At 58.4% G+C, this 230,686-nt stretch carries 180 protein-coding genes, 1 tRNA gene and 7 pseudogenes (2 of these 188 cut by a window edge); 72 read left to right on the top strand and 116 right to left on the bottom strand.

Annotated elements, in window-relative coordinates:
- The 3 genes from ABC336_RS16380 to ABC336_RS16370 form a co-directional block, all read right to left on the bottom strand.
- Positions 1 to 401 carry the 5' end (the start) of a sugar phosphate isomerase/epimerase family protein gene (locus ABC336_RS16380; protein WP_413239645.1) on the bottom strand. 496 nt of this gene lie to the left of the window's left edge, so 401 of the gene's 897 nt are visible here — the first part of the coding sequence; the start codon lies at positions 399 to 401; the stop codon falls past the left edge of the window.
- Positions 402 to 480: 79 nt separating this feature from the next.
- Complete coding sequence (locus ABC336_RS16375) at positions 481 to 1,338, bottom strand: sugar phosphate isomerase/epimerase family protein (protein WP_413239644.1); 858 nt, start codon at positions 1,336 to 1,338, stop codon at positions 481 to 483.
- On the bottom strand, positions 1,335 to 2,390 hold the full coding sequence (locus ABC336_RS16370) for a Gfo/Idh/MocA family protein (RefSeq protein ID WP_413239643.1): 1,056 nt from the start codon (positions 2,388 to 2,390) through the stop codon (positions 1,335 to 1,337). The genes ABC336_RS16375 and ABC336_RS16370 overlap by 4 nt, the downstream gene beginning before the upstream one ends.
- Positions 2,391 to 2,512: 122 nt before the next feature.
- Here ABC336_RS16370 and ABC336_RS16365 point away from each other — a divergent pair, with 122 nt between their 5' ends.
- Together ABC336_RS16365 and ABC336_RS16360 are read left to right on the top strand one after the other, a co-directional pair.
- Positions 2,513 to 3,421, top strand: coding sequence for an AraC family transcriptional regulator (locus ABC336_RS16365; RefSeq protein WP_413239642.1), 909 nt, complete (start codon positions 2,513 to 2,515; stop codon positions 3,419 to 3,421).
- Positions 3,399 to 4,061 carry a response regulator gene (locus ABC336_RS16360; protein ID WP_413239641.1) on the top strand — a complete coding sequence of 221 codons (663 nt, stop codon included), beginning with the start codon at positions 3,399 to 3,401 and terminating at the stop codon, positions 4,059 to 4,061. The genes ABC336_RS16365 and ABC336_RS16360 overlap by 23 nt, the downstream gene beginning before the upstream one ends.
- A 75-nt stretch (positions 4,062 to 4,136) precedes the next feature.
- On the opposite strand, the gene ABC336_RS31940 is transcribed toward ABC336_RS16360, so the two are convergent.
- From ABC336_RS31940 to ABC336_RS16345, 3 genes are all read right to left on the bottom strand, one after another.
- Positions 4,137 to 7,334 carry an RHS repeat domain-containing protein gene (locus ABC336_RS31940; protein WP_487247463.1) on the bottom strand — a complete coding sequence of 1,066 codons (3,198 nt, stop codon included), beginning with the start codon at positions 7,332 to 7,334 and terminating at the stop codon, positions 4,137 to 4,139.
- Between the two features lie 118 nt (positions 7,335 to 7,452).
- Positions 7,453 to 11,562, bottom strand: coding sequence for an S-layer homology domain-containing protein (locus ABC336_RS16350; protein WP_413239640.1), 4,110 nt, complete (start codon positions 11,560 to 11,562; stop codon positions 7,453 to 7,455).
- Between the two features lie 133 nt (positions 11,563 to 11,695).
- Positions 11,696 to 12,016, bottom strand: coding sequence for an MGMT family protein (locus ABC336_RS16345; protein WP_413239639.1), 321 nt, complete (start codon positions 12,014 to 12,016; stop codon positions 11,696 to 11,698).
- A 205-nt stretch (positions 12,017 to 12,221) separates the two neighbouring features.
- Here ABC336_RS16345 and ABC336_RS16340 point away from each other — a divergent pair, with 205 nt between their 5' ends.
- The 4 genes from ABC336_RS16340 to ABC336_RS16325 all read left to right on the top strand — a co-directional run bounded on the left by ABC336_RS16340 (position 12,222) and on the right by ABC336_RS16325 (position 16,283).
- Entirely contained in the window at positions 12,222 to 13,835 is a 1,614-nt protein-coding gene (locus ABC336_RS16340; protein ID WP_413239638.1) for a Na/Pi cotransporter family protein, read from the top strand.
- Positions 13,836 to 13,935: 100 nt separating this feature from the next.
- Positions 13,936 to 14,499, top strand: coding sequence for a GNAT family N-acetyltransferase (locus tag ABC336_RS16335; protein WP_413239637.1), 564 nt, complete (start codon positions 13,936 to 13,938; stop codon positions 14,497 to 14,499).
- Between the two features lie 102 nt (positions 14,500 to 14,601).
- Entirely contained in the window at positions 14,602 to 15,183 is a 582-nt protein-coding gene (locus tag ABC336_RS16330) for a TetR/AcrR family transcriptional regulator (RefSeq protein WP_413239636.1), read from the top strand.
- Positions 15,184 to 15,242: 59 nt separating this feature from the next.
- Complete coding sequence (locus ABC336_RS16325) at positions 15,243 to 16,283, top strand: NADH:flavin oxidoreductase (RefSeq protein WP_413239635.1); 1,041 nt, start codon at positions 15,243 to 15,245, stop codon at positions 16,281 to 16,283.
- A gap of 226 nt (positions 16,284 to 16,509) precedes the next feature.
- Here the strand turns inward: ABC336_RS16325 and ABC336_RS16320 are convergent, their stop codons facing one another.
- The 9 genes from ABC336_RS16320 to ABC336_RS16280 form a co-directional block, all read right to left on the bottom strand.
- Complete coding sequence (locus ABC336_RS16320) at positions 16,510 to 17,658, bottom strand: ABC transporter permease (RefSeq protein WP_413239634.1); 1,149 nt, start codon at positions 17,656 to 17,658, stop codon at positions 16,510 to 16,512.
- Between the two features lie 12 nt (positions 17,659 to 17,670).
- The gene (locus ABC336_RS16315) at positions 17,671 to 18,594 is read right to left on the bottom strand and encodes an ABC transporter ATP-binding protein (RefSeq protein WP_413239633.1); all 924 of its coding nucleotides are present in this window, start codon (positions 18,592 to 18,594) and stop codon (positions 17,671 to 17,673) included.
- A 13-nt stretch (positions 18,595 to 18,607) separates the two neighbouring features.
- Positions 18,608 to 19,012 (bottom strand): DUF3021 domain-containing protein, encoded by a 405-nt coding sequence (locus tag ABC336_RS16310; RefSeq protein WP_413239632.1) that lies wholly within the window; start codon positions 19,010 to 19,012, stop codon positions 18,608 to 18,610.
- A complete protein-coding gene (locus ABC336_RS16305; protein WP_413239631.1) occupies positions 19,005 to 19,469 on the bottom strand; it encodes a LytTR family DNA-binding domain-containing protein in 465 nt (154 codons plus the stop codon). The genes ABC336_RS16310 and ABC336_RS16305 overlap by 8 nt, the downstream gene beginning before the upstream one ends.
- Positions 19,470 to 19,633: 164 nt before the next feature.
- Positions 19,634 to 20,503 (bottom strand): ATP-binding cassette domain-containing protein, encoded by an 870-nt coding sequence (locus ABC336_RS16300; RefSeq protein WP_413239630.1) that lies wholly within the window; start codon positions 20,501 to 20,503, stop codon positions 19,634 to 19,636.
- On the bottom strand, positions 20,500 to 20,919 hold the full coding sequence (locus ABC336_RS16295) for a GntR family transcriptional regulator (protein ID WP_413239629.1): 420 nt from the start codon (positions 20,917 to 20,919) through the stop codon (positions 20,500 to 20,502). Before ABC336_RS16295 ends, ABC336_RS16300 begins: the two co-directional genes overlap by 4 nt.
- A 1-nt stretch (position 20,920) precedes the next feature.
- Positions 20,921 to 21,661 (bottom strand): hypothetical protein, encoded by a 741-nt coding sequence (locus tag ABC336_RS16290; protein WP_413239628.1) that lies wholly within the window; start codon positions 21,659 to 21,661, stop codon positions 20,921 to 20,923.
- A gap of 88 nt (positions 21,662 to 21,749) precedes the next feature.
- Positions 21,750 to 22,223: a small multi-drug export protein gene (locus ABC336_RS16285; protein ID WP_413239627.1), complete on the bottom strand. Its 474-nt coding sequence runs from the start codon at positions 22,221 to 22,223 to the stop codon at positions 21,750 to 21,752.
- Between the two features lie 146 nt (positions 22,224 to 22,369).
- Complete coding sequence (locus ABC336_RS16280) at positions 22,370 to 24,418, bottom strand: catalase (protein WP_413239626.1); 2,049 nt, start codon at positions 24,416 to 24,418, stop codon at positions 22,370 to 22,372.
- A 218-nt stretch (positions 24,419 to 24,636) separates the two neighbouring features.
- On the opposite strand from ABC336_RS16280, the gene ABC336_RS16275 reads away from it, so the two are divergent.
- Positions 24,637 to 25,635, top strand: coding sequence for an ATP-binding cassette domain-containing protein (locus ABC336_RS16275; RefSeq protein ID WP_413239625.1), 999 nt, complete (start codon positions 24,637 to 24,639; stop codon positions 25,633 to 25,635).
- On the top strand, positions 25,616 to 26,443 hold the full coding sequence (locus tag ABC336_RS16270) for an ABC transporter permease (RefSeq protein WP_413239624.1): 828 nt from the start codon (positions 25,616 to 25,618) through the stop codon (positions 26,441 to 26,443). Before ABC336_RS16275 ends, ABC336_RS16270 begins: the two co-directional genes overlap by 20 nt.
- A 108-nt stretch (positions 26,444 to 26,551) precedes the next feature.
- Here ABC336_RS16270 and ABC336_RS16265 read toward each other — a convergent pair whose 3' ends face one another.
- Positions 26,552 to 27,847, bottom strand: coding sequence for a tetratricopeptide repeat protein (locus ABC336_RS16265; RefSeq protein ID WP_413242663.1), 1,296 nt, complete (start codon positions 27,845 to 27,847; stop codon positions 26,552 to 26,554).
- A gap of 21 nt (positions 27,848 to 27,868) precedes the next feature.
- Positions 27,869 to 27,937: pseudogene (locus ABC336_RS16260) on the bottom strand (SEC-C metal-binding domain-containing protein); the annotation flags it as partial.
- Positions 27,938 to 28,091: 154 nt separating this feature from the next.
- On the opposite strand from ABC336_RS16260, the gene ABC336_RS16255 reads away from it, so the two are divergent.
- On the top strand, positions 28,092 to 28,982 hold the full coding sequence (locus ABC336_RS16255; protein ID WP_413239623.1) for an aldo/keto reductase: 891 nt from the start codon (positions 28,092 to 28,094) through the stop codon (positions 28,980 to 28,982).
- A gap of 33 nt (positions 28,983 to 29,015) precedes the next feature.
- On the opposite strand, the gene ABC336_RS16250 is transcribed toward ABC336_RS16255, so the two are convergent.
- From ABC336_RS16250 to ABC336_RS16230, 5 genes are all read right to left on the bottom strand, one after another.
- On the bottom strand, positions 29,016 to 29,792 hold the full coding sequence (locus ABC336_RS16250; protein ID WP_413239622.1) for a response regulator transcription factor: 777 nt from the start codon (positions 29,790 to 29,792) through the stop codon (positions 29,016 to 29,018).
- Positions 29,767 to 31,566 carry a sensor histidine kinase gene (locus ABC336_RS16245; RefSeq protein WP_413239621.1) on the bottom strand — a complete coding sequence of 600 codons (1,800 nt, stop codon included), beginning with the start codon at positions 31,564 to 31,566 and terminating at the stop codon, positions 29,767 to 29,769. The genes ABC336_RS16250 and ABC336_RS16245 overlap by 26 nt, the downstream gene beginning before the upstream one ends.
- 207 nt (positions 31,567 to 31,773) lie before the next feature.
- A complete protein-coding gene (locus ABC336_RS16240; protein WP_413239620.1) occupies positions 31,774 to 33,357 on the bottom strand; it encodes an extracellular solute-binding protein in 1,584 nt (527 codons plus the stop codon).
- A gap of 112 nt (positions 33,358 to 33,469) precedes the next feature.
- Positions 33,470 to 34,348, bottom strand: a complete 879-nt coding sequence (locus ABC336_RS16235) for a carbohydrate ABC transporter permease (protein WP_413239619.1) — start codon at positions 34,346 to 34,348, stop codon at positions 33,470 to 33,472.
- Positions 34,349 to 34,374: 26 nt separating this feature from the next.
- Positions 34,375 to 35,361, bottom strand: a complete 987-nt coding sequence (locus ABC336_RS16230; protein ID WP_413239618.1) for an ABC transporter permease — start codon at positions 35,359 to 35,361, stop codon at positions 34,375 to 34,377.
- Between the two features lie 462 nt (positions 35,362 to 35,823).
- Here ABC336_RS16230 and ABC336_RS16225 point away from each other — a divergent pair, with 462 nt between their 5' ends.
- Positions 35,824 to 36,369, top strand: coding sequence for a DoxX family membrane protein (locus ABC336_RS16225; protein WP_413239617.1), 546 nt, complete (start codon positions 35,824 to 35,826; stop codon positions 36,367 to 36,369).
- A 656-nt stretch (positions 36,370 to 37,025) separates the two neighbouring features.
- Positions 37,026 to 37,793 carry an AAA family ATPase gene (locus ABC336_RS16220; protein ID WP_413239616.1) on the top strand — a complete coding sequence of 256 codons (768 nt, stop codon included), beginning with the start codon at positions 37,026 to 37,028 and terminating at the stop codon, positions 37,791 to 37,793.
- Positions 37,794 to 37,875: 82 nt separating this feature from the next.
- Here the strand turns inward: ABC336_RS16220 and ABC336_RS16215 are convergent, their stop codons facing one another.
- From ABC336_RS16215 to ABC336_RS16130, 18 genes are all read right to left on the bottom strand, one after another.
- Entirely contained in the window at positions 37,876 to 38,748 is an 873-nt protein-coding gene (locus tag ABC336_RS16215) for a VOC family protein (RefSeq protein ID WP_413239615.1), read from the bottom strand.
- A 28-nt stretch (positions 38,749 to 38,776) separates the two neighbouring features.
- Positions 38,777 to 39,613, bottom strand: a complete 837-nt coding sequence (locus tag ABC336_RS16210) for a BtpA/SgcQ family protein (RefSeq protein WP_413239614.1) — start codon at positions 39,611 to 39,613, stop codon at positions 38,777 to 38,779.
- A 17-nt stretch (positions 39,614 to 39,630) separates the two neighbouring features.
- Positions 39,631 to 40,404, bottom strand: a complete 774-nt coding sequence (locus tag ABC336_RS16205; RefSeq protein WP_413239613.1) for an HAD family hydrolase — start codon at positions 40,402 to 40,404, stop codon at positions 39,631 to 39,633.
- Between the two features lie 118 nt (positions 40,405 to 40,522).
- On the bottom strand, positions 40,523 to 42,136 hold the full coding sequence (locus ABC336_RS16200; protein WP_413239612.1) for a gamma-glutamyltransferase family protein: 1,614 nt from the start codon (positions 42,134 to 42,136) through the stop codon (positions 40,523 to 40,525).
- Between the two features lie 45 nt (positions 42,137 to 42,181).
- Positions 42,182 to 42,964, bottom strand: coding sequence for an SDR family NAD(P)-dependent oxidoreductase (locus tag ABC336_RS16195; RefSeq protein WP_413239611.1), 783 nt, complete (start codon positions 42,962 to 42,964; stop codon positions 42,182 to 42,184).
- On the bottom strand, positions 42,961 to 44,508 hold the full coding sequence (locus tag ABC336_RS16190) for an FGGY-family carbohydrate kinase (protein WP_413239610.1): 1,548 nt from the start codon (positions 44,506 to 44,508) through the stop codon (positions 42,961 to 42,963). Before ABC336_RS16190 ends, ABC336_RS16195 begins: the two co-directional genes overlap by 4 nt.
- A gap of 57 nt (positions 44,509 to 44,565) precedes the next feature.
- Positions 44,566 to 45,876 carry a Rieske 2Fe-2S domain-containing protein gene (locus ABC336_RS16185; protein ID WP_413239609.1) on the bottom strand — a complete coding sequence of 437 codons (1,311 nt, stop codon included), beginning with the start codon at positions 45,874 to 45,876 and terminating at the stop codon, positions 44,566 to 44,568.
- 43 nt (positions 45,877 to 45,919) lie between these two features.
- Positions 45,920 to 46,867: an acetamidase/formamidase family protein gene (locus ABC336_RS16180; protein ID WP_413239608.1), complete on the bottom strand. Its 948-nt coding sequence runs from the start codon at positions 46,865 to 46,867 to the stop codon at positions 45,920 to 45,922.
- A gap of 75 nt (positions 46,868 to 46,942) precedes the next feature.
- On the bottom strand, positions 46,943 to 47,989 hold the full coding sequence (locus ABC336_RS16175; RefSeq protein WP_413239607.1) for an ABC transporter substrate-binding protein: 1,047 nt from the start codon (positions 47,987 to 47,989) through the stop codon (positions 46,943 to 46,945).
- A 42-nt stretch (positions 47,990 to 48,031) separates the two neighbouring features.
- Positions 48,032 to 48,805, bottom strand: a complete 774-nt coding sequence (locus ABC336_RS16170; RefSeq protein WP_413239606.1) for an ABC transporter permease — start codon at positions 48,803 to 48,805, stop codon at positions 48,032 to 48,034.
- A gap of 5 nt (positions 48,806 to 48,810) precedes the next feature.
- On the bottom strand, positions 48,811 to 49,578 hold the full coding sequence (locus ABC336_RS16165) for an ABC transporter permease (RefSeq protein WP_413239605.1): 768 nt from the start codon (positions 49,576 to 49,578) through the stop codon (positions 48,811 to 48,813).
- Positions 49,575 to 50,402 (bottom strand): ABC transporter ATP-binding protein, encoded by an 828-nt coding sequence (locus tag ABC336_RS16160; RefSeq protein WP_413239604.1) that lies wholly within the window; start codon positions 50,400 to 50,402, stop codon positions 49,575 to 49,577. Before ABC336_RS16160 ends, ABC336_RS16165 begins: the two co-directional genes overlap by 4 nt.
- Positions 50,403 to 50,426: 24 nt before the next feature.
- Complete coding sequence (locus tag ABC336_RS16155) at positions 50,427 to 50,783, bottom strand: Rieske (2Fe-2S) protein (protein WP_020617225.1); 357 nt, start codon at positions 50,781 to 50,783, stop codon at positions 50,427 to 50,429.
- Positions 50,784 to 50,892: 109 nt separating this feature from the next.
- The gene (locus ABC336_RS16150; protein WP_413239603.1) at positions 50,893 to 51,972 is read right to left on the bottom strand and encodes an amidohydrolase family protein; all 1,080 of its coding nucleotides are present in this window, start codon (positions 51,970 to 51,972) and stop codon (positions 50,893 to 50,895) included.
- A gap of 271 nt (positions 51,973 to 52,243) precedes the next feature.
- Positions 52,244 to 52,987, bottom strand: a complete 744-nt coding sequence (locus ABC336_RS16145; RefSeq protein WP_413239602.1) for a DeoR/GlpR family DNA-binding transcription regulator — start codon at positions 52,985 to 52,987, stop codon at positions 52,244 to 52,246.
- Between the two features lie 128 nt (positions 52,988 to 53,115).
- Positions 53,116 to 54,210, bottom strand: coding sequence for a dual-specificity RNA methyltransferase RlmN (gene rlmN / locus ABC336_RS16140; RefSeq protein ID WP_413239601.1), 1,095 nt, complete (start codon positions 54,208 to 54,210; stop codon positions 53,116 to 53,118).
- Positions 54,211 to 54,456: 246 nt separating this feature from the next.
- Complete coding sequence (locus ABC336_RS16135) at positions 54,457 to 55,707, bottom strand: PrsW family glutamic-type intramembrane protease (protein WP_413239600.1); 1,251 nt, start codon at positions 55,705 to 55,707, stop codon at positions 54,457 to 54,459.
- 729 nt (positions 55,708 to 56,436) lie between these two features.
- Positions 56,437 to 57,222, bottom strand: coding sequence for an SDR family oxidoreductase (locus tag ABC336_RS16130; protein WP_413239599.1), 786 nt, complete (start codon positions 57,220 to 57,222; stop codon positions 56,437 to 56,439).
- Between the two features lie 337 nt (positions 57,223 to 57,559).
- Between ABC336_RS16130 and ABC336_RS16125 the strand changes: the two genes are divergently transcribed.
- The 8 genes from ABC336_RS16125 (at position 57,560) to ABC336_RS16090 (ending at position 69,133) form a co-directional block, all read left to right on the top strand.
- Positions 57,560 to 58,456 (top strand): putative RNA methyltransferase, encoded by an 897-nt coding sequence (locus tag ABC336_RS16125; protein ID WP_413239598.1) that lies wholly within the window; start codon positions 57,560 to 57,562, stop codon positions 58,454 to 58,456.
- Between the two features lie 217 nt (positions 58,457 to 58,673).
- On the top strand, positions 58,674 to 59,645 hold the full coding sequence (locus tag ABC336_RS16120) for an aldo/keto reductase (RefSeq protein WP_413239597.1): 972 nt from the start codon (positions 58,674 to 58,676) through the stop codon (positions 59,643 to 59,645).
- 332 nt (positions 59,646 to 59,977) lie between these two features.
- On the top strand, positions 59,978 to 62,194 hold the full coding sequence (locus tag ABC336_RS16115) for a helix-turn-helix domain-containing protein (RefSeq protein ID WP_413239596.1): 2,217 nt from the start codon (positions 59,978 to 59,980) through the stop codon (positions 62,192 to 62,194).
- Positions 62,195 to 62,456: 262 nt separating this feature from the next.
- Positions 62,457 to 64,079: an extracellular solute-binding protein gene (locus tag ABC336_RS16110; RefSeq protein WP_413239595.1), complete on the top strand. Its 1,623-nt coding sequence runs from the start codon at positions 62,457 to 62,459 to the stop codon at positions 64,077 to 64,079.
- An 82-nt stretch (positions 64,080 to 64,161) separates the two neighbouring features.
- The gene (locus ABC336_RS16105; protein ID WP_413239594.1) at positions 64,162 to 65,064 is read left to right on the top strand and encodes an ABC transporter permease; all 903 of its coding nucleotides are present in this window, start codon (positions 64,162 to 64,164) and stop codon (positions 65,062 to 65,064) included.
- A 28-nt stretch (positions 65,065 to 65,092) separates the two neighbouring features.
- The gene (locus ABC336_RS16100) at positions 65,093 to 65,965 is read left to right on the top strand and encodes a carbohydrate ABC transporter permease (RefSeq protein WP_413239593.1); all 873 of its coding nucleotides are present in this window, start codon (positions 65,093 to 65,095) and stop codon (positions 65,963 to 65,965) included.
- Between the two features lie 20 nt (positions 65,966 to 65,985).
- Complete coding sequence (locus ABC336_RS16095) at positions 65,986 to 67,185, top strand: MFS transporter (RefSeq protein WP_413239592.1); 1,200 nt, start codon at positions 65,986 to 65,988, stop codon at positions 67,183 to 67,185.
- Positions 67,175 to 69,133: a hypothetical protein gene (locus ABC336_RS16090; protein WP_413239591.1), complete on the top strand. Its 1,959-nt coding sequence runs from the start codon at positions 67,175 to 67,177 to the stop codon at positions 69,131 to 69,133. The genes ABC336_RS16095 and ABC336_RS16090 overlap by 11 nt, the downstream gene beginning before the upstream one ends.
- A 43-nt stretch (positions 69,134 to 69,176) precedes the next feature.
- Here the strand turns inward: ABC336_RS16090 and ABC336_RS16085 are convergent, their stop codons facing one another.
- From ABC336_RS16085 to ABC336_RS16065, 5 genes are all read right to left on the bottom strand, one after another.
- Entirely contained in the window at positions 69,177 to 70,430 is a 1,254-nt protein-coding gene (locus ABC336_RS16085) for a hypothetical protein (protein ID WP_413239590.1), read from the bottom strand.
- Positions 70,394 to 71,089, bottom strand: coding sequence for an FtsX-like permease family protein (locus ABC336_RS16080; protein WP_413239589.1), 696 nt, complete (start codon positions 71,087 to 71,089; stop codon positions 70,394 to 70,396). Before ABC336_RS16080 ends, ABC336_RS16085 begins: the two co-directional genes overlap by 37 nt.
- Positions 71,064 to 71,834, bottom strand: a complete 771-nt coding sequence (locus tag ABC336_RS16075) for an ABC transporter ATP-binding protein (RefSeq protein WP_413239588.1) — start codon at positions 71,832 to 71,834, stop codon at positions 71,064 to 71,066. Before ABC336_RS16075 ends, ABC336_RS16080 begins: the two co-directional genes overlap by 26 nt.
- 235 nt (positions 71,835 to 72,069) lie before the next feature.
- Positions 72,070 to 73,077 carry a sensor histidine kinase gene (locus ABC336_RS16070; protein ID WP_413239587.1) on the bottom strand — a complete coding sequence of 336 codons (1,008 nt, stop codon included), beginning with the start codon at positions 73,075 to 73,077 and terminating at the stop codon, positions 72,070 to 72,072.
- Positions 73,074 to 73,778 carry a response regulator transcription factor gene (locus ABC336_RS16065; protein WP_413239586.1) on the bottom strand — a complete coding sequence of 235 codons (705 nt, stop codon included), beginning with the start codon at positions 73,776 to 73,778 and terminating at the stop codon, positions 73,074 to 73,076. The genes ABC336_RS16070 and ABC336_RS16065 overlap by 4 nt, the downstream gene beginning before the upstream one ends.
- Positions 73,779 to 74,146: 368 nt before the next feature.
- On the opposite strand from ABC336_RS16065, the gene ABC336_RS16060 reads away from it, so the two are divergent.
- Positions 74,147 to 74,590, top strand: coding sequence for a GNAT family N-acetyltransferase (locus ABC336_RS16060; protein WP_413239585.1), 444 nt, complete (start codon positions 74,147 to 74,149; stop codon positions 74,588 to 74,590).
- Positions 74,591 to 74,742: 152 nt separating this feature from the next.
- Here the strand turns inward: ABC336_RS16060 and ABC336_RS16055 are convergent, their stop codons facing one another.
- Positions 74,743 to 75,936, bottom strand: a complete 1,194-nt coding sequence (locus ABC336_RS16055; RefSeq protein ID WP_413239584.1) for an MFS transporter — start codon at positions 75,934 to 75,936, stop codon at positions 74,743 to 74,745.
- A 221-nt stretch (positions 75,937 to 76,157) separates the two neighbouring features.
- Here ABC336_RS16055 and ABC336_RS16050 point away from each other — a divergent pair, with 221 nt between their 5' ends.
- Positions 76,158 to 77,330, top strand: coding sequence for a glycosyltransferase family 4 protein (locus tag ABC336_RS16050; protein WP_413239583.1), 1,173 nt, complete (start codon positions 76,158 to 76,160; stop codon positions 77,328 to 77,330).
- Positions 77,331 to 77,337: 7 nt separating this feature from the next.
- On the opposite strand, the gene ABC336_RS16045 is transcribed toward ABC336_RS16050, so the two are convergent.
- Positions 77,338 to 78,354, bottom strand: a complete 1,017-nt coding sequence (locus ABC336_RS16045; protein ID WP_413239582.1) for an SDR family oxidoreductase — start codon at positions 78,352 to 78,354, stop codon at positions 77,338 to 77,340.
- Between the two features lie 75 nt (positions 78,355 to 78,429).
- Positions 78,430 to 78,915: a GyrI-like domain-containing protein gene (locus tag ABC336_RS16040; protein WP_413239581.1), complete on the bottom strand. Its 486-nt coding sequence runs from the start codon at positions 78,913 to 78,915 to the stop codon at positions 78,430 to 78,432.
- Between the two features lie 97 nt (positions 78,916 to 79,012).
- Between ABC336_RS16040 and ABC336_RS16035 the strand changes: the two are divergent.
- The 6 genes and pseudogenes from ABC336_RS16035 to ABC336_RS16010 all read left to right on the top strand — a co-directional run.
- Positions 79,013 to 79,177 (top strand): annotated as a pseudogene (locus ABC336_RS16035) (DUF4385 family protein); the annotation flags it as partial.
- Positions 79,178 to 79,359: 182 nt separating this feature from the next.
- A complete protein-coding gene (locus ABC336_RS16030) occupies positions 79,360 to 80,166 on the top strand; it encodes a class I SAM-dependent methyltransferase (protein ID WP_413239580.1) in 807 nt (268 codons plus the stop codon).
- A 96-nt stretch (positions 80,167 to 80,262) separates the two neighbouring features.
- Entirely contained in the window at positions 80,263 to 81,432 is a 1,170-nt protein-coding gene (locus ABC336_RS16025) for an ROK family transcriptional regulator (protein ID WP_413239579.1), read from the top strand.
- Between the two features lie 26 nt (positions 81,433 to 81,458).
- The gene (locus tag ABC336_RS16020; protein ID WP_413239578.1) at positions 81,459 to 82,469 is read left to right on the top strand and encodes an ROK family protein; all 1,011 of its coding nucleotides are present in this window, start codon (positions 81,459 to 81,461) and stop codon (positions 82,467 to 82,469) included.
- Between the two features lie 46 nt (positions 82,470 to 82,515).
- Entirely contained in the window at positions 82,516 to 84,567 is a 2,052-nt protein-coding gene (locus ABC336_RS16015) for a glucosidase family protein (protein WP_413239577.1), read from the top strand.
- Positions 84,568 to 84,945: 378 nt separating this feature from the next.
- Positions 84,946 to 85,863 (top strand): aldo/keto reductase, encoded by a 918-nt coding sequence (locus tag ABC336_RS16010; protein ID WP_413239576.1) that lies wholly within the window; start codon positions 84,946 to 84,948, stop codon positions 85,861 to 85,863.
- Positions 85,864 to 86,051: 188 nt separating this feature from the next.
- Here the strand turns inward: ABC336_RS16010 and ABC336_RS16005 are convergent, their stop codons facing one another.
- The 6 genes from ABC336_RS16005 to ABC336_RS15980 form a co-directional block, all read right to left on the bottom strand.
- Complete coding sequence (locus ABC336_RS16005; RefSeq protein WP_413239575.1) at positions 86,052 to 86,297, bottom strand: hypothetical protein; 246 nt, start codon at positions 86,295 to 86,297, stop codon at positions 86,052 to 86,054.
- A gap of 23 nt (positions 86,298 to 86,320) precedes the next feature.
- Positions 86,321 to 86,563 (bottom strand): hypothetical protein, encoded by a 243-nt coding sequence (locus ABC336_RS16000; protein ID WP_413239574.1) that lies wholly within the window; start codon positions 86,561 to 86,563, stop codon positions 86,321 to 86,323.
- 208 nt (positions 86,564 to 86,771) lie between these two features.
- Entirely contained in the window at positions 86,772 to 87,761 is a 990-nt protein-coding gene (locus tag ABC336_RS15995) for an EAL domain-containing protein (protein WP_413239573.1), read from the bottom strand.
- 28 nt (positions 87,762 to 87,789) lie between these two features.
- A complete protein-coding gene (locus tag ABC336_RS15990; protein WP_413242536.1) occupies positions 87,790 to 89,268 on the bottom strand; it encodes a protein adenylyltransferase SelO in 1,479 nt (492 codons plus the stop codon).
- A 331-nt stretch (positions 89,269 to 89,599) separates the two neighbouring features.
- The gene (locus ABC336_RS15985; RefSeq protein ID WP_413239572.1) at positions 89,600 to 90,298 is read right to left on the bottom strand and encodes an SDR family oxidoreductase; all 699 of its coding nucleotides are present in this window, start codon (positions 90,296 to 90,298) and stop codon (positions 89,600 to 89,602) included.
- Between the two features lie 55 nt (positions 90,299 to 90,353).
- The gene (locus ABC336_RS15980) at positions 90,354 to 90,812 is read right to left on the bottom strand and encodes a VOC family protein (protein ID WP_413239571.1); all 459 of its coding nucleotides are present in this window, start codon (positions 90,810 to 90,812) and stop codon (positions 90,354 to 90,356) included.
- Between the two features lie 160 nt (positions 90,813 to 90,972).
- Between ABC336_RS15980 and ABC336_RS15975 the strand changes: the two genes are divergently transcribed.
- On the top strand, positions 90,973 to 91,422 hold the full coding sequence (locus tag ABC336_RS15975; protein WP_413242535.1) for a carboxymuconolactone decarboxylase family protein: 450 nt from the start codon (positions 90,973 to 90,975) through the stop codon (positions 91,420 to 91,422).
- Between the two features lie 219 nt (positions 91,423 to 91,641).
- Complete coding sequence (locus tag ABC336_RS15970) at positions 91,642 to 92,544, top strand: sigma-70 family RNA polymerase sigma factor (protein ID WP_413239570.1); 903 nt, start codon at positions 91,642 to 91,644, stop codon at positions 92,542 to 92,544.
- Positions 92,545 to 92,550: 6 nt separating this feature from the next.
- Here the strand turns inward: ABC336_RS15970 and ABC336_RS15965 are convergent, their stop codons facing one another.
- The 4 genes from ABC336_RS15965 to ABC336_RS15950 form a co-directional block, all read right to left on the bottom strand.
- Positions 92,551 to 93,198, bottom strand: coding sequence for a nitroreductase family protein (locus ABC336_RS15965; RefSeq protein ID WP_413239569.1), 648 nt, complete (start codon positions 93,196 to 93,198; stop codon positions 92,551 to 92,553).
- A 91-nt stretch (positions 93,199 to 93,289) separates the two neighbouring features.
- Positions 93,290 to 93,766: an Rrf2 family transcriptional regulator gene (locus tag ABC336_RS15960; protein ID WP_413239568.1), complete on the bottom strand. Its 477-nt coding sequence runs from the start codon at positions 93,764 to 93,766 to the stop codon at positions 93,290 to 93,292.
- Positions 93,767 to 93,901: 135 nt separating this feature from the next.
- Entirely contained in the window at positions 93,902 to 94,942 is a 1,041-nt protein-coding gene (gluQRS, locus tag ABC336_RS15955) for a tRNA glutamyl-Q(34) synthetase GluQRS (protein WP_413239567.1), read from the bottom strand.
- 100 nt (positions 94,943 to 95,042) lie between these two features.
- Positions 95,043 to 95,119, bottom strand: a tRNA-Asp gene (locus ABC336_RS15950).
- Between the two features lie 180 nt (positions 95,120 to 95,299).
- Here ABC336_RS15950 and ABC336_RS15945 point away from each other — a divergent pair.
- The 4 genes from ABC336_RS15945 (at position 95,300) to ABC336_RS15930 (ending at position 102,062) form a co-directional block, all read left to right on the top strand.
- Entirely contained in the window at positions 95,300 to 96,535 is a 1,236-nt protein-coding gene (locus ABC336_RS15945) for an NAD(P)/FAD-dependent oxidoreductase (RefSeq protein WP_413239566.1), read from the top strand.
- A 147-nt stretch (positions 96,536 to 96,682) separates the two neighbouring features.
- On the top strand, positions 96,683 to 96,931 hold the full coding sequence (locus ABC336_RS15940; RefSeq protein ID WP_413239565.1) for a hypothetical protein: 249 nt from the start codon (positions 96,683 to 96,685) through the stop codon (positions 96,929 to 96,931).
- Positions 96,932 to 97,100: 169 nt separating this feature from the next.
- Entirely contained in the window at positions 97,101 to 101,006 is a 3,906-nt protein-coding gene (locus tag ABC336_RS15935; RefSeq protein WP_413239564.1) for an S-layer homology domain-containing protein, read from the top strand.
- Between the two features lie 81 nt (positions 101,007 to 101,087).
- Positions 101,088 to 102,062, top strand: a complete 975-nt coding sequence (locus ABC336_RS15930; protein ID WP_413239563.1) for a response regulator — start codon at positions 101,088 to 101,090, stop codon at positions 102,060 to 102,062.
- Between the two features lie 19 nt (positions 102,063 to 102,081).
- Here the strand turns inward: ABC336_RS15930 and ABC336_RS15925 are convergent, their stop codons facing one another.
- From ABC336_RS15925 to ABC336_RS15915, 3 genes are all read right to left on the bottom strand, one after another.
- Positions 102,082 to 103,224, bottom strand: coding sequence for a response regulator (locus ABC336_RS15925; protein ID WP_413239562.1), 1,143 nt, complete (start codon positions 103,222 to 103,224; stop codon positions 102,082 to 102,084).
- Between the two features lie 178 nt (positions 103,225 to 103,402).
- Entirely contained in the window at positions 103,403 to 104,551 is a 1,149-nt protein-coding gene (gene dgoD / locus ABC336_RS15920; RefSeq protein ID WP_413239561.1) for a galactonate dehydratase, read from the bottom strand.
- Between the two features lie 205 nt (positions 104,552 to 104,756).
- Positions 104,757 to 105,443: a FadR/GntR family transcriptional regulator gene (locus ABC336_RS15915; protein ID WP_413239560.1), complete on the bottom strand. Its 687-nt coding sequence runs from the start codon at positions 105,441 to 105,443 to the stop codon at positions 104,757 to 104,759.
- A gap of 132 nt (positions 105,444 to 105,575) precedes the next feature.
- On the opposite strand from ABC336_RS15915, the gene ABC336_RS15910 reads away from it, so the two are divergent.
- Together ABC336_RS15910 and ABC336_RS15905 are read left to right on the top strand one after the other, a co-directional pair.
- Positions 105,576 to 107,372, top strand: a complete 1,797-nt coding sequence (locus tag ABC336_RS15910) for an HSP90 family protein (RefSeq protein WP_413239559.1) — start codon at positions 105,576 to 105,578, stop codon at positions 107,370 to 107,372.
- Positions 107,356 to 108,411, top strand: a complete 1,056-nt coding sequence (locus ABC336_RS15905) for a hypothetical protein (protein WP_413239558.1) — start codon at positions 107,356 to 107,358, stop codon at positions 108,409 to 108,411. Before ABC336_RS15910 ends, ABC336_RS15905 begins: the two co-directional genes overlap by 17 nt.
- On the opposite strand, the gene proS is transcribed toward ABC336_RS15905, so the two are convergent.
- A complete protein-coding gene (proS, locus tag ABC336_RS15900) occupies positions 108,389 to 109,687 on the bottom strand; it encodes a proline--tRNA ligase (RefSeq protein ID WP_413239557.1) in 1,299 nt (432 codons plus the stop codon). The genes ABC336_RS15905 and proS overlap by 23 nt on opposite strands.
- Positions 109,688 to 110,131: 444 nt before the next feature.
- Between proS and ABC336_RS15895 the strand changes: the two genes are divergently transcribed.
- From ABC336_RS15895 to ABC336_RS15885, 3 genes are all read left to right on the top strand, one after another.
- On the top strand, positions 110,132 to 111,421 hold the full coding sequence (locus tag ABC336_RS15895) for a methyl-accepting chemotaxis protein (RefSeq protein WP_413239556.1): 1,290 nt from the start codon (positions 110,132 to 110,134) through the stop codon (positions 111,419 to 111,421).
- 148 nt (positions 111,422 to 111,569) lie between these two features.
- A complete protein-coding gene (locus ABC336_RS15890) occupies positions 111,570 to 113,852 on the top strand; it encodes an RICIN domain-containing protein (protein ID WP_413239555.1) in 2,283 nt (760 codons plus the stop codon).
- Between the two features lie 77 nt (positions 113,853 to 113,929).
- Entirely contained in the window at positions 113,930 to 114,154 is a 225-nt protein-coding gene (locus tag ABC336_RS15885) for a hypothetical protein (protein WP_413239554.1), read from the top strand.
- Positions 114,155 to 114,236: 82 nt separating this feature from the next.
- Here ABC336_RS15885 and ABC336_RS15880 read toward each other — a convergent pair whose 3' ends face one another.
- The 6 genes from ABC336_RS15880 to mqo form a co-directional block, all read right to left on the bottom strand.
- Positions 114,237 to 115,835 (bottom strand): extracellular solute-binding protein, encoded by a 1,599-nt coding sequence (locus tag ABC336_RS15880; protein ID WP_413239553.1) that lies wholly within the window; start codon positions 115,833 to 115,835, stop codon positions 114,237 to 114,239.
- Between the two features lie 97 nt (positions 115,836 to 115,932).
- Entirely contained in the window at positions 115,933 to 116,823 is an 891-nt protein-coding gene (locus ABC336_RS15875) for a carbohydrate ABC transporter permease (RefSeq protein ID WP_413239552.1), read from the bottom strand.
- A 15-nt stretch (positions 116,824 to 116,838) separates the two neighbouring features.
- Positions 116,839 to 117,681, bottom strand: a complete 843-nt coding sequence (locus ABC336_RS15870; protein ID WP_413242534.1) for an ABC transporter permease — start codon at positions 117,679 to 117,681, stop codon at positions 116,839 to 116,841.
- A gap of 313 nt (positions 117,682 to 117,994) precedes the next feature.
- Positions 117,995 to 120,220 (bottom strand): helix-turn-helix domain-containing protein, encoded by a 2,226-nt coding sequence (locus ABC336_RS15865; protein WP_413239551.1) that lies wholly within the window; start codon positions 120,218 to 120,220, stop codon positions 117,995 to 117,997.
- 393 nt (positions 120,221 to 120,613) lie between these two features.
- Positions 120,614 to 123,763 carry a glycosyl hydrolase 53 family protein gene (locus ABC336_RS15860; protein ID WP_413239550.1) on the bottom strand — a complete coding sequence of 1,050 codons (3,150 nt, stop codon included), beginning with the start codon at positions 123,761 to 123,763 and terminating at the stop codon, positions 120,614 to 120,616.
- Between the two features lie 805 nt (positions 123,764 to 124,568).
- A complete protein-coding gene (gene mqo, locus ABC336_RS15855; protein WP_413239549.1) occupies positions 124,569 to 126,077 on the bottom strand; it encodes a malate dehydrogenase (quinone) in 1,509 nt (502 codons plus the stop codon).
- A 212-nt stretch (positions 126,078 to 126,289) separates the two neighbouring features.
- Between mqo and ABC336_RS15850 the strand changes: the two genes are divergently transcribed.
- The 3 genes from ABC336_RS15850 (at position 126,290) to ABC336_RS15840 (ending at position 130,174) form a co-directional block, all read left to right on the top strand.
- Entirely contained in the window at positions 126,290 to 126,772 is a 483-nt protein-coding gene (locus ABC336_RS15850) for a nucleoside deaminase (RefSeq protein ID WP_413239548.1), read from the top strand.
- A 309-nt stretch (positions 126,773 to 127,081) separates the two neighbouring features.
- On the top strand, positions 127,082 to 127,264 hold the full coding sequence (locus ABC336_RS15845; protein WP_413239547.1) for a carbon storage regulator: 183 nt from the start codon (positions 127,082 to 127,084) through the stop codon (positions 127,262 to 127,264).
- Positions 127,265 to 127,456: 192 nt separating this feature from the next.
- Complete coding sequence (locus ABC336_RS15840) at positions 127,457 to 130,174, top strand: flagellin N-terminal helical domain-containing protein (protein WP_413239546.1); 2,718 nt, start codon at positions 127,457 to 127,459, stop codon at positions 130,172 to 130,174.
- A 66-nt stretch (positions 130,175 to 130,240) separates the two neighbouring features.
- Here ABC336_RS15840 and ABC336_RS15835 read toward each other — a convergent pair whose 3' ends face one another.
- The 7 genes from ABC336_RS15835 to ABC336_RS15805 all read right to left on the bottom strand — a co-directional run bounded on the left by ABC336_RS15835 (position 130,241) and on the right by ABC336_RS15805 (position 141,842).
- A complete protein-coding gene (locus ABC336_RS15835; protein ID WP_413239545.1) occupies positions 130,241 to 131,497 on the bottom strand; it encodes an S-layer homology domain-containing protein in 1,257 nt (418 codons plus the stop codon).
- Positions 131,431 to 134,628 carry a fibronectin type III domain-containing protein gene (locus tag ABC336_RS15830; protein WP_413239544.1) on the bottom strand — a complete coding sequence of 1,066 codons (3,198 nt, stop codon included), beginning with the start codon at positions 134,626 to 134,628 and terminating at the stop codon, positions 131,431 to 131,433. The genes ABC336_RS15835 and ABC336_RS15830 overlap by 67 nt, the downstream gene beginning before the upstream one ends.
- A 328-nt stretch (positions 134,629 to 134,956) precedes the next feature.
- A complete protein-coding gene (locus ABC336_RS15825) occupies positions 134,957 to 135,961 on the bottom strand; it encodes a Gfo/Idh/MocA family protein (protein ID WP_413239543.1) in 1,005 nt (334 codons plus the stop codon).
- A gap of 42 nt (positions 135,962 to 136,003) precedes the next feature.
- Complete coding sequence (locus ABC336_RS15820; RefSeq protein ID WP_413239542.1) at positions 136,004 to 136,843, bottom strand: carbohydrate ABC transporter permease; 840 nt, start codon at positions 136,841 to 136,843, stop codon at positions 136,004 to 136,006.
- On the bottom strand, positions 136,843 to 137,826 hold the full coding sequence (locus ABC336_RS15815; RefSeq protein WP_413239541.1) for a carbohydrate ABC transporter permease: 984 nt from the start codon (positions 137,824 to 137,826) through the stop codon (positions 136,843 to 136,845). The genes ABC336_RS15820 and ABC336_RS15815 overlap by 1 nt, the downstream gene beginning before the upstream one ends.
- 77 nt (positions 137,827 to 137,903) lie before the next feature.
- The gene (locus tag ABC336_RS15810) at positions 137,904 to 139,250 is read right to left on the bottom strand and encodes an ABC transporter substrate-binding protein (RefSeq protein ID WP_413239540.1); all 1,347 of its coding nucleotides are present in this window, start codon (positions 139,248 to 139,250) and stop codon (positions 137,904 to 137,906) included.
- A 330-nt stretch (positions 139,251 to 139,580) separates the two neighbouring features.
- On the bottom strand, positions 139,581 to 141,842 hold the full coding sequence (locus ABC336_RS15805) for a helix-turn-helix domain-containing protein (protein WP_413239539.1): 2,262 nt from the start codon (positions 141,840 to 141,842) through the stop codon (positions 139,581 to 139,583).
- A gap of 175 nt (positions 141,843 to 142,017) precedes the next feature.
- On the opposite strand from ABC336_RS15805, the gene ABC336_RS15800 reads away from it, so the two are divergent.
- Positions 142,018 to 142,866, top strand: a complete 849-nt coding sequence (locus ABC336_RS15800) for a metallophosphoesterase family protein (protein WP_413239538.1) — start codon at positions 142,018 to 142,020, stop codon at positions 142,864 to 142,866.
- Positions 142,867 to 143,284: 418 nt separating this feature from the next.
- Here ABC336_RS15800 and ABC336_RS15795 read toward each other — a convergent pair whose 3' ends face one another.
- From ABC336_RS15795 to ABC336_RS15750, 10 genes are all read right to left on the bottom strand, one after another.
- Positions 143,285 to 143,584, bottom strand: coding sequence for a hypothetical protein (locus ABC336_RS15795; protein WP_413239537.1), 300 nt, complete (start codon positions 143,582 to 143,584; stop codon positions 143,285 to 143,287).
- Positions 143,585 to 143,647: 63 nt separating this feature from the next.
- Positions 143,648 to 144,505 (bottom strand): AraC family transcriptional regulator, encoded by an 858-nt coding sequence (locus ABC336_RS15790; protein ID WP_413239536.1) that lies wholly within the window; start codon positions 144,503 to 144,505, stop codon positions 143,648 to 143,650.
- A gap of 187 nt (positions 144,506 to 144,692) precedes the next feature.
- A complete protein-coding gene (locus tag ABC336_RS15785) occupies positions 144,693 to 145,466 on the bottom strand; it encodes an ABC transporter permease (protein ID WP_413239535.1) in 774 nt (257 codons plus the stop codon).
- Positions 145,459 to 146,400: an ATP-binding cassette domain-containing protein gene (locus ABC336_RS15780; protein WP_413239534.1), complete on the bottom strand. Its 942-nt coding sequence runs from the start codon at positions 146,398 to 146,400 to the stop codon at positions 145,459 to 145,461. The genes ABC336_RS15785 and ABC336_RS15780 overlap by 8 nt, the downstream gene beginning before the upstream one ends.
- Before the next feature lie 140 nt (positions 146,401 to 146,540).
- On the bottom strand, positions 146,541 to 147,140 hold the full coding sequence (locus tag ABC336_RS15775; RefSeq protein ID WP_413239533.1) for a TetR/AcrR family transcriptional regulator: 600 nt from the start codon (positions 147,138 to 147,140) through the stop codon (positions 146,541 to 146,543).
- A 120-nt stretch (positions 147,141 to 147,260) separates the two neighbouring features.
- The gene (locus ABC336_RS15770; protein WP_413239532.1) at positions 147,261 to 148,790 is read right to left on the bottom strand and encodes an ABC transporter substrate-binding protein; all 1,530 of its coding nucleotides are present in this window, start codon (positions 148,788 to 148,790) and stop codon (positions 147,261 to 147,263) included.
- 74 nt (positions 148,791 to 148,864) lie between these two features.
- Positions 148,865 to 149,761, bottom strand: a complete 897-nt coding sequence (locus ABC336_RS15765) for a carbohydrate ABC transporter permease (RefSeq protein ID WP_413239531.1) — start codon at positions 149,759 to 149,761, stop codon at positions 148,865 to 148,867.
- An 11-nt stretch (positions 149,762 to 149,772) separates the two neighbouring features.
- A complete protein-coding gene (locus tag ABC336_RS15760) occupies positions 149,773 to 150,693 on the bottom strand; it encodes an ABC transporter permease (RefSeq protein WP_413239530.1) in 921 nt (306 codons plus the stop codon).
- A 90-nt stretch (positions 150,694 to 150,783) separates the two neighbouring features.
- On the bottom strand, positions 150,784 to 156,108 hold the full coding sequence (locus ABC336_RS15755) for an Ig-like domain-containing protein (RefSeq protein WP_413239529.1): 5,325 nt from the start codon (positions 156,106 to 156,108) through the stop codon (positions 150,784 to 150,786).
- 137 nt (positions 156,109 to 156,245) lie between these two features.
- Positions 156,246 to 158,627: a helix-turn-helix transcriptional regulator gene (locus ABC336_RS15750; RefSeq protein ID WP_413239528.1), complete on the bottom strand. Its 2,382-nt coding sequence runs from the start codon at positions 158,625 to 158,627 to the stop codon at positions 156,246 to 156,248.
- Between the two features lie 202 nt (positions 158,628 to 158,829).
- Here ABC336_RS15750 and ABC336_RS15745 point away from each other — a divergent pair, with 202 nt between their 5' ends.
- Complete coding sequence (locus tag ABC336_RS15745; protein WP_413239527.1) at positions 158,830 to 159,339, top strand: DUF421 domain-containing protein; 510 nt, start codon at positions 158,830 to 158,832, stop codon at positions 159,337 to 159,339.
- A gap of 322 nt (positions 159,340 to 159,661) precedes the next feature.
- On the opposite strand, the gene ABC336_RS15740 is transcribed toward ABC336_RS15745, so the two are convergent.
- On the bottom strand, positions 159,662 to 160,186 hold the full coding sequence (locus ABC336_RS15740; protein ID WP_413239526.1) for a hypothetical protein: 525 nt from the start codon (positions 160,184 to 160,186) through the stop codon (positions 159,662 to 159,664).
- Positions 160,187 to 160,385: 199 nt separating this feature from the next.
- Here ABC336_RS15740 and ABC336_RS15735 point away from each other — a divergent pair, with 199 nt between their 5' ends.
- Positions 160,386 to 161,072 (top strand): peptidylprolyl isomerase, encoded by a 687-nt coding sequence (locus ABC336_RS15735; RefSeq protein ID WP_413239525.1) that lies wholly within the window; start codon positions 160,386 to 160,388, stop codon positions 161,070 to 161,072.
- Positions 161,073 to 161,119: 47 nt separating this feature from the next.
- On the opposite strand, the pseudogene ABC336_RS15730 reads toward ABC336_RS15735, so the two are convergent.
- Positions 161,120 to 161,371 (bottom strand): annotated as a pseudogene (locus ABC336_RS15730) (hypothetical protein); the annotation flags it as partial.
- Positions 161,372 to 161,649: 278 nt separating this feature from the next.
- Positions 161,650 to 163,107: a sulfatase gene (locus ABC336_RS15725; protein ID WP_413239524.1), complete on the bottom strand. Its 1,458-nt coding sequence runs from the start codon at positions 163,105 to 163,107 to the stop codon at positions 161,650 to 161,652.
- A 329-nt stretch (positions 163,108 to 163,436) separates the two neighbouring features.
- On the opposite strand from ABC336_RS15725, the gene ABC336_RS15720 reads away from it, so the two are divergent.
- Positions 163,437 to 163,694 carry an Atu4866 domain-containing protein gene (locus ABC336_RS15720; protein ID WP_413242533.1) on the top strand — a complete coding sequence of 86 codons (258 nt, stop codon included), beginning with the start codon at positions 163,437 to 163,439 and terminating at the stop codon, positions 163,692 to 163,694.
- Positions 163,695 to 163,789: 95 nt separating this feature from the next.
- On the opposite strand, the gene ABC336_RS15715 is transcribed toward ABC336_RS15720, so the two are convergent.
- The 5 genes and pseudogenes from ABC336_RS15715 to ABC336_RS15695 all read right to left on the bottom strand — a co-directional run bounded on the left by ABC336_RS15715 (position 163,790) and on the right by ABC336_RS15695 (position 168,684).
- Complete coding sequence (locus ABC336_RS15715) at positions 163,790 to 164,380, bottom strand: hypothetical protein (protein WP_413239523.1); 591 nt, start codon at positions 164,378 to 164,380, stop codon at positions 163,790 to 163,792.
- Between the two features lie 353 nt (positions 164,381 to 164,733).
- On the bottom strand, positions 164,734 to 165,534 hold the full coding sequence (locus tag ABC336_RS15710; protein WP_413239522.1) for an ABC transporter ATP-binding protein: 801 nt from the start codon (positions 165,532 to 165,534) through the stop codon (positions 164,734 to 164,736).
- Positions 165,534 to 166,565, bottom strand: a complete 1,032-nt coding sequence (locus ABC336_RS15705) for a FecCD family ABC transporter permease (protein ID WP_413239521.1) — start codon at positions 166,563 to 166,565, stop codon at positions 165,534 to 165,536. Before ABC336_RS15705 ends, ABC336_RS15710 begins: the two co-directional genes overlap by 1 nt.
- Positions 166,562 to 167,587 (bottom strand): FecCD family ABC transporter permease, encoded by a 1,026-nt coding sequence (locus ABC336_RS15700; RefSeq protein ID WP_413242532.1) that lies wholly within the window; start codon positions 167,585 to 167,587, stop codon positions 166,562 to 166,564. Before ABC336_RS15700 ends, ABC336_RS15705 begins: the two co-directional genes overlap by 4 nt.
- Positions 167,580 to 168,684: pseudogene (locus ABC336_RS15695) on the bottom strand (iron-siderophore ABC transporter substrate-binding protein). Before ABC336_RS15695 ends, ABC336_RS15700 begins: the two are co-directional and overlap by 8 nt.
- Positions 168,685 to 168,970: 286 nt before the next feature.
- Here ABC336_RS15695 and ABC336_RS15690 point away from each other — a divergent pair.
- The 3 genes and pseudogenes from ABC336_RS15690 (at position 168,971) to ABC336_RS15680 (ending at position 172,953) form a co-directional block, all read left to right on the top strand.
- Entirely contained in the window at positions 168,971 to 170,653 is a 1,683-nt protein-coding gene (locus tag ABC336_RS15690; RefSeq protein WP_413239520.1) for a spore germination protein, read from the top strand.
- A gap of 15 nt (positions 170,654 to 170,668) precedes the next feature.
- Positions 170,669 to 171,770: pseudogene (locus ABC336_RS15685) on the top strand (GerAB/ArcD/ProY family transporter).
- Positions 171,763 to 172,953, top strand: coding sequence for a Ger(x)C family spore germination protein (locus tag ABC336_RS15680; RefSeq protein WP_413239519.1), 1,191 nt, complete (start codon positions 171,763 to 171,765; stop codon positions 172,951 to 172,953). The pseudogene ABC336_RS15685 and the gene ABC336_RS15680 overlap by 8 nt, the downstream one beginning before the upstream one ends.
- A gap of 98 nt (positions 172,954 to 173,051) precedes the next feature.
- Here ABC336_RS15680 and ABC336_RS15675 read toward each other — a convergent pair whose 3' ends face one another.
- Positions 173,052 to 174,701, bottom strand: coding sequence for a catalase (locus ABC336_RS15675; RefSeq protein WP_413239518.1), 1,650 nt, complete (start codon positions 174,699 to 174,701; stop codon positions 173,052 to 173,054).
- Between the two features lie 233 nt (positions 174,702 to 174,934).
- Complete coding sequence (locus ABC336_RS15670; RefSeq protein WP_413239517.1) at positions 174,935 to 175,681, bottom strand: glycoside hydrolase family 16 protein; 747 nt, start codon at positions 175,679 to 175,681, stop codon at positions 174,935 to 174,937.
- Positions 175,682 to 175,827: 146 nt separating this feature from the next.
- Here ABC336_RS15670 and ABC336_RS15665 point away from each other — a divergent pair, with 146 nt between their 5' ends.
- The 7 genes from ABC336_RS15665 to ABC336_RS15635 all read left to right on the top strand — a co-directional run bounded on the left by ABC336_RS15665 (position 175,828) and on the right by ABC336_RS15635 (position 187,071).
- Entirely contained in the window at positions 175,828 to 176,748 is a 921-nt protein-coding gene (locus ABC336_RS15665; RefSeq protein ID WP_413239516.1) for an ABC transporter permease, read from the top strand.
- Positions 176,749 to 176,797: 49 nt separating this feature from the next.
- Positions 176,798 to 177,676: a carbohydrate ABC transporter permease gene (locus ABC336_RS15660; RefSeq protein WP_413239515.1), complete on the top strand. Its 879-nt coding sequence runs from the start codon at positions 176,798 to 176,800 to the stop codon at positions 177,674 to 177,676.
- 342 nt (positions 177,677 to 178,018) lie between these two features.
- A complete protein-coding gene (locus tag ABC336_RS15655) occupies positions 178,019 to 179,686 on the top strand; it encodes an extracellular solute-binding protein (protein WP_413239514.1) in 1,668 nt (555 codons plus the stop codon).
- A gap of 144 nt (positions 179,687 to 179,830) precedes the next feature.
- Positions 179,831 to 181,666 carry a sensor histidine kinase gene (locus tag ABC336_RS15650; protein WP_413239513.1) on the top strand — a complete coding sequence of 612 codons (1,836 nt, stop codon included), beginning with the start codon at positions 179,831 to 179,833 and terminating at the stop codon, positions 181,664 to 181,666.
- Positions 181,667 to 181,668: 2 nt separating this feature from the next.
- Positions 181,669 to 183,240, top strand: coding sequence for a response regulator transcription factor (locus tag ABC336_RS15645; RefSeq protein WP_413239512.1), 1,572 nt, complete (start codon positions 181,669 to 181,671; stop codon positions 183,238 to 183,240).
- Positions 183,241 to 183,267: 27 nt separating this feature from the next.
- Positions 183,268 to 184,185, top strand: a complete 918-nt coding sequence (locus ABC336_RS15640) for a hypothetical protein (RefSeq protein ID WP_413239511.1) — start codon at positions 183,268 to 183,270, stop codon at positions 184,183 to 184,185.
- A gap of 258 nt (positions 184,186 to 184,443) precedes the next feature.
- The gene (locus ABC336_RS15635) at positions 184,444 to 187,071 is read left to right on the top strand and encodes a family 16 glycosylhydrolase (RefSeq protein ID WP_413239510.1); all 2,628 of its coding nucleotides are present in this window, start codon (positions 184,444 to 184,446) and stop codon (positions 187,069 to 187,071) included.
- Between the two features lie 162 nt (positions 187,072 to 187,233).
- Here the strand turns inward: ABC336_RS15635 and ABC336_RS15630 are convergent, their stop codons facing one another.
- The 3 genes from ABC336_RS15630 to ABC336_RS15620 form a co-directional block, all read right to left on the bottom strand.
- Positions 187,234 to 188,721: an alpha-N-arabinofuranosidase gene (locus tag ABC336_RS15630; protein WP_413239509.1), complete on the bottom strand. Its 1,488-nt coding sequence runs from the start codon at positions 188,719 to 188,721 to the stop codon at positions 187,234 to 187,236.
- 134 nt (positions 188,722 to 188,855) lie between these two features.
- On the bottom strand, positions 188,856 to 190,280 hold the full coding sequence (gene araA, locus ABC336_RS15625; protein WP_413239508.1) for an L-arabinose isomerase: 1,425 nt from the start codon (positions 190,278 to 190,280) through the stop codon (positions 188,856 to 188,858).
- Positions 190,281 to 190,307: 27 nt separating this feature from the next.
- Complete coding sequence (locus ABC336_RS15620) at positions 190,308 to 191,924, bottom strand: xylulokinase (RefSeq protein WP_413239507.1); 1,617 nt, start codon at positions 191,922 to 191,924, stop codon at positions 190,308 to 190,310.
- Positions 191,925 to 192,333: 409 nt separating this feature from the next.
- On the opposite strand from ABC336_RS15620, the gene ABC336_RS15615 reads away from it, so the two are divergent.
- The 7 genes and pseudogenes from ABC336_RS15615 (at position 192,334) to ABC336_RS15585 (ending at position 198,327) form a co-directional block, all read left to right on the top strand.
- The gene (locus tag ABC336_RS15615; protein WP_413239506.1) at positions 192,334 to 193,425 is read left to right on the top strand and encodes a GntR family transcriptional regulator; all 1,092 of its coding nucleotides are present in this window, start codon (positions 192,334 to 192,336) and stop codon (positions 193,423 to 193,425) included.
- Between the two features lie 69 nt (positions 193,426 to 193,494).
- Complete coding sequence (locus ABC336_RS15610; RefSeq protein ID WP_413239505.1) at positions 193,495 to 194,670, top strand: polysaccharide lyase; 1,176 nt, start codon at positions 193,495 to 193,497, stop codon at positions 194,668 to 194,670.
- A 30-nt stretch (positions 194,671 to 194,700) separates the two neighbouring features.
- A complete protein-coding gene (locus ABC336_RS15605) occupies positions 194,701 to 194,928 on the top strand; it encodes an S-layer homology domain-containing protein (protein ID WP_413242531.1) in 228 nt (75 codons plus the stop codon).
- Between the two features lie 21 nt (positions 194,929 to 194,949).
- Positions 194,950 to 195,747 carry a hypothetical protein gene (locus ABC336_RS15600; RefSeq protein WP_413239504.1) on the top strand — a complete coding sequence of 266 codons (798 nt, stop codon included), beginning with the start codon at positions 194,950 to 194,952 and terminating at the stop codon, positions 195,745 to 195,747.
- A 589-nt stretch (positions 195,748 to 196,336) separates the two neighbouring features.
- Positions 196,337 to 196,566 (top strand): annotated as a pseudogene (locus ABC336_RS15595) (tyrosine-type recombinase/integrase); the annotation flags it as partial.
- Between the two features lie 60 nt (positions 196,567 to 196,626).
- Positions 196,627 to 196,875: a hypothetical protein gene (locus ABC336_RS15590; RefSeq protein ID WP_413239503.1), complete on the top strand. Its 249-nt coding sequence runs from the start codon at positions 196,627 to 196,629 to the stop codon at positions 196,873 to 196,875.
- 543 nt (positions 196,876 to 197,418) lie between these two features.
- Positions 197,419 to 198,327, top strand: coding sequence for a hypothetical protein (locus tag ABC336_RS15585; RefSeq protein WP_413239502.1), 909 nt, complete (start codon positions 197,419 to 197,421; stop codon positions 198,325 to 198,327).
- Here ABC336_RS15585 and ABC336_RS15580 read toward each other — a convergent pair.
- Positions 198,300 to 199,391, bottom strand: coding sequence for a Gfo/Idh/MocA family protein (locus tag ABC336_RS15580; protein WP_413239501.1), 1,092 nt, complete (start codon positions 199,389 to 199,391; stop codon positions 198,300 to 198,302). The two genes, ABC336_RS15585 and ABC336_RS15580, sit on opposite strands and share 28 nt — an antisense overlap.
- Positions 199,392 to 199,464: 73 nt before the next feature.
- Positions 199,465 to 200,865 carry an aminotransferase-like domain-containing protein gene (locus tag ABC336_RS15575; RefSeq protein WP_413239500.1) on the bottom strand — a complete coding sequence of 467 codons (1,401 nt, stop codon included), beginning with the start codon at positions 200,863 to 200,865 and terminating at the stop codon, positions 199,465 to 199,467.
- 190 nt (positions 200,866 to 201,055) lie between these two features.
- On the opposite strand from ABC336_RS15575, the gene ABC336_RS15570 reads away from it, so the two are divergent.
- Together ABC336_RS15570 and ABC336_RS15565 are read left to right on the top strand one after the other, a co-directional pair.
- A complete protein-coding gene (locus ABC336_RS15570) occupies positions 201,056 to 202,012 on the top strand; it encodes a DMT family transporter (protein WP_413239499.1) in 957 nt (318 codons plus the stop codon).
- A gap of 25 nt (positions 202,013 to 202,037) precedes the next feature.
- On the top strand, positions 202,038 to 202,679 hold the full coding sequence (locus ABC336_RS15565; RefSeq protein WP_413239498.1) for a nitroreductase family protein: 642 nt from the start codon (positions 202,038 to 202,040) through the stop codon (positions 202,677 to 202,679).
- 165 nt (positions 202,680 to 202,844) lie between these two features.
- On the opposite strand, the gene trpB is transcribed toward ABC336_RS15565, so the two are convergent.
- Entirely contained in the window at positions 202,845 to 204,005 is a 1,161-nt protein-coding gene (trpB, locus tag ABC336_RS15560; protein WP_413239497.1) for a tryptophan synthase subunit beta, read from the bottom strand.
- Between the two features lie 190 nt (positions 204,006 to 204,195).
- Between trpB and ABC336_RS15555 the strand changes: the two genes are divergently transcribed.
- The gene (locus ABC336_RS15555) at positions 204,196 to 204,702 is read left to right on the top strand and encodes an SRPBCC domain-containing protein (RefSeq protein WP_413239496.1); all 507 of its coding nucleotides are present in this window, start codon (positions 204,196 to 204,198) and stop codon (positions 204,700 to 204,702) included.
- Between the two features lie 91 nt (positions 204,703 to 204,793).
- On the opposite strand, the gene ABC336_RS15550 is transcribed toward ABC336_RS15555, so the two are convergent.
- The 3 genes and pseudogenes from ABC336_RS15550 to ABC336_RS15540 form a co-directional block, all read right to left on the bottom strand.
- A complete protein-coding gene (locus tag ABC336_RS15550) occupies positions 204,794 to 204,958 on the bottom strand; it encodes a hypothetical protein (RefSeq protein ID WP_413239495.1) in 165 nt (54 codons plus the stop codon).
- A gap of 257 nt (positions 204,959 to 205,215) precedes the next feature.
- Complete coding sequence (locus ABC336_RS15545) at positions 205,216 to 205,899, bottom strand: TetR/AcrR family transcriptional regulator (RefSeq protein ID WP_413239494.1); 684 nt, start codon at positions 205,897 to 205,899, stop codon at positions 205,216 to 205,218.
- Between the two features lie 20 nt (positions 205,900 to 205,919).
- Positions 205,920 to 207,093, bottom strand: a pseudogene (locus ABC336_RS15540) (FAD-dependent oxidoreductase).
- 364 nt (positions 207,094 to 207,457) lie between these two features.
- Here ABC336_RS15540 and ABC336_RS15535 point away from each other — a divergent pair.
- Positions 207,458 to 207,970: a MarR family winged helix-turn-helix transcriptional regulator gene (locus ABC336_RS15535; protein ID WP_413239493.1), complete on the top strand. Its 513-nt coding sequence runs from the start codon at positions 207,458 to 207,460 to the stop codon at positions 207,968 to 207,970.
- A gap of 1 nt (position 207,971) precedes the next feature.
- Positions 207,972 to 209,378, top strand: coding sequence for an MFS transporter (locus tag ABC336_RS15530; protein ID WP_413239492.1), 1,407 nt, complete (start codon positions 207,972 to 207,974; stop codon positions 209,376 to 209,378).
- Between the two features lie 196 nt (positions 209,379 to 209,574).
- Here ABC336_RS15530 and ABC336_RS15525 read toward each other — a convergent pair whose 3' ends face one another.
- Positions 209,575 to 210,672 (bottom strand): winged helix DNA-binding domain-containing protein, encoded by a 1,098-nt coding sequence (locus ABC336_RS15525; RefSeq protein WP_413239491.1) that lies wholly within the window; start codon positions 210,670 to 210,672, stop codon positions 209,575 to 209,577.
- Entirely contained in the window at positions 210,669 to 211,862 is a 1,194-nt protein-coding gene (locus ABC336_RS15520) for an epoxide hydrolase family protein (RefSeq protein ID WP_413239490.1), read from the bottom strand. Before ABC336_RS15520 ends, ABC336_RS15525 begins: the two co-directional genes overlap by 4 nt.
- 151 nt (positions 211,863 to 212,013) lie before the next feature.
- On the opposite strand from ABC336_RS15520, the gene ABC336_RS15515 reads away from it, so the two are divergent.
- A complete protein-coding gene (locus tag ABC336_RS15515; RefSeq protein ID WP_413239489.1) occupies positions 212,014 to 212,964 on the top strand; it encodes a helix-turn-helix transcriptional regulator in 951 nt (316 codons plus the stop codon).
- Between the two features lie 78 nt (positions 212,965 to 213,042).
- Here the strand turns inward: ABC336_RS15515 and ABC336_RS15510 are convergent, their stop codons facing one another.
- Both ABC336_RS15510 and ABC336_RS15505 read right to left on the bottom strand, forming a co-directional pair.
- A complete protein-coding gene (locus ABC336_RS15510; RefSeq protein WP_413239488.1) occupies positions 213,043 to 214,275 on the bottom strand; it encodes a hemolysin family protein in 1,233 nt (410 codons plus the stop codon).
- Between the two features lie 158 nt (positions 214,276 to 214,433).
- On the bottom strand, positions 214,434 to 215,027 hold the full coding sequence (locus ABC336_RS15505; protein WP_413239487.1) for a TetR/AcrR family transcriptional regulator: 594 nt from the start codon (positions 215,025 to 215,027) through the stop codon (positions 214,434 to 214,436).
- A gap of 124 nt (positions 215,028 to 215,151) precedes the next feature.
- On the opposite strand from ABC336_RS15505, the gene ABC336_RS15500 reads away from it, so the two are divergent.
- Both ABC336_RS15500 and ABC336_RS15495 read left to right on the top strand, forming a co-directional pair.
- A complete protein-coding gene (locus ABC336_RS15500) occupies positions 215,152 to 215,598 on the top strand; it encodes a nuclear transport factor 2 family protein (protein WP_413239486.1) in 447 nt (148 codons plus the stop codon).
- Positions 215,595 to 216,455 carry an NmrA family NAD(P)-binding protein gene (locus ABC336_RS15495; RefSeq protein ID WP_413239485.1) on the top strand — a complete coding sequence of 287 codons (861 nt, stop codon included), beginning with the start codon at positions 215,595 to 215,597 and terminating at the stop codon, positions 216,453 to 216,455. Before ABC336_RS15500 ends, ABC336_RS15495 begins: the two co-directional genes overlap by 4 nt.
- A 54-nt stretch (positions 216,456 to 216,509) precedes the next feature.
- Here ABC336_RS15495 and ABC336_RS15490 read toward each other — a convergent pair whose 3' ends face one another.
- Together ABC336_RS15490 and ABC336_RS15485 are read right to left on the bottom strand one after the other, a co-directional pair.
- A complete protein-coding gene (locus tag ABC336_RS15490; protein WP_413239484.1) occupies positions 216,510 to 216,857 on the bottom strand; it encodes a DUF4260 domain-containing protein in 348 nt (115 codons plus the stop codon).
- On the bottom strand, positions 216,854 to 217,483 hold the full coding sequence (locus ABC336_RS15485; RefSeq protein ID WP_413239483.1) for a TetR/AcrR family transcriptional regulator: 630 nt from the start codon (positions 217,481 to 217,483) through the stop codon (positions 216,854 to 216,856). Before ABC336_RS15485 ends, ABC336_RS15490 begins: the two co-directional genes overlap by 4 nt.
- A gap of 164 nt (positions 217,484 to 217,647) precedes the next feature.
- Between ABC336_RS15485 and ABC336_RS15480 the strand changes: the two genes are divergently transcribed.
- Positions 217,648 to 218,424, top strand: a complete 777-nt coding sequence (locus ABC336_RS15480) for an SDR family oxidoreductase (protein ID WP_413239482.1) — start codon at positions 217,648 to 217,650, stop codon at positions 218,422 to 218,424.
- A gap of 350 nt (positions 218,425 to 218,774) precedes the next feature.
- Here ABC336_RS15480 and ABC336_RS15475 read toward each other — a convergent pair whose 3' ends face one another.
- From ABC336_RS15475 to ABC336_RS15455, 5 genes are read right to left on the bottom strand one after another with little or no spacing between them, the layout of a single operon-like run.
- On the bottom strand, positions 218,775 to 220,190 hold the full coding sequence (locus ABC336_RS15475; protein WP_413239481.1) for a sialidase family protein: 1,416 nt from the start codon (positions 220,188 to 220,190) through the stop codon (positions 218,775 to 218,777).
- On the bottom strand, positions 220,187 to 221,113 hold the full coding sequence (locus ABC336_RS15470) for a carbohydrate ABC transporter permease (protein WP_413239480.1): 927 nt from the start codon (positions 221,111 to 221,113) through the stop codon (positions 220,187 to 220,189). The genes ABC336_RS15475 and ABC336_RS15470 overlap by 4 nt, the downstream gene beginning before the upstream one ends.
- A gap of 15 nt (positions 221,114 to 221,128) precedes the next feature.
- Positions 221,129 to 222,082 carry an ABC transporter permease gene (locus ABC336_RS15465; protein ID WP_413239479.1) on the bottom strand — a complete coding sequence of 318 codons (954 nt, stop codon included), beginning with the start codon at positions 222,080 to 222,082 and terminating at the stop codon, positions 221,129 to 221,131.
- 21 nt (positions 222,083 to 222,103) lie between these two features.
- A complete protein-coding gene (locus ABC336_RS15460) occupies positions 222,104 to 223,747 on the bottom strand; it encodes a type 2 periplasmic-binding domain-containing protein (RefSeq protein WP_413239478.1) in 1,644 nt (547 codons plus the stop codon).
- 34 nt (positions 223,748 to 223,781) lie between these two features.
- Positions 223,782 to 224,708 carry a dihydrodipicolinate synthase family protein gene (locus ABC336_RS15455; RefSeq protein WP_413239477.1) on the bottom strand — a complete coding sequence of 309 codons (927 nt, stop codon included), beginning with the start codon at positions 224,706 to 224,708 and terminating at the stop codon, positions 223,782 to 223,784.
- A 277-nt stretch (positions 224,709 to 224,985) separates the two neighbouring features.
- Here ABC336_RS15455 and ABC336_RS15450 point away from each other — a divergent pair, with 277 nt between their 5' ends.
- A complete protein-coding gene (locus ABC336_RS15450) occupies positions 224,986 to 225,723 on the top strand; it encodes an IclR family transcriptional regulator (protein WP_413239476.1) in 738 nt (245 codons plus the stop codon).
- A gap of 230 nt (positions 225,724 to 225,953) precedes the next feature.
- Here the strand turns inward: ABC336_RS15450 and ABC336_RS15445 are convergent, their stop codons facing one another.
- Positions 225,954 to 230,686, bottom strand: the 3' portion of a protein-coding gene (locus tag ABC336_RS15445) for an Ig-like domain repeat protein (RefSeq protein ID WP_413239475.1). 2,611 nt of this gene lie beyond the right edge of the window; the window shows 4,733 of its 7,344 coding nt (coding positions 2,612-7,344); its start codon lies off the right edge, out of view; its stop codon occupies positions 225,954 to 225,956.

The raw sequence follows: 230,686 nt of genomic DNA, 5'->3' as shown, positions 1-230,686 counted from the left end.
AATTCGTCGCAAGCCTTGTGCATCGCTTCGTAGATCGCGCCATTCTCATCCTCAGGTACGATGCCGATGTGGGTCGTCACGACGTTGGTGCCGAGCTCCACAGCCAGATCGAGGATCCGCTTGGACTTCTCGACCTTCGCCGCATTGGCCGCGGCATCCTGGAAGCCGTGACCGCCGAGGTCACCGACCAGTGCCGAGATCTCGAGACCGAGCGAGCCGATGAAGTCCTTCCATTCCTTGCGCGCCGCTGTGTTCAGGTTGGCCGGGTCCATCTCTCCTTTGACCGCATAGATCTGGACGCCGTCCGCGCCGACCTCCTTGGACTTGATCAGGCCTTCCTTGACGCCAAGACGGAAACTATCGACGATAACACCAATCTTATGCTTATAGATTGCACTCATAGCGCATGCTCCTTCCGGGTAGTAGTGTGCGGTTGTCCATCCGCATGTCTATCGATCCTTGCCGCAAGCTGCGATGACTTTAGACGCTCTCCCAGATCGCCCGCGCATTGTCCAGGGCAATCTTCGTCGCGCGCTTGCACTCCTCCATGCCTTCGAACTCGATAGAGAGGTAGCCGTCATAGCCTGACTCCTTGACGATCCGCAGCACTTCGCGCATCGGGATATCCCCGTCGCCGACGATGGCGCCGCGCAGATAATTGCCGTGGCTGGTCTTGAACCAGCCTTCGCCCTTGTTATCCGCTGCCGGACGCAGGTAGAAGTCCTTGAGATGAACCATCGAGGCCAGCCCGATGTTCTTGGCCACGGCTGCGACTGGATTCTCGTCGGCACACATGAAGTTGCCGATGTCCAGCGTCGTCTTATAGTTCGGTCGGTTCACAGTATTGACCAGCGCCTGTACGCGGTCGCTGGCTTGTACGTAATAGCCGTGGTTCTCCACACTTGTCGTGATGCCTTTGGTTGCGGCGTAGTCCGCCACCTCAGCGCAGGCATTGGCGATCGTCGGCAGCTCCTCCAGGAAATGCGCGATCGAGATGTCCTGCGATGAAGCGACATCATGGCGCATCAGGGAGACACCCAGCGCGGCCGCGGCATCGACCTCACCCTTCAGGCGCTCGATCTCCTCCGTTACCTCCGCTGCTGACTTCCCGCTGAAGTTGCCGCCGACCGCGTAGTTGGAGATCTCCAGACCGCGCGCCGCTGCGCGCTCCCGGATCTGCTGCACGAGCTCAGGGTTATCTGCCAGTGTGTAGCCGAGCGGGACGATCTCCACATGCTCGCCGCCGATGTCCGCGATATAATCGATGACGTCCAGGACGCTCATCTCGCCGGTCTTGGTCGCGCCGAACAGGCTGTAGGTGCTGATACCCAGTTTCACAGCTGCACCTCCTTGCCGGTCTCCGCCGATTCGTAGATGGCGCGCAGGATGCGCATCAGCTCGACACCGTCCTCGACGGGGCTGATCGGCTCAGTGCCATTAGCGAGGCAAGTGACGAAATGGTCGATCTCCGCCTGGAAGGCCGCCTCGAATTGGAAGCCGCTATGGTCGGTCTGCGGCTGGATATTCAGGATCGTATCGTACTTCTCCGTAATGATCGATACCGCTGGTTCGATCTCGATGCCCGCTTTCTCGCCATACAATCGGATGGTTTGCTCGTTTTTGCCATGCAGCGTGAAGCTGACGTCGACCATCAGGGACGCGCCGTTCTCAAAACGGATGAGGGCGTTGGCCATGTCCTCGACGGTATTATGATCCGCATTCCAGTCGGCCGCTTTGTAGAACGACAGGTTTTTGACATTGGCGCGGTTGCCCAGCTTGTGATACGTGTTGCCGCTGACTGACTTGACGGCCGGACGTCCCATCAGGTACCAGCACAGATCGATCGCATGGACGCCGATATCGATCAGCGGTCCGCCGCCGGAGCGCTCCACATCGGAGAACCAGCCGCCGGGATTGCCCAGACGACGGATCAGCGATGCCTTGGCATAATAAAGCTCGCCGAATTCCCCGTTGTCCTGGAAGGTACGCAGCATTTGGACATTCGGGTCGTAGCGGCGCACGAAGCCGACTTGCAGCAGCTTGCCCGACGCGCGTACTTGCTTCTGCACCTCAAGCGCATCCTCTACGGAGCGGCAGAGCGGTTTTTCGACGAGCACATGCTTGCCTGCCTGGACGGCCGCGATGCTGATCTCCGCATGCGTGTCATTCCAGGTGCAGATGCTGACAGCGTCAATCTCCGGATCGGCCAGGAGCTGATGATAGTCGGTATAGACATGGGAAGCCCCATATTTCTCCGCTTTCTGGCGGGCGCGCTCCTCATTGAGATCGCAGATGGCGTAGATTACCGTCTCCGGATTGTTCTTATAAGCACCCATATGCATATCCGAGATGGACCCTGCACCGATGACTCCAATTTTGAATCGACTCATGACCAATAATCTCCTCCTGCTCGCATTAGACTATGCCTTTATCATATAATTAGGAGGTGAACGTCTCCATGACGTAGACTGCTGTACATTTGCACAATTGTGCTGTTCGAGGAGGCTATACGATGAAGAAGCCACTGGCTCTGCAGGAGCCGATGGACATGCCCGATCCCGACTTCCCCATCAAGGTCAATCTGTGCAAGGCCCATGGCTACGGCAGAGTGATGTTCCCCACGCACTGGCACAAACATCTGGAGATCCTGTTCATCCAAAGCGGCACGCTCGCGGTGGAGTGCAATTCGGACCGCCTGACGGCAAGCGAGGGCGAGCTGGTTATCCTTAACAGCCATGATCTCCATAACGGCTTCAGCCTATCCGAAGAATTGTCTTATTATGTGATGATTCTTGATCCTTCGCTGCTGCACAGCGCGTCCCTGGACGCCGTGGAGACCAAGTTTATCACGCCGATTACGCGCAACCATATCGTGTTTCATAATAAACTGCCTGCGGACGAGGAAATCAACAGCTGCATCTACTCGATTATCCAGGAGCTGCGGGAGCGGGAGCTCGGCTACGAGCTGTCCGTCAAATCCCATCTGTTCCGCATGATGACGCTGCTCTTGCGCAGGCATGTGTCTGCCCGTCTGCCTCGCAGCGATTACAAGCAGCGCCGCCATCACCTCGAACGGTTCCAGCCGGTGCTGGACTATATCGAAGCTCACTATGACCAGGAGCTGACTGTCGGTCAGCTTGCGGAGCATGCGGGACTGAGCCGGTTTCACTTCAGCCGGGTATTCAAGGAGCTCACCGACCGCACCGTCACGGAGTATATCAACGAGATCCGGCTCCGCCAGGCCGAGTATCTGCTGCACAACACCGGCATGACCGTCTCCGAGATCGCGCTGGACGTCGGCTTCCGCGACATCTACTACTTCAGCCGCACCTTCAAGAAGATCAAGCAGACCTCGCCGTCCGAAGCAAGAAAACGACTATTGAAGGGAGACACCGTCCATGATCCGGGTTGTGCTCGCTGAAGACCAGCCTCTGATGCAGATGGGGCTTAAGACGATTATCGACCTGGAAGCCGATATGGAAGTGGTCGGGACGGCCTGGAACGGAGAGGAAGCCCTGCAGCTCTGCCTGGAGCTGCAGCCGGATCTGATCCTGCTGGACATCCAGATGCCCGTCATGAACGGGATTGATTGCGCACGGCAGCTCAAACAAGCCCTTCCCGATAGCGTCGTGTTGATGCTGACTACTTACGCAGATGACGATATGATCATCGAGAGTCTGCTGAGTGGAGCAGTGGGCTATATGCTGAAGGATATGGCAGGGGACAAGCTGCTCGCCGCGATCCGCGATGCGGCACGCGGCGAGTACATGCTTCCTTCTGTGATCGCAGCCAAACTGGCACAGCGGCTGCACCGCATGGCCCAGTGGGCACCCCCATCCGAAACGATCTCGCGACTCAAGTCGTCAGGCATTGCGTTTACCGACCGGGAGCGCGAGATCATCCGGCTCATGCTGCAAGGCCGGACCAACCGGCAGATAGCTGAGATGCTGTATATGCAGGTAGGTACGGTCAAAAACTATGTTAGCAACATCTATGCAAAAATCGGCAGCAGCGACCGTTCGCAGGCGGTCCGTATTTTGCGGGAGTTGACTTCGCCCTGACGCTGCCCCTTTGCGAGCAGATCCGGCGTTCGCCAGATGGCAATTCAGCCGACGAGTCCATGCTTTTCATCCGCTTTACCAGCGATGCGACACGCAGGCTTTCGTCTTCAGCGCCAGCTCGGCCTTGGCGTTGGCTTTCATCAGGTCCGTTACCGACTTGCCCAGCTTATCCGCCCCCCCTTTGACGCCAATCTTTTTACTGTCGGCTATGTCGTAACCGATCGGCCCCAAGCCGATCTTGGCGATGGGATCCGCATCCAGGCAGCCGCCGCGGAAGCGATCCTTCAGCTTGACTCCCAGCGTAAGGGACGCCGGACCGAACGCGGCCTTGGCCGTCGCTTCGAGGGACAGACCGTCCTTGGACAGATCCTCAATCGGGTTCACTTCCAGCCCCCCTCCAATACCGAAGCCGATCTCTCCGCATGCCGATACGCCATCGTCGGTCATGCATACCTTGCCGCCGCCGCCGATCCCTTCGTAAGCGGTGAAGCCGACGCAGAACAGCCCGCACGGATCGCGGTATTCGACGGGATTGTTGTTCACATAAGCGTACAGGTTCGCCTGACCGCTCTCGAACAGGATGGGGTCCCTGGCGGTCCACCGGCCGGCTGCCGGATCGTAGTCTCTGGCGCCGAATCGGACGAGGCCCGTCTCCCGGTCCTCCAGACCGCCGGCGAAGCCGATCGGCAGCTCCAGTCCGGGGTTGGAATCGGAGAGCAGCACCCCGTAGCTGTCGTAGGCCAGCTCCTTGACCACTGTGCCGGAGGCGTCCAGCACCTGCTGTGGCGTGCCTACGCCGTCCGTAATTACATAATACCGGTTGCCGCCGCGTTCGAATCCGATCAGCAGTCCTTCCTCATTGTAGTAATACTGGGTTGCCGCGCCGTCGGCGGCGATGCTGGCCGTAACCGTCTGCAGCGCTCCCGGATGACCGTAGTAATACCGGATCGTCCCTTGTCCGCCTTCACGGGCCGTGCGTCGTCCGAGCGCATCATAGGTGTAGCTGTATGAGGTCTCGCCGATCGTCGCCTCGAGCAGCTCGCCCCTGGACCCGTAATGGAACTCGTCTGCGCCTCGATTCGTCAGGTAGCCGTCTGCGTCAAATACATACCCGACCTCCCCGACCCGGCTCAGCCGATCGTAGGCTTCATAAGCCAGCTCCGTTCTCCCTGCGCCGGTCATCTCGCGGGAGAGGCGGTTTTTGTTGCTGTCGTAGGTGTAGCTCTCCCGCCGCGTCTCCCCGTCGCGGCCGGTATGCGCAGCCTCGAGCAGTTGGCCGTCCTGGTCGTAGACATACGTATCGACCGTTATGCCTTGCGGCGTCGACACCGTCCGTTTCGTCAGCACGCCCTTCAGATCATGCTCGTGCGCGGCCCTGTACACCACTTGTTCTGCTACTGTGTAGATCAGCTCCCGGACACGCCCTTGCTCTGTGTAGCTCACCTCGGTCTTCAGCGTGCCGTCCTGAATCGTATCGATCCGTCCCTCCGGTCCTGTGCGCGTATAGCGGAAGGGGCCTGACTGGATGAGCGCGTTGTCCCTGTCCCAGCGGTAAGGCGTATCGAACCGGTACGTCCGGGGCGCACCTCCATCGGCTGCCGTCAGCACGGAAGCGATGCCCGTCAGGCGGGACAACGCATCGTACGTATAGCTGAACTGACCTTCCGCCTTCCCTGCCCATCGCATCTCCTTGACATCAGATCCGTCGTAGCTGTACTCGATGCGCTGCAGCGCATCGCCCCCGCTGTCCATCGTCTGGATCGAACCGACACGGTCCGTAGCGTCGGTATAGGTAAAGCTGCGCATCAGATCCTCGTCATGGAGGCCGGTAAGCCGTTTATCTCCCGACTCTTCACGGACATAGGTCACCGACCGGCCGCTGGCCAGCGTGGAGCGGTTCAGCATGCCGCCGCTGCCGTGCTCGAGGGTGGTCCATGGCGCCTCTCCGCTGGCCCCGAAACCAGTGAACTGCCCCAGGATCCCGTATTGCTGGCTGTAGCTCGTGCCGTCCGGCATGGTCAATCCCGTGAAATTGCCGCTGCCGTCATAGGTTTTGCCGTATTGCCTGCCGCCCGGCGTCTGGGTCGACACGAGCCGGTCGGCGGCATCGTAGCTGTACTGCTTCGACGCACCCGAGGCGTCGGTGACGGAAGCGACCCGGCCCCGGTCGTCATACGTATACGCGATGAATTGGCTGCCTTTGGTCTGCCTGGTCAGCCGGCCGCGTTCGTCATACTGCATCTCCAGCGGCGGCATGCCGGATCCCGGGCGTTCCTCCCGCACGACCCGATCCTTGTCATCCAGATAAGTATGGACGACATCGCCTTCGGCGGATGTTTCGGTAAACCGCTTCTCAGCCGCCTCGTAGACGACTGTCGATGGCGCCTGATTGATCCGGTTCGTATACGTGATCTTCGCCAAAGCGCCTCCGGCATCCAGCTCGATCGCTCTGGCCTCGTTATACACCGTCGTCCGGCCCTCCGGCGATTGCACCCGCAGCTCCCGCAGCACGGGCACCTCCATTCCCCAGCGGGGATCGGGCCAGAACTGCTTCGTGATGACCGTACCCTCGGGCAGCTCGATCCGCTCGCTGTCCCTGGTCTTGGTCGCCGTCGTCCGCGCGCCGCCCGGGTCGGTCGTGATTCGCTGGCTTCCGGTTGCAGTGACACGTGTAACGTAGGACGTTGTACGGCCTTCCGTATCCGTGTAATCGACCTTCAGGCCGTCCGCAAGCTGAGTCCGGGCGAGCCGCTTCACGCCGCCTGCCGGATTCGTCGCTTCGACGAGCAGACCCGAATCGTCGTATACGTATTCGCTGGTCTGTCCTTCGGGCTCGGTCAGCCGAGTCAACAAACCGCCCGCAGCATAGCTCATCGTATAAGCCTCGCCCAACTCGTTGGCCGCGGCGGTCAGCTGGCCGTCCGCATCGACGGTCAGCGTCGTCCGCTGGCCGCCCGGCGCGACGATGGCCTGCGGGATGCCCTCGGCGCTGCGCTCGATGCGGAGCAGATTGCCGTCGCTGTCCTCGATGCCCGTCAGACGTCCTGCCTCGTCATAGCGCATATGAAGATAGGCATTGCCGGTCAAGGCATGGACGGTCGCTGCGTGCAGACCCGACTCCGGATCCAGCTCGATCTGCCGCAGGCCGTCATCGACGGTAAACCGCGGCGGCTGCTCACCGTCCGAAATCTGAAAATACTGGTTGTTGCTGATCGTACTCTTGGTCGCACTGTAGATACGATCTCCATCGGAAGTAATCCCCCACAACCCCATGCTCGTGTACGCGCCGCCGCTCAATGGCTCCGGCAGCTCCAGCTTCTCGATCATGCCGTCCGCAAGCACGCGGTAGGTATGATTGTCATTTTGATTCCACCGCTGAAAGTAGAGCCGATCATGCCGGTCCAGATGAAAATGCAGGGCACGGAATGACGCGCCTGCGGCCGGGACGCCATCCGCGATCGCGTGTGTCGGAGCGCTCATGCTGCCCGCCACGACGGACAATGAGCCGTCCTGGCTGACCTTGCGTATCCGCGTATGGAGCTGCCCCGATGTTATCGTACTGTCCAGGATGTAGAGTTCGCCAGTCCGGCTGACGACTATGTGCTCGACGCCTCCGATGCCGTCCTTGTCGGCCTGACCTTCCGTGCCACCGACTACCTGCGGGTTGTTCATGACATGGATCCGGCCATCCGGCGTCAATTTGTACAGCGTATGTTGAGCGAACAAATTGGGGTGATTGGTACGGACTCTCGGATAGGACAGGAAATAAAGCGATCCATCCGGGCTCGGAGCCATCTGCGACACGTCCGCGAGATTTTGCTCCAGCGCCATGGCTCCATCCGTCAATGGCTCCGTCCTTGAACCGGCTAGCGTCGTACCTGCGATGCGCATGAACTGGCGATCGGCAGGTCGCTTGCGCATGATCATTAGACGGCCCGTCAAATAAGTACAGATTGCCGTCTCCATCCGCTGCAGGCGCGGTAATGGACGATCCGTTGTCGTATTCGGCGACCTTGGTCAACGTGCCGTCGGACAACCGCTTGACAAACATGCGGTAGGTGTTGCGGGCACCGATATAATATCGGCCCCGGTCCGCACCTTCTCCCATATCGAAATATTCGATGCGGAAATTCGGATCGATGATGACGCTGTCCGGATTGACCGGATTGCCTCGCAGACTGATCTCCTTGTACTCCGCTGATTTTTTCCCTTGTTTGGTGCCGTCGCCCATGTAAGCCGACTCGGCCAGCTGGTCGAAAACGGTATGCGGGTCCAGGCTCCAGCCGGCGATGCCGCTCTCCCTGTACGGATTGGCAGGAGACTCCAGCATGCCGCGCCATATCCGGGTCGAGGTAACTGTGTTGTTACTCCGGCCGATCGTCGTCCCGCTGCCTAAACGCCCGAAGCTTTGGACGAATTCGTCGCTGCTCTCGTAGTACTCCAGCCTGTATTCATAGGCTACGGTTACAGTGTACGGCTGACTTCCGGTTATCATGCGGCCGTATGCGTCTTTACCATCCCAGTCGAAGTTGTAGGTTGTAGCGGGAACAGGCGGAAACGACACCTCCGTCTCCTTGCCCGCGATCGCTACCTTGACGCTCATCCCGATCAGCGAGGCTGGAATATCCCCTTCACTGACAGGGATCTCCAGTCGGGAACGTTCCTTGTAGCCCGGCGTCCGGTTGCTGCGGTAATTGAGCGTATACGGCGTACCAACAAGGGGGATACGCTGCCCCAGACTCTGATCCTGACAGCCGATGATGGAGCCCGGCTGCTCGCAAGGATCTGTCTCTTCCAGCGGCTTCCTCGGATTGGGACGCTTGTCGGGCGGCTGCCGCATATCCCGCGGGGGTCCAAAGGGCCAGTTGTGATCCCACGGTGTAAAATGCGGGATCGGCACGCGCCACAGACTGACGCCGGTCTCATACAGCTCTGCAAGCGCCCGCCGCTCTTCCTCGTCCATGCCGATGGATGCCAGTGCTGCCGCGCTGTCGGCGGCGCCGTCTCCGTCGATATCGATCAGAGCCGTGCCGTCCTCCAGTCCAACTATGCTCAAGACGACCCCGTTATCGGCGGGGACCCACTGGCCCAGTTGACGATCATAATAGCCATTGGGTACGATCCCGCCTACAGGAAAGTCCAGATAATTGTCTACATAGTGATACACAGGCTGATTAAAGGTCACTTCGACCGCTCCGGCCTCGATCGCCTCGTCCGCAGACAGCTCAACGGCGTACGTGTAACCTACTAAGGCCGGCAGCTCGCCCGGCATCGCCGACGGTCCGCGGTCGCCAACCGTATACTCCGTCGAACGGAAGTTCATACCGGGCAGCGGTACCTCCGTCCCGTCTGCGAGCTTCATCACCGCAGACGTGCCCTTCGGAAAGACAACCGTGGATTGCCGGGTTCCCCGCTCATCCGTGACCGGACTGCCCTGCGCAACCTGAAGCTCTTCCGTCTCCTGCAATTCAATCGCCGTCACCTTGCTGTCATAGGGTGTAAGCACCACTTCCGGCACGACGATATAGTCCAGCGGCTGCGTATTAACCTGTCGATAAATGGGCATGTAACCCTGCTTCTCATAACTTACCTTCATCAAAGCACCGCCGTTGACGACCATATCGAACCTGCCGTCGGAGCGAGTCTGCGTCTGTCCCCAACGCTGTTCGTTCACCACCGATACCGTCACGCCCGCGATCGGCTCGCCCCCGGGATCCGTCACCCTGCCCCGCAGCACCGCTGCGCTGTCCTCTGCGATGGCGCCACTCGCGACGCCGGTCTGGATCGGGTCATCCCCTTGGTAGAGAAAGTCTACCGTTGCATGAAAGGGCGGCTTGCCGCTCGCAGGCATCTGAGTGGCCACACGGGAAGGGTCGTCCGGCGGCACATGGCCGGCAGGATCCGCCTCCGGCACCGCACGGACCCGATTGGAGCGGGACGACTCATTGCCGCTCGCATCCACGGCTGTCAGCTCAAATACATACGCCGTGCCGTTAGAGAGGCCCTGAGCCGTATAAGCAGACGACAAGCCGATCCGGTCGTCCTCATGCCAGCTGGCTCCGTCATCTTCAGACCGGTACAGCCGATAGCCGGCCAAGTCGCTCTCGCTGCCCGGCGTCCAACTCAGCCTCACGGCCCCGTCCAGCGCCTGAGCAGTCAAGCCCGCCGGCGCTGCTGGCGGAGTGACATCCTGGCTCGACCCGCCGCCTGTCATGCCGCCTCCAGCCACAGCCGGCCGCTGGCCGTTAACCAGCAGCGTCCCTATCTGGAGCCGTTGCCCGGCCTTAGGCGCCTGGAACGTCTCTTGCACTTGCGCCTGGCTGCAGCCGCAAGCCTCGGCATCTCCGCCATCGAGCAGCGCCACGGCAGCCAGGCTGCGTTCCCCCTGCAGCGCCTGCTCCGGCTTGCCGGTGCGCGCCACTTGCTCCCTTATCTCCGCATCGTGTATCAGGCTCAACTGATAGACCTGCTCCGGCTCCACATACGCTGTGAAGGTCCCGTCCAGCTCGGCAACAGCATAAAAGACAGGCTCTGCCATGAAGGCGGCTATCATGCCCGGTGCGGCGCGGCCGTCGGCTTGCTTCACCGCGCCTGCCAATATCGCGGCCGGCTTGGAAGCCAGCTCTACTATTGGGCTTTCCTTGGTAAGCGACGCTTTGCGATAGGCAATCTCACCGGCACCCGTGACATAGACATCGTACGTCCCCCAAGGAATCGCCGGCTCGAACCTCCCGGCGCCATCCGTTACGCCGCGCAGCAGGTAGCCCCGCTTGCCAGGCGCATGGAGCGCTACCTCAGCCTTCGCCAGCAGCGCGCCGTCGGCCCCGCGGACGATAATCGCCGGGCGGGGCTCCGGCGAAGTCGGCTGAAGCCGCTGCCAAGCACGATAGACGATAACCGCGGCTTCGGCTCTCGTCAACCGCCCGGTTCCCCGGAACGTCCCGTCCTCATAGCCCGTCAGCACACCGGCGGCAGCCAGCGCGGTCACTGCGGCGACGGCCCACGAGGGGATCGCTCCGCTGTCCCGGAAGGCGGCTCTCCGGTCTGGTTCCGGCTGCAGCAGGCGCTCCAGCATCACAGCCGCTTCCTGTCTGTTCACTGCCGCCAGCGGCCGGAACAATCCGTCAGGCCCGCCTGCAATCAGTCCCAGCCGTGAGGCCTTGGCGATCTCGGCAGCAAACCATTGACCGGACACATCCAGGAACGCAGCGGCTTCTTGCGCCGGCTGCCGCCCAGCGGCCTCGGCCAGTCGGCTCAGAAGCGCAGCCAGCTCGGCGCGGGTCAGCGTCTGATGCGGCCGGAATGTCCCGTCCTCGTAGCCCTTGAATATGTCTGCTTGCGCCAGCTCAGCTGCAGCCTCCTGCGCCCACTGAGGCACCTCGTCCTGCCACGTCGCGCCCCCTGCGGCAGCCAGCACCGCTCCTCCAGACGGGAATACCGTATGGAACAGCAGCATGAAGGCTATGAACGCGACTACTTGTTTTTTGTACCAACGACGCACAACTCGTCATCCTCTCCGCTTGTCATATGTTTCCATTGCTATTACTAGCATAGCGAAACATAGTCATGGAGATCGTCATCACTTTGGGATGACTCGGTCATGCGACTCAAGGCCCAGGGACAGCAGCAGCCGCTTATAGCGAATCTGGCTGTGCGGGCTGGTGCCGATAGATGCTGAGTTCGACCCGCCCGCCATGGACCTCGACTCCCTCAGCTTCCAGCGCCAGCTCCTGGCTCATCCGTCCATCGGGATCGGAGAGGGCGATCTCACCGAGCCGGTTGACGACCCGGTGCCACGGCAGACGCTGGGCCTCGCTCATGCTGTGCAGGATCCGCACGACCTGCCTGGCCGCTCTGGGCTGGCCCGCGGCGCCGGCAATCTGCCCGTAGGTCATCACTTTTCCGGGAGGGATGGAGCGGATGATTTCGACTACCTTCATTGTAAAGGGCTGCATCTGATCAGTCTCCTCGTTCAACATTCGTTTCTCTGGGAACACTATATCATGTCATGGACGGCTCAAAATCGGCCTTCGTCAAAAAATGAGGATTTTTTCATCTTTCGACGACATCTTTTATGAAAAAGAATATTAACCTTTCGTAAACTCATCTATAATAGGAAGGTATGAAAAAACATTCTTTTCGCAAACAGGAGGAGAGCAAGTGGATTGGCAGGATGTAGCTTTTAAATTTATCGGTGGATTGGGAATCTTCTTGTTCGGGATCAAATACATGTCGGACGGGCTCCAGAAATCCGCTGGCGACAAAATGCGGGGGCTCTTGGCGAAGTATACGTCCAACCCTTTCTTGGGTGTGCTGTTCGGGATCGTCGTCACCATCCTCATCCAGACATCGACGGGGACAACCGTGATGGCGATCGGTCTCATCAACGCCGGTCTGATGACGCTTAGGCAATCGATTGGCGTGCTGATGGGGGCCAACATCGGCACGACGATGACGGCCTTTATCGTGGGCATCAAGATCGAGTCCTACGCGCTGCCCATCATCGGGGCGGGGGCCTTTTTGCTCTTCTTCATCCGCAATCAAAAGGTCAATTATCTGGGTCAAGTCGTCATGGGCTTCGGCATGCTGTTCCTTGGATTGTCTACGATGGGCAGCGGGCTCAAGCCGCTATCCAAGCTTCCGGAGTTCTCCGGATTCATCGTCGATATGTCGCAATACCCTATCCTGGGCATGATTGCCGGCACCCTGTTTACTATTATTGTTCAGAGTTCCAGTGCAGCGATCGGGATCCTGCAAACATTGGCCGACGAAGGTATGATCAGCTTCCGCCATTCCCTACCCGTCCTGTTCGGGGACAATCTCGGTACGACGATAACGGCCGTGCTCGCCTCCATCGGTGCGACGGTAGCTGCCAGACGCGCTGCATTGGTTCATGTGGTTTTCAACGTATTTGGCGTGATCATCTTCATGTTTGCTCTTCCTCTCGTGTACAATTTTGTGATGTGGATTGCCGAAGATGTCAATGTGCGGATGCAGATTGCATACGCCCACGGGCTCTTCAATAGCGTGAACACGCTGATCTTCTTGCCGCTGGTGCCTTTCCTTGCATGGATTGTGACGAAGCTGGTGCCCAATAATAAGTCGGAGCTGGAGTTCGCGCCCAAGTTCCTGGATAACCGCCTGCTCGCTACGCCGTCTATGGCCATGGGACAAGCACAGCATGAGATCCTGCGGATGGGCAAGTTCGCGCAGGAAGCACTTCAGGATGCAGCCGAGTATTTCTTCCGCAAGGATATTAAAATGGCGGGTAAAGCGCTGCAGAAGGAGCAGCTGGTCAATGAGCTGGAGCGCAAAATCACCGATTATATGGTGCAGATCCATCAGAAAGGCTTGCCGGAGACCGAGTCCGAGCGGGCAACCGGCCTCATGCACACGGTAAACGATATCGAGAGGATCAGCGATCATGCCGAGAATATCGTCGAGCTGACCCAGTTCTGCACCGAGAACAAAGTCGACATCTCCGAAGATGCGGAGCAGGAGCTCCGGCAGATGCTGGAGCTGGCAGATCAGACAGTCGGCAAGGCGATCTATGCGCTGGAGCATGACGACAAGCAGGTAGCCGATGAAGTGTTGGCCTGCGAAGCGGAGCTGGACCGGATGGAACGGGACTTCCGGGCCGCTCACATCCAGCGCTTGAATCAAAATCTGTGTTCCGGCAATTCCGGCGCCATCTTCCTGGATATCATCAGCAATCTGGAGCGGGTCGGCGACCATAGCAAAAACATTGCCGAGCATGTCCTCAAAATGGACTAATCGCAGGCGAAATGCAGCTATGTCGGTACCGGATGTGTATAATTGCACAAAATCGGGTAAAGATGGATACGTCCTTAATTACATGTGAGGAGGTTCCATCATGAAAAAAACCATTCAGCAATTGCAGGATAATATAAATGATATCAAGCAAACGACCGATGCGATCAAAGGCGATATCCAGAACACCATCGAGCAAGCCAAGGAATCAGCGGAATATGTCAAAGAAACGCTGGGCGAGCTCAAGGATACGAAACAACATCTAAGCAGCTCGCTGCAGGAAGCAAAAACAAATATGAATGAGATGAGGCACGAGACCAAAGAAAATCTGAACGAGCTCCGCCAGTCCTTCGAGACCGACGGGCCGGCAGATGCCGACGCGCGGGCCGAGCGGTTCGAGATGACGAAGGAAGGCAACGGCTTCGTCATCCACGGCCGGGACGGCCTGGTAGGCGAGATCACGTACACGCCGGTAGACGAGCATACCTGGGCAGCCGATCACACCTACGTGATGCCGCAATATCGCGGCCGCGATATCGCCCAGCGCCTGCTCCAGCGCGTGGTGACTGCCGCGCGCATGGAGAACAAGAAGATTATCCCGGCCTGCTCCTATGTCCAGGTCCAGTTCCAGCGCAATGCGGAGTACGCTGACGTCTGGAAAAAATAGCTTGCTGCATGTCTGCGCATCGACCTGAGCATCCTTTTCAGAGAGGATGCTCTCTCTTCATTATATCTTGACTGCTCAGTCAAGAAATGATATTGTTGCTCCATGGGCAGACAAAGAGAATTCGATGTGAAGCAGACGCTTCACCAATGTATGGATGTATTCTGGGAAAAGGGCTATCAGGCGACTTGCTTTGACGACCTTACAGAGACGACCGGCGTCAAGAAACAGAGCCTATACGGCGCTTTCGACAACAAAAGAGCCTTGTTCCTCAAGGCGCTCGCCTTGTACCGCGACCAGAGCTGCTCGCGGCTGGAAGAGCTGGCCCTGCAGCAGGATGCTGATCCGCTGCACCAGCTGGGAGCCGTCCGCGATCTTGTCTTGGGCAGCGGCGACGACTCGTGCAAGGGCTGTCTCATGATCAATACGGCACTTGAGTTCGGCAACAAGGATGCCGAGGTGCTGCATGAAGTCGAGATTATGTTCGCGGAGACCGAGCGCAGCCTGGAGACGATCATCCGGCGCGGACAGGAGCACCAGCGGATAACTCGTCATCACACGGCACAGGCCTTGGCCGCTCACCTGACCAACGTCCTGCGGGGCGCCCAGGTCATGAAGAAGACAGGCGCGCCGCAGCACCAGATCAGTGCGATACTGACTACGGCCTTTGCACTGCTCGCGCCCTAATTTTTTTTGCTTTATTTTTGACTACATAGTCAAGAAAAATTACAATTCTGGAGGTTTATATGTCTATTACAGCATCCGTTCAACCGTTGTTTACGCCTTTCACTGCAGGTCCGCTTCACCTGCCCAACCGCATCGTCATGGCGCCGATGACCCGGGCCTTCTCCCCCGAAGGCATCCCCGGTTCAAATGTAGCAGACTACTACCGGCGCCGGGCAGAGAACGGTGTAGGCTTGATCGTCACGGAAGGAACGGTCATCGACCATCCCGAAGCCTCCAACCAACCGGGAGTGCCCCACTTCTATGGCGAGGCTGCCTTGGCCGGCTGGGCCCGAGTGGTCGACGGGGTGCATGCCGCGGGCGGCAAGATCGTCCCGCAGATCTGGCATATGGGCACGCATGGCGACGTCAACCACTTCACGGAGGAGGAGATCGCCGGGATTATCCGCAAGTTTGCCGAGTCGGCTGCTGCCGCCAAGCGGCTGGGCTTTGACGGCATCGAGCTGCACGGCGCGCACGGCTATCTGATCGATCAGTTTCTGTGGGAGCAGACCAACCAGCGTACGGACCAATATGGCGGCAGCATGCTGGCCCGCACCCGGTTCGCCGCCGAGGTCGTCGCTGCCTGCCGCGAGGCGGTAGGACCGGAGTATCCGATCATCCTGCGCTTGTCCCAGTGGAAGTCGAGCGATTATACCGCCAAGCTGGCCGAGACGCCTGAGCTGCTGGCGCAATTTCTGGCGCCGCTGACCGCAGCCGGTGTCGATATCTTCCACTGCTCGACCCGCCGCTTCTGGGAGCCGGAGTTCGAAGGGTCGCAGCTTAACTTCGCCGGATGGGTCAAGAAGCTGTCGGGCAAACCGACGATCACGGTCGGCTCGGTCGGTCTGAACAGCGACTTCACCCGCCTCTTCGCGGAGGGTCAGGGCGCGGCCCATGAAGGCATCGACCGTCTGCTGGCGCGTCTGGAGCAAGGCGAGTTCGATCTCGTCGCTGTCGGACGTGCGCTGCTCCAGGATCCGGCTTGGGCAGCCAAGATTCGTGAAGGACGCACGGATGAGCTGAGCTCTTTTGGACCCGAGGCGCTGCAGACGCTGCATTGACTGGCTGCCGGTTTGCTGTGGACCGGCTGGTACCCGCTGCTCACTCTCGGCAGTGCCGCCAAGCGAAGGCGCAGGCGGCGCGTCGGCTAGGTTAATCCCACCAGATTTACCGCACGCGCAAAGAGCGCCCCGACTTGTTGGGGGCGCTCTTCTTGTTTGCGCTTTAGAAGCACGCGTACGAGGCGTTATCTCGGGCGGTCCCGCCAGCAGCAGTGCCGCACCGCTGTCAATTCGCCGCTTTGCGGGCAAACTGCGGGAACGCGGCCACAGCCAGTACGAGTCCCAGCGCCCCGCAGCCGAGCAGGATCACGATATTGAACCAGATGTCGCCGACGCCCCCGCCACGGAGCATAACCTCCTGCATGCCCTGCTGCGCCCAATACTGCGGCGTAAATTGCCCGAGCGTCTGCACGAAGCCGGGCAGCATCTCGAAGGGGAACCATAGTCCGCCGAGAACGGCGCCGCCCAGCGCAATCACCTGCACGAGTCCCAGGCCCATATTCTCGCTCCGTACCAGCATCGACAGCAGCAGCCCGAGTCCGGTGACGCAGATCGAGAGGCCCAGGACGATGACGGCTATTGCAGGCAGGCTGCCCAGTTCCAATCCATAGACGATCCGGCCAAAGCCCAGCAGCACGGCAGACTGGATGAAGACGATCAGGATATGCGGGATCCACATTCCCGTCAAATAATGGTGCGGCTTCATCGGCGTGCCCTGAAGCCTGGAGAGCATGCCGGAGCTCCGGTCCTTCAGGAAGCGGGTGATCATCGAGATCATCCCGAAGAAGACGAACATCACGGTATAGCCAGGCACGATCTGCGCCATCGGATCGCCTTGCGCAGCCTCTTCGCGAATATCGCTGACGACGACCGGCGCGGCCAGGATGCTCTCGACCGCATCGGCCGGAGCATACTCGGTCATGATCGCCCTCAGCTTCTCTTCCTGATACCGCCCCGCGACACCTTCCAGGACGCCTATCACCGGTCCGACCGCGGCATCCTGGGTAGCATCGCGGTGCAGCTCGACCTCGGCTTGCTCGCCGCTCTCCATGCGCGCTCCGAACCCCTCCGGGATGACGAGCAGCATCGTCCGGCTGCCTTCACTGATCTGTGCCAGCTGCTCCTGCTGCGTCAGCCCGGTATCCTGCTCCAGCTCGAAGCCGTCGATCTCTGCCAGGATACCGATGAATTGACGCGATTGCTCGGACTCGTCCGCGTCATAGTAAGGTACGGTATACGTAGTCGTGCCTGCACTGCCGAAGATGGAGCCGAAGATGACGATGAAGACGATCGGCAGGATGAACAGCCAGAAGATCACAGATTTGTCTTTGAGCTGCAGTAAAATCTCTTTATTCAAGATGGTGGTTATCATCATCTCGCCTCCTCGTTATCCGTCTCGCAGCTGCGTGCCGGTCAGCTTCAGGAAGACACTCTCCAGCGACGGATGCAGCAGCTCCAGCGCGCGGACACGCCTGCCTTCCCCGCCAAGCCGGGCAGCGAGCTGCTCCATTACCGCCACCGGTTCTTCGCTCTGCAGCACCCAGCCCCGCCCCTTGGCGGCGACCTCGCTGGCACCGGCCACCTCAGGCGCCAGCTCCAGACCCTCTGCCTCGACATAGACTGCGCGGGTCGCGTGCCGATCCAGCAGACCATGCAGGCTGTCCTGGGCGATCACCCGGCCATGGTCGATGATGGCGACATCGTCGCACAGCGCTTCGACCTCCTCCATGTAATGGGTGGAGTAGATGATCGTCGTGCCGCGGCTGCGCAATGCCTTGATCATCTCGAAGATCAGATGGCGCGATTGCGGGTCGATCCCTACAGTGGGTTCGTCCAGGATGACCAGCTTGGGCTGATGGAGCAGAGCCCCCAATAGATTGACCCGGCGCTTCATCCCGCCCGAGTAGCTGCCCACCCGATCCTTGGCACGCTCGGAGAGTCCTACCTGCGACAGACCGTCGTTCAGCCGCTGCTGCAGCGCTGCGCCCCGGACCCCGTGCATCTGGCCGAGAAACTTGAGGTTCTGCATGGCGCTGAGCTCATCATGCAGCGTGATCTCTTGCGGGACATAGCCGACCTGACGACGGATCGTCTCGATCTGCTTGCGGTTCTGCATGCCCAGCACCCGGATGCTGCCGTGATCCGGCTGCAGGATGCCGGTGATCAGCTTCATCATCGTCGATTTGCCGGCGCCATTGGGGCCCAGCAAGCCGAAGCATGTTCCCTCTCTGACCTGCAGGCTCGCCTCTTGCAGTGCTTGGGTCTGTCCGTAGGTTTTGACGACTTGCTCGACTTCCAGCACACACGACATGTCCTCATCTCCTTTACTTTCGATTCATCGTATGATTCAGCTCCTCAGCTTGCTTGCGATAGTACCAGCTGATGGCGAACCAGGATATCGTGTAATTGACAATATAGATACCAAGACCGATCAGCAGCGGCAGCGGCCGGAGCGGGATCCATTGGGCCCATAGATTGACTGCGAAGAACACCGTCAGCGTCAGGCCGAAATGCGTCGCCAGCTGCCGGAGTGGACTCCAGCGCTCATATTCGAATAGGAAAGAAGAAAGACCAAACGTAATGCCGAGCAGCATATTGCATGTCACATGCACCCAGAGCTCTTGGATAGCGGGGCTCTTCCCTTGAATCAGCAAAGTGGTAAGAGCAATAAACGTGACAATGGACGAAACGCCGAACCCGCCAATGATGCGGAACAATACGTTATGCATCGCCTCTGCCACCTCCTCCAAGAATCAGCCGCTGCTTCAGCTCGTTCACGTACCCCCGGGAGACGTATTCCTTGCTGCCGGATTTGAAATGGACGCAAAGGTTGCCGTTGAAGACAAGCTCGAAGCGGTCGATCTGATCCAGATTGCCGATGACCGACTTGGAGAACCGCTGAAACCGGCTCTCCTGCAGCAGCTCTTCCACTTCATACAGCTTCATCTTCAGCTCGATCTGCTGCTGCTGCCGAACCGCAAACACTTTGCGCTTCTCTGCGAACACATAATCGATCTCGGCCGGATCGAGGAGGATCGACCGTTCATCCTTGGTACCTACCAGCCGCTGGGGCTCGGCAGCTTGGAGCCGCTTCATCAGCGCGGCCAGCTCATCCGTCCATACCTTGGCCTGGATGATAATCGTCGGCTCCTCATGTTCATCGCTAATATCGATTTTGATCTTCAACGGGATCCACTCCCTCTGATATAGAGTGTACCTGCTCTGCGCTCACCTGACGCGGATGGCGGGATGACCTGCAGGTGTCGATGCACAAGCCGTAGAAAACGCGTCCTGTCCTGCACGTTCAAAAACCCTTCGGCCGCTGATAGGGCCAAAGGGTATGCGCGGATCTACGCCAGCAGTCTCTCCAAAATGTCATCCAGGGCGATGGCCTGCTCACGCATAATACCGATGCCGCGGTCACGGCAATAATCGATCGCCTCGCGCCGGCTCCGGGTCATGACCCAGGGCAGCGGCTCGCTGCCCCACTGGACGGCACCCGGGATATCCGCGGTAACTGATGCGTGCTGCTGATCCAGCCACAGGCGCGACCATGCAGCGGCGAGACCGTCCTTCTCGAAGGGACCTTCCAACCGGCCGTTCCGCAGCAGCAGGATATAATCGGCGAACTGCCGGATATCCTCGATCGCATGCGTCGCTAGGAGCAAGGTTTTCTCCTGGGCTTCGGCGTCCTCTGCCAGCATCCGCTTCAAGTGGCCGCGCCCGGCGATATCCAGTCCGTTGGTCGGTTCATCGAGAAGCAGCAGCGGGGTGCCGGCGCTCAGTGCAAGCGTTAGAGCAGCCTTCTTGCGGTCGCCTTGCGAGAGCTTGCCGTACCGCATGGATAGCGGCACCTGGAAGGCGGCAGCCCGTCGGGCAAAATCCTGATCGTCCCAGCCAGGGTACCAGCGGCCGATCATCTTGGCCATATCCTCCAGTGTGAAAGGCTCGCAGCCAATGAGCGGCTCCGGGGCATAAGCGATCTGTGCTTTGATAGCCGCGTCGTCTCCCACATAAGGAGCGCCGAAGATCTCCAGCTCGCCGCCGAGCGGCTTGGCCAGGTTCAAACAGATGTTCATCAATGTCGTCTTGCCCGACCCATTGGGACCGACCAGCGCGTAGGCGAGTCCCGGCTCCAGCACGAGATTGACCGGTCCGATGCGAAATGTCTCTCGCTCTGCGACGAGCTCATGCATACGCAGAGGAATCGCTGATGTCATGACTGATCTCCCCTCTCCTGCTTGCGGTCCATCATTACCGACTCAAAAACTTCCCTTGTCCGTTCATCCCCGTTTCCCAGCCGACGACTCATCTCGATCGCCGCACGGAACGCCTGCTCCAGACCATCCTCCGCTACCTGCCGTTTCTCCTCCGCCTGCACCTCCGCTACAAAAGTGCCCTTTCCCTGCGCCGACTGGATCAGCTTGCGCTGCTCCAGGTTCTGATAGGCCCGACTGACGGTAATCACGCTGCAAGATAACTCGCCAGCCAATGCCCGTATAGAGGGCAAGGGGGTTCCCGCCTTCAGATGGCCGCTGACGATAAAAGCCGCCAGTTGCTGCTCGATCTGGTGATAGATGGGCTCCCGGCTGTACTCCGAGAGCTGGATCGGCAACGGAGCTTCCTTAGCACTCATATCACGCCAACCCCTTCCGGGTCAGGCGTCGAGCAAGCAATCTCTGGATCAGCAGCACGTTGCCAGCCCCGATCGCGAGTACTGCCGGTCCAAGCCACGGATGGTCTGCTGAGGCAGCGATCGTCCAGCTGTAGATCGGCTGCTGCAGCGCATAAGTCGCCCAGGCGATGATGGCAAAAAGGCTGATGACGAACACTAAGGAATAGAGCAGCACCGCCTTACCGCTGAAGCCGAACTCCAAATACGGATTGAGCGCGTTGAAGATCAGGGCAAAACCGATCCAAAGCATCAGAAAGACAGCATAGTCTCCCGCTGACCAGAGGTTCCCCAGATCCGGCAGACTGGCGAAGAGGAACATGCTGCAGAAACCAATCATGGCCACCGCAAAGCAGATCAGCATATGCAGCACGCGGCTCCACGCTATGACATCGGTCGGAATTGCCCACATCCGGTAAAAACGAAGGCGCTTGAGATAGGGCTCGTCAAAGCCCGTACTCCAGAACATGTATTCCTTGGTAAAGGTTTGCGACCCGAGCCAGGGCAGCAGAGCCAGCAGTACAAAATCAAGCGGACTGATGAGCTGCAACCAGTCAGTGGATCCTATCTGCTGCTCAGTAACTGCGCGGGCAACATGAGAGCCGAACATCCAGCCGACCAGGCTGGATACTATAAACGTTAAGATTAGTGTGACGATCCGGGCTTTAAATTCATTCCAGGTCAACTTCCCGATATAAGCCAACATGCAGTCTCTCCCCTGTCCGTTCATAGCACTGTTCCCTATTATACGTGGTTGGCTGTATTTCCGAAAGTCAGGACGAGTACCGGAGCGCCTAGGCCTCGCGGATGAAACCGATGCCGTAATAGGCGAATACCGCCAGCAATACTGTCCAGAACACCATGCCCAGCGTCAGCCAGAACGTGACCGGGCCGCGCGGCGCCCGCAGTCCCATGGCGATGGCAGCGGCGATCTCGGTGCCAATGAACAAAGGACCGGCCACAGCCAGGCCAGGCAATCCGTACTTCACGAAGATATGATGCGCCCGTTTCCACTTCTTGCTCTCCGTGACTGGAGCCTGGCCCTTGCGGGCCTGCCTGCGTTGGCGCCACTGCTGGAGCCGGTCGAACAAGAAGATGACGAGCAGCAGCACGACCAGATTGCCGAGCAGCGCGGCGACCGTCGTCCATATCGGATCCAGTCCGAGCCCGATCCCCAGGACGGCGACCACCGAGGACTCCAGCCACGGCAGCGCGGAAAGCACAAAGACTGCCAGATACGTCCATTCTCTAAGATATTCTTCTATCATGTTAACCACTCCTCAACTGTTATTGTGTTATAGTGTATATATTAATATATACAGCAAAACAGTTGATGTTGTCAACAAAAAACCGCCAGATCCGTAACGAGGTATTCCCCGAAAGGTTCTGACGGTTGTGCAGTTGGCTGCTAATACTAAGCCAGCTCGCGTTCCCAGAAGCGGTGCTGGGTGATAGCGCCCAGGAATTCCTGGGCGAAGTCCTCGGCTGCCGAAGCCGTAATAACGCCCGGCTGGCCCTTGAGCGATTCCTTCTCCAGCAGCTCCTCGCCGGCATACGAAGCGCCGATCGGCTTGGCATGGGCAAAGGCCTCGCGAAGGAAGTAGCGTGTCTCCTCTTCGAATTGCTTGTCGCCGCGTCTGCTCCCCACGACATAGATCGCATCGAAGATGACGGAATCCGCGGTCTGGAACGTATGATCGATCTCCAGCTCCTGGCCGTTCGGCCCCTGGATCGGCACCAGCTTGCTGCTGATGACCTCGGCCTGGACGCCAGCCAGCCCCATCGCCTTCAGCACTTCGCTCACTTGCTCGGTTGGCGCGTCGCTGTCCAGGATGACGCCGACCTTGCGCGTGGCGGCCGCCATCGTCGTGTTCAGCTGGCTGAGCGCAGGCGAAGCCTTGGTTACCGTGCTCTCCTGCGCTTGCGGCGGCTTCGCTCCGATGTTGTCCGCCACCTTGGTCATCATCTCGCTGCTCACATGGCCGAACATGTCGACCACCTGCTGCCGCACATCCTTGCTCTTCACCTTGCCCAGCTCAAAGGAGAACGCCTGGATGATATGCAGCTTCTCCGGATCAGACATGCTGTTCCAGAACAGCCGAGCCTGCGAGAAGTGGTCCTTGAAGCTCTCGCTGCGGGCGCGGATCTTGTGACCCTCCACCCGCTCCTGATAGTGGGCATACCCGCCCTCGGCTTCCGATACGGGAGCGGGCGTGTTGCCGGCCAGCGAGTTTTTGTGGTAGCTCACTTGGCCCCGGTTGATCGTCTGGCGCCCGTAGCCATCACGCTGGTTGTTGAAGAACGGGCAGACCGGCCGGTTGATCGGCAGCTCATGGAAGTTCGGCCCGCCCAGCCGGATCAGCTGCGTATCCGTGTAGGAGAAGAGCCGGCCCTGCAGCAGCGGATCGTTGGTGAAGTCGATGCCCGGCACGACATGGCCCGGATGGAATGCCGCCTGCTCCGTCTCGGCGAACACATTGTCGACGTTGCGGTTCAGCGTCATCTTGCCGATCAGCTTAACCGGCACATCCTCCTCCGGCCAGATCTTGGTCGGGTCGAGCACGTCGAAGTCAAATTTGAACTCATCCTCCTGCTTGATCAGCTGCACGCCCAGCTCGTACTCGGGATAGTCGCCATTCTCGATCGCTTCCCACAGGTCGCGGCGGTGATAGTCGGGGTCCTTGCCGGCGATCTTCTGCGCCTCGTCCCACACCTGGGAGTGGACGCCGAGCACCGGCTTCCAGTGAAATTTGACGAAATGGGCTTGTCCTTGCTCGTTGATAAACCTGAATGTATGTACGCCGAAGCCTTCCATCATCCGGTAGCTGCGCGGGATCGCCCGGTCGGACATCGCCCACATCACCATGTGCGCAGACTCTTGATTATTCGCCACAAAATCCCAGAACGTATCATGCGCTGCCGATGCCTGAGGCATCTCATTGTGCGGCTCCGGCTTGATCGCGTGTACGAGATCCGGGAACTTGATGGCGTCCTGGATGAAGAACACCGGGATATTGTTGCCTACCAGATCATAGTTGCCTTCCTGCGTATAGAATTTGGTGGCGAAGCCGCGGGCATCCCGCACCGTCTCCGCTGAACCGCGCGATCCCGCTACTGTCGAGAAGCGGACGAACACCGGCGTTTTAACCGCAGGATCCTGCAGGAATCCGGCTTTGGTATATTCTTTCATGGATTGATACAGCTCAAATTCGCCATGGGCGGCATAACCGCGTGCATGCACGATGCGCTCGGGAATCCGTTCATGGTCGAAGTGGGTCATTTTTTCCCGGAAATGAAAATCCTCCAGCAGCGTCGGTCCCCGCTCTCCGGCCTTCAGGGAAAATTCGTCCTCGGCTACTTTCACCCCTTGGTTGGTTGTCAGGGCTTGACCTTGATCGGTAACCTTGTACTGCTCCAGTTGCTCCTGCTTGCGGTTGACGGCTGACTTGCGATCGCTCATCATGCACTTCCTCCCTTGGTTCAGATTGGCATCAGACGATATGGACAGACTACATGCCATTACCCTTGCCAGTCAGCATTCAATCACTGATTCGATTCATGACAAACTGTTGTCAGGAAGGGTCTGGTATACTTCTGTTTGAGGATTGAGCAATTCGTAAGACATGCCGGCGCGCCGACGGAGTATACTTAAGGTAGTCATACATTGGGATGGAGGTCATTATGCAAACACATGTATATCAGGAAGAGTGGGCCATCGAGGCAACAGGACTGGTCAAGCGTTTTGGGGATCTGCGGGTCGTCGACGGGATCTCGCTCAAGGTTAGGAAAGGGTCCATCTACGGGTTCCTCGGCCCCAACGGCGCCGGCAAGACGACGACGATCAAAATGCTGGCGACGCTGCTGCAGCCTGACGGGGGAACGGCTACAGTCATGGGGCATGATCTGCTCCGCGATCCGGACGGGGTGCGACAGTGCATTAGTCTGACCGGCCAGTTCGCTTCGGTGGACGAGGAGATGTCCGGCCGCGAGAATCTGATCCTGATCGCAAGACTGGTCGGCTTCTCCCGTCAAGGCGCGAAGCAGCGGGCCGTGGATCTGCTGCGCGCATTCAGTCTGGAGGACGCGGCGGATCGTCAGGTCAAGAAATATTCCGGCGGGATGCGCCGCCGCATCGACATCGCCGCCAGCATCGTCACGGCGCCGGATCTGCTGTTTCTCGACGAGCCGACGACCGGTCTCGATCCGCGCAGCCGCAATCAGGTGTGGGATATCATCCGGGCGCTGGTGAGGAGTGGTACGACGGTCTTCCTGACGACGCAATATCTGGAGGAGGCCGACCAGCTCGCTGACCGGATCGGCGTCATCGATCACGGGAGGCTGATCGCCGAAGGCACCAGCAGCGAGCTCAAGGCGATGGTCGGCGCCGGCCGGCTGACCGTGCATCTGCAGTCGGAGGATGATCTGCCCTCAGCACAGCGGGTGCTGGAGGAGATCACCGGCGAAGCGGTCGAGGCCGATCCGCGGTCGCACCGTCTGGTGGCCCAGATCGGCAGTCACAGTGACGCCGCAGCGGCGCTCAGCCGGCTGGTGACCGACGGCATCGCGATCACGGACTTCTCGATGGGACAGCCGAGTCTGGACGAGGTATTCCTCACGCTGACAGGCAAGCCTGCAGCGGCGGAGAAAGGGGGCGAGGACCATGTTGATCAGGCAGGATAGCGAAAGTGCGGACCTGGAGCAGGTTCTCTCGCTGAAGCAGCGCCCCAAGCGGCCTAGTGCATTCAGCGCATCCATGACGCTCGCCTGGCGGGCGCTGCTGAAGATCAAGTATGTGCCGGAGCAATTGTTCGACGTGACGGCCTTTCCGGTCATCTTCCTGCTGATGTTCACCTATTTGTTCGGCGGAGCAATCTCCGGCTCGACAGGCGAGTATCTGGACTTCGTCCTGCCCGGCATCCTCGTCATGACGGTCTCGATGATCACGATGTATACGGGGACGGATCTCAACAAGGATATCCAGAAAGGCATCTTCGACCGCTTCCGTACTCTGCCGTTCTGGCGTCCGGCGGTGCTTGTCGGTGCGCTGCTGGTGGACACGGTCCGCTATCTGCTGGCCTCCACGATCATGATCGGACTCGGCTATGCGCTCGGCTTCCGCCCGGATGGGGGGTTCGCCGGATTGCTGCTGGGCGTGGCGGTGCTGCTGGTGTTTGCCTTCAGCCTGTCATGGATCTGGACGCTGCTCGGACTCGTCGTACGAACCGAGAAGGCCTTGATGGCGATCAGCATGATGGTGCTGTTCCCGCTGACCTTCCTCAGCAGCGTGTTCGTCGATACGTCGACGATGCCGGGCTGGCTGCAGGCGCTGGTGAACGTCAATCCGGTCACTCTGGTGGTCGACGCCGTACGCGGTCTTGCCCACGGCTCGGCGACGGGCGGCGAGGTGACGATTGTACTGGCGATATCGGCCGGGCTGGTCATTGTCTTCGCGCCGCTGACGATGTACTTCTACAATCACAAGAAGTAGGCGCCTCACATCTCCCATCCCGGACGCAACAAAACAAGCCTGCCCGAGACAAACCAGGCAAGCATTGCATTGTATGAGCCTAAGCGGGGGAGCAGCCAGCCAGGCTCCCTACTTCATGCCCGCCAGCAGCTTCGTCAGCTTCGGCTGGAGCTCCCACAGATGATAGTTCGCCTGCGCGTAATACACCGCTTCCTTGTCGTCACCCATCCCGAAGTACTCCGGCGTTTGCTTGGGAAGCCGCTTCTTGCCGAGCAGATAGGCCGGCACATGTCTGTTGGCAACCAGAGCTCGGCGCAGCAAGCTTTTGACCCGGGCAGCTGACTGTCCCAGACCGTGCTCGGCCAACACGCGGCTATACGAGAACCATGCACTGGAATCATACTCATAGGTGTTGATCAATTGCAACGCCTCATCATACTTGTGCTCTTCCAGGTACGCCAGCAGCAGCAGGTCGCGCACGCCCTGGTTGTCATTGGGATTAAGCTCCAGCATTTCTTCGTACTGACGGATCGCTTCCTCCTGATTGAACATCGACGCACAAGCCTGCGCGTAATCCATCTTGGCCCGCATATAAGGACGGGTATCGATATCCATCCAGAAATGGCCATGTGCCTCCTCGAAATGTGCTTCGCCAAGTACACGTTTTGCGGCCAGCATCCCTTCCCGGTAATAATAAGCCGCGACGCGCGGATTGGGAGCCATATCGCCGAGCATGCTGTAAGCCTCCGCTTCATCGGCATTGGCCTCGATCGCTTGACGGGCCAGCTCGGCTTTTCTGGCAGGCTGGCGCTCGGCCATGGCTTGTTGGATCAGCGAGGCCGACTTGCTCGCCTTCGGGCCGCGCTTCGCCCCCGCTTTACCAGCCTCAGCCAGCGACAGGCCGCCGTTCTCCAACAACTGATTCATGAATGCCTGCGCATCCTCCAATGTCTCAAAGTCCTGTTCCGCCATGAGCTCCTGCATAGCCTTCATCTGCGCTTCCATCTCGCGGCGCGCGCCCTGCAGGTCCACATCCCCCATAGGTTCCTGTTCTATTTTATCGACCCAATCGGTCATAAAATACTCAAACAATTGTTGACTCTTGTTAGATATCGACGTTACCGACACACCGTATCTGGCTGCCAGCTCCGCTTGGGTGACCATGGTACCGGTCTGATCGCTGAGCACCTCCTCCAGCGCGGCCGGGAACACAGACTTCTTACGGATGATGGGCGCCGTATCGGAGGCAAAGCTGTGCCACAAATTGATCACAGTCAGGATGTCTTCGGGATCGAAGCGGCCCGAAACCTTACTTACAAATAGCTCAGCTACCTCAAGATGTACCGGATCTTGCCAATCCAAGTGTTCGTGTAATACTGCATCAATATTTTCCTCAGCCACCTTTGCGGGGCCAATGCGTGTCACATTGCTCTCCTGATCTTTATCCAGACAGCATTTTTTATATTTTTTCCCGCTTCCGCAGTGACATGTATCATTTCTACCGAGTTTTTGCATGGCCACCGACCAACCTTCCGTTCGACAAGTTTGTCGATAGTCTACCACAGCTCACCGATATTTTGCATGCTTCACTTGACTTGCGTCAGGCGTCCAAGCGGTATGGGTATGCTACAATAAGGACTACTGATCTACAAAAGAGGAGGCTGAATCGATGAACACGGCAACTGATGATGAGATCAAGGAGCGGCTGACACGCCGTACCGTCAAGCTCCCCGATGGCACAGCCGTCCCCGTTCTGGGTCAGGGCACTTGGAATATGGGCGATAACCCAGAGCGCCGGGATGAAGAGATCCGGGCTTTGCAGACGGGTATCGAGCTAGGCATGACTGTGGTGGATACGGCGGAGATGTACGGCGAGGGGCGGTCGGAATCATTGGTCGGCGAGGCGATATCCGGCAGACGCGATGACGTGTTCCTCGTCTCCAAGGTGTATCCCCACAACGCCGGAGGCGAGCGTCTGATCCGCAGCTGCGAGGCCAGCCTGCAGCGTCTCGGCACAGACAGACTCGACCTGTATCTGCTCCATTGGCGCGGCCGCATCCCGCTTCAGGAGACGATCGAGGGCATGGAGCAGCTGGTCGCCGATGGCAAAATCCTGCGCTGGGGCGTATCAAATCTGGACATCTCCGATATGCAGGAGCTCCTGAAGCTGCCAGGCGGATCCGCTTGTGCCGTCAACCAGGTCCTCTACCATATCGCTTCTCGGGGCATCGAATATGAGCTGCAGCCGTGGCTGCAAGAGCATCGTATACCCGTTATGGCTTACAGCCCGCTTGCCCAGGGCGGTACTCTGCGGCGAGGGATGCTGGAGCACCCGGAAGTACTTAGTATTGCAAAGGAATATAAAGTAACACCATCTCAGCTCATCCTCTCCTGGACGATCCGCGATCAAGATGTGCTGGCCATCCCCAAAGCCGGGAGCTCGGCGCATGTCCGGGACAATGCTGCCGCCGCCTGTATCGCGCTGACCGAGGATACACTGGCTAAGCTGGATGCCGTCTTCCCTCCGCCGACACGCAAAGAGCCGCTGGATATCATCTAGCGGCTCCCCTGACCTTCCTCTGGCACCTGCATTCTAGCGGTTTCTAGCGGCTCCTTGCTCTTCCTTCGTCATCTGTACCGCAGCCTTGTAGCTGCCCGGTGTATGCGCAGTATATTGCTTGAACACTTTGTAGAAGTGGCGGATGCTCTCATACCCGACGCTGCGGGCCACCTGCTCCACAGTAGGCTGCTGCGGATGGACGAGCAGCTCCTTGGCCCGTTCGATCTTGACCTGGTTCAGATAGTGCACGAAGGTCATCCCCGTCTCCCGCTTCAGCACGCTGCAAAAATAGTTGGGGTGGATCCCCAAATGCGAGGCGACGTCCTCAAGCGCCAAATCATACATATAATGCTCACTCACGTAAGCTTTGAATTTGCTGATCAACGGCAGCTCCGCCGCCGCCGGCACATCCGGGGGGCCGGGATCATCCTTCTTGGCCTCCATGATCTCGAGCGCCTGGCGGTTCAGCACCTCGAACAGCTCGCGGTGCTGGATCGGCTTGAGCAGATAATCCTCTACCCCGAGCCGCATCGCCTGCCGGGCATAGTCGAACACATCGTAGCCGGAGAGGATGACGAATCGTTCCAGCTGCCGCTGCTGCGCCTCGCGGATCAGGGCCAGCCCATCCATCTCCGGCATCTGGATGTCCGTGATGAGCAGATCGTAGGACTCCCGCTCGATATGCTCCAGCGCCTCGAAGGCATCGCAAGCGCAGTCCACTTGCGTGAACAACGAACGCTCTGCGGTTATCATATGCTTCAGTCCATTTACGATGATCGGTTCATCATCGACGATCAGCAGCTTCAGCATGTCCTTCGCCCCCTTTCTTGATCAGCCGGATCCGGAATACCGCACCGCCCTCTCCGTCCTCCAGCGTGATTCCTGTCTCCTGGCCGTTGTAAGACTTCAGCCGCTCATGTACATTGCGCAGTCCGATACCCAGCCGCGCTTCCTCCTCTTTGCCGCTCCGGCCATCGAGCATCCGCCGGATGAGCTCCCGTCGCTCCGCCGTCAGCCCCGGTCCGTTGTCTCGTATCTCGATCAGGTAATGCTCCTCCTGCTCGCTAACCGTGATCTCGATGACGCCCTGCCCCCGCTTCTTGCCCAGTCCGTGCAGGATGCTGTTCTCCACGATCGGCTGCAGGATCGAGCGCGGTGTCCGGACGCCGGAGATATCCGCCTCGACCCGCAGGTGGAACTGCAGCCGCTCGCCCATCCGCACCTGATGGATGCCGATATAGTCGCGGACATGCTCCAGCTCGTCAGTGAGCAGCGCCTCGTCCCGGTTGCGGACCAGACTGTAGCGCAGCAGGTTGCCGAGCGAGGAAGCCACCTCGGCCAGCTCCTTCTCCCCTCGCATGAGCGCCATCATCCGCATCGTCTCCAGCGTGTTGTACAGGAAATGCGGCTTGATCTGCGCGTGCAGCATCTTGATCTCCGCCTCCTTCTTGAGCATCTCGGAGCGGTGATAGTCATGGGTCAGCTCATCCATCCGCCGGATCATCGCATTGTAGGACTGGATAAGGAAGCCGATCTCATCAGAGCCGCTGGTCCCGGCGTAGCCTGCAATCTTCGGGTCGTCTACCCGCTTCAGATGCCGGGAGAACCGGATGATCCGGTTCGTCATCGACGAGCCGACGGCAAAATAGCACAGCGACAGAATGGTCAGTAGCAATACGCCTGCGCCGATCAGCCGCCACTGATCCGCCCGGATGTCCAGCAGCGAGGCGACCTGGCTCATCCGGACGATCACGAGATCAAGCGCCGCTACGCGTATCGCATGGACCAGGTAGGCATCGCCCGCTACGAAGAAGCTCCGGATGCCTCGCTCGGGAGCCTGCGAGGCCATCGCTGTCAGCTCTCCTGCCAGGTATCCCGGCACCTGCTGCTCATACAAGCGTTCACCGCTGCTGCCGACAACCGCCCAATAGGCGACCTCCTCCTGCGGCGAGGAGCCTCCCAGTTGGCCGAACAGCCGCTGATTCACCTCCACGGCAAGGAAGCCCAGCGCTTCTGTATACGTGTCGTTATACAGGTTTTTGATATAGTGGACTCTGGGCAGCCGCCCCTCTGCCGCGTCAGCGACCCACCGCCCCTGATTGGGACGGAGGGCCTGGATGGCTGCTGCCGGCAGGGGACCGGCATATCCGCTGAACGATGCGAGATCCGGCTCAAGCGACAGCACATCGCCGCTATGCATATAGACGCTCATATGCTCGATAGCCGGCACGCTCTGGAGGGCAAAGCTGAAGGTCGGCCTTATATCATTCTGATACGTGTAGATCATCTCCCAATCGGCCTCGTACTTCCCTCCAAGGTAGCGGATGAGCGTGTCGTTGTTCTGGAAGAGGGAGTGGACGGACTCGATCTTCAGCATCTCGATCTCCAGATTGGCGAGCGACTGATCCATGAACTTCTCCTGATCTATAAGGTACTGGGATTTCACATTCTCATACATCTGATGATAGAAGTAGAAGCCGAACAGCGTGAACGGGATAAAGACCAACAGGACATAGCCGATGATCAGCTTGGGGACGATCCGCAGATGCCGCAGCTGATCCGCCCATTGCCGAAGCGCTTTCATCTCCCGTCCTCCTCCCCGTCTGCTCGTTTTCCACCAGTATAGCATACCCGTCTCGTTGCCCCGGAGAAGAGGGGAGACAGGCGGTCCCTTCCCTCGCTATGGACGCCAAAGGGGAGACGACCCGTGGTCTTCTCCCCAAGCAATGAACTTGCGAGCTGCATGCTTACTGAAGATGCTGTTATTGCATTGCAGACTGCCTAGCGGTGATCAGGATCCGGCCAGCTGTGCATTGGCTTCCTCATAACGCTCGTTGGCCCATGCCTCCAGCCGCTCCAGACCGATCCGATTGGCCTGCTCGACCATGGCATCGTAGGCCGCCGCTGCCGCTTCTTCCGATGTTGCCAGCAGCACCTTGCTCTCCTCGCTCTTGATCATTTCCTGGATATTGGTCAGCACGACCTGCTCGTCTGAATCCGCATCCGGCGCTACCAGCCCGATCGCAGGCATGAACTGGGTTTCGTCCGTGACGACCTGATTGGTGCGCGTCGCATCGGTGTCCGGTTCATACAGCGCGCGCATCTCCGTCGTCGTCGAGCCGATCAGCAGGCCCCAGTAGAAGGCGCCCCGGGCCACGCGCTCGGCATCATCCATCGTATTATATTTGAATACGGGGTAATCGCCATCCGGTGCATATTCCCAATGCTCGCCTTCAATGCCCCACAGCGCCAGCTTCTGGCCTTCATCGGATTGAAGGAACTGCATCAGCCTGATGGACGCTTCGGGATTTTTATTGCCTTTGGTGATGAATACGCCTTGCCAGCCGACTGCCGAGTTGACGATCTTCAGGTTATCCGTCAGACGTACCGGCAGGTTCACGAACGTGTAGCCGCCCTGCTCCTTGGCAGCCGATGTGAGCTGATCCGAGCCCTGCGTCGTCCAGGAGAAGGCGAATCCGGTGCCGTTGAACATCAGCTGCTTGCCTTGATCTTCCGACTTGTAGGCATAATTCTCCGCCCGGATGAAGCCTTTGCGGTACAGGTCATTCATGTACAGATACATGTCCTTGTACGCAGGCATGTTGAGTGAGTACACCAACTGGCCGTCCACATCGTTGAAGCCGCTCAGCGCCCCGAACTGCTGCTCGAAGTACGCGCGGTGCCAGTTTGGCGGGTTTAAGACAAGCGGGATCATGTCGGGATACGTATCCTTGACGGTCTGGAACAGTGCCGTCAGGTCCTCCAGGGATTGGATCTGTGGATTGCCCAGCTCCTCCAGGATGTCCTGTCGTACTGAGATGCCGCCAGTATACAGCAGCGCTGTGTCCTTATACTCTTCCCACTCGGCTTCCGTCGAGAAGAAGTTGCGGATCGTATAGAAATTGCCGTCCTCTGCCGTATTGACGCCTATACGCTCCTGCTCCAGCTCCCAGTCCGGAGCATACTCGGCAATCAGGTCGTTCCAGGCGAGTGACAGATCCGGATCGGACATCCGCTTCACCTGGCCGCTGGTGGCCACCAGATCCGGCAGATCGCCCGAAGCAATCATAACCTGCAGCTGCTTGTCATCGGTGGCGACGGTTACATTCAGATGCACGCCCGTCTTCCTGGTAATCTCCTCAGCCACTGCGCCAGACCATTCCTTGATCGGCCACCAGGTCTGATCGACGAACAGATCCAGCGTCACTTGCTCCGGCGCGTCGCTCGTCTCGCTGTTATTGCCTGGTGCGGCAGGTGGATGATCTGCATTGCCGTTATTGCCCGGCGCTGCATTGTTGCCGGCGCATGCCGACAGCAGCAGCACCAGCAGACTGGCCGTGATGAGCCAGGCCGACCCCTTTTGTACTTTTCTCATATCGGACAACTCCTTCGCATAGTATGAACACCCTTAGAAACACTTATTTATGAAAGTCCGCCTCCCGGATCCCGGGCACCCGAGTGGGACGGAACCTGTCATCAGCAGCCTGTCAGCCTTTGACTGAGCCTAACATCATCCCTTGCACAAAGTACTTCTGAATAAACGGATACACACAGATAATCGGGAAGACCGAGATGACCATGGCCGTTGCTTGTGCCGAGAATGACGTCACCTGCATGCTGCCGGCATAAGCGGCGCCGATCGTATCGGTATTGATCATCGTCTGGTTGATAACCTCAATCATGCGGTACGCCAGCGTGCGCAGACCTTGTCCCTGGACGAAGTAGGCGGAGTCCAGCCAGGCATTCCACTGATTCGACCCGAGGAACAGACTCATCGTCGCCAGCAGCGGCAGCGAGATCGGCAGGATCATCCGGAAGAAGATGGTCATCTCGCTCGCCCCGTCCATCCGTGCCGACTCGCCGATCTCCTCGGGAATCTCCCGGAAGAAGGAGACAGCGATCAGCAGGAAGAAGAGACTCAGCATCGTTGGCACGACGTAGACGGCAAACGTATTGAGGAGACCCAGACCGCGCAGCACGACGTAAAATGCGATCAGCCCGCCCGAGATATTCATCGCGATGACGACGAGCAGAAAGTAGAAGCGGCGGAACAGCAGATATGGCTTGGACAAGCCATAGGCGACCAGGCAGGTGAAGATGACGCCCAGCAGCGTGCCGACGACGGTCCGTGCCACCGTGACGAAGAAGGCGTTGACCCAATGCTTGTCATTGAAGAAGTAGATATAGTTATTGAGCGTAAATGCCCGGGGCAGCAAGTACAATCCGCCGCGTGCCGTATCCTGCCCGAGGTTGAAGGAAGCGATCAGCACATAATAGAACGGATACAGCGTAATCAATGCTACGAGGGCAAGCAGCAGATAATTGATGGTGTCGACAGTATAATCTTCTCTCGTCTTGCGGGCCATACAGGCAGCTCCCTTCCGTGCCGTGGTCAGTACAGGCCGGTGCCTGATACGCGCTTGGCGATAAAGTTGCTCGTGAGAATAAGAAACACGGCGATAATGGACTGCACAAGATCAATAGCGGTTGCAAAAGCAAAACGTCCTTGCGCCAGCCCGACATTAAAGGCATACGTCTGGATAATCTGCGACTTGTCATTGTTAATGGAATTGCCCAGCAGCATCGACTGTTCGAAGTTGGAGCCGACCAGTCCCCCGCCCAGCATACTGCCGATGGACAGAATCAGGACGACGACAATCGGTCCCCGCATACCCGGCAAGGTCACATGCCAGATGCGACGCAAGCGGCCGGCACCGTCCAACTGTGCTGCTTCGTACAGCCCGGGGTCGATGCCTGCGATGGCGGCCAGGAAAATAATCGTCCACCAGCCTGCTTCCTTCCACACCGCCGTACCGACAGCTAATCCCCAGAACGAATCCGGGTCGGTCAGAACCCGCAGCGGTTCGTCGATGATACCGAACGAGAGCAGCGCGTGGTTGATAATCCCGATCTCCGTCGAGAAGAAGGCATACGCGATGCCGACAACGACGACCCAGGAGATAAAGTGCGGCAAGTAGCTAAACGTCTGGACGAGCCGCTTGACAGCCGCCTGCTTGACCTCTGTAATCATAATCGCCAGCAGGATCGGCACCGGAAAGGCAAAGACCAGCTTCAGCAGGCTGATCGCAAGCGTATTGCGCACCAGCATCGGGAACCGGTAGTCATTCACCAGCTCGTGAAAGTACTTCAGTCCGACCCATTCACTCGTAAAAATCCCCGCGATGCCGGTCGATATTCGGTAATCCTTAAACGCCATAATAACGCCAAACATCGGCGTAAAGCTGAATACCAGCAGGAACGCCATGCCCAGCCAGACGAAAATCTGGATCGTGAGCTGCTTGCGCAATTGCCGCCCCAACGATAGCTTGGAGCCGCCCCCTTGAGGTTTGATGTCTTGAACAGCTGGGTTCGTCTTCATGGTTTCCCCTCCTGCCTCTGATTATAAAACCGCTTACACTCCCTGTATACGGGTCATACTTCGGATCAGGTATGCTCTATCTTAAGGTGCCGTGCGGTGGGCAAAAACTTTTTTGATAAACCAGGTGCGTTGTGATATAAATCACATCCTCTCCCCTTGTCTCGATATATACTAAAGTCAGAAAGAGAACGAAGCAGCCAAACATACCGGCAATGCCCAGCAGAGAGCACATCCTCACAGCTGAAGATCCAGGGCCGGAAGGAATCCAGCAAGCCGCTGTTTCGGTCAATCATATAGAGGGAGAGTGAAGGTCATGAAGAGATGGTGCAAACATCCTCCGCTGACAAGGTTCTATTCTAATACCAGACTTTGTGATTAAAATCACATAATCATCGAAGAAAAGCCGCTAAACTCAAGTTATAAGAAACCTAACCACAAAATACAAATTGGGAGTGAATGATCATGATGAACTTTTGGAGAAACAACACGTGGGCAGCCGGTATCCTGACGGTGATCCGTATCGTGCTCGGATATGCTTGGCTGACAGCGGGATGGGGCAAAATCACCGGCGGATTCGACGCCACAGGCTACCTGACCAACGCCGTCACCAACCCGGTCCTCGACAAAGCGACTGGCGCGGCCGTCTACCCGACCTACAACGCCTTCATTGAAAACTTCGCCCTGCCGAACGTCAAGCTGATCAACATTATGATCCCTTGGGGCGAGCTGCTCGTCGGACTTGGATTGATCCTTGGCACACTGACCGTCACCGCCGCCTTCTTCGGACTCGTGATGAACTTCATGTTCCTCTTCGCCGGAACCATCAGCACTAACCCTTGGCTGGTCCTGCTGGGAGTCCTCGTCGTCACAGCCGGCGCCAACGCCGGACGCTTCGGACTTGACAGATACGTCCTGCCGCTGCTGAACAAAGGCGCAGGCAGACTGTTCCATCGCAAGGGCGGCAACACCGGCGCCGGCGCCGGACCGGTCATCCCGCAAGAGAGATAACGCAAGCTTCACCCAGAGGGTGCTGCCGACCAGGCAGCATCCTTTTTTGTCTGGGCTTCTCCAAGCGTATGGTATAATGCAAGGTGAAACGGCTTCGCCTAAGAGTTTTGCAAAAGCAAAACTGGCTTCGTAAGCACACGGCGCAGCGCGTTTCATTCCCGAGAAATAGAAGCCAAGTAGGTAGGAGAATCATATACTTGTATTTTAAGATAAGCACCTAGCGGGAAACAGCTTGCTCTCCGAACTGAAAGCTGAGGGGAAAGTGCGTTGCAGCTCAGCGACCGGCCGCCTCCGGCGCTCTAAGGGAAAAAAGTGCGTTGCAGCTCAGCGACCGGCCGCCTCCGGCGCTCTAAGGGAAGAAAAGTGCGTTGCAGCTCAGCGGACGGCCGATTCCGACGCTCTAAGGGAAGAAAAGTGCGTTGCAGCTCAGCGGACGGCCGATTCCGACGCTCTAAGGGAGGAAAAGTGCGTTGCAGCTCAGCGGACGGCCGACTCCGGCGCTCTAAGGGAAAAAAAGTGCGTTGCAGCTCAGGAACCGATTCTTGGTTATGCTCATCAGTTATAGCCTGACTCCTAGGAATCATAGATAATACTATAAAGCAAAAATGACTTCGTCTTCCTTCTAGGAGGTGCGGAGAGCTTAAAGGAGGATGATTATGTCCTTATATGAGCAAGTCGGATATCTGAGCAAAGTACAGCTGCTCCGGGACCGGGTGCCCTCATTCGGTGACTATCCCTTCCATCTGGATGCCGTTCGCGGGTTGGATACCTTGGCATGTCATCCGAAGGTCACGTTTCTGGTGGGGGAAAACGGCGCAGGCAAATCAACCCTGATCGAAGCGATTGCCGTCGCGCTCGGCTTCAATCCCGAAGGCGGAACGATGAACTTCTCGTTTGAGACGGCGCGTACCCACTCTGTGTTAAGCGACTACCTTCGTCCTGTGCGGGGGCCAAGGCGGCCGCGGGACGGCTTCTTCTTCCGGGCCGAGAGCTACTACAACCTGGCCACCAATATTGAGGAGCTGGACCGGGAGCCCACCTGTGCCCCGCCGATCATCGACTCTTACGGCGGACGCTCGCTACACGAGCAGTCGCATGGCGAGTCGTTCTTCGCCACCTTCCTGCACCGGTTCGGCGGCAAAGGCCTGTATGTAATGGACGAGCCGGAGGCGGCGCTGTCGCCTTCACGGCAGATGGCCATGCTGGCCCGCATGCATCAGTTGGTGGAGCAGCAGTCCCAGTTCCTCATCGCCACCCACTCCCCAATCCTGATGGCTTACCCGGACGCCTGGATCTATCAGTTGGATGGAGACGGGATCCGGCGCGTTGCCTGGCAGGAGACGGAGCATTATATCGTGACGAAGCAGTTCATGAATAATAGTGAGCGGATGCTGGGGGAGCTGTTGGCGGGGGACGACGTGTGAGATGCTGGGGGGCCCCTTCCCTTCAGATCACATCAAATAGCCAGGCTGCACCGGACATCGGTAAAGCCTGGCTCTTCTACATTTACAATACCGGACACGTCGTCAGGCGCACGCCGATGCCGCTTGGGTCGCGGAAATACCAGCCGTCCCCCTTGGTCTCCACTGCAATGCCCGCCTCCTCCAGCCAGACCAGGATATCCTCGATGTGGCGGACATCGGGGTTGACGATGGTGTAGTGCGCCAGTCCCGGGGTCTTCTCCGGCGTCGGCGGCGCACCCACGCCCGCCCATGTGTTCAGGCCGAGATGATGATGATAGCCGCCGGCGGCAACGAAGAGCGCTGATGGGCCATAGCGCAGCTTCACGCTGAAGCCCAGCAACCCGCAGTAGAAGCGCTCCGCCTCTGTCAGATTACGCACATGCAGGTGCACATGCCCCATCCGGGTGCCAGCGGGCATGCCGGTCCACTGCCGACCCTCGGCCTCGCGCAACAGCCCGTGCGCATCCAGCGCATCCGCGCTCATATAGATCTGCCCGCTCTCCAGCATCGACCATTGCTCCACCGGGCGGTCCCAATAGATCTCAATCCCGTTGTGGTCCGGATCCGACAGATAGAGCGCCTCGCTAACATCATGGTCTGCGGAGCCTAGCTGAACCCCGCACTCTGCCAGCTGCCGGAGCACGAGCCCCAGGTCGCTGCGGGTTGGCACCAGCAGCGCGAAATGATACAAGCCGCTGGTCGTCCGCGGCCGGATCTGCACCGCATCCGCAATCTCCTCCAGCACGATCAGCGGATGAATGCCATCTACCGTCAGCCGAGTCAGGCCGTCATACCGGTTGAGCACGCGCAAACCGAGCACATCGGTATAGAATGCCTCCGAACGCGCCATATCGCTCACCCGCAGCTGTACAGCGCCCACTTCGGTTCCCGCATGCGTTCTCGGCTTGATCGCCATCGCCGGGCCACCTCCACTCGCGCCCATCTTAAGGCAGCGCCGGGGCCAGCGTCATGGCCGAGCCGCGAAAGCCCTTGACCTTATCCATGAACGCCTTGACCCGCTTTTCGTCAACCGCATTTTCGAACACGCCATCCTTCTTGAACGTCGTGCCTACCACCGCGCCGTCCGCAACCGCCAGCTGGGTCTCTACATTGTCCAGCCGCATGCCCGTATTGGCGAGCACAACTGTCTGCGGCACTGTATCCTTGACCCGCTTCAGCAGTTGCGTATCGGTCTCGGCGCCGGCGATCAGCCCGGAGACACAGAGCGCGTCAGGCCGGTTGTTGAACACCGTCGAGCGGGCGATGCTCTCGATATCCCGATGCGCCAAATATTGCGCCGCTTCGGGGACGATGTTGAAGAGCAGCTTGACATTCGACGCGCCCAGCGACTTCTGATGGCGGATCGTCTCGCCGACCTTCGTGTTCCACAGGCCGAAATCACTGGCATACACACCTGTGAAAATCTCCCGCACGAACTGTGCGCCCGTGGCCGCCGCCAGGTCCAACGATTTCTTGGCATCCCACAGCACATTGACGCCATAAGGAATCCGGATATCCCGCATCAGCTCGCCAATGACGCGGGCCATCGCCGCCACCGTCTCGGTCCGGACATCGGTCAGATACGGCAGGCTGAACTCGTTGGAGAACATCACCGCATCGACGCCGCCATTTTGCAGAGCCAGCAGGTCAGCCCGGGCTGCCTCCACCACATAATCCATCCCCCTCGCTTCGTCGTAATGCGGATCGCCCGGCAATGGCTGCAAATGACACATGGCGATGATTCCCTTGTCGACACCGACCAACTCTTGTAACCAATTCATACAAATCTCTCCCTCGATTAAATGTGGACTGCTGCTGATTGAATGATAATCTCGTCAAGCGATTCGAGAATCACACTGGCGCAGGGAAGCATCCGCTCCGCCATCCCCGGGTCATCCGGGATTCCGATACCGATACAACCCGCCGTGCAGGCCATCTCCACATCGACAAAGGAATCGCCGAGCATGGCGATTCGGGAGAGCGGCACACCGGTCGTCCTCGAGATCAGCTGCAGCATATCGGGATGCGGCTTGCCGTGCTCCACGTCAACCGGCGTCACGATGCACGTCAGCCACTCGATCGGCACATAACGGCCGACCGAGCGGATCGTGCGGTCGTAGTCATCCGATGTCGCGATGCCAAATGGGATAGCCGCCTGCTGCAGGCGGCAGAAGATGTCAGGAAAGCCGCGCTTCGGCTGCAGCGCGCCTGGCAGGTCAAACTGCTCATCCGATTGTTGGAACGCCTCTGCCGCCCGCTGACGAGAGACGCCCCAGTCCCCACCCGCTGATACCTTGAGCAGCGACGCGGTAACGATGATCTCTTCCTGTGGAGGTGCCAGGGCAAAGATGCCGCTGGGGTTGATGTCAACCGCCGTCATACCCGCTTGTGTGATGCCCATGAGCTCGCACCATTCGGCCAACCCCTCCTCACCCAGCAGCGGCTGCAGCACCCGCATCCGCGCCTCGGCCAGACGCTGCCAGAAATACCGGGCGTCAAAGAGCAGTCCATCCTTGTCGAAGATAACCAGATCGATCTCGAATTGCTGTTCCTTCATTCGAAGTACAGCCATGCTACCATCTCCTTTTGCACCACAGGCATAATTGATAGCTGCCCCAGACTCGTTTGTCTCGCTGCATGCCAATCATTAGAACCAACGCGGCCGCCGTACACCAGCAGATCAGCCCGACTTACCACGTCGCCAGCACGCCATCGGTTCGGGGATCTGTGCCGCCGCAGAGCACACCCGTCTCCGGGTCGCGCCAGATGATCTGTCCTCTTCCGAACAGTCCCTCGTGCTCCGAGACGACGAGCTCGTGGCCCCGGGCGCGCAGCGCCTCGGCCAGCTCCGCCGGAAAATCCGGCTCGATCAGCACCTGGCGGTCCTTTTCCCAGCGCCAGCGCGGCGCATCTAGGGCAGCCTGGGGATTCATGCCTTCTTCCAGCGTGTGCAGCAGCACCTGTAGATGCCCTTGCGGCTGCATGAACGCCCCCATGACGCCGAACGGACCGATCGGCTGGCCGTCCTGCGAGAGGAAACCGGGAATGATCGTATGGTAGGTCCGTTTGCCCGGCGCCAGACAATTCGGATGTCCTTCATCGAGGGTGAAGGTATGCCCCCGGTTATGCAGGCCAACGCCAGTTCCCGGCACAACCAGACCCGAGCCAAATTCCATATAGTTGCTCTGAATGTAGGAGACCATATTGCCTTCCCCATCCGCCGTCGCCAGATAGACCGTACCGCCGCGCGGGACCGAACGCATCTCCGGAAGCAGCGCCTGCTCACCAATGCGCGCAGCCTGATCCTCCGCCCAGGCCTCCGAGAGCAGATGGCGCACCGTCTCCTCCGGCATCTGAGCCGGATCCGTGATCGCCCACAACCCGTCCTCGAAGGCCAGCTTCACCGCCTCGATCCGGCGGTGACAGGCCTCGACGGGATCGTCCTGGGGCTCGCCCAGCGCCTTGAGGATATTGAGCGCCATCAAGGTGACGATGCCCTGGCCGTTAGGCGGCAGCTCCCAGACGTCCCAATTGCGGTAAACACTGCTAATTGGCTCCACCCACTCTGGCTGGAAGGCCGCCAGATCGGATTTGCGCAGGTAACCGCCATGCTCACGGGAGAACGCATCCATCCGGTCGGCCAACTCTCCCTCGTAGAAATCCCTTGCCTTACTTCGTGCAATTCGTCGCAGCGTATCGGCGTGACCCGGGGATGCCCAGATCTCCCCGGGCTCCGGTGGTCTGCCGTCCGGCGCGAAGGTCGCGAACCAGGCGGCATGCTGCTCTCCCTCTATGGCCTGCTCATATTCATAGAATGCCTTCTTCCAGAACTTGCTCGCAGTCGGCGACACGGCGTAGCCTTCCTCCGCATAGCGGATGGCCGGCGCCAGCAGTTCTTCGAAGGGCAGCCGCCCGAAGCGCTCGGAGAGCGCCGCCCAGGCAGCAGGCGCACCGGGTACCGTCACCGGGGTCCAGCCGTAGACCGGCATCTCGCTAAGCCCTTGGGCCCGCAGCTTGGCGGCGGAGATACCCATCGGCGCCGGGCCGCTGGCGTTGAGCCCATGCAGTTGGTCCTTCATCCAGACGAGGGCAAAGGCGTCGCCGCCGATGCCGTTGGAGCATGGCTCCACGACCGTCAGGCAAGCCGCCGTGGCGATGGCGGCGTCGATGGCATTGCCGCCTTTCTTGAGCATATCCAGTCCAACCTGGGCCGCCAGATGCTGAGAAGCGGCGACCATGCCTGAACGGGCGTATAATGTGGTTCGTTTGGATGCATAGGGGTAACGCGAGGCGTCTGTTTTCATCTCTGTCTCCTCTCTGACCCGCCGGATCTGCCGTCCTGCAGGTGGCTATAGCAGATCTGCGCCGCCGGTGACGTCCAGCGCTTCGCCCGTAATGAAATCTGCGCCCGGCGAAGCCAGGAAGACGACCGCTTTGGCTACGTCCTCCGCTTCCTCCAGACGACCCAGAGGCGTCATGCGAATGTACTCCTCGCGGACCGCCTCCGGCGTCATGCCCCGTAGCTCGGCCTCCCAGAGCAGCTCACGGCTCTGCATGCCGGTATTGACATAGCCGGGGCACACGCAGTTGACGGTGATGCCGTCCGGCGCCAACTCGATCGCGGCGCTCTTGGTGAAGCCGATCACCGCCCATTTGGACGCCGCGTAGTGTGCAAGCAGCGGCACACCGCGCTTGCCGGCCATGGAGGCGGTGTTGACGATGCGGGAGGCCCGTTGCAGCTTCAGATAAGGGTAGGCCGCTTGCGTACAGAGGAAGATCCCCTTGATATTCACATCAAAGTTGAAATCCCATTCCCGCTCCGTCAGATTCTCGATACGGTTCATCGTCGACACGCCCGCGTTGTTGATCAGCACATCCAGCCGACCGTAGGCGGCATGGATGTCGGCGAACACCACGCTCACATGCTCCTTGCTCGTTACGTCCAGCACGCGCGAATCATGCGGCTTATCTGCCGCAACTGGCAGCAGGGCTACGGTCTCGCTCGCAGCCTTCCCGTTCACATCAGTCGCTACGACCGACGCGCCTGCCTCCGCCAGTTGGACAGCAATGCTGCGGCCGATGCCGCTGCCCGCGCCAGTTACGACGGCTACCTGTCCGTCCAATGTCTTCATCCTTTGTGTCCTCCTGTCATGAGCTCATGCTGCTCTTGGCGATATAATGCATTCACACGGGCAAACTGCGGCTGCAGCTGCGGATACAGCTCCCGGTAGATCTGGTATGCCCGGTCGTAGATGCGGCGCTCCTCCTCCTGTGGTTCATAATCCTGGTACTCCGTCAGAAAGCTGTCAATCTCGCGCCACTCCTCCATGAGCCCCACCGACTTGCCTGCCAGAAAAGCCACGCCCAGCGCCGACCCCGGGTGTGCCGGATAGGCACGGATACGTACGCCCAGCACATCCGCCGCAATCTGGCACCAGAATTTACTTTTGGCGCCGCCATTGGTCGCCAGTACCCGCGTCGGCTCACACCCCAGCTCGCGGAGGACATCCAGATGATGGCGGAAGCCGTAGATGACCGCCTCCAGGATCGCCCGGAAGATATGGCCTCTGCCATGCGATAACGTCAGCCCGAACAGCACGCCCCGGGCCTCGGGATCCAGAATCGGCGTTTTCTCACCGAGAAAATACGGGAGGATAATCAAGCCGTCCGACCCGGCTGGCACCGCAGCCGCTTCCTGATCCAAGGTGGCGAACAGCTCGGGCGACGGATCCTGCAGCATTTCATTCGCATACCATTTCACCAGCGAGCCGCTGGAAGCCATACAGCCATTGAGCAGGTAGGCCTCCGGAATGACGTGATAGTCGAAAAACAGCTGGGGGTCCGGACAAATCTCGTCCGTGCAGTAGAGGATGTCGCCCGCGCCGCCGAACTTGATCAGCAGCTCCCCGGGCTCGGTTATGCCCGCCGCCAGCGTCGAAGCCACATGGTCGGCACTGCCGGCAATAACCGGGATGCCTGCCGGCAGACCCGTAAGCGCGGCTGCGGGTTCACTGATGCTGCCGATGACCGACTGCGATTCATACACTGGCGGCAGCACGGTCTCCGGCAGACCCAGCAGCGCAAGCGAGTCATCCAGCCAGCGGCGGCTGCGGATATCGTACATTCCACTCTCCACCGCCCAATTGATCTCCAGCGCCTGAACGCCAGTCAGCTTGTAATTGATATAATCATATGAGCCCATCACACTAGCGATGCGGCGCCAGACTTCAGGCTCATGCCGCTTCACCCACAACATCCGCGGCAGCACATGCTGCTGATTCGTATATCCGCCGGTGTGCCGGAACAACGCGTCCTGATCCAGCGCCTCCCTCACCTCAGCAATCTCTGTCACCGCGCGAGCATCATTCTGCTGGATGGTCGGCCGCAGCGGCTTACCCGCTTCGTCCAGCAGGACAATCGCCGGCACCATGCCGCTAACCCCGACTGCAACGATGCCGCCAGCTGCGTCAGGGACACTCTCGTGCATACGGCGAAGACCCGTCAGTGTATTCTGCCACCACTCACCGGCATCCTCCTCGGCCCAGCCAATCTGCGGCGAACGCAGCTGCTGCGCCACACTTGTCTGATAGACGATGCGCTCCCGCGAGAGGAGGATGATTTTGACGCCGGTGGTCCCGATGTCGATCCCCAATGTATACGATGACAGCTTACCCACCTCGCCTTCTACACGCATTTCTCACTATGGCACCAACCGCTCCCGTGTTTGCCGCCATCACGCTTTTACCGTGCTATCCTGCCCTGACTTGGCGTTCTCGCTCTTGACCGGAGCAAACGCCGGATCGAGCGGGCATGCTTCCTTCCAGGGTATTCCCTTGGGGGCTATGACGCCCTCGCTATAGATCTTCTCCGTCGGGATGTCAGGGTCCAGCCCAAGCGGCTTCTCGCCTTGCTCCATCCGCTTGAGCGACTTCAGAATCATCCGCCGCAGCGCGATGACGCCGACATCGCTGGTCCCCAGATGCTCGCGGGAACGGTCGACGATCGGTCCCATGCTCTCGGTCACGGCGTGGTCCTGATTGCTGATGCCGACGATGCCGGAGAAATTGCCCGTCTTCATCATCTCCCGGTCCTGCTGGTAGTTATTGCTCTTGTTGTAAAGCTTGCGGTAGTTCTCATCCACCCACAGCCCGCGCCGTTCCTTCTGCGTGTCATGATTGAGCGGACGATCCAGGGTGAAGTGGATATCGTAGGACCATGTCGTGTGATCGTCGATCGGTACATAGGCGTGGAAGAGATGGTCCTCCTCCTTGACCCGCGGCGTATAGGCGAAGCTAGGCATCAGGATCGGCGCCTCCAGGATAAACTGGTCCTCCTCCCCAGACTGACCGACGAACATGTTGCGGAAGCCGTAGGTGGTCGGTTCTACCGTCAGCAGCGGATTGCGGGAGGTGACGAGCGGATGCGACGGATTGATGCCCAGCTCGGTGCTGAGCGCCCCCTCCTTCATATCCTGCTCCTGCAGGGCCAGATGGGCAAAAGCGGCGTGCATATAATCAATCTCATTCTCCCAAATCTGCAGATAGTTGCACTCCTGATACACCTTGGCCACCATCCGGTGCGACTCGGGCAGCGAGGTCCAGATCAGGTTGGGAAACGGCGGCTGCTCCTCGGCAGGTCCCATGTAGGTCCAGACCAGACCGCCCGCCTCATGAATCGGGTAGCTTTTCTGCTTGATCGTCTCTTTAAATTTGCTGTAATCAGGTTCCGAAGGCATATTCGTGCACGAGCCGTCCGTATCGAATGCCCAACCGTGATAGATACAGGTCAGGCCACAATCGTCGTTGCGGCCCAGCGCCAGCGAGGTTCCCCGATGCGGACAAAATTCCCCTACCAGCCCGACCTTGCCCCCGCTGTTGCGGAAGGCGACCAGACGCTCGCCGAGCAGCTTGACGGGCACCGGCGCGCCGCCGGGCGCCAGCTCCTCCGAGAGCAGCGCCGGCAGCCAATAGCTGCGGAAAAGCGCGCCAAGCGGCGTGCCTGCCCCGACCTGGGTGATACGCTCGTTATCTTTTTGTGACAGCATATGTTCATCCCTCCATGGTGTTGGACATCTGCGTACGCCTGGGTCAGCCGGCTTGCGCCGGACCGATCACCGACGTGTCGAGCATCCCGTGGACACCCTTGACGCCATTGACGACCTGGGTAATATGAAAATCGGCGGCCAGACTGCACAGGCGGTACGCTTCCTTGTATGACAGGCCGTACTGCGCCTCCAGCAGCTCGATCATATGCCGGGTGGCAGCTACCAGCGCCCCTGTCAGACTCTCTTCCAGCCCCATACTGATCAGCAGATGACCGCGACTGGCATACGGCCAGCGTTGACCCGTTCCCTTCAGGAGCTCAAAATGGAATTCGCCCTCCAGTGCGGTCTCAATCGCCGTCACGTCGATCTCGCCGTCGCCCTGGGCACCATGGCCGTCGCCGGCATAGAAGAATGCACCCTCGCGCATGACCGGCAGATACAAGGTGGTGCCGGCAATCAACTGCTTGTTGTCGAGATTGCCGCCGAAGCGGCCTGGCGTAATGCTGGAGACCCGCCCCCAGCTCTCCGGCGGGGCGACGCCCATAATGCCGAAGAACGGCCGGGTTGGCAGCTGCAGCCGGCCCAGATGGGCCATACTGCGGTTTTCATTGTAAGTAAGAATGACAGTATCCGGTTCATCAAACGTATGATACAAGAGTCCCGACATCGGGCCGATATAATTGAATCCGTATGGGGCGTCAATCTGGACCCGGTCGATTCTCACCGCCAGTGTGTCTCCCGGCTCCGCGCCCTTCACCGCCACCGGGCCGGTCAGGATATGGACGCCTGCCCCCCGGTCCGTCACTTGCTCATGGATGCTTCGCAGCTCCGGCGAGATCCACTCTGCCGGCACCGGATCGCCTGGCGAGCCAGCCACCGAGCGCAGCACCAGCGAGTCGCCAGACGCCATCTCCAGCACCGGCTCCTGCGAGCCCCCGACATATCCCCAATGAACCGTCGCGGGCGACGGATCTATACGATGCTTGACCATCTCGGGCTCCCCCCTTACCTCCTCATGTCCTCCTGCTATCCATCTTCTCGGTGCTGAAAACCGAACTTTTTGAACTCATTCGTCCGCAATCCGACTGACAAATTCCTGGTCCAGCGCCTTGCTGATATCGATCTTCTCCGGTATGGCGCCGGTCGAGGACAGGATCTCGTTGTAGTTCTCGATCTCATCGACGGCCGAGTCGTCCATGAATACCTCCAGCCGGAGCTGGGCGAGACGCTCTGCCATCTCCTCTTCGGTGAGCTGAGTAGCGGCGCCGATGATCTTGCCCGCTTCCTCCGGGTTCGCTTGCAAGAACGCCTGCGCTTGCTGCAGCGCCCGGATCAGCCTGCCGTATGCCGCCGTGTACGCCTCGTCTGTCAGTGAGCTCTTGGAGACGAGCAGATACGTCGTGTTAGGGATGCCGAGCTCTCCAGAGGTGATGATGAGCTTGACCTTGTCCCCCAGCGCCTTCACCGCATTGGCAGGGAACGGATCCCACAGTGCAAAGGCGTCGATATCCCCGCGCGCCATCAAGGCCACCATCTCGGCAGGTCCGGTCTGCGTTACGCTGTAGTCATCCCGAGTGAGGCCGGCATCGGCGAGATACATGTTCTCCAGCACATACTGACTCACCGAGCCAGGCACAATGCCGATGCTGCGCCCCTCCAGATCCCCAGGGCCTTCTACATCGCTGCTGACAACAATACTGACTGCTTCCGGTTGCTGGCTGACTGCGGTCAGCCCGACGAGGCCGCTGTCGACGCCCCGGATCGGGAACGTATCGGCCGCGCCGAACGCCACCTGGATTTGACCCGCCTGCAACGAGTCTACTGCCTCGGCCCCATTGGCAAACGAGACGATCTCATAATCCAGCCCCTGCTCCTTGATGAAGCCCTGATCGTCCGCGATGAACAACAGTCCTGAGGACGGACCGGATTCCCGGGAGATCCGGAGCGAAGGCAGCTCGATGGCGGGCTCTGCGCCTCCGTGATTGACCGCATTCGTACTGTCAGACGGCCCTTGCGCTGATCCTGAGTTGACTGTACTCCCGCTGTTGCCGCAAGCCGCCGCGACCAAACTTACCGCCATCACCATGACTGCAACGTACAGTTTCATTTTCATCCTGCTCATCTCTCCACTCTCTTTTTGTATAGGATGCATTTGTTAGAGCTGATCCAGAAAATAGCGCCGCCCAATCCGCTTCATGGCCTGCCTGAATGTATAATCGATCGCGATCCCGAGCAGCCCGACAAGAATCGTGCCGACGAAGATCTGATCCATCCGCATATACACACTGCCGTACTTGATGATATAGCCGACCCCCGACGTCGCATCCATCATCTCGGCTGTGACGATGGTCAGGAAGCTGTAGCTCATACCGATCCTCGCTCCAGCGAGGATACTCGGCACCGTCGACGGGACGATGATCGTCCGGAACAACCGGAATCCGCTGGCGCCCATGGCGCGCGCCGCCCGGATCTTCACCTCGTCGATGCTCGCCACGCCGGTCATAATGTACAGGAACGAACCGAAGAAGGAGGCATAGGTCAGCAGGATCAGCTTGGACATCTCACCCGTGCCGAACCAGAGAATGATCATGCTGAGCCAGGCGACCGGCTCCACAAACCGAAGTGGAAACAACAGCGGCTGGATCCCTCTGCGAAGCCATCCGCTCATGCCCAGCGCCCAGCCGATGCACGTCGCGAGCAGCAGGCCTAGCAACCATCCCGCGCAGAGACGCAGCAGACTGACGCCCAGACTTTCGACGATCAGACCGCTCCCCAGCATCTGCACGAAAGCATCCCACACTTGCGCGGGCGACGGCAGGAAGAGCGACGGCACCACCTCCATGGCTGACATCGACGCCCATACAGCCAACGCTGCCGCAAAAGGCAGCAGGATCAGCAAGGCTTGCATACCTTTGGATTGCAGCTTCATCTCCATCACCCCCGCAACATAAATCGATAGCCAAATATCCGAAACGCGAGCCGTACCACCGTGTCGGCAAGAACCCCCATGAGCCCCAGGGTCAACACCCCCAGCAGGGCTACATCCGTCTGGTGCAGCACACGCGCACTCCAGATCATCTGACCGACGCCCTCCTGGGCGGCCAGCGTCTCAATCCCGACGATGCTCATGAAGGCAAAGGCCAGCGAGCCGCGCATACCCTTAAGCGCCTCCGGGATGACGGAAGGAATGAGCACGCCCCAGAAGATCCGCAGCGGCCCGGCTCCCATCGAGCGGGCCGCCTGCAGCCGGACAGGCGCGACGCGCTGCACCGCCTCGGCGATATTGATAGCGACGACAAGCGCCACCCCGTAGCCGATAATCAGAATCTTGATCGTCTCGCCCACGCCCAGCCAGATCACCAGGATCGGCACGAGCGCTACTGCCGGGATGACCCGGAAGAACTGCATTGGCGAATAGATGATGGTGCCGAAGAGCCGGTACCGGCCCATGATGATGCCCAAGATCAGTCCGAACAGACTGCCCAGCGCCCAGCCCATCATGACGCGCTGATAGCTGGCCCCGACGGTGATGAGATATTCACGCGTCTGGATCTGTTCAAAGAACAACAGCAGAACCCGGATCGGACCCGGTAGGAACGATGGTCCGGACAGCCAGGCGGCAATCTGCCACAGGAGGAGGAAGCACAAGGTGCCAAGCAGACCGATCAGCCATCGCCAGCTTAAGGGCCGCCGCGAGGTCATAGGACATGCACGCTGGCCTTGAAGGGATTGTCGATCTCATCCAGCAGGCGGTTGTACAGATTGGCGAAGGGCTCTGTCATCCGCTCTCTTGGATAAGGGAGATCCACGGGAAGATCAGCCTTGATATTGGGCTCGGGCGCCCGGGCCATTACAATCACGCGATCAGCCAGCAGGAGCGCTTCCTGGATATCGTGCGTAATGAAGAGCACGGTTTTGCCGGCCTTGCGGCAGAGAGCGGAGAGCTCTTGCTGCAGATACGTGCGCGTCTGCGCGTCGAGTGCGGCGAACGGCTCATCCATGAGCAGAATCTCAGGATCACCTGCCAGCACGCGGGCAATCTGCACACGCTGCTTCATGCCGCCGGAGAGCTCGCCAGGAAATTTGGCCCCATGCTGCTCCAGACCCACCTGCTTCATCCAATAGCCGATACGTTCCTTGATCTCAGCCTTGGGCAGACGCTTCATCTTCAAGCCGTAGGCAATGTTCTCCTCCACCGTCAGCCAAGGAAACAACGCGGTATCGCTCTGGAAGACGACGCCCCGCTCCGGGCCCGGCCCCTTGATCGGCTTGCCGTTCATCCGAATCTCGCCTTCTGTTGGTTCTTCGAAGCCTGCGACCATATTCATCAGTGTCGTCTTGCCGCACCCGCTCGGACCGAGCACGCAGAGGAACCCGCCCCGCTCCAGCTTCAGATTGACCTCCCGGACGACCTTCACCTTCTCTTTGGTATGCCGCTGATATTCCTTGCCGATATTGACTAACTCCAGTGCGGTCTCCCGCGCCTCCGGTATGGAAGGCAGGTGCTTGACAGCCATCGCAGTCATGGCATCTCTCTCCTTTGAGTCAGATTAGCAGTGAAGGACCACATAGCCGTCCTCTACCGTCACCTCGTAATGCTTCACCCGGCTCTGCCGGTCCGCCACCAGTGCATCGCCGCTGGTTACGTCGAACTCCCATCTGTGCCAGGGACATCGCAGGATCTCGCCTTTACGACCATAATCGTACTCGCCTACGCAAGAGGGCAGGTTCGTGCCCGTCAGCTCCCCATCGGACAATCGGGCCCCCTGGTGCGGGCAGACATCCCGCAGAGCCTGGTAACTGCCGTCCGGGGTCCGCACCAGCACAAAAGCTCGTTTGCCGACTTCCACACTGCGCTTGCTCCCCGGGTTCATCTCCTCTTCCCTGCACACGATATGCTTCTTCACAAGCTGCTCCTCCTTCGAACTTGCCATGCCGGACACACCGATTTTTTATTCTGAATATTCAGAATAATAACAGCGAGAAATGCCGATGATTTCCTCCGCTAGCTTGTATTCAAGTCAATCCATAGAACTTGGCGGCATTCTCGTAAAAAATCTTGCGTTTCAGCTCCTTGCTGAAGCTGGTCGGCAGCGACCGCAGCGGTGAATCGAAATCCCAGTGCGGATAGTCGGTGGAGAACATCAGCAGCTCGTCGCTGTCCATCAGTTCAACCATCTTGAGCATATGCATCGGGTCCGGGTCTTCGATCGGCTGGGTCGCGAAGCGGAAATGATCCTTCACATACTCACTCGGCAGACGCTTGACCCACGGCACCTCCAGCCGGAGCGACTTGTAGTTCTGATCCATCCGCCACATCAGAGAGGGTACCCAGGAGAAGCCGCCCTCAAGCATCGCAATCCGGGTCCCCGGGTACTTGTCGAAGACGCCGTTTACGATCAGATTGACGACCGAGGCCATAAACGCCTGCGACAAAATGGTATGCCACTCGATATAGTATCGCGGCTGTCCGAACGGACTGCGGACCGAGTTGCCTTGGTGCATGGCGACGACCAGCCCTTTGCGCTCGGCCGCCTCATAGATGCCGTGGTAGAAAGGATCGCCATAAGCCGCTGTGCCGATGGGCAGCAACACCTGCACCATCCGTGGATGATCAGCCATCCGTTCAATCTCGCGTACCGCCAGCTCTGGAATCTGCGGCGCGACATGAATCGAGCCAAGGAAGCGTTCATCCTTATCCAGCCAGTGATCGACCATCCAGTCATTGTAGGCCGAGGCCAGCGCCGCCGCCAGCTCGAACTGGGCCTCCATCGTCGCCGGGTAGAACAAGCCTGTCAGCATCGCCTTATGGATATCGTACTTGTCCATGAGCTGCTCCTGCAGTACGCCCAGATCCGAGCCAGGAACGTTGCCGCTTGGGAGCAGCGAGTCCAGCTTGGAGCCTCCGATCGGATGAATGTACTTCAGCTCCCCCCATCCCGTCCAATGCTCCATATAGCTGAGGAACGGCTCCTTCAGATAGGGAAGCAGCTCGTTGATCGAAGCGAACCGCTCATGTACATCCGTGTCGATAATCGGGATGGTCTCCGTCCGGTTGGTCTCGCGCTGCTCCGGATTCGCTTGGCTTGTCGTCATCCGTGTATCAGCCTCCCTTTCAAGATTTGTGTAACATAACCTAACGCGTTCGCTAGATAAACTAGCTTTGATAGTTCAGATTATAGATCGGTTTTGAATATGTGTCAACTATAATCACATAATGATCTTAAATCAATCAAGTTTTGATCAGTTTTAATCGAATTTCTCCCCACCCTCACACTATATTTGTCACGTTAACTGACTTATACATAACAAAAAAGCCTGCCTGTCTGCGTCATGCAGCTAAGCAAGCCTTTTGTAGACGACCATTCTATACACACGTCAACCGGCCGTGGAAGCCCAGCTCCTCGCCCGAAACCGGAATCGCCGTTGTCACTAATTCGTCGATCTCACTATAATCGCACACCTTCACCAGCGAGGCCCCGCCATATTTGGAGCTATCCGCGAGTGCAATCACCTTCTTTGATCGTTCGATCATATGCCGCTTGATCTCGACCTCTTCCAAATTGAAATCCGTCGGACCTTGCTCGGCATTAAACCCTGCCAGTCCCATGAAGAAGCGGTCAAAATTGAATTGGCGTATCGTTTCCTTGGCTAGCGTCCCCACCATGGACTGCTCCGATTTGCGGAAGCGTCCACCGATCACATAGACGTTATGCTGGCTGCGGGAGAGAATGAAGGCAATTTGCAGGGAGTAAGTAAACACGGTCAGATTGGACATTTTCAGCAGCTCTTTGGCCAACTCCGCATTCGTCGTCCCGGCGTCGAGCGCAATCACCTCGCCTTCCGCAATCTGGCTGGCCGCATATTGGGCGATCCGTTTCTTGTCGTCCTGGTTGTGGCGGGATCGCTGGTTGAACAGCGGTTCAAAGCCCAGTCCAGGCAGTGATGCACCGCCCCGCTGCCGTAGTATCACCCCATCCTGCTCCATCGCAGCCAGGTCGCGCCTCACGGTCGGTTCCGACACCTGCAGCAGCACGGACAGCTCTTCCACCGTCAGCGGCGACTTTTCTTGCAGAAAAGCAAGAATTCGTTCTTCGCGCATGTTGGTCATAGCATCGTTTCCTTTTTTCTTTTCACTATACCATAACGCGTGATCATTTGCGTGCGAAATAATCAATTTCGATCAATGACATCAGAGGCGCCTACCTTGCGGCAGGCGCCTCTCTGGCTCGTGTTGTTCTATCCGTTCACCACGGCTCCGGTCCGCTTCGAATCTCTGCTCGCCTTGATCTGCTTGCTCCGCAGCTGTCCGCACGCCGCATCGATATCGGCGCCGTGCTCGAGCCGGACGCTGACGCTCACCTGCTGTTTCTTGAGCGTATCGAAGAATGCCCGCACCGCATCCTGTGACGGACGCTGGTATTGACCGTGCTCGTCGACAGGGTTGTACGGGATCAGGTTGACATTGACGAGCGGCCGGCGGTCGCCGATCAGCTCTGCCAGCTCCAGCGCATGCGCCTCGCCGTCGTTGACATCCTTCAGCAGGATGTACTCCAGTGTCAGCCGGCGGTTCGTACGTGCCAGATAGTAGTCGATCGCGTCCATCAGCTTCTCGATCGGGATCGCCCGGTTAATCTTCATGATGCGCGTCCGCAGCTCATTGTTCGGCGCATGCAGCGAGACGGCCAGGTTCACCTGGAGATCGCTGTCGGCGAATTCGCGGATCTTGTCCGCCAGCCCGCTCGTCGAGACGGTGATGTGGCGGGCGCCGATCGCCAGTCCTTTGTGGTCCTTGACGGTACGGAGGAAATCACCCATGTTCTCGTAATTGTCGAAGGGCTCGCCGATGCCCATGACGACAAGGTGAGTAACACGTTCGTCCTTCCCTGACGCATCCAGATAGCGTTGAACCTTGACCACCTGTTCCGTGATCTCGCCCGCAGACAGGTCGCGGCTCTTGGGCAGCAGTCCGCTGGCGCAGAAGCTGCAGCCGATGTTGCAGCCGACCTGGGTCGTGACGCATACCGAGAGGCCGAATCTGTGCCGCATCAGCACCGTCTCGATCAGGTTGCCGTCGGTAAGCCGGAACAGGAACTTCACCGTGCCGTCTGCCGACTCCTGCCGCGTGTGCTCTTGCAGAGTCGAGATCGTATAATGCTCGGCCAGCAGGGCCAGGCAATCTTTATTGACATCCGTCATCCCGGCAAAGTCGGTCTCCCGCTGCCGGTACAGCCGCTCCCACACTTGGGAGGCCCGGAATTTCTTATGTCCGCGTTCGCCGAGCCAGCCGGTCAGCTGGTCCTGCGTCAATCCATAGATGGATGGCTTGTTCATGGTAACCCTCTTTTCAAAAAATCGGGCCCGTGCGCGTTTGCGGTGCCGCAAGGCCCCAGACAGGCGCAGCGTTCCCTGTGCATTCCCTGCTATTGTCCCAAATTTCCCCGCAGAACACAATAGGACGCCTCTGCCAGAACCGCTGGGCGGGGTGCACCCCCCCGAGCTAAGCCTGCTTCAACCAAAGCCAAGCCAATCTGCTTGCCGAAAGCAGGAGCGGCTCATCTGAGGCTAGCGTCCGCCCACCTACGTCTGCTCCGGCCGGTAGTCCTCCTGCCGCACATCGCCGGCTGCCGCTTCGGCCGCCGCGTCCGGCGCCTGCAACGCCTGCTCTTTCTCCCGCATATACTGCTGCTTCAGCTTGCTGACCTGCTGGAGACCAACATGGATCATAGCAAACACGAGAATCCAGGAGATCGCGGTAAGCAGCAGATGGCTGAGCGGAGACAGCGTGGCGCTGATCTTGGAATTCCATGCTCCATGCAGCGCTACGACGATGATGAAGATGCGCAGGAAGCGGGGATCCTTGAGCATACTCCACTTCCATGGCTCGCGCCCCTTCACCATGCAGATCGCCGCCCCGGAGAGCGCAGCCCAGACGATATGACCGCCCGGAGCGAGCAAGCCCCGCCAGAAGATCGTCGAGAACATATCGAAACGCGTCGCGTAACCCGCAGACTCGAATGCGGCAAAGCCCGTGCCGACCGCCGCGCCGACGAGCAGACCGTTGAGAATATAATGATATCCGGCTTGCTTGCGCAGACACCACAGAATCGCCAGCACCTTGGCCGCCTCCTCAATGATGCCCACGATGATCGGATATACGCCTACCCCTCCCACCGTCTCAAAAAACAAAAGCGCGATGATGAGCGACAGGATCCCGCCGATGAAGACATGATGAAGAACGCGGTATAACGGGATATTCTGGGGAGCGTTGAGCTCCCAGAAGAAGATCAGCAGCGAGATCGGCACGACGAAGGAGCCGACCATGATCAGACCCGGCAGCAGATTTTGATTCTCAAAAAACGTATAGCCCAGATAGAAGCCGAGAAAGCCAATCATCCCGACGATGAAAATCCGCATGAACAGCCACGGCTTGGGCCATGTATCGATCAGTTGATCCATCGTCGGAGTCGTCGCTGACGTGCCGACAATAAACAGCCGCTCGGCATCCTCCTCCGAGTGCTTCTTGAACGTATCCGAGAACACATCCTTCAGCTTGATCTCCACTTTCTCCTCGAACCCTGCGGCCCTATGCAGCTTATCGGCAAAATCCTGCAGGATACCGCCTCCAGACGGAGCCTGCGCCGATCCGGACTGACGCTCCCGCGCTGTCCCGGCGCCGGCCGTCTCCGCCGAGGCCGCCGTCTCTGCGCCGGCTGAAGTCCCCGCCGTTTCTGCCTCGGCCGCCCTCCCAGATGTCCGCAGCTCATGGCCGCAGCCCGGGCAGAACCGCGCGTCCACTCCCGCCTGATACCCGCATGCAGGACAGAACATGACGCCACTCCCTTCTTCCTGAGGTTGTTTTCTTCCTAGATCCTTCCCCTGACTATATCTTACAGCCTTTGCATACAACATACCATAACCCTAACGCAGAAAGGGTGAAACGGCCTGTAGCAGCATAGGTCTCCAGCAGGGCTTTGTCTCATGCACGGGCACTATACTGACCACTCCGCCGGCGGCACCAGGCCACTTCGACCGACGGAGCACTGCCGCAGCAGCAGGACGTATCCATCGGAACGGACACAGTAGCGGCTATTTTGTGCCACGGCCTGGTTTGCACCGCAGTTGCGGACAGAGGATACGTTATCCTTCTCGAAATAGCGCAAAACACGCCCACCACCAACAAATAACGGATCGTCTGTCCGTTCCCGCTGCCTCCTGCCGGAATTTGCACCAAATAGGCGCTATCCTGTCCGCAATCCAGCCAGCATGGCCCGCACTCCACCGACATGGCAACAGCACATCGGCCAGCAGCACATCAACCAGCAACACAGCCTCATCCGCGGATGATAGGGGCGTCCAGAGTTACCCCCCACCACCGATCTGCCTGACTCAGCCGCCATAGACAGAAAGAGACCCGCAGCTCATGCCGCGGGTCCAAGGTATATATATCATAAAGGGGGGTCGATATTTAGTATAGGCTCGCAATCTTAAATGAACCTGAAAATTCAGTTTCAGCTTCATTACAATTGTCCGAGATTTGTTGCCGTACCGTTGCAGCTCCTAATATTTCGCTGATTGGGCGCCGTCGATCGGGATAATCGCGCCATTCAGAAATGGCGACTCGCCGGAGAGCAGATACGCCACCAGATGGCCAATCTCCTCGGGATTGCCCAATCGTTTGGCTGGATTGTCCTTGACGAACTCTTGAGCGGCTGACTTCCAATCGTCAGGGTTGATCTGCTTGAATGAACCGATCACCATATCCGTCAGAATCGCGCCGGGGGCGATCGCGTTGACACTGATGCCGTACTCCGCATACTCGATAGCAGCGTCCTTGGTCATCCCCGCTACCGCATGCTTGCTGGCGCCGTAGGCGATCTGATTCATGACCGCACGGATCCCGCCGACAGATGAGGTGTTGACGATGTAGCCGCTGCCCTGCTGCTTCATCACCGCTAGGACATGCTTCAAACCATAGAAGACACCCTTAAGGTTGATAGCAATGACCTTATCGAACACACTGCTGTCGTAATCCTCGGTGAGCGCCTGTTTGCCCTCGATACCGGCATTGTTGAAAAAACCGTCGATCCGGCCAAACCGTTCCATCGTATCGCCGACATACCGCTGTACCGCGACTTCATCCGACACATCCGCCGTTATTAGCAGCACCTCTCCCGCGGGGCTCTTCTCTGCAACCAGTTTCTTTGTCTCTTCCAGACCTTCCATCTTAATATCTACCAGCGCGAGCGTCGCGTCTTCTTGCGCCAGCTGCAAGGCTGCTGCCCGCCCCAGGCCGGATCCCCCGCCCGTAATGACCACCACTTTGTCCTTGAACCGTCCGGGCATGATTCATCCTCCTTCATCTATAGCCGCATGTATAGCTGCATGCATTCCTCGGATAGTATAGACAGAACGCAGCGGGTTTATCAGCGTTGGCCTATAGACGCTCGGATGATATACTGGACAGGTAACAAGTCGTTTCTTCTTGGGCGGCGCCGCAAGACGCTGCAATCCCCACACAAAGGTTGCGAGCATAATGGGTCACTACATTCGCTATATTCGTTTAAGATAACGCACGGTACAGCTGGAAAGGCGGGCGCTTCGTCAAAAAATGACGACAGCCGCGTCTATTTAGCTGTGCCTTATTGCATTCTATCTTAACGAATGAATGAGGTGCTTATTTGTGCTGCAATCCAATCGTCTGAAACAGGCAGCCAGGCTGCTTGACATCCATGAACCCGTGTTTACCTGCCCCGTGTGCCGCAGTCCGCTGAGACTGCTGGAGAACCGCCGGATGGCATGCCCGCTCCGGCACAGTTTTGATCTGGCCCGGGACGGCTATCTTCATTTGCTGACTGGACCGCCATCCGGCAGCGAACGTTACAATCGCGAGCTATTCGAAGCCAGGCGCCGCATCCACCACAGCGGCTTCTTCCGGCCGCTTGCGCTGGCACTGGAGCAGGAGCTCCTGCCACTGGCACTGCATGCGCGGCCCGCTGCTTGCCGCATCCTCGATGCCGGGTGCGGCGAAGGCTCGCTGCTCGCCGGTCTGACCGGCCGTCTGGCCGCGCAGACCGGGTATGATGTCCTCGGTGTCGGGCTCGATCTGGCCAAAGCCGGCATCGCCGCCGCGGCCAAGCAGAGCTCGCCCGGCACGTTATGGTGTGTAGCCGATCTGGCACAGGCACCCTTGGCAGATGGCCGCTGGGACGCCATCCTGAGCATCCTCTCACCGGTCCGCTACGAGACTTGCCGTCGGCTGCTCGTCCCCGACGGCTTGGTGCTCAAGGCCATCCCCGGCCCGCTCTACCTGCAGGAGCTGCGCGCCCTGCTGTACCCGGGGCGGGCCCGGCAGGGGCAAGGCACGGCCAGTCTCGACCGGTTCGCTGCGGCATTCCCGTCGATGCACCAGATCCGGATCACGGAGAGCCTCACGCTCGAGGGAACGCGCATCCGCGATCTTCTGCAGATGACTCCGCTCGCCTGGCATGCGCCAACAGCCGCACGCGAATCGGCGGCTGCACGCGAGCGGCTGACCGTGACGCTCGACTGGATCCTGGCTGCCGGCAAGCAACCGTAGCCGCAGGTCTCTGCGGCCAGTGAAGCAGGTGGTCGTCTGACCGCCGTCATACTGTCGGGTCAGGCTATTAGCTGGATAGCGGGCAGTTAGCGAAGCGAGGTTGGGGAGCCGTAGACGGACAGCCGAGCGGCTCCTGAAGCTAACGAATTGTGCATCGCACCTGCGACTCGGTATAATAGGATTCAACACAAGCCATTCGAACAAGGGAGTGACCCCCATGCACTATCGCAGACTCGGCGGCAGCGGCCTGATGGTGTCCGCGCTCGGTCTCGGCACCAATGCCTTCGGCAAACGGGCCGACCGCCAGGCTTCCATGCGAGTCATCGACACCGCGCTGGAGCACGGCATTACGTTTCTGGATACCGCCAACATCTACGCCCGCACGGCCTCCGAATCGATCCTCGGCGAGGCGCTGCGCGGCCGCCGCGAGCACGTCATCCTCGCCACCAAGGCCGGCCTGCCGACTGGCGACGGTCCCTATGACCGCGGCTCCTCGCGCCACCATCTGCTGCGGGAGCTCGAAGGCAGCCTGCAGCGGCTGCAGACCGACTATATCGATCTGTATCAGATCCATACGTTCGATCCCGAGACGCCGCTGGAGGAGACATTGCGGACACTCGAGGACATGATGCGGTCCGGTAAAGTCCGCTATATCGGCGCATCCAACTATGCGGCCTGGGAGCTGATGAAGGCGCTCGGCATCAGTGAGCGTCTCGGCTTGCCACGCTACGTCTCGGTACAGACAAGCTACTCGCTCGCCGACCGGACGCCGGAGCAGGAGCTGGTCCCGCTCTGTCTCGATCAGGGCGTCGGCATCATCCCTTACTTCCCGCTGGCGGGCGGCATCCTGAGCGGCAAGTACACGTCCGCCGAGTCGATCCCTTCCGGTTCGCGGGCCGACACCGATCCGAACTTCACCCGCTTCCTCCAGGAAGGCGCCCTGACGCTCGGTCAGCGGCTGTCGCAGCTGGCGGAGGAACGCGGCTGTACGCCTAGCTCGCTCGCGCTGGCCTGGCTGATGGCGCAGCCCGTCGTCGGCTCCGTCATCGTCGGCGCGACGAAGCCCGAGCAGCTGCTCGACAACGTCGGCAGCCTCGAGCTCGAGCTGGACGCGGAGCTGCTGGGCGAGCTGGATGCGCTCAGCGAAGCGACCCGCTACGGCAAGCCGTTTGCCGTCTATCGGCTATAAAGCCGCGCTCAGTAAAAGGCCTAGCGGTGTCCTTAAAGGATTGGGAACAGCTTGCTCTCCGAACTGAAAGCTGAGGGGAAGAAAAGTGCGTTGCAGCTAAACGACCGATTTCCAGAAAGTATAAAACCCCCGAACCCTTAACGGCCCTCGGGGGTTTTATGCATTTATTTTTGTTAGATTATATGACACAATTTTTTGTTGTGCCTCTTTTATCTATGATCTGAGTAAGTTTACCATACTCAACGTGTCATATTTATGTTGAGAAGCCGCCCTCTTTCCAGTATGATGTTGACATATAGCATCTTGTACGACTCGGAGAAGAGGTGAGCCCCATGAACAATTGGTACAAGAAGCAACTCCTGTCCTACTTCCCCATCTTCCTGCTGACCATTACGGTGATTGTTGTGATCGGAATGGTCGCCGTATCGGACATCTCCCGCCGGGAGACAGAGCGGGCCAATGAGATTTTTGCCCGTTATATCTCGGAGGTCATCGTCGGTTCGCTCTCCGAAACGGAGCAGGCCTTTTTGAAAGAATTCACACTCAACGCCAGCATGACGGACTTCCTCGACAGCCCTGCAGGTCCGGAAGCGGAAAGCATTCAGTTGTACCAGATCGCATCCTCTCTTCGCAGCCTGGAGGCCGATTATTCCCTGCTGGAGTCGATCTATCTCTACCGCGCCCATGACGACTTGGTCTTAATGGCCAACGGCAAACAGACGCTCGCGCAGTTCTACGACCGGGAGTTCCTGCAGACGGCTATCGGCAGCAGCGAAGAGATGGGCAGGCGATGGTCAGGGGCGCGTACGGTGCCGGGGCAGGACAATCGGAGCGTTCCCGTCATTTCGCTTGTGAAGCAGTTGCCTCTCCCCTTTGGTCAGGACGGCGTGGCGGTCATCAATGTGAGGGTCAACGGCTTCGCCAACGACATCATGTTGGGCAAAAACCGGAAGTTAACCTACCTCGATATCATTGACGCCGACGGCGAGGTGGTACTCTCTTCCGAGAAAACTATACCCTCCGAGGAGGAACGGTCCAACATCGCCTATCTGGCTCAGATGCCCATTGACGCGACAGCCTGGAGCATTCGGAGCGGCATCAAATCCGGGCAGTTCTCCCAATGGTTTGAGCTGATCTCCTATACCTGGATTGCAGCCGGGGTCGCTGTGGTGCTGCTCAGCACGATCTACGTCATCTATATCTCCAGGCGCAACTATCGCCCGATCGCCCTCATTCTGAACAAGCTGCAGACCATCCAGCTCAAAACCTCCTTGACCAAGGCCGAGGAGGATGATGTCCGGTTCATCGAGGAGGCATTGGAGGACCTGACAGACCAGATGACACAGTATCAGCAGGAAAGCCAGGATAACCTGCTGACGCGCCGGCGCCAGCTTTTCATTGATTTCATCGAAGGCACGGTACCCGCTTCACCCGAAGGGTGGCAAGAGCACATTCCCTTAGAGGTGGTTGCCCGCGAGAACCAGGACAAGCTGCTGCTGGTAGCTCACGTTGAGCTGGAGCGGCTCGAGCTGGACAAGGAAGAGGTGTCGCTCATGCGGCTCGCCCTCCAGAATGTCATTCAGGATGTGCTCGGGGACGGCGAAACGGCATGGTGTGAATGGATTTACGGCAATCGGCTGGGGATTATTCTGCTGGCTGGGGATGACTGCTCAGAAGCGGCCATCCGCTTGCGCACCCAACAATGCCGGGAGTGGGTGGAGGAGCATTTCGATGTTACTTTTCTGTTCGGCGCCGGTACACCGTTCCGGGATTGGTCCGCAATCCCACATGCCTATCAGGACGCGCTCCGTGCGTTGGACCACCGCTTGACCCGCAGGGATGTCCAGGTCATCTTTGCCGCACACGTCAGCCAGAGCTCCGATCAGCCGTGGCTGCAGTTCTGGCCGCTGGTCACCGAGATCGGAGAGCTGTTCCAGATGCGCAGCGAGCATTGGCGAGGCAAGACCGAGCATCTCTTCACCTGGCTGCAGGATCAGCAGATCAGCGACCGGACGATCTTCGGCATGATCGACGCGCTGCTGAAGCTGGTGCAGAAGAAAGCGCTGGATGGGGCCGCCAGCCTCGAGCAGGCGGCCTCAGACATCCGCGAGTCGGGTGCCAGGCTGCACTATGATGATCTGATCTCTTTGGAAGAGGATGTACTTCTCGCTTTGGAGACTGCGTACCAGTCTTACGAGAAGCTTCATGACAGCGGGAGCTTCCAGACGGTGATGCTCGAGATGCGGGCGTACATTCAAGCGCATTACGATCACCCCGATTTGTCCCTGAAGCACCTGAGTGACCGGTTTCAACTCGGCGGCAAAAATGTCAGCCAGCTCTTCAAGGAATCGTTCGGGGAGAACTTCGGCGATTATGTGCAGCAGCTCCGGATTGTCAAGGCGAAGCGATTGCTCTCCGAGTCGGATATTTCACAGCAGGAGATTGCCACGCTCGTGGGCTACTCCAACTCGATTACCTTCGGCCGGATGTTCAAACGAACGATGGGAATGACGCCGGGCGAATACCGCAAGCAGTTCGTCCAGACCTGAATTCACCTCCCAGTCTGCCTTCTTACCCTTAACCAATACGTCAGTTTTCCTAACATAAATTCAAGAAAACCGCTATATTATGCGGTTTTCTTTTGGTTTATTGATGAAATCCGGTTTATTACGTCACTTAACCTCTTGATTATTCGGGTTTATTGCAGAAAACAAGTTTATTGTCCGAGGACGATGTCAGCAAGCATACTGTGACTATCCCCGGCGGCTAACGCCAACGGGGGACGATACGAATACAGGGGAGTGTAATGCCATGGAAAAACAAAAGTCCAAGATCAAATCGCACCGCAAGCTGTTGATCCCGATGACCCTTAGTATGAGTCTGCTCTTGAGCGCCTGTTCGGGCTCAGGGTCACCAAGCGACGCTTCGCAGCCGGAAGGGGCAAGCGGTAGCTCGGGAGAGCGCGTAACGTTAAAGGTCGAAGTATTCGACCGGGGCAATGCACCATCAGGCATGACTATTTCCAACAACTATCTGACTACCTATGTCCAAGACAATTTCGGGACGCCCAACAACATCGATATGGAATTCTATCCTGTGCCGCGTTCCGAAGAGACAGCCAAGCTGAACATTCTTATGGCGAGCGCCAACGATGTACCGGATATCGTCTTCACGTATGACTCGGGCACGTTCTACCGCTACGCTTCGCAGGGCGGACTGACCGAGGTGGGCGAGCTGCTGGATGAATATGGTCCGAACCTGAAAGCCTTCCTCGGCGAGGATGCCTTGGCCTATGGACAGATCGACGGGGAGCAGCTGGCGATTCCGGGCCGCCGCCTGGTGCTGGGCAAGTACGCCTCCTATGTGCGCCAGGATTGGCTGGACAAGCTCGGCCTGCCGGTTCCGACCACAACAGATCAGCTCTACGACACCCTTGTGGCTTTCAAAGAACAGGATCCTGGCGAGACCGGCGGCCGGGTGATCCCGCTCGGCATGAGCGTTGCTCCCGCCCAGCTGGATTCCCTGCTCTGGTCATTCGTGGAGCCCATCAGCGATGAGCAGCGCATCACTCTTACCCAGAAGCTTGGCTCATCGGACTATCCGGTCCTGCTGCCCGGCTACAAGGAAGGCTTGCGCTTCCTCAACAAGCTGTATCATGAAGGGTTGATCAGCAAGGATTTTGCCCTCGACGAGGATAAGAAGCTGCTCTGGCAGGACGTACAGAACGGTCTCGTCGGCGCCTACTCTGAGGATGCGGGCGAGCTGCTGTTTGAATACAATGGCACCTACAAGAATCTTCAGGCCAACGTACCCGGCGCCGTCATGACGCCGATCGATCCGTACGTAAATGCCGAAGGCCTCTCCGCCAAGCCGGGCTATGCACCGAACGCCATGTTCATTATGATCCCCAAGTCCAGCAAACGGGCAGTAGAAGCCATCAAGTACCTGGACTGGATGGCCTCCGAGGATCATCTGTTCTTCATGCAAAATGGCGTAGAAGGCGAAAATTACACGCTCGTGGACGGCATCCCGGTGGCGAACGCCGACGCTTCGCAGGACATTAAGGATCGCCTGTACAATTACGGCGACATGGCGATTATCGTAAACGGCAAGTATATGGGCGACGACGAGAAAAATGCCGAGGCTTATATCCGCCAGGTGCCTGAGGTCTATCATGACATGATGCGCACATCGGTGGAAATCTCCGACACCAACAAATCCGCACCGATCATTATGCCGGTACCCATTGAAGCGGAATCCAGATACGGCAGCGCGCTAAGAGCAAAGCTGAATGAAATAATCGTCAAGCTGACGATGTCCAGCCCGGGCGCCTTCGACGCGACCTACGATTCCCTCATGAACGAGTACATGGCGGGCGGCGGCCAGGCGATTCTGGACGAGCGCACGAAGGTGTATGAGGACATGATGAAGTAGAGCTGCAGTTATTTGACCGGACGCTACGCGGGCTTGCTGCTGAATCCAGGCGGCAGGCCCGCCCACCAAAGGAGGCATTTGCATGAGAGCAAGCATTTACTACGGGAGATACTGGCGACTATATGCCATGCTGGTGCTGCCGCTGCTTTATTTTGTCATCTTCAAATACGGCCCTATGTACGGCGTACAGATCGCCTTCAAGGATTTCAACTTTTTCCAAGGGATTCACGGCAGTGAATGGATCGGCTTCGAGGCCTTCCGCGAGGTATTCAACAACCAGGAGTTCTACAAAACGCTGCGCAATACGCTCATGCTGAACGGGCTGGATCTGGTCATCTCGTTCCCTGCCCCGATCATCCTCGCCATTATGCTGTACGAGCTGAACATTAACTGGTTCAAACGCATCTCCCAGACGATACTGTATATTCCGCACTTCATCTCCTGGGTGATAATCGGCGGCATTGTCATGCAAGTGTTCGGCACGCAGTCGGGGATGATCAACAACGTACTGAATGGACTAGGCCTGGACAGCATCCCGTTCCTGACGGACAAGAACAGCTGGCTGGCGACCTATCTCGCTACGGGTGTGTGGCAAAGCGCCGGCTGGGGCACCATCCTCTATCTGGCTGCATTGACGGGCATTAACCGCGAGCTGTACGAAGCTGCCGAGATTGATGGCGCGAACCGCTTCCGCCGCATCTGGCACGTCTCTATCCCCGGCATCCGGATGACCATCGTCACCCTGCTTATCATTCAGCTTGGCAATATGATCAGCATCGGCTTCGAGCGGCCGTATGTCATTGGCAATCTCGCGGTGCGTGATTTTTCAGATGTCCTCAGCACGTTCGTCTACCGGATCGGCATTGAGTCTGGCCAATATACCATCGCCACAGTCGTGGGTCTCTTCCAGGCTGTGATCGGACTGATCTTCCTGCTGGCGGCCAATACCATCGCGAAAAAGCTCAACGGCGAGGGCATTATCTAGGACATAAATGAAAGGAAGGGACTACCTGATGACCGAGAAGCAAGCCAACCGCCTATTTGACCTGACCAATGTGGTCCTGATTACACTGGCTGTGATTGTCTGTATTGCGCCCTTTATCCATATCATCGCCATTTCTCTCAGCTCCTCGAGGGCGATCATGTCCGGTGAAGTCACGCTGCTCCCGATCGAGGTGACCTGGGAAGCGTACAAACGCGTCTTTACCGATGCCTCGATGCTCCGGTCGCTCGGCTTCACCATGTACTTGACGGTGCTGACCACCATTCTGAGTATGATTATGACCATTCTGGCGGCCTATCCCTTGGCCAAATCCTCGCTGCGATGGAAAAGCCTCATCATGTTCTTCATCGTCATTACGATGTTTTTCAGCGGCGGCATGATCCCCGAATATCTGCTTGTCCGGGACCTGGGATTGATCAACACGACCTGGTCGCTGGTCCTCCCCAATCTCATCAGCCCCTTCTTCCTGATCATCCTGATCACCTTCTTCAAGGCCATTCCGGATTCGCTGGAGGAAGCCGCCGACGTGGACGGCAGCAGCCACTTCCGCACGCTCTTCAGTATCGTCCTGCCGCTGTCTGCGCCGGTCATGGCGACACTGAGCCTGTTCTATGCCGTCAACCGCTGGAATGGGTTCCAGGACACGCTGATGTACATTACCAACCCGAATCTTTATCCACTGCAGCTCAAGCTCTACCAGATCGTCAGCAACGCCCAGGCCAGCGATCTGCTGCGCAGTGAAGGTGTCGGTATGTTCGAGATTATGCCTGAAGGCCTCAAGGCCGCCAGCGTCATTTTTGCCACCGTACCGATCCTGCTTGTCTATCCATGGCTGCAGCGGTATTTTGTGAACGGTACGATGGTCGGCGCGGTTAAGGGTTAAAGCGGATGAGCGGATTCTCCTTGACCTCAACGATGGAACGGGTGAAAGGCTTGTCCCCGCTGCTGTTCAAGCTGCGTGTATTTTACTTGCTGACCGGCTTGTCGCTCGGTATGCTTAACCCTTATATCAGTATGATTTTCATAGAACAGGGCTTGCGCCGCGACAGCATCGGCGGCATAATGGCCTTATCCTCGCTGCTCGTGATTGTGGCTCAGCTCTTCTGGGGACGGATTGCCGACAAATACCGGGCGACCCGGCTGATCCTTGTACTCAGCCTGGCTGTTCCCGCGGCGGCGGCCATGCTATTCGCGGTGCCTTCGGCTGCGCTGATGGTAGCCGTCTATATGCTCTACATTGCCTTTACAGCGCCGCTTGCTCCGGTAAGTGATGCCTATGCCGTGACGGCAGCGGCCAAGGCGGGCTCCTCCTACGGCACGATCCGCTGCTTCCAGAGCATCGGCAACGCCTTCGGCGGCTATATGGCCGGTGCCTTTGTTGCCATGTACGCGCCGCGTTTGCTGGGCCTGCCGTTTCTGCTGTTTGCACTGGCAGGCATCGTCGTTCTGATGGGAGTGCCACGCCAGGATGAAGTCAAGATCAAGCGCAAGTCATTCTCCCATGGGCTCAAAGACGTGCTGATGAACCGAACGGTGCTATTGTTTCTATTATCGTGTCTCTTGATTAACCAGACGCTGACGGCGTTCAACACCTATTTCGTCGTCGTCTTCCAGATGGCGGGCGGCAGCCCTCAATTGTCCGGTATTGCCTTGATGATCGCCGCGTTCTCCAACGTCCCTTCCATGTTCCTATCCGCGTACATTATCCGCTTCTTCGGGGTGGAACGGACGATGCTGATGGGCGCGATCGCTTATATTCTCCGCTGGGGCCTGCAGTGGCTCTATCCGATCCCGAGCGTCATGGTAGGCGTGCAAGTGCTGCAGGGCCTCTCCTTTGGCCTGCTCTATGTCACTGCCGTGGAATATATGGTCCGGATCGTGCCGGAAGATATGAGGACCACCGGCCAGAGCATCCTGGCCATCGTCTTCTCAGGGCTCGCGGGCATGCTGGGCAATCTGCTCAATGGCTACTTGCTGGAGACGGGCGGGCCGGATGCCATGAATCTGGCTTGTACGATTAGCGCAGCGCTGGGCGCTGGGCTGCTGGTGTTGATTATTCGCAGTCAGAACAGACAGAAAGGGGCGGTTCAACTTGACCACTAACCTGCTGACAGACATGTCGACTTCCGAACGCTACCTGGTCGAGCAAGCGATGACATGGATGGACGAGCACTTTGATCCCGAGGCTGCAATGATCGGGGAAGCCGGAGCCCGGCACGGCACGCGGGAGAGTGCCCATTATGCATTGGGGCTGCTGCTGCGGGACGAGCCCGGCGATGTCGAGACAGCCGTCCGCGTCATCGAACGCGTGCTCGACATGCAGATTATCGCTCAGAATGAATTGTACGACGGCACGTTCCGTAAATCCCCGGACTCTCCGCTCCCACCCTCGGGGTATGCGGCCTGGGGCCGCTTCTCGCCGGGCTTCGGCTATGCCAATTCGGACGCGCTCGACGAGGTGTACCGCCGCTTCGCCGCCTATGGCGGACTGCTCGGGGAAGGCGCGGAACCTGCACCGGCGGGCGCCGCCGCAGGTATGGGAACCGGAGCGCTGGGCGCGAGTGCCAATGGAGGTCCAAGGACCGGAGCAGTGGGCGCGAGTACCGCTGTCGGTACGGACCCGCTGTTCGCTCTGTTCCGCCGCGCCGTAGATGAAGTCTATCCGCGCGTATGGCGCAGCTTCGACCCGAACTGGCGGGAATTCATCGCCTGTACGTTTGCGATGATCCTCGAGCATTTTGAATCCCGGCTGTCTTCGTCTCTTGTGGAGCGGATGGACAAGGCTATGAAGCGGACGGTGTCCGCCTCGCTGGAGCGGTACGACTCGCAATCGATCCCGACCAATACCAATATTGAGCTGATGCATCTCTTTATCGCGCATTATTACGGTCACCGCTACAGCCTGACCAAGTGGGTCAACCATTCCGAAAATGGTGCAGCCGCGCTGCTGGACGACTATTCAGAGTTCCATTCATTCGCCGAGTTCAATTCGAGCACGTACTATGGGGTAGACCTTACAGCACTGGGCATGTGGCGGCGCTACGGCCGCAGCGGATCGTTCCGGGAGACCGGACGCATCCTGGAGCACGGCCTATGGGAAGATATCGCCGAGTTCTACGAGCCGGCGCTGGAGAACATCTGCGGCCCGTACGCGCGCAGCTATGAGAATGAAATGACCGAGCACAGCTCGATTGGCGTGCTCTTATATCTGGCTCTCGGGCCGGAATACAGCCACATGACAGGAATCAACTGCGAGACAAGCCATGACCCGATGATCGCGCTGGTTGGTGTGGATATGCCGGACGCCGTGCGACAACAGTTGCGCACCTCCCGGGGCGAGCGCTTCGCCTACCGCCAGTTCAACGAATTGTGCGAGCGGGACCTGCCGCCGCACAACCGCAATGTCTGCACCGCACGGGCCTGGCTCTCGCCAGAGCTGATGATCGGCGGCCTCTCAGGCAGCCGCAATACGAACGGGCAGATGCATCACGCCACTGCCCACTGGCAGGGACCGGACGGCCGCCGGTATTCGCTGCGAATGGTACGGCGTGAAGTCGGCCAGACCTGGAACTCGCATCTGCGCGGCATGACGTTCGATGTCGCGACTAGCGAGCGGCAGTTGAACATCGAAGCGCAGCTGCGCTGCCCCATGCCGGTCGAGCTGGTCTTCGAGCTAGGCGTCGCGGCAGCGGAGGTGCCGGGGTCGCGGGGAGCGGCGCCGCAGGCCGGCGGGGCCGTGGCGAGCGACCGCAGGGCGAGCAGCCTCGCAGCAGGCGCAACATCAGAGCAAGCCGCCGCGCACAGGAGCCCTTCTGAGCCATCAGAGCGCAATGAGGCGCTGGGCTTGCTCCACTCTATTGCTGTCACGACCGACCGTTGGGAGCTTCCCGGCCTTACGATCGAAGTAACAGCCGACGCGCCGCAGCCCCTCTTAACGCAGAACGGTCACAAAATGGAGATTGTCTACCCCGTGCATACGCTTGAGCAAACGTGGGAGACGATGAAGTTTCAGCTGCGCTTTATAGTCGCTTGCTCGCCTGAGAGGATGTGATCACCCACTTGCGGTGTCCGTCACTTCAAAGGAGAGCACGATTCTAAAGAAGTCTTGCATGCATATGGCGCAGATAGCGCCAGCGGATCAAGTAGAAATACCCCAGCTGCAGCAACAGGAAGCACAGGCAGATCGCGGCGGCCTGAACCGCCATGGAAAACTCCAGCAGCAGGCTGATATTGATGAACGCCACCACGCTATGCACGATCCCCACGATGAGGGGAAGGAAAAACATCAGCACCAGTTGGCGGGTCGCCAGCCTGCCGAGCTCCTGGCGGCTCAGACCGAGCTTGCTGACCAGCTGATACTGCTTCTCGTCCCGCTGCAGGTCGGCATAAAGACGGAAGTAGATGAAGCTCGCGGCAAAGGTGAAGAACACTACGCCCATCAGGACGCTGATGATGATCAGGATGCCGTTTCGCTGCTTGTCCTGGTGCCAGTTCACGGCGAGCGAGTTCAGCCCATAGCCATCGTCCCACCGGTTGCCCGTGATCTCGGCTTTTAGAGCCAATCCGGCGTCCAGGCTCCGCTCCCAGCCGTCGATGGCGTAATGGTGGTAGACCACAGGCGGCTTCTGTACGGGCAGCTCTGCGGCCAGGGCGGCGAAGGCGGCATCCGGGATGACGAGCGTATCCACATATTGAGTCAGTACCGGATCAACGACCCGTTCCGTTAGGGTGAATGTCCGGCCGCCCTCCTCGGGACCGATGGTCCGCGTCTCCGAGAAGTCCGTTAACGCCCGAGATCGCGCATCGCTCCCCGAGACCACGAACGCCGCATCCTCATCCGGCAGCTTCCTGGCTTCATAGCCGAGCACCCGCGCTGCCGCGTTATAATCCGAGAGACGGATATAAGGAGAATTTCTCCACTCCGCATACGTGATGACGGCCGAACGGTAGTCAATCACGTTCTCCTGCAGCCGCTCCTCGATCTGCCGTACATGGCCTTCCGCGAGCGGATGCCCGACCTCTGCTACGTACGTAAACGCATACGGATCTTCCTTCTCCGTAAGCCGGGGATCTCCGATTGCCATGCAGACCGCGATCCCGCAGATGGCGACGGCGGTCACATTGGCGACCATGAAGAACATATTGGCATTGTCCCGCATCCGATAAGCAAGATCGGTAAAGGTGAGCAGGTTGATCCGCCGGAACAGCAGGCCCTCCCGCCGCTTCAATGTCCGGATGACATAGACGCTCAGTTGGGTGAACAGGAAGTAGGTGCCGAGCACGACGAGCGCTACAGCCGATCCCAGGACGACTAACGTATAATTTGCGACGACGACAAAATAAAACACCAGCCCGTACCCCGCCCCCAACAGCAGCAGGCCCAGCAGCGACAGCAGCGGCGAAGCTTGGGCTCCTCGCGCGGCTTCTCCTCGGAGCGGATCAGCTCCAGCGGCTGATGACGGCGGCCGATCCGCGAAGCGAAGACAGCCAGGATCAGGAACATCGCCACAAATGCGGCCACGGTCGTCCATATCGCCGGCAGCGGGATATAAAAGGCCAGCCCTTCCTCCAACAGCAGCAGACGCCCCACGATGAGCAGGTACAGCTTGGTGAAGAGAACCCCCGCACCGATCCCTGTGAGGATCGACAGCAGCCCGATGATGATATTCTCGATGAAGACGAGCCGGGTGCGCTGACGCTCCGACATCCCCAGCATCATCAGGATGCCAAACTCCCGTTTGCGCACTTGCAGGAATGCGCCCGCTGAGTACAACAGGAACAGAAACGAGAAGACAAAGATAAAGTACTGCGAGATGCGAAGCCCCATCGTGCCCAGAGCGGAAGCCGTAGGGCTGCTGGCAGCCAGCTGCCCTTGCAGCGAAGGATGGTATTGCAGGAGCGCATAGATGAAGAAGATCATGACCGAGAACGAGCTGCTCATGAAGTGAGCGGCATAGGTGCGCTTGCGGCGCAGCACGTTGTTAAACGCGAATTGGCGGAAGCGCATGGTCGTCCCCTCCCAGCATCGACAGCACGTTGATGATCTTCTGATAGAACACCTGGCGGCTCTCGCCTTGATGGATCTCGCTGTAGAGGCGGCCGTCCTTGATGAAGACGACACGGTCGCAATAGCTTGCAGCCATCGCATCATGGGTGACGAGCATCATCGTCGCACCTTCTTCCTTGTGCATCCGGCTCATCAGCTCCATCACATCCCGTGCAGCCTTGGAGTCGAGGTTGCCGGTCGGCTCGTCGGCGAGCACCAGCTTGGGCCGGTGCACCAGCGCCCGGGCAATCGCCGTCCGCTGCGCCTGGCCGCCGGAGATCTCATACGTCCGCTTGTCCAGGATGTCTTCGATCCCGAGCCGCTCCGCCAGCTCCAGCGTCCGCTGCTTCATCTGCTGCAGGTCGGTACCGTCCAGCGTCATCGGCAGCATGATGTTCTCCCGCACGGTGAGGGTATCCAGCAGGTTGAACGCCTGGAAGACGAACCCCAGCTCGCGGCGACGGAAGTAGGCTAGCTGCTCCCGTTTCAGCGTATAGGGATCCTCGCCGCCGATGCGCAGCTCCCCCGAGGTCGGGCGATCGATGGTGGAGACCATATTGAGCAGCGTCGTCTTGCCGCTGCCGGACGGCCCCATGATGCCGACGAACTCGCCCTTCTCAATCGTCAGCTCGATATTGGTTAACGCCTGATAACCGATCTTGCCGGGGTAGGTTTTATTCAGCTTGCTTACACGAACCTGATCCATCGTTTTCTCTCCTTGCCGTTCAATGATACGCCTATTGTATCCCGCACCCTGCAGATTCTCCTATCGATCAGCCTTACAAGAAGGTGTCAGCGCTGTAAGATTCGGAGCCGGATTCCGATAGCGCCAAAATGAAGCTTCAGTCCGCCCTGCTTTCTGTCAATAAATAAGACAAAGAGCCGACCCGTGCTGCAAACGGTAATATACCGCCTGTACGAGCCGACCTAATGTATGCCCTTTACTCACGATGCTTCACCACTCCCGCCCGGGCAGCATGCGGGAAGATCAACCGCATCACCGTGCCGCGTCCCACCTCCGATTCGGCCTCGATCTGCTGGCCCATCCGCTCCAGCACCGCGCGGACGATATACAGCCCCATCCCCGTCGATTCCTTGAAGGTGCGGCCGTTTTCTCCCGTGAAGAAAGGACGGAAGATGCGGGCGAGATCCGCTGCCGGGATGCCGACACCGGCATCCTCCACCTCCAGATGCACCGCCCGGCCGCTCGGATAAGCGCGGATGGCCAGCTTGCCGCCGCCCGCACCGTACTTGGCGGCGTTGGTGATGAGCTGCTGGAGGATGAACCGCAGCCACTTGCGGTCCGTCGCGACCTGCAACCCCTCGTCCACAGACAACTCGGGATATAGCGAGCTGCGGATCAGCAGCCGCTTATGCTCGAGGATGACCTCGTTGACCGCCTCCCTCAGCTTGACCGCCTCGATGTGGAAATCCTGCTCGAACGTCTGCAGCCGGGCCATGTAGAGCACCATCTCCATCCCGGAGCGCAGACGCTCTGTCTCTTCTCGCATGCTCTCATCCCTGGGCTCTCCGCTCTCCTGCAGCATCAGCTCCAGCACTGACAGCGGCGTCTTCATCTGGTGTACCCACTGTTGCATGAAAGTCAGGTGCTGCGCCTGCTGCTCCTCCAGCGTCCGTACACGCTGCTCGTAGTAACGGTGCTGCGTCGCCAGCAGGTCGCTTGCCGCAGACGGCAGCGGCGCGAAGCCCAATGAGGCCAGGGCCAGCTCTTCGCCCGGCTCGGGATCGGCCATCAGCTCATAGAACCGCTTATGCGTCCACCAGCGGTAGACCAGTATACCGGCACATACGAGCAGTCCCAACAACAGTGCGTAAGCCGCTACGGTCAAGCTGCGGTAGCCGTCCAGCCAGAAGACGAGCACGACGATGCAGAGCTGCAGGACTGTACCGAAAAGCAGCGGCAGCTGGTCACGCCAGAACAGCCTCACCGGTTACTCCCGTCCCAACTGTCGTTCAGCCTGTAGCCCGTGCCTCTAACCGTTTCCAGCGCATCAGCGATGCCCAGCTCGGCCAGCTTGCGGCGGACCCGTGTCACATTGACGCTGAGCGCATTGTCATCCACGTAGGTATAATCGTCCCACAGCGCTTCCAGCATCGTCTCCCGAGTCACCAGCCGGGGGGCGCGCTCCATCAGCGTCTCCATGAGTGCAGATTCCCTGGGCGTCAGCGTCACTGTCCGCTCAGCCAGTTGCAGCACCATCCGCTCCGGGTAGAGCACCAGCCCCGCAGACTCAACCTTGCGCTCCCCGCTTGCTGCCGCATAGTCGCCGTAGACCCGCCGGAGCTGGCTGCGGATCTTGGCCATGACGATCTCGTAGCTGAACGGCTTGGTCAGGTAATCGTCGCCGCCGTTCTCGATCGCCCGTACCTGATCGGGCTCATCGCTGCGCGCCGAGATGAACAGGATCGGACAGGTCGATACGGTACGCAGCTGCCGACACCAGTAGAAGCCGTCGTACCGCGGCAGATTGACATCCATCAGCACCATATGAGGCCGGATCGACCGGAACTCTCCCAGCACATCCTCAAAATCCTGCACCACCTCAGCTTCATGTCCGTACTTCTCAATATGATGCTTCAGCAGCTGAGCGATCTTGGCGTCATCCTCGACGATCATCAGCTTGTACATCGACGCTCCCCCTTCTGCGGCTTCCGTTCGTCTCCAAACAGCGCGGGAGCAGGAGCGGTCACCGCCTGGCTGGCCGGACAGCGCTCCCAGCCGCGCTGCAAGGATCATGTGACATCAGTGTACCCGTTCTCTCCAAGAGCCGCAAGCAGCGCTATTCGTTCGGCATTAGCCCATACACGGTTACTTGCCTTGTTTATCCATCCAGTTGTCAATCATCCGATCGCATGCCATAATAGCCTGATGATCGTCAGACGGGAGCACGGACAGCTTCAGACCTGGGGTGTCCGACCGGCACCCTGTTCCGGGAGCAGAATTCGGCTAGGCCGATAGGGTTTTTCATCATGCAGAGAAAGGATGACTTGGTGGCTATGACAATTATACGCGTGGAAAATCGGGAGCAGTTGGAGATTGCCTTTGACATACGCATCGCGGTATTCGCAGAAGAGCAAGGCGTCCCTGTCGAGGATGAGCTGGACCAATACGAGGATGAGGCGGATCATCTGCTCGTCTACAGGGATGAGCGGCCGGTAGGCACCGCCCGGCTGCGACAGGTAGATGGTATCGCCAAGCTGGAGCGGATCTGCCTGCTGCCGGACTGCCGCAAATTCGGCCTCGGCCGCAGGATCATCGCCGAGCTGGAGCAGATGGCGCGGGAACGCGGCTTGACCAGCGCCAAGCTGCATGCCCAGGTCCAGGCTAAAGGGTTCTACGAAAAGCTGGGATACACACCGGCCTCGGAGGACTTCATGGAAGAAGGCATCCCCCACCTTGTCATGGTGAAGGAGCTGGGGGCGGCCGGCGGATCAGAGTAATTGCAGGCTGCACTACCCCTGGTTGGGCGCCTGCCAAGAGACGATAATTATAATTTCCCAAACAACAAGAAAGCGGCCCCCAAAAAGGCCGCTTCCACATGCGCCCTGCGGCACTCCGCTCCCTAGGAGCAGATGTGCCGCAGGGCTCTTCGTTATTCCCTCAGATAGCGCCGTGCCAGAACGAGATACACCGCGAGATACGCCGCGCACATGACCGCCACAAATCCGAAGCCGCCGAATACATCGGCGCGCCCCGCCCAGTAGCCGAAGCCCAGGCCCGACAGCATCACCGCCGCATGCTCGCCGAGTGAGTGAAACGAGCCGAGCGTCGCCCGCATCGCCGGGTCAGCCCGGTGCTGCATATAGCCCGAGATCAGCGGCTCCAGGAAGCCCGACGCGAGGCAGATCAACGCCAGCGAAGCGAGGCCGCTGATCCCCTGTCCCGCAGCCAGCCAGGCAAAGCCCAGCGCCATAAGCGCCGTGATGCCGCCGAGCAGCATCCGGTAGGTCACTCTGCCCTTCAGCTTGAAGGCCAGCAGGCTCCCCGGCAAGCGCAGCGCATAGATGCCGGCTGAGACGAGGCCAAAGTACAGGACGGGGATGCCCAGCCGGTCCAGATACAGCTGCCAGAACTCGTCGACGAAGTTCACCGCAGCGCCGATGATCATCGACGACAGCAGGACCAGGCACAGCTGGGGCTGCCGGCGGAAGAAGCGCAACGACGCTGCCACATAGGTGCGAATAGGCAGCGCGGCTTCCTCACTCCCCTCCGCCCCGCGTGCCGGTCGTGGCGGCTCCCGCAGCAGACAGGCGAACAGCAGCGCCAGTCCGGCGGCTGCCAGCGACAGCCAATAGTTGAAGGTGAACCCGAATCGGCTCGCCAGCAAGCTGCCGCTCAGAGCGGCGATGATGGTCGCCGTCAGATCCAGCGCATGGAGGCGTCCAACGTGACGCTCATAATGCTGTTCCCGGCCTTGCGCCAGCAGAGACTCGTAGAGCAGCGCCTGCTCGGCGCCGCTGCTGGCCGAGCGGCCGATGCCCGCCAGCAGGACAACCAGCGCAAAATGCCAGAAGTTATCCGCAAAAACCAGCAGCAGGAACTCGGTGCAGCCAAGCAGACCTGCCAGCAGCAGCAGTCGCCTGCGGCCCCACCGGTCCGCGGCGATACCCGAGGGCAGCTCGCAGACGATCACCGCAATGGCAAATATAATCTCCGTGTAGATGACCATCTGAATCGTCATCCCGCGCTCTTCCCAGTACAGCCGCTCAATTACGTAAGCCGGAATCAGACTGGAGAAGAAACGCATGGCGTACAGCCAATAAATATTGTAAGTATACTTGTACATATCCACTTCTCCCTTAGGTTGAGGTAGCTGTTGTCACTCTCTCAACCATCAGGGGGCGGACGTGCACGGCAATGGCCGTTATCTTAGCAAGGGGGTCTGGCTATTGTCATCTGCGTGTCCTCCACTCTTCGCAAAATTCGCAAAATCTTAATCTGCCGTTGACATCCTTGAAATGCTGAAGCAGTACAATGCAGACACCACGGCTCACAGGAGGCGAAGCCATGCGTTTGCTGTTTTTTACCGATACGTATCTGCCCCAGATCAACGGTGTCTCCCGCACGCTCGGCCGGCTCAGCGACTATCTGCACCGCACCGGCACCGAGCATCTGATCGTCACCCCGCGCAGCGGCGGCGACGGCCGCCCCGCCGCCCCGCATGATCCGCAGGGCGGACTGCCCGTGCGCTCACTTGCCAGCATCCCATTCGCGCTGTATCCGCAATGCCGGCTGGCGCTGCCCATGATGGCGTCTCTGCGCCAGGAGATCGAGGCATTCGAGCCCGATCTGATCCATCTGCTGACACCATTCAACGTCGGTCTGAGCGGATTGCGGTTCGCCCGCCGGCAGGGCATCCCGCATGTCGCATCGTATCATACGCATTTCGACCGCTATATGGAGCATTATCACATGAAAGCTCTGATCCCCGCATACTGGGCCTACACCCGCTGGTTCCACCAGAGCTGCTCGGCGATCTTCGCCCCATCTGCCGAGACCGTCGACGTGCTGCGGGAGCAAGGCCTGCACCGCCTGCGGATCTGGTCGCGCGGCGTCGATGCCGCGCTCTACTCTCCCGCCAAGCGCAACGCCGGTCTGCGCGAGCGTCTGGGCATCGCGGCGCCGCTGCTCCTGCTGTATGTGGGGCGGATCGCGCCGGAGAAGGATATCGATACGCTGACAGCGATCATGCACACGATCCCCGAGCCGCTCCGCAGCCAGGTGCACTGGCTGGTCGCCGGCGACGGCCCGCGTCTGCCGGAGCTGCAGGCCGAAGCGCCGGCTGGCGTGACCTTCCTCGGTCACACGGAAGGCGAGGAGCTGGCGGAGCTGTACGCATCCGCCGACCTGTTCGTCTTCCCTTCCAGCACCGAGACGTTCGGCAATGTCGTCCTGGAGTCGCTCGCCTCCGGCCTGCCCGTCATCGGGGCCGCCGCAGGCGGTGTGCAGGAGCTCGTCACGGATGGCCGGACCGGCAGATTGTGCGAGCCCGGCCAGCCGGCAGATTTCGTCCAGGCGATCACCGAGCTGCTCAGCTCCCCGGGCGAGCTCGCCCGCTACCGGGAGGCGGCCAGGCAGGCCGCGCTGCGCCGATCCTGGGACAGCATCTTCGCCGGACTCATAGACGACTACGCCGGGGTCCTTGAGACGCAGCGGGCGGCAGCCGCCTTCCCGGCTTGAGCAGCAGCTACCCCCGGACCAGCCGGACGGCTGTCTCCAGCGACTGGATGACCCGGTCGCACCATTCGTCGAATTCCGGGTCTTCCTTCTGCAGATCCGGATTCGCGAGGATGTGGGCGACCGTCTCGCGGATGCCTTGGTCCAGCCGGGTCGTCGCCACGAAGTCCGGCACCAGCCGCTTCAGCTTGGCGTTGTCGAAGACGACCGTATTGGCCTTGTCACCTAGCAGACCGCCCTTGAAATCATAGTCCCCGCAAGCGTCCAGGAACGTCGAGGGCACGTGAACAGCATCCAGCTCGACGCCCAGCGCATCGGCGATAATGCCGTAGATCTGGTTCCAGGTCACCGACTCGTCGGAGGTGATGTGCACCGCTTCGCCGATCGCATGGATGTTGCCCATCAGACCGATGAAGCCCTTGGCGAAGTCGCGGTTGTGCGTCATCGTCCACAGCGATGTCCCGTCCCCGTGGATGATGACCGGCTTGCCTGCCAGCATCCGCTTGGCGACTTGCCAGGAGCCATTCTTGCCATGGACGCCCAGCGGGATCGAACGCTCATCGTACGTATGACTCGGGCGGACGATCGTGATCGGGAACCCTTGCTCGCGGTACTGCCGCATCAGATAATCCTCGCAAGCAATCTTGTTCCGTGAGTACTCCCAATACGGATTGGCCAGCGGGGTGCCCTCTGTCACCCGGTAGTCCGAGAGCGGCGTCTGATACGCCGAAGCCGAGCTGATGAACATAAACTGCTTGGTCTTGCCGGCGAATAATCGATAATCGCGCTCCAGATGCTCCGGTACAAATGCGATGAAGTCCGCCACCACATCAAAGGACAGATCTTTGACCAGCTCCGCCACCCGTGCTTCGTCCTTGATATCCCCTTCGAGAATGTGGACACCCTCCGGCAGCCGGTCGTTGCGGTTGCCCCGATTGAGCAGATACAGCTCACAGCCCTGCTCGGCCAGCTGCCTAGTAATCGCGGCACTGATCGTGCCCGTTCCGCCAATGAATAACGCTTTCACAAAAGCCACCTCCATGGGATAATGATCATACTCCAAGCTATTGATTGCTCGACTATTGCTGTAAGGACCTGTTGCCTATCCCGCGCTTACCGGCATCATGATGTCAAATCGGGGCTTGTCCGTATGCGGATCCTGGGCCATCGGGTACACTTCCAGATGTGTCACCTCATCATCCGGCTGGCGCAGTCCCTTCTCCTTCATCCAGGCGAACACCCGGGCGTAAGATTCGCTGATATCTGCTTCGCTTGCATGACTGTACGTCACATAATCCAGCTCAGGCAGCGCGATCGTCACCATCCCTTCCGGGATAATGTCCACTTGCTCGACCTCGACCAGCGCGTAATGGGTCAAGCGTTCCTCCCCATCCGGATAGGACAGTCCCAGCAGCTGGTCCGGATACGTCTTGCGGGGGATCTCGTCCAGCCGGTTCTTCAACTGCACCTGCAGCTCCCGGATCTCACCGGCATGAGCCTGTGCGAACGTCCCTTCCCAATGCAGGCCAATCGCCTGGAAGGCCGGCTTTGTCGTCAGCGTGATGTCATTGTCCTTGCTTTTCGTCATGTCCAATCGCCTCCTGATTCGTTTCGACTGCGGTGTTGCCGTCGTTTCGTTTGTGCCCTGCCAGACCGGGGTAATCCGGGTTGAGGGGGAATGCGAGATGAAAGCATTTGACTATGAGCTCGATTATGACAAGCTGGATCTGCGCGCGCACCCGGAGCTGTATACGATCGGCCGGGGCGAGCAGGGTGTCCTGATGGTCGAGCCGTACAAGAGCGAGATCCTGTCGCCTTCCGCATTTGTTGTCGCCTCTATTCTACACCAGAGATGCGCTTCTTGGAACATTACCCGTTTCGGGGAGCTTCCAAATCCCCATGGCCGGGTATTTGCAGGGACTGATTTTCGAGATAGATCATTTATAGGCATAATCTATAACTGATATTTATTATATATCTTATACAAATAAACGTTTCTCACCTATAATCTAAGCCAAAGGAGGGAACGCACATGAACCATGTGTCTTCACACAACCACTGGCAGGCCGCTACATATGATCACAAACTGGATTTTGTCTCCAAGCTGGGGGCAGGTATCTTGTCGCTGCTGGAGCCTAAACCGGGTGAGGCCATCCTGGATATCGGCTGCGGCACCGGAGATTTGACGGCTGAGATCGCTGCTGCCGGAGCCGCTCCTGTAGGGATCGATCTGTCGCCGGAGATGATCGCCAGGGGCAAACAGAAGTACCCGGAGTTGAACCTGCAGGTTCAGGATGCGCACGTCTTCCGGACAGAGCAGACGTTTGATGCCGTGTTCTCCAACGCCGCCCTGCACTGGATGCCTGATGCGCAAGCCGTGATCCGTACCATCTCGCATGCTTTGAAGGAAGGCGGCCGCTTCGTGGCTGAGTTCGGCGGTTATGGCAATGTAGCCTGCGTAATTGAAGCTGTTGAGGCTGCGCTTGCCGGCCACGGTTACGATCCACAGGGGCGCAATCCGTGGTACTTCCCGACGATCGGCCAATATGCCGCGCTGTTGGAGGAGCACGGCTTTCTGGTTGCTCTGGCGCAGCATGTGGAACGGCCGACCCCGCTGCAGGGGGAGAGCGGTTTGCGGGACTGGCTGGATGTGCTGGCGGACGACTTCTTCCTGGACGTCGCCCCCGATGACAAGGCATCCATCTACCGGACGGTCGAGACAACCCTGAAGCCGCAGATCTATCAGAGGGGCCAGTGGATCGCTGATTACCGGCGCCTGCGCATCTGTGCAGTCAAGGTGAAACGGCTGGGAAGCAAGCCCTTGCATGAACATATGTAAAATTGGGAGGCCCTGCCGGTTGACGTCAGGTCCTTCCTTGATTACAATTAGTTAGGAATGTTTACTAACTATAATGCGCTGCGAAAGGATACCTGCATGAAAGAATCGAACGGCAACCCCCAACTGATCCGCAGCATCAACGAGCGGCGGATCCTGCAGCTGATCCTCGGGCAGCCGACGCTCTCGCGCGCGGAGATCAGCCGGCTCACCGGTCTCAGCAAGCCGACGGTGTCGGCAGCCGTCAAAAGCCTTCTCGAGCTGGGCCTGATCGAGGAGATCGGACAGGGCTCGGCCGGGGCTGGACGCAAGCCGACATTAGTCCGCTTCGCCGCAGCCTCCCACCATGTGCTCGGAGTCCAGCTCGGCGCCGACCGGCTGCGGCTGGTGCTGGCCAACCTGCAGGCCGACCGTATCCTGGAGGCCTCCTGCAGCATAGATAGCTTGCCCGGAAGCCCCTCAGAGCTGCTGCCATCGATTCGCAGCGAGGCGGACCGTCTCCTCGCGCGTGCCGGCACCCGTTGGGATCAGATCGGCTGCGCAGCGTTCGCCATCCCCGGCGTGGTCGGGCCGCGCGGCGAAGTATCGATGCTGGCCCCGCATCTTCAAGGCTGCGAACCCGCTCTGGCGAGAACATCCCTTGCCGAACACTTCCCTTGCCCGGTCACAGCCGACAATGACGTCAACCTGGCGGCCTTGGCTGAATACGCTGTCCACCGCGGCCATGAGGACGATGTGTTCGCCTTCCTCTTCCTCGACAGCGGCATCGGCGCAGGCATCATGACCGGCGGGCGGCTGCTCCGGGGACTGGGCGGCGCGGCCGGGGAGCTGGGTGATATGCGGCTTGCGGACGGCAGACGGCTGGAGGACCGGTTGTCGGAGCAAGCCTTGCTGGACCGTGCGCGCACAAGCCTGCAGCCCTCCGGCCCGTCCCAGCTCGGACAGCCGGGCAGCCTGACGCTTGACGGATTGTTCGCCGCGGTTGCCGCCGGCGACCCCCAGGCCCGTCAGGCGCTCGCCGGTTATGCAGAGGAACTGGCCGGGGCGGTGCATAATCTGACTGCTCTGCTCGCGCCGCAACGGATCGTCCTGGGTGGGCGAATCGGTGAACAGCAGGCTCTCCTGCATGCGGTCAGACCGTTGCTGGATGAACGTCTGTCCGTCTCCCCGCAGCTGGATGCAGCTTCCCTCGGCAGCGAATCGGTGCTGACCGGCGCCCTGCAGTCCGCCGCCAGAGCTACGATGACCCATATTGAAGAATCGCTTTGACCACGACACGAATGGAGGAATCATACATGCAGCAAGCACCGCTATATGCCGGCGTCGACATCGGCGGCACCAAGACGTTGATGATGCTTGCCAGAGCGGATGGCACGATCCTGTCGGAATGGCGGACGCCGTCGGAGACCTCCGCCGAACCGGAGACTTTTTTTGCCGCTATGCTCCAAGAGCTGTCGAAGGAGGCGGCCCGGCTGGGATATGAGTCGAAGGCGATCCGTGGCATCGGCATCGGCTTCCCCGGGGTGATCGGTCCCGAGGGCATCCTCACCCACGCGCCTGCCTTCCCCTGGCGGGAAGCGGCGGTAGCGGATATCCTGCGCGCCCGCTTCGAAGGCACGCTCTATCTGGACAATGATGTCAACGCCGCAGCGCTCGGCGAGCAGTGGCAGGGGGCGGCCAGCGGCATCCGAGACTTCCTGATGGTCACGGTAGGCACCGGCATCGGGGGCGCGCTGTTCCTGGACGGCCGCATCTACCGGGGCGCAGCCGCAGCTGCCGGCGAGCTCGGCTACAGCGTGCTGGCCGCTTCGCCACGACGGTCCAGCGCCGCAGGGCCTGCCGGGCCGTCCACGGCTGCCGACGGCAACCAGTTCGGCCACTTCGAGGAGATCGCCTCCGGCAGCGGCATCGGTCGGCAGGCCCGGGAGCATCTGGCGCAGCGTACAGATGACGCCGGGCCTTCCCTGATCCTTCGGATGACCGGGGGCGATCCAGCCGCAGTGGACGCCCGCCACGTGCTGGCAGCAGCCGGTCAAGGTGATGCAGAAGCCTTGCTGCTACTGGAGCAGCCGCTGGAGTATATGGCCATCGGCATCGCCAATGCCGTCTCGCTGCTCAATCCGGCCATGGTCGTGATCGGCGGCGGTGTGGCAGACTCAGGTGACTGGTATGTATCGGCCATCCGTGAGCGGGTGGCCGCGCTAACCCCGATATCGACGGAGATCGCGCGGGCGACGCTCGGCAACCGGGCCGGTGCGATCGGCGCGCTCGCAGGCGTGCTGCCCCGCCCGACAGACGCAGAGTAGACCTGCCCGCATCCCACACTATACCCTCTGAATGGAGCTGCTGAAGATGAATACAACAACGACCGCACGCGGTCACCACCTCGAGACCGAGGCTTACTGGTACAGCATCGTCAACTATGATGTATCCAACCGCCGCCTGGTGGCGCAATTCGACGGCAATGGCGGCATCTCCAAATACGCCGTGGCCGGAGAATGGCAGTTGCTGACCGAGCGCGAATGGTTCACCGCCTGGTCCGTGAACGGCCGCCGCCTCCCTGCCAAACACCGCAAGACTGTCCGCGTCCTGGGCCGCGCCATGGAGATCGACTTCGGCTCCGCAGAGGCGCTCGACGGCGTCGCCGTGACAGCCGTCCAATATTGCGATGATCACAATAATGCCCTGTATCTGCGTTTTCGCTTTGCCAACCACGGCACCCGCCCGGCCCGCATCCTGCTGCGTCAGGGCATGCAGTGGGAGCTGAAGAGCTACGTCGCTGCCATCGTCGCCAAGCAAGGCACCTACACCGAAGCCCCGATGCAGGATACGTGGACGGAAGACCATACCGGCTGGGAAGCCGTCTTCGGCGATTCGTACCGCGTGCATCTCGCTACAAGCCACTCCGCCTCGCGGATCGAGCAGGACGGCCCTCGCATGGTGCTTGATTATCCCGATGAAGTCGCTCCCGGCCAGGAGATCGTCATGACGGTGGCAGTCTCGGGCGGACTGCAGCCGATGCCCCTGGACGAGCTCAGGTCCGGTGCCGATGCCGCATGGCAGGCTGCGCAGCAATACCGTCAGTGGCTGAGCGGCTCGTTCAGCGCGCCGGGCCACGAGACGCTGGATGCCCTCGTCGCCGCCTGTCTCAATGTCTCGGACTCGATGTACAAGGAGAGCGGCGGCACCTTCGCAGCCTTCTATGCCGGCGTCAACTATCAGAGCCCTTCCCGCACATACTTCCGTGACGGCTACTGGACCGTATTGCCGCTGCTGCCATTCAAGCCGGAGTGGGTGCGCAACGAGATCGTCACATTGGCCCATGGCATCGGCGAGGATGGTTCCTGTCCGAGCGCCGTCATCTACAATGTGCTGCGCGAGCGCTACGAGCAGTTCTGGCCCGATCACTACGACTCGCCCTCCTTCTTCATCCTCATGCTCCACGACTATCTGGCCTGGACGCATGACAAAGGGCTGCTGCAGGAATCGGTAGGCGGCAGATCCATCGAAGTCCTGATGGAGCTGTGCATGACCAAGATGAACAACCTGATCGACGACGAGCTGCAGCTGATGGTCAAGCCGGACAACCGTCATGACTGGTGCGACAACGTTGTCCGTCAAGGCTCGGTGGCCTATACCGCTCTGCTGCACTTGCGGGCCCGTTTCTGCTATGGCGAGATCCGCCTGTTTGCGGGCAGCTGGGAAGCTGATGCACATGCCGCCTGGACCCGGGAGACCGACGAGCTGACGCGCGCTTTGCGCAAGCGGCTGTGGCGGGATGAGACCGGCTACCGCAATTACGACAACACCGCCGGCGAAGAGGCGCAGGAGGACAATATCTCCGTCGAGCAGGCGCTGGCGCCTGCCTTCGGGATCGGGGAGCAGGACGATCAGCAGCATGTGCTCGACCTGATCACCGCCCGGCTGGAGAGCCGCAACAACCCGGACCAGCCGTTCGGCGACTGGGGCGTCATGACCGTATTCCCGCAATATACCCATATCCAGCATCTGGTGGAGAAGTCTTCCTACCCGTTCCGCTATCACAACGGCAGCGACTGGCCGTACTGGAGCGGTGTCCTAGCCATGGCCAAGCTGCGCCTGCGCCGCGACGACTGGGAGTACCCGCTCACCCGCTGGTTCACTTACGGCCTGGAGCGCCAATGGCTGACACCGGTAGAATATTATGATCCGGTATACGGCAAAGGCTCCGATCTGCAAGGGTGGAGCGGCATGCCGGCTGCCGCTGTACTGATGGGCGGCCTCGGTCTCGTCCCGCCGCTGAACGGCGAGATGACTCCTGTCGAGCCGCTGTGGGGCGATACGACTGTGCGCGGCATCCGATTCCGCGGACGCAGCTACACGTACCGCGCGGCGGACGGCGAGGTATCTTTTACAGCAGAATAGCCTGGCGCAAGCAAAAACGACTCCGTCGTCCTTCCAGGACGTGCGGAGAGCTTTGTCGGAGAAATACAAGCCAAGTAGATAAGAGAATCATATACTTTCTAGTATTTCAAGGTGAAACGGCTGTTGCTGTGTGCTTACGATGCCAGTTTTGCTTCGCAAAACTCTAAGCGCAGCGCGTTTCATTCCGGAGAAATAAAAGCTAAGCAGATAGGAGAATGCTTTCTTGTATTTGCACAAGATCCAGCCGGCCGGTTCCTTTGAGGGGAGCCGGTCGGCTTCCTATATCTTGCCCCTGCACTGGCAAAACCTTTTCAGACTGGTATAATGGACAACAGAACGACTACATACCTGCTCGACCACTAAGGAGGACATATCAATATGAGAACGATTACACTGGGAACCAGTCAGCTGCAGGTGCCTGTCATTGCTGTTGGCTGCATGCGCATCAACGGACTGGACAAGCCGGAGGCCGAACGCTTCGTGAAGACGGCGCTCGATGCCGGCGCCAACTTCTTCGACCATGCCGATATCTATGGCGGCGGCACCTGCGAGGAGATCTTCGCCGACGCCGTGCAGATGAGTCCCTCCGTCCGGGAGAAGCTGATCCTCCAATCCAAGTGCGGTATACGCAAAGGAATGTTCGACTTCTCCAAGGAGCATATCCTGGGCTCCGTGGACAGCCTGCTTCAGCGCCTGCGGACCGACTATCTGGATGTGCTGCTGCTGCACCGCCCGGATACGCTGGTGGAGCCGGAGGAGGTAGCTGAAGCATTCGACAAGCTGGAAAGCTCCGGCAAGGTGCGTCATTTCGGCGTATCCAACCAGAATCCGATGCAGATCCAGCTGCTGCAAAAGTACGTCAAGCAGCCGATCGTCGCCAATCAGCTGCAGCTCAGCATCACCAATACGACGATGATCGATCAAGGCTTCAACGTCAACATGGAGAACGAGGCCGCCGTTAACCGCGACGGCAGCATCCTGGACTATTGCCGCCTGCACGATATCACGATCCAGCCGTGGTCGCCGTTCCAATACGGTTTCTTCGAGGGCGTCTTCCTCGGCAGCGACAAGTTCCCCGAGCTGAACAAGCAGATCGACGAAGTGGCGGCTGCCCACGGGGTGAGCAACACGACGATCGCCATCGCCTGGCTGCTCCGCCACCCGGCCCGCATGCAGCCGGTTACCGGCACGATGAACATCGAGCGCCTGCTGGACTGCTGCAAGGCTGCCGACGTGCAGCTGAGCCGCGAAGAATGGTACGCCATCTATCGCGCGGCCGGCAACATCCTGCCATAGCGCTTACTTCGCGGCGTAATCGCCGGGCGGCGTTGCTGTGTCCGTTCGTGAGGGAGCACTCCCCTCAGCGGTCTTTTTCCCTACTCCGTCGACCTGCTTATCCACTTTTCAAAGTGTTGCATCACTTCCCAAACAACCAAAAAGGCTGCTGAGCATCCGGCAGCCTTTTTTTTCTTTTGGGGGTCTTTCTATTGGATTGCATAATAAAAGATCTCGCCATTACTATCCTGGTATAAGCCAGTGAACACATGCGCGCTGCCGTCGCCCGGCGCATGATACAGCATCGCGCAGCAGCCGGAGCCATCGTAGAACCAGTAGGACCAACCGCCGGAGGAACCGTCCTGGTTCTGGGCGCTGGCCGAGCCGACCATGGCAAAGCTGGCAATAATGACTGCCGTGAGGACACTAAACAGTCTTTTCTTCAGCTTGTTCATTGGATCTCACCGCCTTCCCTCTGTCATCGGTTCAGATAGACAACCTGAATCTCTTGCACGTCGCTTAAGTCAAACACATCGCCAAAGGAATTTTGATAAATCGGCAATGCCCAGGCTCCTTCATCGTTCGTATAATGCAACTGCGCCCAAGCGCTTGAGCCGTCGTTGTACCAGTAAGTGAAGTCCGCAGAGGCAACCGCTCCAAATGCGAACGATACTGCAAGCACCATGGCAAGGACCAGCAATACCCGGTTAATCTTTTTCATGGCTTGACCTCCTTTCTGCAGGATATCGGGAAGATCCTGCTGCTGGCAGAACCTTCCTCATGTACCCTTTCACCCATATCTCTCCTGATTAAACAGCAACCATCCTGTTTAGACAGGAATTGGGCCTGCCGGATGGGATCGTGTATCATTTCCTGAACAACGAAAAAAGCCGTCTTCCACCAAGACGGCTGTTCCTGTTAAGTATGTATTATTGCTTAACAACCGGCTCAGGCCTGCCGAACAAGTAACCTTGAAAAAGCTCATAGCCCTGATTCCGCAGCCATGCAAAGTCCGCTTCCCTCTCCACGCCTTCCGCGAGGGGGACGGCCCCCGCGCCCCGGGCGGCAGCCAGCATCTGAAGCGCTGTGACCTGCTTCTCCTCGTGTGCGGCGACACCATCCACATACGACCGATCCAGCTTCATGTAATGAGGCTTCAGATCCTCCAGCAGCTCGATCGTGCTGTAGCCCGCCCCTACATCATCCAACGCGTATTGGAAGCCTCTGGCCTGATAATAGTCGAGGATCGTCTTGAGATGCTTATAATCCTCCACCTGCTCGGTCTCCACGACCTCGAAGACGAATTTCGACGGCTCGAAGCCGAGCTCCCGGCTAAGGGCGATTGTCGACCGCAGGCAATGCTCCGGCGAATAGATCGACGTCGGGATGAAATTGATAAATACTTTCTTCGGCAGGTGGACGCTGCTGCGGATCGCCTGCATGCGGCATAGCTTATCCAGCGCATACAACCGATTGCGCGACTTCGCAGCGGCGAAGACTTCACCCGGCGATAGCAGGCTGCCGTCCGGCTGCTCGAAACGGGCCAGCATCTCGTGCGCGTAGAGCCCGCCCTGCGCATCCAGTATCGGCTGAGCCCAGGAGACGACCCTCTCGTGCAGGATGACGTCATCTACCCAGCGTGCCGCCAGCGTCTCCCCGATGCGAGTGAACGGCTGCCACTGCGGATCGGCAAGCGATCGGTAGTACATGCGCTCCAGCTCCATATGATCCGCGCCAAAGTCCGCCAGTCCGATCAGATCTTGCTCACGCAGCCGAAGCTGCTGCCAGTCTCCTTCTCCATGGCGCTCCATGGGAGGCAGCATGGCTGTCATGCCTGCCAGCACCTCGAGATTGGGACGCCCCTCCACGCGGAGCTCATAGATGGGCTCCGCGGGATAACAACTTGCACAATTGTCCACTTGAAATCAGTCCTTTGTCTAGATGTCATCAAGTCCCGCAGTATGTCCGGTATGGCCGGTCCGAGCTATCCGGCAGCTCCGCGTAGGCGTCCTGCTCAGCAGTATATGCGAAGGGATCGGCCAGTGCCGCCACCAGCCGGTGCATGACGTCGTAATCCCCGGTTTCTGCTGCAGCCAATGCCTCCTCGACGAGATGGTTGCGCGGGATCACCGCAGGATTGGTGCGGCGCATCAGCTGCTCGGACATCGTCTCCAGCTCGGGCTGACGGCCGCGGCGCGCCCGCCAACGCTCCAGCCAGCCATCAAAGTCTGCCGCGCAGGAGAGCGGCGACCGCTCCGGCTGGCCCAGCGTCAAAGCGCGGAACGTGTTAGTGTAATCCGCCTTCTCGGCATGCATCAGATCCAACAGTCCGCGCACCAGCTCACCGTCCTCCGCTTCCTCGGTGAAGAGTCCCAGCTTGGCCCGCATCCCGCTCAGCCAGTGCTGCTCGAACTCCGTGCTGAACGCGCCGAGCGCCTCTTCGGCGATCCGTACCGCCGCATCGGTATCCTCATCCAGCAGCGGCAGCAGCGTCTCGGCGAAACGGGCGAGATTCCAGACGCCGATCTTCGGCTGATTGCCGTAAGCATAACGTCCCTGACGGTCGATCGAGCTGAATACCGTCGCCGGGTCAAATACGTCCATGAAGGCACACGGGCCGTAGTCGATCGTCTCGCCGCTGAGCGCCATATTGTCGGTATTCATCACGCCGTGGATGAAGCCGACGAGCTGCCAGCGGGCGATCAGCGCCGCCTGGCGGCTGACGACGTGCCGCAGCAGCGCCAGATACTGGTCTTCGGTACCCGCAAGCTCCGCATCATGCCGCTCGATCGTATAATCCGCGAGCGCCTGCAGCAGCTCCTTGCGACCGAGTCCTGCCGCATATTGGAACGTCCCGACGCGCAGATGGCTCGCCGCCACCCGGGTCAGCACCGCCCCGCGCAGCACTTCTTCCCGGTAGACCGGATCTCCCGTAAGTGTCACCGCCAGCGAGCGGGTCGTCGGAATGCCGAGGCCATGCATCGCCTCGCTGATGATATGCTCCCGCAGCATCGGACCGAGCGCCGCCCGGCCGTCTCCCTGCCGGGAGTATGGCGTCCGGCCCGGCCCCTTGAGCTGGATATCCCGGCGCTCGCCGTCTGGTGTCACCTGCTCGCCCAGCAGGATCGCACGCCCGTCGCCGAGCATCGTGAAATGGCCGAATTGGTGCCCTGCATAAGCCTGTGCCAGCGGGTCCGCTCCCGGCGGCAGCTGGTTGCCGGCGAGGATGGCCGCGCCCTCTTGCGTCTTGAGCAGCTCTGCATCCAGTCCCAGCTCCGCTGCCAGCGCGTCATTCACGACGACCAGTTCCGGAGCACTGACCGGGGTCGGCTCCAGCCGGGAATAAAACGGATCTGGAAGCCTGGTATAGCTGTTGTCGAAGTTCCAGCCTGGGTTGTTTGCAGCATCACTCCTGTTATCCGTCACCATGATTGCCTCCTTATTTAAAGGTTGTTCGAAGCCAGCCCGCAACTCCGACCTGTTCCGAACGCATAAAATTATCGTGTCTGGATTCCTTTTACCCTTCAGCTCGCATCCGTCAAACGTTAGGCTGGTCTCACGGACACAACTTCATACCTTCAGTGTATACCAATTCGTAGGTGAAGTCTTTGCTTGCAGGGCTGCACGACTTTCATCGCCTCTGAATTCGATCATATTCGTTGGTTGGTGGTACGGGACTCTTACAACCAGCTAAAGCCCGCATCCACAGGGGATGCAGGCTCACATAACGTCGCACAGCGGAGCATGGTCGACTGTGCTAGATCGGCATGTCCTTGCCCGTATGATCGACGAACCGGAAGCGTCCCTCCGGGACAACCCGGCGCTCGATCAGATCCAGGATCCCGCCGGCACTCCGCCTGGGATCTCCGGGAGCGGCCTCGCCGCCCATATCCGTCTTCATCCAGCCGGGATGGATGCTCAGCACTGCAATGCCCTTCTCGCGCACATACGACTGCAGCTGCTGGGTGAACATATTGAGCGCCGTCTTGGAGATGCCATACGGATAATCGCCGGGGTAGGCATTGGAGATACTGCCTGCCTCGGACGATATATTGGCGATCACCGCATCCGGTTCCGTGAGCAGCGGCAGGAAATGCTTGACGATACGCATCGGCCCGTAAAGGTTGATATCCATGGTTCGTTCCAGATCTTCGATATCCAATGCTTCGATCTGCGTATTGCGTGCGAGCAGAACAGCGGCGTTGTTGACGATGGCGCCCAGCGTGCGTCCAGCCTTCCCCAACTGCTCAGCGAGCCGGGCGATCCCCGCCTCGTCGGTGACGTCGAGCTGCAGCACCTCCAACTGGCCGGGATAGGCTGCCGCCAGCGCGGTCAACCGGTCATGGCCAGCCTCCGGGAATCGCACGCCTGCGATGACGCGATGGCCGCGCTCCAGCGCTTCGGCAGTCAGCTCGCAGCCGAGACCGCGGTTAGCCCCCGTTATCAGGATGTTCAACGTTTACCCCTCCCTTTCCTTTCCGTATAAGGTTGAACTTCTACAATAAGCTGTATTAAGCTTTTTTGTCATTCTCCAGCAATTCGACGAGCACCTTGAGCTGCGGGAAGGTATCGATATAAGCGTACCGCCCGCCCGTATACTCGCCCTTCTGCTGCAGCGGGAAGCCTTTGCTCTCGAGCAGCGTGATCTTGTCCTTCATGCCTTCGATGACGAAGGCGATATGATGCGGCCCCTCGCCATGCTCGTTCAGATAGTCGCGCCATGTGCTGGGATGCTCGTCGGGCTCGATAAGCTCCAGCTGCAGCGAACCCATGTTGAAGAAGGCCAGCTTGGCCCTGGCGGGACAAGGCTCGCCGTTGTACTCTGCCTGCGTCTTCTCCAGCGCGTCCGTCATGATGGGCTTCGGCTTGTCCACGCCGAAAAAGTCGGCATAGGCTTGGCTGACCTTCTCGATATCATGCACGAGAATACCGATCTGAGTGATGATGTTGTTGCCGAGCAGTCCTGACATAGTGGATACATCCTCTCTGGAATCCGTAGTAGACTTGCAGCATGTTCATCTTACTAACCGATGTAATCGCTGTCAATCATCTTTGTTGCTCCGGGTGTCACAAAACCGGTTATTCGATTGTCTACATTAGTGAAAAACAAATACCAAGGAGGAATACATGATGCAATTGCGTATGAATCATCAAGCGGCCAATCCTGCCGGGTTTCAGGCCTTGTTGAAGCTGGAGGAGACCGCCAAGGGCATGGGATTGGATCCGGTATTGTACGAGCTGATCAAAATCCGAGCCTCACAGTTGAACGGCTGCGCATTCTGTCTGGATATGCATACGGCGGATATTCGTAAAATGGGTGAGTCCGAGCAGCGTGTCCACCTTATCTCGGTCTGGCGCGAAGCGCCGATGTTTACCGACAAGGAGAAAGCTGCGCTGGCCTTGACCGAGGCAGCGACCTTGATCGCGGAGCGCGGGGTGCCGGATGCGCTGTATGATGAGGTGCGGACCCACTTTGATGAGAGCGAATATGTCGCCCTCGTGATGGCGGTCATCGCGATCAACAGCTGGAACCGGATCGCCATTGCCACAGGCATGTATCCGGGATGCTTTCAGGTCTGACCCTTTCTGAGCCGAGCCATCCCGCCAGGGGTGGCTTCTGTCGTTTGCGGAGGGTACACTAAGGAGAAATGAATGGTCCAATTGCAAGTCAATGCTTCCGAAGCGAGTTTTCCTTCGGAAAACTAAGCGAATGCTTCCGAAGCGAGTTTTCCTTCGGAAAACTTTTAGCCAATCCTTCCGAAGCGAGTTTTCCTTCGGAAAACTTTTAGGAGGAGCATTATGAACACAGAATCTGGAGAGCTGCTTATCGAGGGGTGGTATCGCCAGTACAAGCCGCTGCTGGCTGCCATCGCTTACCGGATGCTTGGCTCGAAGAGCGAGGCTGAGGATGCGGTACAAGACGTTTTTGTCACGCTCAGCAAGCAGGACCCGGTTCAGATCGATCACCCCAAAGCCTATCTCATCAAGCTGGTGACCAATCGCGCCCTTAACATGATGAAAGCTGCGCCGCGTAACCGCGAGAGCTACCCCGGCCTCTGGCTGCCTGAGCCCTTGCTGGCGACCGACGACGGCCCGCAAGACCATGTTCTGCGCCAGGAGCAGCTCGGCTATGCGATGCTCGTGCTGCTGCAGACCTGTACGCCGCCGGAGCGGGCCGTGTTCGTGCTGCGCGACTCGCTTGGCTGCGATTATGCCGAGATCGCCGGGATGCTGGGCAAGACCGAAGCCGCCTGCCGCAAGATCTACAGCCGGGCAGCTGCCAAGATCGGCTTGCGCAGCGGCTCCGCAGAAGAGAACGAGTGGGATCAGGCGATGGACCGCTTCGTCCAGTCGTTCGCTGACGCCGTAACCACGGGCCGCTTCGACGCCTTCATCCGGCTCCTCACCCAGGATGCGGTACTGCTCAGCGACGGCGGCGGCATCGTCCGGGCGGCGCTTCGGCCGATCCTTGGCCCCGAGAGAATCGCCGCCTTCTTCACCGGCATCGCCCGCAAGGGTTCGCTCACTGGCAAGCTGAGACCGGTACGGATGAGCGGGCAGCCCGGGTTGCTGCTTGAGCGGGAGGGACGGCTGCCGATGGTACTTACGCTTGAGCCGACACCCGACGGCGCGGGAATCCGGGCGCTATACCTTGTCTCCAACCCCCATAAGCTCGGGGACTTCGCGGCAGATCTTTTATAACGCTGGTTACTGCGCCATCCCGTTCCACAGAACGACATCGTCCAGCGGCAGGCGGACTGTCGGGTGCCCCGTCTGAGACGCCTTGCCGACAGCAATCAGGATGACCGGCACGTATCTCTCGGGGATCTGGAATGTCTCCACGAACTGAGCCGCGTCATAGCCTCCCATAGCTACTGTGTCGTAGCCCCGCGCCTTAGCCGCCAGCATCAGCTGCATGGACACCAATCCGCAATCGATCATAACGCCGTTCTTGCGGGCATGCCCATCCATCCCCGCGAATCCTGCCGTGATGTGACCCACCAGTGTCTCCTTGACCTCCGGCGTCATATACCCGGCTTCCACCGAAGCGCTGTAGATCTGCTCCGCCTGCTTGTGCGACTCCAGGTCGCCCAGCACGGCGATGACTGCAGACGCATCGACAACCTGCTGCTGGTTGTTCGCGATCGGCAGCAGCTGCTGCTTGATGGCCGGGTCGGTGAACACGATGAATCGCCATGGCTGCAGATTGGCGCCGGATGGCGCCAGTGTCGCTTCTGTCAATATTTCTTTAAGCTCCTCATCCGGGATCTTCACGGACGCATCGTAATGCCTGACCGAGCGCCGTCCTTTGATGACATCGATAAATGCTGCTTCTTGCTTCGTTACACTTTCCATAGTCTGATTCCTCCCACTTTTCTCTCTTATCGTTAAACTGGGCAAAAAAATGCACAGTTAAAAATAAAAAAATATAGTTAACTGTGCTAATTTAATCACAGTATATCCCCGACTCGTTGTGTTTGTCAATCCTATAATCGAGCTTATTGACTAAATCGGCGATCGTGTACTGCTCCAGAGCACGTTCAACCGCCTGATTGACCTCCCCGGCGATATCGCTCAATGCTTCCTGCATCCTGGCCCCGAGCGGCTGCTCCTCCGCCGAATCCAGCAGGCCATCGCAGAATGGATCACCAATATGCAGAGCCCGATACACGTCGGCGCATGTCACGGATGCGGGTGAACGCTTCAACGAATACCCGCCGTCGCGCCCCTCGCGGACCTCCAGGATGTCGACCTGCGCCAGTCTGGCGAGGATTCTGCGGATCAGCGTAGGCTCCGAGGCCAGATGATCGGCCAGATGACTGCTTGCATGTCTGCACCGCTGGTCGGCCAAGATAGTCAGTGCCTGCAGAGCAAGGCCAAGCGCTTTGCTGTTGGAGGGACAAGCGGATCTGGATTTCTTCATCTTAGGATGGCCCCTTTCTTGACGCAGGCGACGCGTGGCAAAGCCGCCGCTAAGTTGACATGCATTATAGCAGAGCAATCTGTATTCTTCAAGCATGCGCTTGAGCTTGCTTTGGCTTGCTCCGGGATGAGACTGCTAACCGTTCAGCCACACCAACAGCTCATCCGCAACCGGGATGATGCCCTGCGGCAGGCGGCCCAGCTCCTGCTGCCCGATAAGCGCCGCAGCCGTGGCCGGTTCCGGGCGGTCCTGCCAGCCCGCGAGAAAGGCCAGCAGGCCGATCAGCCGCTCGGCCGGCACGCCGCGCTGCCGCAGCGCCTGCAGCGTAAGCGACTTGTCGCGCTTGGAGAAGCGCTCTCCTTCTCCATCGCCGAGCAGCGGCACATGGGCGTATCGGGGCGGCTGCAAGCCGAGTGCTGCATATAAGGCCAGTTGCCGGGGCGTCGAATCGAGCAGATCGGCACCCCGCACGACGTCGGTGATGCCCATCGCGGCATCGTCCACTGTCACAGCCAGCTGGTAGCTGTACATGCCGTCGGCCCGCTTCACGACAAAATCGCCCAGCGTCTCACCTGTGTAGTCTTGTCTGCCGGCTATGGCGTCGATAAAGGAGGTCGGCGTCTCCGGCATGCGGAAGCGGAGGGCGGGTATCTTGGTCTCGGCTCTGACTGCGCGCTCGGTGGCTGTCAGATGACGACACAGTCCCGGGTATGCCGGACCTTCGGAGGATAGCCCGTGCGGCGCGCTGGCGATCGAGGCCAGCTCGGCGCGGCTGCAATAGCATGGGTACAGCAGGTCTGCGGCTTCCAGCCGGGCGAGCGCCTCCTCGTACCGTTCATCGCGCAGACTCTGCAGGTACGGGGCATGCGGCCCGCCGATGTCCGGGCCTTCGTCCCAATCGATACCCAGCCAGCGCAGATCGTCCAGCTGCTGCTCCCGGTAGGCGGCCTTGGAGCGCGGCTTGTCGATATCTTCGACGCGCAGTACGAACGTCCCGCCCGCCTGCCGGATCTGCAGCCACGCTGCCAGGGCGGCAAAGGCGTTGCCCAGGTGCAGCTGGCCCGACGGCGTCGGCGCGAAGCGGCCCCTTCGTGCACGATCCGATGATGCTGGTTGATCGGGCGCAGGCTGACCGGCTGTCTGTACCGCTTGTATCTGATGGGATCGCTCTAACATTGGCTTCACGCTCCTGCCGCTTTCTCATGCTAAGCTGACATAGGATTAAAAAAAGAGCAGCATGGCCGCCCTTCTTAGTGAGGTTATGTAATTACGGGAATGGCGGAGCCGACGGGATTCGAACCCGCGGTCTCCTGCGTGACAGGCAGGCATGTTAGGCCTCTACACCACGGCTCCGCGATAGGACTGTGCCAAGGACACCTCCGTATCTTACCATGGGGCGACAGCTTTTGACAAGCCCGCACTTCGCATGGATATCCTTTGACAATCGCTCGCCTGCAGACCGCCTATGAATGCATGACGGCGCCGTCATTGGCCATACTACCATGATGAACTACCTGCATACAGGAGGTTGCCATGAATCTACAATCCGGAGCCTACTACTGGCCCCATACCCTGCCCGATCCGCCAGCCTACCCCGCACTCGATTCTGATCTTGCATGCGATGTACTCATCGTCGGCGGCGGCAGCTCAGGCGCCCAAAGCGCCTACGAGCTCGCGGGTCACGGTTTGGACGTCGTCCTCATCGAGAAAGGGACAGTCGGCAGCGGCAGTACCAGCACTAATACCGCGCTGATCCAGTATTCGGGGGAGGCGATGTTTACCGATCTTATCCACTCGTTCGGAGAGCGCTACATCGCCCGCCATCTGGCGCTGCTCCAGGATGCGATCGACAGCATCGAGACGGCGTCCCGCCAGTTGACCATGGATGTCGAGTTCCGGCGCCGGGATACGCTGTATTTTGCCAGCTGCGATGAGGACGTTCCCCGGCTCCACAAGGAGTATCAGTATCTGAAGCAGCAAGGCTGCAGCGTCGACTTCTGGGGTCAGGAGCAGATCGAGGCTCATTATCCCTTCAGCAAACAAGCAGCGATCTTCTCCCATAATGACGGCGAACTCAATCCGTTCAAATATACCCATGCCCTGATCCGGGACGCCGCCGCCAAGGGCGTACTTGTATACGAGCACACCGCCATGAACGGCCATCGCTATGACCGGGAGCGGCAGGAAATGCAGGTTACAACCCGCAACGGTTATACTATCCGGGCCAAGCATGTCATCCTGGCTGCCGGCTACGAGGGGGTAGAGATCCGGTCCGAGAAGCAAGCGTCTTTCGTTAGCACCTACACCCTGACGACCCAGCCGGTCGACAGCTTCGACTTCTGGCACGGGCGCACCCTGATCTGGGAGACGGCGCGCCCGTATCTGTATCTGCGCACGACAGCGGACAACCGCGCCATCATCGGCGGTCTGGATGAGAACACAACGATCGCCGAGCAGCGCGACAACAAGCTTCATCATCGGCAGCAGATGCTTCTGGACGCGCTGCGCGAGCGGTTTCCCGGGATTCCCTTCGAGCCGGCTTACGCCTGTACCGCTTTCTATGGCGGCACGCGCGACGGCCTGCCGATCGTCGGCCGCTACGATGATTATCCCGGCTGCTACTTCATCTTTGCCTTCGGAGACAATGGCACAGTCTACAGCCAGGCGCTCACCAAGCTGATCGCCAGGGATATCCTGGACGGCCACTGTCCCGATCTGGAGCTGTACGCCCAGGACCGCCCGCTGTTGACCAAGCTCATACGGGGTTGAGATACTTCGATTGGAATACCGATAAGCCGCTTCCGCCGGATCGACCGGCGGGGCGGCTTTTTATCATTTCTTGGTCACTATTTGGTCAGCGCTCTCCCGTATACTGGACCTGTTGCGGATCTGCCACAGAATAGGAGGAGGCCTGGTATGTTTTTGCGTGTGCCGTTGGGGGACAGCATGGTTCCAGTCAATATTTTTCCAATGGAGGGTACGGATGCCGATTACCAGGCGCTTGCAGATGTGCTCACAATCAGGCTGTCCGTGTTGTGTACAGAGGATCCGGAGCTTGAGGCCGACCTGGAGATCATCACGATCGAGGAACAGCTGGATGGCTGGGAAACCACATTGTACTATCGCGGCAGAGATGATGAGACTAGCATCCTTTGGATCCGCTAGCTTGTTTTGTCCGTCCCAGGTCAGCGTTTGGTCAGAGGCTTATTTTATACTTGGGATTGCGATCCGAAATAAAATGGCAATGTGAGGTGAGCGAAAGAAAAGATAAGCAACGCAGCTGGAACCTATAGGCTTGAGCACTACAAAAATACGATACGATGGAGCTAAACTTATGAAAAAACTAAAACATGGCACGGCAATTCTGATGACCTTGACTATGCTGTTCCTGAGCATCCTGCCAGGACTTGGCGGACAAACTGCAGCGGCGGCCGTTATTACTTCTCCGGATGCGCACTATTTGGCAGGCTCGGGACCGGCACTAGCAGCGCCCAATATTGACATTGACGGCTCTGCAGATCCCCAGCATTATTCAGAGATCACATTTGGCATCGATGGCGCTCTCGCAGATGAGCAATTGACTCTGCTGGAAGTCGCTGCTCCCGAGGCTCTCGATGTGACCGCTGGCGCAGTTTCCGTCTTTGCAGGCATCATATACTTGGGGGATGGTACAGCGACCAAGGCGATCGGAGAGGTCAACGAGACGTTGGACGGCTCGGGCGGCAAGACGCTGCAGATTGACTTCTACTCCCGACCGCTCACGAACGGTGATTTCAACGATGGTATCACCACCGGATGGCAAGTAAACGATGCCTTGGTCAACCTTGGCGATCTGGCTACCAAGACTCAGGGGCGTCCGGTGACGGCTTCACCTAATGGTGATGGATCGTTCACGATTACCGGAGATGGATACAGCTACATATCAGACATCCAATATACTCATGAAGGAGAAGAACGACCGCTTAGCAGCGGCGGCTCTTTCACGTCATCCATCAGTGTGGACAACGGAAACTCGGCACTGCAGCTGACGTTTGCTAACGGAACTGTCTCGGGTACATCACATGTACATCCTTACGGCTCCGTTTTTGGCCCCGAAGCCATCAGCGACATGTTTGACGCAACAGCCGGCGATTCACTTGCATTTGATTGGAAAGCGGCAGCCGGCCAGGATGACTACGAAATATACGGTTTTCTCATCCAATCTGGATCCGACGATCCTCTTGAGATCCTATACAGCCGCGGCAAGGACAGGGACTGGACAACCTCCTACGGCAAAATACCAGCGGACGGCGATTTCCAATTCCGATTCGTCGCCGGATCTTATGACCAGAGCGGCGGCTTGCAGCTTGGTGCTTCACTGGAAATCGACAACATTCGGGTATACGGACAGGATGTCTCGGATGAGGTCATTGAGCAACTCGCCCGTCTCGTCACCTACGAGAAGCCCGATACGGACGGACTGAACCTGGATGCGGACAACCCGACCGCCGACCGGACGCTTAACATCACAGCCTACAACACGTCCGGTACCACAAGCAGCGGCGAGGCGACGATCGTCATCGAGGACCAATTGCGCCTGCTGACCGCCAATGTGGACGATACCCGTCCAGATCAGGTGGAGTTGACCTTCAACCTGCCGCTCAACAGCGATCCAGACAGCATCAATCTGGAAGGCCTAACAGTAGGTGGACAATCCGTCGCCCGCATCCTCTCCGTTGACGGCAATGTCGTCGTGGCAGAGCTGGCAGGTGCCCTGACCGGACCAGAAGCACCGACCACTCCCGTGACGCCTGGCCTCTATCCGGTGGTATATGAACCTACGGAGAACAGCAATGTAGAATCCGGAAGCAACAGCGCCAACAAGCTGCAGCCTGTCCCTGCGGCTCCTGGAGAAGGCGCGATCGATGCGAGCTTCACGATAACACCACTCGAGCTGATCAAGGTAACGACCGACCCGGCCGACCCACATGCTGTCAAGCTGCAATTCAACAAAGATCTCTCGGATGCCGAAGATATGGACCTGACCGGATTGACGATCGGAGGCAAGCAGGTCCAAAGCTTCACGGTAGATGGAGATACGATTACTGTGCAACTGGAAGAGCCTTATGAATCGGGGGATCAGCTCGCCTATGACGACGTCGACCCGAGCTTGATCACAGGCGCCGCCTATCCTGAACTCAACATACTGGGCGAGATCGAAGCCGGCGACATCGCGATCCTGGATGGCAAGCTGGACGGGCTGGAGCTGTCCACCGGTGATGGCGCGCTTATCCTTGAGCCAGATTTTGATACCGATGTGAACAGCTACCGTACTGCCGTACCGCAGGATACCGAGACCTTCCGTCTGTCCCCCGGCAACGCTAACACACCGGGTACAGGAATCAAGGTCAGCCTGAATGGCGAAGAAGTGGATGGGGCACCGGACAGCTGGGAGAACCTCCCTCTGGAAGAGGGACCCAATGAAATCACAGTTACGGCCTTTGACGAAGAAACAGGCGAACCTTTAAACGAATACACCATCACCGTCTGGCGTGCGTCGAGCAAGCTGGTCGAGCTGAATCCGTCCGCTGGCCATCTGAGCCCGGCGTTCGACTCGGAGACGGAAGACTATACGATGACCGTAGGCAACGGCACCAGCCAAATCAACTGGACGCCAGTCGCGCTTGATCCTGAATCCACGATCGAAATCAGCGTGAACAACGGACCGTTCGCCGAGGTCGCAAGCGGAGATGCAAGCGGCAATCTCGCACTGAATGTCGGCAACAACACCGTCGTCGTCAAAGTCACTGACCGCTTCGACGGTACTACGAAGGAGTATACTGTCACGGTTACTCGCGCCAATGCGAACAGCGGCATCTATTACCCGCCGGTGACACCTCCTGCGAGTAACAAGCAGACGATCCCTGTCGATGTCGTCATCGGCGGTGACGCTGGTGCAGATATTACCAAGATTGATATCGAGCGCACCACCCATGAAGACGGACGAGTGACCGATCTGGTGACCTTCACACCGGACAAAGCGCAGGAAGCCGTACGCAAAGCGGCGGCTGCCGGAGAGCAGATCGCACGCATCGTCATCCCGGCAACGCAAGCGCAGGCCGATGAACTGCAGGTCGATGTGCCAGGCACCTCGCTGCGCACGCTGCAAGGCAATGGCATTGATCTGGAGATCTTCACTCCTCACGCTGCTCTCCAGGTCCCTAACCATTCGCTGGACGAGCTGGATGGCGATCTCTACTTCCGTCTGGTGCCTGTCAAGGATGCTGCGGCACTGGAAGCTATCGCTGCAGGCGCAAGAGCCGACCAAGCTGTACGTCAGGCAGCTAACGGCAACCCGATCGACGTAATCGGACGTCCCGTGACGATCGAGACCAATATGCCTTCGCGCGAGGCAGGCCTCATCCTGCCGCTGCATGCAGCGGATCTGCCGCAAGATGCCGAGGCGCGCCAGGCGTTCCTGGAAGGACTCCGCGTGTATGCCGACTATGAAGATGGCAGCAAGGCGCTGGTAGATGCGGAAGTCATCACGCTTGCCGACGGCACGCTCGGTCTGCGTCTGGCAACCGACCAATTCGGCACGTTTACGGTTCTCCAACTGGGCGACCGTACGCCGGGTCAGGAAGCCGACGGCTACCATACCGCTTATATCGACGGGTACACTGACGGTACGTTCGGCCCGAACCGCAGTGCTACACGTGCTGAGCTCGCAGCGATGCTCGACAAGCTCGGCGCAGTTACAGAGACAGCCTCCTCCGGCAGCGGCTTCCCTGATGTGGCTGCCAGCCATTGGGCTGCCCGCTCGATCGGCAAGGTAACAGCTACAGGCTTGATGAGCGGTTATCCGAACGGACAGTTCCAGCCAAGCGGCAGCATTACCCGGGCTGAGATGGCTGTCATCGCGTACAACTATCTGGAGCTGAGTGAAGTTTCCGGGACAGGCAGCTTCTCGGATGTAGGCGCCTCTCACTGGGCTTACGGCATCGTCGAAGCTGTTCAGGCCAGTGGATTGATGACCGGCTACGCTGACGGTACGTTCAAGCCGTCGCAGCAGCTGACTCGGGCAGAAGCGGTAACCATCCTCAACCGTATGTTCAACCGTGGTCCGCTGTATGGCGGTACGGGACCACGCTGGTCCGACGTACCCGAGGGACACTGGGCCTATTATGACATCGACGAGGCTTCCAGCAACCACGCTTATGCACTTCGTCCAGAAGGCGGCGAGCAGTGGGTCGGTCACTAGACATAGAACATGATTATTGACTTGACAGCCCCCGCCCTCCGGCAGGGGCAGTCTTTATATCCAGTGAAGCGAGGACCGTCCATGAGAGCTGTATTGATCGACGATGAGCGACTGGCATTGATCCATCTCGGCAAGCTGCTGACGGCCATAGGCGGTATAGAGATCGCAGGGCAGTTCCAATCCGCAGAGCAAGCGATCGCTGAGCTGCGGCGGCTGCAGCCGGATGTCTTGTTCATCGACATCCATATGCCGGATATCGATGGCATGAGCGTCGTCGGGCTGCTGGAGGGCATCTCCCCGCGAACCGCTGTCGTCATGGTGACCGGAGACAGCAGCTATGCGGTAGAAGCCTTTGAAAGGCAAGTGCTGGATTATATATTGAAACCGATTAACGAGGCCCGACTGCGCAAGACTATCGAGCGGCTGCAAGGCTATCTGGGGGTTGCCGGCAAGTCCTCTCCGGTTACGCCGCCCCCCTCAAACCCGCAGGTCATCCTGCATTGCATGGGCAGCCTGCGCGTCCGGTACCCGGACAGAGCGCCAGAGCCGCTCAAATGGAGATCGGCCAAGATAAAATCCCTGTTCGCTTATCTGCTGCATCACCGGGGGCGGCTGATTCACAAAAATACGCTGCTCGACCTGTTCTGGCCCGGGCACGACGAACAAAAGGGATTGGCCAATCTGCAGACCAGCATCTACCGGATCAAAAAGATATGGGAGCCGATCGGCACAGATCTTTTCTCCATCACTTACGCCGAACACGGCTATATCCTTCATACGCAGCAGTTGAAGATTGACGCCGTACAGTGGGAGCAGGAGGTGTCCCTGCTCCCCACGCCGGACGCAGACACGGCAGCCTTGCACCGCAAAGTACTGATTCCTTATCCAGGCGACTATATGGCCGAAGAGAATGAGGCTTGGGCGGAGAGCGAACGGATGCGGCTCAAGGCTCTGTGGACCCAGCACGCTCTACAATTGGGGAAATGGTATGAAGAGAACGAGCGCATCGCTGACGCTGCCGATATTTATCGGAGCATTAACGCTGCTGGAGGATAACGCAGGAAGGGGTAAAGCATTAACCATGCTTTACCCATTTTTTGTACCAAAAGTCGATTTCCCCGTTCGGCGAGGCTTGCATCTCATGCCGTAATACGCTTTGAAGATGTTCAAACTGCTTATGTACAGAAGCGGGGTGCTGCAGCCGGGCATAGGCTTTCATCAAGACGAGATAGCTTTCTTCCAGCAACGGGTCGAGCTGTTGGATCTTGTGATAGAGGCTGATAAGTTCGTTGTCCATCCCTTGCTTCTCATAGAAACGACCAAGTCTGCGGCAATGGGATATCCAAAGCGCTTTGAGCCGCTCCCGCTCCCCTTCCGCCCAGGCATAGTCGTCTTCGCCCAGATAGTGCCCGGTGTACTTCTCCGCCAGCTCTTGATGACGCCACAGATTGGCCGTTGTCGGCGGCGGCAGCGACCGGAGACTCCGCTCCCATTCCTCCACATCAATGTCCATGTTCGCATGCTCCAAGCGGTACCCGTAGGAGACATAGTCAATGGTGAAGAGCTCCTCCCCTCCGAGCTGTCCGCTCCATTCCTTCCAGAGCTTGCGGACCCGGGAGATCGTCGTCTGCAGATTGGCCAGCCCGTTCGTCTCGTCCAGCTCCGGCCACAGCAGATCGACCAGCGCCATCTTGCTGATCAGCTGCCCCCGATGGTGCAGCAGATAGGCGAACAGCTCTTTGACCTTCATCGTCCGCCACTTGAGCGCGACACGCTCTTGTCCTGGCAACTCGAGTTGCAGAGAACCTAGACAATGCAGCTTGATCTGACCGGCGGGAGCGGCGTGCGAACCTTCCGTCACGCGCTGTTCGCTCAGCCGCTGCACGGTTTGGGCAAGACGCTCGAGGGTAACCGGCTTGAGGAGATAATCCAGCGCCTCCAGTTCGAAGGCCTGGATCGCGTACTCATCATACGCGGTGACGAATACGACAGCGGAGGAAGGCGAGCGGGTCTGGATATGCGCCGATAGCTCCAACCCATTCATATCCGGCATGCCAATATCCAAAAAAACGATATCGGGCCTGATCCGTGCTACGGCCTCCAGCGCCTCTGCCGCATCCTGATAGGTGCCGGCAACTGTCAAATGGCCAAAATGCTTCAGCAACTTCTCCAACGTATGTAAAGCCAGCCGCTCATCATCCACCAAAATAGCCTTCATAAGCAAAGCCTCCTTAAGGCAGGCAAAATGGATAACTTAATTAAATCCAGTATATCATTCCATTTGACAGAATACATCCTTCGTCAGACGCAGTGAGGCATCGCCGACCCACGCTTAAAAGCCGCTTTCCCGGGACAAATCTCCCGTGAAAGCGGCTTTTCTCAGCGCTAGCTGCCCTTTACCACTCGGCGATACTGCCGTCCTCATGACGCCATACCGGATTCTTCCACCCGTGACCGACGGCGGCCATCTCCCGCACCTTGTCCTCGTCTACCTCGATGCCCAGACCCGGCTTGGTCAGGATATCGACGAATCCGTCCTTATAGTGGAAGATGCTAGGGTCCTTCAGGTAATCCAGCAGATCGGAGCCTTCATTGTAGTGGATCCCTAAGCTCTGCTCCTGGATGAAAGCATTGGGGGTGCAGAAATCCAGCTGCAACGATGCTGCCAGAGCAATCGGACCAAGCGGGCAATGCGGAGCAATGGCGACATCGTAAGCCTCCGCCATCGCAGCGATCTTGCGCGTCTCCCAGATCCCGCCAGCGTGGCTGAGATCGGGCTGCAGGATGTCCGCGCAGCCGCTCTCCAGCAGCTGCTTGAAGCCCCAGCGGGTGTACATCCGCTCCCCGGTCGCGATCGGGATCGCCGTATGGCGGGCGATCTCCCGCAGCGCCTCGTTGTTCTCCGGCAGCACCGGCTCCTCGATGAACATCGGCTTGAAGGGCTCCAGCTCCTTTACCAGCAGCTTCGCCATGCCCTTGTGCACCCGGCCATGGAAATCGATGCCGACACTGAGCTTGTAGCCGACCGCTTCGCGGATCGCTGCGATGCGCTCCACCGCCGCTTCCACCTTGTCATACGAATCGATCCAGTGCAGCTCCTCCGTCCCGTTCATCTTGATGGCCGTGTAGCCCTGGTCCAGCTTCTCCCGTGCCGCCAGCGCGGTATCTGCCGGCCGGTCGCCGCCGATCCAGCTGTATACCCGCATCTTGTCGCGCACCCGACCGCCCAGCAGCTCGTATACCGGCACCCCCAGCCGTTTGCCCTTGATATCCCATAGCGCCTGCTCGATTCCCGAGATGGCGCTCGTCAGGATCGGACCGCCGCGATAGAAGCCGCCACGGTAGAGCACCTGCCACAGATCCTCGATGTGTCCGGCATCCCGGCCGATCAGATATTCGCTTAACTCCTCCACGGCGGCACGCACCGTATCCGCGCGGCCCTCCACGACCGGTTCGCCCCAGCCTACCAGTCCATCGTCCGTGGTGATCTTGAGAAACAGCCAGCGCGGCGGCACCTTGAACAGCTCCAAAGAACGAATCTTCATTCCTATCTTCGCATCCCCTCTATAATTCATATGATGAATATTATATTTAACATGATACATCATATGAATACTTGGTGTACAGAGTCTTTTGTAACGTTCCGCTACTCCGGCTCCTGCCGCAGTGCTACTGTGTCCTCCCCGAGCGGCACACCGGATGCGGCGCATCAAAAAAACTGCAGCCCGCTTAACGCATGGCTGCAGTTCTCTATGTCGATTCCTCCCGGATCAGCCCGCTCTGGAGCTCCCGCTGCATATCCCCGATATGCAGGCGCATCAGTTCCCTCGCCTGCCCGGCGTCGCGCTGCCTGATCGCCATCGCGATCAGAAGATGGTAGGCCGCCGCCTTCTCATCCATGCCGGGGATCCGCATCGTCTGCCGGCGGCTGTCCAGCAGCACGTCCCCAAGCATACGCAGCGTATTGCCCAGGATCTCGTTCTGGGAAGCCTCGGCGATCTGTTCATGGAACTTCATATCCTCCCGCAGGAAGGACTGGCTGGAGAGCACCTTCTTGTGCATCAGCTCGGCTGTCTTCACGATCTGCTCGATCTGTGCTTCATTTCCCCTCTCGGCCGCCAGGGCGGCGAGCTCAGGCTCGATGATCAGCCGCGTCTCCGTCAGCTGCAGCCAGGAGCTATGCTCCAGCACTGCCAGATACCGATCGGCCTGCTCCGGCAGCTGGTCGCTGACGAAGGTACCCCGGCCCTGCTCTACCAGCAGGATCTTCTGCTTGCCCAGGATGCGCACTGCTTCCCTGACCGAGGATACGCCGACCCCGAGCTCCCCGGCGATCTCCTCGATCGTCGGGATCCGCGCCCCCGCCTTCCAGATGCCCTGTTCGATCCTCCGTTTGATCTCATCATAGACTACTTCGTATACCAGTCGTTTGCTCATGCCTCACACTCGCCGTCCCTCGATTTGTTACTTGATTATACCACAAAGGCCGCTTTGCTTAAGAATGACTCTATTTGAAGGGGCGCGCATAACCGATAAAGTAAGATATCAATCCCTGCGAGGTAACCCTTCATGAAGAATATGAATTTCCAAGTGAATCTGCAAGGCATCATCGACCTCCTGTCGAACCATCTCTACTCCGACCCTGGCGTGTTCGTCCGCGAGCTGCTGCAGAACGGCACCGATGCCGTCACAGCCAGACAGCGGATGGGTCAAGTTTTCGAGGGCCATATCAAGGTAGAGCTGTTCTCCTCGGGAGCGCTCTCTTTTACGGATAATGGCTGCGGGCTGACAGAGGAGGATGTGGCATTGTTCCTCTCCCGGATCGGCAGCTCGATCAAGCGTACGGAGCCGGACCGCGGGGACGATTACATCGGTCAGTTCGGCGTCGGGCTGCTGTCCTGTTTTGTCGTGAGCGAAGAGATCGTGATGATCACCAGGTCAGCCCAGTCGGATGAACCCCTGGAGTGGCGCGGCAAGCCGGACGGCACCTATACGCTCCGCAGGCTCACGCAGGAGGTCCCCGTAGGCACAACTGTCTACCTGAAGGCCAAGCCGGACTACGAAGAGTACTTCACGTACTACCGCCTGGAAGATCTGCTGAGGAAATACGGCGAGTTCCTGCCCACCCCGATCTACCTGACGGAGGACGCCTGCGATGAGCTGCTGAACGGCGCCGCTCCGCCCTGGAGCCTGGATAAGCCGGCCGCAGTAGATTATGTCCAAGGCATTCTCTATGAAAAACCGCTCGACATCATCCCGCTTGCCTCGACGATCGGCGGCGTCCGCGGCATCGCTTACGTGCTGCCCCATGCCGTGAGCTTGCAGGACGAGCGCAAGCACCGCGTCTATCTGAAGAACATGCTGCTGTCCGATCAGATGACCAACCTGCTGCCGGCCTGGGCGTTCTTCGTCCAGGGTATCCTCAACACCGATCACCTCCGGCCGACGGCCTCCCGCGAAGCGTTCCAGGAGAATGACCTGTTCCACGCCGTCAAGGAGGAGCTCGGCGAGAGCATCAAGCGCTATCTGCTCCAGCTGTCGGAGAGCGACCCTGGACTGTTCGAACGCATCATCCTGATCCATCAGTCCTCCATCAAGACGATGGCCGTCCATGATGAAGACCTGTATGCGGTGTTCATCCGGCATCTGACGTTCGAGACGTCCTTCGGAGAGATGAAGATGGAGTCGATCCTCCGCCAGCGGACAACGATCCTGGTCACTTCCTCCCTGGATGAATTCCGTCAGGTCAATCGTGTCGCCAAGGCGCAGGAGATGATGGTCATTAATGGGGGGTATGTCCACGATCTCGATCTGGTGCGGAGGCTCCCGCGCATCGAAGAAGACATCCAGGTCGCCGTCCTCGATCCAATGGCCTTTGCGGAGCGATTCACGCGGCCAGATGAGGAAGAGCAAGCCGCCGCACGGATCCTCCTGGAGCACACGGACGAGCTGCTGTCCCGCTTCCAGTGCCGCTCGCTGATCCGCTGGTTCGAGCCAGCCGATATGCCCGTACTCTACAATACGAGCCGGGAAGCCAACTTCTTCAAGCTGGCCGATGAGAGCGAGCAGGAAGCGGGTCCGGTCTTCCAGGCGATCATCCGCGCCGTCAAGCAGGAGCTGTATGAGCCGCCGCTGGCCAGCATTTGCTACAACTACAATAACCCGATGGTGCGCAAGGCGCTGAATATCCGGGATCCGCAGCTGCGCAAGTCGGCGATCGAGCTGTTCTATACCCAGGCGCTGCTGCTCGGCCATCATCCGATGCATACCGAGGAGCTGCGGATGATGAACGATTCCCTGCTCGTATTCATGAACCGGGGCTTGGCTCAGGCTGGCGAGGTGGACCACGATGAAACAGCGTTTTGATGAGCTGAAGCGAAGCACCTGGGAGCTGCCGAGCGGGCGCCAAAAGCTGGCGGTCCTGGAAGAGATGATCCGGATCGCCGATCGCTACATGACGGAGGAGCAGGCCTACGATGCCCGGATCGGTTATCTGAGCGAGGCCTCGGAGGCCGGCTGCCAGGAGAAGCTGCTCGTCATCTTCGCCTGGTGTCTGGCCAAGTTCGAGCAGAACCCGGGTGATTACAGTGCACACACGCTGATGTGGTATTACAAGTGGGCGCTCAACAGCGCGTGGCAGATTCCCGAGCTGACGCTGGCGCAGGTTGATTCGTTGTTCGAGGATTTCCGGGAGAAATGCCTGAGGCATGGTTACAGTCTGCGGATGTATTACATGAACAAGGTCAACAGCCTGCTGTCGCAGGGACGGCTGCCGGAAGCGGCCGCGGCCTATAAGCTCTGGCGCACCGAACCCCGGGATGCGCTGGCCGACTGCCTGGCCTGCGAACGGCATATGCTCGGTACGTACCACATCGGCATCGGCCACATCAGGCGGGGGCTGCAGCAGCTCAAGCCGATCCTGGAAGGACAGATGAGCTGCCGGCACATCCCGCAGCAGACCTACGGGCATATCATCCTGCCCCTTCTGCAGCTCCAGGAGCCCGAGCGGGCGCACGCACTGGCCAGGAAAGCTCTGCCCCGTCTCGACGGCCCGGCCTATCTGCCGGAGCTCGGGGCTTTCTTATCGTTCTATACTGTGACCAACCTCTCCAAAGCCGAGAAACTGTACAGGCAGACGATTCACCTCGGTCTGGAGAGCAGGGCCGGCTGGGATCGGCTGCACTATCTGCTGGCGGTGCGCCAGTTCCTGCGGGAATGGCATCGCAAGAAGCGCCGGAAGCGGCTTGCCGCCTCGGATCGGGTGACGATCCCCTGGCTCGATGAGCAGCTCGCCTTGCTGGCGGCCGCCTTCGACCGGCGGAACGGCAACGACCATATCAGCCGTCTGATCACGGACGCCGACAGCCGGGTGAACAAGCTGATCAAAGTATATCGCCAGAGATGAGTGATGCCAGGAATACGGAAGCCAGAGACGCTGCCTCGGCCGCTGTCGTCGTCTGTTTGTCCGGATGCGCGGGATCGGTATATTCGACCCGTCCTGATCCCGCTTCCTTGCCGACCACGATGCGGATCGGCACACCGATGAGATCGGCGTCCTTGAACTTGACGCCCGGGCGCTCATCCCGATCATCCAGCAGCGTCTCGATCCCCATGCTCCGCAGCTGCTCATACAGTTCTCCTGCCAGTCGCATCTGCTGCTCATCCTGGACCGAGACGGGGATCAGATGCACCTGGAACGGCGCGATCCCGCCCGGCCACCGGATGCCTTGCGCTTCGTGATGCTGCTCCACAATCGCCGCCAGCAGACGGGACACGCCGATGCTGTAGCAGCCCATGATCATCGGCTGTTCCTGGCCTTGATCGTCGAGATAGCTGGCCCCCACGGCTTGACTGTACTTGGTGCCCAGCTTGAACACATGGCCGACCTCGATGCCCCGGTGCAGGCTCAACACCCCCTCCTCGCACTGCGGGCAACTATCCCCTGCCCGGGCACTCAGGTAATCGCCGACATGTTTCTCCAGATTAGCTGCGTAGCCGCAGCTGCCGCAGGATGCGATCGTATCTTCCCCGATCTCCGCCAAGGCGATAAATTCATGCGAACCGCCTTCGCCGCCGATCGTTCCCGGATCCGCTTCGACGGCCCGGAAGCGCAGCCCGCACCGCTTGAATATGCGGTTGTACGCGGCATGCATCCCCTGGTAAGATCGGCTCGCTTCCTCCCATGAGGTTCCAAAAGAATAGGCGTCCTTCATAACGAACTCCCTGCCGCGCAGCAAGCCAAACCGCGGCCGCCGCTCATCCCGGTATTTGGTCTGTATCTGATACAGCGTAATCGGCAGCTGACGGTAGGAGCGGATCTCCTGTCCGGCCAGCGCGGTGATGACCTCTTCATGCGTCGGCCCCAATACAAACGGCCTCCCGTGTCTGTCCTGCAGCCGGATCAGCTCCGGCCCGTAAGCCGAGTAGCGCCCCGAAGCCTGCCAGAGCTCGGCGGGCTGCAGCGCCGGCATGAGCAGCTCTTGCGCGCCTATCCGGTCCAGCTCTTCACGGATGATGCGTTCGATGCTGCGCAGCACTCGCAGGCCCAGCGGCAGGAAGATATAGATTCCTGCAGCCAAAGGCCGGATATACCCGCCTCTTAACAGCAGTGCGTGACTGGCAGCCTCCGCATCGGCAGGCGCTTCCCGCAGGGTGGGGATGAGCAGATTGGATTGACGCATGTGAACTCCTCCTTCGTAATAGGGCGGCCGAACGCAAATAAACACATTCGTCAGGGACGAATGTGCTCGTGGTACCACCCTAAATTCGACTGCCTGCAAGGCAGTCCTCGGACCGGGGTAACGACCGGCGGCCGGCAACGGTTACTGCGTTCGCCGCTGCTGCTCTCAAGGCGGGCGTATGTGTCCGGACATGGGCGCCTCTCAGCGGGCGGCACCCTCTCTGCAATGTCCTGCGATACAGACGATATCCTTGGTCCATGCAGTTAACAGGTAAGTTGATGCTTGAAATAATTAAAGCTTATATTAGAGCATCCGGCCTGTCTCGTCAAGGTGAAGCTGACATATGAACAAAACGCTGCAGCAAGCGTGACCTAGATCACAGCCGGGTCGTTCATAGATTGGTATCTTAGAGTGAGAAAGCTCACACTTGAAGGAGGAGCATCCATGATTACCCGATGGAATCTCGTTAGAAAGCTGGTGCTCGGGATTACCTTGGTCGCCGCGACCACTTATGGGACAAGCGCGTTCTTTATCTTCGTCGTCAAAGATGCGGTCGCTCCCGCGATGCCGACCTGGCTCTTCACCACCCTGACCCTGGGGATGGGCGTCTTCTGGACCGGGCTGCTCGGCTGGCTCGCCGCACGGTGGCTCGTCAAGCCGATCAATGCCCTGCAGCAGGCTGCCGGCAGAGCGGCAGACGGCGTGCTGACAGAGACCGTAGCGGTGCCCCGAGCCGAGGATGAGCTCCGACATCTGGCTCAATCGTTCAATCATATGATCAGCAATCTGCGCGGCATCGTCTCGGACATCGACCGCCACTCCACGGCTACCGGGACGGAAGCCGGGCATCTGCGCGGAGCAGCGGAGCAGTCCGCAACGCGGCTAGGCGAGATCACGACCAGAGTGGACGCGATCTCGCATAACACCGATACCCAAGCCAACCTCTCCCGTACCATGTATGGCACGGTACAGACGATGAGCGAGTTGACCGCAGCGGCCTTCAAGGAAGCGGCCGCGGCCCGCTCGGACGTGTCTCATATGCAGGAAGCCGCCGCCAGCAGCAGCTCGGCGATGGAACGGCTGGCGGCAGCAATGCAGGAGCTGGCCCGGGACGGCGTAGCAACGGCCCATATCGTCAAGCGGCTGGAGGCCCACGCCGACCGGATCGACAATATCCTCTCGGTGGTCGAGGATATCTCGGCCCGCACCCATCTGCTGGCGCTCAACGCTTCGATCGAGGCCGCTCATGCTGGCAGTCATGGCCGCGGCTTCGAGGTCGTCGCGCTGGAGATCCGCAAGCTGGCCCAGCACAGCTCCCAGGAAGTGCAGCACATCGCCCGGCTGGTCCAGGATATCCACAGCGATCTGGCCCTGGCAGCCAGCCGGATGGCGGATCAGGCGCAGCAGATGCAGACCGAGTCGGACCGGACCCAGACGAGCCGGGAGACGATGGCATCCATCTTCGACTCGGTCCACCGGACGGCCCAGACCATCGAGGATGTCGCCGGCCTGATGGACGCCCAGAGCGAGAAGATGCGGAGCGTCCTGGACCATGCGCGGCAGGTATCCGACGCGGCAGCCGACAATGCCGACCGGCTGGGCGATATCGCTTCTGCCGTCCAGGAGCAGAACGGCATCGTCCAGGAAGTAGCCGCCGCCTCGCACGAGCTGGAGCACACCGCCGAGACGCTGCAGGAGCGGGTCAGGCAGTTCCGCTATCAGAGCTCCGGCTGACCATGGCCTGAGGCCCGGCAACTAGCAGATAAGGCCGCTCTGACCGGGCGGCCCCTTCACAAACACTTAACGTGCCGGTTAGTCAGGGCCATGTTATACTCCTTATTGACACCGGTGTCAAATAAAGTTGAGAAGGAAGGTCCAGCATATGTCCAGAGGGATTAAAGCGAGTTGGGCGGGTTTGTTGGCGGTTCTGCTGCTGCTTCAAGGATGGCTCCCTGCGGCTGCATCCGCGGAGACCATGTCTCCGCAGAATGTGCCGGAAGCGCCGAAGGCGGGATCATGGTGCTATCCTTACGGGCCAAAACCGGGGTACCGGTACGATCCGAAGAAGCTGATGAAGCTGATGGGCGAGCCGCGAGATCAGAGCCGCGGCCCGTTCCTGTCCGCACATAGGGGCGCGTGGGGCAACGACATTCCGGAAAATTCGATTATGGCGATCAACCGGGCTGCGGAATTGAAGTTTGAGATGGTCGAACTGGACGTGAAGATGACGCAGGACGGTCAGCTCATCCTCATGCACGATTATACGTACGGCAGGACGACCAACTTCGCCGAGGATGTCTACGACTCGTTCAATTGGGACCCTTTCCTGGCGCAGACCTATTATCATGAGCGTCCGCAGGACGACGGGAACTGGACAGCGCTAGGCTACTATAACCCCGTGATATCCGATGTCTCCTGGGAAGGTCAGCACCGCCCGACGCTGCGCGCTTTCGACAAGTCGAAAGGTGATCTCGGGGAGATCACCGGCGCGCACGCGATCGGCCGCTGGGTGGAGGACAAGACGTTCGGACCGCCGCCCACGCTGTTGGAGGCGCTCCAGCACATCGGTACTTACTACCCCGGCATGACGGCCGTTATCGACCTGCGTCATCTGGACGAGGTCATCGAGACGATGAACGTCGTCGATCAAGTGTTCAGCTGCGACGGCAAGCCTGCCTCCGAGTGGGTCATCCTGAAGCCGTTCGCCAATGTGTTCCCGGGGGGCTGGTATAATGCCGCCGGATCGGACCAGACGCCCGCCGCCGGCTCCGTACATGCTCTGATCGGCGCAAGAGCTCAGCAGTACAAATGGATTCCCGTCGTCTCCAATCGGTTGGTCCAGGGCAATCAGCCAGGGAGTCCCTCGATTATCCCCACCTCTCCTGGACCGGATATCTCGCAGATCACCGACGATGTGCAAGGTTATCTCGAAGACTGGGGGATTCATCGGCCGGAGCCGTCCTGGCCGGTCGTGACGATGGAGATCGGCATCGGCTCGCAGCAGCCGTCACCGCTCAAAACCGCTTACGACTGGGCCACGCAGTATGCGACCAATATGCAGTCCTGGCGCCCGCCGGATATCGATGTCAAGGCACCCGTGCCCGATCCCTACCGTCCGGGTTATACGATCATCGGATTCAACTGGAAGGATGACGGACTGGGCGCGTACCCGATTCATCAGGAGCTGGTCCGCTCTTATGCCGATGTCCGCCTGACAGCAGGCGTCATGACGGTAGACGATACGGCCAACGTGCTCTCGCTCTGGGAACCGGCAGGCCAGCGGGAAGCCGCGATGATGGCGATTGCCGAGCCGCTCCCGCTAAGCCGCTACTCGCATTACCGTATAACGGCCAAGCACAGCGGCAAATCGTTGATTATCCCTAACAACGATCAGGCTCCGGGTGTCCAGGCGACGGTTCATGCCGGAAAAGGCGACAACCAGCGCTGGCGATTTGAGGGGCTGGGGGGAGGGCATTATCGGCTCATCTCCATCCTCAGCGGCAAGGTACTGGATGTGCAAAACGGAGGCAGTGCAGAGAATACTCCGGTTCTGCAGTGGACGTGGAGCAACTCGGACAACCAGCGGTGGCTTGTTGAGCGTACGAACGACGGATATTACCGTATCGTATCTGTAGAGAACGAACGCGTCCTGCAAGTGCAGGACGGCAATCAGGGCAACGGGGCCGCTATCACGGTCGGCGCCTGGACGAATCACCCTCGCCAGAAATGGGAGCTGTTAAGCGGCGGCTTCGGCACGACGCTGGTACGCAATGTCAATAGCGGCAAAGTGCTGGATGTGCCTGCCAGCACAATGGAGAACACCCCGCTTATCCAGTGGGAGAAATCCGACGATTTCAATCAGCGGTTCGGGCTGGAAACGCAAGCTACCGGCTACCGCTTTCATGCCTTGCACAGCAGCAAGGTACTGGATGTCGAGGGCGGCAGCGACAAGGTGGTCCAGTGGGGCTCCACTTACGAAGACAGCCAATATTGGCGCGCAGAACCGCTGAACGACGGGACGTACAGGATCGTCAACGCAGCCAGCGGCGGTGTGCTGGACGTCGCCGGCGCTTCCCAGGACAATCATGCGCCGGTCATTGCACACAGCTGGAACGGCTATGCCAACCAGCGGTGGTATGTCGAGCCGTTATTCTGGTTCGACTGATTCCTCTGTTTCTAGGTTGTAAATTTGGGTAAACAGTATCTAGCAGCACCAAATTATAACTAAGGGGATGAGTCACAATGGAACAGGTCAATCGAAAAAAATGGCAAACGATACTGCTAACTGCCGTCATGAGCGTATCGCTGGTATTCACTGCGGCGGCTTGCGGCAACGGTAACGGCGACAATGGCAATACGATTATCGTACCTGACAACAATCCCGATGTTATCGTACCTGACACTCCGGATGTCGATGTGGATGTCGATACACCGGACACGGACAGCAACGACGCTCCTGCCGAATAAGCTGATTCGTATACCATAAGCCCGTCCTCTGTCCCCCGGGACAATGGACGGGCTTATACTTATACTCCCACTTTCAATCGACTTATTGATACTCGGCTTTATAGGCCTGGCGCTTCTCGTCCATGACTTCCTGACCGCCGATCTTCATATAATCCTGAACTTCTGAATCGTAGATCCGGTCGAAGTCCTCGGGCTTCGCCGTGATGACCTTGACGAAGATCTCGTCGTTTTTCTCTTTGAGCGTAGAAGCGTATTTGATCTCCGCCTCGATCGGGGTGGACACCCTCGGCTTGAGCACACCGTCCGAGCCGCCCTTTTCGATACTCTCGATCGTAAATTCCTTATGATCCGGCTCCGAGGCGTTGGCGGCGATATTCAGGCTCTCGTCGGTTGCGCTGACGAATTTGCCGTTCAGGATGATCGCATAGTCCGGATAATTATAGAGCGTCTGCCGGGCCAGTTCGTTGTCCAGCACCACCGGCACGCCGTCTACCATCTCGTACGTTTCGCCCTCGATCCCGTTTTGCAGCGCGATCACATTTTCCGGCTGCGCCATCCAGTCCAGATACTTGATGACGGCCTCCGCGTTTTTGCTTGCTTTCGGCACGAACATGTAGAGGCCGTTAGGCGAGTACAACGCTTTTGGATACTTGCCGTCCGGCGTATTGAACGGATCGATCGCGATGAGCTCGGCATTCGGATCCGCTTTATAGACCTCCGCCAGATAGCCTTGGTAGACCGGCTCATTCGTATTTGTCGTACCTGCTCCGACCCAGCCGTTGATCAGGTCTTTTTGGAACTTCTGCGGGTCCTTGTTCATGGTTAGCGGGAAGTCCGGATCGAGCAGCCCTTCATTGTACATTTGATTAATGAACCGGAAGCCTTCCTTGTTGCCCGGCATCAGCCACTCCGGCATCGCGTAGAAGTCCTCGTCGGAGATATTGTCCCAATCCAGGAGCGAGTATTGCAGCGGCACCAGATGGAACGGATCGATGTTGCTGTATGGGATGACATTGTTGCCCGACTTGCCAGGCATATTTTCCTTAAACGCTTTCAAAGTATTGTGAAATTCCTCGGTTGTCGTAGGAATCGGCAGTCCGAGCTCATCCAGCCAGTCTTTACGGATCATCGTGGTGCTTTGCGGCAGCAGCACCCGGCGGGCCGGTATCGCGTACTGGATCCCGTCAAACACCCCGTATTTCAGCACATCCTCGCCCAAGACTTCCGTCAGAGTCTGGCCATACTGCTCGATTAGCGGACCGAGATCCGTGAGGCCGCCATCCTTGACGTATTTCTCCACCGTTGGCTTGTCGTACGTATACACGAGATCGGGCGCCTGGTTGGCCGCCATCAGCACATTGAGCTTCTCTACCTCCTGGGTACGCGGCACGGCGACGAACTCCACCTTGATATTGTTCGGATCGCCGAAGTTCTCCTGCACGTATTGCGTCATGAAGTTATCCGTGATGGGCGGCGCACCTGCCGGCGTGTTGTTGCGATCGAACAATTCGATGCGAAGCGTGATCGGCGCTGCATTGTTCCCTGTATTTCCTGAACTGCCCTCCGTTGCTCCGCCTGCTCCGCCACTGCCTCCGTTATTGCTGCTGCATCCGGCAATCAAGGCGGCTGCCGTCAGCACAGCCAGCGAACGAGTTGACCATCGACCAGTAAGAAATCTCAATTAGACCCTCTCCTTCTAAACATTAATATACACTATATAGCAACTTCCGCAGGCTTTCCCGGCGGCAGCAACTACCACGATAAGTACATCAAGTGAATCAGCCTTTCACCGCGCCAATCATCATCCCAGAGACAAAGTAGCGTTGCAGCCACGGGTACACCAGCAGGATCGGGACCGTAGCAAACATAATCGATGCCGCCTTCAAGCTCTCCGGAACCGGTGGCGCCGTGCTCAAGCCTTCGAGCATGCTGTTGACCTGGCTGTTGACGACCATCTCATACAGCCGCAGCTGCAAAGGGTATAGATCCGGCTTCGTAATGTAGAGCAGCGCGTCCATAAACCCGTTCCATCGACCCACAGCGTAAAATAGGCTCAGTGTCGCCAGCACCGGCAGCGATAACGGCAGCACGACACTGAACAGGACACGGTATTGGCCTGCGCCGTCCATGCGCGCGGATTCCTCAAGCTCCACCGGTATGGAGGAGAAGAAGGTTTTGATAATGAGCAGATAGAAAGCATTGACCGCTCCCGGCAGGATCAGCGCCCAGATCGTATCGAGCAGATTAAGATTACGGATCAGCAGATACTCGGGAATCATGCCGCCGCTGAAAAACATCGTGAGCACAATAATAAACAGGAAGACGTCGCGCCCCTTCAGATGCTTCTTCGTGAGGGGATAAGCAGCCATGATCGTCATCGTCATGGAGATCGCCGTAAACAGCGTCACCAGCACAATCGTGAAGCCCAGCGACTGGATCATCTGCGGATTGCCGAAGACGGTCTTGTAAGCCGTAAAATCGATCTCCAGCGGGAACAGGGTAACTCGCCCCGCCATGATGGCACTGTTGCCGCTCATGGATAAGGCCAGAATATGAACCATCGGCAGCAGGCAGAGCAAGCTGGCGACTGAGATCAGTACAATGATAATGATATCCAGCAGCCTGCTGTTCCCGGTGGCTCGGGGAGCGGCTTGAGCCTTGCTTTCCATAGATGTGTCGCCTCCTTACCAGATTCCCTGATCGTTAACTTTGCGCGAGATATAGTCGGCGGACAGCAGGAAGATCAGACCTACGACAGCCTGGAAGAGACCGATAGCGGTCGCGATCGTATAACGAGCCGACTGAATGCCGATCTTGTATACGTAGGTGCTGATGACCTCGGATACATTGGTGACCAGCGGGTTGCTTAGCACAAACGGCCGGTCAAAGCCGATGCTTGCCATATGGCCGATATTGATAATCAGCAGAATGATGATCGTCGGTTTGATGCCCGGCAGCGTGATATGCCACATCTTGCGCAACCGGTTGGCGCCATCGACCTCCGCTGCTTCATAGAGATCCCTATTGATGCCCGTCAAGGCGGCCAGATAAATAATCGTGCCCCAACCGGCGCTTTGCCAGACGCCGATCCCGAGATAGGTCGCCACCCAATAGAACGGTTCAGTCAGAAATGGAACAGCCTGGAGGCCGATCGATTTCAATACATTGTTGACGATCCCCGTATTGGTAGCCAGCAGTTGGATCGCCATGCCGCCGATGATGATCCAGGAGATGAAGTGCGGAAGGTACAGCACCATCTGAGCGCCTTTCTTAAACCATTTGATACGCAGCTCATTCAACAGGATGGCGAGGATGATCGGCATCGGGAAACTGATCAGCAGGTCCAGGAGGTTGAGGAGCAGCGTATTGCGCAGCGCCCTGTAAAACCCGTCCATCTGAAATACTTCCCTGAACGTATCCAAGCCGATCCACGGACTCGCCAGCACGCCCTGAAAAATATTGTAATCCTTGAACGCAATGACGACACCGAACATGGGGCCGTATTTGAAGAGCAAAAAGTAAGCCATAGGGAGTACAAGCAAGGAATAAAGCTGCCAGTCGCGAACCAGCGATCTTACCTGCCATCGCGGCGCCCTTCGTGTCTTTAAATCTGTTGTTGCTGCCAAACGTCTCCCCTCTTTCCATACCAGATTTGTGTCGCAGCCGGTCTGACATCACCTACTTTATCATTCATGAAAACCCTTGCAAATTGACAGGAATTTGGCTGCTAACCTTGGCTTTCGGACCTGATTTGGCGGGGGGTTTACTTTTTTTTCGGGTCTAACTTCGTTTAAATGGCATAAAAAAATCTGCTGGAACCCAGCAGATTTCCATAAGCCGTTATCGTGGCGGACGGTGGATCGCCCGATACTCGCCCGGCGGGAATCCGAAGAGTTTCTTGAAGGCCCGGTGGAAGGACAGGACATGGGAATACCCCACCTTCTCCGCGATCGCCTGGATCGGCTCTTCTGACTCGAGCAGCATGCGGCGTCCATGCTCCAGCCTCACCTTGAGAACATAATCGATGAACTTCTCGCCCGTCTCTTTCTTGAACAAGACGCTGGCGTGACTCAGCGGCAGCCCGAACTCTTCGCTAACGCCCTGCAGCGACAGGCTCGGGTCGGCATAGCGGGCTTCGATGCGTTCCTTCATCTGCATAGCGACGGAATGGCTGCTGGAGCGTTCGCGCACCTGCTCCAGCTCTTCGCCCAGATCATCCAATACGGCTGCCAGCTCCAGATGCAGCTCTTCCAACGTCTCCGCTTCCTCTGCGATAATCTGGAACCGTTCATGGTACGCCTCTTGCCAGCGTATCTCCAGCTCCGGCGATTGTGCACTCAGATCCTTCTCCAGATGCCGGGCGATGCCGGCCGCCAGCGATGCCAGCTCCGAGCGAACCAGCCGCCGGTGCTGCAGCTGCTTGCACAGTTCAGCCAACCTGTCCCGCCACTGTGCGTCCCCTTTGCGAAGCAGATGCACCAGCTCGGGCAGTTCGCCGTACGCAGTATAACCGTCTTTGGCCGATTTGGCCGCAGCCATCCGGTTATCGATGACCGCATTGGTGCCGAACACAGCCTTGTACGAGACGTTGGCGTCCGCATTGCGGTAGGACTGGGCGACCGTGTCCATCTCATCCGAGACGGCGCCGATGCCGACAGAGACCGTCAGCTGCAGATGACTGTTGATCCAGCTCCGATAGGCCTCGCAGAGATCGAACAGGGTGTCCGAATAGGGCTGATGCCGATCCCCCAAGAATAGCAGGAAGGCCATCCGGTGCGGCTCCGTCCACACATTGGACAGCTTGATCCCCCGGTTCTCCGCATGCTCGCGGAAGGTGCTCTCGAGAATATACTTGAGCAGCCGTTGATCAGCCGGCTTGTAAGCTTCCATAAAAGAGGCGTAGCGGTCGATCTCGATGGTCACGACGCCCAGCCGCTCATAATCTGTAGGCAAGCCAAGCGGTGCTGCCTGCTCCCGCCACTGCGCATCGCTCATACTCCGATGGCCGGCCAGCAGCTCCTGGATGAGGAGCCGTATGCGGTGCTGCGTGTCGGCAGCTTGCAGCGAATCGTAATCGACCGACTTCTTGAGCAGCTGGTCGATCGCCGACTCGATAAGCTTGAACTCGTCGTGCGAGGTCTTGAGCCCGATCGCTCCGCTCTTCATCGCTGTAAAGGTACGGACCTTCTCCACCAGCGTCTGGATCGGCTTATAATGCAGATGCGTGATAATCGTAAACCAGATCAGCGCCAGCAGGATGATGACGAGGATCAGGATAATCCAGACATTGGACAGCAGCGACAAAGCCGAATAGCCTGCAGCATTGACGCTGTCGGCGTAGTATATCCATCCAGTATACTCTGACACTGCCTGCAGCGGCGTGTTGGCTCCCGCCTCTCCCGAAGGCTGGAACGGCTGCCTTTCGGCGTCCATGAGATGGACCGTGCCGCGGTTTTCCTGGCTGTATTGATTGAGATATTCCATCAGCGAGCTGACATAGATATTGATGACGATCGTGCCCTTCTGCTGCGTCGAGTACGAGTAGGTTTTGACAAGAGAGACGACCTTTTGCTTGTTGCGGTCGATCGTGGACAGGGTATAGTCCCGGGGAGCCGTCCACCCCGCCAGTGCCGAGTCGTCCATCGCTTCCGTGAGGAACGCCCGGTCTGCGAAGGCCTCGATGCCGTAAGCGTTGGAATCGGACATGATCCGTGCATTGGCCTCGTCATACAGATAGATGGAACTGGTAAAGGGAAACGATGATTTCAGCTCGATCAGCTTCTTCTGGATGACATAGTAATCGTAGATGGCTTTGGGCTCGCCCGAGAAAAATTCCTGCAGCGCCCGGTCCGTGATCAGCGCACTTACTGCATTGCGCTCGATCAGCTGTAGATTGGCCTCCGTATTCTGCATCATCTGTCCGACGATCGCTTTATTCGTCTCGATATAGCGCTGCTCTGATTGATGATTCAAGGTTGTGAACAGGACAAAGATGACAGAGGATATGACGATGAAAAATATGGGCGTGTAGGAAAGCATCATTCGGTAATACCAATTCATCCTCATCTGGTTCAACCTCCTGTCCCTCGATTTTAACATGCCATTTTGTTGAATACGATTACAATATAAAAGGTAAGGGAAGATACGAGCGATGCCTATCGTTGTAAACAACAAAAAATACTTAAGGTTCCTGAACTAATGTATCATTCGTTTTCCAGCTTGAACATTTACATTTATTAGGTAGCTAACCCGTAGCCAGATTGGCTTCGAGGGGGCGGCTTTACTTTTTTTTGGCGGCTAACATGCCTCATTTTCCCTAACATCGTGGAGGCTCAAGCTCTGCCAAACACACGAAAGACCAGTCCATGTGCTAGACATGTCTGGTCTATAGTACATCAATCGATAGTCCGGTGCAGCGCTTCGCCTCCCCGGCACCTCCTCATCCGGTCACACTATCCTTTAATGACGTGCGGATGCGCGTTCGATATCGGCGAAGGCCCAGTGATCCGGAGCGACGTCCGACCAGGTCGGTACAGTCACGCCGCGGAGCGGCTCCCGCTCCAGCACGCGGTTGATCAACGTAACCGCTTCGGCACGAGTGAGCGCCCTGCCCGGATGGAAGCTGCCATCGGGCATGCCCCGCATGTAACCGGCATGCTGCACGAGCGCGATCTGCCGCTCTGCCCAATGCCCGGCAGTGTCTGTGAAGGCAGCTGCAGGCTCGCCGCTTAGCGCCATCCAGCGGACGATGACGATAGCCATCTCTGCCCTGGTGATCACGCGATCCGGGCCGAACGAACCGTCCGGATAACCGCTGATCAAGCCTGCGGCCGTCACTTCGTTGATCGCTTCCGCTGCCCAGCCGAATGAGGCGGTATCCGTATAGACGACACTCTCGGCCATCGTCTGCTCGGTGGCGCCGACCCGCGAAAGAATCGCCGCCAGTTCGGCGCGCGTGACCGCTTGATCCGGACGGAAGGTCCCGTCCGGGTAGCCCTGCAGGTAAAGCTCATCGACAGTTGGCTGCTCGGGCTGGGCTGGCTCCTCTTCCCCGCCATCAATGACCTCCGGGATCGGCTCTTCTTCTACGGGTTCGACTGGCGGTGTCGCCGGCAGCCATGGATTGCCCGGATACCCGCCCGGCGGGTTCGGATCAGGCGCAGTATATTCACGTTCGAGACTCACGTAGAAATCATCAAGCGTCCCCCAGGCACCGCCCTCTGCCTTGATACGGGCACCCACCGTAAGCGTGCCATCGGTTACGAGGATATCCTCGATACCAGGATTGTTCCACTGCACCCATCCTCTGACACCGGCAGGGACCTGTACTTCCTTGGCCCCGGTGGTTGCGAATAGCTCCATCTCCGCTTCTCCCGCGTCACCTCCCTGGATGAACATCGAGAGGTTGTAATAACCCGGCTTGAGTCCGGTGATCGTCTGCTCGACCTGGAAATTCACGCCTGCGGCAGAATAGAAATGCAGCGCATAATTGCCCGAACGGGCGTCTGACGCTTTGTTCTGGTACGTCGTGTGCGGCGCGCTGCCTGCCCCGTAGGTGATCTTCCACATGCTCCGGTCGCTGTGCTCGAAGCTTGCATTGGCGACATAGTTTTCTTTGCGGATGGTAAGGACTGCCTGGAGGGCTTGTCCGCCTTCCGCAGTGCCGCGGATGATATAGCTGCCCGGACCGCGCTGGATCGCCTCGTCCAGTGCCGACTGATCCCAGCTGACCGCTGCCGAGCCGGTACTCCGGTCGTTATAAGTAACCGATACGGCGGATGGCAAAGTGATCGGCTCGCCTGCAATCGCGCTTACAGTAATGTCTCGAATCTCATCAATAGCGATCGGAGCGACGGCTCCGGTGTCGATATATTTGAATACATTGATAGATGGCAGCGGACGCCCCTGGAAATCAAACAGCGCCTGGTTATCTACTGCGCTGCCGCCGTACCACTCGCCCGCATCATGCGGATCGTACTCAGCCGCATAGCTCGATGCCCAGCCGGAACCGTGGCGCTCCCAGAGCACCTTGTTCTGCTCGAGGTTCTGTCTCGGTCCGACCGGCAGCCACGCCGGCTCCCAGTAGAAGACGCCGATCCCGGCTTCACCGACCTTCGCCACCGCATCGAATACATCCCTCACGGCATGCGCCTGGCCCTGGACTGTCACTGGATACCCGATCGTCTGACCCGAGCCGCCCGGCGCGGTATTGCCGTGGCCGTCGCCGTCTTCTGTCGTATAGGTGTAGGAAGTCTCGGCGACCATCACCTTCTTGCCGTATGTGTCCGCCACCAGCTTGAGTTCAGCCGTCAGATTCGTCAACGTGCCGTGCCAGAACGGATAATAGGAGCTGGCGAATACGTCATAGTCGACGTTGTTCGCTTGCAGCGTCTGCGCATAACCCGCATAGCGGCCTGACGATTCCGGGTTAGTGAAATGCAGCGCAACCAGAATGCCGGGATCGATCTCCCGGACGGCCCGGCTGCCTGCACCGAACAGCTCACTCATCCGCGTCCAGCTGTTCTCGCCGGCCATCTGACCGTTCGTCTCGTTGCCTACCTGCACCATCCCGATCTCGATACCGGCATCGACCATGGCTTGCAAGCTCGACTTGGTGTAGTTGTAGAGAGCCTCTTTTTTGTCCTCGAAAGCCAGCTCTGCCCAAGCCTTGGGCGCCTGTTGCTTGGCCGGATCTGCCCAGAAGTCGGAGTAGTGGAAATTCACGAGCAGCTTCATGCCATTTGCCGTCGCTCGTTTGCCGATCTCGATGGCCGTGGCCAGGTCATTGTTGCCGCCGCCGTAGCCGTTGCCCTCGGCATCGTAAGGATCGTTCCAGATGCGTACGCGGACATAATTAACGCCGGCCTCGCTGAAAGTCGTGAACACATCTTGTTCATGGCCCTGCGCGTTATAGAACTTGACCCCGCTATCCTCAAGAGCGATGACGCTGGAGATATCGACCCCGCGGATGAAGTCTGGTGTCACCCCCTCGACCTTGTGGACGAAAATATCCGCCTCCACCGGTTGGTCCCCGGAGTCCGCCGGTTCCAACCGAAAGCCGTCCAGATAACCCCATGCCCCGGGTGCCCCCTGGATGACAGCTCCGATCTCCAGACTCGTTGCATCCTCTGCCAGATCGAACGTATAACGAACTTCGCCCCAAGCGTTGTAGCCCGTCGTAGCGACAGCTGGCAGCCCCGCTTCTCCTGCGAACAGTTGGATGCGTCCCGCTTCGGCGCCGGCACCGCCCATCGACCGGACGGTTAATGCATAAGTCCCCGCAGGGAGCGCCGACATCGTCTGCTTGACCGTGATCGACTGATCCGCCGGCGCCTGATCGTCGATCCAATACTTGAACGCATACGCACCCTCGTGCGGCATGATGTAACTGTCACCAGCATAGGCAAACCGCTGCAGATCCACTTGATCCCAATCGGCCGTTTCTACCGTCCAGGAACCGTCCGACCAGAAGTCCGCTTCGAAGCCGCCATTAATGATCCCCGGCGCCGGATCAGCCGCCGCCCCGGTTGTGTTCCAAGACCACGTGAACGAGCTCACCGCCGCCAGGACGGCCACCAATAAAGATAATCCTTTTGTTTTCTCCCCCATGAGTTTGTCACCTTTCGGATTGGATTTTCATTGCAGCTCCCCATCTTAGCTGGTAAACGGTTTCTATAATCGCCGATCAAGGTGAAACGGCTAACGCCGTCCTTTGGTGGCGTAGCAAGTTTCATTCCGGAGAATTCTAAGCTGATATATGTGTGCAACATATAAATTCTTAGAATTCAAGGTGAAACGGCTAACGCCGTCCTTTGGCGGCGTAGCAAGTTTCATTCCGCGCACAAAGATGGAAAACGTCTCTATCCTCAACTATATCAGCGCCCCCCGGACCGGGGTACGTATCAAACCGAAACATATTGGATGCTTTCATAAGGTTTTGAGGAGAAGCAGCCTGCGCGATTATCGCTTATGTTGATCCATCGGTACAGTTCACTGCATGCGAGCGGACAGAGGATGCGTTATTTAAGCGAAATCCTTGGTTTCGCCTGGTTTGCGGACACACGATCCGTTATATCGCCGAAATGTTGGACTAACCTATGGTTTGAAGAAAGATAGCGGATCGTATGTCCGTAAGGACGCTAAAACGAGTCTAATTGCAGCGATAGCGCCTATTGAGTCCGATAGATGGGGCTTGGGGGCTTGGGGGCTTGGGGGCTTGTGACCTCAAAGACTTGGAGGGTCGGAGGGGCAGAGGTCTGGTGGATAGAGGGGGTTGGTGCGCTTGTGGGCTGGTGGGTCGAGGGTGCGGGGGCTGGAAGGTTGGCCGGCCTGGTGGACAGTGAATACAGCGATTAACTACTAAAAAAAGCGGCCTTCATCCCGAATTCAGAATGGAGACCGCTGCTATACCGTGCTATACCGTTTGTTTAACTTTTGCTGACTTTCCCGCGAGTCCGAGCACCTGCACATTGCTCGTGTCCAGCTCTTGGATCAACTCAGGCTCGGCCACCAGCTTCATGCCATAAGATGGAATCATCTCGCGAATCTTTGGCTCCCACTCCGGCAGTTGGCTCGGGAAGCACTTCTGGATAACCTCCAGCATGACGGATACCGCCGTCGACGCGCCCGGGGATGCGCCCAACAGAGCGGCGATGGAACCATCGGATGCGCTGATGACCTCCGTACCGAACTGCAGCGTGCCCTTGCCTGCCGGCGTATTTTTGATGATCTGCACCCGCTGGCCGGCCACCAGCAGCTCCCAATCCTCACTCTTGGCGCCAGGTACGAACTCCCGCAGCTCGTCCATCCGCTTCTCCTTGGAGAGCATGACCTGCTTGATCAGGTAGGTTGTCAGCGGGACGTTCTTGACGCCTGCCGACGTCATCGTAATCAAGTTATGCCCCTTGACCGAGGTGATCAGGTCGAACATCGAGCCGAACTTCAGGAACTTCGGCGAGAAGCCGGCGAACGGTCCGAAGAACAGCGACTCTTTGCCGTCGATGAAGCGGGTGTCCAGATGAGGCACCGACATCGGCGGTGCGCCGACCGGCGCCTTGCCGTACACCTTGGCATGATGCTGGGCGACGATCTCCGGCTTGCGGCAGACCAGGAAGATGCCGCTAACCGGGAAGCCGCCGATCGCCCTGCCCTCGGGGATGCCTGACTTCTGGAGCAGATGCAGACTGCCGCCGCCGCTGCCGATGAAGACGAACTTGGCATTCATGCGCTCGACCGCGCCGTTCTCCGTGTTGCGTACTTTCAACTGCCATGTGCCGTCGCTGGCCCGCTTGATGTCATCGACGTTCCGGTTATATTGCAGATCAACCTTTTTCCGTTGCAGATGCTTGAACAAAAGTCGGGTCAACGAACCGAAGTTCACGTCCGTCCCCGAATCGATCTTGGTCGCTGCGATCGGCTTGTTCACGTTGCGTTCCTTCATGATAAGCGGGATCCACTCCGCCAGCTTGGCAGGATCGTCCGAATACTCCATGCCCGCGAACAGCGGATTGGCCGACATCGTCTCGAACCGCTTCTTGAGGAAAGCTACATCCTTCTCGCCCTGCACGAAGCTCATATGGGGCAGCGGCACGATGAAATCGCGGGCGCTCTTGATCATCTTCTTCTGCACGAGATAGGACCAGAACTGCTGCGATACGCGGAATTCTTCATTGACTTTGACGGCCTTGCTAATATCTATCGAACCGTCCGGTTTCTCGGTCGTGTAGTTCAGCTCGCACAAGGAAGCATGTCCGGTGCCGGCGTTGTTCCATTCGTTAGAGCTCTCCTCGCCCGCTGTCGACCTTCTCTCCAGTACGGTGATGCTCCAGTCGGGTGCGAGTTCCTTCAACAATGATCCCAGGGTCGCACTCATGATGCCGGCGCCGATCAGGATCACGTCAGTTGTCTGTTGTCTGTTGCTCATGATTACCATCCTTATATCCTAAGATTTGCAGAAAGGATGCAGGCGCTCCAGCTAAAAACGCCACAGCAAAGCCCGAGCGCAGACGAATCATACACCCCTCCGAATCAATATATACTCTTCCTATTTTAACACTATTGGGTGTGGATTAAAATATCTAATTGCTGTTAGAGTAGGAGTAACCCGGTAAGAATACTATACGAGGAGGAAATACGATGATTCGGGACATCGATCGCATGCACCTAAATCGCTGTATCGAGCTCGCTCAGGCAGCTCTGGAGACCGGCGACGAGCCGTTCGGCTCTGTTCTTGTCTCGGCGGATGGAGAAATACTAATGGAGGATCACAACCATGTCGCGGGCGGCGACCATACACAGCATCCAGAGTTCGCCCTGGCGCGATGGGCAGCTCAGCATATGACAACGGAAGAACGGCAGCGGGCTACCGTGTATACCTCGGGAGAACACTGTCCGATGTGCGCTGCAGCGCATGGCTGGGCCGGCCTGGGGCGCATCGTGTACGCCAGTTCCTCGGAGCAGCTGTCAAGGTGGCTGGGCGAGCTGGGCGTCGCTCCCGGCCGCGTCCGCAGTTTGCCGATCCAGGACGTCATACGTGACACTCCTGTAGACGGACCCGTGCCAGAGCTGGCCGACCGGGTGAGAGAGCTTCATCGGCGTTTTCATGACCAGAATCGTTAAGCGCGGTAGCGCAAAATTATTTTTTGTAAGCCCTAAACAAATGAACCGTCCTGCCGATATATAAGAAAAATGGATATACGCTTCCTCATGGACGAGTAGAAGCGCATGGGTGTTCAGGGACGATTACGGTCTTCTTCGCCATGCGCGCTACTCGTCTTTTTGCTGTGCGCTCAGGTACGATCACCACAACCATATCAGGCTTAGGGATGAGCAAACCAATCGCCGTTACTCTTCAGGACGAAGAAGGCTGCGATGTGTTTGCTCATTTTTTGTACCCATTTTACCAACCAAGATTAGGGAGATGAGCCCATGCTCGTACTAGGGAGAAAGCCGGGAGAATATATCATGATCGACAACAACATTATGGTGAAGGTGATCAAGAGCGATGAGGGCCATCTGCGCCTGGCCATCGATGCCCCGAGACACATCCCGATCGTCCGCGGCGAGTTGGCTGGCCGAGGCAGCGGTACACAAGACTGCGGTATGGAATAACGTTTTAAAAAGATCTCTGCCACTTAAGGACGAGTGGTGTAGTTCAGGGAAGAACCGCGAAACGCCTCGCTTTGACCGTCTATCGATCAGCGCGCGACTCGAAAGATCGGCACGGCAGGCTCGACGCACGGGCTTCACACAGGTTGCAAATGGAGAGGCAGCCTGAACCACACCACACGGAGGTAGAGAAAGATGAGAATCAATCACAACATCGCGGCATTGAACACGCACCGGCAGCTGGCAACGAACAACGTGGGCACAAGCAAATCCTTGGAGAAGCTGTCTTCCGGTCTGCGGATTAACCGTGCCGGCGACGATGCGGCCGGTCTGGCGATTTCCGAAAAGATGCGGGGGCAAATCCGCGGCTTGGAGCAGGCTACCCGCAACTCGCAGGACGCCATCTCACTGATCCAAACGGCTGAGGGAGCACTCAGCGAGACGCACAGCATTCTGCAGCGTATGCGCGAGCTGGCTGCGCAATCGGCGAACGGCACGAACTCCACGGAAGATCGTCAGGCGATTCAGGAGGAAGTCAACCAGCTGACCTCCGAGATCAACCGGATCGGCAATACAACCGAGTTTAACACCAAGAGCCTCCTAAAAGGTGAGCTCAACGTGGAGACAGCGAAAACGGCTAACGTTACTGGCGGAGCCGTCTCCGGCAACATCTCGATTACAGCAGCAGATACTGTTGCAACCGCCACAGGCTCTGCGCTTGGCAGTGTCAACATCTCTGCAATTGGCGGCGGTACCGTAACCGGTAATGTGTCTTATAGCAATCCTTCCGATGCGGGCAGCGGTCCAAACATTGAAGCCACTTCTGCAACGGCGACGGGCACGGTAGATGCCTCTACGCTTGGCGGAGCCTTCACCATTGTCGACGCCTCCACCGAAGGCGCGACAATTACTTCTTCGAGAGCTTACACGACTGCCGCAGGTCCAGATGTTACTGCAAATGACAACGAGCTTACGATCAGCCTGAACGGGGTCTCCGCCTCGATTTCATTGGCTGTAGTCGATTATGATAACAGTGGCGCAGGTACCACGGCAGCTGATTTCAGAGACGATCTGCAAGCCAAGATTCAAGCGCTGGGCGGGGACTTTGCCAATGTGACGGTCAATTTCAACGGTGATGGCGAGCTCGTCTTCAAAACGGCTGATGCAGGTGACAGCTTCGCCTTAGTCGGCGGCAATGCCCTCACCCATCTATCTACAGCCGGTGACGGTTCCGACCTGGTGGCTGGAGCGGACACGCCGAACAATGAACTTACGCTGACGGTTGGTGGCAATACTCAGACGATCAGCTTGACTGCCGATACGTATGATATGGCAAATGCAGCCGGACGCAACAGCTTCCTGGCGGACCTGAATACGCAGTTGGACAGTACATTCGGCAATGGCAATGTCGTGGCTTCCTTCGATGCCAGCACGAACAGACTGGTACTGACCAACAATGTAGAAGGCGTAGCCAGCACCATCACCAATATTACGGGCTCGGCGGCGTCTGAACTCGGCTTGACTAGTGCAGCTTATGAGCAAGGCAGCCAGAACAATCTGCTGACGGTCTCCTTGAACGGTGTGGAGCAGACCATCAGCCTGGCCACGCAAGATTATTCGGATGCACTTGGCGGCTTGAGTGCGCAGGATTTCATTGATGATATCGAGACCAAAATCCAAGCGCTGGGCGGCGCATTCGCAAGCGTGTCGGTTGGCTTCGATGCCGATAACAATATTGTGTTCTCAACGGCGGATGCTGCAGACGAGTTCGCGGTTGTTGGAACAGGCGGCGCAGCTGCATTAGTTGGAACTTCGTTCACAACTGGCACAGCAGGGTCGGGTAACAATCAACTGTCCGTCACAGTCGGTGGCGTGACGAAGAGTGTGACCCTCGCAGATGGCAACTATGACTTCACGGACGTCAACGATCGTACGAGCTTCCTGACCGATCTGAACAGCAAGCTGGACACTGCATTTGGCTTAGGCAATGCCGAGGCATCCTTCACGTCCGACAACAAGCTGGTCATCACCAACAATCTGACAGGCAGTGACAGCACAATCGGCGCGATTACAGGAAGTGCATCGGCTGCGCTTGGCCTCGGCTCGGCAGAGGTCGCGCAGGGACAGAATGCCAACCATACCGGCACGTTATCCATCGACGGCATTGAAGTGAATATTGAACTGGCAGTGGGCAACTATACTGCAGGCGGTCTGGCTTCCGACTTGCAGACCCAGATTCGTGCGGCTGACCCTGCTCTGGCCAATGCAACGGTAAGCCTGGCAGATGGCAAATTCGTCATTTCGACCGGAACACAGGGTGCTGAAGGAACGGTATCCATCGGTGCGGACGAGCTTGCCAAAACGTTAAAGTTGACTGCTTCCGAGGGAGCTCAATCGACAGTAGGCTCTGACGCTGTGGATCAAGGACTGAAGATGCAGATCGGCGCCAATAACGGACAAACGCTGACGGTGGACATCGGCGACATGCGCTCGCTGGCCCTGGGCATCTCCGGTATAAGCGCAGGTGCCGCACAGGGATCTGTTGCTGGCGCAGCGTTCTCCGCTTTTCAAGCCGTAACCAACGGAACGAACAACACGGGCGTGGAGTATAGTCTGGATGTTACGACATCGGAGAAAGCAACCGCTGCGATCGAAGTGATGGACAATGCGATCCGTTCGGTCTCCAATGAGCGTTCCAAGCTGGGGGCATTCCAGAATCGTCTGGAGCACACCATCAACAATCTGGGCGCTTCCGCAGAGAACCTGACTGCAGCCGAATCCCGGATTCGTGATGTAGATATGGCCAAAGAGATGATGGAGTTCACGAAGAACAACATCCTTACCCAAGCAGCGCAAGCGATGCTGGCTCAAGCCAACCAGCAGCCGCAAGGCGTGCTGCAGTTGCTTCGTTGATCCGATCCTCACACAGCAACCCCCGTTCGCCAGTTGGCGACGGGGGTTGCTTCTGTCTCTAATGGATTAACGAATCTGCAAAGCGCGGTGCATCACCGTCGCGGCTTCGGCGCGCGTGGCTTGGCCGCGGGGCTCGAAGCTGCCATCCGGGTAGCCGTCCATCAAGCCGGCATTGCCGGCGCTGGCTACAGCTCTCCGGCCTTCTTCCGTCTGATCCGCCAGGTCGGCGAAGGCAGGCTGCGCGGATCCGTCCGGCAGCTGCAGAGCACGCTGCAGCATGATCGCCATCTCCACCCGCGTGATCGGCGCCGAGACGCCGAACGTGCCGTCATCGCGTCCCCGGATGATACCGGAGCTGACGGCCGCCTGTACGGCATCAGCATACCAGCTGTCCGGAGCGACATCCGGGAATGCCAGCTCCACAGGCTGACCTGCCGGCAGATCCAGCATGCCGACCAGCATCTGGACGAATTCGGCCCGGGTCACCTGCGATTGCGGATCGAACGCTCCCTGGCCTTTGCCCTGAATAATGCCGCGGGCCGCCAGCGTTTCGATCGCCGCCTGAGCCCACGGTACACGACTCAGGTCATCGAAGCGTACGGGGTTGTGTACGATAGCATAGCTGCCGGGCCGATCCGTCTCCAGGCGCACCCCGCGTATAGCCGGATCGTAATCCGCCTGTTTCTCGATGTGCCAATTGCCATCCTCGCCGATACTATAGACTACGATATGCTGCGGCTGCTCGCCAGCCCGCAAGGTGTAGGGGATGCGCACCTCAACCGATTGGCCATCGCCCGGGTGGAACACCTCATCGCCCCGTTGCAAGGTCAAGGCCACCAGAGGGCGGGCCGCCGATCCGGCTCGCATCGATGCAGGAAGACTATCCGGTTCCAGCATTTCTACGCGTAACGTCAGTGCTTCCCCATCATCGCCTGCCCACTCGCCGAGCACCCCGGCCGGTATCGTGACCGCAGCCCGGTCCGTCTCCAGCTCCAGCGCCGAACCGGCAGCCAGCGCCTCGGCGATCCGCTCGGCGGAAGCTTCGGCAACCACGGCTCCTGCACCTTCAGGAGCCGGCTCAACAGACGCCTCTTCCCCCGGCTCCTCGTCCGGGACATCGATAGGAAAACCGCCGTTCCAATACCCGCCGCCACTCGCGGGGGCGGTCGGGGTCACCTCACCCGATAGGGCAGAGGGCTCAGACCGGCCGGCTGCATTCAGCGCGGTGACCGAGAAACGGTAGGCGCTGCCATTGGTCAGACCGGATATCGTAACCGGACTGGCCGCCGCTTCAACCCTACGTACGGCTTCGCCTTCAGCCACACGGTCACTTCGTAGCCTGTGATCTCACTGCTGCCTGCCTCCTCCGGGGCAGTGAAGCGGATCTCGGCCGTACCGTTGCCCGCCTGCGCCCGGATGTCTGTCGGCGCTCCCGGCACTTCCGGATCAGGCTCTTCTACGCCCGGCGTGACTCGGACCGTATTCGACGCCTCCGATTCGCCGCCAGCATTGCTGCCCTTGATGGAGTACGTGTACTCCACGCCGGGTTCCACCGACCGGTCATAGAATGTATTCACTTTGGCAGTGCCGACCTGCTCTGTCACGCCGTCGCTCTCGCGGTAGATCCGGACCTCCACCGCTCCACCGCCTGCCGTCCAGATGAGTCCCACGAAGCTGTCTCCCGACAGCCCGACGAACAGATCCTGCGGCGTCCCCGGCACCGGCATCTCGATCTCGATATCTGCCGACGGCGCCGTTTCGCCCATCTCATTGACGGCTGCCACCTGGTAGCGATAGCTGGCCTGGCCCAGACTCACCTGCCGGTCTTCATAGGCCGGCACGTCACTCTCTCCGATCTTGGCGAACGCAGCTTCGCTCTCCGCCTTGCGGTAGATGACGTAGCTGTCCGCACCCTCTACGGCCGGCCATTCCAGGCCAAATGCTCCCGGCGTCACTTCACCGGCTGATAGTCCGGCCGGCACTTCCGGCAAGGTCACGGGCGGATTGGTCGTCACGCCAATCTGCTCGGAGTGCTCCGACTCGCCTCCGGCTCCTGTTGCCGTCACCCGGTACGTATAAGCTGTAGAAGGCTCTACGTCTGTATCCGTGAATCGTGTGGCCGACGCGCTGCCAATCCGCTGCTCCTCGCCGCCTGCTTCAGCCCGGTATATCGTATAGCTGAGTGCCTCGTCCACGGGCTGCCACGCCAGCTCGACCGAGATACTGCCTGTGCGCGCGGCCTCGAGTCCTGCCGGCGCCGGCGGCGCAGGCTGCGAAGCGTCATAAGTTGGTACAGCTACGGCTTCCGAGGCTGCGGATTCTCCACCGACGCCAAGCGCTGTAACCTTGTACGTATAGGTAATCCCCTGCTCAATGTCCTGATCCTCGTATACTGCCGTTCCTGGAGCGGCTACCGCCCGGAACGCCTCGTCCTTGGAGGAAGCACGGTAGATCAGATAGCGATCCGCTCCGTCCACCGGCGTCCAATCAAGCGCCACGGTATCCGCTGCTGCGAGCTCGCCCTGCAGGCTGGTCGGCGCTTTCTCCGGCACAGCCCCTTCCGGGTCCGCCGGCTTCAGGATGACAAAGTAGTTCATACGTGAGGTGCCGTTATTGGGGCCCGTTACGATCCGGGTGCCGCTGCTAGCCCGCTGCTTGTACAGCTTGAAGGTTATCGGCTGATCGTCGACGATGGTCAGACCCGTGTCTTCATAGTCCGAAGACAGCCACTCCGGAAGCTCTGTGATCCGGGCATCGTGGGCGATATAGACATCCGTGTCCGCGACCAGCCAGAACGAGAGCAGATCCGGATTCGAGGCGCTGCGCGAGGCTACCGGTGAGCGGATCCATTCGGTCCCGGCTACCTCCTCAGGCAGGCTCACGATTCTATAGGCGCGGTTCCCGGTCATCCGGTCGCTGGCCACATAGTCTCCCACTTGCAGATCCGACTGGATCGACCAAAGCTCGGCATTGGCACTGCCGGCCGTACTGTTGTCATGAATCACGGCATTGCGGACCCATTCACCGTCCATGACAGGCAGAGCGGGGGCAGGCACCTCCGGCTCCGGAATGACCGGCGGCTCGAAGGGGTCGCCCGTCCAGGCGAGCGGCGTCATCGGATACTGCTCCGGGAAACCGGGTTCCGCCAGTTCATGAAGATACTTCTCCAGATTGGTATAGCCATCGCCAGTCATATCGTGGTTCCGGTCCTCCGGATCGAGCGGATCCAGGCCGTGGGCGAGCTCCCACTCATCCGGCATGCCGTCGCGGTCCGTATCGACGGGCCCGGTAGCGCTGGCCAGCTCCGGGAACCCGCCGACATCGTCCTCATGGCCGATGATGACGCCCGTCTGGTTGCGCACATCGCCGATGATGCGCTCATCCACACCATCCCGGTACAGCGAGGACCCGGCATGGTTCAGGACATGCTCATAAGCGGTTTCGGGATCTTGCGTATGAACCGGCGGATAATTGAATCGCTCGGGCACCAGCAGACTGGGGCGTGCGGTCTCCATCATGTCCGGCCCCGTATCGGTGCCGTCCAGCTCGCCGTTTTTGTTGCTGTCGATGCGGTTATTGTGCAGATACAGATTGTAGTTTTCATTGCCGCGGACGACCGCATACTGCGGGTCGGCGGAGTTTTTGCCTGCGATGAAGTAGTTGGCTTCAACATTGCCATAACCCTTGGTCCCTGATTCTCCTCCTGCCACGTAAGGGAACTCGCCCCAGTTATAGATGACGTTGTTGACAAAATCAATCTGCCCTTTGGTCTTCGGATTGCGGTCGTTGTTGTGAGCATACAGGTTGTGGTGCATGCTGATCGTTGTCATCTCGATCAGCCCGCCCATCGAGTGGGTCAGCAGCCCTTCGGACATGATCGACCATTGCACAGTGATGTCGCTCGAGGTCGGATTTTCATAGTCTTTGCTCAGGATCGACAGGACCTCATCGGTGCCCCACGAGAAGCTGGAGTGGTCAATGATGACATTGCGGCTGTTCTCAAAATACATCGTGTCGTCCTGGGCATCCAGCGCACCCATCCGGAAACGCAGGTAACGGACGATAATATCGTCACAGTCGATGAAGCGGATATTATTGCCCCGGATCGTCACCCCTTCCCCAGGCGCGGTCTGGCCTGCAATCGTAATATTGGATTTGCCCCGGACGATGATCTGCGGGATCGTCAGTTCACCCGAGATCTCGAACACGATCGTACGCGGCGTATCGCCGACGGTCGTAAGGGCATCATGGAAGGTGCCCGGTCCGGTCAGTTCATAGCTGGTGACGTGGTACACTTCACCGCCCCGCCCCCCGGTCGCCGCAGCGCCGAACCCTTCGGCACCCGGAAAAGCGGGAAGCACAGCTTCGTTTGCTGCGTGTGCAGCGGGAGCAGATACAGGCAACAGAGAGAAACATAGTGCCGCGCACAAGATGAGTGCCAAGCCTTTTTTCATTTCTTTACCTCCGGTCTCCTGAATGTGCGCGGTTATAAAACGCTTACACAAGTCCCCGCGCCGCGGATTTGTCAGCTATCAGTATAGTCATGCGTCTGCCTGTGCGGCAATCAACCATCCCGCCAGCCCATGCGCCGATCATCCAGTTCACGCAGCTTCGCCGGATCGGTGCGTTGTCTGTCGGATCTGCTCATTAATAAGAAACATTTGACAATACAAAGTATTACTTAGTAATTCCAAAGCATAACTTCATACAAAACCCTCTGGCAAATCCACCTTTTTTGGAGGTTTTACCAGAGGGTTCTGCGTTCAATTGCATAAATAGCGGTTATATACGTTCCACTTGACCGCTCGTCACGGAGCGGTGGATGGCATGGACCAGTCTCGTGTTCAGCACTCCGGAAGCCGCATCCGCTTCCGGATGAGTACCCAGCCGGACATGGTCGACGAAAGCATGCAGCATATAGTTTGGTGCTGACGTCAGCTGTCCGTTGATTGTCGTGCCAAGCGTATGCATATGACTATAGACGTTACCAGCGTGACGCACCATCTGATCCGCCAGATCGACATACAGCGCTCCGTTCTCGCCGATGATCTCCACCTTGAAATCGTAGATCAGCGGCATCGACTCTGGCAGCACCCAGCTTGTTGTAAAGGAAGCGTTGGTTCCATCGTCAAAGGAGACGATGGTCTGTATGGCATCATAGGTGTCGATTCCCATAGCCGCCAACTTCCTCTTGGTACCTGCCGCATATACGGAGACCGGCTTGCTTTCCTTCTTCAGCCATAAGGCGATATCCGTCGCATGCGGGAACAAAAACCAGCCCGGCGTGGAATTCTGCGCCCACTTCAGCATTTTCGTCGGTACAAATATTGTGTCGTTTAGTCGCGCGTTTACGTTAAGAATAGTGCCCAGTTCTCCGCGCTCAACGGCATTTTTCACTGCTACAAAAGGTGCATTCCAGCGGTTCTCAAAGGCAATCATACAGATAATGCCTGCTTGTTCGACGGCCTCATGCATCTCCAGCGCTTCTTCCACACTGGTCGAGAACGGCTTCTCGACCATGATATGGATGCCTTTGGCAGCTGCCAGCAAGACTGGCTCGCGGTGCAGAAAATCCGGCGTCGCAATGACCAGGGCGTCAAGTGTCTCCCGTTCGATCATCTCTGCCACGTCAAGATACCCCGGGACCTTGTACTTTTGCTTGCTGGCCTCCAAAGTCCCCTCATATGCATCACTGACCGCAACAAGCGCTGCGTAAGGATTCTGCTGCAGTGTATCTGCGAACAAGCTTCCTCGGATACCCATACCGACGATACCGAATCTGATCATTGTCTCTGCTCCTTTTCATAAATAATCGGTCTAAGTTGTGTCTTATTTCACTGCCCCTGCAGTCATTCCGCTAACGAGATGCTTCTGCAGCACCCAGAAGATGATAACAATCGGCAAGGTCGTAATGACTGAGCCTGCCATCATGTAATCCCAGTTGACCACATACTGTCCCTGGAAGCTGGCAATGCCGACAGACAGCGTCCACTTGCTGTAATCGCTAATGAAGGTCTGCGCAAACATGAATTCATTCCAGCTGGTCAGAAAGGAGAAGACGCCTGTCACTACCAACCCGGGCAGCGTTAGCGGCAGGATGACGCGGACGAACGTCGTCCAGCGATTGGCCCCGTCCACACTCGCCGCCTCGTCTATCGATTTGGATACACTGTCAAAGTAGCCTTTCAACATCCAGGTACAGAACGGAATGGCAAACGTCGCATATGCGATCACCAGCCCAAAATGCGAATTAAGCAGCTGATAGTCCCGCATAATCATGTAAAGCGGGATGATCAGCAGGGAGCCGGGCAGCATCTGCGTCAGCAAAATAATGTAGCCGATCGACATTCGCCCGCGAAAGCCAAACCGTGACATCGCATATCCGCCAAGCGCCGAGACCACCAGTGAAAGGACCGTTGTCAGCAAGGAGACGAGTGTCGTATTCCAGAACCACCTCAAAAAGTTGGCGTTATCGTCGGCATGCGGATCGAGCATCCCCTGGTAACCGCTCAGATTCAGTTCCTGAGGCAGATAGGTCAGCGGATAGTTGTAAATCTCGCTTTGGGGCTTCAGTGATGTCAAGATCATCCATATGAACGGCGATACGGCAAATAACGTAATGGCAATCGCACACACATAGATAATGGCATGTCTTAGAAAGCTTTTCATTACTGTTCACCTGCCTTGGTCGCCTTCATATAGAGCAAAGTAAAGACGACAGATATCACTAGCAGGATCATGCCTGCCGCCGCCGCCAGCCCGAAATCAAAGGATTGGAAGCCGGCACGATAGATAAAGATGGTCAGAATCTCGGTGACCCGGCTTGGTCCACCGCCCGTAAGCACATACACAATACCAAAATCCTTGATGGTCCAAATAATCAACAGTAAAAATACGATGACCGATACCGGCTTCAGCATAGGGAAGGTGACATTGGCGAATTGGCGCCATCTGCCCGCGCCATCCATGCTGGCCGCTTCGTAGAGGTCCTTGGGGATCCCTTGCAATCCGGCCAATAGCATAATGGCGGCAAAAGGAAACCCCTTCCATACATTGACGAACATCGCCGCTCCGAGCGCCGTGTCGGTCTCGCCCAAGAAAGCGATCGGGTTGCTTAATACGTTCATTTTGAGCAAGATATCGTTAATGACGCCAAACTGATAATCATACATCAGAATAAATACCAGGCAGGCCACAACCTCCGGCACTGCCCAAGGGATAATAACCAGTGCACGGACAAGACCTCTGCCCTTGAAAGGCGTATTTAACAACACGGCGGTGCCCATGCCCAGGACAAACCGGAGCAAGACCGTGACGACGATATATAAAAAAGTAATCCAGAGCGAATTGAGAAAATAACCGGATGTAAGCGTTGCTTGATAATTATCGAGCCCGACGAACGGGTTGCCCTCCGGGATCGGGCGCGCAACCTTCCAGTATTGAAAACTCATCAAGCCCGCTTTTAGAATCGGATATATTAAGACCAGACCTATGGCTAATACAAGCGGCGAGACGAATAAATACGCGGCCATATTGTTCCGCAGGTGCCGCTTAAACCGCATCCATCGGCTACTGCCGCGATTTGTCCCCCCGATGCCCGGCGCCGCTAACATAGCAGCGTTCTGGCTGTGATTCTGCTCATCGGCAGTCATGGCTGTTCCTCCCTTGCTAGCTTTGTAGCCGATTTGAGAAGTTCAGGGCCCGAGACCGGGCCCTGCTCCAGAGCTTCTTATTGCAGTGCTTCTCTCATCTGCTCCGCCGCACTGTCGAGCACAGTCTGCGCGTCCCGCTTGCCGACAAACATATCTTGCGTCGCATTGATCAAAATCTGCGACAACGTGCCCAGCTCAGGGATCGGCGGGTCCATCACTGCAGGCGCATAGACCTCCTCCTGGAACTGGAAGAACTGTGCTGCGAGCGGGTATTCGGATTGGTAGGCTTCGGATTCCGCATACGATTTGCTGCTTGGGATCATCCCGGATTGAGCTATAAGCGCTTGCGCCTCGTCCGAAGCCATCCATTGCAGGAACGCCCACGCCTCATCCTGATGGTCGCTCTTGGCGGAGATCATCGAGACGATCGGATAATTATGTGGATTGGGCTGGTAGACCTGGCCTTCATACTCGACCGACGGCTGAGGGATCACGCCCAGATCCTCCAGCAGCGCCTCGTCGCGCTCCTGGGTCATCCCGATAAACCATGGGCCGTCCATGACCATGCCAACTTGCTGGTTCCAGAACATCTCACGGCTAACTTTTTTGTCGCGCGTACCCGGCGGCGTAGCTTGTTCATTGGCCATCAGCTCCTGCCACCACTCGGCCGCCCATACATTGGCCGGCGAATTTACGTTGACACGATCCGGCTCATACGGCCCGGCTTCCCCATCGCCGAAGAAGATGCCGCCCGAGATCGGACGCGCGATCAGTCGGTACCATTCCGATGCGACGAACGGATGTGTCCCGAGCACGCTGGAGAAGCCATATCGTTGATCTGCGCTGCCCAGTTGGATCGCCGCTTCCTTGAAGTCTTCGATCGTTTGGATTGCTTCCGGATCGATACCAGCCTCTTCAAACATTGCTTTGCTATAGAAGATGCCGGTCGTGCCCCAAGCGTAGTTGGAGAGGGCATAGTAGCTGCCGTCTACCGTGCTCAGTTCCTGCCCTACCAGCTTATCTTCCAACCCTGCCTCCTGGATGCGGCTGTCCAGATTGACGAAGGTCCCGCCCTCTGTCAACGCATTGTAGGTAGCGATATTTTCGGGATAGACCTGTACGATGTCACCCTGGGTGCCCGCGAGAATCTCGGTCGTCAGCTTGTCCCAATAATTCTCATAGTCGGTACCGTGTACGCGGATGGTTACATTAGGATTCGTTTCATTGTACTTGGCAATCAAGGCATCGATTGCTTTCTTATGAGGCTCTTCTGCATAGACAGACGTTTCGAACGTAAGTGTAATCTGTTGTCCCGCTTCGTTCCCCGTTTCGCCGCCAGGGGTGGTATTGCTGCTCGCACAACCGCCAAGCATGACCGCAGCCATTATAGCCGCTATAGACGTTTGGATTGTCCTTCTTGTCATCTTTTCTTTCATCCCCTTACCCATCTCCCATTCACGATTGATTTATCGAGCCTGCATTTCGTCTTGGCTCCGTCTTACGCCCTTATCAAAACATGTTGGTTCCGTTTTCACAACAAACAAGATTCACCAGGCAAGCCAAAACTACAATCCCACCCTCTGTAAACGTTTTTTTCATGTTATATAAACTGACTTTAAATACCGATGCTTCTAAGAGCATGTAGAAACTATTTTCTCAAGCAAACTTTTCGTCGATTCACCAGGTTTCAAGGACAATATAACAAGCAGCGCCGGGCGTGATCGCCTTGCGCTGCTGCATAAGTGGATATAAAGTTAGCTGGACTGAACGCTTTTGCGGTAATCTGCGGGTGCCATGCCAACGACCTTTTTGAAGCTGCGGGCAAAGGAGATGGGACTACTGTACCCCAACCGCTCGGTGATTTCCTGGACGGTAAAGCTCGTCTCCGCCAGCAGCCGTTTTCCTTCTTCCATCCGCAGCTCGATCAGGAAGTCGACAAATTTGACACCATACTCTTCCTTGAATAATCGGCTCAAGTACTTGCCGCTGACGCCAAACTTCTCCTGCAGAAAGTCCAGCGAAAGTTCGGGATTGGTAAAATGCTGCTCAATGTAGGCCTTCATTTCTTTCATCATGGAGCCCTGGGTTTTGGACTCTCGCTTTGTATTGATCATCCCCGCATATCTTCCCAGCAGTTCGACAAACGCTTCGGCCGTGTCCCGAATCCACTCTGCTTCCTTAAGCGCTCCATTCAGTCCGGGCAAGATCTGCTCCTGCCACTCCTCGACATAATCCGGATGCATGCCGCCGACGGCCTTGTCCATGTAGAACAACAAGTATTTCAACACACTGTCCAGTCCACGTCTAGAGACCCTATGGTCCTCAAGCTCAGCGAATAGATCTTCCAGCTCCGTCAGCCAGCGCGACTCCGCCCGTTTGAACGCATCCACCAGCGAATCGATTTTCTGAAAGTAGGCATAGACGTGCTCCTGTATCTGTGGAGCATCTGTATAGGCTATCACGCTGCCCCCGCCATCAACCGCTTTGTACTGCAAGGCTTCCAGCGCTTCCTGGTAGGAATCGCGAAGATTATCCGGATGCTCCACAGATTCGCCAAGGCCTATCGTGCAGGTCGCCTGTCCGGACAAGCCTCGATGTGCCTCCGATCGGCACTCTTCCATCAGCTGTACCATCTCACCGCCGGGTTCAGCCAGTGTCTCCTGTCCGATGACGATCACAGCCAGCTGATTGACCGAGATCCAGAGCATCCACACCCCATAACCCGAACGCTGCAGCCGTTCCGCCAATACCGTTTCGAGCCGTTGCTTATGCTCGGCTTGCCGCTCCAACGACATGTCCTTGCTCCATTGCGACCAGCGGTCGATCTCCAGGATGAAAACTTGCTGTCTGCCGAAGCTTCGAGGCAGGCCATAACGGTCCGCCTCCTCTTCCCAGCTGTCCAAATCTATTGACCGCGTGCCCTCAAGGAGCTCATGAAGGAAGAAATTGCGCTTCACGCCCAGGTCTTTGGTCAACTGTTCCTGAAAGGAGGTGTTTTGGCCAATCATTCTCTTCAGGGTCGAATCAATAAATGAAAATTCATTTTTATAGACCGGCGGTTCCGTATTCGAGATATCGTCGCGATCGGCGGGCGACAGACGCTGCAGCTCATCGACCAGATTGCGAATCGGCCGATAATTTTGCCTGGTCACATACACCATCCATACAATAGACAGAACGACAAGCACGAACCCCAGTACAAACCACACATTGGAAAGAGACAACATAAAGCTGACTGCACGGGCATTTTGAATTCCGCTCTCCGCTTTCCAGCCCGTATAACTGGAGACGGCAACCGATTGAATAAGATTGGAGGGTTCATCGCCAGCTGCGGACTCCAATGTCACCTGGCTGTTCCCGAACATAGGGATGTTCTGCCTGTCATAGAGTTGCAGTCTGCTGACATCGGGGTTATACATCTGCTGTACAAGGCTGTACAGCGCTTCGGTGCTGACATTGACCACGATCATCCCTAGCTTGGAGGAGAAGATCGTCACACTTCTCGTCATCGTCACGACATGCGCCCCGTGATCCGACTCCAGCTCCTTGTACAGGCGGACATCGGACCAGTTGCTGTTGGGTCTTGCCAGTTTGTCGGCGATGAAATCACTGTCCGCATACTGTCCAGCCGGATAAGCCGTGCTTACATTCAGCACAGACCCATCTACTGACCGTACCATATAAATCGAATGAATCAGCGGGTTCGTCAGTTTCAGTTCTTGCAGCAGATTCATGACATAGACTTGCAAAGTCAGATCCGAGATGTCGCTGTCTGAGAAATAGCGCAATACGGACTGATTCCGCAGCATCTCAAGGGTGATTTTCTGATCTAGCATCGATAGCGAAGAATCAATCATCAATTGAGCCTGCTCGGCAAGAAACTGGTTGGCTCGTTCGGCATTTTTATGATTCACTTCACTCAAATGCTGAAAAAACACAAAAAACAGAAATGCCGGAACAATTAAAAAAACAGGCATATAGAGCATCAACATGCGTGTAAACCAATTCTGATTCATGGTGCGGGTGCCCTCTCTGTTAGTTTGATACAAGTGTATCAAACGTCCGCATGCTGTCAATGATCAGTTAATCGCTTACCGAGAGAATCGCCTGTGGATGTCTCTCTGCCGTGGCACAACCCTCCTGTAAGAATATAATGAACAAGCTCTAATTACCGATAGAAGGGTGAGGTGCATGAGGAGAGTCGTGAGGAAAGCCAATGCCGTCAATCGAACCCGTACCGCCAAGCGCAGGGTAGCAGCACGAACCCGGCGGGTTCGCGTCAGCCAAAGTATCGTCCGGTTCGCTGTGGTGGGAGACAGCCATGTGGGCTACGGGAATAGTGAGACCCTCTTTAGAAGATTGCTGACCCGGGTAGTAAGCGGCAGCAATCCGAGATATGTCATCTTCGGCGGGGACAATGCACATGCGGGGGCGGATCATGGCCAATTCGCGCAAGACCGTTACCGGACCTTCAAAAATATCGCAGATAGCGCACTGGGGCCGCGCAGCATTCCTTACAAAGCTGCCATAGGCAACTGGGAAACGACCACACGCAGCTTGTTCCGCAACTATCTCGGCACCGAGTTCGGCTTGCGCAGCATTCCGGGCACCCAGGGCCGGGTACGGCATGTGTGGCTGGATAACGCGACCGGCCGTTTTAGCACGGAGAGCATCAACTTATTACGCAGTTTGGACGACAACCGCTATTACTATATTTTCGACTTCCACTGGCCTCTGAACATTAGCGGATTGACCGTCGATCCCTCCCATGTGTTGAGCCCCGCCGAGACAAGGCGGTTCTTCGACGCTGTGCCCTCTGCGATCCGAAGCAATGTACTGGCCATCTTCTCTCACCATGCCCACCTCTTCTTCCAGAAAACATCGAACGTATATCCGGGATTCCCCAACACTAAGTTCTATGTGACAGGATGCTCGGGCGCTTATGAGTGCAGATCCCGCGACCGCGGATACTACAATGCGGCTATTGTCATTGATAACAACCGTTACTCGGTGAGAGCCTCTCCGGTGATCGTGAGTTGACAGAAGGCGAGAATGCCACATAGATGAGTAGCACCTACGGCGGGGAACCTAAGAGTAGAGAGGCTGGCTGGCGAATACGGAATGCCGCGCGGCCCCAGCCTAGAAGAAAACACGTACTTACTGCTCGCTAAGGACAAAAGTACAACTATATTCCAACTGTACTCCGACTATCGCATTCCTAACGCCAAAAGTACCATTAACTAAGCCGATATTCCCTTTTATATCCATTTTCCATTAGATTAGCTGCACTTTTGTCCTTAGACCACTCGTATACGGGTTTTCCACCGCTTTTAATTGTACTTTTGTCCTTACTGCGGCTGCGAGTAGCGTGTCTCTAGGTTGTTACTGAGCGTCACTGATTTGATAATCATAAGCATACTTCCATCCCTGAGCTTCTTTATCCAGATGAATCAGAACTTCAAAAAAAGAACGAATAGTCGAATGCCCGCATCACATCAGGCAGCCAGGCCTCGCCCCGCTTGCGACTCTCTTGCCGGAGCAGCGTGACGGACAGGATCAGCAGACCGGTGCCGACGATATGCAGGCCGATCTGCAAGGGAGTTGCAAACGGGATCAGCATTCCCGTACCCAGGCCGATTGCTGTCAGGCTCGTCCCTATGCCTGCTCCCCAAAGACGCGGGTTGCGGATATCCCGGCTCAGCAGATACAATCCGCACCATGCGAGCACAGCAAATAATATGATCTGAATCCACAGCACAAGCAATTGATCCTCCTACCCGCCTCCGCTAACTGCCAGTGTACCGCCAGTTAGCGGATAACGTTACTTCTTCTGAACCGGCACCCATATCTCTGTCCGGTAATCCTCTCCCATGGGGTCGCCAGGCGGATACAACTCAAACTCCGGACCGCCGGTATGCTCGTAGCCCGTCGCGGGGAACCATTCCTGGAAGATCCGCTGCCATACCTCCTGAATCGCGCCCGGCATCGGACCGATGGCGGTAAACACCGCCCAGGTAGCCGCAGGGATCTCCCTCGTCGACAATCCTTCCTCCGGACGGTCCGCCTCCACGGCGATCCAATAGGAGAACTCTCCATCCTCCTGGTTCATATCCGCACAGATTCCCAGCAGATCATGCGCGCCGCCCCCGAGCTCGACCAGTCGGTCGGAGGTACCGTCTGCATTGCACGCTGTCCAGAATTTCGGGATGTCGCGGTTATTTTCTCCATCCTTGCAGTTGGTGACGAATCGCTTGCCTGTGACAGTAAAGGCCTCTCTCGTGACGATACGATAATCCATGTCTTGATCCCCTCTCAGTGATAAATGAAAGGAGAGTCGCGGGCGGGCTTTCAGCCGGGCTCCCGGCTCGCGGGCCGCCGAGGGCGTGATGCCGTGCGCTTTGCGGAAGGCTTTGGCAAATGCCTCCGGCGTCTCATACCCGTATTTCAGCGCCACGTCGATGACTTTGGCTTGCTGCACGGCCAGTTCCTGGGCGGCGAGCGTCAACCTGCGCTGGCGGACGTAGTCGCCGATTGTAACGCCGGACAGCATGCGAAACATGCGCTGGAAATGAAACGTAGAGGAGCAGGCTGCCTTGGCGATGTCTTCCATAGGCAGCGGCTCGGTGATCTTGGCTTCAATATAATCCAGCGCGTCTGTCATCCGCTTCAGCCACTCCATGCCTTCACTCTCCTTGCACTCATCCTATCACGCTGCCCGTACCTGCACCTGTCATTCCGTGCTTTTATCGGACAGGGCGGCAACAGGGAACGCCGATTGATCGTCCTTTATAGGCAAGTATACCGTGCTCGATTCGATTTGTCCGCAGTTTCCCTGCATATTCGCTAAGCTCCGGTTCGAGCTGGCCTTACACCTTGCGGCGGCGGTTGAAGATCATCGCGGCTACCGTGCACGAGACCAGGAGCAAGCCGGCAAACCAGATGACGGCCAGAACACCCTGCCCTTCAATCGGCGTGCCGATCAACAGCCCGCGCATCGTCTCGATCAGCGGGGTCATCGGCTGATGTGCGGCAAAGGCATGCAGCCAGGACGGCATCGTCTCCGTAGGGACGAATGCGCTGCTGACATAAGGCAGGAACATGATAAAGAAGGTGAAGGCACTTGCCGTCTCCGCACTCCCCGCCATCAGTCCAAACACGACGGACAGCCAACTGACTGCGAGCAGAAACAGGCTAACGAGGCCGAAGACACCGAGCCAGTCGAGCAAGGAGGCCGTCGGTCTGAACCCGATTGCGATCGCGCACAGGAACACCAGCAGCGTACCTACAAGTGTGCGGATATACGTACCGATCACATGACCGTTGAGCAGGGCAGCAGGCCTGGCCGGCATGCTCCGGAAGCGCTCAAACAGGCCCCCATTCACATCCATTGCCACACTGACTGCTGTCATCGCGCTCCCGTAACCGGCGCAGGTGACGATGACACCCGGCACGATGTAATTGACATACTCGCCTCCCGTCTGGATCGCTCCTCCGAACACATAGACGAACAGCAGCATGAGCATCACCGGCAGACCTACATTCAAGAAGAGGGACTCGGGATTTCTCAGCATATGTTTTATACTTCTCACGGTCATCATATAACTGTCATGTATAGCCCAATACAGGCTGGATCTATGCATAGTGGCGCACCCCCTTACCGACTTCGCCGGTCATCGTCATAAATACATCGTCCAGTGTCGGTTTCCTGTACTCGACCGCTGCTGGCGTAATGCTGTGCTCATGCAGCGTATTCAGCGTCATCCGCAGCCGATCCGTGTTCTCTCCTGCCGGCAGACGGAGCAGCGTCTCGCTGTCGTGTTGCACTTGTAGCAGCAGACCGGCCTTGGTGCAATCCTCAGCTGTCTGAAACCGGAGCTCCAGCATCTCCTGTCCGACAATCGCTTTGAGCTCCTCGGAGGTCCCTTCCGCAACGATTCTGCCCTCGGAGAGAACCGCAATCTTGTCAGCCAGTTGATCGGCCTCTTCGAGATATTGTGTCGTCAGGAAGATCGTCACCCCGTCCTTGGCCAGATTACGGATCAGCTCCCACATCGTCGCCCGGCTTCTCGGATCGAGACCCGTCGTCGGTTCATCCAGGAAGATGACACTCGGCGATGCCAGCAGACTGACCGCGATATCCAGCTTGCGGCGCATGCCGCCAGAGTAGGTTTTGACACTTCTGCGAGCCGCCGAGCTCAGATCGAATTGCTCCAGCAGCTCTACAGTGCGCTGTTTGACTATTCGGCGGTCCAGATGAAGCAGGCTGCCCATCAGCAGCAGGTTTTCTTCGCCCGTCAACAGCTCATCTACGGCCGCATATTGTCCTGTTAAACTGATAATGTTGCGGATCTGGGCAGCATCCCTCGACACGTCGTAACCGTCTATAGTGGCCTTCCCGCCGTCTGCCTGGATCAGCGTCGATAAGATGCGTACTGTCGTTGTTTTGCCCGCGCCATTCTCTCCCAACAAAGCAAAGATCGAACCGCGCGGCACCTCGATATGGACATGATCCAGCACTTGCTTCTCCGCATACCGCTTCCGAAGCCCTTGGACTTGAATCGCTAGAGCATTCATATCATAACGCCTCCTTTTTTCGATTGACTCAATCAGTCAAAACTAGAATAAAGGGATTTCCCTCTTCTGTCAACCACTTTTGCAAGAAGCCTGTCCGCCTCTGACATCAAAAAAAGAAGAGGATGCTCCCCTTCTCCGGTTCAACGCACGGTGATCATGCGCATCAAAATATCCAGTTTGGCATCCAGACCGATCTTCCACCAATCCAGACTATCGACGATGATGCCGGAGATGACGGTCAAAAACAGATTCGCCAGCTCCGCCGGCCGGCCTGCGATGATGGAGCCTTCCTGCTGGCCCTGCTCGATCAAAGGAAGCAGCATATCGATGTACAGGTTGCCTGCCTGGGAGACCATCGTCCTGGTCTTCTCCAAGACCTCGTCGGATTTGTCGATGTGCTGGATAACCCTGAAGATATCGCCGCTGCTCTCCAGGAAGGCCAGCTTGGTAAAGGCTCTGATCTTCTCCTCCGCCGTCCCGGCTCCCGATAGCAGGCGATCGATATACTCCTGGACAAATGACATCTCCATAGCATGCTCCAGGCTCTGATGCAGCACCTCTTCCTTGGAATCGAAGTAATGGTACAGCAGGCCGTGGCTGACCCCCGCCTCCTTGGCGATCATGCTGATCTTGGTCATCTTGATCCCGTTCTCCGCAAACACCTTGATCGCAGCCTTCATCATCTGCTGCTTCCGCTCCTGGCGGATCGTCTCCAATTGCTCCTCATTCAGTGGCGCCATACGATCATATCCCCTCAACTCCCAACATAGTAGCTTTATCATAGCATGGGGGATGAAAGGATACAAAGCAGCCTCACTATAAGACAGCAGGGCACCCTGGCGGATGCCCTGCTCCTTAATCTAAGACTTCACGTTCTCCGCAACCCAAGCGTCCAGCTGCTTCTGAAGCTCTTCCCGCACCTTGTCGGCACCCGCGTTCCGCAGCTTGGTCAGATACTCCGGCAGATACGTCTCGGGATCGACGGTGCCCGTCATCAGCAGCGGCTCATACTCTGCCTTCACCGCCATGACATTGGCATACTCCGCCTTCACGGCCGAATCGTCAAAGGAGAAGCCGAAGGTCGGCTGCACGAAGGCCGATTCGTTAAGCGCCTTGGTCGCTTCCCACGTGTCCGGCGCCTGCCCTTCCACCAGATAGCCGTTGAACACGTTGCCGAACACCCAGTTCTGGGCCCGGTAGCCGCCGTTCGGATCGATACGCACGGTGTTGTCATCCAGCTTCTCATAATGCTCGCCCTCGATACCGAAGCTCAACAGATTGTACAGCTCCGGATCATTGTTGACCAGCTCGATCAGCATAACCGCCCGTTCGGGGTTGGCAGAGGTCCGGCTGACTGCCGTCAGTGTCGTAATGTTGGACGTCCGGCGTGTCGTCGCTTCCGTGAAAGGAATGCCGATGACGTCATAGCCGCCATTGGAAGCCTTCTTCTCCGCTTCGTAGCCCGGCTTCATCGCACTCTCAAGGCCAGAGGCGTACTTGCCGTTGTAGATCGCGTCGATTTGTTTGACCGTCGAGGCGTCGTCGTTGATGTAGCCTTTCTCAAACCAGCTGTGCATCAGCTCGACGAAGCTCTTGTATTCCGGCGATTCCTCCAGCAGATTGGTCTGGAAGCTATCGTCGCCGATCCGGATGCCGTTGTCGTCGAAGCCGTACATGAACGGCTCGAACTTGGTGCCCGGACCTGTCAGCATGAGCGGCGTGATGCCGGGGTCATTCTCTTTGACCAGCGCCAGGAACGGCTCCAGGTCTTCCAGCTTCTGCACGGTCGATGCGTCAAAGCCGTATTTGTCGGCCAGGTCCTTGCGGATGCTGGCGCCGTAACGCGACGTGATCGTCTGATAGTTGGGCACGGCGTAGATCTGCCCCTGGTATTTGGTCGCATCCCATGTGAACGAGGGGATCGCCTGCAGCGTCTCCGACGCATGCTGCTCCAGCAGGTCATCCAGCGGAATAAATGCGCCCTTTTTGACATTCTCGTCATAGTTGAACGCCCAGTTGGCCGTCCAGACGAGGTCAAATTTCTCGCCGGCCGCGCTCGCCGTGTTCAGCTTCGTCGTATAGCTGCCGAAGTCGACCGGGCGCAGCTTCACCGTCGCGTTGAGCTTCTCGCCGACGATCCGGTTGACCTCGTCCTCGATCTGCTGTTGATCCGGCGATACCTGGGAGACACCATAGTACCAGATCAGCTCCACATGCGGCAGCTCGCCGTCCGCACCTTCACCGTTATTGCTGCCCGCAGGCGCCGTATTCTCCGGCTGTGCCGCCGGTTCTGCATTCTGCCCTCCGGGATTGTTCGTCCCGCCGCTGCAGGCCGACAGGAACACCAGACACCCCAGCCAGACGAGCAGCATCCGCTGCATTGTTTTCATCTTAACCCCTCCATAAATTCTTTTCCCCACAAAAATCATCTTTCGTGCTTAAGCAGCCTAGATCTTCGTTCTGTTTACCCTTTCAGGGAGCCCACGGTCATCCCTTGCACAAAATACTTCTGAAAAAACGGAAACACAAACATCATCGGTCCGGCCACCAGGACGACCAAGGCCATCCGTACGGACTCATTGGGGAACTGGCTCATGTCGATGCCCAGCCCCTGGATGTACTCGCTGTTGTTGCGCAGGAAATCCAGCGTATTCATGATCCGCACCAGCAGCAGCTGCAGCGGCACCCGCCGGTCTTCGTCGATGAAGAGCAGCGCGTTGAACCATTCGTTCCAGTAGTTGAAAGCAATGAACAAGCCGAGCGTCGCCAGCGCCGGCGTGGACAGCGGCAGGATGATGCGGAAGAAGATGCGCCACTCCCCGGCACCGTCCATCTTGGCCGACTCGATGATCTCGTACGGGATCTTGCCCATGAAGCCCTTCATAATCAGCACATAGAAGGGAGAGAGCAGCCCCGGCAGGATGATCGCCCACAGCGAGTTCTTCAGGTGCAGGTACTGCGTCATCAGGATGTAGAACGGCACCAGACCGCCCGAGAACATCATCGGGATGAAGACGTAGATCGTCAGCCAAGAGCGAAACGAGTAGTCGCGCCGCGAGATCGTATAGCCGATGATGCTCGTCAGCAGGAGACTAAGCAGCGTACCCACGATGGTGATAAAAGCCGTATTGCTGTAGGCCCGCAGGATGACTGCAGGCGTCTGGAGCAGAAATTCATACGCCAGCGAGCTGAACTGGCTGGGAATAAACGAATAGCCATAGGTCGTCAAGGCGCGTTCATCGGTAAGCGACACCGCAATAATGAGGATGAAAGGCGCGATGATCGCGAGCGACAGGATAATAAAGAAGGCGTTGAGCAGGGCATTGACGATGCCGCTGCGCCGCATAGCATAGGTTTCCATCGGTCAATCCCCTACCATAATGAATTTTCTTCGCTGAACTTGCGGACAGTGTAATTGGCCGCCACCACCAGCACGAGCCCGACTGCCGATTGGTACAAGCCGACTGCCGTCGCCATCGGGATATCGCCGCTGACGCTGAGCGTCCGGTAGACGAACGTATCGATGATGTCGGTCGTATTAAACAACAGCGGCGAGTTGTTCGGGACGAAGAAGTGCAAGCCGAAATCGCCTCGGAACATGTTGCCGATCGCCATGATCATCAGGATGATGATGAGCGGCGCCAACATCGGGATCGTAATCTTGCGGGCCATCTGGAACCGGGACGCGCCATCCATCCGCGCCGCTTCGTAATACGATGGGTCGATGGCAACGATGCCGGCATAGTACACCAGCGCCGAGAAGCCGATCGACTTCCATAGATGCGCCGCCGTCAGGATCGAAGGCCAGTACGAGGCCTCCAGGTACCAGCGGATGCGGTCCAGCCCGATCGACTCGGAGAACCGGTTCAGGAAGCCGTAGTCGTGGCTAAGGAACATCTGCACCAGGAACATGACGACGACCCAGGAGACGAAGGTCGGCAGGAACATGATCGTCTGGTAATACTTGCTCCAGCGCCGCGAGATCTCGTTCAGCAGGATGGCCACCAACAGCGCCGCGATCGTCGTCACGACCCAGAACCAGAGACTGTACAGGATCGTGTTGCGGGTGACGATGAAGGCCTTCTCGGAGATGAAGAAGAACCGGAAGTTGCTGAAGCCGACCCACTCGCTGCCCAGGATCCCGAGATCATACCGGTAATTTTTGAACGCGATGACGACGCCGAACATCGTCAGATAACTGAAGACAAAGATGTACAGAATGGACGGGAGCGCGAGCAGCGTCAGCTCGCGGTCTCCCTTCTTCATGCGAAACAGCTTCTTCAAGTTGTTCACCCCCTTGCTCTAGCGGTTTGTGCACTTATCATGGCACAGGGGGTGAAGCAAAATAAATCTCAAAAAGCGGTTAAAGTATCAAATCCGATATTAAAACGACGCATTTGTTGTATCCTGCAGCGATTGCAGCAGATTATAGATGGTCTGGGCCGTCTCGTCGCGCCGTGCCGTCTGGGCTGGTCTGAACTCGCCGCCCGGATAGCCCTGCATCAGACCGATGCCGACAGCTTCGGTGATCGCGGTGCGCGCCCATCCCGAGGCCGACGGCAGATCGCTCGGCAGGGATCCTGCTGGCGCAGCGGCCTGATCGGTCGCATAGGCGTACGCCCGCAGCAGCATCATGGCTATCTCTTCACGCGTGATCGTCCGCTCCGGTGCGAACGTGCCGTCCTCCTCACCCAGGATCAGCCCCGCCTGGTAGGCGGCGGTGACGACAGATGCATGCCAGGCTCCCGGCTGCACATCGCTGAACGGCGTCGCCGTCTCTGCCGTGGAGAGGCCAAGGGCGCGGACGAGCAAGGCTGCGAATTCCGCGCGCGTCGTAGCGGCGGCGGGATCGAAGCGATCCCCGCTCCGGCCCGTCACGATATGCCGGGCGGACAGCGCCTTGACCGCATCCTGCGCCCAGTGGCCGGACGGCAGATCAGCATAATTGGCCTCATAGGCCAGCACAGCTGCCACTTCCGGTACCGTAAGCTCGGCATCGAAGGTCTGCCCGTTCGGCGCAGTTGCCCCACCCTCATACGTCCATGCACCTTCTGCTGTCGCCCGGTATAACCCCAGCCAAGCTTTAGGCTTGTCGAACTGGTCGAGCGAAAGTGTCAGCAGGACCGGCTCCGGCAGCGGCTGTTCGTAAGCAGTACGCACATCATCGCGGACGGTGAACAGTCCCAGCCGATAAGGCGATCCCGCAGCATGGTACCGATGCGCGGCGCCTGCCGGCTGCGGCAATGCCATCATCTGTTCATCGATGGTGATGAGAACATCGCCAGCCTCCGGCTTATCAGTCGGCTCGGCAGCGCTCGCCCCCTGTCCGGATATATCCCGGGCTTGCTTCGCGGCGTCTCCTCGCGTCTTGTCTGCCGCAATAGCGTTCAGCGCCTCACGCGGGAACGTCAGCGTGAGCGGTCCGCTGCTTACGGCCAGCGCTCCCTCCAGCTGCGACAGCAGCTCGGCGGACAACCGCAGCGCCGTCTCGCCCGGTTCCAGCCGCACCACGGCTGCTCCACCGTCATTGATCTCCGCCAAGTCCTCGGCACGCAGGACGCGCACCCCGTCACCGGCCTCTTGCTCCGGCTCTTCCTCAGGCTCCTGCGGCGGGACATAAGGCGGATAGTAGATCGTCCCGCTACCCCCGCCGCCTCCGCCGCCCGTTACCTTCACCGTCGCCTCGGCCGATAGTCCGCCATAGGTCGCGATCAGCTTGGTCTCGCCGGACGCGACAGCGGTGAGCAGCCCGTTGCTGTTCACTGTGGCTACGGCTGCATCGCCGGTTGTGAAGACGACGCCGTTACTCAGTTGCTCTGCCGAGCCGTCGCTGTAGACAGCTTCTACCGCAGCCTGGCGTGTGGCGCCTGGAGCGAGCTCTACCTGCGCAGGGTCCAAGCGCAGCTCGCTCAGCGTCCGCGCCGGCTTCAGCTCCAGCGTATTGGCCGCGCCGGTATAATGATAGACGTTCAGATAGCCCTCCGCAGTGATCGGGTTGGATGCATCCGCATCCAGGATGTTCAGCACCGTCACGCCGTCGACCCGCAGGATGAAGCGGATGCCGTCCTCCTCATCGATGGCGCCGATCTCGATCTCATGCTCCTGCTCGGGAAGCACCGAGGTATTCGGGATAACCTCGACCATCGTCTGGCCGGGCTTCCACGTCTGGAACTCGATCTGATCCGCCTTGATGACGACCAGATAGCCTTTGTTGGCGCCGACCCAGGTCGGATCGCCGGTGCGATCGGAGCGCAGCGCGAAGCCGTACCACCCGGTTCCGAATGCGCCGAAGTGCGCCCGGAAGCGCAGCAGCCCGCTCCCGAATCGCTCGCCGCCATAACCATAGACGCCGTCTCCGGCCAGACGCACGGTGCCCTCCCCGAACGTCAGCCCCTCGCCGCCGATCCAATCTCCGCTCCGGGCCAGATGCTCATCCAGGGCGATGACCGGATACGCCTGCTGCGCCTCCACCGTCACTTCCAAGGTGTCCGTAATCGCTGGATAGGCTGCAGACGACGCCGTCACTACCGCGGTGCCTGGCGCGACTCCGCGGATCGTGCCGTCTGCTTCGATAACCGCGACGCCCGGATCACTGGACTGCCAGACGAGCCGCCTGTCGGTCGCATCCGCCGGCGTGATCGCCGCCTCAACGCGCCGGCGCTCGCCCGGCGCCAGCAGCAGCTGCTCCTGTGCCAGCTCGATGCCGCTGACCGGCACCCGGATGATCGAGACCGTGATGTCGTCGAACTCCAGATGGGCGAAGCCTTCGACATAGAACCCGAGTCTGCCGGCCTGACTGTGTGACGGGTTGTCGCCGTCGATGACCAGTTCGCCATCCACGAATACGCGGATCGAAGGCCCCTGAGCGATGACGCGCACTTCATAGTCGGTACCCGCAGCCAAGCCCGCGCCCGGCAGGAGGACCTCCTTGAGCGTCCCCCACTGGGCATTGAACAGGATCCAGGAGGAGCCGGACTCCGAATGCCGGTAGCGGATATGGCCGCTGCCCCGCTCGCCGTTGCGGTCGTACATGATCAACACGCCGCCTTCCGGCATTACAGCCGGCGTACGCAGCCGATAGGTCAGCTCGTAGTCGCCGAACATCCGGGGATGCTGGCTGTTCGCCCCGTTGACGATGCGATACCAGCGGTTGCCCGTATCGTCCGGGACGATGCTGTGGTTGGCATCCACCAGCCAGCCATTGCCCCCGGACTCGAAATCGGTGAAGTGCAGGATGCCTTCGCCCTCGGTGACCGTGACCGATGCCTCTGCGGTAAGCGCAGGGTTGGCAGCTGAGACGACGGTGATGACCGCCGTACCCGGCAGCAGGCCGGTAACCTTGCCATCCCCATCAACCTCGGCGATCGACGGATCGCTGCTGCTGTATGTCACGCCCGTATCCGTCGCATTCCACGGCACGATCTCGGCCCGCAGCGACACGGTCTGGCCGATTGACATCGTCACATCCCCCGCAGGCAGATAGACGTCCGTCACATCGATCGTATCCGGGCTGTGCGGGACGCCGACCTTGCCTTGCGTGCCGATGTCCTCGAACGGGATTTCTACGAAGCCCGGGATACGGCTGAACACCTCGGCATCCTCCGTCAGCCGGAAGTCTCCTGCCGCCGGGTCCACGAAGCCGGGGTTCCCGCTCGCCACCCAGTTGTTCTCATAGTTCAGCAGGTTATGGATATCCCGCGCCCCGTGCGCATTGGTCTGATTCGAACGGGTAAGCGTCGGGTTGTAGATGACGTTGTTCTTGAAATCATTGGTCGTCGGGAAGTACCGGTCTTCTTCAAAAAACGTCAGCAATGCCGGATACTTCTCTGCATAGACCGAGCCCTCAAAGTTGTTGTAACGCTCGAAAAGATCAAGCCAAGCCGGCATATAATCCCGGTCCACCCGGTTGTCCGGCTCGCGGCTCATGAACATCTCGTAGTTGTCGTAAGGGACATACGTATCGATAAACATATTGTTGGCCGCATAGATATACGAGCCGGTATTGCTCTTGATCGCGCTATTGCCCATCTTGTAGAAGATGTTTTCCTCGATCGTCATTTCCATCGTCATATTATCCGGGTAGATGCCCTCGACGCCGTGCAGATGCTCCCCGATATGATGAAAATAGTTGCGCCGGATTACTGTCCCCCGCTCCTGCGGCACCATACCCGCGTTCATATAGATCGCACCGAGGTCCTGGAACTCCTTGCAGATGTCGTAGATGTTGTTGTACTCGATGAGGTGATCATTGCCATACAGCACGATCCCCGGATGCGGGGCGTCGTGAATCTCATTGCCGATCGCCTGGTTGCCGACGCCGGAGAACAGCACGCCGGGATTATAAGCCTTGTGGTAATAAGCAAAATCATGAATATGCGAATTCTCCACCCGGTTATTGCCCGGCTCCAGCGTCTCGCTACTACCGCCATGCAGCGTCACCGCCGTACCGCCGACATGCCGGATATGGGAGGAGATGATGGCGTGGTGACGGCCATTGCGGTCGCTCTCCACGCCGTCATAGGCATAGCGGCCCGGCGCGTTGATGCGCACGCCGCCGTTGGTGAAATTGCTGATGTCGCTGCTTATGATCTCGACATGGCTGCCGCCGAGGATAACCGCCGCGACATCCCTTCCGTACTCCAGCGCCAGCTCCTCGAAGCGGATGTGCGAGGCGCCCGTCGTGCGGAGCATCGGCGTCTTCAGCATCGTCACCGTCGCCTCCGCTGCACCGCTGCGGAACGCCGCGTTCGGCATCAGATACAGGATGCCAGCCGTACGGTCGATGTAGTATTCACCCGGCATATCCAGCTCCTCCAGCAGATTCTGGGCGAAGTGAAAGTCGGGATACCAGTTCTTCAGCAGACCCGACATCTCGCCATGCTGCAGGGTGATCGTCTTGCTCGCCGTATCGATATTCGCTACCTTGTTGTACGACCATTCCCAGCTGTAGCCGAAGATGCCGTCCAGCCAGATGTCCTCGGCCTGTGTCCAGTAGCGCGGCCTGTCGTACGTATAGGAGAAGGTGCCGCCGCGCTCATGCACATCCGGATCCTTGACCGTCGGACCGGGATCGACGATCTCATTCATCTGGACTGTCCCTTCGTTCGGCCAGCGGGCGAGCGTCATCCCCTCGCCGCCGATATACAGCTCCATCGGCGGCACCAGACTGAGATCATTGGCCTTCCAATAGCCGTGCCGGCTCATCTCGCCATAGTCGGTGATGCCCGCCGCCGCCAGATCGAACTGCAGCACCTGGCTGCGGGCGCCCGTATCGATGATCCGCGCCAGCACATCCGGATCGCTGACCGGCTCGAAGCCGACGCTGTCCAGCTGCTTCCCCCCCGACAGCCGCACGGTCTCGCCCGGGTAGGAGCGGTAGACGACCTGTGCATCCGCCGTGCCGGAGTCCGCCTCGTTCAGTTCAAATGTCGCCGTCCGCTCATAGACGCCTTCACGCAGATAGACGGTAATCCCGCCATCCGGCAGTCCGCTGCCGCTTTTCAGCTCCCGGATTGCATCCCTTGCCCCTTCGAGGGTAAGCAACGGTTCTTGTTCCGATCCCGTATTGGAATCGCTTCCATTTGGCGCTACAAAAATTGCCGCCCCACTCGCAGGCTCCGCCATCGCCTGCACGCCTGGCAGGGGCAGCCCCGTCCATACGAGAGACAGCGCCAACAGCCCGACCAACCACCGTTTGTTCCTTGCCACTGCATTCATCCTTTCCATCGTTTGAAATGGATTGCCTCTGTATTGTGACAAAACGGCGGCCGCTGCCGATATCCCAAAATCCGCGAATCGTGCAGCGAGCGGTTTCAATTTTTGTATTTTATACGAAAATGGGTTTGTCATGATTGTCCTAATGCCGCATTCATCCGGTATTCCTTCGGCGTGACGCCGTACTTCTTCTTGAAGAGCGTGATGAAGTAGCTGGCGTTGTTGAAGCCCAGATAATCGGCGACCTCCTTGACGTTGTAGCTGCTGCCCACGAGCAGCTCGCATGCTTTGTCCAGACGGTAGCTGTTCAGATAATCGCCGACCGAGCACTGCTCGTATTGCTTGAAGAGGCGCCCTACATAAGCCGGTGACATCTTCAGATGGGCGGCGATCGATTGCAGGCTCAGATTGATGTCGGCGTAGTGGCTCTCGATAAATTCCTTGATCGTATCGACGATGAGCTTGTTGCGGTCCTCCTTCACCGGCGTGCGGTCGGCTTCGCAGAGCTGCTGGAGGAAGCCGCCGATCAGCTCGCGCATCTCCGCCAGCGACTCCGCCTTCAGCACGTTGCGGTTCAGATGCTGCAGCTCTACCGAGCCTGCATGGGAGGCTAGGGCTGGCTCCCGCAGCACCTGCTTGATAAGGAGGATCACCTGCATGACCGCATATGTCATATAGTCGTAATGAATGGTGCCGATCAGCTCGAATGTCCGCGCCAGATATGTCTGGACGGCGGCGGCACTTTTCGTGCGGATACTCTCGGCCAGCTTGTGCTCCAGCTCCGCCGGGATGGAGAAATCATGACGGTCCTGATTGCTGCCCACCGCATTCGGCGTAATAATCGCGTCCGGTCCCAGCGCGAGTCGGTACATCAGGAGTTGGACGGTAGATGCATAAGCGCCCGTCAGCTCCCGGTAGCCCGCTGCCTGACCGCCGATGGCTGCGGCAAACGTGCGGTTCCGGTAATAACGCTGGTAGATCTGCTGCGCTTCCAGCAGAAGGCTGGACACGTGTGCCAAATCGACCCCTTCTGCCGGAACGCCGAGGATGACGACAATGTAGTCGTCATTCATATCGACGACCCGGTTGGCATAGGACCGGGCCAGCGTCTCTTCGATAATATTGCCGGCCGCGAACCGGTACAGCTTCTCCTGCCGTGCCTGAGATGCGGATAATGCCGCTCTGCCCGCCGCCGGCTGATCCAGCGCGACAACGGCCAGCTGCCACCGCCCCTCCTGCTCATCTGCAGAGGCAAACAGCTGCGGACTGGCCTCGCTGCAGTGGGCCAGCTCTTCCCGGCTCATCGAGTCGCTATCTGCAATCCAGCGGCGCAGATAATAGTCGCCCGCGATCTTGCGGCTGCGAGTACCCTCCTGATCCACCTGGCGCAGCTTATCCAGCGTCGACTGATAGACGTCGGTGATGAAGCTCATCTCGTCCTTGTCGGCTGCCGCAGCGGCTGGCTCCAGGCCGCTGCTCTGGGTGCCCGTACGCTTGAACAGCTCGAAGAGCTTGCCTACCGGACTGTACAGCCGGTTGGAGATGACCAGGGAGAGGAGGAAGCTGACAGCCAGGAACGCAGCGATCAGCAGCAGCATCGCATTGCGCAGCGCATCTGCCCGCCCCATCACCTGCTCATAGGGCACGATGTTCATGACCTTCCAGCGGCTTACGCCGACGGCCAGCTCGGAGACCACATACGGCTCGCCGCCGATCTTCCGGATGGCGAATTCCTCCGCCCCGCCGCCCCCGGCAGCACGCGCCTCGGAGGCCAGATACGCTTCCAGGGAGGATGATGGCAGGGCTGCCATCGCGTCCGACTGCAAGACGTGGCCCTGTTCGTCTACCAGCACCATACCATTACGGGCATCTGTCATATTATCCAACTGCATGATGTTCTCGAAGATCCACTGTGGCCGGATGTTGACGATGACGCTATTGGGCAGCTCACCCCCGGCAGGATAATTCTCGACCACGATATAGGAGAACAAGTCGACATGGGACTGGCTCTCGTCCAGCTTGAGAGGGATGAGCTGTGCCAGCGAGCCGGCGTCGGAAGGACCCAGCCGCTCCAGCAGCCGGCTCTGCAGCTCGGGCCAGTGCTGACGCGACCATACGCCGGAGCCGCCGCTGTAGAACTGACCGGCCGAGGCGCTGTAGACGACGATGGAGTCGACGAAGGAGGTGGAGTCGGCCAGCGTGTCCAGCTTGCGCAGTGTCTGGAACTTCATGACCGGATCCGGCTCCGATGCATTCATGAGGTAGATGATGCTCTGATCCAGGCTGGCGACGATGCCGAGGTTGCGCACGATATCGTGGATGTAGTTGATGTTGTGCTTGATCTGCGAGAGCACCTTCTGGTTCGCTTCCCGCTGCGTCTCCAGGACGGTCTCCCGGGAGAAGAGGTAGAACGACAAGGCGGTGATCAGCAGCAGGCCTGCCATCGATAGGTTGAAATAAAAGAAGATCCGCTGCAAATATTTGCGGCCTGCGATATGCCCGAGGATTTTCATCGTATGCCAACTCCGCTCCGCTGATTTGGCCCGCCCGCGCGCCTACCATGCACGCGGACGGGCGATACATTATGTCAGAGTGTACCGCCGCCGGCAAGGGCGGTCAAGGCAAATGGCGGGATTTTATAACGATGTGCGAATTTTGTTATTCCGGGGCTACTATGGTTAATAGATACTACTCTGGTTCGGAAGGGAGAATCCTATGTTTTTTGATACCTGGAGCGCTCTGTTTCGCATCGTCGTCATCGGCGTCCTTAGTTATGCAGCCCTCATTCTTATCGTCAGACTGTCCGGCAAGCGCACACTGTCGAAGATGAATGCTTTCGATTTTACGGTCTCGATAGCTCTGGGCTCCGTACTGTCGACTGTCATTTTGGACAAGCAGATCACGTTGTCGGAAGGGCTCACTGCCTTTGGCGTGCTGATCGGCATGCAGGCATTGCTGGCCTGGATGGCCGCACGCAGCAAGACATTTCAGGCGATGCTCACGTCGGAACCGCAGCTGGTATTTTATAAAGGCAACTATATGAGAAGCGCCATGAAGAAAGCCCGCATCCAGAAAGAAGATATCCTTCAGGCCGCAAGAAGCGAAGGGATATCGTCCATACAGGAGGTCGGCTTTGTCATCCTGGAGGACAACGGGAAACTGTCGGTGATCCCCCACACGGACGCCCCGACCGATCTGGTGCAAGACGCAAAGCAGAAGCCTTGATGCCAGTACGGCTTGCCGATCCAGTAGCCCATCTCCGCCAGCTGAGGCACCTTGTCCATACCGAATATGTGAGGCCTTTCTTGGGAGCGGACACAGCGGCGCTTATTTCGTTAACATTTGGCTTTTTGGAAGAGCTTCGGACACACGGTACCTTATTTGTTCCGTTCGCGGCTCCATTCGCCAGTTCCAGCAGCAATAGCGTATCGTCTGTCCGCCAAAGGAGCCAAAAGGGTACTATTGTCGCCGTTAGCGTCTACTGTGTCCGCCAGCCTGCTGTCCGTGCAAGAAAGCCACCCCTATCAGGAGTGGCTTCTTAGATTATTCAATTGCGATTCCGCCGGAACCTTTTGAAGAGGAGCCATATCGTCATGATCCCAAGCATCGCCGCGCTGCCGACGATCAGCAGATCATAATCCTTATCGGTGATCCAGCGCATCTTGCCCCGCAGATCGATCTGCTCCAGATTGGTCATGCCCGGACCCAGCACGGTTAGATCTTCTCCAGCCTGAGAAAGCTCCGGCGTACGGTTGCAGGTACCTGCATACAAGTCCCCGTCTCTGCCTTCAACCGCATAGATGAGATAGGATTGCCCTTCCTCAAACACAATTTGGCAGGAGTCCCAACTAGTATGAACCATCACCTGAGCGTGCTCCACGCCTTTCCATGCCGTCTCCACCTCGAAGAGGTTGACCGTCCGGTTTTCGATCGGACCAGTCATACCCTTTTGCTTACGCTCACCCTTGGCGATGACCAGCTCGCCTGCGAATACTGCCGATGCCTGCTCGAAGGCTTCACTTGCATTCTCCGGGTATATACAGCCGCACGCAGCCGCCGGTTTTGGCAACATGACGATAAAACTGCCTATGATAAGCAAGATTGAAAGACAAGCCAGTCTGCATTTTGCCATATGATCGCCCCCACATTCTATCGCTTTACGTTATAAACGAACCTTTTCCAGTTATTGTTGCGTATTACTCTTATATGAACATGCGCATGGGGCTGCAACTGCAGCGTTTAACAAAACATGCAATCATGGGGTGATTTTTTTGAACAAGAGAATCTTACTGATAATTATTTCACTGGCGGCGGTGATGACAGCAGCAGCCTTTGCAGTGGTATCGAACTCGGATCGGCTCTCCATCAGCATGACCTTTGAGACGATCAAACAAAAGCTGGATCAGCTAACCGGAGAAGAATTGAACGCTTCCGCGGTTGCCCAAGTAGAGGGGATTATGATCGATCAGGCGGCGTTTACCTATGCCAAGTTGAATCGTCTCCAGGTGCGGTCACTGGGGGGCGATTCTCCGCTCCTGACTGACGAACAGATCATCGAACAGCTGATTACAGAACAACTGGTCGCTGAGGAAGCCCTGCAGAGAGGGTTAACCGTCACAGAAGAAGATATCGACGAACAAATCACTTATCAGAGAGAAGCATTTGACCAACTGGATCCTACGGATGAAAAAGAAGTCTGGTTTAAGGAAGTCGTCTTGCAAGGAATCCAGTTGCACGGAATGACGGAAGAGGAGTACTGGCAAAGCGGGAAGCTACGCGAAGCTTATCGCATAGCCCACCTCGGCGGCGAGTTGATGAGGGAGATGGTGGAGAGCGGAGAAGTTGAAGGCGCTCAGGGTTACTACGAGTATCAAGAAGAGTTGTACCGTCAGATCCAGGATAAGATTGTGTATAATCATGCGCTTCTCGACGAAATAAACGCCACTATTCATGAGTGACTGCGTTTCACACCACATGGTCCGCGATGCTCCGGCACCGTATTGACTTAAGTCGATGCATACCTTGCACCCCCTCGGGTACATTGAGATGACAATGTATATGAGGGGGTTATCATCTTGATCCTGCTCAGCGATTCCGGCGTCATCCCGAGGAAGCTCGCCAGCTGATGCTGCGGCACCCGGTCGATGAGGGATGGGCGCCGCAGCATCAGCGACTTGAAGCGCGCCTCCGGCGACGAAGCGATGAAGGCGGCATACTCCTCTTGGACACTTTGGAAGTTCGCTTCGATCATCCTGCGGGCTCAATCGAATATGAAATATCGTGTTTATTTCGGGCTCAGACGCAAAAATCGCTCAACGAACACGATATTTCAAGCTTATTGAGGCGTTTGGGGGAAAATGGAGCGAATGAATATGAAATTTCGCATTCATTTCGTCACGCGGTTGCCGCACTCACGTCATCACTCAATCACTCAATCACTCAATCACATCGTCGCTCGCTCCCACGCTCCCTCACGCGCTGCTCCCAACCATCGCCCGTCGGCCATCGGTGATCGCCTTCGCGGCGGCTTCAACTCTACGCCTCCGCCAGACCAACCCTGGCGTATTGCCAGTCCGGCGCTTCATACCGCCGCATCAGCTCCAGCAGCTTGGCTTCATATTGCGCATGCAGCGCAGCGTCGTCAATCGGCGAGCGCTGGTCCGGATCGGCCGCAAGATCGTACAGCAACGGCTCAAGGGCTGCGTCGTGATGCGGCTGCGAAGGACTCGGAATCCGGTAGACCGGCATCGCCGTCTGCGGCAGGAAGCGGCCCACCTCCCATGTCCCATAATCCGACGAGCCCGTCCGCGGCGGCGTGGCCGTGTGATGGTAGGCCATGCTCCCGGGGAGCGGCTGGCGGCAGTACGTATAGCGGCCGTCCGTCAGGCTGATATCCTTGCCAAAGTAGCCATACAGCACCGCATCGTGATGCGGCACATCGCCGGCGAACAGGGCGCCGAATGAACGGCCGTGCACCTGCTGCGAAGGCGCAGCCCCGTGCAGCTCCAGCAGCGTCGGCATGAGATCGATTGTCGAGGTCAGCCCGCTCGCCCGCTTCCCGTTCATGGGTGCGCCCGGCACATAAGCGATCAGCGGGATATGGACGAGCTCCCGGTAATCGAACATGTAGTTTTTGGCCCAGTAGCCGTGCTCGCCGAGCAGATGCCCGTGATCGGTAGTCAGGATGACCGCTGTATCCCGCCACAAGTCGAGCGCATCCATCGTATCCAGCAGCTTGCCCAGCCAGACGTCCGCCATGGTGAGCGTCCCGGCATAGCACGCCCGGATATGCCGGATCGCCGCTTCATCATCCACGGCACCATCCACAGGCGCATATGGCGGCCAGTCGAAGTGGTAACGGTCATCCCAGGTGTCACTGTACAGCTCGCGGTACTTGGTCGGACACATGAACGGTTCATGCGGATCGAACACTTCCAGCTGCAAGTGCCAATTGTCCTCGTCGCGATTGCGCTCGAGAAACCGGATCGCCCGCTCGAAGCATCGCGGCGTCGGATAGTCCTCCTCGCGCTCGGGATCCATACTGGCCCGGTTGACCCAGTCCTGCCGCTTGCTCTTGCCGCGAAACGCCGGGATCTCCGGTTCCCCCACGCCGGGGTGCCACGGATCGCCCTCCTGGCCGCGTAGGAACTCCCAGGTGTTGAACGGCGTATGATAGTTGCCGCCCTGCGCTTCGAAGTAATGGTAATGATCCGTGATCAGATGGCTGTATACGCCCGCCTGCCTGCGCAGCTCCTCGGGGTACGCTTCGTCGAAAGGCTGCAGCGGGCTCCAGCGGGACTCCAGGAAGTTGAGGCGTCCCGTCATGATCTCGCGCCGTGCCGGCATGCAGGGCAGAGAGCCGCTGTAATGCTGGTCGAAGACGATTCCTTTGGCTGCCAGCCGATCAAGGTTGGGCGTGTGGATCCCTTCCTTACCGTAGCACGAGAGATAGTGACGGTTCACAGAATCCATCAGGATGAACAAGGTTTTCACAATGCTAACGCTCCTTTCTCTGTCTTGCGTTCCTGTTGATACTGTCATTATAGCCCCTTTCACACGGAGGATGCCTTGAAATTTAACCGCAACAACTTGAGAAATAACGGAAATGTTTAGGACGATTAGGCAAGAATTATGCATCATTCGGCTACCGTCCCGCAACCGTATTGGTTCATACTGTCACTAAAGAATAATCTACAGGAGGTGACGAGTCGATGGTCAAAGTCATCGCATACACACTGATTGTCCTGATCACTGGCCCTTGGACGCTGCAGGCTTGTCAGCAGACGCAATCTCCAAGCAATCATGTGGAAGGAGCTGCTGACATGAACCACAGTAACGAGACAGCGCCACATCCCTATGTCGGGATGTGGGTGACGGAGGACGGCTACATCCGTCATGAGCTGCTGCCGAACGGGCGCTACGATGAAGCCCGCGGCGACCGCAAGAGCGCCTATCAGGGCAGCTATACGATCGAAGGCGACCATATCGAATATGTGGACGATACCGGATTCACGGCCGACGGCGATTTCCGGGACGGTGTGCTGTACCACGCGGGCATGGTGCTTTACAGAGAAGAATAACTTAGCACCCTTGCATCAACGTAAAGACGGCCCAAAGGATGAGTGATACTCTCTCTTCCCTGGGCCGCACTATTTCCAGGCATCCCTGAACGGGGCTACCGCTTCCTCCTCACAAGTCTCCTCAAAAGATACAGCGCGGCCACCCCCCCGATGACGACCAGCGCGCCGCCGCCGAACACCAGCCGGTCAAGCTCTCTGCCGATGACCCACCGCATCTTGCCTTTGAGGTTGACCTTCTCAAGTGTAGTATGACCGGCCCCCAGGTAGCTCAGATCTTCCCCGGCCCGGGATAGCTCTATGGTGCGGCTGCAGTAGCTCGTGTGCAACTCTCCCTTGACATCATAAGCATAGACGAGATAGGTTTGGCCTTCCTCGAAATTCATGCCGCATGACGACTCGTGCCCCGGATCATAGACCAGGAGCTGGGACTGCTCCACACCTTTCCATGCCTCCTGAACCTCCAACAGATTGGCGTCCCGGTATCCGAACGTCGCCGTCCGGCCCTCCCGCTTGTACTCTGCTTTCGTCCGCAGTACGGTGCCGCTAAATACCGTGTCCGCTCTTTCGAACGCCTCGTCAGGCTCGGAGTTCGCGCAGCTGCAGGCATAAGCGGATGGCGGCTGGATGAGCAGCAAGCTGCTTATCATCATTAGAAACATCAGCGCAAGGAGTGCACCCTTTTTCATACCTGTCCTCCCACAATTTTACTTTGTCAACATAATAGACGTGAAAGCAGCCGCTATAGTTGCTCTGCTCTCTGTGGGAGCTGCATGGGATGCTCAGACCTTCTTCGTATGATTCCTTCCGCAGACACTAAGTGATTTCGTATACGAAAAATCATACAAAACCATGGTCGCAGATGACCGGCTACTCGAAATTTCGAACCCAACCGTGAGATCACGCGTGCTGAAATTGCGGCTGGTTCCCACAGAATAATCCTTAAATCGAGCTAGCATCGATTTATAAAAAGCCCGCTCCCTAATATGACAATAGGGGAGGGGCTTTTTCAACTCTAACTTGTTTTTCTCAACTTCAGAAACTATACCTTATGATACCGCCCAATCGGGATGACGCACGGCGAGCCGGAGACCGGATCATCGATAACCGTGCATTCCAGGTCAAATACATCCTGGATCAGCTGACTCGTAATCACCTGCCGCGGCGGGCCCTCGGCGACAAGCTTGCCCTCCTGAAGCGCGTAGATATAGTCGGCATAGCGGGCCGACAGGTTGATGTCGTGCAGCACCATGACGATGGTCGTGCCCTGCTTGCGGTTGATATCGGTCAGCAGATCGAGGATCTCGACCTGATACGCGATATCCAGAAAGGTCGTCGGTTCGTCCAGGAACAGGATATCGGTCTCCTGCGCGAGCGCCATGGCAATCCACACCCGCTGGCGCTGACCGCCGGACAGCTCATCCATCGGGATATTGGCGAATTCGGTAATCCGCATCAGGTCCATCGCCTCGCCGACGGCTTCATAGTCCCGCTTGCTCCATCCACCCAGCATGGACTGGTGGGGAAACCGCCCTCTGCCGATCAGGTCGGCCACTGTGATGCCCTCCGGCACAATCGGCGACTGGGGCAGCAGGCCTACGGTCCGCGCCAGCTGTTTGGGCGGGAACTTGCCGATAGGCTTGCCATCGAGGGTGATGCTGCCGGATGCGGGCTTGATCAGCTTGGCCAACGTCTTGAGGAGAGTGGATTTGCCGCAGCCATTGGAGCCGATCAAGACACTGATCTGATTGCTCGGAATGGCAAGATCTACACCATGGATGATCGTCTTGCCCTCGTAGCCCGAGACCAGCCTATCGGCGCAAAATTGATGTGCAGGTTTCATCACAATTCTCCTTTTCGATTCATTCGGACAAGCAAGAGGATCAGGTACGGCGCACCCAGCAATCCCGTGACGACCCCTACCGGAAACTTGTAGGTAAAAGCGAATTGGCCGATCAGGTCAGCCCCCAGCACGAGGACGACGCCGACCAGACCTGCCGGCAGAATCCCCGACAAGCTGGCACCGACCATCCGCTTGGCGATCGGGCCGGCCAGGAATGAGACGAAGGCGATGGGTCCCGTGATCGAGGTAGCGATCGCAATCATCGCCACCGCGCTCAGGATCAGGATGATCCGCGTCATATCCGTACGCACGCCGAGCGAGGAAGACATCTGCTCGCCCAGCTCCAGCAGGCTGAGGCGCTTGCCCATCACGACCAGGACGGGTGTGAGGATCAGGACGGCCAGGATGAGCGGCGGCAGCTCCGACAGCTTGGAGCCGTTGAGACTGCCCGCCAGCCAACGGATCGCAGCAGGGATATTCTGCTGCGAGGTCGATAGCAGCAGGTATGAGATGAAGGCGTCGAGCATCGCCTGGATGCCGATGCCGACGATGATGAGCCGGCCGATCGAGAAGGTCTTCCCCCGCGAGAGCAGATAGATGACCATGACGGTAGCCAGCCCTGCCAATACTGAAGTCAGAGAGATGACGGCATTGTCTGCCTGCAGCACCGTGATGCAGAAGACGGCGGCCGCACTGGAGCCGGACGTGATCCCCATCACATTGGGGTTGGCAAGCGGGTTGCGCAGCATCGTCTGGAACGTATATCCGGCCACGCCGAATGCAAATCCCGCAAGCAGACCGGCGAGCATCCTCGGCAAGCGTACCGTATGGATGGCAAATGTTGCCCCTTCCACGGTCTCGCCGGTCAGCACACGCCAGACGACCTGAACCGGGTAGATGGTATTCCCAAGCAAGAGCATCGCACAGGCCAGTGCAATCGCCAGAGCGGCGAGCAGTCCGGTAGCCAGGAGCCAGCGGCGGCGGCGCTGCCGTCTTCCTTCTTTGATTAGAGCAATCGTTTTATTTTTCATAATGAGCGCACTTTCGATTTGATAGCTAACAGGATAAGGATCGGAGCGCCGATAAAGGCCGTGACGACGCCGACCTCCAGCTCGCCGGGACTGCCGATCAGCCGGCCGGCGACATCCGATATCGTCAGGATGATGGCGCCTGCCAGCGCAGACATCGGGATGACCACCCGCAGATCCGGGCCGAGCAGCAGGCGGACGGCATGGGTCGCGAGCAGGCCGATGAAGCCGATCGGCCCGGCCAGCGCGGTCGCCGCTCCGCAGAGCAGGACGCCTGCCAGGGACGCGACCAGCCGCAGCGTCTTGGTGCGCACGCCAAGTCCCCTGGCCGTGTCGTCACCCAGCGCGAGCGCATTGAGCGCAGGCGATACGATGAACGCAAGGAGCAGGCCGCCGAGCAGGAAGGGCAGGAATGTGCCGATCGTGCCCCAGCTGCCGGAGCCTACGCTCCCTACCTGCCAGAATCTGAATTGGTCCATCACATGCGAGCGGGGGATCAGCACGGCTGTTACCAAGGATGACAGCGCGGCGCTTGTGGCAGCCCCTGCCAGAACGAGCTTAATGGGCGTGGCTCCGCCACGGCCCATCGATCCGATCCCGAATACGAATACGGCTGTCAGCGCGGCACCTGCCATCGCTGCCCAGATATATTGCCCGGCTGTACTGATCTGGAAAAACGCCATGCCGAGCACAACAAACAACGCAGCGCCCGTGTTCACGCCCAGAATACTGGGATCGGCAAGCGGGTTGCGCGTGACCGACTGCATGAGCGAGCCGGATACGCCTAGCGCCGCGCCGCACAACAGACTGAAGACGGTTCGCGAGATCCGCTTCCGGACGATATTGGCCCCGTACGTGTCTACCTCTGGACGGAACAAGCCGTCCATCAGCTCCTGCATGCTGATGAGCCGCGAGCCCAGCGTAAGCGAGGCGACGACGCATCCTGCAAGGAGGAGCAGACAGATGGCTATAACGAGCGGATATGTCCGGGGTACCGCGTATGGCGGAACCGTCCGATTATTCATGTCCTTTGTCGATGGCTTCACCGAGCATCTGCAGATACTCATCGATGGTGTAGGCAATGGACAGCGGGTTCGGTGTTCCTGCGGCTACCAGCGGCGAATCGCTGTCGATGAAAGCAACCGCGCCTTTCTCGATGGCAGGGATTTTACCCAGCAGCGGATCGGCTTTGAGCGTCTCATACAGGGCAGCAGTGCCGTAGCCGACGATCAGATCGACATCAGAGAGATTCTCGGCATTCTCAGCACTCAGGCTCAAGGAATACGCTGTCGGATCGGTAATCTGCGCCGTAATACTGTCGGGATATGTCAGGCCGAGCTCTTCTAGGAAAGCAACCCGGGAGTCAACCGGTGTATAAATATGCATTTTGGACAGATCTTGATCGCTGAAGTTTGCCCAGACGACTTTTGCCTGCCAGCTGCGGATAGTCGGCAAGCTTCTCCTGGATCATGGCTTCGGTATCCTTGATCAACTGATCGCCTTCTTCAGCCATTCCCATCCCCGCCGCGTTCAGCTCAATCTGTTCGCGCCATGTCGTGGTCCACGGAGATACCGGATAGGCGACTACAGGAGCGATCTGGGACAGTGTCTCGTAGTCCTCTGCAGTAATGCCGGAGTAGGCAGCCAGGATGACGTCAGGCTTGGCATCATTGATGGCTTCAAAGTCGAGACCGTCGGTATCCATGAACACGTTGGGCTCCGTTACGCCCAGCTCATCCAGCTTCTCCTTCGTCCAAGGCAGCAGTCCGCTGTCATCTTGAACGCCGAAGTTGGCAGCAGAGAAGCCTACAGGGACGATGCCCAGCGCGAGCACGACGTCATGGTTTGCCCATTGGATGGTTACGATGCGCTCCGGCTTGCTCTCAAGCGTAGCCTTGCCAAGCGCATGTTCGATTTCGATCGGATATTCGGCATTGTCGGCGCCTGCAGCGCCGGTTGTGTCGTTGGCGGCGTTACCGTTGGCATTTGTATTGGTCTCGTTCTCGGCAGGCGGGTCGGCGGGTGCCGGCTCATTCGATTGACCGCCGCAAGCAGCCAGGACGAGCATAATGGCAATAAGCATCAGGAGCATTTTGAACGATTTGCTGGATTGGAATTTCATGTTCATACCCTTTCTTGTCTTAAGATTAGAATGGATCAGGCATTAGAAGCGTGGTGAAAAAGAACCTAGGATAGAGGTTGAATTCCGGGAACAAAGGCGAACGCTTCCGCTTCTCCAGAATCGATCCACACCTCTCTGGCACTTTTTCACCAATCTTTTAGGAAGACCATCCACTATGTATGATAATGATTATCATCATCAAGTATGTGAAAATTATATCGGCCCCGTGTGAAATTGTCAATGAAAACTAACCGCTGTTGTCTGGATGCATAAGATTCCGGATATTATGGAAACCTTTAGCTTACTAGAGAGTGTATACAGGAAGGGGTTAGACGCCGTGTCCGCCATCATCGAGCATATCCCGGACTGGGACATCTGGGCCTGGGCTGCCGTAGCATTCCTGCTGCCCGTTCTCGCCCATCGTGCCTACAAGGCGGTAACCAACGCCCTGCGGGCGCGTCCGGCACCGGACCGCGGCCGACCCGCCGGCACATCTGCCGAGGAGTCCGCGAACGGCCCCCCTTTCACCGGCAATTATGAGGCGGACCTGAACTACATTAAGGCTAAGGTGGGCAACAATAGCGATGTGTGCATCCGCAGCTTCGCCATGGAACGAGCAGGGACGAGAGGCACGCTGTTCTATATCAATGGCATGCAGAACGATCGGCTCCTGAATATGCAGACTCTGGAGCACCTGATGTTCGAAGCGACGTCAGAGCTGCTCACCAGTATCGGCAGCGGCGACCCGCCGCTGCCCTTCAGCAGCTTGTGCGCGGCGCCCGGCATGGACAGCTTCATCCGGTCGATGCTGTTCGGACACACCGCTCTGCTCATCGACGGGCTACCCCGCGGACTGCTGATCGAGCAGCCCGACGGAGTCAACCGTGCGGTCGCCGAGCCGGTCTCCGAGGCGCTGCTGCGCGGTCCCCGGATCGGCTTCTCCGAGGTACTGAGCGAGAACACCTCGCTTCTGCGGCGACAAGGCTTCAGCGATCAACTCGAGATGAAGAGCTATCGCGTAGGCACCCGGCTGAAGAAAGACCTGGTGCTGGCTTACATCAAGGACATCGTCAATCCCGATCTGCTGCGGGAGGTGGAGACCCGGGTGAGCCGCATGGATACGGAATTCGTCGCCGAATCCGGCTTTGTGGAGCAGTTAATCGAGGATCAAGCGCTCAGTCCGTTCCAGCAGCTCCAGAACACGGAGCGCCCCGATCGCGTCATCAACGCCCTGCTCGAAGGTCGCGTAGCGATTCTGCTGGACGGCACGCCTTTTGTCCTGATCGCGCCGGTCACCTTCAGCATGCTGCTGCAATCGCCGGAGGACTACTACGAGCGCTGGCTGCCCAGCTCGCTGCTGCGCATCATGCGCTTCGGCGCTGCGTTTCTTGCGCTGATGGCGCCAGCCTTCTATGTCTCCTTTATTTCATTCCATCCTGGACTGATCCCGACAGAACTCGCCATTACGATCATTGAGACCAGGCACGGCGTACCGTTCCCCTCTCTGATCGAGGTGCTGATCCTCGAAGTGTCGATCGAGATTCTGCGTGAGGCCGGCATCCGGCTGCCCAAGCCGATCGGTCCGGCGATGGGCATCGTGGGCGGCCTGATCATCGGTGATGCTGCGGTGCAAGCCGGCATCGTCAGTCCGTTCCTGGTCATCGTCGTCGCCGTGACGGCGATCTCGTCGTTCTCCATCCCGTCCTACAGCGCCGGGATCACCTTAAGGATGCTGCGGTTTGCCGGCATGCTGTTCGCGGCGATGCTGGGCATCTTCGGCACGATCCTGTTCTTCCTGCTCCTATGCAGCCATCTGAGCAAGCTCAAGAGCTTCGGCGTACCCTACCTGACACCGGCCACACCCTTGCGGCTGCGGGACTGGAAGGATCTGCTGATCCGCGCGCCGCTGTCGATGATGAAGCGGAGACCGGCGATGATGAAGACACAAGACGATAGACGCCAATCGTAACCAGGAGGGCTGCTCGTGTTTACCCGTACCGACGACAAGCTTTCGAACTCCCAAGCCATCGTCTTTCTCACCAATACAGTACTTGGCGCCGGCATCCTGACGATGCCGCGCAGCGTCAGTCAAGCGATGGAAACGCCGGATGCCTGGGTGGCCATCTTGCTCAGCGGCATGCTTATCCTGCCGGTCGTATGGCTAATGACCAAGCTCTGCCAGCACTACCCCGGGCTCACCGTCTTCCAGTTCGCCCGCCGTATCGTCGGCAGATTGCCTGCGGCGGTGTTGAGTCTGCTGCTGGTCGCCTTCTTCATCACCATCGCCGGCTTCGAGATTCGTACTGGCTGAGGTGACACTTTTCTTCCTGCTCGAGGGCACGCCGATCTGGGCGGTCGCACTGCCGTTTGTCTGGGCCGGCACATATCTGGTAAGCGGCGGCATCCAGGCGATCGCCCGGGTCTATCAGATCGTCTTTCCGGTTACAGTGCTGGTGCTGCTGGTCTCCTTCGGCGTCAGCCTGCGGATGTTTGATATCGATAACCTGCGGCCGGTGTTGGGCGATGGTCTGTTGCCGGTCTGGCAAGGCTTGAAGGCTTCGATCCTGATCTACGCAGGCAGCGAAGTCGTACTCACGCTAGTCGGCTATATGCAGCATCCCCGCCAAGCCGTCAAGACGATGCTGATCGGCATCTCTATCCCGATCGGCCTTTATCTGCTCGCCGTCCTTGTCGTCATCGGCGGCATGTCGGTCAATGCAGTGATCACGAGCACCTGGCCGACCCTTGATCTGGTCCGCAGCTTTGAGATCACAGGCTTTTTCGTGGAACGTCTGGAGTTTCCGCTCATGGTCGTCTGGCTCATGCAGATGTTCTGCAACTTCTGCAGCTTTTTCTTCCAGGCCTCGCTCGGCATCTCGCAGTTGTTCCAGCTATCGTTCCAGCCAGTCATCTTCGCGCTCGTTCCGATTATATTCCTGAGCTCGATGGTGGCCAGCAATCTGAAGGAGCTGTTCACGCTGGGGGATATCATCGGTTACTGGAGCGTAGGACTATTCGTCCTGCTGACGGTCCCGCTGCTGATCATCCAGCACTTCCGCGCGAGAGGAGAGAAGCGTCATGGCTAGCCTCGGACGGATGCTTGCGGTCTGTATGCTGCTGCCGATCCTCTTGTCCGGATGCTGGAGCAGCCAGGAGATCGAAGATCTGGCGCTGTACGCCGGACTGGCGCTCGACAAGGAGATGGAGGACAAGACGGAGCGGGAGATGGAGGCTAGAGGGGCGAAGTACCCCAAGACCAAGAAAATCACGGCCACCTTACAGATCGTACCGATCCGGACGGTCGGCAACACATCCGAAAAGCAAGGCCCTCCCCAGATGCCTTACACCAACATCTCGGGGACCGGCGACTCGATTCTGGAGATCTTCCGCCAATTCACCATCCGGCTGGACCAGCCGATCATCGGACACCATCTCAAGGTCATCGTCATCTCGGCAGAGCTGCTCAAGGAGCAGGCGATCGAGAATGTGACGGATTTCTTGCTGCGCGATAATGACATCCGCCCCAGCACGATGGTGTTCGTCAGCCAGGGACCGGCCAAACATACGCTCATGTCCAGAAAAACCAACAATGTACCGTCCTTTCATATCATGGGCATGCTCCGAAACCGCACGCGGACCAGCAAGGTGCTGGCTCCGGTAACGTTGAACAATCTAGACTCTCTTATTTACACCAAAAAAAGCTTTGCCCTGCAGAACATTGCTTCGGTAGAAGACGAGGTTGAATTTTCGGGGGCAGGGATTATCAAAGGGAACACCGGCCATTGGATCGGGACCCTGGACCAGACGGACACGCAGTGTCTGGCCTGGCTCAAAAATGAAGGGAGCGCCGGCGTCATCAAGGAATACGTCCCCGACAAAGGTGTGATAACCTATGAGATCAAGGAAATGAAGAGCAAAATCTCCGCCGATGTCAGCGGCGGTGCCCTGTCCTTCAATGTAAAGGTCGCCACCGAAGGACGCATCATCGAGATCTGGCAGAACACCCCCGGCGAGGACTTCCCGCTCGGCATGGAGGAGACCACTCAGGTGGTCGAAGATCGCATCGACCAGATGATGCAGACCTTCATCCACAAGCTTCAGAAAACCTACAAAGCCGATGTCGCCGGCTTCGGGGACCGGCTGGCCATCCAACATCCGGCGGAGTGGAAGAAGGTAAAAAACGATTGGGACGAGGTGTTCAGCCGTTCGAAGATTAACTTCACCTATGAAGTAAATATTACAGACTATGGCTCGTTTGCCGAAGATTAGCGCTGCCCCGGTTACCATAGTGAGAAAAGGAAAATCCCCAGCGGCTACAGCCACCGCAGGTGGTTGAAGCCGCTGGGGAAATCCCACCATATTCACGTTTAATACGGATCCGCCTCATGTCCCTTACGGACGGCCTCGTCCGCAGCCTGGTTAGCGGCCAAGGTGCTGATGCCGAATTTCGATTGTCCCGCTTCCCTTCCCGGAACCAGGTTCTCTGACTGCATCCCCCGGATTTCGGCCATCTTCCGATCGATGCCTTCTCTCACCCGGCGCCCATAGTCCTCGTCGGCTCCAGTGAAATGCGCGATCATCGCCTCCTGGATCGGCGCAGCGCATACGGCCAACGCGGCGGAGAGATTGCCGATCAGCTCCTCGCGCTCCCATTCTTCAAAGCTGCGGTAGGTATGCCCGGCTTGACCATAATTGTTGGGCCGGTCGATCGGCTCGCTCATGGCTGCCGCGTTGTACATCGGGCGGTGCGGCGGCCGCTCCGAACGATCCGCCTCCTGCAGGCCGCCGAGCATCGACGGCTCGTAGTTGATGTGCGGGTTGGCCCCGGCTTCCGCCGGATCGCGGAAGTCCATCTGGCCCCGGTGCTGATTCGTGTGGACCGGCGCTTTGGGCGCATTGACCGGCAGCTTCAGGTAGTTGGCACCGACCCGGTAGCGCTGAGTATCCGAATACGAGAAGGTGCGGCCTTGCAGCATTTTGTCATCTGAGAAATCCATTCCATCCACGAGTACGCCTGTGCCAAAAGCCGCTTGCTCGATCTCCGCGTGATAATCAACCGGATTGCGGTCAAGCACCATCCGTCCCACCGGCAGCCACGGGAACTGGTCCTCCGGCCACAGCTTGGTATCATCCAGCGGGTCAAAATCAAGCTCCTCATGATACTCATCCGACATGAGCTGGACGAACAGCTCCCACTCCGGATAATCTCCCGCTTCGATCGCCTCGTACAGATCCTGGGTTGCGTGGCTAACGTTCTTGGCCTGGATCGCGTCCGCCTCGTCCTGCGTCAGATTGCGGATCCCCTGCTTCGGTTCCCAGTGATACTTCACCAGCACCGCTTCACCCTTGTCATTGACCCACTTGTAGGTATTGACTCCCGATCCCTGCATATGCCGGTAAGTGGCCGGGATGCCCCAGGGCGAGAACAGGAAGGTGATCATATGGGTCGCCTCCGGCGTACGGGAGACGAAGTCGAACATCCGCTCCGGACTTGCCACATTGGAGGCAGGATCGACCTTGAACGCATGGATCATGTCCGGGAATTTCATGGCGTCGCGGATGAAGAAGATCTTCAGATTGTTGCCCACCAGATCCCAATTGCCTTCCTCGGTGTACATCTTCACCGCGAAGCCTCGCGGATCGCGGGCGGTCTCCGGGGAGTCCTTGGCCCCCGCAACCGTGGAGAAGCGAACCATCAGCGGCGTCTTCTTACCTGCCCCGGAGAACACTTTGGCACGGGTGTATTTCTCCACGGGCTCGTCTCCGACTTTGCCGTACGTCTCGAAGTAACCGAACGCGCCTGCCCCTCTGGCATGCACCACCCGCTCGGGCACCTCTTCCCGGTCGAAGTGGGAGATTTTCTCGATGAAATGATAGTTCTCCAGCGTAGCCGGGCCACGGTTGCCAACGGTTCGGATGTTCTGGTTGTCAGGCACGGGATGCCCCTGCCTGGTCGTTAATGTCTGCCGTTCAGTCGTTTGCTTGCCAGAAGCGTGCTGATCTCGATTGTCCTGCATTAGCGATCTACCTCCTCATGATTGGTCAGCCTTACCTTTCCCATATTTTCCAATCAATATTCTTGCGTGCTGGCAGCTTTGAAGGAGAGGCTGGACGAGGTTTCACATGCTTCCTTCATCATGCTCATGCCAAGAGAGCACGAGGACGGGGCAGACCGGGGCAAGAACACCACAGCTTGATGCGATACCGACACAAGCGGCGCCACGGGACAATCCCGGGCGCCGCTCTTCTCTTACTGATACAACCAGATCCCCGCTACCGTCATCGTTGCCGGCAGCGCCGCTACATCTACCTCGACCCGGTCATACCAGCCGCCGACCGCCAGGTTCAGCACCAGGTAGAATTTCTGGTCAAAGGGCATCGTGCCCGCTTCCAGCTTGCGCTCCGCATAGCAGTGCCCATCGACGAGCCAGCGCATGGCGCCCGGCTCCCACTCGAGTGCATAATCGCGGAACTGGCTGATATCGCCGTCCTCCAACTGATACGTGCTCTCATGGGTGACCTTGTGATCGAAGTCCCTGCCGTAGTGCAGCGTGCCGGATACCTGGCGGGGCAAGCGGCCCTTGGCTTCCATGATATCGATCTCGCCCGAGGCTGGCCACGAACCGTACACCTGATCCTGGGGCAGCAGCCAGATCGCCGGCCATAGTCCCTGACCGACAGGCAGCTTGGCACGGACGACCAGTCTGCCGTAGCAATAAGCCATATGATTCTTGGTGTCCAGACGAGCCGAGGTATAGGCGAACTGCCGGCCGTCGGTCTCCGTGAGATCCTCGCGCCGCGCGCACAGGTTCAAGCCTTGTTCGTCGAGATACAGATTGCTTGCGTGTTCCGTGTAGTACTGCAGCTCGCCGTTGCCCCAGCCGGGGTGGATCGGGCGGCCTTCGTTGTCCAGGAGATCGTTGCCCTGGCGGATATTCCAGGCGCTCAGGTCTGCCTCGGCTTTTGTAAATTCTTGCTTCCAGATCAGTCGGTTCATCCTCTGCACACTCCCTTCATGTACCCCAGCATACTGCATCTGCACAGCAGGTCAATCCAATCTAAAAAAATGGGATAGGGTCAAAAACGACGGCCTTTTTTTCCCAGGTCTATTTTCATACGATGAAAAGGAAGGGGGACCCGCATATGTTTTCGATCCGAACCGAGCAATTGAAAGCGTTACTAAGGCAATGGCAGCTGCAGAGCATGGTCATCCCCGGCATCGTCTGGATGGTGATCTTCTGCTATATCCCGATGTTCTGGCTGATCATCGCCTTTATGGACTACAGCATCGCCAGGCCCATGCTGGAGTCGCCCTTCGTGGGCCTGAAGCACTTCCAGGACTTCCTGAGCGATGAGCGGTTCTGGCGATCCATCCGCAATACGCTGGGCATGAGCGCGATCAAGCTGGTGCTTGGCTTCCCCATCCCGATCCTGTTCGCCCTGCTGCTCAATGAGATCCGCAGTCTCCGCTTCATGCGGACCGTGCAGACGATCTCGTACCTGCCGCACTTCATCGCCTGGACGATCTTCGGCGGCATCATGCTCAACTGGCTGGGCGAAGGCGGCGTGATGAACCAGCTGATGATGGCGCTGGGCCTGCAGGACCGCGAGATCCTGTACAATAGCGACCCCAAGTACTTCTGGTGGATCGTCTACTTCTCCGACACGCTCAAGGAGGCGGGCTGGAGCGCCATCATCTATATCGCGGCGATCGCCGGCATCGACCCGTCACTGTATGAGGCCGCAGAGCTCGACGGCGCGGGACGCTGGCAGCGGATGTGGCATATCACCGTCCAGAGCATCCGGCCGACGATCGCCATCCTGTTCATCCTGGCGGTCAGCGGCATCCTCGGCAGCAACTTCGAGCAGATCTTCATGCTCAAGAACAACATGAACATGCGGATGGCCGAAAGTCTGGACCTGTATATCTACAACATGGGTCTGGTGTCCGGTCGCCACTCATTCTCCACCGCCGTCCTGTTCGTCCGCTCGATCGTGGCGCTGGGACTGCTGTTCCTGGCCAACTATTCATCCAGAAAACTAACGGGGGACAGTATTTTCTAATTGTGGACTCGCTGCTGAAAAGCGACATTTAAGAAAGGAGGTGCGCGCTATGAAACGCGGCATCCGGCGGTTCGGCGCGTTCGAGTTCTTCAATACGCTGCTTATGCTGGGCGTGTGCTTCATCACGCTTTATCCGATGTGGTTCGTCTTCATCAACTCGCTCAATGCGCCGGAGCAGGCGATGCTCGGCACAGTCAACTGGTTCCCCAAAGCATGGTCGCTGGCCAGCTTCAGTGTCGTGTTCAATGACAAAAGCCTGATGAACGGCTTCCTCATCACGACGCTGCGGACAGTCATCGGCACCGTGGCCCATGTGCTGTTCACCGCCATCGTCGCTTACGGCATCAGCAAGCACAAGCTGATCGGCCGCAAGATCTATATGAAGATCGCCCTGATTACGATGTTATTCTCAGGCGGCCTGATCCCGACGTTCCTGCTCATGACCAAGCTGGGGCTGTACGACAGCTTCTGGGTATTCATCATCCCGTCGATGTATACGTTCTTCAACATGGTCATCTTCATGAGCTTCTTCCGCACCATCCCCGAGAGTCTGGAGGAATCGGCCAAGGTCGACGGCGCTTCGGATTACGGGGTGCTGTTCCGCATCGTCATGCCCAACAGCATGGCTGTGCTGGCCACGATCGGGCTGTTCTCCGCCGTCTATCACTGGAACGACTACTACATGGGCGTCATCTATATCCGCTCGCAGGAGATCCTGCCGATGCAGACGATGCTCTACAAGATCATCGCGGAGAACTCGATGTCCTTCATGCAGCAGCAGGCGATGGCACAATTCGGCGCCCGGCTGCCCGGCAACTCGATCAAATTCGCCTCTATGGTGGTGGCGACGCTGCCGATCTTGATGGTATACCCGTTCATCCAGCGCTTCCTTGTGAAGGGTGTTATGATTGGGGCGATTAAAGGATGAGCGACAGGAGCGCTTGGAGACGCCGCGTACAAGGCGTCCTCACCGCGCCTCGCCCTCTGCCTGCGGACACAACAGGCGCTATTCTAGCATTTAGAGCCATTTATCGCTGACAACGGACAGACGATCCGCTATCTGAGCCAGAGAGTCTGATTTGGACCTCTATACTGCTAAATAGCGGATGGTGTGTCCATTTCGTCCCCCGCTAACTGATGATTGTGTCAAATAGGTGCTCCTGGGTCCGCAAGTGGACGGGGAAACGCGTCATAAGTGCACATCAACACGGGGAGGCCACGCGCAAGTCATGAACGAACCATTACGAATCTTCGAGAGGATGAACACGCTATGAATCAAACCCTGATCAAACAAGGCCTGACGGTCGTACTCGCGGGCGCGCTCGCGCTCGGCCTGGCCGCCTGCACCAACAACGGCAACAACGAGCCAGCACCCGCGCCGCAGCCCACGGACACCGCACAGCAGCCGGATGATGCCGCGGTCACGCTGAACCCCGACGAGCCTGCATGGCAGCTGGACACGAGTCCGGTCGATCTGACCTGGTTCGTCGGCGCCTCGTGGTACGCCCACTCCTGGGGAGAGAGCCTGGCCTCCAAATATGTAACGGAAAAGACGGGCGTCAACGTCAAGCTGGAGGTGCCTTCCGGGGAGCCAAATGAACAGATCACACTGATGATGACCTCAGGCAAGCTGCCGGACCTGATCTCCCTAGGTTCGTGGGAGACGGCTGTCACCAAGCTGTGGGAGGGCGACCACGTGTATGCCCTGAATGAGCTGGCCGACCAGTATGACCCTTACTTCTACCAAGTCGCGGGCGACGGCACGCTGAAGTGGTACCGGCAGGAGAACGGCAACACGTACGGCATCCCCAACGACTCCTACAGCCCCAACCTGATGCACGAGACGGGCATGACCGCCGCCAACCAGACGTTCCTGGTGCGCAAGGATCTGTACGAGGACATGGGCCGGCCCGACCTCAGTACGCCGGAAGGCTTCCTGAACGCGCTGCAGCTGCTCAAGGATGAGTACGCCACGTACAAGGGCCAGCCGATGAGCCCGTTCTTCGCTCAGGGCAACGTCCCTTACGGCATGACGGAGTATCTGCAGAATCTGCTGGCGATCCCGCATGAGAAGGATGGCCAGGTGTACGACCGGATGACGGATCCCGACTATATCGCTTGGCTGAAGACGTTCCGCACCGCTTACGAGCGGGGCCTGATCAATGTCGACTTCCTCGTCGATTCGGATACGCAGGTGGAGGAGAAGACGAACAACGCCCGCTACTTCATGATGGTCCGGGAATGGAACGGCATGGCGGCGATCAACCCGATGCTGGCCGGCAGCGCCAACCCGGACTCCTACTATATCGCCGTAGACGGACCGCAGAACAGCAAGGGCGACAGCGCCAAGCTGTTCCCCGGCAACATGGACGGCTGGATGGTGACGATGATCAGCAAATCCACGCCGCACCCAGAGCGTGCTATCCGTTTCCTGACCTATCTGACGAGCGAAGAAGGCCAGCGCGATCTGTTCCTGGGCAAAGAAGGCGAGACTTGGGATATGACGGATGGCCAGCCGCAGCTGAAGCCGGAGATGGTCAGTCTGCTGGAGTCGGACATCGAACGGCTCGAGAAGGAATACGGCATCATGGACACCTACTGGATGCTGCGCAATCCGGTCATCGTCAACCAGTGGCGGCCGGAGAAGGCGCCGGTCATCAAGCAGATGGAGGACTTCGCCAACGCCCAGGCCGATATCGACAGCGCCATCTACAAAGGCCTCGATCCGCTCGGCGACTCCGATGTCGCGGTCGACTGGTCGCGGATCTCGCAGAACTGGGAGGAAGTGCTGCCGGAGCTGATCACGGCCAAGGACGAAGCGGCCTTCGACCGTATCTTCGAGAGCTATCTCGACCGCCGCGCCAGCTATGGCTTCGAGGGGGTCATGGCCCACCGCCAGGCCGAGCTGGATGCGCGCAAGGCCAAGATGGCCGAGTAGTAGCAGCTAGGGAAAGAAGGGGCTTCCCTCATCAACCGATGGCTCAGGGGACAGCCCTCTTCCCTTTTCCGGTGCAGGGAACAGATCTTGCCGTGGACTCTTGTAATATATGGTATATTACAAAGAGATAGGGAGGGTACGGGGATGAGGGCACTGCTGGGCAAGATGGGGAAGATCTACCGCAAGCTGCGTATTTCGCAAAAACTGTTTCTGGCCTTCAGTCTGGCGATCGCCATCCCGGCCGTGCTGGTCTCCCTCCTCTTTATCCGGACGCAGGAGACCCAGCTGTACAAGGATGCGATGGCCGATGGCAGCAGCCACGTCTCCCGGCTCAATGAGCAGCTGCGAAATCGTCTGGACGCCCTTGAGAACGCTTCCTCCACTGCGCTGACGCAAAAATCATTTGTGGACTTCATCCACTCCAATATGCGCATCGACGGCCTCCGTCTGGTGCGGTTCCGGCAAAATCAATATGAGCAGATGCACAATATGATCCAGAGCCATGAGCTGATCAGCGAGATCAGCTTCTATGTCGACAACCCCCAGCTGCACGAGATCTGGCCCGAAATCTACCATTACGACCGGTTCACGCCAAGGGACTACTGGCAGAGGCTGCGTGAGGAAGGCGGCGGCGCATACCGGTTGTTCGCGTTCCGGGACGGCGGCCAGACGCTGGCATATTACCGTCTCGTGCGGCTGCAGGGCCAGCAGCGGCTGCCCACCATCATGGAGGTGCGGGCGCAGCACAGCGTGATCTTCGGAGATATGCTGGCGGAGGAGAGCGGCGATTTTTTCTCCGTGGTGATGGATGCCGGCGATCCGTCCCGGGCCGTGTATAACCCCCGGCATGCGTTCGCCCGGGACGCCGATGGGACACTGGCCGACATCCTCGCCGGAGTGCACAGCCGCCTCGATGCGCTCGAGCAGGAGCGCCCCGTCCAGGTCCGCGTCGGCGATCACACCTACTACGCGCTGTACCGCTATATCGCCCCGCTGGAGGCCTATGTCGTCGATATCGCCTCTCATCAGGCGCTGATGAAAGGACCGCGCAGCTGGTATACGCTGGTGGTGGCGATCACACTGGGCGTCATGCTGCTGATCCTGCTGCTCGTGTCGTTCACGACGCGGCGCATCTTCGGCCGGCTGGACCGTGTCCTGATCTCGATGCGGCAGGTCCGCAAAGGCAATCTGGATGCCAAGATCGAGACTGGCTTGGCTCCCCGCGAGAGTGGCGACGAGATCGATGAGGTGGCGGTCAGCTACAACAACATGCTGGACGAGATCAAGCAGCTCATGACGCAGGTGGTGGATAAGCAATTGGTCGCCAAAAATGCGCAGCTCCACTCGCTGCACTCGCAGATCAACTCGCACTTCCTCTACAATGCGCTGGAGTCGATCCGGATGCTCGCGGAGGTGCAGCGGCAGCCTGCGATCGCCGAAGCGCTGGTGGCGCTGGGCTCGCAGCTGCGGTACAGCATGCAGTGGCGCAGCGACACGGTGGCCCTCAGCGAGGAGCTCGCCAATATCCGCAGCTATATCCAGTTCATCAACTTCATGGAGGGCGGCCAGATCCTGCTGACGGCCGATCTCCCTTCGGAAGTGCTGCGCTATCCCATCCCGAAGATGTGCATGCAGCCGATCGTGGAAAATGCCGTGCATCATGGGGCGCCGCCCGGAGGCCGCGTTCATATCCGGATGCATGTGCGGGTGACGGATGAGCAGCAGCTGTTAGTTGAGATCCGCGATGACGGGGCGGGCGTCGAGCCGGAGATGCTGGCGAAGCTGCAGGCCGTGCTGGGGGGCGACTCCGACACGCCGATCGATACGAGCAAGAACGGCCTGGGGCTGGAAAATGTCCACAAGCGGCTGCAGCTGCATTACGGTGAGGAGTGCGGCCTGTGGATCGACAGCGTGCAGGGCGAGTATACGTGCGTCACGCTCCGGCTGCCCTGGCACGATGCAAACCTTGGAGGGTGGTAAAGATGATCCATGTTCTGATCGTAGACGACCAGAAGCCGATCCGCGACGGCCTGCAGACGATGCTGCGCCAGTTCCCGTTGGAGCTGGGCGACATCTATAGCGCCAGCAACGGGGTGGAAGCGCTGGAGCTGCTGGGCCGGCACAGTATCGGGCTGGTCATCACGGATATCCGCATGCCCGATATGGATGGGCTGACGCTCATAGAGAAGGCGCGGGAGAGCCAGCTCCGTACCGAGTTCCTCATCATCAGCGGATACAGCGACTTCGCTTACGCGCAGAAGGCGATCGGCCTGCGGGCCAAGGGCTATCTGCTGAAGCCCGTCAAACGGGAGGAGCTGCAGGCTGCCGTCGAGCATGTCTGGCAGGAGATCCGGAGCGGACAGGCGCTCTCGGACGATCTGGAGCAGGCTTCCCGGCTGGCCCGCGAGACCGACCGCAAGGAGCTGCGCCTGTATATGCAGGGTGCCGCCATCGATGAAGCAAGGCTGGAGCGGACCGCGCAGCAGTATCCGCTGCTGTGGGCGCAGTACCGGCTCTGCCTGCTGCGGGAGGAGCGGCCGGTTGGCCAGTCCGGCACGGGCAGCGCTATGCAGGTCGAATCGATCGCACAGCGGATCTTCGGCCGGGAAGGCTGCATCTGTCTGCAGCATAGCCCCTACTTGATCCTGGCCGTCGATGCCGCTGCCGACCCTGGCGCGCTGTCGGCGGCACTCCAGGCCGCCCAGATCGACGCCATCACGGTCATGACCGGGCCGCACCACGGCCTGAATCAGCTTCCCGCCGCCTATGTGCAGGGCCAGGAGCTGTACCGTCACAGCTATCTGTTCCCGGAGAAGCGCTGTCTCCTGCCCGCTCATATCGAACGGCTGGAGACGCAGTGGGAGCTGCCTTACGAGGAGCTCTACGGCCTGTTCCAGCAGATGGGGACCAAGCACAGCGGCGCTATCATTCAAGGACTGGCGGCGTTATTTCAGAAGCAGGTGCTGCAGCGCTATCCGATCCGCTACACCTTGCAGCTCTGCCGCGCCACCGTACAGCTGGTGGAGGAGTACGAGCGGGTGATCCGTCCCTATCTCGGGGAGGAGGAGCTGGCTATCGATGCCGTGCGCAGCCTGTTCGACTATCCGGGCATCCGCGAGTACATCCAGGCGCTGCAGCAGCTGCTGCTGCGGCTCAACCAGCTGTACTACGACTGCAAGTGCAGCTACCGCAACTCGCATGACCTGAACGAAGCGGTCCGGTTCATCCACGAGCACTACCACAAGCCGCTCGATCTGGCGATGGTGTCCAACCATGTGTCGCTGAACTACGCTTATTTCTCCAACCTGTTCAAGAAAAATGTGGGCAAAGGCTTCGCCGAGTACCTGCGCGACGTGCGGCTGGACAAAGCCCGGCGGCTGCTCGCCGAGACAGACTACAAGGTCGTCGAGGTCGCCTCCAGGGTCGGATACGAGAGCTACAAGAGCTTCACCCGGGCGTTCCGCGAAGTGATGCACATGCAGCCCACGGAGTACCGGCAGCTGATGCGGCAAAAGGCCGAGCGGGAAGAGCAGGTATATGAGGGCCGGTTCTGACCGGTCCTCTTCCACGCGGGGGCTTGAGTGCACGCGCCAGCACGCCGTCCTTTTCGTCGCGTAGCGGCACAAAGGGGCGTTGCTGCTCGCCACGGCGGCGCTTTCGTCGCTGTAGCGGCACAAAGGGTCGTTGCTGCTCATCTCCGCAGCGCTTTTGTCACTGTAGCGGCACAAAGGGGCGTTGCTGCTCATCTCCGCAGCGCTTTCGTCGCTGTAGCGGCACAAAGGGGCGTTGCTGCTCGCCACGGCGGCGCTTTCGTCACTGTAGCGGCACAAAGGGTCGTTGCTGCTCATCTCGTCGGCGCTTTCGTCGCTGTAGCGGCACAAAGGGGCGTTGCTGCTCGCCACGGCGGTGCTTTCGTCGCTGTAGCGGCACAAAGGGGCGTTGCTGCTCATCTCCGCAGCGCTTTCGTCACTGGAGCGGCACAAAGGGTCGTTGCTGCTCATCTCCGCGTCGCTTTCGTCGCTGTAGCGGCACAAAGGGTCGTTGCTGCTCATCTCCGCAGCGCTTTCTTCGCTGTAGCGGCACAAAGGGTCGTTACTGCTCATCTCGTCGGCGCTTTCGTCACTGTAGCGGCGCAAAGGGTCGTTGCTGCTCATCTCCGCAGCGCTTTCGTCGCTGTAGCGGCACAAAGGGTCGTTGCTGCTCATCTCGTCGGCGCTTTCGTCACTGTAGCGGCGCAAAGGGTCGTTGCTGCTCATCTCCGCAGCGCTTTCGTCGCTGTAGCGGCACAAAGGGTCGTTGCTGCTCATCTCCGCAGCGCTTTCGTCGCTGTAGCGGCACAAATGGTCGTTACTGCTCATCTCGTCGGCGCTTTCGTCACTGTAGCGGTACAAAGGGTCGTTACTGCTCATCTCGTCGGCGCTTTCGTCACTGTAGCGGTACAAAGGGTCGTTGCTGCTCATCTCGTCGGCTTTATGATAGCCTCCAGTGCTAAAAACTAGCTCTACTGCTCCCCATTCGCTCGGCCAAACGCCTGCACTAGAACTACGCCCCTCTTCAGCCACTAAACAAAATAACGCCTCCTCTACGCTCAAGCAGCCTGCCGACGCCTAACCCAAAAAAGTGGGCCATCACAAAAAATACTGTCTCTTTTCACGCAAATGGCCCTTCCGATAGAATGAAGTTGTGCCTGTAAGCGGTTACTTGTCCAGTTGAGTAACCCCCTTGCACGGCAACACACGATTCAAAGGAGGGCAAGCATGAAGCGACAATACTGGGTAGACCAACGAATCAACAGAAAGGTGTGGCATTTGTTTCTCGTAATCACGATGCTGACGGGCATCGGCCTGTTCCCGGCTCAGGCCGCACAGGCGGCAACCACCGTCACCGCAATGAGTTATTTCTCAGCCAATGATGGCCCCGTCATCACCAAATCCGGGGTCGGGCAGGCGAGCTACGGGTTCGTCATGCCGGTCTTCAATGGCGGCGCAGCGACTTGGAACGATGTATCGGGTGACGTAGGTGTCCGCGTCAAAGTCGGCAGCAACTGGGTCGATATCGACAGCGCCGGCGGCTACGTGTACAACCAGAACTGGGGGCATTGGAACGACAGCGGCATCTATGGCTACTGGTTCACCCTCTCCGCGACCACCGAGATTCAGCTCTACTCCAAGGCGAATACCGGAGTCACCCTTAACTACACGCTTGTCTTCCAGAATGTCAATCAGACCACCATCACCGCCATGACGCCAACCCAGGGTCCTCAACTGACTGCAGGCTATACCGGCGGCGCAGGCTTCACTTATCCGGTCTTCAACAACAACCCGACCATCCCCTACGCGGCTGTAGCGCATGATCTGAACGTGTTCGTCAAACCGGTCGCCAGCAATACCTGGATCAATATCGACAACAACGCAGCCAGCGGCTGGGTCTACGACAGCAACTTCGGCCAATTCACCGAAGGCGGCGGCGGCTACTGGTTCACCGTCACCGAATCCATCAACGTCAAGCTTGAATCCAAGACCTCCTCGGCGAATGTCATCTACACGATCACCTTCAACCAGCCCAACAGAACCAATCACACTCTGACTGCCTACGACGGCACCACCTACAGCGCAGACGCCAGCGGCGCGATCGGCATCCCGCTGCCGCGGATCGGCGGCACGCCGCCCATCGGTACCGACCTGGATAAATTCGTCTATCAGATCAATATCAATGGCCAATGGGTCGATATGAGCAACTCGGCGCAGAGCGGCTTCGTCTATGCCGGCAACGGCTACAACAACATGTCCGATGCCAATCAATGGGGCTACTGGGCTGATTACATCTACGGGCTATGGTTCCAGCCGATCCAGGAGGATATGCAGATCCGCATCGGCTATCCGGCGAACGGCCAGTCCGGCGGCAGCGTCGGCAGCAACTATGTGACGTACAGCTTCATCGGCAACCCCAACGCGCCGCGTCCGGACGTCTCGGATCAGGGCGATGTCGAGATCGGCACGCCGACCGATCCGGCCATCGCGGGCTGGAATCTCATCTGGCAGGATGAGTTCAGCGGCACCTCGCTCGATACGAGCAAATGGAACTACGAGACCGGCTATTATATCGGCAACGATCCCAACCTGTGGGGCTGGGGCAATGCGGAGATGCAGCACTATACGACCAGCACGCAGAACGTCTTCGTCGAGGACGGCAAGCTGAACATCCGGGCGCTGCATGACTATCAGTCCTTCCCGCAGGATCCCAACCGCTACGCCACCTACTCCTCCGGCAAGATCAACACCAAGGATCATCTGTCCCTGCAGTACGGCCGCGTCGATATCCGCGCCAAGCTGCCGACCGGCGACGGGCTCTGGCCGGCGCTCTGGATGCTGCCGGAGGACTCGACCTACGGCGCATGGGCCGCATCCGGCGAGATCGATATCATGGAAGCCAAGGGCAGACTGCCCGGCACGGTCAGCGGGGCGATCCACTTCGGCGGCCAATGGCCGGTAAACCGCTACATCGCTGGCGAGTATCACTTCCCGCAAGGGCAGACGTTCGCCGATGACTTCAACGTCTACACGATGATCTGGGAAGAAGACAATATGAAGTGGTATGTGAACGGCGAGTTCTACTTCAAGGTCAGCCGCGAGCAATGGTACTCTGTAGCTGCACCGAATAACCCGGATGCTCCGTTCGACCATCCGTTCTATCTGATCATGAACCTGGCGGTCGGCGGTCACTTCGACGGCGGGCGGACGCCGGACCCATCCGACATCCCGGCCACCATGCAGGTGGACTACGTGCGGGTGTACAAGGAAGGTACAGGTGGCGGCCAGAATCCCGGCACCAATGTTCCGGTAACCGGCGTCAGTGTGACCCCGGCAACCACCCAAGTGCAGGTCGGCCAGACCGTGCAGTTGAATGCCACCGTAGCCCCGGCCAATGCGACGAACAAGCAAGTCAACTGGTCTGTCGCGAACAGCAGCATCGCCTCGGTGAACACCAGCGGCACCGTGACCGGTCTTGCCGCAGGCACGACCACCGTCACGGCGACCACGGCCAGCGGCAACCACACCGCGACGTCGACGATTACCGTCGTGCCCGCTCCGCCGACCACCGTCATCATCGGCGATAGCGTGCGCGGCATCAGGAAGACTGGCGACAATCTGCTCTTCTACGTCAACGGCGCCACCTTTGCCGACCTGCATTACAAAGTCAATGGCGGCGTACAGCTGAATGTGGCGATGACATCCACGGGCGGCGGCAACTATACGTACCCGGTCAACAACCTGCAGCAGGGTGATACCGTGGAATACTTCTTCACCTACAATCCCGGCAATGGCGCACTGGATACGCCTTGGCAGACGTATGTGCATGGTGTGACGCAGGGCGTGCCGGAGTAATCCCGAGCCCAGCGGAGTCCGGAGGAAGCTGGGCGTCATAGCGGCATCCAAACCAAACACCTTCAAGCATATGCCCCGGTTCGACCGGTGACCGCTTGAAGGTGTTAGGCGTGCCGGCGAACGTGCCAGACTGCCCGTCGCAACGGACCCTTGCCCTCAGCCTTACGAGAGCACGAGCTCCACTACGGAGCAAGCCGGCAACGTGAGGGACAGGCTGCTGTCCTGCACCCCGATATCCGGCATCGTGCGGATCTCGACCTGCGGCGGCTGTCCGAACGCATTATGACTGTTCATGTCGCCGCTGATATAGCGTACGGATGCGCTCGTAAACGCTTTGCCCGCCAGCATGATCCGCGCTTCGCGGGGCTCGTCGGCCGACAGGTTGACGACAGTCGCATGAACCTTCCCGTCCTCCCGCTCGGAGGCGCTGATATGCAGTCCCGGCACGAGAGCCTCCTCAGGGCCCGTCAGATCCTGCTGGACGTAGCTCTCGACCAACGTAGCGCCCTGATGACCTTTGTACAACTCGAACACATGATACGTCGGCGTCAGCACCATCTGCTCGCCTTCGGTCAGGATGACCGCCTGCAGCACGTTGACCATCTGCGCCAGATTGGCCATCCGTACACGGTCGCTATGACGATTGAAGATGTTCAGCGACACGCCCGCGACGATCGCATCGCGCATCGTGTTCTGCTGGAACAGGAAGGCCGGGTTGGTGCCTGCCTCGGCCTCATGCCAGGTGCCCCACTCGTCGAGCATGATCGCCACGCGGCGCTCGGGGTCATACTTGTCCATGATATGCTTGTGCCGGATGATCAGCTCGTCGATGAAGAGCGCCCGCCGCAAGGTGCGGTAGTAGTTGTCCTGGTCGAAGCCGACCGCCGGCGTCTTACGCTCCCACTTGTACTCATCCGTGCTGTAATAGCCCGGCATCGTATAATAGTGAAGCGACAGGCCGTCCATCCGCTTGCCCGCCATCCGCATCAGCGTCTCGGTCCACTCGTAATCGGCGCCGTCAGCGCCGCAGGCCACCCGGAACAGCTTGCGCTCCCCGTAGTTGCGGATGTACATCTCGAATTGCTTGTACACATCGGCGTAGTACTCCGGCCGCATGTTGCCGCCGCAGCCCCAGTTCTCATTGCCGATACCGATGAACTCGATATCCCATGGCGCCTCACGGCCGTTCTGCCGTCGCCAGTCGGCCATCGGCGACTCTCCGGGGAAGGTCATGTACTCCACCCATTCGCTCGCCTCGCGCGGCGTGCCGGAGCCGACATTGGCGGCGATATACGGCGCGCAGCCGATCTGCTCGCACAGGTCGAGGAACTCGTGGGTACCGAAGGAGTTGTCCTCGACGACGCCGCCCCAGCCGGCATTGACCATCCGTTTGCGATCGGTACCGACGCCGTCCTTCCAGTTGTAATATTCGGCGAAGCAGCCGCCCGGCCAGCGCAACGTCGGCACCTGGATCTGCCGCAGCGCGGCCACGACATCGTTGCGGATGCCCCGCGTATTCGGGATCGGGCTGTCCTCGCCCACGAAGATGCCGTTATAGATGCCGTTGCCCAGATGCTCTGCAAAATGCCCATAGATGTTTTTGTTGATCTGGGTGTATGGGCGTCCGGAATTAATAACGATTATAGCCATATCTATCTCTCCTAACTCTGTAGTAGTGGATGATGCGATTGCGATTTTATAGAGGCACGCTTTCAAAATGGTAACGAATATGGACCTGCCCCGTTGACAAGTGTCGGTGCCGGGCAGGTCCATGTTGGATGGGCTTATTTGATAATGACGTACTCTAGGTTAACCAGCTTCGCATAGGCGACGATCTGGTCGGTGGTCAGGTTCAGGGAGACCACGGTGTGGTGGCCGCCGCCATTCTCGATCCAGGCTTTGACGCCGTCCTGGAAGTTCGGCTTCACCTTCCACATGACGCGGGCGACAGGCAGCTTCGGAGCCGGTACGGTCGGCTCGAACGCCGTTACTTCGTTAATCAGCAGCTTGTAATGCGTTCCGAAGTCCGCCATCGAGACGACGACGCCCTCGCCCGCCTTGCCGTCGAACACCAGACGCGCCGGATCCTCGCGGTCGCCGATGCCCAGCGGGGAGACGATAATCCGCGGCTTGCTGGCTGCCAGGGACGGATCGACCTCGAGCATGTGGGACTGCAGGATCGCTTCCTGTCCCTCCGCGAGCTCATAGGTGTAGTCCTCCATAAAGCCGGTGTTCTGGTTGTGGCTCATGATCTTGAGCAAGCGATCGAGCGCTGCCGTCTTCCAGTCGCCTTCGCCGGCGAAGCCGTAGCCCTGGGCCATCAGCCGCTGCACGGCCAGACCCGGCAGCTGCTTCATCCCGTGCAGATCCTCAAAGTTGCTCGTGAACGCCGTGTATCCGCCATTGTCGAGGAAACGCTTGATCGCAATCTCGTAGCTTGCCTGTACGCGTACGCTGGCTTCCCACGATTCTTTGCTGTTGTCGCCATATTCGAATTCGTATTGTTCTGCGTATTCCGCCATCAGGTCGTCGATCTCTGCTTCCTTGACTGCATTCACATACTGCACCAGATCGCCGATTCCAAAGTAGTCCACCGTCCAGCCGAACTGGATCTGGGCTTCGACCTTGTCGCCTTCGGTTACGCCGACGTTGCGCATGTTATCGCCGAAGCGGGCGACTTTGATGTTGAAGCTTTCATTGTAAGCGACCGCGACGTCCATCCAGTCGGCGATCTGCCGCTGCACGTTCTCGCGCTCCCAGTAGCCGACGACGATTTTGTTCTGCTTCTTCAGACGGGCATTGATGAAGCCGTACTCACGATCCCCATGAGCGGCCTGGTTCAGGTTCATGAAGTCCATATCGATGGTGCTCCAAGGGATGCTCTCGTTGAACTGCGTCGCCAGATGAAGCAACGGCTTCTGCAGCAGCTTGGTGCCGCGGATCCACATCTTTGCAGGGGAGAATGTATGCATCCAGGTGATGACGCCGGCTACTTCGTCGCGGTAGTTGACTTCCTTCATGATGCTGGTAATCTTGTCTGCGCTGACAGCCAGATCCTGCAGCACGAGCGGATAAGGCAGTACACCGCTATTATTCAGGCTATCAACGATTTTCTGGGCGTTGGCTTTGACCTCACCCAGCGCTTCTTCTCCGTACAGATGCTGCGAGCCGACGACGAACCAGAAGTTTTTTGCTGCTGTTGCTGACATCTTTGATCAACCTCATTTCGATGGAATTTAGTTCAGCTTGTTCTCAATCAAATGATCAACGGCCGCCTGCTCGATGGCCAGTCCTTTGCGGTAGCGTTCGATAAACGCTTCGAAGCCTTGCACGTCCCGGGGATCCGGCGCCACTTCCACGCTCTCGACATCGCCGAACACCTGGTTCTCCAGGAAGTCCTCCAGCCGCTCCTCTTGGCCCTTGTTCGCCATAAAGGAAGCCAGCAGCGCCATGCCCCACGCCCCGCCTTCGCCTGCCGTCGGCATGACCGACACCGGGACATTCATCGACGCAGCGACGATCCGTTGGCCGACCACCGGGGTCTTGAACAGACCGCCGTGCGCCAGGATGCTGTCAATGACGACCCGCTCCTGCTCGGTCAGGATGTCCATGCCGATCTTGAGCGCCCCGAACGCCGAGAACAGATGCGTGCGCATGAAGTTGGCCAGGTTGAAGCTGCTCTCCGGGGAGCGGACGAACAGCGGCCGTCCCTGATCAATGCCGGTAATATTCTCGCCCGAGTAGTACCCGTAGCTGAGCAAGCCGCCGCCGTCCGGGTCCGCTTCGAGCGCCTTGTTGAACAGGACGCTGAACAGCTTGGCGCTATCCGCTTCGATGCCCATGGCTTCGGCGAATTCGCGGAACAACCCGACCCAGGCATTGATATCGCTGGAGCAGTTGTTGGCATGCGCCATCGCTACCGGACTGCCGTCCGGCGTCGTCACCATATCGATCTCCGGGTAGACGCGGGAGAGTTCCTTGTCCAGGACAATCATCGCAAAGACGGACGTGCCGACCGAGATATTGCCGGTACGCTTCTTCACGCTGTTCGTCGCGACCATGCCTGTACCGGCATCGCCCTCCGGAGGGCAGAGCGGAATCCCCGGCTGCAGATCGCCTGACGGATCCAGCAGGCGGGCGCCCGCCTCGGTCAATGTCCCTGCTCGCTCGCCCGCCACATAGATCTTGGGCAGCACGGAAGCGAGCTTCCAGGAGTAACCCTTGTCCGCGATCAGCTCGTCGAATTGCCGGACCATCGCCGGGTGGTAACCACGCGTGGCCTCATCGATCGGGAACATGCCCGAGGCTTCGCCGATGCCGATGGCCCGCTCGCCGGTCAGCTCACGGTGGATATAGCCGGCCAGCGTCGTGATCGAATCGATCCGGGGCACATGCTCCTCTCCACCGAGGATCGCCTGATACAGGTGGGCGATGCTCCAACGCTCCGGGATGTTGAACTGGAACAGCTCCGTCAGCTCCTTGGCGGCGGCACCGGTTGTCGCATTGCGCCACGTCCGGAACGGCACCAGCAGCTCACCTGCGCTGTCGAAGGCCATGTATCCGTGCATCATGCCCGAGAATCCGATCGCTCCCACGTTCTGCAGCGTCATGCCGTACGTCCGTTCGACCTCCTGCTTCAGCTCGCGGTAGGCTGTCTGCATGCCCGTGATGATGTCCGCTTGCTCGTACATCCAGTAGCCGTCCTTCAGCCGGTTCTCCCAGTCATAGCTGCCGGAGGCGATCGTCGCGAACCGCCGGTCGATCAGCACCGCCTTGATGCGGGTAGAGCCAAACTCGATGCCGAGCGACGTAGCGCCCGAAGCGATCGCTTCCTTCCATTGCTCATGATTCATGATGACGTCCATCCCTTTCTTGTTAAAGTAGATGATAAGTATTTTAAGTATATTATAGGTGAATCAGGCTGTTGAAAAAGCCGATGGGTGCGGAATCGATTCTGGTCAACGCTTTCTGGAAGAAAGCGACTTCGGTAGCATAAGCTGCGTAGCGTTCGCCTGAAAGCTTTTCGCAGAAAAGCTAGCTTCGGAAGCATACGCTGTCCCAGATTTCCCCCTTTAAAGGGGTCAAAAATCAAGAAATCTGGGAACAACAGCGATCGGAAGAACGATTCGTTACCTTGAGGCTTTATTTGTCAACAGTCTGAAGAATGCGCTTCCTTTAAGTGTCAGCCTAAGTATATTTTTTGTACGTACATTTGTCAATGATGTATACTAGTTATACCTACAAGTGAAAGAAGTGGATGATGTGAAGCCCAAGTATCAAGTCATCATCGATGATATAAAAAGCCGGATCCTCTCGGGAACGTACGCCATCGGCCAGCAGATCCCGACCGAATACGCCCTGCAGGAGAGCTACAACGTCAGCCGGCAGACCGTGCGCAAAGCGATCCTGGAGCTGTCGAACGAAGGATTCCTGCGCAGCGAGAAGGGATCGGGGACCTACGTCAGCAAACAATACCGCACCCGGTCCAGCGCAAGTAGCGCCAACAGGACAATCGGCGTCATCACAACCTACATCTCGGATTACATCTTTCCCTCCATCATCCGCGGCATCGAAAGCCGGCTGAACGAAGACAACTATTCCCTGCTACTGGCCAGCACGAACAATGATGTCGCCCAAGAGAAAAAAGCGCTGGAGATGATGATGTCCTACGGTGTGGATGGACTCATCGTGGAGCCCACTAAAAGCAATTTGTACAATCCGAATATTGCTTACTACTTATCGTTTAAAGAGCAGGACATACCCTTCACCATGATCAATGCTTTCTATGAAGAGCTGGAGGTGCCGTTCTTCTGTCTAGATGATGTGCGGTCGAGCTATCTGGCGACGCGGGAGCTGACCGCCAAAGGGCATACGCAGATCGGTCTGATCGCCAAAATGGATGACTTGCAGGGCAAGTATCGCATGAAGGGATATATCAAGGCGTTGGGCGAAGCCAAGATCGGTTTCCACCCGGAGCAGGTGCTGTCATTTGATACAGCCTCGAAGCCTGCGTTGGCGGCCAATCTGGACACCTTTCTGCGAGAAAACCGGGACGTATTGACAGCTATCGTGTGTTACAACGACGAGGTGGGGCTGGAGGTCGTGCATGCCTGCCGCAGGCTGGAGATCTCCATCCCGGACGAGCTGTCCATCATCGGTCAGGACAACTCCTATCTCGCCAAGACGGCTCCCATCCAGCTCACCACGCTGACGCATCCGCAGGAACAGATGGGCCGCGATGCCGCAGACTGGGTGATTAAAACCTTGCAAGGCAAGAAGGATCTGCCGGCGGCCAACTACTACCAGCCTGTCCTCGTTGAAGGTGAGACGGTGAAGGAGATGGTCATTGAGTAGACCTGGTTTGCCGATAAATATAGGTAAGCTTGGTTACACATTTTACAATACAAAAGTAGGAGCATAAGCATGAAGAAGATTACGCTGGGTCTTATGTTAGGCAGCCTGCTGGCGCTGGGCGGCGCGTCCGCGGCGGCTGCGCTGCTGGAGCAATCGTTCGAGTCGGGGACGTCCGGACAGCCCTACCATCTGGAGGACTGGGCGGAGGCCGATTGGGTCACCCCGTGGGTGCTGGGGGACGAGCGCAGCCGGATCGACGACGGGATCAGCCGCAGCGGTGACAAGTCGCTAAAGATTTACTACCCCATAGGCCAGTACAGTCCTGCCGAATCGGGGTATCTGGCTCCTTTCCAGCTGACGCCGGCCGATGAATATTATGTCTCGTTTTGGGCGCGGTTCAGCGAGGATTTCAGTTGGGGCACCAGGCGGTCAGAAGGCAAGCTGGGGATCGGGCTTGCGGGCGGCGCCGCCTGCTCCGGCGGTCAGACCTGCACGGGCGACAACGGGTTCAGCTCTCGCCTCCTCTGGCGGGAAGCCGGGCAGGCCGCCGTCTATTATTACTCCATGGACAATCCTGGCCAATACGGCGATGTGGTGTACCTTGCGGATTCCAGCGGGGAGCCGGTCCACTATCCCCGAGGCGAGTGGTTCCACGTCATCCAGCGTCTCAAGGTTAACACCGTGACGAACGGCCAGGCTCAGCCTGACGGCGAGATCGAGGTCTGGTACAACGGCCAGGCAGCGGCCAAAGTGACGGGCCTGCGCTTCGTGAACAACGCCGACAAGGTGGATACAGCGTACTTTGCCACGTTCTATGGAGGCGGTACACGGGAGTACGCGCCGGAGCGCGACTCTTACATCTGGTACGATGATGTGAAGGTATCCCAGCTGCGCTCCGACATGTGCGAGCTGGAGTTGGAGCAAGGCGTCTGCGACGAGCGCACCCGACTGCAGCGGCTGTACGCGGCGATCCCGCCGCACTGGGCGAAGCCAGATCTGCAGCGGGCGATCGAGCGGCAGATCTGGGACGGCCCGGCAGCCGGCCGGTCCTTCGACCCCGACGCGCCGATCAGCAGGGCCACCCTGGTGCAGCTGCTGGTGCGCGCGCTGGACATCGCGCCGTCCCCAGGCGCCGTGCCGTTCGGCGATGTGCGCGGTCTTAGCCCCGCTCAGCAGCAAGCCATCGCGGCAGTGGCGGCTGCCGGCATCGCGGGCGGGTTCGAGGACGGCAGCTTTCGTCCGTAAGGCCCCGTCACGCGCGCCCAATTGGCCGCCATGCTGGCCCGGGCCCTGCAGCTGCCGGATGGTGGCGCGCCGCGAACGCAGCGCTTCGCCGACGACAGGGCGCTGCCGGCCTGGGCGAGAGACAGCGTGTACGCCTTGCACGACCTGGGCATCCTGCAGGGACGCAGCGGCCAGGTATTCGATCCGGCGGCACCGGTCACCTTCGCGGAAGCCGGTGTTGTACTGCTGCGGGCTGTCGATCTGGCCGGGCCTCAGTAAGCCCGGACTGCAGCGGGTGGCTTGAACCGTGATGCGGGAGGGCCGCGCTGCAAGGGAAGAAAATGCGCTACTGCGGACCGGACGCCCAGTGGCGGCGCTGTAAGGGAAGAAAAGTGCGCTACTGCGGACCGGACGCCCAGTGGCGGCGCTGCAAGGGAAGAAAAGTGCGCTACTGCGGACCGGACGCCCAGTGGCGGCGCTGCAAGGGAAGAAAAGTGCGCTACTGCGGACCGGACGCCCAGTGGCGGCGCTGTAAGGGAAGAAAAGTGCGCTGCAGCGGACCGGACGCCCAGTGGCGGCGCTGTAAGGGAAGAAAAGTGCGCTACTGCGGACCGGATACCCCGTGGCGGCGCTGCAAGGGAAGAAAAGTGCGCTACTGCGGACCGGACGCCCCGTGGCGGCGCTGTAAGGGAAGAAAAGTGCGCTGCAGCGGACCGGATACCCCGTGGCGGCGCTGTAAGGGAAGAAAAGTGCGCTGCAGCGGACCGGACGCCCAGTGGCGGCGCTGTAAGGGAAGAAAAGTGCGCTGCAGCGGACCGGATACCCCGTGGCGGCGCTGTAAGGGAAGAAAAGTGCGCTGCAGCGGACCGGATACCCCGTGGCGGCGCTGCAAGGGAAGAAAAGTGCGCTACTGCGGACCGGATACCCCGTGGCGGCGCTGCAAGGGAAGAAAAGTGCGCTACTGCGGACCGGACGCCCAGTGGCGGCGCTGTAAGGGAAGAAAAGTGCGCTGCAGCGGACCGGATACCCGGCAGTCGTTTAAAGCAAGGTGAAACGGCTGTCGCCGTCTTTGGCGGTGCAGCGCGTTTCATTCCATAGAATTCTAAGCTGAGTATGAATGTGAAACTTATACTTTCTTACGAATTGAACAAAACCTGCTAACGCAGATTGGCTAGGAGTGCGGACACAATGCCGCTATCGGGACAACCTCCGACACCTGATCGGATCAACCATTCGGACGGATTCGAGTAACTTTTTACCCCTTGTTGGACGAACTTCCGCCATTCGATCGGATTCAAGTAACTTTTTACCCCTCGTTGGGCGAACTCTCGCCATTCGGTCGAGTTCAAGTAACTTTTTACCCCTGGTTAGGCGGATTTCCGCCATTTGGTCGGATTCGAGTAACTTTTTACCCCTGGTTATGGAGCGCGGCATCCAACCCATCCGGGAGCACAACTTATCTACAAGAGACGAAAGTCATAGTTCCCTAATCCCCTAATCAATGAAAAAAAGAATGTTCTCCCGCAATCTGGGGCGAACATTCTTTTTGCTACAAGCACTATCCGGCCAGCGCATCATACCACTCACTAATGGAGAGAACCTCCACTTGATTCCGGTACGACGCCAGCGTGTCCAGGAAGGCCTGGAACTTGCCGGTCTCAAGCGTTATCGAGGATATGGGCTATAGCTCGCTGGCTTGAACGAGACATTAACCCCTCACTCTTTGCGTCACACGCATACCTCGTTGCTGGCTGAGGCTTGAGTCGGCATTCATGAGATTATGGAAAGACTAGACATAAAGAGGACACGATTACAACGCAAGTATACCTCCACGTAACAAAAACAATGAAGAAAGAAGCCGTACAAAAGTTCGGTGAACTCATGAGAAGTCTCTATAGCAACTGGAACCTAAAGTGAGAATGGCAATTGTGAGTTCATTCAAAATTCGTTATACTTATTCTAAGGAAGGTGATGAACATGAATTTTGTTAGAAAAGTAACAAACAGCGATGCTCTTAAGCATATCGTCGATCTTCCAGAAAGCCTTCGTAATACAGACGTTGAATTAATTATACTCCCCCTTGGAGATTCAAGTACGCATAAATCCCAAACACCTGGTATGCCTACAGCGAAAGGTTCATTAAAACAATTTGCCAATCCAGATCTTATCCAGTTTGAACAAGAGGCATGGGAGAAAGGTGTGCAGGAAAAGCATGAACATCGTTGATGGACATACTGTTTTTACTTTTGACAAAAAACTGAATCAGATGCTAAGTGAACTACGCAACACTTAATAAAACAGGCTTCTCACAACATACGTGAGAAGCCTGTTTTATTCACAATGTGGGCAACCCGGGTTTCTCCGAAGAGAAACCCTTGCCCTATCGTACGACACGAATTTGATGATATTATCGTAAGTTGGAAGTTTCCTCCTGGCTCGGGTAGTGTGCCGGGGTGTTGGCTTTGTTCCCCAGCCGGAACGGATGCCCGCAATAGCCGAGCTTGCCGGTCAGCCGAGCGGTCGGGCGGGACTCCTCATCGTTGAAGTGGCCAAAGATGCCCCTCAGACGTGGTCGTCCCGACCGCCGTCATGCCGCCGGCCGCCGCGCGGTGGGAGTTGCGCGCGGAAAGCAACGTGTAGTGCGCTTGACGACCTCTCACGTCGGTTGATGGACCACAGGGGTACTACAAAAGTTAGTCCTGCCCCTGCGCCCTCAAACCCGGTATGCTAGCAATAGTTATCACGATCCGGGAAGGAGAGGAACTGTACATGAATAATGCAGCCATCGATCTGTTCGTCCGCAAGGTGACCGCCATCTACGCCGCTACCATGATCAGCTCTGTCGCGCTGGCGATTGCGCTGTCTGGCAGTTCACTCTATTTCAGTCATACGATCGTACTCGACATCTTGTCCTATACGTTCCTTACGAGCCTGTATATTGGTGCCTTCTGCGTGCTCTACGGCACACCGATCTCGCTTCTGATCGACTCAATAGCTTACCGACTGGAGCGGGAGATGCAGCGACGAATAGCCGGCATCCGGGATGATCTGCTTCAGGATGGACTAACCGAGCAGGCTGCTCAGCTGCCTGGTCAGCCCAACCCTCGGGAGCGTCTGACTCGGGACACCCTCTATGTAGCGATTCATGGTTTATTCGGAATCTTTCCGGGACTCGTCTTCAAGTTCCCGGCGTTCGTCCTCTGCGGTGTGTTCGCCGCCTCCCTCTACGCGCTCGCGGATCGCTGGACGCAGCGGCGGCTCGCGCGGGGGCAGGGCATCAAGCGGATCTGGCTGCTGCCGGTACTGGTATGTACTGCTACTTTGGTCTACCTGGACGCCACCACGCCCGAGCCCCCGCCGCTGCCGCCGTTCACGAAAGCAGCAGCCGTCGCGTTCGCTACAGCCGGGGAAGGAACCGAAATTGACCGTTTTCCGAAGCAAGAGGGCGTATGGCGGGGAGAGATCGACGGTTACTCGGTGGTCAGGCGAACGCGGGCCGAGGAATCTCCAGGAAAACATTTAAATAAAGTCTATCTTGTCACCTTCTCGGAGTCATGGCAGAAGGGTTCCGAGCGCGGCAGTTATACCTTGACTTATCTGGTCCAGCGCGGCTCCCTAACCTTTCATCGTCAGGAAGGGGATACGCCGCCTTATCTATTGGTATCCGCCCAAGGCTGACGCGTCGACCGGATCGTCTCGCCCGTGCGGATGGCCTCGGCGATCAACAGACCGATATAGGTATCCTGAGAGGCGTCTAGCAACCCGTAAAATGCAGGACCGCCAGCGGCATACGCAGCCATTTTGCTCAGGCAGGTCGCGATGGCCAGCTCATCGTCGTACAGCCTTGCCGGGGCAAATGGGTTTTCGTACACCCAGCTCTCCCCCGCCAGGATGCCTTTGAGGAAGTAGCCTTCGGCATTTTCGTACTCGCCTTTATTGACGCGTCTGAGGTCGAGCTGCAGCTCGGTGCAGGCAGGAGTCTGCAGGCGAATCCGGTCGTCCCAGATCTCCCCGCGCTGCCCCCGGATCGAGATGTGATTGGACCGGGTCCACGAGCGGTGCTGGTTCGCTGTGAAGTCATAGATGCCCAGCTTGCCGCCAAAATCGAGCCACGCCAGATCGCGGGTGGCGGGGACCAAGACATCCTCCGTGGGCGGGCCGCTCCGGCCCGGTCCGGCCACCCACTCGGAGGTGTAGCGCATGCCCCGGATCTCAACATCCTCGAACCCGATGCCCAGCATGGCGCGCATCAGGCTGACGGCATGATAGAGATGGGAGATCGACACGGTCACCTGGTCGACGCTGCCCAGCTGACCGGTGGCGATCATCGCCTGGCGGGCGATCTGTGCCGGGTAATACGGGTACTGCTCGGCAACCTGGATCCGCGCTCCCCGGCTTGTCAGGCGTTCATGAACCTGCAGCAGCGCATCCAGGTCGGCCGCCGGCGGAGTTTCGGTAAGCACGGGGATATCCCGGTCAGCCAACGCTTCCATATAAGATAAAGAAGCCGCCGCCGGCACCGACAGGACGACGAAGTCCGGATCTTCACTGGCCAGCAGCTGCTCCAGCGTACGATACGTGCACACACCCCATTTTCCCTCCATCGCCCTGCCCTTGGTCTCGTCACGAACTACCATCCCGCCGATCCGAAATTGGTCCGGGAGTGCCCTCGCGATCCGCAAAAAATACTGCGCCCTGAAGCCCCCGCCCCCCACAATACTGAACACCGCTGGTTTACTCATGTACGCATCCCCTCTCTTCTGATAGAACCATCCGCCGGCCCGCCTGCGTCAACAACCTTCTGGATCGGCATCCCTAGGACGATTGTCCGGACAGATGGTCCGGTGCCTCTGCAGCTCCGGCGGAACGAAACTGCCCCCGGCTCCCTCTCGCAACTTCCTCCAACACCACCCGGACTCCCTCGACGATCCGGTCTGGCGACGTCTGCGAAATGCTGATTCTCAGAAATTTCTCCCGTTCGCGATAACCCGTCAGATAGGAGGTCTGTCCGGCTACGACGCGGACGCCGCGCGCCGACAACCGCTTGATCAGCTGGTCCATATTGACGGACTGCTGTACCTTGAACTGGATGAAAATGCCCGAGCTCACCTCAGACGTCTCTACAAGCCCGGCTGTATTGTACCGCTCGACCGCTTCGTTCAACGCTTGCATGCGTGAGGCGTACAACTGGCAAATCTTGTGCTTGTGCCGCTCGTACATGCCGTTCTTGATATACACCTCCAGCGCGGCCTGGGACAACAAGGAGGTGTCGGGGTACCCCTGGTGAGCGCGAAAGGCAGGGAGCAAGTGCTCCGGCAGTACAGCCACCCCCAGTCTCAGGCCGGGAAAGATGATCTTGGAGAAGCTCTTGACGTAGATGACGTGCGCACTCAGGTCATGGGCATAGATCGGGTCGAACTGCCGGTCGTTGCCGAGATCACCCATATAGTCGTCCTCTACAATATATACGTCGTACTTATCCGCCAGCCTGACGATCCTCTTCCGAGTCTCTGCGTTATACGAAGTGCCAAGCGGATTATGATACCTCGGCATCGTGTAGAAGTATTTGAACTCGCCGCTTCGGAAGCACCTCTCCAGCTCCTTCAGATCGATCCCCACCGCTGTACGCGCGATACCGGATACCGGGATGCCTGCCCTCTCCAGGAAACGCAGGTACAGACCGTAGCTCGGCTGCTCGACCAGCACCGCCCCTTTGCCGTTCGGGAACGGCATGCGCGCCAGGATCTCCAGCGACTTCTGCGCCCCGCTGGTGACGACGATCTGCCCGGCCTTGGCAAATACCTGGTCCCCGGCGAGATGGGAGACGAGCGTATGCCGCAAAGATGCCAGTCCCATCAGATCTCCATACGTAAACAAGTCGTGCTTGTAAATATCGATGGCCTTGTTCAGACAATGCTGGAAGTCCATATAGGGAAACGCATCGCGATCCGGCAGCACGGTAGCAAAATCAATCACGCTCTCTTCCCTGTCGTCCCGTCCGTCTCCCAGTCTGTCGACCACGTAAAAGCCGCTTTGCGGCATCGAGTAGAGGACATGACGCCTCTCCAGCTCGCCATAGGCCCGTACGACGGTGCCGGCACTACATCCGAACGACGCGGCGGCATCGCGGACAGAGGGCAGCTTTTGGCCGGGGATGAGCCGCCCGTCCCGGATCCTTTGTTCAATATCGACCATGATCACATCATACTTCTTCATGACGCCTCCTGTTCACCTGGGTGTCCCACTGCGCATCTTTTCCGTTTAGTATACACCCTCCCGGCAACTGTATCGATACAATTCGGAGAATCCGTCCTTGTTCACCTCCCTGTTTCGTTTTATCTTAGACATACCGGTTGAGACGTTCGCGAACCCTCTCCAGATCTTATGTTAAGGAATGATGCATATCTTGAGCCCATCCGGACTGAAACTTGCCTATGGATTCGCCGTACTTAACGCCGTCATCATCGGGTTCTCCTTTTTGTTCGCCAAGACGGCGCTTGCTTTCGCAAGCCCGCTTGATACCCTGACCTTCCGCTTTGCAGCTTCGTTCCTGGCGATCTCTGTCCCGGCCGCTCTCGGCTGGCTCAAACTATCGTACCGCGGCAAGCCCTTGCTAAAGGCGCTACTGCTCGCGATGATGTACCCGCTGGGGTTCTTTACGCTTCAAGCGTATGGTCTGCAGCACGCCAGCTCGGCGGAAGGCGGCATCCTGTATGCCTTCACTCCCGTCGTGACGATGATTCTTGCCTCCGTATTTCTCAAGGAGACAACCACGATCCTGCAGAAGCTGTCGATCGCGCTGTCGGTCTTCGGGGTGGTATTCATCTTCTGGATGAAGGGTGGGGGGATGGACTGGTCCAATCTGACGGGGATCTCCCTGCTGCTGCTGACCTGTGTCGCTTTTGCCGGCTATAGTGTGCTGGCCCGTTCCTTGACCAAGCACTTTAGCCCCGCGGAGCTCACTTTTTTGATGTTGGGGATCGGGTTTGCCGTCTTCCTCGTTATCTCTCTTGCCAGCCATGCGATTAAGGGGACGCTGCCGCAGCTGGCCGAGCCGCTCGCCAGCTGGACGTTTATCGTCTCCATCCTGTTCCTGGGGGTCATCTCGTCACTCGTTACCGCGCTCACCGCCACCTATATATTATCCAAGATGGAAGCCTCGCGCATGAGCGTGTTCGCCAACCTCTCGACGATCGTCTCCATAGCGGCGGGAGCTCTGTTCCTCGGGGAAGAGATCACGTTCTATCAGATCCTCGGCTCAGTGCTGATCATCGCCGGGGTCATCGGAGCCAATCGGTTCAGCCGAGTGCGACCCGTGCAGCCGGCGGCCACAACCAGGGTGTATGGGGATGCAAGCAGTTAATACTAAATTCAGGAGTGATCTTACCATGTCAAACAAGACAGACGCTGTGTCACTGGATATTCACACGGTCATCCGAAATCGTCATTCCGTGAAGCATTATGACCCGACGCATCATCTGAGCCAACAGGAAATCCTGAGTCTTCTGGAGATGGCCAGCCTGGCGCCGTCGGCATGGAACCTGCAGCACTGGAAATTCCTCGCGATAACGGAGCTAGAGGCCAAAGAGAAGCTGCTGCCGATCGCTTACGGCCAAAGGCAGGTCGTCGAAGCGTCCGCCGTCATCGCGATCCTCGGGGATCTCCAGGCGAATCTCAATGCCGAAACCGTCTATGGTCCTCTCGTACAGGCCGGAATGATGGCGGAGGACATCAAGTCAAGTCTGGTCGGTCAGATCGAATTCGCCTATGCGAATGAACCGTCCGTCCCACGGGACGAGGCGATCCGCAATGCTTCGCTGGCCGCGATGCAGCTCATGCTCGCTGCAAAGGCGACGGGGCTTGATTCCTGCCCGATGGGCGGCTTCGACGCCGCCCAATTCGTCGAAGCGTTCGGCGTGCCTCCCCGTTATATTCCGGTCATGCTGGTCGCGATCGGCAAGGCCGCTCTGCCAGCCCGGCCCTCCGCCCGTTATCCGGTTCACGAGACGGTCATCTGGAACACCTTCTAGAGCGGACCTGGAGCGGGTCTGGCTATCCTTAGCCGCTGTCCAGAAGTCCCTACGCCAAGAGCCCCATGGATCAGATCCGTGGGGCTCTTGGGCTGGATGGACGACCGCAGCTGCCGTGACACAGCGTGGCGTTCCGCTCCGGTACATCCCCGCTTGCCGGGAGGCTTATGCGCGGAGCATATGGTAGACCTGCTCGACATCCTTGTCGCCTCTGCCCGACAGGTTGACGATGAGGAGCTGATCCGCTCCCATCGTCTCTGACAGTTTCTTGGCATGGGCTACCGCATGGGCGCTCTCCAGCGCCGGGATGATCCCCTCCATGCGGGACAATTCCTGGAACGCCTCCAGCACCTCTTCGTTGGTCACCGTCGCATACTCGGCTCTGCCGGTCACCTTCAGGTGGCTATGCTCCGGTCCGATGCCCGGGTAGTCCAGACCGGCGGCGATGGAGTAGGTCTTGCGCGGCTCGCCCTCTTCGTCCAAGAGCACCAGACATTTGAAGCCATGGATCGTCCCCGGCACGCCTTCGGTCAGGGTAGGCGCCTGGTCAGGCTCGACTCCGATCAGCCGCACGCTTGGTTCGTCGATGAAATGAGCGAATGCGCCGATCGCATTGCTGCCGCCGCCTGCGCAGGCAACCACAGCGTCCGGCAGACGGCCTTCCTTCTCCAGGATCTGGCGCTTCGACTCCTCGCTGATAACAGCCTGGAAGTGCTTGACCATCGTCGGGAACGGATGCGGACCAACGGCCGAACCGAGCAGGTAGAAGGTGTTCTTGTAGTTGCGGACCAGATCGCCCAGCGCCTCATCAACGGCGTCCTTCAGACGGCCTTGACCCTTGTCTACCGGCACGACCGTCGCGCCCAGCAGCTCCATCCGGAACACGTTGAGCGCCTGGCGGCGCGTATCTTCGGCCCCCATGTAGATGACGCACTCCATGTTGAACATGGCACATGCCGTAGCTGTCGCTACACCATGCTGCCCAGCGCCCGTCTCGGCGATGATCCGCTTCGCGCCCATCCGCTTGGCCAGCAGGATCTGACCGATCGCGTTGTTGATCTTGTGCGCGCCGGTGTGGTTAAGATCCTCCCGCTTCAGGTAGATCTTCGGTCCGCCCCAGGCCGTCGTCAGCCGCTCTGCATAGGTCAGCGGGCTCTGGCGCCCTACATAGTCCCGCAGGTAATAGGCGAGCTCTTCCTGGAACACCGGGTCATCCTTGAACGTGTTGAACTGCGCGGTCAGGTAATCCAGCACCTCCTGCAGCTCCGGCGGTACGAAGCTGCCTCCGAATTCCCCGAAGTAGCCTTCCGTGGATGCTCTGTTCACTCATATATAAGCGCCTCCATTAGTGTATGATGAGATTCAATGGTATTATTCTAGCACGAGCTGAGGCTTGCGGCGAACGATATTTGAACGGCCATGCTCAAGGAAAAATTTAAATATTCCTTTACAGGAATATTCTTTTTGGGGTATATTTAAACCAGAAACCCAATAACCTGAAAACGGAGGAATGGAAATGACATTGAAACCAGAAGGCAAAGAGCTTGTAATCACCCGTGTTCTTCATGCGCCGCGCGAGCTTGTGTTCCAAACCTGGTCGGAGATTGAACATCTGGAGCAGTGGTGGGGACCGAAAGGATTTGAATTAAGCCACACCCGGTTGGATTTCCGTCCCGGCGGCTTTTTTCACTATAAGATGCAATCGGCTGACGGCAGTCATATGTGGGGTAAGTTCGTGTATCACGAAATTGAAGCTCCTGAAAAGATTGTCTGGGTCAACAGTTTCTCGGACGAGGCCGGCAACATTGTCCGAGCTCCGTTCAGTGATTTAATTCCGCTTGAGATCCAAAATACACTCACCTTTAGCGAGGAGAACGGTGTCACCAACATAACCTTGCACAGTGTGCCGGTCCATGCATCTGACGAAGAGACAAGGTTTTTTGAGGGTATGTTCGATTCCATGCAGGATGGCTTCAAGGGCACCTTTGATCAGTTGGAAGCCTATGTAGGCACCCTCGCCTAGCGGTGTCCCCGCCAGAAGACTTCAACTCCTTCCAAGGCCATCCTGTCAGGGGTGGCCTTGCTTCCGGTTCGGCTTCGTTATTTATCCATCCTCACAGGGTATATTCCGGCAGCATCTCCAACGAGATGGACGCCCAGCCGGCGCCGCTGTTGATCGCTTCTTCCATCGCCTTGGGCGGCGCCTGGAGCTCAAGCTCGTCATAGATGATCTCTTCGCGCCGGCCGAAATTATGACCGAATACATACAATCTGCCCATGGTCGGGAGACACCAGCGATTCTACGATCGTCTACGATAATGCGCTGTGGACCTCGCTGCCTGCCGTACTGAACGACAACGTGTTCCAGCTCGACCCCGCCTCCGATACGTACAACGACCCGTATCTCTGGAAGGCCAGTCTCCGAAAGTCTTTTGACAGCCAAGTAGTCGTGTATGATGATTAACCGGCTGGCCCCTGCCAGTATGGCGGGGGCCAGCCGGTTCTCTCTATTCCGAGTGGCTTAGTCCCTTGCTTGCTAAGCCTGCGTTACCTTCATCAGTCCCTGAAGAACGACTTCAAGTCCCCAGCGCAGCCGCTCCCTGGATGGGATATCCCCTGAGAACATTTCCTTCTGCAGACTGGCGATATGCGGGAAGGAGCCGGGATCTGCGGACGTGTAGGCGTCTCTGATGAGCGGCATAGGCATGGAGCCGCGGGCTTCTGATGCTGTTTTCTCGAAGAGGAAGGACGACACGTAGAACATAAACATGTCTACCCCCCATGCCGCCGACCGGGAGACAATGCCTGCCTCATGCAATGCCGCTAACAGGTATTCGGTCAGCCTTAGCGAATTCTCCCCGGCGGGAATCGTAATCAATGCCAATTCGGCGAGTCCCGGATGCTCTTGCAGTAAGGTGGCATAGGCCTCCAACGCGCCGAACAGCCGAGTTTTCCAGGAGGCTTCTTCAAGCGGAGGCAGCTGGAGCTGCCCGAGCGCGTAGTCCATGACATACGCATTTAATTCCTGGGCATTCTTGACATAGACATATAACGAAGAGGGTCCTGTGTCCAGCGCTTGGGCGATCTTGCGCATGGTCATGCCAGACAGGCCCTCATTCTTAATCAGGGCGTAGGCGGTTTTTACGATCTCTTCATGGCTTAATGGCGCTTTGGCGGGCCGGGTTCTGCGGCTTACAACGGGGCGTTTGCCATTGGTCATCCTCTCTCACTTCCTCCAACTTAAGATTCACGCTCTGCCTCCTCCAGATAGTTGTCCATAAGACCAGCCAGCTTCGCAGCCGCATCAGCAGAGAAGCACAGTTTCAAATTAGCGTAGGATTCCTCCGCACTCTGGGATGAATAGCGGTACATCTCGCGCTCGTATGCCTTAACGGCAGGACCAAACTCTTCGTGCTGCGCGATGGACATGGCGAGCGTCAGCGCATCAAGCATAGCCAGATTGACACCGATCCCTGCAAAAGGCGACATCACATGGGCGGCATCGCCGATCAAGGTAATCCCTGGATTGTGCGTCCATTGAAAGCCTAGCGGCAGCATGTAGATTCGTCTTGGCACAATTGCACCGTCCGCGTAACGAATATAATTTTTGAGCTCATCGTCCCAATCCTCGAACAGCTCGAGCAGATGACGCTTCACTTCCTCCGGTTGCTCGAAACGAATGCCGCAGGTATCCAGCCATTCACGGCCGACGGCAAAGCTGGCATATACTTTGATCCGCCCATCTCCGTTACATTGTCCCAGAATGCCCTTATGATCGTCCAGAGCAAACATTTTCCCCCGTTTGTTGCTCTGCCAGATCCGGATATTGCTCTGCGGCATTCATCACATTGAGCTCAATCATAGACAGACCCGAATATTCGGGCTCAATATCCGAGAGCAGCGGGCGAACACGAGAGAAGGCTCCATCAGCGCCTACCAGAAGATCTGCTGCATCAACCTCGCCGTTCTCAAAATGCAGCTCCGTCCTCCCTGTACCCAAAGGAACCGCATGGAGCAGCTTGTAACCGTATCGTATAACGTCTTTATCGAGCCCGCCGCGCAGCAGGTCGCATAGTTCCCCGCGGTCAATCTCCGGTCTGACGCCCGTCACTTCCGGGTCCGCTTCTTCATCCCAATGCACATGTTTGTGTTTGTCCAAGATGCGGAAATCTTCTCCTTCATACCGGGCCAAAGCTTGAAAAGCCTCATACAGCCCCGCTTCTTTAAGCGCCAACTGTCCGAAATCCTCATGAATATCCAAAGAACCGCCTTGATCCCGATGCGTATCTTGAGTCTCCCGCTCATAAATGACCGGGCTAAAGCCATGACGTTGAAGAAGCAAGACCAGGGTCAGACCCCCTGGTCCCGCTCCTATAATCGCAATACGTTTTGAGGCTGCAGTTGGATGTGTCATCCGGTTCCACTCCTTCACTAGTATCGAGTTTATAGGTGTTGCAAGGACTCGATTTACTTAGTTATACCATAACGAACACCGTTCGTAAAGAACGATGTTCGTTAACAGCAATAATAATAGTTGCAATAACATTCTAATTTCAGTATGATAAGCTTAAAATTAGTTGCAATAGCATGCTATCAAGGTGAAACGGCTGTCGCCGTGTGCTTACGAAGCCAGTTTTGCTTCGCAAATCTCTGAGTGCAGCGCGTTTCATTCCATAGAATTCTAAGCTGAGTATGAATGTGAAACTTATACGCTTAGAATTTAAAAAATGTTCCATGTGGAACGTTTTGAGGGGAGCATCGCCGAGGAGGAGCATTCTATGCATACAGAAGATGGGCATCAGTTTAACGAATGTAAGGCGGGGAGATCGGATGCCGGCAGTGTACCTGCGGTAGAGTCGGCGGGTAAATATGTCGGGGCAATCTACCGTCATCTGCAGATCCTGATCGCCGATGAGCTCAAGCCGTACCGGATCGGGAGCGGACAGTATATCTTCCTGATCACGATCGCCGAGCGGGAAGGCATCACGCAAAAGGCGCTCAGCGAGGAACTGCTGATCGACAAGACGACCACGGCCAAGGCGGTCAGCAAGCTGGAGGCCGAGGGCTATGTGAAACGTGTGCCGTCGCAGGAGGATCAGCGGTTCAATCAGCTGTACCTCACGGAAGCAGGACGAGAGGTCTTGCCCCTGGTGAAGGGCAAGCTGCAAGGCATGATCGGGATTAGCCGCCAAGGTATGAGCGATGAGGAGTACGCACTCCTCGTGTCCCTGCTGAAGCGTATGCTGAGCAATGTATGCGACGAGGTACATAAAGAAGGAGGAATATCTTGATATGAAAGACGCCCCAAAACAACGTACGGTCCAGGCCGCTTCCGGGACGGGCGAAGCTGCGATACAGCCGGGCAAGGGCATCATCTATCTGCTCGGCTGCCTGCTGCTCTTCTCCGTCATGAACGTGACGGTGTTCAACGTCGCGCTGCCCGACATCTCCAGCGACCTGAGCATCTCGCCCGCACTGGCTGGCTGGGTCATCACCGGCTACGCGATGGTGTACGCGATCGGTTCGCTTATGTACGGCAAGCTTGCCGACTTATTCCCGCTCAAACGACTGATGACCATCGGTATCGTGCTGTTCAGCGCCGGCTCGATCATCGGCTTCGTCTCCGAGGGCTATGCCTGGCTGCTGACCGGCCGGCTGGTGCAGTCGGCGGGCGCTTCCTCGATCCCGGCGCTGGCGATGCTGATCCCGGCCCGCTACTTTGCGCCCGAGCGGCGCGGGGCCGTGATGGGGCTGATCGCTTCGTTCATCGCCCTGTCGGCCGGTATCGGTCCGATCGTCGGCGGCTTCGTGTCCGAGGCCATGCATTGGAAGTACCTCTTCCTGCTGTCGCTGGGCACGCTGGCTGTCTTGCCTTTCCTGCGCCGCTCCTTGCCGGACGAAGCGCGCAGACCCGGCTCGATCGATACGATCGGCGCGGGCCTGCTGGCAGGCGCGGTAGCGATGCTGATGCTGACGATTACCAATCTCGGCAGCTCGCAGGCAGTGATCTATGGCCCGATCTTCATCGTGCTGCTCCTCTTGTTCATCCTGCGCAGCCAACGGGTCAAGGAGCCGTTCCTCGCGCTGTCGCTGTTCACGGAAGGTCCTTACCGGTTCGCCATCCTGGCGATGTTCCTCTCCTCGATGAGCGCCTTCAGCATGATGCTGCTGGTCCCGCTCATGCTGGAGTCGATGTTCGGATTCGGGGCCGATCGGATCGGTATGGTGCTGTTCCCGGCGGCGATCGCAGCGGCGTTCATGGGGCGACTGGGCGGCCGATGGACCGACCGCTTCGGCAGCATCCCCGTCCTGCTGATGGCCGCCACCCTGATGATCAGCGGCTTCCTGCTGATGGCGGGACTGTCCTGGGCAGGCGCGTGGGTCATCACTCTAGCGCTGATCATGCCCAACATCGGCTTCGTGTTCGTGCAGTCTTCGATGTCGAAGCTGGTGTCGCTGCTGCTGCCGGCCCAGCGGCTTGGCGCGGGGATGGGCGTGTTCAGCATGAGCAACTTCATGTCCGGCGCGATCGGCGGCGCCCTGGCGACCACCGCCGTCGGGTGGGGCGTGCCGTTCCCGGCGCTCTTCCTGACGATGGCCGTCCTGCTGTCCTTGCAGATGCTGGTCGTCCAGTTCATCCTGCGGGGCAAGGTGAGCGGCGGTGGCAAGCTGGCGGCGACACCTGTGTCGGAACGTTGAACAGGGACTGCGTGTTCCTCTGCGATAGTCTAGCGAAAGGATGATGAAGGCGAATCGCAAGACACGCCCAGTGTTCGGTAAAGGAAGGTTTGTCTTTTGGGCTAACCTTCCCTTACACGAATACACCCGAGCTCCTACAACCTTCAGAACAAGTCGGTCAAAGTGATCGTGTCACCATGAGATGTATGGTTATGATTCACCGTGTGACAAAATGACAATACCGTTGTGTCGCCTGCTCCAGACTTTCTGCGCACCAAGCCTGGTTAGCTGAGAATGAATGGATGGATATGTCTATGCGGTCTTTCGTCATCGTCCGCCTCCATGTCCCTGCGATCTGGCCGTCAACAATCAGCATAGGTTTAAACACGCCATTGTTACCTGGGACGACGAGTGAAGCGTGATTTGGTCCTAACACGACGCTCCTGTCTTTGTAACCCAGCAAATATTCATCATACCCAGGCAGCAACTGTACGCGGGGTTGTTCTTCGTCTCCTTTGATTTCATGTTTGCCCATCCAATATTCCACGCCTGCGATCTTCTCTGAATGAAGGGCCTCTTTTGCCGCCTCCACTCCAGCCCTGGCTTCCGTGAGTGTGAGCCCCGCCCACCATGCAAAGTCGTGGAATGTCGCCGGCCCATGTCCCGTGAAGTAACGCTCTGCCAGCTCCTTAAGTGCTTCTTCCGCGGACACCCCCTTTCGACGAGGCAGCCAATCCTCCAACAGGACGAAGGTTTGCTGCTTCCCCTCTACCGGCCCCATACAAATCATGCCGATCTGTGCCAAATACCATAACAAATGGTAACCGCGTCCTTTGCCCGTAACGATTCCTGCCTCCTCTAACAATCCCATTAGATCCGCACGAGTCATCCGCATATTTTCCTTCAACGCACGATATATCAAATCTTCGCAACGCGACAACAAACTGGAGTCAATTTCCAACGCCTTAAGCCTTGGTTTGCTTTTTGCTAATATTCGGGGCGTCAGTAGCTTTATAATCCAGTCCACGTCCTCTGCCGCCACCAGATGCAGCGTTCCCCGTAAAGCCCAAGTAAGTACGATCTGCTTCTCCGCAATGGCACATTCAACCTCGGCGGCTCTCGCGTGCTGCATGCGTAGACCGATCGCCCATAAAGCCTGTGAGTAATCCTGCGCTTGGACAGCACCTAAACTTCTAACAACTTCATAAGCCGTTTGCTGCCCTAGACGGTGAATGGATTGGTTCTTTAATCGAAGTTGAGTAATCCATTGTCTATCATAGCGGCCGGTTCGCTGCGCCGAGGATGGCTGAATCATGATGTCAGACTTCGGAAAAATCCGCGGATGTCACTAATCATCACGTCCGGCGCGTCGATCGCTGCGAAATGGGTGCCCCGTTCGAATTCGCTCCAACGGACGATCCGGTTGGCCGGCTCCGCGAATCTCCGTACCGCTACGTCCGAGGACTGGAATACTGCCACACCTACCGGGGTTTGAGACGGCGTCTTCGGCATCCAAACGGACGGATCATGCGCGTTCGCATAGTACATGCGGGCCGACGAGTTCGCCGTGCCGGTCAACCAGTACAACATCAGGTTCGTCAGGAACCGGTCGGCGTCTACGGCATCCGGATAATCGCCGAAACCGTAGAACAACTCGGCCGTCCAAGCCAACAGGGCGGCGGGCGAATCGTGCAGTCCGTACGCCAGCGTTTGCGGCCGCTGGGATTGTATTGCGTTAAATCCGAACCGTTCTTGCATGAATTGCCCCAGCCTCCCGATTCGAACGCGCTCAGCATCCGTCAGTTCGCCAAGTGTCGCTTCATCGACTTGTCCCATCGGGATGAATCCCATTGTAGCTGCGTTTACATGGACGCCGACAACTCTCCCTTCTGCCATGCGGCCGAGCTCCGGCGCGATGACCGCCCCCATGTCGCCCCCCTGAACACCGTAACGTTCGTAACCCAGCCGAATCATAAGCTCAGCAAAAGCTGTGGCAGCCCGACCAGACGTCCAACCGGCATCCGTCGTGGGACCAGACAAACCGAAGCCGGGGAGTGAAGGGATGATAAGATGGAACGCATCGGCCGCATCGCCGCCATAGGAGGCAGGATCGGTCAACGGACCGATGAGATCGAGAAATTCTACGGGCGATCCCGGCCAACCGTGCAGGAGCAAAAGCGGCGTCGCATTCTTCTCCGGAGATAGGATATGGAAGAAGTGAATAGTCGCGCCATCGATCACGGTCGTATACTGCGGGAAAGAATTCAACATAGCCTCCTGCTTCCGCCAATCGAAAGACGTGCGCCAATGCTCCGTCATCTTCTTCATGAAATCAAGCGGTACGCCGTATTGCCAACCGGCTCCCGGCAGCTCGTCAGGCCAGTGCGTCGCCTCCAAGCGAAGTTTCAATGCGTCGAGAGCGTGTTGCGGCGTTTCTATGCGAAACGATTGGATGCCTTGCGGGTTTGCCGCTTTAGTAGTAGTTGCAGATGCATTCGGGTTCATAGGTTGTTTCCTCCTCAGAGTTAGATGGTTGCGGGTCGTTCCTGATGTCTTGTATCTCCATCATAAGGCAGCGTTGTTGACAACAGTCTGTCAGGGAGGAATTGAGTATATGTTTCTCGAGAGGTAAAATGTTGATGTAGGAGGTGAAAGGGTGAAAATTCAACGTCTGCTTGGGATCACGATGTTGTTACTCAGCCGGCGCCGAGTGAACGCTCAAACGATGGCGGATAAGTTCGAGGTATCGCTTCGGACCATCTATCGCGACTTGGAAACGATCAATGAAGCAGGCATTCCCATCGTCGCGTTTACAGGTACGGACGGCGGTTATGAGATCATGGAGCAATTCCGCATCGAGCGACAAATCGTCACTTTTGAGGACCTTCAGTCGATTCTGATCGCTCTGAGGGGGATTCGAGCGTCGCTGGACGATGCGGAGATCGATGACCTGCTGACGAAGATGAAGGCACTGACGGCCCGCTCCGAACAAAAAGTGATGGAAGACACCGGCGAAACGCTCATGATGGACACGAACCTGTGGCACGGTGGCGGTATAAAGGATAAGTCGATCCTTGTCACGCTTCGAGAGGCCGCAAAACAGCGTTTCGTCGTTTCCTTCCGGTATACGAATACGGAAGGAAACGACGAAACGCGAGAGGTCGAGCCAATCGGTATCGCCTGGAAGGCATACGCCTGGTACTTGTACGGATATTGCCGGCTCCGGAACGATTATCGAACGTTCCGCCTGTCCCGGGTCAGCGATCTCCGGGTTCGCCTGGAGAAGTTCGCAAGCCGCGGCGTTCGGATGGAGGAACTGGATGCCAAATGGGGGAACCGGGAGACGGGGCCGTCCGTCCGTTTGCTGCTGCGGTTCCACCCAAGAGTGCATGTGCGCGTCGAAGAAGCGTTCGGACCGGACAACGTGACGATGGCACCGGACGGTTCCTTGCTGGTGAATGCCAGTTACCCGGACAACCACTGGTTTTACGGCATGATACTCAGCTACGGACCGGACGTTACCGTGGTCGAGCCGGCCAACGTAGCGGAGAAAATTCGGGAGATGGCGGAAGCAACCGCAGCACTGTATCGTCTGCCGGCCCGGTAATATCCCTTGTCTGTAAGAGATCCCTTATCATCCTGCCTTGATGGTTCTCGAGGCCGCTGCGGACCAGCCCCGCTGCCCCTACTCTTCCCCCGGCAGCTTCACGATCTCCACCCGGCTCACCCGCCGGTCATTGACCTCCAGCACAGTGAACACCAGCTGGTCATAGGTGAAGGTCTCGCCGGCTTTAGGCAGGTAGCCCAGGTGGTTGATGACAAAGGCGGCCAGATTGTCGTCCTCCGCCGGCAGGTTCGTCTGGAATACATTGTTGAGCCGATAGATGGACAGCTTGGTGTTGCATACGATCTGGGTATCCGTCTGGCTGTAGATCAGCGCATCTCCGACGTCCATCTCGTCCTCGATATCCTGCCCGATCATCGTCTCGATCAGATCCTCCAGCGTGATCAGACCTTCCGTCCCCCCATGCTCATCCATTACGACCGCCATGTGGCGCTTTTGCTTCATCATACGGGCGAACACCTCGTCCACCGACTGCGACTCATACACATAGAGCGGGTCCGTGTCCGCGAAGTCCCGAATCGTTCGATCGGGATTTTCGGCCCAGACGAACATGAACTTGGCGTGGAACACGCCGATGATATGATCGACATCCCCTTCATAGACGGGGTAACGCGTATATTGGTTAGCTACCAGAAACGCACGCGCTTCCTTGAACGTGGTGTCGACGGCGATCGCCTTCATCTCGACCCGGTGCGTCTTGAGCATGTCGGCCACATTTAGGGTTTTGAAGTCCATGACCGACTTCAGACGGGACATCTCGTCCTGCTTGAAGGTGCCCTCGGTATGGGCAATATCGACCATCGCCCGCATCTCCGCCTTGGAGAACGTGATATGACTGTCCGGGTCCTGACCCAGCAGCCGGATCACCGTCTTCGTGAGCAGATTGAGCAGGAAGATGAAGGGCTTCAGGAGGATCAGGATAATCAGCGTCGGATAATAGACCAGATAAGAGATCCGTTCGGGAAACGCCGCCGCGATCGACTTGGGCAGCACCTCGGCGAACACGATGATGAGCACAGTCAGGATGGCCGTCGTGACCCCGATCGACCAGCCGAACTCCAGGGCGACGATCGTCACCATGGACGGCAGCACGATGTTCGGGACATTGTTGGCGATCAGGATGCCCGGGATGAATTCCTCGGTGTTGTTGACCAGCTTCAGCAGGCGCGCCGCCTTCTTGTCGCCACCCGCCGCCTTCATCTGCAGCTTCATCTCGTTGGTGGCCGTCAGGGCCGTCTCACTGCCCGAGAAATAACTGGAGGCGATGAACAGGATGATGATGGATATAATCATAAACGTCAATAAGATCACCTACACGATTGAATTTGGTTGTACAGTTTCGTCCTTATCTAATATTACCATTATCCGGGTAGTCTAAAAACGTGGATGGTCCGAGCACACCAAAACGCCTACTCGCTGCGTTTACGCGAGTAGGCGTACTTTGCAATCATCTATGGACCATCCCGAAGCAAGCGATGCACAAAGGCGTCGAGCCCTTGGCGAATCTCCTCGTCGGTTAGTCCTTCCTGGGCGCTAAGGTAGTCTAACAAATCCATGCGTGCGCCCCCCAACATCGCATGTGCGGTATAGACCACCTCGGATTGCGGCAGCAACTCCGCCAGCTGCTGCTTCAGCAGGTCTTCGATATACGAGTAGCGCTCCGACACAAACGGACTGCTGCTGGCTGCCGGGGCAAGCGCCTCGACCGCCTGCGCAAGCGAGCGGTTGTCCAGCTTAAGATCGACGATCGCGCGGAGGATCGCCGGAATCCGTATCATTGGCGGGGTATCTGGCCCGAGCGGAGAAGGACCGGTTGCGATAGCCTGCGCCACCTGCTCCACCTGGACGTCAAAGACGGCCCGCAGCAGACCGGCCCGGTCACCGAACCGGCGAAACAGCGTCCCTTTACCGACCCCAGCCGCTGCCGCCACCGCGCTCATCGTCAGCGCGGCCGGGTCCTTCGCTTCGGCGAACAGCACAAGGGCGGCATCGAGGATAGCTTGGCGATTGCGAACCGCATCCGCCCGTTCTTTATTATGGCTCATATTCTCACACCCTTGACAAACGGACCTTTGGTCCGTATAATTTTTTAAAACGGACCGGAAGTCCGTTTGAAAAAGAAGTGTTACGCTATCCTTATTTTACACATGAAATGGAGGACGTCCACCTATGAATAACGACAAATCCAACGATCAGGTCCAAGAGCTCTCCGGAGCCGTCCAAGTCTTCGAGCAGGCCTTGGCTGGCTTCCGGGCCAATGATCCGCTGCCATGGATCGCGCTATTGGACGAAGATGCCGTGCTCGAGCTGCCCTTCAACCCGCCTGGAAAACCCAAACGTCTTGCTAGCAAAGCCGAGATCCTCGCCTACTATCAAACGACGCCCGGCCGCATCGACTTCAACAGCTTCACAGACGTCCTGATCCATCCGATGCTGGATCCCGACTGGGTTGTGGCCGAACTGACGGCAAGCGGAACGGTGCAGACGACAGGAGAGACATACAACAACAGCTATGTGGTTGTACTCCAGACAAGAGGAGGACGCATCTGTCTGCAGCGAGATTATTTCAATCCGCTTACAGCCATAGGCGCCCCTGGTCAGGAGGAATCCGCATGAATCGCCATCCCCACATCCTTGTCACCGGCGCTACAGGCAACACAGGCGGCGCCCTTGCCGCCATCCTGTCCGAGCAAGGCGTCCCGGTACGGGCAGCCAGCCGCAGCGGACAGCCAGGCTCGGGAGACCGAACGCTGATCACATCCGTAACTTTTGACTGGCATGATCCTTCGACATACGAACAGGTATTGCAAGGCATAGACCGCATGTACTTGGTGCCGCCTACCGGCGTCCTGGATTCGGTACCGGTGATGATGCCGTTTCTGACGCAAGCGCGCGCCGCTGGCGTCCGCCGGGTCGTACTGCTCAGCGCCACTGTGATCGAACGCGGCGACAGCGGTCTGGGCCAGATCCACGATGCGCTGCCAGACCTCTTCCCGGAGTGGGCTGTGCTCCGGCCGAGCTGGTTCATGCAGAACTTCGCCGGAGCGCACCCCCACAGCCATAGCATCCGCGAAGAGCATCTGATCCGCACGGCCACCGGCAGTGGTCGAGTCGCCTTCATCGATGCGAGGGACATCGCGCGCACCGCTGCGCACGCTCTACTATCTGAGCTCCCGCTCAATCGTGATCTCCTCCTGACCGGGCCCGAGACGCTAAGCTATGAGGATATCGCACGGATCATCAGCTCCGTCCGAACGTCTCCGGTTCAACATCAACAGGTGTCCGTCCAAGAGCTGGAGCAGATCCATATCGACTCTGGTCTGCCGGCAGCATTCGCTCATATGCTCGCCCAAGCCGATCAATGGATTGCGGCCGGCGCAGAGGACCGGATTACCGGAGAGGTCGAGGCCATGACAGGCACGCCGCCAACTTCCTTCGCAGATTTTGCAGCTCGGCACTGGTTCAAGGGGTAGCACGAAGCGGCGCAGGGAAATATCTGCGCCGCTCGCGGCTTTTCTATCGTCTCATCATAACCGCTGCAGATGCGTATCCTTGAAGCCCGTCTCGTACTTCAGGCCGAAGCCCAGCATCCGGTCCATCCCGATATGCGCCACCCAGATGAAGCCGATCATCATCAGCCAGCCGGCGGACAAAAGCAGACCTACCAGCAGAAGCAGCAGCGGGACGGTGTACGTATGTGCGGCATTATACACGTAAGCGCCTACCTTGTTGTTCACGGCATAACCGATCATGGACAGATCCGGCACGAACAGCAGCAGCAGGAACATCGCCCAACCGTAACCGCTGGAAAAGTAAAAATAGATGGCCAGCCCCAAAACGATCAAGCCCTCAAGTTGAATCAATCTCTGGTTCATCGCGAATCGTCTCCCTTCTCCCGGGCTGCCGCCCGAATCCCTCCCAGCATCCATCCGATGCCGCGTGACACCTGCTCATGCGAGAGCGGCTCCGGGCACAGCAGCGTCGGCGCCTGCAGCGTCAGTCCGTCAAACACCGCCTGCAGCAATCCCGCCAGGCTTGACTTCTCCTCGCTGCTGAGCGGCAGCTCCAGCCGGTCCAGGATCGCCACAATCCCCAGCTTCATCTCCTTGTAGATCGCCAGCAGCTCCCCCGCCAGCTTCTCGCTCACTACGCTCTCCGTCCACAGGCTGATGAGCAGTGCGAACCACTCAGGGTTCGCCTTGCGGAACTCTACGACATGGAGCAGGCCTTGGGCCAGCATCGCCTCCGGCGTCGCCTGTTGATCAATCTTGGAAAAAGCGGCCTTCATCCCCCGGTTGATCATCCACTCCCTCACCACCTCGACCAGCAGCGTCTCCTTAGTGCCGAAGTGGTAGCCGATCAGTCCTTGAGCCACCCCCGCTCGGGCTGCGATCTCCTTCATTGTCGCTTTAGGATACCCCACTTGGCCGAATAATGTGAAAGCCGCCTGCATAATGGCCTGCTTGCGTTCATCCTGATGTGGGGACTTTGTGTCCGTCATCTCACTGCACCCCTTATACTGTTTGTTCGAACAGCCAGTATTGAATGTCTTTATAATACGACTGTTCGGTCGAACAGTCAAGTTTATTTTCGGACAACGCCGATTTTGAGGTATAATGACGGTTGAAAGCGAATTCAACTAGCGGCCGAAAGCGAGGAGTAGATATGGGAATTCTGGAGAAAATGAGACTGGACGGCAAAGCGGCGTTCGTGACCGGCGGTGCGAGAGGCATCGGTAAAAGTATTGCCACTGCGCTGGCGGAAGCTGGAGCCGATGTGGCGATCGTCGATCTGGATATAGAAGAAGCTCAGCGGACAGCGGAGGAGCTGCGGGTATTGGGCCGGCAGGCAATCGCGGTGAAGACGGACGTCACCAGCCCCGCCGACGTGGGCGCGATGATGGAAGAGATTATAGCGTCGTTCGGGAAGTTGGATATCGCGTTCTGCAACGCCGGGATCTGCATCAACGCCCCCGCGTCGGAGATGACCTATGAGCAATGGAGCAAAGTCATCGATATCAATCTCAGCGGCGTATTTCTTACTGCCCAGGCCGCCGGGAAGCAGATGCTGAAGCAGGGGCACGGCGGTTCGATCATCACCACCGCCTCCATGTCGGCCCATATCGTCAACATCCCGCAGCCGCAGTGCTCGTACAATGCCTCCAAAGCGGGCGTGATCCAGCTGACGAAGTCGCTTGCTGTGGAATGGGCCGAGCAGGGCATCCGCGTGAATAGCATAAGCCCGGGCTATATCGGTACCGAATTGATCCTGAACTCCCCCGCGCTGACGTCGCTCATCGAGCAGTGGAACGCCATGTCGCCCATGCGCCGCATGGGACGCCCGGACGAGCTCCAGGCGATTGCCGTCTATCTGGCCGGGGATGCCAGCTCCTTTGCGACAGGCGGAGACTTTATCATCGACGGCGCGTTCACTTGTGTTTGATACACAGCTTGACCAGTCAAGACCCCAAGCCCCCCTCATCCGGGCGCTTGGGGTCTTCTTCGCGGTCAGCCAGCGTACGCACCTGCCGCCCCCCTTCCGGAGCAGCACCTTAATTTATTGTTATGACCTCAAAACCATTGTATTTCACCGGCCTGCAATCCCCCGTACAATAAACGTGCAACCGGGTAACCATGCATCATGCCACAAGGCTTCATCCATCAAATGCTCGAATACCTCTCTGCGGGCAGTTGTAAGTCTAGAAAATATATCTATTGCGATCGAAGGTCCTAATGATCCTAACCAAGGGACGGAGCCTATCTCTAGACCTAATGATTGCGCTAAGCTCTCGACTACCGGGGAACGTAGCGGCGGAAGTCCGCAATCCGGTGAAACGTCGCATAATTCGCATCGTGAAAATTACGGGCGCCGTTCATCGCCGTGCGGCACTGGTACAGAATATCGGCGCCGTCGATCAGGAAGCTGACGTACTGGAATCCGACCTGGCGCGGATCCTCCTCGCGATAATCGAGCAGCCGCTTCACGATCTCGAAGCGCTGCAGATCGCGCGAGACGGCCAGCGACAGCACATTACGCTGATTCGGCGTTGCCTCGTCCACCACTTCGCTGACGATCGACCAATAAGCGTCCGACGGCGCGTCGTAGAGCAGATCGAACTTGGAGTTGCTGCCGCCGTTGAAGTCAACGATGCCGTGAAAGCGCAAGGGCGCTTCCGGCTCGTCCAGATCGCCGCGCAGCACCAGCGCCTTGCCGTAGGCGGGCTCGCATCCGTTCATCTGATAGCGCAGCACATTGTACAGCGCGCCGTCGACCCCGACGACCGCGTTGCCCTCTAGGCCGCCGCCGCACTTGCCGGCTACCGCCCCCTCCCAGCCTGGATCGTAAGCCAGGAATGTCGTGCAGCGCCAATTGTCCGCGACCAGCAGATCGGCCTCGCCGTCGATGGACAGCAGCCCATTCGCATGCCCGCCGGTCGACCACGAGCCATAGTCGATCGCCGTATGCAGCCGGCCGCCCGCCGCGATCACCGGCATCGGTGCCTTGTGCGGGCCGCGATCGACCTTGGAGCCCGCTCCTGGCAGGATCGTGACTGGCGTGCTCCATGTCAGACCTTCGTCATGCGAAGCGCCGATCATCAGATCGCCGTATTCCGTCGCATGCGCCAGCATATACAACGTATCCTTCCAGACGAACAGCTTACCCCAAAAGCACGGGAACAGCTCGGTGACGTAGCGCCAGCTCGCGCCGTCGTCGTCGGAGCGGTAGAGCAGCGTCAGATTCTGCGGCGCACCGCCAGCGAAGACGTCCATCGCCGCGAGCAGCGCACCGCCCGGCAGCCGCACGAGCGAAGGGCTGCACAGACTGCGGCCGGAGAAGGCGTAGATCTCGTCCTCCGGGTGCAAGTAATTGATGACCGCGCCGACGGCGGCGCCGGTGCGGGCGAGCCGGACCGCGCTGCGCCCGCTGCCGTCCAGCCGCTCGACGTACAGCTCGTAGTCGCGCTGCGGCTCGAGCCCATGCAGGACCGCTTCCGCCCCCTTCAGCTCGAGACGCGCATACGGCGCGTCGGCCCCGCGCAGGCGGTAGTACAGCGCATGCGCATATGTGCCGTTGCTACCCTTGTCAAACCATTCCAGCGCGAGCTCCCGCTCGCCAGGCGCCAGCCGGCAGATATAAGGCAGCGTACGGCTGCTGATCCGGTCGAGCGGGCTGTACGGACGATAGTGCCAAGCCGATTGACCTCTCATATGAAGATAACCTCCCTAATTTCTACCCTTTGACCGAGCCGATCATGACGCCCTTGACGAAGTACTTCTGCACGAACGGATAGAAGCACATGATCGGCAGCGTCGAGACGATAATGACTGCGTACCGCATCGACTCCACGAGATAGATCTGCGCCGCCGCGTCGCCGCCCATACTGTCCGTATTGCTGGCAGTGCTGAGCGCGGACTGGCTGACGATCAGATCGCGCAGCACCATCTGCAGCGGCATATGCGCCTCCTTGTTCAGATAGATCATCGCGTTGAACCAGGAGTTCCAGGCTGACCGCGGCGAAGAGCACCAACACCGCGATCAGCGCCTGCGACACCGGCATGACGATCCGGAAGAAAAACGAGAAGTGCGAGCAGCCATCGATCGAGGCCGCTTCGAACAGTTCTTCGGGAATCGACGACCTGATGAACGTGCGACTGATGATGATATTGGTCACATTGACCGCGCCCAGCAGCACGATGATCGCGGGATTGCCGTACAGCCCGATCTCTCGCATCAGCAGGTAGGTCGGGATGAGACCGCCGTTGAAGAACATCGTGAACAGCAGGAACGCGGTGATCGCCGTCTTGCCAGGGAACGGCTTGCGCGCCAGCGCGTAACCGGCCAGCAGGCTGACCAGCACGGAGATCAGGGTGAACAACGTCGTATAGATTAGTGTATTTCGATACCCCGTCCAGATCGGCGAATAATTTATGACCTCCATATACCCTTTGAAGCTGAAGTTCTGCGGCCACAGCAGGACGCGACCGGTGGCGACCAGCTTTGGATCGCTTATGGAGGCAATAATGACGAAATACAGCGGATAGGCCACAATGAGCAGCAGTACGAGCAGCACTACCGTGTTGATGATGTCATAGAGCCGATCCCGCGACGTGGATTTGATGGCGGTCGACATACAGCACTCCCTCCCTTACCATAGCGATTCCTGACCGAGCCGCCGGCTGACCTGATTCACCAGCAGGATCAGAATGAAATTGATGCCCGAATTGAACAGGCCGATCGCGGAGGAAAGGCTGTACTGCGCTTCCCGTATGCCGACCTTGTACACGTACGTATTGATGACCTCGCTTGCGCTCAGGTTGAACGCATTCTGCATCAGGAACACCTTCTCGAAGCCGATATTCATGATCGTGCCCGATTCCAGGATGAGCAGAATGACGATCGTCGGCAGAATGAGCGGCAGATCGATGCGGAAGACACGCTGGAACTTGCTCGCCCCGTCGATGACCGCCGATTCGTGCAAGGCCGGGTCTACCGCGCTGAGCGCACCGAGGTAGATAATGCTGCTCCACCCCAGCGTCTGCCACACACCGCTCCACACATACAGATGCGGGAAGCTGGACGCATTCATCAGCACGTCGAGATTGCCGTCCATCAGCCCCAGTCCGGCGAGCAGATTGCGCACGATGCCCATCGAAGGCGAGAAGAAGATGTTGAGCATGCCGACGATGATGACAATGGAGATGAAATGAGGCGCATAAGTGATCGTCTGCACGATTTTTTTGAGCCGTTGACTCGGCGTGCTGTTGAGCGCCAGCGCCAGAATGATCGGCAGCGGAAACGATGCAATCAGCATATAAAAGCTGAGCAGAAGCGTATTTTTGAGAATGACGCTGAACATCGGCATGTCGAAAAAGCGGTCGAAATACTTCAGGCCGGCCCACGGACTGCCCATGATGCCCAGATGCGGCTTGAAATCCTTGAAGGCCACCGTGATGCCGTACATCGGAAAATAGTTGAACACGATAACCAAAGCGACGGCGGGCAGCAGGAACAGATACAGCTCGCGGCTTTTCCAGATGCGGAACCCGAGGGATTTGTTTTGCTTTTTGACCGTCGGTTCGGTACGATGGGCTCTGTCCACGCTTCTCCCCCTCCTCTCGCGTTACTTGGCGATGACATCGTACGCTTTTTGCTTCAGCTCGATGAAGGCATCCAGCCCGAGCTGCTTCATATGGGCCACATAGGTGTCCCAGGAGGCGTCGATATCCTGGTTGCCTGTGATGAAGTCGGCGAACATCGCCTTACGGTAATTCGTCAGATCGGTCTTGTACTGATTCAGCATGTTGATATCGTCCTGACCGAGCGCGCCCTGCACGTAGACCATCTCATTGGGCAGGACCACGTCCTTGTACACGTTCTGATACGCCCAGCCTCGAGAATTCTCCACATCATAGGAGAGCTCCTTCCAGATCTCGTCGTAGAAGCGCTGGTCCTTGAGCGCCACGAACGAGTTGTGCAGGCCGAGCTCGCCCGCATTGGCGGCCATCTGCTCCGGCGACTCCTCCCAGAAGATCTGGTGCGCCTTGCCTTCCTCATCCGTATCCCACACGATGCCCTTGGTGCCCCGGCTGACGGTCAAGCCGAGCTCGGTGTCCGATGCGATCGCCTCCAGCAACCGGACCGTAGCGACCGGATACTTGTTGTTCGAGGTGATGATCGCGGTATGGGCCGGCCCGGGCATGTACGCCTGACTGCGCAGCAGCGGCTCTTGGCCGTTGCCGCTATCCAGCGGCCCCATCGGCACGCCGATCTCCGGCTGCCGGTTGGCATAGGAGTGATAGGCTGCGACGATCGGCGGATTGGAGCTGATCTTGGAGGCGTACGTCGTAAAGTCGTCGGTAAAGACCTCTGGCGGAATCAACCCTTCCGCATACAGGCCGCGCAGATACTTGAGCGGCTCCTTGATCGCCGGATTGGTCGACTGGTCCTTGACGACACCGTCCTCGACGACGACATAGTCCGGGTCGGTGACATAGACGCCGAAGCTGCCGTAGATATCGAACTGGCCGCCGACGTAGTTGTCGAAGTAGATGTAATACGGAATGACATCCTCAGGAATCGAGCCTTTGCCCGCATTGGCCTTGATGGCGATGAGCGCTTCCTTGAATTCCTCCGTCGTCTGCGGTACCGGCAGGTTCAGCTCTTCCAGCCAGTTGCCCATGATAATCCATTGGTCGCGCAGATCGCGGTCAAATGGCGCAAAATCGATGTACGGCAGGCTGTACAGCTTGCCGTTGGTGGCGAGCGAGCCGTTATAGACGAGCGGATTATCCTCCATAAACTTGTTCCAAGTCGGCGCGTATTCCTCCAGCAGCGGCTTCATCTCCACGAAGCTGCCGCCCTCGACGGCGTTGGCCATCTGATTCGGATTGATGCCCACATTCATGATCAGATCCGGGAAGTCCCCGCTCGCGAACATCAGGTCCGCCTTATCCTTGTCTTTGACGATCTCGACCTCCACCCGGATGTTCGTCTTCTCCTCGACATAATCCCAGATCGCCGTCGTATCCATCTCCGGACGCAGCGAGCCGTAGGTGACGGCAGCCGTGATCGTGATTGGCTCCTTCGTAATCGGGTAGCCTTCGAGATTAGTCATGCCACCGTCCGGTAGTCCGGACGTGTTTTCCCCGCTCTCCGCTGCCGGCTGTGCCTCGCCCGCATTGTTCGAGCAGCCCGCGCCGATACCGGCCACCAGCACCAGCGACAGTGCGACTCCACCGATGAAGCGCATACGTTTTCCAATCATTTGCGTAACCTCCCTTTGTCTTGTGCCTAGCGCGTTACGTCACCGTGATGCGCAGCGACTGCCGCATTCGCGTCGCCAGCTCGACCAGTTGACGGATCTCCAATTGCTTCGACGCCGCGAAGCCGTCCGCATCGAGGACGCGGCTGCTGAGCCCCAGCGGCACCTCCTGCAGCGCCAAACTGTACTTGGCGTTGACCGGATAGTACTGGTACTCAGCCAACGAGCATACGCCAAGGAACTGCTGCAGCCGCTCCGCCTCCTTCGGTTCGTCGTGATATTGGCGGCATAGCCAGTCGTACAGCTCCGGATGAAAGTTGGCCATGACGCCGCTATAGCCTGACGCTCCGAGCCGCAGGCTCTCCAGCAACGTGGCGCTGTTGGCGTTATACAGCTTGATCCCGGAGCCTTCGAGCAGCCGCAGCTTTTCGCTCATCTGGCCGAGCTCGGAGCAAGTATCCTTGAGGAACAAGAAGCGCCCCGACGCCATGCACGCCTGCAGCACCCGCGGCGTCAGTACCCGCTTGTAGGGATACGGACACTCGTAGAGGCCGAGCGGAACGGATGGAAAAGCCTCTAAAAACGCTTCCATATTCGCAATCAGCCGCTCGTCGTCCTCGTCCTCCGCAGCGAAGCGATTGGGCAGGATGACGTACGCACTCACGCCCTCGCACATGATCGCCTCGGCCTCGCGCACCTGTTGCTCCAGCGTGTCGGCAATATGGCCCGATACGACCACCTGCATGCCTTCCGGGGCGTGCTCGACAATGAAGCGCACGAGCGCCGCTCGCTCCTCCAGCTCAAGACGGAACATCTCGCTGGATTGGCAGACCGCGAACACGCCGGCCGCCCCGCGCCTATCATAAAACTCCAGAAGCCGCTGCACTGCAGGATAATCAATCTCGCCCGTCTCGGCGAACGGCGTAATCATCGTCGGCCATACGCCATTTCGGATTTGCTGCAACCATCTTCACCTCTTTGTTCTCTAATTTAGAACGGTGTTCTATAAAATATTAATCGCTTACTTATAATATCACGCACCACTCTAATTGTAAACCCTTTCAAATCTTAAAATACTCCCTCTTTTCCGCACAATTTTACTCTATTTCAAGAAACGACGAATTTCTTCCCTGTTTCAATTTATGCTTTACATCGGTCAAACCAATCGTTCATAATAGAATGACGTTCTAATATTTAGAATTTCACTTCAAAGGAGTTTAATGATGGCTGAAGAACCTAAGGTGAAGACCTTAAAAAAGGCGCTGGATGTGTTGGAGATATTTTCGGTGTCCGCGCCGGAACTCGGCATCTCCGAAATCGGCGAGAAGCTGGGGCTGTATAAAAGCAATGTGCATAACATCGTGTCGACGTTCGAGCAATGCGGTTACATCGAGCGTAACCCCGAGTCCGGGAAATACCGGCTCGGGATGAAGATCCTGGAGCTGGCATTCGTTATCAACTCCAGCCTCGGGTTGCACAATATGATCTATCCGCCGCTAAGCGAGCTGTCCTCCGAGGTGAACGAAGTCGTCTATTTTGCGGTCCCCCGCATACCGCATGTGCTGTACCTCGAAGGCGTGTACCCGGCCAACTCCTACAGCGTGCGCTCGATGACGGGCGAGACGGCCGAGATGTATTGCACCTCGCTAGGCAAAGCCATCCTGGCGTATCTACCGCCTGATGAGGCGATGAAGGCGATCGGCATGCAGAGTATGACGGCGCACACGCCCAACACAATCACCGATCGAAGCGCTTTGCTGCACGAGCTGGACACGATACGCAGCCGTGGCTACAGCATCGACAACATGGAGCATGAATTCGGGATCAAGTGCGTCGGCGTCCCTGTCTTCAAGCGCGACGGCTCGCTGCTAGGCGGCATGAGCATCTCCGGCCCATCCCTGCGCATGGACGACAGCACCACCCAAGCCTACGCCCTGAAGCTGCGCAGCTGCAGCCAGAAGATCAGCATGCGCGTCTAGGGAAGCAGCTACGTGCCCTGCTAGCGCGCGCTGTATGTGCAAATCGAGCTGCCTTAGTGCAATTTGTTACAGCTGGAGGGCAGCACCTTGGAGCGCGGTGATCGACCGATTTGCCTGGCGAATCTAAGAAAAGCGGTTGCTCTGACCTTGTGGCTAGGGCAACCGCTTATACCGTTTACGGCTCCAACACACGCATGAGGATCGTCGCTGCCTCAGCACGCGTAGTCGGGTCATAGGGCGCAAACCTGTTGTCTGAGCGCGGTGATCAAGCCGGCTCCACGCACAGACGCTGCCGCGCCTTTGGCCCACTGCGGGATCAGGCTATCATCCGCAAAGTCCGTCGGTCGAATGGCGTCGACCCCCAGCCCAAGCGCACGCGCCACCATCATGGCCATCTCCACCCGTGTGATCGGCGCTTCCGGACGGAAGCTGCCATCACTATATCCGGTGACGATACCTGCTTGCTGTGAGGCATAGACTGCAGACTGGGCCCACGCGCCGATCTTGGCATCATCCGTGAATGCCATCCGCGCATCGCTTGATTCTGGCATCTGCACCACACTGGATAGCATGACGAGGAACTCGGCCCGCGTAACAGGATGATCCGGACGGAAGCTGCCGTCCGGGTAGCCGTTCACGACGCCCTTAGCTGCCGCTCGGCGTATCGTGTCTCCTCCCCAATGGCTTCCCGTGTCGGTGAAGGTCACGCTTTCCAGAGACGGAATCTCCGTCTCCCTCTTATCAACGGCGAATACTGCGAACTTGGTGAGATGGTCTACAGATACGGAGATCGTATTCCCGTCGATGACACCGCCGATATCGATCCATACTTGCTCGTCTTCATCATAATAGAAGATGGACACCATGTCCTCCGAAGTCAGTCTGGAGGAGTCGAATACGAACGATATCGTAATAGCTTTGTTGAACGTCCCTTCCAGGTTAGAGAGAATTTCGTAGATACTGCTGACCAGTGTATGGGGCGACAAAACCCGTTCGGCGCTTGCCGCGACTTCCTCTATCGTCATGCTTATTTCTGTATCGCTCATCTCTCCCGGTATGGACACCGATATCCGCTCACCGAGGCTGACAGTTCCGGTTCCTCCAGGCGGAATAACAATATTCCCTTCCCTATTCACAATGGGATCCACTGTGTCCCCTGCGGGCAACTCCGGAGCGGATGGTGGGAATGGAGGCAACGACGGCGGGGACACCGGGGCATTCACTACCAGTGCAAAAGATTCGGACTCACTTCCATAAAAGCTCTCATCCCCCGTGTATTCAACCGAGATCTCATAACGTCCGGCACGCCAGCCTTGCGGAAAACGAAGCTCAGCGACGCCATGATCTGCCGCAGTTATGACCACTTCGCCGATCTCGTCATGCTGGTCGAAAAAGGTGACCGTCCCAGTCAGCCCACCGGCCGCAGGCGAGACTGCAAGGATCTCTGCTGTCAAGGCAACAGGACTGCCCGCAGCGATATTCCCCCCATTCGCCTTGACGGAGGCTGTCGTCTGCCCCTGGCCAACCGTGAGCGTCAACGGGCTGGATGTGCTGGCCTTGAAGAACTCGTCACCGTTGTATGATAGCTCCAAGGTGTAGGTGCCGACAGGCAGCTCATCGATGGCGATGACAGCTTCCCCGTCGACCAGCACGCCAGTACCTACCGTTTCGGTGCCGTTATGGAGTGCTACTGCGCCGGACGGCATACCGCTGCCTGGAGCATCTGCTCCGACTTTGGCTGTGATCGATACCGTCTCACCTGCCACGCTCGTCTCTGACGAGATTACAGCATCGGTTATGGAGTCCGCCTTGTGTACAGTCACCGCGACCGTCTGGCTGGCCGGGGCATACGATCGATCCCCGCTGTAGTGGACATCGATCAGATGGTTCCCTACAGGCAGAACGTCCGTAAGCAGCATCCATACGCCGTCCTCCAACGCGCCTGACCCTATCAGATCTGTACCTAGTTGCAGCGTCACGGTGCCCGTCGGTGTCCCCTTGCCGGAGACAGCAGCTGCAACTGTTGCCGTAATCGACACACGTTCGCCGTAGACGACCTCTGCTAGAGAAGCCGTTACGTCCAAGATCGAGTCAGCCTTGACAACTTCTTGTGTTATGGCGCCGATGCCGGAAGCGAAGGAATTGTCTCCGCTGTATTCTACCGTGATGGTGTGCGTGCCTACTTCCAGACTGTCCACATCCAGCGTCGCACTGCCCCCGCTTAATGGGGCAACGCCTAGCGTTGTTGATCCGTTTGCGAAGGTTACGCTGCCCATTGGCGCTCCGGCTCCCGGCGGCGCGGCCGTCACCATCGCTGTCAACGTCACCTCTTCCCCGTATACGCTCACGCTCCGGGAGCTTGCGACATCCAGCGTCACCTCCGCTTGGTCCACCGTCTGATCCACGGTGCTGCTGCTGCCTCCGAACGAGCCGTCGCCCGTGTATTCCGCTGTGATCGTATGGGTCCCGACCGCCAGATCGCTCACTTCCACAGTCGCCACACCACCGCTTAACGGGACGGTATCCAGCGTGTCCGCTCCATTCCGGAACGTCACGCTGCCGCTCGGCATTCCCGAGCCCGGCGCTGCGACCGTCACCGTCGCCGTGAACGTCACCAGCTCGCCAGAGACGCTGGTGGCCTGCGAGGTCGCAACGCTCGTCGTGGTGTCCGCCTGATCCACCGTCTGATCCACATCGCCGCTGCTGCCCGTGAACGAATCGTCGCCCGTGTATTCCGCCGTGATCGTATGCGTACCGACAGCCAGATCGCTCACTGCCAGCGTCGCCTCGCCATTGTCCAACATGATTGTGTCCAGCACGGCCGTACCGCTCCGGAACGTGACACTGCCGCCCGGCGTCCCCGCACCTGGCGCCTCAACCGTCACCGCGACGGTGAATGTCACCCGCTCACCAGAGACGCTGGCGGCCTGCGAGGTCGCGACACTTGTCGACGTACCCGCCTGACCCACGGCCTGCTGCAGCGTATCTGCACTTCCAGCGTACCGGCCCGAGCCGTCGTACTCCGCCGTAATCGTGTGCGTGCCGACAGCCAGATCGTCCACGCCGCTCAACACCGCTTTGCCGTCCGCCAGCTCTTCCACGCCCAGCACCGCAGCTCCGTTCCGGAACGTTACCGTGCCCTCCGGCGTGCCGCTGGCTGCGGCTACGTCCGCCGTGAACACCAGCGCTTCCCCGAAGACGACCGGACCCGGCGGTACCGTCAGCACCATCGTCGTATCGAGCTTATTCACCGTCTGCTCCACCGTGCCGCTGCCAGATGCAAAGGATTGGTCTCCGCTGTACTCCGCCGTGATGGTGTGCGTGCCCACAACCAGCTCATTGGTTGCAACAGCGGCTTCTCCCCCTGACAACGGCGCCGTCCCGATGGCCTCTCCATCGTTCCAGAAAGTTACGCTGCCCGTTGGTGTCCCCGCTCCTGGTGCCACCGCCGTCACCGTCGCGGTCAATGTCACCTCTTCCCCGTATACGCTCACGCTCCGGGAGCTTGCGACATCCAGCGTCACCGCCGCTTGGTCCACCGTCTGATCCACGGTGCTGCTGCTGCCTCCGAACGAGTCATCGCCCCTGTATTCCGCTGTGATCGTATGCGAACCAACCGCCAGATTGGACAACGCCAGTGTCGCCGAGCCACTGTCCAAGGGGACAGTATCCAATACCTTCGTTCCGTTCCTGAATGTCACGCTGCCGCTCGGCATTCCCGAGCCCGGCGCTGCGACCGTCACCGTCGCCGTGAACGTCACCAGCTCGCCAGAGACGCTGGTGGCCTGCGAGCTAGACACGGTGATCACGGTATCCGCCTTACCCACCGTCTGATCCACATCGCCGCTGCTGCCTGCGAACGAATCGTCACCCGTGTATTCCGCCGTAATCGTATGCGTGCCAACTTGCAAATCGCTCACTTCCAGGATCGCTTCACCGTCGTCTAACGTTACGGTGTCGAGCACTGCTGCTCCGTTCTTAAACGTGACACTGCCTCCCGGCGTCCCCGTACCTGGCGCCGCGACCGTCACCGTGGCGGTGAATGTCACCCGCTCACCAGAGACGCTGGCGGCCTGCAAGGTCGCGACACTTGTCGACGTACCTGCCTGACCCACAGCCTGCTGCAGCGTATCTGCACTTCCAGCGTACCGGCCCGAGCCGTCGTACTCCGCCGTAATTGTGTGCGTACCGACTCCCAGATCGTCCACGCCGCTCAACACCGCCTTGCCGTCCGCCAGCTCTTCCACGCCCAGCACTGCAGCCCCGTTCCGGAACGTTACCGTGCCCTCCGGCGTGCCGCTGGCTGCGGTCACGTCCGCCGTGAACACCAGCGCTTCCCCGAAGACGACCGGACCCGGCGGTGCCGTCAGCACCATCGTCGTATCGAGCTTATTCACCATCTGCTCCACCGTGCCGCTGCCAGATGCAAAGGATTGGTCTCCGCTGTACTCCGCCGTGATGGTGTGCGTGCCTACTTCCAGACTGTCCACATCCAGCATCGCACTGCCCCCGCTTAATGGGGCAACACCTAGCGTTGTCGAGCCGTTTGTGAAGGTTACGCTGCCGGTCGGTGTTCCGGCTCCTGGCGGCGCGGCCATCAGCGTCGCGGTCAACATCACCTCTTCGCCGTATACGCTCACGCTCCGGGAGCTCGTGACATCCAGCGTCACCGCCGCTTGGTCCACCGTCTGATCCACGGTGCTGCTGCTGCCTGCGAACGAGCCGTCGCTCGTGTATTCCGCTGTGATCGTATGGGTCCCGACCGCCAGATCGCTCACTTCCACAGTCGCCACACCACCGCTTAACGTGACGGTATCCAGCGTGTCCGCTCCATTCCGGAACGTCACGTTGCCGCTCGGCACTCCGGCCCCCGGCGCCTCGACCGTTACCATCGCTGTGAATGTCACCGGCTCACCGTACACGCTCGTGTCCTGCGAGCTAGACACGGTGATCGCGGTGTCCG

This window comes from Paenibacillus jepli (assembly GCF_047238105.1).
Lineage (GTDB): Bacteria > Bacillota > Bacilli > Paenibacillales > Paenibacillaceae > Paenibacillus_D.
This window is presented reverse-complemented; position numbering and strand designations above follow the sequence as displayed.

Excerpts from the sequence above, each read along its gene's own strand:
- ABC336_RS15590 (WP_413239503.1), top strand. The coding sequence starts at position 196,627 with ATGAATTTTGTTAGAAAAGTAACAAACAGCGATGCTCTTAAGCATATC.
- ABC336_RS15545 (WP_413239494.1), bottom strand. The coding sequence starts at position 205,899 with ATGACCAATGGCAAACGCCCCGTTGTAAGCCGCAGAACCCGGCCCGCC.
- ABC336_RS16165 (WP_413239605.1), bottom strand. The coding sequence starts at position 49,578 with ATGACCTCGCGGCGGCCCTTAAGCTGGCGATGGCTGATCGGTCTGCTT.
- ABC336_RS15960 (WP_413239568.1), bottom strand. The coding sequence starts at position 93,766 with ATGAAGAAATCCAGATCCGCTTGTCCCTCCAACAGCAAAGCGCTTGGC.
- ABC336_RS16025 (WP_413239579.1), top strand. The coding sequence starts at position 80,263 with ATGAAAGAATCGAACGGCAACCCCCAACTGATCCGCAGCATCAACGAG.
- ABC336_RS15525 (WP_413239491.1), bottom strand. The coding sequence starts at position 210,672 with ATGATTCAGCCATCCTCGGCGCAGCGAACCGGCCGCTATGATAGACAA.
- ABC336_RS16135 (WP_413239600.1), bottom strand. The coding sequence starts at position 55,707 with ATGTTCTGTCCTGCATGCGGGTATCAGGCGGGAGTGGACGCGCGGTTC.
- ABC336_RS31940 (WP_487247463.1), bottom strand. The coding sequence starts at position 7,334 with ATGGGGTTGTGGGGGATTACTTCCGATGGAGATCGTATCTACAGTGCG.
- ABC336_RS15980 (WP_413239571.1), bottom strand. The coding sequence starts at position 90,812 with ATGTCAGGACTGCTCGGCAACAACATCATCACTCAGATCGGTATTCTC.
- ABC336_RS15910 (WP_413239559.1), top strand. The coding sequence starts at position 105,576 with ATGAAGAATATGAATTTCCAAGTGAATCTGCAAGGCATCATCGACCTC.
- ABC336_RS16320 (WP_413239634.1), bottom strand. The coding sequence starts at position 17,658 with ATGATGATAACCACCATCTTGAATAAAGAGATTTTACTGCAGCTCAAA.
- ABC336_RS16080 (WP_413239589.1), bottom strand. The coding sequence starts at position 71,089 with ATGCGCTTCCGCCAATTCGCGTTTAACAACGTGCTGCGCCGCAAGCGC.
- ABC336_RS15565 (WP_413239498.1), top strand. The coding sequence starts at position 202,038 with ATGTCAAACAAGACAGACGCTGTGTCACTGGATATTCACACGGTCATC.
- ABC336_RS16210 (WP_413239614.1), bottom strand. The coding sequence starts at position 39,613 with ATGAATTGGTTACAAGAGTTGGTCGGTGTCGACAAGGGAATCATCGCC.
- ABC336_RS15935 (WP_413239564.1), top strand. The coding sequence starts at position 97,101 with ATGAAAAAACTAAAACATGGCACGGCAATTCTGATGACCTTGACTATG.
- ABC336_RS15930 (WP_413239563.1), top strand. The coding sequence starts at position 101,088 with ATGAGAGCTGTATTGATCGACGATGAGCGACTGGCATTGATCCATCTC.
- ABC336_RS15785 (WP_413239535.1), bottom strand. The coding sequence starts at position 145,466 with ATGCATAGATCCAGCCTGTATTGGGCTATACATGACAGTTATATGATG.
- ABC336_RS16000 (WP_413239574.1), bottom strand. The coding sequence starts at position 86,563 with ATGAAAAAGATTAACCGGGTATTGCTGGTCCTTGCCATGGTGCTTGCA.
- ABC336_RS16010 (WP_413239576.1), top strand. The coding sequence starts at position 84,946 with ATGAGAACGATTACACTGGGAACCAGTCAGCTGCAGGTGCCTGTCATT.
- ABC336_RS15715 (WP_413239523.1), bottom strand. The coding sequence starts at position 164,380 with ATGAAAAAGGGTGCACTCCTTGCGCTGATGTTTCTAATGATGATAAGC.
- ABC336_RS15790 (WP_413239536.1), bottom strand. The coding sequence starts at position 144,505 with ATGGAGTGGCTGAAGCGGATGACAGACGCGCTGGATTATATTGAAGCC.
- ABC336_RS16065 (WP_413239586.1), bottom strand. The coding sequence starts at position 73,778 with ATGTACAAGCTGATGATCGTCGAGGATGACGCCAAGATCGCTCAGCTG.
- ABC336_RS16335 (WP_413239637.1), top strand. The coding sequence starts at position 13,936 with ATGAAAAAAACCATTCAGCAATTGCAGGATAATATAAATGATATCAAG.
- ABC336_RS15810 (WP_413239540.1), bottom strand. The coding sequence starts at position 139,250 with ATGACAAGAAGGACAATCCAAACGTCTATAGCGGCTATAATGGCTGCG.
- ABC336_RS16060 (WP_413239585.1), top strand. The coding sequence starts at position 74,147 with ATGACAATTATACGCGTGGAAAATCGGGAGCAGTTGGAGATTGCCTTT.
- ABC336_RS15815 (WP_413239541.1), bottom strand. The coding sequence starts at position 137,826 with ATGACTGCCGATGAGCAGAATCACAGCCAGAACGCTGCTATGTTAGCG.
- ABC336_RS16030 (WP_413239580.1), top strand. The coding sequence starts at position 79,360 with ATGAACCATGTGTCTTCACACAACCACTGGCAGGCCGCTACATATGAT.
- ABC336_RS15720 (WP_413242533.1), top strand. The coding sequence starts at position 163,437 with ATGAACCACAGTAACGAGACAGCGCCACATCCCTATGTCGGGATGTGG.
- ABC336_RS16130 (WP_413239599.1), bottom strand. The coding sequence starts at position 57,222 with ATGCCCGGACGGTTCAAGGACAAAGTGGTGGTCATTACGGGCGGGGGA.
- ABC336_RS15750 (WP_413239528.1), bottom strand. The coding sequence starts at position 158,627 with ATGAAAATCCTCGGGCATATCGCAGGCCGCAAATATTTGCAGCGGATC.
- ABC336_RS16310 (WP_413239632.1), bottom strand. The coding sequence starts at position 19,012 with ATGCATAACGTATTGTTCCGCATCATTGGCGGGTTCGGCGTTTCGTCC.
- ABC336_RS15605 (WP_413242531.1), top strand. The coding sequence starts at position 194,701 with ATGCTGGCCCGGGCCCTGCAGCTGCCGGATGGTGGCGCGCCGCGAACG.
- ABC336_RS15800 (WP_413239538.1), top strand. The coding sequence starts at position 142,018 with ATGAGGAGAGTCGTGAGGAAAGCCAATGCCGTCAATCGAACCCGTACC.
- ABC336_RS15550 (WP_413239495.1), bottom strand. The coding sequence starts at position 204,958 with ATGGGCAGATTGTATGTATTCGGTCATAATTTCGGCCGGCGCGAAGAG.
- ABC336_RS16150 (WP_413239603.1), bottom strand. The coding sequence starts at position 51,972 with ATGACGACAAGCCAAGCGAATCCGGAGCAGCGCGAGACCAACCGGACG.
- ABC336_RS16115 (WP_413239596.1), top strand. The coding sequence starts at position 59,978 with ATGAACAATTGGTACAAGAAGCAACTCCTGTCCTACTTCCCCATCTTC.
- ABC336_RS15650 (WP_413239513.1), top strand. The coding sequence starts at position 179,831 with ATGAGGGCACTGCTGGGCAAGATGGGGAAGATCTACCGCAAGCTGCGT.
- ABC336_RS15895 (WP_413239556.1), top strand. The coding sequence starts at position 110,132 with ATGATTACCCGATGGAATCTCGTTAGAAAGCTGGTGCTCGGGATTACC.
- ABC336_RS16160 (WP_413239604.1), bottom strand. The coding sequence starts at position 50,402 with ATGACTGCGATGGCTGTCAAGCACCTGCCTTCCATACCGGAGGCGCGG.
- ABC336_RS15505 (WP_413239487.1), bottom strand. The coding sequence starts at position 215,027 with ATGAGCCATAATAAAGAACGGGCGGATGCGGTTCGCAATCGCCAAGCT.
- ABC336_RS16205 (WP_413239613.1), bottom strand. The coding sequence starts at position 40,404 with ATGGCTGTACTTCGAATGAAGGAACAGCAATTCGAGATCGATCTGGTT.
- ABC336_RS16075 (WP_413239588.1), bottom strand. The coding sequence starts at position 71,834 with ATGGATCAGGTTCGTGTAAGCAAGCTGAATAAAACCTACCCCGGCAAG.
- ABC336_RS15770 (WP_413239532.1), bottom strand. The coding sequence starts at position 148,790 with ATGAAAACAATGCAGCGGATGCTGCTCGTCTGGCTGGGGTGTCTGGTG.
- ABC336_RS15925 (WP_413239562.1), bottom strand. The coding sequence starts at position 103,224 with ATGAAGGCTATTTTGGTGGATGATGAGCGGCTGGCTTTACATACGTTG.
- ABC336_RS16100 (WP_413239593.1), top strand. The coding sequence starts at position 65,093 with ATGACCGAGAAGCAAGCCAACCGCCTATTTGACCTGACCAATGTGGTC.
- ABC336_RS15510 (WP_413239488.1), bottom strand. The coding sequence starts at position 214,275 with ATGATTATATCCATCATCATCCTGTTCATCGCCTCCAGTTATTTCTCG.
- ABC336_RS16290 (WP_413239628.1), bottom strand. The coding sequence starts at position 21,661 with ATGTTGGCTTATATCGGGAAGTTGACCTGGAATGAATTTAAAGCCCGG.
- ABC336_RS16370 (WP_413239643.1), bottom strand. The coding sequence starts at position 2,390 with ATGAGTCGATTCAAAATTGGAGTCATCGGTGCAGGGTCCATCTCGGAT.
- ABC336_RS16005 (WP_413239575.1), bottom strand. The coding sequence starts at position 86,297 with ATGAACAAGCTGAAGAAAAGACTGTTTAGTGTCCTCACGGCAGTCATT.
- ABC336_RS15520 (WP_413239490.1), bottom strand. The coding sequence starts at position 211,862 with ATGAACCCGAATGCATCTGCAACTACTACTAAAGCGGCAAACCCGCAA.
- ABC336_RS15885 (WP_413239554.1), top strand. The coding sequence starts at position 113,930 with ATGGAACAGGTCAATCGAAAAAAATGGCAAACGATACTGCTAACTGCC.
- ABC336_RS16360 (WP_413239641.1), top strand. The coding sequence starts at position 3,399 with ATGATCCGGGTTGTGCTCGCTGAAGACCAGCCTCTGATGCAGATGGGG.
- ABC336_RS16040 (WP_413239581.1), bottom strand. The coding sequence starts at position 78,915 with ATGACGAAAAGCAAGGACAATGACATCACGCTGACGACAAAGCCGGCC.
- ABC336_RS15495 (WP_413239485.1), top strand. The coding sequence starts at position 215,595 with ATGAATCGCCATCCCCACATCCTTGTCACCGGCGCTACAGGCAACACA.
- ABC336_RS16020 (WP_413239578.1), top strand. The coding sequence starts at position 81,459 with ATGCAGCAAGCACCGCTATATGCCGGCGTCGACATCGGCGGCACCAAG.
- ABC336_RS16055 (WP_413239584.1), bottom strand. The coding sequence starts at position 75,936 with ATGTACAAGTATACTTACAATATTTATTGGCTGTACGCCATGCGTTTC.
- gluQRS (WP_413239567.1), bottom strand. The coding sequence starts at position 94,942 with ATGTTAGAGCGATCCCATCAGATACAAGCGGTACAGACAGCCGGTCAG.
- ABC336_RS15460 (WP_413239478.1), bottom strand. The coding sequence starts at position 223,747 with ATGATTGGAAAACGTATGCGCTTCATCGGTGGAGTCGCACTGTCGCTG.
- ABC336_RS16270 (WP_413239624.1), top strand. The coding sequence starts at position 25,616 with ATGTTGATCAGGCAGGATAGCGAAAGTGCGGACCTGGAGCAGGTTCTC.
- ABC336_RS15745 (WP_413239527.1), top strand. The coding sequence starts at position 158,830 with ATGTTTTTTGATACCTGGAGCGCTCTGTTTCGCATCGTCGTCATCGGC.
- ABC336_RS16120 (WP_413239597.1), top strand. The coding sequence starts at position 58,674 with ATGCACTATCGCAGACTCGGCGGCAGCGGCCTGATGGTGTCCGCGCTC.
- ABC336_RS15830 (WP_413239544.1), bottom strand. The coding sequence starts at position 134,628 with ATGAAAAAAGGCTTGGCACTCATCTTGTGCGCGGCACTATGTTTCTCT.
- ABC336_RS15670 (WP_413239517.1), bottom strand. The coding sequence starts at position 175,681 with ATGAACCGACTGATCTGGAAGCAAGAATTTACAAAAGCCGAGGCAGAC.
- ABC336_RS15635 (WP_413239510.1), top strand. The coding sequence starts at position 184,444 with ATGAAGCGACAATACTGGGTAGACCAACGAATCAACAGAAAGGTGTGG.
- ABC336_RS15775 (WP_413239533.1), bottom strand. The coding sequence starts at position 147,140 with ATGGCGCCACTGAATGAGGAGCAATTGGAGACGATCCGCCAGGAGCGG.
- ABC336_RS16235 (WP_413239619.1), bottom strand. The coding sequence starts at position 34,348 with ATGGCCCGCAAGACGAGAGAAGATTATACTGTCGACACCATCAATTAT.
- ABC336_RS15630 (WP_413239509.1), bottom strand. The coding sequence starts at position 188,721 with ATGGCTATAATCGTTATTAATTCCGGACGCCCATACACCCAGATCAAC.
- dgoD (WP_413239561.1), bottom strand. The coding sequence starts at position 104,551 with ATGAAGATTCGTTCTTTGGAGCTGTTCAAGGTGCCGCCGCGCTGGCTG.
- ABC336_RS15915 (WP_413239560.1), bottom strand. The coding sequence starts at position 105,443 with ATGAGCAAACGACTGGTATACGAAGTAGTCTATGATGAGATCAAACGG.
- ABC336_RS15860 (WP_413239550.1), bottom strand. The coding sequence starts at position 123,763 with ATGGGGGAGAAAACAAAAGGATTATCTTTATTGGTGGCCGTCCTGGCG.
- ABC336_RS15870 (WP_413242534.1), bottom strand. The coding sequence starts at position 117,681 with ATGGCTTACTTTTTGCTCTTCAAATACGGCCCCATGTTCGGTGTCGTC.
- ABC336_RS15645 (WP_413239512.1), top strand. The coding sequence starts at position 181,669 with ATGATCCATGTTCTGATCGTAGACGACCAGAAGCCGATCCGCGACGGC.
- ABC336_RS16050 (WP_413239583.1), top strand. The coding sequence starts at position 76,158 with ATGCGTTTGCTGTTTTTTACCGATACGTATCTGCCCCAGATCAACGGT.
- ABC336_RS15945 (WP_413239566.1), top strand. The coding sequence starts at position 95,300 with ATGAATCTACAATCCGGAGCCTACTACTGGCCCCATACCCTGCCCGAT.
- ABC336_RS15655 (WP_413239514.1), top strand. The coding sequence starts at position 178,019 with ATGAATCAAACCCTGATCAAACAAGGCCTGACGGTCGTACTCGCGGGC.
- ABC336_RS15675 (WP_413239518.1), bottom strand. The coding sequence starts at position 174,701 with ATGCAGGACAATCGAGATCAGCACGCTTCTGGCAAGCAAACGACTGAA.
- ABC336_RS15825 (WP_413239543.1), bottom strand. The coding sequence starts at position 135,961 with ATGATCAGATTCGGTATCGTCGGTATGGGTATCCGAGGAAGCTTGTTC.
- ABC336_RS16315 (WP_413239633.1), bottom strand. The coding sequence starts at position 18,594 with ATGTCGTGTGTGCTGGAAGTCGAGCAAGTCGTCAAAACCTACGGACAG.
- ABC336_RS16170 (WP_413239606.1), bottom strand. The coding sequence starts at position 48,805 with ATGAAGCTGCAATCCAAAGGTATGCAAGCCTTGCTGATCCTGCTGCCT.
- rlmN (WP_413239601.1), bottom strand. The coding sequence starts at position 54,210 with ATGAACAAGCCATCCATCTATGGATTGACGCAGGACCAGCTGACCGGC.
- ABC336_RS15710 (WP_413239522.1), bottom strand. The coding sequence starts at position 165,534 with ATGAAACCTGCACATCAATTTTGCGCCGATAGGCTGGTCTCGGGCTAC.
- ABC336_RS15660 (WP_413239515.1), top strand. The coding sequence starts at position 176,798 with ATGAAACGCGGCATCCGGCGGTTCGGCGCGTTCGAGTTCTTCAATACG.
- ABC336_RS15845 (WP_413239547.1), top strand. The coding sequence starts at position 127,082 with ATGCTCGTACTAGGGAGAAAGCCGGGAGAATATATCATGATCGACAAC.
- ABC336_RS16250 (WP_413239622.1), bottom strand. The coding sequence starts at position 29,792 with ATGCTGAAGCTGCTGATCGTCGATGATGAACCGATCATCGTAAATGGA.
- ABC336_RS15610 (WP_413239505.1), top strand. The coding sequence starts at position 193,495 with ATGAAGAAGATTACGCTGGGTCTTATGTTAGGCAGCCTGCTGGCGCTG.
- ABC336_RS15500 (WP_413239486.1), top strand. The coding sequence starts at position 215,152 with ATGAATAACGACAAATCCAACGATCAGGTCCAAGAGCTCTCCGGAGCC.
- ABC336_RS15620 (WP_413239507.1), bottom strand. The coding sequence starts at position 191,924 with ATGAATCATGAGCAATGGAAGGAAGCGATCGCTTCGGGCGCTACGTCG.
- ABC336_RS15530 (WP_413239492.1), top strand. The coding sequence starts at position 207,972 with ATGAAAGACGCCCCAAAACAACGTACGGTCCAGGCCGCTTCCGGGACG.
- ABC336_RS15905 (WP_413239558.1), top strand. The coding sequence starts at position 107,356 with ATGAAACAGCGTTTTGATGAGCTGAAGCGAAGCACCTGGGAGCTGCCG.
- ABC336_RS15805 (WP_413239539.1), bottom strand. The coding sequence starts at position 141,842 with ATGAATCAGAATTGGTTTACACGCATGTTGATGCTCTATATGCCTGTT.
- ABC336_RS16015 (WP_413239577.1), top strand. The coding sequence starts at position 82,516 with ATGAATACAACAACGACCGCACGCGGTCACCACCTCGAGACCGAGGCT.
- ABC336_RS15680 (WP_413239519.1), top strand. The coding sequence starts at position 171,763 with ATGGCTAGCCTCGGACGGATGCTTGCGGTCTGTATGCTGCTGCCGATC.
- ABC336_RS15485 (WP_413239483.1), bottom strand. The coding sequence starts at position 217,483 with ATGACGGACACAAAGTCCCCACATCAGGATGAACGCAAGCAGGCCATT.
- mqo (WP_413239549.1), bottom strand. The coding sequence starts at position 126,077 with ATGAGCAACAGACAACAGACAACTGACGTGATCCTGATCGGCGCCGGC.
- ABC336_RS15940 (WP_413239565.1), top strand. The coding sequence starts at position 96,683 with ATGTTTTTGCGTGTGCCGTTGGGGGACAGCATGGTTCCAGTCAATATT.
- ABC336_RS16145 (WP_413239602.1), bottom strand. The coding sequence starts at position 52,987 with ATGACCAACATGCGCGAAGAACGAATTCTTGCTTTTCTGCAAGAAAAG.
- ABC336_RS16200 (WP_413239612.1), bottom strand. The coding sequence starts at position 42,136 with ATGAAAACAGACGCCTCGCGTTACCCCTATGCATCCAAACGAACCACA.
- ABC336_RS15975 (WP_413242535.1), top strand. The coding sequence starts at position 90,973 with ATGCAATTGCGTATGAATCATCAAGCGGCCAATCCTGCCGGGTTTCAG.
- ABC336_RS15840 (WP_413239546.1), top strand. The coding sequence starts at position 127,457 with ATGAGAATCAATCACAACATCGCGGCATTGAACACGCACCGGCAGCTG.
- ABC336_RS15740 (WP_413239526.1), bottom strand. The coding sequence starts at position 160,186 with ATGTTGCCAAAACCGGCGGCTGCGTGCGGCTGTATATACCCGGAGAAT.
- ABC336_RS15535 (WP_413239493.1), top strand. The coding sequence starts at position 207,458 with ATGCATACAGAAGATGGGCATCAGTTTAACGAATGTAAGGCGGGGAGA.
- ABC336_RS16195 (WP_413239611.1), bottom strand. The coding sequence starts at position 42,964 with ATGAAGACATTGGACGGACAGGTAGCCGTCGTAACTGGCGCGGGCAGC.
- ABC336_RS16220 (WP_413239616.1), top strand. The coding sequence starts at position 37,026 with ATGTCCTTATATGAGCAAGTCGGATATCTGAGCAAAGTACAGCTGCTC.
- ABC336_RS16275 (WP_413239625.1), top strand. The coding sequence starts at position 24,637 with ATGCAAACACATGTATATCAGGAAGAGTGGGCCATCGAGGCAACAGGA.
- ABC336_RS15665 (WP_413239516.1), top strand. The coding sequence starts at position 175,828 with ATGTTTTCGATCCGAACCGAGCAATTGAAAGCGTTACTAAGGCAATGG.
- ABC336_RS16280 (WP_413239626.1), bottom strand. The coding sequence starts at position 24,418 with ATGATGAGCGATCGCAAGTCAGCCGTCAACCGCAAGCAGGAGCAACTG.
- ABC336_RS15705 (WP_413239521.1), bottom strand. The coding sequence starts at position 166,565 with ATGAAAAATAAAACGATTGCTCTAATCAAAGAAGGAAGACGGCAGCGC.
- ABC336_RS16105 (WP_413239594.1), top strand. The coding sequence starts at position 64,162 with ATGAGAGCAAGCATTTACTACGGGAGATACTGGCGACTATATGCCATG.
- ABC336_RS15780 (WP_413239534.1), bottom strand. The coding sequence starts at position 146,400 with ATGAATGCTCTAGCGATTCAAGTCCAAGGGCTTCGGAAGCGGTATGCG.
- ABC336_RS15875 (WP_413239552.1), bottom strand. The coding sequence starts at position 116,823 with ATGGAAAGCAAGGCTCAAGCCGCTCCCCGAGCCACCGGGAACAGCAGG.
- araA (WP_413239508.1), bottom strand. The coding sequence starts at position 190,280 with ATGTCAGCAACAGCAGCAAAAAACTTCTGGTTCGTCGTCGGCTCGCAG.
- ABC336_RS15575 (WP_413239500.1), bottom strand. The coding sequence starts at position 200,865 with ATGAAGAAGTATGATGTGATCATGGTCGATATTGAACAAAGGATCCGG.
- ABC336_RS15820 (WP_413239542.1), bottom strand. The coding sequence starts at position 136,843 with ATGAAAAGCTTTCTAAGACATGCCATTATCTATGTGTGTGCGATTGCC.
- ABC336_RS16230 (WP_413239618.1), bottom strand. The coding sequence starts at position 35,361 with ATGAAGACGAACCCAGCTGTTCAAGACATCAAACCTCAAGGGGGCGGC.
- ABC336_RS16110 (WP_413239595.1), top strand. The coding sequence starts at position 62,457 with ATGGAAAAACAAAAGTCCAAGATCAAATCGCACCGCAAGCTGTTGATC.
- ABC336_RS16285 (WP_413239627.1), bottom strand. The coding sequence starts at position 22,223 with ATGATAGAAGAATATCTTAGAGAATGGACGTATCTGGCAGTCTTTGTG.
- ABC336_RS15580 (WP_413239501.1), bottom strand. The coding sequence starts at position 199,391 with ATGAGTAAACCAGCGGTGTTCAGTATTGTGGGGGGCGGGGGCTTCAGG.
- ABC336_RS16295 (WP_413239629.1), bottom strand. The coding sequence starts at position 20,919 with ATGAGTGCTAAGGAAGCTCCGTTGCCGATCCAGCTCTCGGAGTACAGC.
- proS (WP_413239557.1), bottom strand. The coding sequence starts at position 109,687 with ATGCGTCAATCCAATCTGCTCATCCCCACCCTGCGGGAAGCGCCTGCC.
- ABC336_RS15585 (WP_413239502.1), top strand. The coding sequence starts at position 197,419 with ATGAATAATGCAGCCATCGATCTGTTCGTCCGCAAGGTGACCGCCATC.
- ABC336_RS16330 (WP_413239636.1), top strand. The coding sequence starts at position 14,602 with ATGGGCAGACAAAGAGAATTCGATGTGAAGCAGACGCTTCACCAATGT.
- ABC336_RS16240 (WP_413239620.1), bottom strand. The coding sequence starts at position 33,357 with ATGAGAAAAGTACAAAAGGGGTCGGCCTGGCTCATCACGGCCAGTCTG.
- ABC336_RS15475 (WP_413239481.1), bottom strand. The coding sequence starts at position 220,190 with ATGAGAGGTCAATCGGCTTGGCACTATCGTCCGTACAGCCCGCTCGAC.
- ABC336_RS15865 (WP_413239551.1), bottom strand. The coding sequence starts at position 120,220 with ATGAGGATGAATTGGTATTACCGAATGATGCTTTCCTACACGCCCATA.
- ABC336_RS16325 (WP_413239635.1), top strand. The coding sequence starts at position 15,243 with ATGTCTATTACAGCATCCGTTCAACCGTTGTTTACGCCTTTCACTGCA.
- ABC336_RS15470 (WP_413239480.1), bottom strand. The coding sequence starts at position 221,113 with ATGTCGACCGCCATCAAATCCACGTCGCGGGATCGGCTCTATGACATC.
- ABC336_RS16255 (WP_413239623.1), top strand. The coding sequence starts at position 28,092 with ATGAACACGGCAACTGATGATGAGATCAAGGAGCGGCTGACACGCCGT.
- ABC336_RS16225 (WP_413239617.1), top strand. The coding sequence starts at position 35,824 with ATGATGAACTTTTGGAGAAACAACACGTGGGCAGCCGGTATCCTGACG.
- ABC336_RS15890 (WP_413239555.1), top strand. The coding sequence starts at position 111,570 with ATGTCCAGAGGGATTAAAGCGAGTTGGGCGGGTTTGTTGGCGGTTCTG.
- ABC336_RS16185 (WP_413239609.1), bottom strand. The coding sequence starts at position 45,876 with ATGCTGTCACAAAAAGATAACGAGCGTATCACCCAGGTCGGGGCAGGC.
- ABC336_RS15850 (WP_413239548.1), top strand. The coding sequence starts at position 126,290 with ATGATTCGGGACATCGATCGCATGCACCTAAATCGCTGTATCGAGCTC.
- ABC336_RS15765 (WP_413239531.1), bottom strand. The coding sequence starts at position 149,761 with ATGGAAACCTATGCTATGCGGCGCAGCGGCATCGTCAATGCCCTGCTC.
- ABC336_RS15490 (WP_413239484.1), bottom strand. The coding sequence starts at position 216,857 with ATGAACCAGAGATTGATTCAACTTGAGGGCTTGATCGTTTTGGGGCTG.
- ABC336_RS16245 (WP_413239621.1), bottom strand. The coding sequence starts at position 31,566 with ATGAAAGCGCTTCGGCAATGGGCGGATCAGCTGCGGCATCTGCGGATC.
- ABC336_RS15700 (WP_413242532.1), bottom strand. The coding sequence starts at position 167,587 with ATGAATAATCGGACGGTTCCGCCATACGCGGTACCCCGGACATATCCG.
- ABC336_RS15965 (WP_413239569.1), bottom strand. The coding sequence starts at position 93,198 with ATGGAAAGTGTAACGAAGCAAGAAGCAGCATTTATCGATGTCATCAAA.
- ABC336_RS16365 (WP_413239642.1), top strand. The coding sequence starts at position 2,513 with ATGAAGAAGCCACTGGCTCTGCAGGAGCCGATGGACATGCCCGATCCC.
- ABC336_RS15555 (WP_413239496.1), top strand. The coding sequence starts at position 204,196 with ATGACATTGAAACCAGAAGGCAAAGAGCTTGTAATCACCCGTGTTCTT.
- ABC336_RS16175 (WP_413239607.1), bottom strand. The coding sequence starts at position 47,989 with ATGAAAATGAAACTGTACGTTGCAGTCATGGTGATGGCGGTAAGTTTG.
- ABC336_RS16345 (WP_413239639.1), bottom strand. The coding sequence starts at position 12,016 with ATGCAGCCCTTTACAATGAAGGTAGTCGAAATCATCCGCTCCATCCCT.
- ABC336_RS16180 (WP_413239608.1), bottom strand. The coding sequence starts at position 46,867 with ATGGTCAAGCATCGTATAGATCCGTCGCCCGCGACGGTTCATTGGGGA.
- ABC336_RS15970 (WP_413239570.1), top strand. The coding sequence starts at position 91,642 with ATGAACACAGAATCTGGAGAGCTGCTTATCGAGGGGTGGTATCGCCAG.
- ABC336_RS15690 (WP_413239520.1), top strand. The coding sequence starts at position 168,971 with ATGGAAACCTTTAGCTTACTAGAGAGTGTATACAGGAAGGGGTTAGAC.
- ABC336_RS16300 (WP_413239630.1), bottom strand. The coding sequence starts at position 20,503 with ATGACATCAGCGATTCCTCTGCGTATGCATGAGCTCGTCGCAGAGCGA.
- ABC336_RS16215 (WP_413239615.1), bottom strand. The coding sequence starts at position 38,748 with ATGGCGATCAAGCCGAGAACGCATGCGGGAACCGAAGTGGGCGCTGTA.
- ABC336_RS15480 (WP_413239482.1), top strand. The coding sequence starts at position 217,648 with ATGGGAATTCTGGAGAAAATGAGACTGGACGGCAAAGCGGCGTTCGTG.